Origin of the sequence: Acinetobacter sp. YH12252 (assembly GCF_013417365.1) — a bacterium.
GTDB lineage: Bacteria > Pseudomonadota > Gammaproteobacteria > Pseudomonadales > Moraxellaceae > Acinetobacter > Acinetobacter towneri.
Genome location: NZ_VPEA01000005.1, coordinates 1 through 230686 on the forward strand (window position 1 = coordinate 1; position 230686 = coordinate 230686).

Consider the following 230686-nt stretch of genomic DNA (forward strand, 5'->3'; position numbering starts at 1 on the left):
GCACAAACCAGATTGGCTAAATCAGTGCTAGATGCCAGTTGGACAACACTAAGAACCATGCTCAAGTATAAATGCGAGAACGCAGGGGTATGTTATGAAGAAGTCAATGAAGCCTATACCACCCAAACTTGTTCGTGCTGTGGCTCACGCTCCAGTAGTCCGGAAGGTAGAGCAGGACTTGGAATAAGAGAATGGCAGTGTGTGGAGTGTGGTACGCTCCATGATCGGGATGTAAATTCCGCACTGAATATTCTTGCGCTCGGACATGAGCGTCTAGCAGTAGGAATCTCCGTCCTTTAGGTCGGGGAGGATGTCAACTAAATCCTATATTGTTTTTTGTGCTTGCACAGCCACAATTTTTAGCTAAGGTTTAAATAGCTTTGCGTAGGCATCTTCCTACTTTGGCAAGACCCAAAGTAGGCAAAAGTCTTTTGTTACCCATACACGACATCCTTGTCGTGATGGGTAACGTGGGGCATCCGTGCCCCACATTCGCGTATCGGAAGTTTGTCAAAATTTAATTGGAAAAGAACTCATTTTTAAATTTTTGGGTGATATTTCAGCAGAAATAGAATGAGGTTGGTGTAAAAGTAAACATTTGCACTGAAAAGCGAAAAAGACTATTGACGATTTACAGCTGAAACTGTTTAATACGCGTCATTGGCGTGATAGCTCAGTCGGTAGAGCAACGGATTGAAAATCCGTGTGTCCCCAGTTCGATCCTGGGTCTCGCCACCATATTCAAAACGGTTAAACGTTTTCAATCCCTGATCCCATCAGGGATTTTTTTTGCATAAAATTTATGCGATCAAATAAAAAAGTGATGATTTTTATTGACTATTCAGCCGAGATACGGCTTAATACACGGCATTGGCGTGATAGCTCAGTCGGTAGAGCAACGGATTGAAAATCCGTGTGTCCCCAGTTCGATCCTGGGTCTCGCCACCATATTCAAAAAGCCTCAAACACTGTTTGAGGTTTTTTTTTCGCCTCTAGGTTGGTCATAGAGAATTATAATTACATGCAAAGCGCATTAAAATTCCAAGAAAAATTGCATACCCATAATAGATTTAAGAAAGTGAAAAAGACCGTTTATCCGAGTCAAGGTGAGCCAAAATTGATTTTCAGGTAGGCTATAAAACGTATACGGTTGCAGTGAAAAATTTTTTTCTTGCATGGTGTAAAACTGCATTGTCCTGAAATTACGTTGCGAGACAAGTTTATGAAATTTATAAAAATATATCCTTTGCTGCTGATATTGGGCTGTCCATGGAGCATGATGGTCCACGCGGATGACGCGGTGACCTTACCCACCCTGCACGTACTGGCCGAGCCAGAGTTACGTACAGAAACCGGGATTGTGCCGTATCAGAATGATGAAAAAAATCTCCGTGCTTTACAGCATCAAGTTATTCGTAATTCACGTGAAGCACAAAACTTTATGATCGACAGCTATGTGGTTGCCAATCTGGAAATTCAGCCCTTACAAGCACAACCCGACCTAAATTCGTTATCGCCCTTTCTACAACAGTATGTATTGAGTATTGCTCAGGGTTTACAGTCGAGTGATCCTACACAAGGCTTGTATATTATGTTGCAACCCTTTGGTATAAACCGTAGCAACAGTATGCAGCATATTGATCGTAGCAATAGCAACAGTATGCAGCCCATCGATCGTGATATGCATATACAGCTCGACCTGAAAAATGTCAGCATTGGTACGATTGAACCTTCTATAAATAATTTTTCTGTACCTGAGCTACCGACACCGAAAAAGTAATCATTTTTCTTTTGAAAAAATCCTTAGCTTTGCCAGCGAAGCCTATATTTGCCGCCGCGAGAAAGTGGCAAATGCCTGCGCAGTTGAAAATTGGGGCTGTTTTCAGCCTGTGAGCTAGTCATGTTCTTCAGAGATCATTACTCCGTTATATGCTCAGCCAGTCGGGAACCACCGGGTCAGTTTTAATCCTGCCCAGAGCTGGAAATTGGCTCCATACGATGTTAAATATTATCAATTGAATGATCAGCGGGTGCTCATTGCCCAGACCAGTTTTAGAATTGATCAGGTCATTGATTAAATTTATAAATATTATGAGCATCGTTAAATGAAAGATCTGTTTTCTGATGACAGCTTGCGCTATAAACAGGCCCGTCCGGCTTATTCTGCAGAAATTGTCCAGGAAATTTTAAAGCATGTACCTGAACGAACTTTTGCCTGGGATTGTGGTGCCGGTTCGGGGCAGTTTACCCAGTTATTGGTACCACATTTTCAGCAGATTTTAGCCACAGATTTAAGTCAAGCACAGTTGGATTTGGCACCGCAGTGGGCAAATGTGAGTTATCGTATCTGCTTGGCGCAAGACAGCGGATTGGCAGATGCGAGTGTGGATTTAATTACCGTTGCACAAGCGATTCACTGGTTCAATTTTGATGCCTTTTATGCCGAAGTGCATCGGGTGCTAAAACCGAGTGGAATATTTGCTGCGGTGGGCTACGGTCTGATTCAAGCTGTAGATCCTGAGGTGAATACCGCAATTCAACGCTTGTATTTTCAGACCTTAAAAGGTTGTTGGGATGCTGAACGTCGTTATATTGATGACTTATATCGCACGATTCCTTTCCCATTTCAAGAAATCGTGACACCCGAACTTTGCCTGAAATATCGTTGGTCGGCAGCACAATTGCTGAATTATTTAAACACTTGGTCGGGACTGCAGCATTATTTAAAGCAACATACTGATACGCCCTTGCTTGAATTACAACAATTGTTGCAGCAGCAACCTGCTCAGGGCTTGGAAATTCAGTTTCCAGTTTTGCTGCGTTTAGGTCGCTTGGTATAAAAAGTCAATGTATTGAGTGATTTTTGAACTTAAAATATAAGTTGGTGAAAAAAGGATGTTTCTCCACAGGTGTAATTTACCTATGTGCGAGGTGTCCAATGTTAAAATTTTCTCTCCCTATTTTATTCAGTCTTGCGCTGAGTCTCCCTGCGACTGCTTTTGCCAATCTTGATCAGCCTTTACAGGTCTTGGATGATTGTGCATTAAGTGCAGAATATGGGCAATCCAACAGCTTAAATTTGCTGCATGATCAATACCGTTTTACCGCGCAAGATGTGGTGAATCAAGTTCGAGCTGAACAAAACCTAGACTTAGCAAGCAAATTTGCAACTTTGGGTTCTCGTTTTTATATCAACCCGCAAGGTCAAACTGTGCTGCAAATTCAACGTGATGTGGTGTCTTTGGGTGTGATTGAAACCACACTCAGTGTGGATGGTTTACGCCAGTTAGGGCAGCATTTTATAGATGAATTTAAAGCTTTGGCATTTGAGTAAAATGGAGTGCGTTGTCGCAAATGACCTTGTGACAATCTAAGACATAAAAACTTAAGACATAAAAAAACGCCCTTAAAAATCAGGGCGTTTTTTATTGCACGCGAATTATGCTGGTTGCGCAGATTCTTGTTGTGCAGGAGTCAACATGTGACCGTGTTCTTCGAAGTTTGCATGCCAAGATAATGCTTCACGAAGTAGGTGAGGAGTGTGACCACCTTTTGCACATGCACGCTCAAAGTAATCATTCAATGCATTGCGGTACATTGGGTGTACACAGTTGTCGATAATCGCACGAGCGCGTTCACGTGGTGCAAGACCGCGTAAATCTGCTAAACCTTGCTCAGTGACTAAGATGTCAACGTCGTGTTCGTTGTGGTCTACGTGCGCAGCCATTGGAACGATAGATGAAATGTCACCGCCTTTCGCAATTGATTTAGTCACGAAAATCGCCAAGTGTGCGTTACGCGCGAAGTCACCTGAACCACCAATACCGTTCATCATTTTGGTACCGCATACGTGGGTTGAGTTCACGTTACCGTAAATATCAAACTCAAGTGCAGTGTTAATGCCAATGATGCCTAAACGACGTACTAACTCAGGGAAGTTAGAAATTTCTTGTGGACGTAAAATGAATTTGTCTTTGTAGTGTGCAAGATTACCAAATACGCGATCGCCACATTTTTCAGACAAAGTCATTGAACAGCCAGAAGCGAACTTCATTTTGCCTGCATCAATCAATTCAAACGTACAGTCTTGGAGTACTTCTGAGTACATCACCAAGTCTTCAAAGTTAGAGTGTTTGAAGCCTGTTAATACTGCATTTGCAATTGAACCGATACCTGCTTGTAAAGGTGCCAAGTTTTTCGGTAAACGACCTTGTGCTACTTCGTTTTCAAAGAATGCGATCAAGTGATCTGCAATTGCTTGAGTTTCGTCATCTGGATCGGTCACGTTAGATGGAGAGTCAAGCAAGGTATCGTTAAATACAATACCCACAACTTTTGCAGGGTCTAACTGAATACCTTTGGTTCCAATACGTTGTTCAACGTGAGTTAATGGCACTGGACCACGTGTTGGACGTGCTTCAGGAATATAAATGTCGTGTAGGCCTTCAAATTCTGTGCTTACAGTGGTGTTGATTTCGATAATGACTTTATCTGCATATTCAACAAAGCTTGCAGAGTTACCTACAGAAGTTGTTGGAATAATTAAGCTGTCTTCAGTAATTGCAACTGCTTCAACAATCGCGATGTCTGGGCGTTTTAGCGTGTTGTTACGCATTTGCTCAACAGTTTCAGACAAGTGTTGGTCAATGAACATAACTTGACCTTGGTTAATTGCTTTACGCAAAGTGTTGTCTACTTGGAACGGCATACGACGAGCCAAAACACCTGCTTCAGTCAATTGCTTGTCTAAATCATTACCAAGACTTGCCCCAGTAATTAAGTCAATTTTTAAAGGATTGGTTTTAGCGCGTGCCACCAATGCAAGTGGAACAGCTTTTGCTTCACCCGCACGAGTAAAGCCACTCATACCTACGGTCATACCATCTTGAACGAATTCAGCAGCTTGTTCTGCGCTGATTACTTTGTCGTGGAGGGAGGCTAAACGGATGCGATCTAAAGACATGGCGAACTCTCGTAAAATACTAGACTGATACCGATTGTACCGATCAAAAAAGGTATTTTGCATAGGTGTTAGGCTAAGGTCTAATTTTTTGCCTAAATGGTGGTATAAAAATATAAAATAATACATAAATAATTGAATTTAATCGTTTATTTATATATCAAAAGGTAAATATTACAATTTGTTTGATATATTTTTATACAATTTTGATATGCACCATCTGAATTTTTTACTTTGATCGTCCATCCGATTTGCTGTTGGTCTGAAATTGGTATATAGCAAGCCAGATAGAGATCAAAAGCGTCAGCCGTTTAGAAGTGTTCACTCAAACTTTGTTTGATTTTTTCCAGCGTGCCAACATTATTTTTTTCTTCAACGATTTCAGGTTGTAACGGCAGGGTAATGATGGCTTCAAGACCACCGTGTTCACGGTTTTGAATGGTGAGCTCGCCCTGATGAATATCGACAATACGTTTTACAATTGCCAAACCTAAGCCACTGCCTTGTACAGTACGTGCTTCATTGCCGCGTACAAAAGGCTGCATTAAATCCGCAATTTGGTCTTCTGGAATGCCTGTACCGTTGTCTGCCACGCTAATCCGAATGTGTTCATCCAGCACTTCTGCAGACAACTCAATTGGCTCTGCACCATAGCGTTTCGAGTTATTAATCAGGTTGCCAATCAGACGTTTCAGCGACAAACTGCGCGCCTGAATTAAAGGTAATTCTTGTGCGTTAAAGCGAATATCCAACGGTTTAAATTGAATAATCAATTCCTGCAGCAAAACATTTAAATCGGTTTCTTGTAATTCTTCATCGGAACCATCACGCATATAAGAAATGAATTGATTTAAAATCGCATCCATATCTTCTACATCGTAAATTAAGCCTTCTTTTAAAAAATCATCATCGGGCATCATTTCGGCACTTAAACGAATCCGTGTCAGTGGCGTGCGCAGGTCGTGTGAAATACCTGCCAACATGATACGACGGTCACGTTCAGTCTGTTCCAAGGTATAAATCATGTGATTAAAGGCTTGGTTGACCTCACGAATTTCCTGCGGACCGTGATTGGTTTCTAAATAAGGTGCTTTGCCTGTTTTACTGTAGCTATTGGCGGCATTTTGCAGACGACGCAAAGGACGATTCAGCTGACGTACTAGAGTTAAAATAATTGCTGCAGCTAACAGTGGAATACCCAAAAGCCAGCCAAAGACCAATTCAGGGCTGTAGTTGGCATAGGTTTTAAGGGGTTCACGTACCCAGTTGCCATTCATTTCTGGGGTTTGAATCCAAATACGCGGGCTTGGTTTGAACTGGAAATAGACCGTGACATCCTGCATTTTTAATTCAGTTGCCAGTTTCTTTTCTATTTGTTGGGTAAAAAACTCTGCAATGACTTTTTCCCGTACATTAGGAAACTCACGTGGATCGGTTACATATTCAATGCCGACCCGATTTTTAAGCCACGCATCGACATCGACTTCGGCTTCATTGTGAAAAATGCGCAAATCTGGATTGTTTAAAATTTCCAGTTCAACCGCTAAATAGCGGGCGTGTTGTTGAATTTCAGGTAAATACAAGGTGCGCCAAAAGAACCACAACGACATAAACAGGCTAAACAACACCACAAAAACCACCAGTACCGTGGTGCGCATGGCTGCAGAGCGTGGTTTGATTTTGTCCAGAAAACGCTCCCAGCGGGTACGTTTCTTTTCAGAATACGCCACATAGTCGGTAAATTCTTGTGGGTCGATGGGTTCGAGTTTCACATCTTGTCCTGTGGCAGAGGTTGTAAAGCGAATTTAGTAAGTGAAATTTTATGATGAATATACTTGTTATTGGAATGTCTGTTCTTTAAATCTAGCACAATGATCGGTGTGCATAAATGTTGATCATTGCATGAAGATGTGAGGCTGAAGCCTCACATCATTTTCAACTTATTCCGCACCATCTGGAACAAATACATAACCGACACCCCAAACCGTTTGAATATAACGTGCACGGGCAGGGTTTTCTTCAATTAAACGACGTAAACGTGAAACCTGAACATCAATCGAACGCTCCATCGCACCCCATTCACGACCACGCGCCAAATTCATTAACTTGTCACGGGTTAAAGGCTCACGAGGATGTTGTACCAACGCTTTGAGTACTGCAAATTCACCTGTAGTTAGGGTCACGACCTGACCTTCACGTGTCAAAGTACGGGTCGATAAATCTAGTGACCATGGGCCAAAACCAACCACTTCCATTTGCTGACTTGGTGCACCTGGTACCTCGCGCACTTGACGACGCAATACAGCACGAATACGCGCTAACAGCTCATTTGGATTAAACGGTTTTGGTAAATAATCATCTGCACCTGCTTCAAGTCCTGCAATACGGTCAGAGTCACTGCCGCGAGCCGTCAGCATAATAATTGGCGTGTCGATGTTAGATTGACGTAAACGACGGCAAATACTTAAACCATCTTCAACAGGCAGCATAAAATCAAGCACGATTAAAGAGAACAGTTCACGCTGTAACAAACGATCCATTTGTGTCGCATCGTGGGCAGTTTTGACCACAAAGCCCTTATCTTCCAAGAAACGCTGTAACAGGGTACGTAAACGCACATCATCATCGACAACGAGAATGCGTTCAACGCGGTCAGTTTCGCTGTGTACGGCATCTGTTTTTTCAGCAGGTACAACTAAACTCATGATGTGCTCCTTTATTCTTTATTGTCATCGTAAACAAAAAGTTGAGTTGGCTTTGAGTATACGATTCATTGGTATCTATTGCCTATGCTCTAAAGCAACAAATATTGCAGATAAAATCAAGACATAGATACCAAATATATACAGCATTCCCATGCGAAAAACTGACATATTTGTCCGTTTGAGTCTAACATAAGCCTGAATTTTATTTAGATTTATAAAATTTAGCCGAATTGGCAAAAATCGCCAAAAAACCACCATTTATAAAATTCATAAAACAATTGTGGATTTTATAGTCTTGGTCTTTATAATCATGGCTTTTAGTACTTATCCTTGTAGGATCACACACGATGACTGACTTAGTTCAGCAGTTAGCAAAAGAACTTGCCGTACGACCAAATCAAGTAGAAGCTGCCATCAAACTTATTGATGAAGGTGCTAGCGTTCCATTTATTGCACGTTACCGTAAAGAAGTGACGCAAGGTTTAGATGACACGCAGCTACGTCAGCTCGATACACGTTTATCGTATTTACGTGATTTATATGAGCGTCGCGAAAAAGTAATAGAATCACTCAAAGAACAAGATAAATTATCTGATGATTTATTGGCACGGGTTAACGCTGCTGAAACCAAAAATGCTTTAGAAGAAATTTACGCGCCTTACCGTCCAAAACGCACCAGTAAATCGTTTAAAGCTAAAGAAGCAGGTTTAGGCCCAATTGCAGCGCAAATTTTTGCAGAACAGGTTGAGCCAAGCGAAGCTTTAGCAGGCTTTAGTCATGCAGACTATCCTGATGCAGACAGTCAGCTAGATGCGGTACAACACATTCTGATTGATGAATGGGCACAAAATATTGCCTTAACCACAGAATTAAAAGAAATTTTTGCCAAAACAGCGGTATTAAAAAGCTTGGTTGCTTCTGAAGAGAAAAAAGAAGTGGGCAAAAAATTCCGTGATTACTTCGATTTTTCAGAAAACCTCAACAAAGTGCCTTCACATCGCCTATTGGCGATGTTGCGTGGTCGCCAAGAAAACGTCTTGGGTTTAAAAGTTGATGGTGAAGACAGTGCACCTTTGGCACGTATTGAAACTGAATACAATTTAGATCAAATTCAGCCGCAAGCACGTCAGGACTTTTTAAAGCAAACGGCAAAATTGTTTTGGTTGGGCAAAGTGCGTCCACAAATCGAACATTCATTATTGACTGAAAAGCGTTTGGCTGCCGAAGCTGAAGCGATGGATGTCTTTGCAGAAAACTTGCGTCATTTATTGCTCTCTGCACCTGCAGGTGCGCGTTGTACGCTGGGCGTAGACCCTGGCATCCGTACAGGTGTCAAACTGGCTGTGGTGAACCAATCTGGCGATGTGGTTGCACATAGCACGGTTTATCCATTTGCACCTAAAGAAGACAAAGCAGGCGCGATTGAAGAACTTGCACGTTTATGCCGTGAGCACAATGTTGATTTAATCGCGATTGGTAACGGGACTGCAAGCCGTGAAACTGAAGCGGTTGTGGCAGAAATGATGGCGGCGCACAGTGACTTGAAATTAACACGTGTGTCTGTATCTGAAGCGGGTGCATCTGTGTATTCAGCTTCTGAATTGGCATCGCAAGAGTTGCCAGAACTAGATGTGTCGATTCGTGGTGCAGTGTCGATTGCACGTCGTTTGCAAGACCCATTGGCAGAGTTGGTAAAAATTGATCCAAAATCAATCGGTGTGGGTCAGTATCAACATGACGTGAATCAGGCAGGTTTAGCAAAAACCTTAGAAGCTGTGGTAGAAGACTGTGTGAACTCGGTCGGTGTCGATGTCAACACGGCATCTTCAGCAATATTGGGTTATATCGCAGGTTTGAATAAAGCCATTGCACAGCAAATTGTTGAATACCGTAAAGAACATGGCCGTTTTGACAATCGCCAAGCTTTGAAAAACGTACCGCGTTTAGGCGAACGTACTTTTGAACAAGCAGCAGGTTTCTTACGTATTCAGGCAGGTTCTGAGCCTTTGGATGCTTCTGCAGTGCACCCTGAATCTTATGGTTTAGTAGAAAAAATTGTGGCTGCCAAAGCGACCACGGTTAAAGATATTATTGGTAATACTGAAATTATCCGTTCGGTGAATGCTGAAGAATTTGTGGATGAGCAAGTCGGCTTACCAACTATTCAGGATGTTTTGTCTGAATTGGAAAAACCAGGTCGTGACCCACGTCCTGAATTCCGTACGGCTAAATTCCGTGAAGATATTACTGAAGTGGCGCAGTTGACTGAAGGCATGCAGCTTGAAGGTGTTGTAACCAACGTGACCAACTTTGGTGCTTTCGTGGATGTGGGCGTACATCAGGATGGTTTGGTGCATATTTCTGAGTTGGCCAATGAATTTGTGGCTGATCCGCATAAAGTGGTGAAACCAGGTCAAATTGTTCAAGTGCGTGTGTTGCAGGTTGATGTAGAGCGTAACCGTGTGAATTTATCGATGCGTCCTGAAGGTTCGGCTGCACCTGCAAAAGCAGCGCGTGCACCACGTCGTGATCAAGAACAGCGTACAGAGCGTAAGCCACAAGCGAAACGTCCACAGCAGTCACGTCCTCAGACTGAGCGTCCACAAGCGAAAAAACCACAAGCCGCTAAACCACAAGAAAATAAAATTGGTGGTTTAGGTGCATTGTTGTTACAAGCAGGGATTAAAGGTTCGAAGTAATTTTGAATTGCTCTAACAAAAAGCTCCCGAAATTCGGGAGCTTTTTGTTTTGCAGGAACATTTTTATATACAGATTTTTTGATGGATTTTAAATCAACGGTACAATCCAACTCACCAAAATCAGCATAATTCCCAAATGTCCAAGTTTACGAGTCACTGCGACTAGTTTTGACGGTGGTGCTTCAAGTTGGCGAGCATATTCCTGAAGATTTAAACCTTGTGAGGCTTTACTGCTAAATAAAAATACGCCCAAATCAATACAAATTAAAATCGTGCCGACATCGGCAACAACCTCTAAAAGTTCATATTCTTGCTGATAAAGCGCCGTTGCAACCTGATAACTCAGAAACAAGGCAAAGGCAAAACAGCCATACTGTAAAATGAGGGCCAGTGCTCGCATAATCCATTCAAAATACTTAAAACAGCTGTGTTATAGCATAAAACAATCCATCAATTGAATGTTTTGTCGGATTACACGTGGTGGTTTAGATTGTTGGAGGAATGTTTTAAGCCATCCAGCTTTGCACAATAAAACAGGTAGCAATACTGCTTGCTGCCAATTTAGACATGAAATAACTGTAATTAGAAGAGGCAGAAACTTCGGACATCGCACCAGATGAATGCGACATGGACACGGCAAGTTGGCTGCGATAGCCCAATTCGACTAACAAGACCACCAGGCCTGTCAGTGTCATCACTTGAAATGTGTCTACATGATTGCGCGTAAGCTCAGTATATAAGTGATAAAAACTTAAGCCCGCAGCAGAAAAACAAAATAGCTTAAACAGATACAGAGTTTTCATGTGTTGTACCTTTCATTATTGTAATGTCATTTTGAATGCTATTTCTTAAACCAATATTAAAATCACATGAAAAGTTGCGGCTGCACAATTTAAAAATTGTTGAAGTGATGTTGTATTGTTGTGCGCTGTTCAACCTAAGCTGTAAAAACAAATAGGCGACCCGTAGGTCGCCTAAAGCAAAACTTGAATTGTGTATAAATTACCAGTGTTCACCTGGGAACAAGCGCGCATACGCTTTTTGTACCCAGTTCAGTTTTTGCTGCTCGCCCACAGAAGCGGTAGAGCTTGGGAATAAGTTATAACCAATCGACATGAGTTTGTTGTTAATGTCTGGTGCAATCGCATAAGTGATTGAAGCCAAACGACCCAAATGTGTCGCAATTTTCTTCGGACGTTTCACAATCGCATAAGCAATTAAATCTGCCGCTTGCTCAGGTGAAAGGGTGGGCACGTACTTATAAATTTTGGTTGGTGCGATCATTGGGGTACGAACCAATGGCATATACACCGAAGTAATCGCAATTTTGTGTGTATGCGCTTCTGCAGATAGACAGCGACTAAACGCATCCAATGCGGCTTTAGATGCCACATAAGCCGAGAAACGCGTTGCGTTGGCTAATACACCAATCGAGCTGATGTTGATGATGTGACCATCTTTACGGTGCATCATCTGCGGCAAAATATTGAGTACCAAACGCACAGCACCAAAATAGTTGAGCTGCATGGTACGTTCAAAGTCGTGGAAACGATCAACCGACTCATGTACTGCACGACGGATTGAGCGGCCTGCGTTGTTAATTAAAATATCAATATGATCGACAGAGGCAAGAATTTGTTGCGATACAGCATCAATAGAGTCCATATCGTTTAGATCACAAGGGAAAACTGAAGCCTTGCCACCACGTGCTTCAATTTCAGCTTTGACTTGTTCGAGCGTTTCCTGAGTACGTGCCACCAAAAGCACATGCGCACCTGCATCGGCTAGCTTATGTGCCACGGTTAAACCAATACCACTCGATGCACCTGTAATAAGGGCAACTTTACCATTTACACGCTGTTGAAAAAGTTTCTCTAATTTTGGCTTCACGCTAATATTCCTGATTTAGATTCCTGAGTTGTCATTTTTATTGAGATTGACGATTCAAATTTCAGACTGAATTTGAACTGTTTTACTTGGCTTTATGATAGCCGATTGCACAAAAAAAGCTATGGAATAAGTGGTTGAATTTAAAAATGAATTTAGAGTAATTGCTCTATTTTTGTGAGCTGTATATCTTTATTTTTACCATGAAATAAAGCTAATGCAAAGACATACAAAGAAAAATTAAAATAAAAAAGCATCCTGTTGAAATTAATCAGCAGGATGCCAGTACAAAGTTTGAACTGATGAGTTTTTATACAGCTGCTAAAGCTTGCTCTAAATCGGCAATTAAGTCATCGGCATGTTCAATCCCGATGGATAAACGCACCATATCTTCACTCACACCAGCCGCTTTGAGTTCATCTGCACTCAACTGACGGTGAGTGGTGGTTGCAGGGTGGCAAGCCAGACTCTTGGCATCGCCAATATTGACCAAGCGTGTGAATAATTGCAGTGCATCAATAAAGCGGGTTCCGCCTTCACGGCCATCTTGCACACCAAAAGACAGAATTGCAGAAGGTTTGCCTTTCACATATTTTTGTGCCAACGCATGTTGCGGGTGATCTTTCAAACCTGCGTAATTGACCCATTTCACTTTTGGATGTGCCTGTAAATATTCCGCTACTTTTTGCGCGTTTTCAGTATGGCGTTCCATACGCAGGCTTAAGGTTTCTAAACCTTGTAAAATTAGGAATACGTTATGCGGGCTAATCGCTGCACCTGTATTGCGTAGTGGTACTACACGTGCACGTGCAATAAATGCTGCAGCGCCTAAGGCTTCTACATAGTTCACACCATGGTAACTTGGGTCAGGTGTATTTAAGGCTTTAAAACGCTCAGGATATTTGCCCCAAGGGAATTTACCGCTATCGACAATAATGCCGCCAATAGACGTACCGTGACCACCAATATATTTGGTCAGTGAGTGAATGATGATGTCTGCGCCAAAATCAAATGATTTTTGCAAGACAGGCGTGGCTACAGTGTTATCCACCACCACTGGAATGCCGTATTCGTGCGCAATTTTCGCAATCGCTTCAAGGTCAATAATATTGCCCAATGGGTTACCAATGGATTCTACAAAGACCAGTTTGGTTTTGTCATCAATCAGGTCGCGTAAGCTTTCAGGCTGTTGATAATCGAAGAAACGTACTTCAATGCCTTGTTTAGGCAAGGTGTGGGCAAATAAGTTGTAAGTACCGCCGTATAAAGTTGATACTGAAGCAATGTTATCGCCTGCTTCGGTAATGGTCTGAATTGCGTAGGTAATTGCAGCCATACCCGATGCTAAAGCCAATGCGCCAATCCCGCCTTCAAGTGCTGCAACACGTTGCTCCAATACTGCAGTGGTTGGGTTCATAATACGGGTGTAAATATTGCCTTGTACTTTTAAATCAAATAAATCGGCACCATGTTGCGTATTATCAAAGGCATAAGAAGTGGTTTGGTAAATAGGCACAGCCACGGCTTTGGTGGTTGGTTCTGGGCTATAGCCTGCATGAATGGCCAAAGTTTCGTCTTTATAGGTCATGTTTACTTCATCTTCGTGAGTTAAATTGGTTTGAGTCTAGCACTTTTAAATATGAAAGAAAGTGTAAAAATGCTGCAATATTTAGCTGTAAATTTGATATAGCAGGCAAAAAGTCCTGTGCTTATCCGCTGATCGCTAGAGTTGTAACAAAGCATGCAAGATGTTTGTGGTGTCTTATTTTTTCTCCGTATTCAGGTATAATACCCGATTATTTTTTCGCTCATTAGAGCAGGGGCTGCTCATCTGAGCCCCAGATTTGGTTTTCTATTGAGGAGTCCTACGTGGCCCAATATATTTATACGATGAACCGAGTGTCGAAAATGGTTCCGCCTAAGCGCGAAATCTTGAAAGACATCTCCTTATCATTTTTCCCAGGTGCGAAAATTGGTGTGCTTGGTTTAAACGGTGCAGGTAAATCGACTTTGCTCCGTATTATGGCGGGCGTAGATAAAGATTTCTCTGGTGAAGCTCGTGCACAGCCAGGCATCAAAATTGGTTATCTTGAGCAAGAACCACCACTAGACCCGAGCAAAGATGTACGCGGCAACGTGGAAGATGGTGTGCGTGAAGCTTTAGATGCTTTAGAGCGTTTAGACCAAGTTTTTGCAGAATATGCAGATCCAGATGCAGATTTCGACAAACTTGCAAAAGAGCAAGAGAAGTTAGAAGCGATTATCCAAACTTGGGATGCACACAACCTGAACAATCAGCTTGAACAAGCAGCGGCAGCATTAAATTTGCCAGCTTGGGATGCTGATGTTAACAAATTATCGGGTGGTGAGCGTCGTCGTGTGGCTTTATGCCGTTTGTTATTGTCTAAACCAGACATGCTGCTTCTAGACGAGCCGACGAACCACTTGGATGCAGAATCTGTATCTTGGTTAGAGCGTTTCTTAAAAGACTTCCCGGGTACGATTGTGGCAATTACCCACGACCGTTACTTCTTGGATAACGTTGCAGAATGGATTTTAGAACTTGACCGTGGACATGGTATTCCATATCAAGGTAACTACTCTTCATGGTTAGAGCAGAAAAATAACCGTTTAGAGCAAGAACAGAAGCAAGAAGAATCTTTTGCTAAAGCCTTGAAAAAAGAATTGGAATGGGTACGTTCCAATGCGAAAGGCCAGCAAAAGAAAAACAAAGCGCGTATGGAGCGTTTTGAAGAGCTTAACTCGCGTGAATTCCAACAGCGTAACGAAACTTCTGAAATTTATATTCCACCTGGCCCACGTTTAGGGAACAAAGTGGTGGAAGTGGAAAACATCAGCAAGTCATTTGGTGATCGCTTACTTTACGAAAACCTTTCCTTTACTGTGCCGCCTGCAGCGATTGTGGGGATTGTCGGTCCAAACGGTGCGGGTAAAACGACTTTATTCCGTATGATGACTGGCGAGCAGCAACCTGATACGGGCAGCGTGACTTTAGGTGACTCGGTAAAAGTGGCTTATGTCGGTCAGATTCGTGACACTCTAGATGATGACAAAACTGTTTGGGAAGAAGTTTCTGGCGGTTTAGACATTTTGAAAGTGGGCGATTATGAAATTGCATCGCGTGCTTATATTGGTCGCTTTAACTTTAAAGGTCAGGATCAGCAAAAACGCGTTGGTGAATTGTCGGGTGGTGAGCGTAACCGTTTACAACTGGCAAAAATTCTACAGCAGGGCGCAAATGTGATCTTGCTGGATGAGCCATCAAACGACTTGGATATTGAAACTTTACGTGCACTGGAAGATGCAATTTTAGTCTTCCCAGGTACAGTGATGGTGGTATCGCACGACCGTTGGTTCCTAGACCGTATTGCAACGCACATCTTGTCATTCGAAGATGAGCAACCAGAATTCTTTACAGGTAACTATACTGAGTTTGAAGAATATCGCCGTAAGAAATATGGTGATGATCTGGCAACCAAACGTAGCAAATACCGTAAAATTGGCGCTTAAGTCTAAAAACTTGAGTTCTCATTAAAAAAACCAGCCGAGAAGGCTGGTTTTTTTATATTTGCTCGATAATGTGGTCTTGTGATCAACCTAGCAACATTTTTCTTAATCTAGATGTAGACCAGTGAGGTTTAAACTTCCCACTCATGTGCACATTCACGGCACTTCCATTTTTTTTGTGACTGCATAAAGGCTTGCATAGAAATTTTGAAATCAGGCAAATCACGATAAAACAAGAAACCTGCAATTACACACAGCACAAATACCGCCACAGTAATGCTTTGTAAGGTTGTGCCTGCACCATCACCAAAAATCCACATGGCGATACTGATCAAGACAAGAAGTAATAAGACAAATACCGCTGGAATAAGCATCACCAAGCTTTTTGGCACCACAGGACGCGGTGTTGTTTGACCTGCCTGCGCAACAGGCATGATTTTTGGGCTTTGACATTTAGGGCATCGGTATTGCATTACAACTCCAAAATTCTAATCTGATCGTTATTCTAACCAAATGTACGGCAAATCAAAAACAGTCTGTCAGAAAACAGGGCAATAAAAAAGCCCAAGTCATTGCTTGAGCTTCTTTATAAGATGAAGATAAGTGAATTTATATTCATCTTGAATATGGCGTCCCTACGGGGATTCGAACCCCGGTTACCGCCGTGAAAGGGCGATGTCCTAGGCCTCTAGACGATAGGGACTTGATGAGGCAACACAGGTAAAGCCTTATTTAAACTTGGTGGAGTCAAGCGGGATCGAACCGCTGACCTCTACAATGCCATTGTAGCGCTCTACCAACTGAGCTATGACCCCAGTCTGTGTGAGCGCAATATTAGGGCTATTGCGCGCACACGTCAACAAAAAAATGAATTAAGCTGGATCAATTGCATCATTTTTCGGCAATTTGATGCTTTCATTCAGTTTTTCCCAGACTTTAACTTCTTTTTTGCTTGGTCCGCCAACCACTTCTAAGGCATGACGCAAACGCGCAAAGGTCAGGTCAGGACCAATGGTGACCATGGTTTGCATCACAGGTGTAGATGCGGTTGAACCTGCAATTGCAATAAAGAACGCAGGCATGAAATCACGCAATTTGATTTCCATTTGGTTGGCTAAATCCATTAGGGTTTGGCTCACCGTGTCGTTGTTCCAAGTAAATAGACTTTCTAAACGCCAAATTGCAAATTGTAGGCTTTGACGCACTTGTTCTTCAGACAGTTTTTTACTTTCAAACTGTTCCTTGCTCAAGCTTGGGAAATGGTTGAAGTAATGTGCAGACCAATTGACCGCTTCTGAGAGTAAATTAATACGCGGTTGAATCGCGGCAGCAATCTCTTCCAATTTGGCACGATCTGCTTTCCAAGCCAATAAGGTATCTAACAGCTCAGCAGGTGAAAGCGCTTTAATCCATTGACCATTCAGCCAATTGAGTTTTTCCACATCAAAGATAGGGCCGCCTAGTGAAACACGTTGAATATCAAAGTGTTCAATCATTTCGGCTAAGGTGAATTTTTCACTTTCATCTGGCATTGACCAACCCATGCGACCTAAATAGTTCAGCAAAGCTTCAGGTAATACGCCAATGTCTTTGTAGTAGTTGATTGAAGTTGGGTTTTTACGTTTAGATAATTTTGATTTGTCTGGGTTACGCAACAATGGCATGTGGCATAACACAGGCATATCCCAACCAAAATATTGATAAAGCAATTGGTGTTTCGGTGCCGATGGAATCCATTCTTCACCACGAATCACGTGAGTGATTTGCATCAAATGGTCATCGACCACGTTGGCCAAATGGTAAGTTGGCAAGCCATCTGTTTTCAGCAAAATTTGCATATCGACTTGCGCCCATGGAATTTCCACTTCACCGCGCAGCATGTCATTAAATTTACATACGCCTTCGGTTGGCACTTTCATACGAATAACATGCGCTTCGCCTGCCGCTAAACGACGCTGCACTTCATCTGCAGACAAGTTTAAACCACGACCATCGTAGCGCGGGCTTTCACCACGTGCTTGTTGTTCTGCACGCATTTGATCTAGTTCTTCGCTAGTAGCGAAGCAATAGAAAGCATGCCCTTGTTCAACCAATTGCAAGGCGTATTGCTTATAAATATCCATACGTTCAGATTGGCGATACGGTGCATGTGGGCCGCCGATATCTGGACCTTCTGCCCAATTTAAGCCTAACCAACGCAATGAATCCAAAATCATTTTTTCAGATTCAGGGGTTGAGCGCAGTTGGTCAGTATCTTCAATACGAAGAATAAATTCACCACCGTGTTGTTTGGCAAAACATAAGTTAAACAAGGCGATATACGCTGTTCCCACGTGCGGGAAACCAGTAGGAGAAGGCGCGATACGAGTACGAACAGTCATAAGCAAAAATTAATTCAAAATGTAAATTGCAACCATTATAACGAAAAAGCCCAAGTACTTAATGTTAAATTCAACATTCTGTACTTGGGCGTTTCAACTGCATTTGAAAAGGGGATCAAAGGCAGTGAATTTAATGCGGAGTTATGAGTTATCTTGCGGGAATAAGGCTTGTACAAAACGGCTAAAACGCTGATTTTGCAAGGCAAAGAAATTTTGAGTTGGAGCGACATGAATGGAAGTCAGCACTTTTAAATCATTATTTGATTCAAACTTTTGCTTGTCTGCCTGTTTTTGTTGGGTAAGGGCTTTTTCAATTAAAGACCCCTTTTCCGCAGTTAAATGGGTTTTACTTTCAGCAGATTTGATCACTGCACTGTGACCGACTGTACTTAAGCTGAGTAATACTGCGAACATGAGTTTAGATTTCATTTTGATTCCCCCTTTCCTTTATGAGTGAACTCACAATTTATAAATTGTTTTAATCACTTTAATATTTAATCACAAAAATCATAACAAAAGTAGATTTGCGTCACACTCTTAATAAGATCTTTATCATCATTTACTCACTATATACCGATTTTTCAGATGATCTTTGATTTAGAACATGTTGTAACAAACAACTGTGGAGATATCGTGAAGATTGTTACAAAAGTCACAATAAAATAGTTTTGAAGCGGGTTTGATTGCTGTGATGTCGCTTATTTTACCGTTGAGTCTAAAAACGGATCAAAGTTTTATTCACTTTTTATATATCTAATCCATAAAAAGGTATAAATTTGGAATAAACGCCGCATCTTGAATTAAATTGATTAAAAACAATTAATTAAAGCTAAATTATTTGAATTTAATCATTTTTTGCATGTTTTTTACAAATTGCGCAGCGCCTGAGCATTGCATATATTGAGCGACAGATTAAAGGTGATGTGTGCTGTAATGAAAACTCAATTGAAAGCTTTATTGGCTGCTGCGCTATTGGCAACAGGTTTTGCTGCAACGACTGCTCAGGCTGCAGATCGTCAGTTTTTAAATGTATCGTATGATGCGACCCGCGAATTTTATGATGAATTTAACAAGTCGTTTGGTCAGTACTGGAAAAAACGTACAGGTTTAGACGTCAACTTTAAACAATCACATGGTGGTTCAGGCAAGCAAGCGCGTTCTGTGGTCGATGGTTTAAAGGGCGATGTTGTCACTTTGGCATTGGCAAATGACATTGAAGAAATTGTAAAGTCAGGTCAAATCCAAGCAGGTTGGCAAAAAGAATTTCCTCATAACTCTGCGCCTTATACCTCGACCATCGTCTTTATGGTGCGTAAAGGCAATCCGAAAAACATTAAAGACTGGAATGACTTAACCAAACCAGGCGTACAAATTATTACCCCTAACCCGAAAACAGGTGGTTTGCCACGTTGGGTGTATTTATCGGCTTGGGGTTATGCAGAAAAGCAGCCGGGCGGCTCTAAGGCCAAAGCGCAAGAATTTGTGGGCAAGATGTACCACAATGTAAAAGTGATGGATTCGGCAGCACGTGCGTCGATGACTACATTTGCTGAACGTGGCATTGGTGATGTGTTGTTGACTTGGGAAAATGAAGCCCTTGTAACTTTAAAAACCTTAGGCAAAGACAAGTTTGATATTGTTTATCCATCTATTTCTATTTTGACTGAACCTTCGGTGGCAATCGTAGACCGCACAGTAGAAAAAAATGGCAATAAATGGTTAGCGACAGGCTATATCAACTATTTATATTCACCTTTAGGTCAGGAAATGGCGGCTAAGCATTTCTACCGTCCACGTAATGAAAAAGTCCTTGCAAAATATGCAGCACAATTCCCGAAATTAAAAACCTTCACCATTGATGAAGTGTTCGGTGGCTGGGAAAATGCACAAAAAACACATTTTGTGAATGGTGCGATTTTCGACCAAATTTATAATACTAAGCGTTAAACAGATATCCATTTTCGGCTAATCTTTTATTGGATTGGCACACAAAAAAATCTCTACGGAGATTTTTTTGTGCTTTAAAAAAGTCAAAAACGGTTTTCCCTATGGAAAGTAATATTTATCTACAAAAAGACGTTTGGAGCTTTGCCAAAACAAGGTAATAATGTGCAGTTACATTTTAGCTGTATTGATTGAACCTTATGTCGCATATTTCTGTATTACTTCATGAAACTGTTGATGCCGTGTTGGCAGATCGCAATACAGGAATTTATGTCGATGCCACCTTTGGACGAGGTGGACACACGCGTTTGTTGTTATCCAAATTGGATGCGCAGGCGCGAGTTTATGCCTTTGATAAAGATCCACAAGCTTTGGCCGTGGCAGCAGAATTGGCGCAGCAAGATTCGCGCTTTCAAATTATTCATGCCAGTTTTGCCGATATGCAGCAAGCGTTGAATGATTTGGGCGTCACTCAGGTCGATGGTGTGATGGCCGATTTAGGCGTGTCGTCACCACAGCTAGATCAGGCAGAACGCGGTTTTAGCTTTATGAAAGACGGCCCGCTTGATATGCGTATGGACAATTCACAAGGCCCGACTGCAGCAGAATGGCTGGTGGATATTGAAGAAGAAGCCTTAGCCAATGTGATTTTTCAATATGGTGAAGAACGTTATAGCCGCCGTATTGCCAAAGCCATTAAACAGGCGGGTTATATTGAAACCACCGCACAATTGGCTGAAATTGTAAAAGTTGCCCATCCGAAGTGGGAAAAAAACAAACACGCTGCAACGCGTACTTTTCAGGCAATTCGTATTGCGATTAATAAAGAATTAGAAGATATTGAAAACTTCTTACCGCAGGCGGTTGAGGTATTAAAACCCGAAGGTCGTTTGGCTGTAATTAGCTTCCACTCTTTGGAAGATCGTTTAATTAAACAGTTTATTCAAAAAGAATCGAGCCTGCCTGAAGATTCAGGTTGGGGCTTGCCACAACAGCAACAAGATACACGTCGATTGAAAAAAATCTCACGTGTGCGTGCCAGTGATGAAGAAGTCAAAGCCAATCCACGCTCACGCAGCGCATGGCTACGTGTTGCAGAACGATTAGCTTGAAAAGGCCAATAATGAAAACTGAAACCGTTAAAAAAAATCAATCTCAAGTGCGACTGAAAAAAATGGTCGCCTATTTTATTTTATTGGCGCTGGTGTTTATCAGCGCGATTATGGTGGTGTTTCAAGTGTTTGAATATCGCCATGATTATCGTGAGCTGAGTTCTTATATGCGCGAGCGAGATGACTTAAATGCCGAATGGGGACGTTTGTTAATTGAACAGCAGACCTTTGGTGCAACTGCACAAATTGGCACCCGTGCGGTGACGCAACTGCGTATGTATTCACCGCCCGCACCGCAAACTGTGGTGATTTCTTTGCCTACAACCTCAGAACAACAATAAGGCGAGTTGCACATGGTCGATACGCGTAAAAAGCAAACCCGAAAGAAACAGCAATCGGTAACTGGAAAAAATGCCATTCATGTAGAAATGTGGCGTTTTTACTTAATGTGGGCTGTGGTACTGCTGGTGTTCGTGGCACTGGTGGGACGTGCTTTTTATGTGCAAATTGTGAACCATGACTTTTTACAAAACAAAGCCAATGCCAATATTTTAAGAACAGAAAAGCTCAAAGCTATGCGCGGGGTGATTTATGATCGCCACGGTGTGCCTTTGGCAATTAGTACCCCTGTAATGAAAGTGGTGATTGATCCACGTGATTATTTTGACAATAAAAAACTGTTTGAAGAAATTACAGCCGAGTTGGAAAAAAATCCGACCAGTCGTAAATTGCAGCGTCAATTGCCAGATAAAAACTTGAATTTAGATGAACTTGCCGATGCAGTTGGGATGGATCGCCAAGAACTGAAAAATAAAATGAACGAGCGTCCGCGTTCACGTTATTTGGTTTTACAAAAAGAAGTGCCGCCGCAACAGGCAGAGCTGATTCTAAAACGTAATTTCCAAGGGGTATATACCGAGAAAAACTATAAGCGTTATTACCCGCAGCCACAGCCGAATGCACAAATTATTGGTTTGACCAATAGTGAAGGCACAGGCATTGAAGGCTTGGAAATGCAGCTAAATACCCGCTTGGCAGGCGTGGATGGCGAACAGCAAATCGTGCGCGATAAAAAGGGTAACCGTGTCAAAGACCCAGAAGTGGTGAGAGAGGTTGAACCGGGCGAAAATATTACCCTGAGTATCGACTCACGTTTGCAATACATTATGTATCGTGAATTGACTGCAGCAGGGGTGGCAAATAATGCCCGTTCAGCCACAGCAATTGCGGTAGATGTGAAAACGGGTGAAATTTTGGCGATGACCAGTTGGCCGTCGTATAACCCGAATGACAAAAAAAGTTTGTCCAATAAAGATGCCATGCGTAACCGTGGTGCGGTGGATTCTTTTGAACCGGGTTCGACCATGAAGCCTATGACGGTGGCAATGGCACTAGAAAGTGGCAAATATTCACCGAATACCGTGGTCAATTTAAGTGGTGGTTCAATGCGGGTGGGTAATCACACCATTCGTGATACCCACAATTATGGCTCACTGACTTTGGCGGGAATTATCCAAAAATCGTCAAACGTGGGTGTGGCGAAAATTGCTTTATCTTTACCGTATGCAACCTTACCGACTTTTTATAAGCGTTTAGGGTTTGGTGCGCGTTCTGCAGTGAAATTTCCGGGTGAAAGTGCAGGTTTAATTTTGCCGCCAAGCAAGTGGAATGTGTCGGAAGTGGCGACCATGTCTTATGGTTATGGTTTGAACGCCACTGTGCTGCAATTGGCAGATGCCTATGCCATGCTTGCCAATAAAGGCGTAAAAATGCCGCTGAGTTTATACAAATTAGAAGAACAGCCTAAAGGCGAACAAATTGTTGATGCTAAAATTGCCGATCAAGTTCTACTGATGATGGAAGCCGTAACGTTACCCGGTGGTACGGCACGTCAAGCCAATATTCCAGGCTATCGGGTTGCAGGTAAAACGGGAACAGCGCATAAACTTCGTGCAGACCGCAAAGGCTATTCACAGACTGAATATCGTGCCTTGTTTGCTGGGGTTGCGCCAGTCAGTGATCCGCGTTTAGCCATGGTTGTCGTGGTGGAAAATCCAGCAGGACAGTATTATGGTGGTTTGGTGGCAGCGCCTGTATTTGCTCGTGTGATGCAAGAATCTTTACGTTTAATGAACGTACCTTTAGATAAACCTTTAGAAACTCCCAACATCCAATAACAGGTGACGCATGTCTATCAGCTTTCAAAATATTTATCGCAGTTCCCGCGTTGCAGATTGGATGATACAAGACTTTCAGGGCTTTCAACTCGACAGCCGCCATGTGACAGCAGGGCAAATTTTTATTGCCCTGACCAGTTTGTCGCAGCCTGAAAAAACCGCACAATTTGCACAAGCAGCTTTAGATCAAGGTGCTTTGGCGGTGATTTCGGAAACTGAACTGGCAGTTGCCAATAATTTGGTGGTGCCAGATGTGCGTCAGCGCATGGGACAGTGGCAAAAACAATATTTACAAGCACGACAGCCTGTACCTTTAGCGCGTATGCTTGCAGTCACGGGCACCAATGGTAAAACCACGATTTCCCGCTTAATTGCTGAGTTGTTAATGTTACAAGCCCAACGCTGTGCGGTAATGGGCACCACAGGCAACGGAATTTTGCCTAATTTGGAAGCTTCAACACATACCACTTTAGATGCCTTGCAACTGCAAAATGCTTTATACAGCTATGCACAACAGGGGGCAAAATTTGCCGCAATTGAAGCCAGTTCACATGGTTTGGAGCAAGGGCGCTTAAATGGCTGCGATATTGAAATTGCGGTATATAGCAACCTGAGCCGTGATCATTTGGATTATCACGGTACTTTAGAGGCGTATGCTGCAGCCAAAGCCATGCTGTTTCAGTTTGCCAGTTTAAAAGTTGCAATTGTCAATTTAGATGATGAATATGCTGGGATCATGTTGCAAGCGGCGCAACAGAACCCTGCGCAACCGAAAATTTTGACTTATTCCACGCAGCAAGCGGCAGACTATCAAGTACAGCAGATTGAATACAGTCTGAATGGTGTACGTTTCCATCTACAAACTGCTACGGCAGAATATGTGGTGCAAAGTCCGTTGCTCGGACATTTTAATGTTGAAAACTTGGTCGCGAGTTTAATCGCAGCAGAGCAAGCAGGTTTTGCATTACAGGATTTAATACACACGACTGCACAACTCAAAGGCGCACCGGGGCGTATGCAAGTGTTGCGTGATGCAGAGCGTTTATTTGTGGTGGATTATGCACACACGCCAGACGCCCTAATTCAAGTGTTGCAAACCTTAAAACGCCATGTTAGCGCACAGCTTTGGGCGGTGTTTGGCTGCGGTGGAGATCGGGATCGTGGTAAGCGCCCACTGATGACCCAAGCGGCATTGGACTATGCCAATGTTGTGCTTTTGACTTCAGATAACCCACGTACTGAAGATCCTTTGCAAATTTTTGCCGATATGCAGACAGGTGTCGATTTGTTGGTGGCACAGAGCCATGAAATTCATGATCGTCGTGAAGCGATTAAATATGCAGTCAAACATGCACAGTCAGGCGATATTGTCTTGATTGCAGGCAAAGGTCATGAAAATTATCAAGAAATAGATGGGGTAAGACACTGGTTTGACGATGTGGTTGAAGTGCAATCTGCGATAGATGCACAGCATTGTTCACCTTCTGCTTATCCTGCCCAATAAGGAATTTGTATGCACACTTCCACCACCAGTACCGCAATTTTAGAACCTTGGACTGCCGAACAACTCAAACAGGCAACACAGGGTTATTGGTCCAATGGGCAAGCACCGCAAGGCGAGATTAAACGTATTTTAACCGATTCACGCCATGCTGAAGCAGGCGATGCCTTTTTGGCTTTAAAAGGTGAGCGTTTTGATGCGCATGATTTTGTGGCACAAGTAGCGACTCAGGGCTGTTCTATGGCAATTGTCAGCCAGCCTGTAGACGCAGATATTTGCCAATTGGTCGTGCCTGATACCCGTTTAGCTTTAGGACACTTGGGCGCATTTCGTCGTCAGCAACATCCTCAATTAAAAGTGATTGCGTTAACAGGCAGTAGCGGTAAAACCACCACTAAAGAAATGCTCGGTAGTATTTTGTCACGTTTGGCACCGACTTTAATTACCCGTGGCAACCTGAATAATGACTTGGGTGTGCCGATGATGTTATTGGAGTTGAATGCTAGCCATCAATATGCAGTGATGGAATTGGGCGCCAGTCATCAAGGTGAAATCGATTACACCTCAAACTTGGTGCAGCCGCAGGTGGCAGGCATTATCAATATTGGTACTGCGCATTTGGGTGAGTTTGGTGGGCGTGATGGTATTTGTCGGGCCAAGTCTGAAATTTATGCACATATTGCCTCGCAAGGTACAGCGATTGTCCCTGCTGCCGATGATTTTGCTGAACAGATTCAGCAAGCGGTTCAGTCAGAACAGTGTCTAAGTTTTGGTGAAGGCGGTGATGTGTTTGCGACAGACATTCAGTTGCAACCACAATCAGCACGTTTTTGTTTAAATACCACGCAAGGGGTGCGTCAAATTCACTTGCCATTTGCAGGTGAACACAATGTACAAAATGCCACGGCTGCTGCCGCTTTTGCACTGGCAATTGGTGTAAGTTTAGATGATATTGTCGCAGGCTTGGAGCAGGCACAAGGGGCAAAAGGTCGTTTGAACTTTATTCAGCAAGGCACGCATTTATTTATTGATGACACCTATAATGCCAATCCAACCTCTATGCGTGCTGCAGGCGAAGTCCTTGCACAGCAAACAGGTGTGCGGGTTATGGTGATCGGTGATATTGGCGAACTGGGCAATAGCGCAGCACAACAGCACTATATGTTGGGGCGTGATTTGGTGTCTATTCGTGGCATCAACTTTGTGGTGGCAGTTGGTGAATTTGCACCAGCGACCCAAGAAGGTGCACGTAGTACCCAATATGGAAAAAAATTACAGGCTTTTGTCACTCAAGAACAAGCCTTGCCGTTTTTAATTGATCTGGTAAAAACACATCAACCTCAGTCCATGAGTTTCCTATTTAAAGGTTCTCGTTATACCCATATGGAAACGTTGATGGCTGCATTGATGGAGAAAATTTAAATGCTGTTATGGTTATTTGAGCAGCTGGCGGGCTATAACAGCTCGTTTCAGGTGGTTCGTTATTTAACATTACGTTCATTACTGAGTGTATTGACTGCGCTTGGCATCGGTTTGGTGCTAGGCCCTGTGATGATTCGTAAACTGCAAGCATTAAAATACGGTCAGGCAGTCAGCTCTTATGCACCTGAAGGGCATGCCAAAAAAATGGGTACGCCAACCATGGGCGGGGTATTAATCCTACTTTCCATTGGTATTTCGACCCTATTGTGGGCAGATTTATCTAACCCTTACGTCTGGATTGTACTGGCAGTTATGGTCATTTTTGGCGCTGTAGGCTGGGCAGATGACTGGATTAAAATTCGCTACAAAGACAATGCGGGTTTGCCAGCGCGTAAAAAATTCTTCTGGACTTCGGTAGCATCATTGGGTGCGGGTATTGCATTGTATGTGATTGCAACCCAACAGCCAAATCCTGCACAAACTGCAGATATGCTGGATGTGTTGATTCCATTTTTTAAAGATTTCAGCATTCCATTGTCGTTGATTCCACTCGGTATTGGCTTCATTATCTTTACCTATTTGGTAATTAACGGTGCCTCAAATGCGGTGAACCTAACTGATGGTTTAGATGGCTTGGCAATTATGCCAATCGTGTTGGTTGCGGCAGGTTTGGGCGTCTTTGCCTACTTGGCGGGGGATGTTCGTTTTGCTGATTATTTGCATATCCCTTATGTGAAATATGCGTCTGAGTTGGTGGTAATCTGTGCCGCGATGATTGGAGCAGGCTTAGCCTTCCTGTGGTATAATGCGCATCCTGCACAAGTCTTTATGGGCGATGTCGGTGCATTGTCTTTGGGTGCAATGCTGGGTACGATTGCCGTGATGGTACGTCAGGAAATCGTGTTTGCGATTATGGGCGGAGTGTTTGTGGTTGAAGCGATTTCGGTATTCCTGCAAATTGGCTCACTACGTATGCGCAATAAACGGGTATTCTTAATGGCGCCGTTGCATCACCACTATGAAAAGAAAGGCTGGCGTGAAACTCAAGTGGTGATTCGTTTCTGGATTATCACAATTATGCTGGTGGTTTTAGGTTTAATGACTTTAAAATTACGTTAAGCCTATCCAACCGAAAATTTTAAAAGTCGGCACTCGCCGACTTTTTTATGTGGTTCACTCTGGAGAAAATGATGAATTTGCTGATGTGTCCTGTGTGTCGTCAGGTATTGCAACTGCATGATCGAACGTGGCGTTGTGCCAGCAATCACAGCTATGATGTTGCGAAACAAGGCTACGTCAATTTGCATGTGGTGCAGCATAAGCACAGTAAAAATCCGGGGGATACACCTGCTTCGGTGCAGGCACGTCGTGCATTTTTAAGTGCAGGGCATTATGCGCCCTTGCAACAGGCAGTGGTGCAAAAAATTCGCACCTTACGCATCGAAAATTTGTTGGATATTGGCTGTGGTGAAGGCTATTACACCGCTGCCATGCAAGGCGAAGTGTTGCAGTGTGTCGGGGTGGATATTGCCAAGAATGCCGTACAAGTGGCGGCGAAACTGAATCCCGCAGTGACTTGGGTGGTGGGGACAGGGGCAACTTTGCCTGTTTTAGAACATTGTATTGATTTATGTGCCAGCTTGTTTAGCCCAATTCCACAACATGAAATTTTACGGGTTTTAAAACCACTAGGTTATTTGTTGGTGGTGACGCCTGCGCCTGAGCATTTATTGGCGATGCGTCAAGCGTTGTTCGAAGAGGTAAAGCCACATGAACCCGAAAAATTTATCACCCAATTACAAACTACTTTTGATTTGATTGATGCCAGCGTGGTGGAAACACCATTACAGCTCAATCAAAGCGATTTAATTCATTTAATTGCTATGACACCTTATGCCTATAAAGCCAAAGCAGAGCGCCGTCAGGCATTGGAACAGCGAACCCAGTTTGACGTGACAGCACAGCATCAAATTTATCTGTTTCAGAAAAAATAAGTTTGAATAGCCCATAAAAAAGCCCTCATCTTTGCATAAGAGGGCTTTTTTCTGACTGCTTGTCTGTGGTTATAAGACTTCGTCAATTAAGTTTTCTAAAGCATCGGGAGCAGGTTTAGGTGCTGCATTTGGTTTGGCAGGGCTGTTGTTTGGCGCGTGCATGGCAGGCGGTGCAGCATTGTCAGGAATTAACACTTCCTCGCCTGGTAAGTCGTCAAAATCACGCTCAGGCGCGCGTACTGGTGCTGCAGGTGCAGGTCGATACAATGGTCGTGCCAATGGCGGTGAAGCACGATAATCCTGCTGTTGTTCTGCGCTCATTTGATTGAGTTCACGCTGTGGCGCTTTGGCTTTGCTGTCCAAACTGACCCATGCTTCAGGTGTGCCTTTAAGTGCATTGCCCATAAAGTCTGTCCAAATTGGCAGCGCTGCAACCCCCCCATATTCACGACGTCCTAAAGTGGTCGGTTGGTCAAAGCCCACCCAAGCCACAGTCACCAGTTTGCCGTTGAAACCTGCGAACCAAGCGTCTTTTGCATCGTTGGTGGTTCCTGTTTTACCGCCAATATCACCACGACCAATTCTGAGCGCAGCACGTCCAGTACCGTGTTGAATTACGTCACGTAAAATATTGGACATATCATACGCCGAGCTAGATTTTAAAATACGCTGTGCCTGTTTGTACTGACTACGCTCTGCCAATAAGTTCGGATATTGTTCAGCTTGTGCCAGTTTTTTATTGGTGACTTCAATCACTTCATCATCTGGTGTAGTGGCTTCGGCACTTTCAAGCGTTTGTTCTTTGGCATTAATACAAGCAATACACGCATATTCAGGATTGGCTTGATAAATCACCTTGCCATAAGCATCTTCAATACGGTTAATGAAGTGCGGTTGAATACGGTAACCACCGTTGGCAAAAGTGGCATAGCCCGTTGCCATTTGAATAGGCAAAACTTGTGGCGTGCCCAATGCAATGGTGTAGTTACGCGGAATCTGATCTTCCTGCAATCCAAAATCCATGAACAGTTGGCGGGTGCGCTCAATTCCCACATTTTGCAATAAACGCACCGAAACCGTGTTACGAGATAAATACAGCGCACGACGCAATGGAATCATACCTAAATGACGACCATCGGAGTTACGTGGTGACCATTTGCCAATGGTGATTGGACTGTCATTGACCATGGTGTGTGGCGTCATACCACGCTCTAAAGCCAGTGCATACACAAAAGGTTTAATGGTAGAACCCGGTTGACGCCAACCTTGTAAAGTACGGTTGAACTTAGATTGATAGAAGTTATAGCCACCAACCAACGCTTCAATGGCGCCATTATTCGGGTTAATTGCGACCAATTGACCTTGCACTTTCGGTACTTGTACCAATGACCAAGCGGTTTTATTTTCATTTGGACGTAAACGGACAATATCTTTGACTTTTACAATCTGTGCCGCACGACTTGGCGCATTGCCTACACTGTTGGCATTGCGATAGGGGCGCGCCCAAGACATACCTGACCATGGTACAGTAACTGTTGTGCCATCTTGCATTAACGCTTCAAAAGAATTATTCAGCACTTTGCTGACTTGCGCAGGGTAGGTGTTGGCATAAGCACGAAACTCATTCAGCGGTTTGTCGTGTGCCTCTGCACCACGCCAGCCGTGGCGACGGTCATAGGCTTCTAAGCCTTCTTGTACCGCCTGTTCTGCATACATCTGACGTTTGCTGTCTACCGTGGTGTAAACTTTATAGCCCGAATCAACCGCTTGTTCGCCAAATTTACTGACCAGTTCAGCACGTACCATCTCACCAATATACGGATGTTTATTGCTGATGCTGCGGTCTGGCATATCTAAATTAATCGGTTCAGCAATGGCTTTTTGGTATTCATTTTGGTTGATATAGCCCAGTTGCAGCATACGTCCCAAAATCCAGTTGCGACGCTCCAAAGCACGCTCAGGATTTACCACGGGATTGTAGCGCGAAGGTGCTTTAGGTAGGCCTGCAATCATCGCCATTTGTGCAATCGACAGTTCTTCTAGGCTTTTGTTGTAATAAATTTTGGCAGCTGCCGCGATGCCATAGGCATTTTTACCCAAAAAGATTTTATTGACGTATAAGGTCAAAATTTCTTCTTTGCTCAGGTTCTGTTCAATTTTACGCGCTAAAAAGATTTCGGTGAGTTTGCGCTTTAAGGTGCGTTCAGGACTGAGATAATAGTTTTTTGCCACTTGCATGGTAATGGTCGAGCCGCCAGTTTGCACATTGGAGCCTGTTACCGCCTCGCTCAACGCGCGCCCTAAGCCTTTGAAGCTAATCCCACTGTGTTCAAAAAAGGCAGAATCTTCTGCAGCTAAGAATGCAAAAATGAATTTTTCAGGAATATGTTCATAATCGACAGGCACAGAAAGCTTGCCGCCATACTCGGCAATTAGCTCATTATCGGCACTATAAACCTGCAATGGTTTTAATAATGGCGCTTTTTTTAAGGTGGTCATTTCTGGCAAAGATGGGGCAATATAGAGATACATGCCATAGAAACCCATCGGTATTGCGACCAAAATTATAATTATGATCAAAAAAAATGGATGAACACGACCCGAACAAGATAGCTTTTTCATAACAAGTGCGTTTTAATGAGCGCTAATAGCAAACTAATTGCTGGTCAGTATAGCGAGTAGATTTACGGATTGTTAGATGAATTATTGTATCCGTAAAAAATTATAGACCAGCGCGGATTAGTAGGTTAAATTTTTTTGGGGATAAAAAAATAATAGGAATGGTACTATTGTGCGTAGGTTATATCGTAAGCCAAGTAAGGGGTTAATAGGTGTAGATATTAGTTCTACTTCTGTTAAGTTATTAGAACTCTCTGTTAAGAATGGTAGATACTGGGTCGAGAGCTATGCGCTGGTCCCACTTCCAGAAGGCAGTGTGGTTGAAAAAAACATTCTCAATCCAGAAGCAGTCGGGGATGCGCTTGAACGTGCATTGAACTTAGCAAACACGCAATCTACATCTGCAGCATTAGCAATTCCAACCTCAATGGTGATTACCAAAATCATTGAAATGGATGCAGATATGACTAGCGATGAGCGTGAAGTTCAAATTCGTATGGACGCCGAGCAATATATTCCATTCCCATTAGATGAAGTCAGCCTAGACTTTGAAGTCCAACCAGACCGTTTAGCCAATCCAAACCGCGTCAATGTATTACTGGTTGCAACACGTTTAGAAAACGTAGAAGCACGAGTAGAAGCATTGGAGTTGGGCGGCTTGACAGCCAAAATTGCCGATGTCGAAAGTTTTGCCATCGAAAATGCCTTTAAAGTGTTCTCCGATACCCTGCCAATGGGTGTGAACACCATTGGTATTTTGGATATTGGTCATACCATGACCACCTTGTCGGTACTGCAAAATAACAAAATTATTTATACCCGCGAGCAAACCTTTGGCGGTAAGCAGCTGACACAAGAAATTCAAAACCGTTATGGTTTGTCGTATGAAGAAGCAGGGCGTGCGAAAAAAAGCCGTACTTTGCCAGATGACTACGATGTAGAAGTGCTCGAACCGTTCTTAGAAGCGGTGGTGCAACAAGCTGCACGTTCATTGCAGTTTTTTTTCTCATCTTCACAATTTAACGAAATTGATCACATTTTATTGGCAGGGGGGAATGCCAATATTCCAGGTCTTGCGAAGTTGTTGCAGCAAAAACTGGGCTACCGTGTGACCATTGCCAATCCATTCTTACAAATGGGCTTCTCTCCACAAATCGACATTAAAAGAATTGAAAGTGATGCGCCGTCATTGATGGTGGCATGTGGTTTAGCAATGAGGAGTTTTGATTAATGGCAAAGATTAACTTACTCCCTTGGCGCGATGAGCTAAGAGAAAAACGTAAAAAAGAATTTATTGTATTTTGTATTGCAGCGGCTGCTGTTGGGGTGTTATTGGTGGCTTTGGCGTGGTTCTTCTACAACGCGAAGTTACAAGATCAAGAACAAGCCAATCAATTGGTGATCAGTACCAACCAAAACCTAGATGTACAATTAAAATCTTTAGAAGGCTTGCAAGAACAGCGTAATGCTATTGTTGAGCGCATGAAGCTTATTCAGGGCTTACAAAGTCAGCGTCCAATTGCCGTGCGTTTGGTGGATGAATTGGTGCGTGTGACACCAAGCAATATGTACTTAACCAAAGTGAGCCGTACAGGCAATAAATTCACTTTTGAAGGCAAGGCTGAAAGTCCAAATACTGTGGCTGAATTCTTGCGTAATTTGGAAGCATCGCCGTGGTATCGCAATGCATTTATGAATTCATTCTTAGCCAAAGAAGAAAATAAAGATAAAGCACCAAGCTCTGTGGTTCCTCGTGTAGAGGAAAGTTACGGTACTTTTGTAGTAACTTCAGATTTAGAAGAAATTGCAATTCCAGTAACACCAACAGAATCTAATTCAACATCAGCAGCGGGGGCAGCACAATGAGTCTCGATGAATTTGATGAAGTAAATCAGGATGCTGCTGTTGCTCCGAAAAAGAAAATGACAGTTGAAAAGTTTTTTCAACAGTTCAATACCCTAGATCCTAACAATTATGGTGCTTGGCCACTTTCGGTCAAAATTACCTGCTGGATTTTTATTATTTTCCTGATTCTAGCTTTAGGTTACTTTGTCGTAATCAAGCCAAAGTTAGATGCCATTGCAGCAGCACATACACAAGAACAAAACTTGTTAAATGAGTTCCGTGAAAAAGATTCTAAATTGCGTAATTTGCAGCAATACCAAGCGCAATTACAAGAAATGGAAGCGAACTTTAACCAACAACTTGAACAATTGCCAAAAGAAACTGAAATTCCAGGTTTAGTTGAAGATATTAACGTCACAGGCGTGAATTCAGGTTTGAAGTTTAAAAACATTCGTTTAGAGAACGAAATTAAACAAGAGTTCTTTATTGAACAGCCAATTTCAATTGAAGCGACAGGCGATTATCATGCCTTTGGTTCATTCGTAAGCGGTACAGCAGCATTGCCACGTATTGTGACCATGCACGACTTTGAAATTGTGGCGACTGAAAATAAAGACAAGAAAACCGATATTCCGCAAGTGACCTATAAAGCACAAGCAAAAACTTATCGTTATGTCGGCAGTGCAGATGCACAAACCGCGGGTAATGCTGGAGGAGCGAAATAATGAAAATTGAAAAGCTTTCGTTGGCTCTGATGGTAACTTTGTTGATGGTGGGATGTGATTCACGGATTGATGCAGTCAATGCACAAATGGCTGAAATTCGTAATCAGCCACCACTACCCATTGAACCTGCACCTGTGTTTGAGCCTGCACCAACCTTTAACTATGCAGCACACCAGCTCAAAAGCCCATTTATGCCAAGTTCATTGGCGGCAGAGCTTAAAATTATGGCAGGGAAGCGTGTTTATCCGAACCTTGCTCGCCAGTTACAACCACTGGAAAATTACGCACTTGAGTCACTGACCATGAAAGGCAGTATGCGTCAAAATGGTCAAATTTTGGCATTGATTCAAACACCTGATGGTGAAATTGAGCGTATCCAGCGTGGTAGCTATATGGGGGTAAATCATGGTCGTGTGGTGAATATTACACCTACACAAATTGATTTAATCGAAATTATTCCAGATGGTCGTGAAGGTTATGTAGAACGTCCAAGAAGTTTAGTTTTAATTGGGCCTGCGCCATAAATTAAAGGAATAAAAATGAATAACAGTGTGAAAGATTTTATTTTTGGGGATGGTAATACAATGAACAATTTGTTCCGTCAGTTTTCAATAGGCGCAGTCGCAATGGCAGTGATGCAAGTTGCCAATGCCCAAGTCAGCATTACCAACATCGTACCCATGCAAATTCCGGGACAGGGCACCGAAATTCGTGTCATGTTTAATGGTTTGCCACCTCAACCTGCAGCATATCAGCTGGAACAACCTTCCCGCTTGATTTTAGATTTTGATAAAGCGCAACAAACGCTGAAGCAAAACAGCGTTGCAGTCGCAACCAAAGAAGCCAGCTCTGTAGAGGTGAGCTCAGATGCACAGCGTTCACGTTTAACTGTGAACTTGGCCGATGCGGGCGCATTTACCACGCGTGTTGAAGGCAACACCTTTATTTTAAAAATCAACTCAACAACGGCAACCCCTGTGGCTGCCGTGACTGCCCAACGTAGTGCGCAAGGTGTATCCAATATTGGTTTCCAGCGTGGCGGTGAAGGCGAAGGTCAGGTGGTGATTGATCTACTCGGTAGCAATACGCCTGTAGATGTGCAGCAGCAAGGCAGCAAAATTGTGGTGCGTACTTTAGGCAATAAAGTACCAACACATTTGGCACGCCGTTTAAATGTAAATGATTTTGCAACACCTGTGTCGACCATTGATGCACACAATGATGGCAGCAATGGCGTGATTACCATTCAGGCTGCGGGCAGCTATGAATATATGGCATATCAGGCAGAAGACAAGCTAACCATCAGCTTAAAACGCCCTGTCGATAAAAACCCGTTTAAACCACGTGCAGCTCAAAGCTATACAGGCAAAAAGATTTCACTAGATTTCCAAGACATCGAAGTGCGTCGTGTATTGCAGTTATTGGCCGATTTTACAGGCATTAATATGGTGGCGGCAGACACCGTGCAAGGCAACATTACCTTACGTTTAAAAGATGTACCTTGGGATCAGGCGTTAGACATTATCCTGAAAACCAAAAACTTAGATAAGCGTCGTAATGGCAACGTAATCTGGATTGCGCCTGTTTCTGAATTGATTAAAGCTGAAGAAGAAGAAGCCAAAGCGATTGCGCAAAGTGTCAAATTGGCACCACTTCAAACTGAATATATTCAATTGAATTATGCCAAAGCGGCAGACATTGAAAAGTTGATTACTGAAGGCAAAAATGCTTCAAATTCACGTACTGGTTCAAATACAGGCTCAGGTGCAGACCCATTAGGCGATAGCGTTGGTAGCTTGTTGAGTCCACGCGGTACAGTGTCGGTAGATCCACGTACCAATACCTTAATCATCAACGATACATCGGCAAAAATTGATCAGATTCGTCAAATGATTGATTTGCTAGATGTGTCTGTGAAGCAGGTGATGATTGAAGCACGTATTGTTCGTGCAACCACAGATTTCACCAAGGAAATGGGGGTGAAGTGGGGCATCTTGTCACAAGGGATTACCAATAATAACCACTTGTTGGTGGGTGGTAGCGATACGACTTTGTGGAACTTGCGTGAACCAGAAAAAGATAGTGATACGGGTGGTTGGAAGTACGAAATTGAACGTCCACAAAACCTGAATGTCGATTTGGGTGTGACCAGTGCTGGTGCTAGCCGTATTGCATTTGGTTTAATCAGCTTGTCTGACTTTATGCTCGATTTGGAGTTGTCTGCATTACAAGCAGATGGTTACGGTGAAGTGATTTCGACACCAAAAGTCCTGACTGCAGATAAGCAAAATGCCAAAGTGGCATCGGGTACGCAAATTCCGTATCAATCTTCTGAAGGTGGTGGTGTCAATGCCGTATCTACCACAGAATTCATTGATGCGACTTTAAGTTTGGATGTGACCCCAAGTATTACGCCTGACGGTAAAGTCCAAATGCAATTAAATATCACCAGTGACTCGCCAGGTGCACCAACACCTACAGGTCAGCTCACCATTAATAAGAACGCCGTGAATACCAACGTTTTGGTGGATAATGGTGAAACTGTGGTCTTGGGTGGTATTTTTGAGCAACAAACGGCTAACTCACAAACCAAAGTTCCATTCTTGGGCGATATTCCTTATATCGGACGTTTATTCCGTAAAGATATCAAGTCGGACAACAAACGTGAGTTGCTGATTTTTGTTACACCACGAATTGTTAATGACAGTGTTTCAAGAAATCATTAATATATTTTCAATTTAAACAAAATTTATAGGTGACTCCTTGCTAAGCAAAGAGTTTGACACCCTACCAAATATCTATTTGGTAGGGCCGATGGGGGCAGGCAAGACCACTGTAGGACGCCATTTGGCGGAATTGTTAGGGCGTGAATTTCTAGATAGTGATCATGAAATTGAACGCAAAACTGGCGCTACGATTCCTTGGATCTTTGAAAAAGAAGGTGAACAAGGGTTTCGTAGTCGTGAAACAGCGGTTATTGATGAGTTAACCACACGGCATAAACTTGTACTTGCTACAGGTGGCGGTGCGGTGACTCAAGCCCCGAATCGAGACTTCTTAAAACAACGTGGTATTGTTGTTTATCTATATACCCCTGTCGAAATTCAACTTCAGCGAACCTATCGCGATAAAAACCGTCCTTTACTTCAAGTCGAAAACCCCGAACAAAGATTACGTGATTTGCTTGCAGTGCGTGATCCGTTGTATCGTGAGGTGGCACATTATATTATTGAAACCAATCAGGGTGCTGCGCGTGATTTGGCGCAAAAAATCTTAAATACGATTGTTTCATAGCAAATATCTTAGGTAGAAAGCGACTTTTTCATGCAGACTTTACACGTTGAACTTGGCGATCGCCGTTACCCAATTTTTATTGGCAGTGATCTTCAGCCCCAAGAATTACTTGCACCTTATATTAAAGGTCAGCAAGTCATGATTGTGACCAATACCACGGTTGCACCTTTGTATTTAAATCACTATGTGACGGCTGTTGAAGCACTGGGCAAGAAAGTGGCAACCTGTATTTTGCCTGATGGAGAAAAATACAAAGATATTCAGCATCTCACCCTTATTTTTGATGCCTTGCTGGAAGCTGGTTTTAACCGTGATTGTACGGTGCTGGCTTTGGGCGGTGGCGTGATTGGAGATATGGCAGGTTTTGCTTCGGCAAGCTTTCAGCGTGGGGTGTACTTCGTTCAAGTACCAACTACTTTACTGTCACAAGTCGATTCCAGTGTCGGTGGCAAAACAGGGATTAATCATCCGCTGGGTAAAAACATGATTGGTGCATTTCAGCAGCCCCAAGTGGTGTTGGCAGATATGTCGCAACTGAATACTTTACCTGAGCGTGAGTTGTCTGCAGGCCTAGCCGAAGTCATTAAATATGCGCTTTTGGGTGATGTCGAGTTTCTAGAATGGCTTGAAACGCACATGGAAGCATTAGTGGCGCGTGATCCTGCTGTACTGGCAGAAGCGGTATATCGTTCATGTGCACATAAAGCGCGTATTGTTGCCAATGATGAAAAAGAGCAAGGTGAACGCGCTTTATTGAATCTTGGGCATACTTTTGGGCACGCAATTGAATCTTATTTGGGTTATGGTGAATGGTTACACGGTGAAGCTGTTGCGACAGGGATGGTAATGGCAGCCGATTTATCACAGCGTATGGGCTGGATTTCTGCCGAAGATGTAGAGCGTACAAAAAATATCATTTCTCGCGCCAATTTACCGATAGTATGTCCGCAAATTCCACTGGATCAGTTTTTGGCTTATATGGCACACGATAAAAAAGTGCTGAATGGTCAATTACGTTTGGTGCTCATGAAGCAATTGGGTCAAGCCATCATCACCAAAGAGTTTGACTTAGAATTGATGAAACAGGCGATTTTAGCCAATCAAGCATAAAAGGCAGCATATGACAGCACTGCGTACACACTGGCAAAAAATTCAACAGTCAATTTGGTTGCTGGGCGCGGTGCTGTGTTTATTGGCGGCACTGATTTTTTGGGCGGTGACAGACCGTGAAGAACTGGTTGAAATTGAAAAACAACCAGAGTCTGAAATTGAATTACAAATTCAACCCGAGAAGGTTGCTGCAACCACCTATTTGGGTGGCTTGCAAGAAGAAGTCAGACCTTTGGAACTCACCACGCGTTTAACGGCTTCTGGTTTGCATGAGGCTGAGTTTCGCGGTACTAAATTTATTCAGGAACAAAAAAATAATAGCACGATTGAACTGTTTCGGGTCAATGATGAAAACATCATTAAAAGTTTTATTAAAAAGCAAACAGATCGAAGCAAGCTGTTTTATATCCGTTTAAGCGGTGAGGGGCAGGCTGAACAATATGTGATGTTATACGGCAGTTTTGGCAATAAACGCGAAGCCGCACAAACCTTGACCGCACTGCCATTCAAATTTCCTGAAACGATTCAGCCTGTTGTGGTGCAATTTGCTGACTATCGTCCTTATGTCAATGACTTAGGGGCAGATGAAATGGGACTGAGCACCAAGTTATATGCGGTAAATTTACGTCCAGCAGCTGTGCCTAAAATAGATGAAAGTGCTTTGGCACGTCCACCTGCAACCACAACGACTGCACCGACTATGCAGGCTGTTGCACCGCAAAATAGTACCACCAGCACTACAATTACCCGCCGTGATCAGGAGGGTAATGTCGTTGATGTACAAAAATCACAAAGTGGTACAGCACCAACTCAGCCAGATGCACCTGAACCTGAAGTACGTGATCCTTTTAACTAATCATAAACACTTCCAATACGCTTTTTAGCTCAAGTCGAGTCATTCAAATAGCTACTTGAGCTTTATCCTTTTTGTCTGTTATTTGCATTGAGCTATTTTGGCTCAATTGCACCAATTTGATCTAAAAAAATTATTCTTCTCACTAAAAAATGCGTTCTAAAATGGCGCAGCATGGTGTATAAAAATAATGAAATGCACAAAAATAGTGCGAATTTGACTTAAAAATGTGATCTGATTTTACATTTTTAGGGTTAAAGCTGAGATTTGGCTCATGTGCGAATAAAAAATAAAGTTGGCATTGTTTTTGCTTTTATTGGTGCGTGAATTGAGTTGTTGTCCCTATTTTGGCGCAAAAAAGATTCAATGATTGTGCGAAACTGTCAAATTTGCCTGCTACATTAAAGTGTAAAAGTTGCGTAAATGATGAATCGGTCACTCAGGCTTTTTAATCGGTATTGATTGAAATAAATGTGTGACATTTCATTTACCCAAGCTTGATGTTTAGAGTTGTAAATTGAGTTAAATCGCAAAAACAGATTGTTTAATTGGCCCAATTGGGCAAGTAAAAGAAGGGTACGCTATGCACATGCCATCGCCTAATACTGTAGCTCCCGCTCAAGGTTTATACCAACCGGATGAGTTTAAAGATAACTGTGGTTTCGGTTTAATTGCCCATATGCAGGGTGATGCAAGCCATGATCTCGTCAAGACTGCCATTCATAGTTTAAGTTGCATGACCCACCGTGGTGGTATTGCCGCAGACGGTAAAACGGGCGATGGATGTGGTTTGCTGTTGGCGATGCCAAAGCAATTTTTCCGCGAAGAAGCAAAACGCTTAAGTGACATTACTCTGAGCGAAATTTTTGCAGTGGGTACAGTATTTCTGAACCTCGACCCTGCCTTAGCGGCGCATGCAAAAAATATCCTGACCAAAGAAATTGAAGCAGAAGGCTGTAAAGTATTGGCTTGGCGTGTGGTGCCAACCAATAATGAGGCATTGGGCGAAATCGCCATGCAGTCTTTGCCTGCTTTTGAGCAAATTATTGTCAATTGCCCATTGGGTGTGACTGAGGTTGAATTTAACCGTAAATTATTCTTGGCACGTCGTCGTGCCGAGCAGCAATTGACTGCTGATCCATATTTTTATGTGACCACCTTATGTTCAACTGTGATCAGCTATAAAGGTTTGATGATGCCTGCTGCGATTGCAGACTTCTATACGGACCTTGCCGATGAACGTTTGGCATCACATATTGTGGTATTCCACCAACGTTTCTCGACTAATACCTTACCACGTTGGCCATTGGCGCAACCGTTCCGTTATTTGGCACACAATGGTGAAATCAACACCATTACCGCCAACCGGAACTGGGCGATGGCACGTACCCCTAAATTTGAAAATCCATTATTGCCAGGTTTGACAGAGCTAAACCCAATTGTAAACCGTACAGGTTCAGACTCCTCAAGCTTAGACAATATGCTGGAAATTCTGGTGGGTGGCGGAATGGATTTATTCCGTGCCTTGCGCATGTTGGTTCCACCTGCATGGCAGAACGTTGAAACAATTGATGCCGATTTACGCGCCTTCTATGAATTTAACTCTAAACACATGGAAGCGTGGGATGGCCCTGCAGGTTTGGTGATTCAGGATGGCCGTCATGCCATCTGTATGCTAGACCGTAATGGCTTACGTCCTGCACGTTGGGTGATCACTAAAAATGGCTACATTACTTTGGCTTCTGAAATTGGGGTGTGGGGTTATGAGCCTGAAGATGTAATTTCTAAAGGACGTGTTGGTCCTGGTCAAATTTTGGTGGTGGATACCTTTACTGGCAAAGTGCTCGATACGCAGGATGTAAATAACCATCTGAAAAGAATGCGTCCTTACCGTGAATGGTTACGTGAAAATTCAATCCGTTTACAAGGTAGCCCAGAGCTTGAAGAATATTTGTGTGATCAGGGTCTAAAAGGTGATGCCTTAAAAGCTGCACAAAAAATGTTTATGGTGACCTTTGAAGAGCGTGACCAATTATTGCGTCCAATTGCAGAAAGTGGTCAGGAAGCTGTGGGTTCCATGGGTGATGATACCCCAATGGCAGTATTATCACGTCAGGTACGTCATGTGTCAGATTATTTCCGTCAGCAGTTTGCGCAGGTGACCAATCCACCGATTGATCCATTGCGTGAATCGATCGTGATGTCTTTGGAAACCTGTTTGGGTCGTGAACAAAACGTATTTGAGCAAGGCCCAGAACATGCCGACCGCTTGATTATTTCAAGTCCTGTGTTGACCAATTCAAAAATGCACCAAATTCGCACTTTGGGTCGTAAAGGCTATGAAATTGCCGACATCGACCTGAACTATGCTGAAAATGAAGGTTTGCAAGCTGCGATTCAACGGATTTGCGAAACTGCTGCACAAGCGGTGCGTGAGGGTAAAACTTTATTGGTACTCACCGATAAAAAAATCTGTGAAGGTTACTTGCCTGCGAATGCGGTCATGGCGACTGGTGCGGTGCATCACCACTTAATTCAAGTCGGTTTACGTACCGATGCCAACATTATTGTGGAAACAGGTTTTGCCCGTGATCCGCACCAATTTGCAGTATTGCTCGGTTTTGGTGCAACTGCGGTGTATCCATATTTGGCTTATGATGTGATCAATGACTTGATTGCCAAAGGCGAGTTATTGGGCGACCCTGTCTATGCACAAAGCAATTTCCGCAAAGGCATTGAAAAAGGCTTGCTCAAAGTCTTGTCCAAAATGGGGATTTCAACTGTAGCCTCTTACCGTGGTGGTCAGTTGTTTGAAGCAGTCGGCTTATCAGCCGAAGTGGTGAATACATGCTTTATTGGTGTGCCAAGCCGTATTCAGGGGGCTACCTTTGCCGACCTTGAAAATGATCAGAAAAAACTAGCAGACACTGCATGGAAATCACGTAAACCAATTGATCAGGGTGGTTTGCTGAAATTTGTATTTGGCAAGGAATACCATGCCTTTAACCCAGATGTGATTAATGCCTTACACAAAGCGGTGCGTTCAGGCAATTATGCAGATTTTAAAGAATATGCAGAAATCGTGAATAATCGCCCAATCGCAACCATTCGTGATCTATTCAAGTTAAAAACAGACCATTCAATTGCCTTAGATCAAGTGGAATCGGTTGAGCAAATTTTACCGCGATTCGACTCTGCGGGCATGTCTTTGGGTGCGTTGTCACCAGAAGCGCATGAAGCGATTGCGATTGCCATGAACACTATTGGTGGGCGTTCAAACTCAGGTGAGGGCGGTGAAGACCCTGCGCGTTATGGCACGATTCGTAACTCGAAAATCAAACAGATTGCTTCGGGACGTTTTGGGGTCACACCTGCTTACTTAACCTCTGCAGAAGTGTTGCAGATTAAAGTGGCACAGGGTGCAAAACCAGGCGAGGGTGGTCAGTTACCGGGTGGTAAAGTGAATGGCTTGATTGCCCGTTTACGTTACTCTGTGCCGGGTGTCACTTTGATTTCACCACCACCGCACCACGATATTTATTCGATTGAAGACTTGTCACAATTGATTTTCGATTTAAAGCAAGTCAATCCGCAAGCCATGGTATCGGTCAAACTGGTGTCTGAACCGGGTGTGGGTACCATTGCAGCAGGTGTCGCTAAAGCCTATGCCGACTTCATTACCATCTCGGGTTATGATGGCGGTACCGCAGCATCGCCACTGTCCTCTATTCACCATGCAGGTTCACCGTGGGAGTTGGGTTTAAGCGAGGCGCATCAGGCATTACGTGTGAATGACTTGCGTGGCAAAGTTCGTGTGCAAACCGATGGTGGCTTAAAAACTGGTTTAGATGTGGTGAAAGCGGCTATTTTAGGTGCGGAAAGCTTTGGCTTTGGTTCAACCCCAATGATTGCCTTAGGTTGTAAATACTTACGTATTTGCCACTTAAATAACTGTGCAACTGGGGTAGCAACTCAACAAGATCACTTGCGTCAGGAACACTATATTGGTGAACCACAAATGCTGATCAACTTCTTCACTTTCATTGCGGAAGAAACCCGTGAATGGTTAGCTGCACTGGGTGTTGCGAGCTTGAAAGACTTGATTGGTCGTACCGACTTGCTAGAAATTTTACCGGGTGAAACCGAAAAACATGCGCACTTAGATTTAAGCGCCTTGTTGGAATCGCACCCTGCGGCAGAAGGCAAAGCACAATATTGTCAGGTTGAAGGCAATGCACCGTTTGACAAAGGCATCTTGGCTGAAAAAATGATTGCAGAAATGTTGCCTGCAATTGAAGCAGGTACAGGGGGCGATTATTACTTTAATGTGAGCAACTGTGACCGTTCAATTGGTGCCCGTATTTCAGGTGAAATTGCGCGTCGTTATGGTAACTTGAGCATGGAACATCATCCTGTCAAATTGAACCTTACGGGTACTGCGGGACAATCTTTAGGTGTTTGGAATGCAGGTGGTTTGCATATCAAACTTGAAGGCGATGCCAATGACTATGTGGGTAAAGGCATGGCGGGGGGACGAATTTCCATCTTCCCACCAAAAGGTTCGCCTTTCCAAACTCAAAACACAGCGATAATTGGTAATACCTGTCTCTATGGTGCAACCGGTGGTAAATTATTTGCTGCAGGTACGGCAGGTGAGCGCTTTGCGGTGCGTAACTCAGGTGCCTTCGCTGTGATTGAAGGGGCAGGCGACCACTGCTGTGAATATATGACTGGCGGGATTGTCACGGTATTGGGCAAAGTGGGTCATAACTTCGGTGCAGGTATGACCGGTGGTTTTGCTTATGTACTCGATTTGGATAATGACTTTGTAGACCGTTACAACCACGAATTGATTGAGCTGAATCGTATTTCGACTGAAGCGATGGAAGAACATAAAGCATTCTTAGGACGTATTTTAGATGAACATATTGCCGAAACAGGCAGTGCGTGGGCGTATAAGATCCGTCATGAGTTTGATTTCTATAGCCGTAAATTCTGGTTGGTAAAACCAAAAGCTGCCAACTTGCAGACTTTGTTGAAAACCACCCAAGCAGATCCACAATAATCCACGACTCAGCATTCGGCAGATGTGGATAACTTTAGACTTATACCCAGTGTAAATGTCGCGTTATCCACATCCACCTACGGAGAAAGACATGGCAGAACGCCTACATAATGACTTTCAATTTCTGGATGTAGCACGCCAAGATCCAGAGAAAAAAGATCTCGATGTCCGCAAAAATGAGTTTGTGGAAATTTATAAACCGTTTACTGCAGAAGTGGCGGCCAATCAGACCCATCGTTGTTTGGGCTGTGGTAACCCGTACTGTGAATGGAAATGCCCTGTGCATAACTATATTCCGAACTGGCTCAAACTAATTTCGGAAGGCCGTATTTTTCAGGCAGCAGAATTGTGTCATCAAACCAATACTTTGCCTGAAGTTTGTGGACGGGTTTGTCCACAAGACCGCTTGTGTGAAGGTGCATGTACCTTAAATGATGGTTTTGGTGCAGTCACCATTGGCAATGCCGAAAAGTACATTAACGATACAGCTTTTGCCTTAGGCTGGCGTCCAGACATGTCGCATGTGAAATGGACAGATAAAAAAGTGGCGATTATTGGTGCAGGCCCTGCAGGTTTAGGCTGTGCCGATATTTTGGTGCGTAATGGCGTCAAACCGGTAGTCTTTGACAAACGGCCTGAAATTGGTGGTTTGCTTACCTTTGGTATTCCAGAGTTTAAAATGGAAAAAGACGTGATGAAACGCCGCCGAGAAATTTTTTCTGGTATGGGGGTTGAATTCCGTTTAAATACCGAAATTGGTACAGATATCACGATTGAACAATTGCTTGCCGATTACGATGCCGTATTCATGGGCATGGGCACTTATACCTATATGAAAGGTGGATTTGCTGGTGAAGATTTAGACGGCGTATATGATGCGCTGGATTTCTTGATTGCCAATGTCAACCGTTGCCAAGGCTGGGAAAAAGACCCTGCAGACTACATTAGCGTTGAAGGCAAAAAAGTGATTGTACTGGGTGGTGGTGATACTGCCATGGACTGTAACCGTACTTCTATTCGTCAAGGTGCGCAGCAAGTCACTTGTGCCTATCGTCGTGATGAAGCCAATATGCCAGGTTCACGTCGTGAAGTGACCAACGCCCGTGAAGAAGGGGTGAACTTCTTATTTAACCGTCAGCCGATTGAAATTGTCGGAGAAAATGGTAAAGTCACTGGTGTCAAAGTGGTGACCACGCAATTGGGTGAGCCTGACAGTCGCGGTCGTCGCAGTCCAGAACCTGTACCAGGTTCAGAAGAAGTTTTGGCTGCCGATGCGGTATTGCTTGCTTTTGGTTTCCGTGCCAGCCCTGCAGATTGGTTTGCCTCTGCCAATATTGGGGTAGATGGTTCAGGTCGTGTAGTTGCAGCAGAACAGCAAACATTTAAGTTCCAAACGTCTAACCCTAAAATTTTTGCAGGGGGCGATATGGTGCGTGGTTCTGATTTGGTCGTGACTGCAATTTGGGAAGGTCGTCAGGCGGCAGAAGGTATTTTAGATTATTTAGAGATCTAAACGAATTTGTTTTGCTTAGATCTTAAAAGGGCTGAGTTTTAAGGAATTCAGTCCTTTTTTATTGGATATTTTATCCCGCTCATCTTCTTGCGGAATATATTGCCATCCCTGATTCATATAAGGTTTAAGAGCTGAAACTTCAATATCAATTCAATCTGCAGTACAAGGTTATTGTTTGATGTAAACAGTTTGGTGATTCGCTCGATTAAACAAAATACACAAACAGGTCAGAATTTCACGTTAGAATGAAATCATTTCAAACAAATACCAAGAAAATTTAGAGGTTAATTTATGAATTTCACAAAAAAAACCATGCTCGCAGTGGCTTTAAGCAGTACTTTGACATTAAGCGGATGTGGCTATAACACCTTACAAGTGAAAGATGAAGCCGTGACTGCTTCTTGGTCAGAAGTCCAAAACCAATATCAACGCCGTGCTGACTTAGTGCCAAACTTGGTGAATGTAGTCAAAGGCTATGCTAAACACGAAGAACAGGTATTAACTGAAGTGACTCAGGCACGTGCCAATGTCGCAGGCTTAAAAGTGGATAAGTCGGTATTGGAAGACCCTGCGTTATTCCAGAAATATCAAGAAGCACAGGCGCAAATGACCAGTGCTTTATCACGTTTAATTGCGGTGTCTGAAAATTATCCAGACTTAAAAGCCAATGAGCAATTCCGTGAGTTACAAGTACAACTGGAAGGCACAGAAAACCGTATTGCCGTGGCGCGTAACCGTTACATCAGCACAGTGCAAGACTTTAACAGCTATGCACGCCAATTCCCGCAAGTGATGACCGCAAAAGTCATTGGTATGGACACCAAACCAAACTTCAGTGCTGAACAAAGCGCACAAACAGCACCGAAAGTTTCGTTTGAATAACGCCTAGGAGGATGTCTGGATGCTGCAATCGCACAGCAAGACCTGTATAAATCTAGTGCAGATGCTGCTGCTCATGGCAGTTATGTGTTTCAGCTGCTTGGTATATAGTGAAGTTGCCACTGCAACTGATGAAACCGCCGAAGCTGTGGTGCTGGGTAAAATTGTGCAGCAACAGCATCCTCAAAATGCCAACCCTATCCCAGATCTTGCAAACTCACGCCACTCTACATCGAGCACTCAGCAAGCACCTATAGAAACACCCGTTCAGCAACCGAAAATTGCCAATGATATGGCAGAGGGTGAATCCATCCGTGCTTTGCCGACCCTGAATCAGCCCGTGGTCGATCAAGCCAATTTGCTCACTGCAGCAGAAAAACAGCAAATCAGCCAGCGGATTTTAAATTTACATCAACACGCCAAAGCGCAAATTGGGGTGGTGATTGTACCGACCACAGGGCAGGAAGATATTTTCGATTTTGCCATGCGGGTCGCAGAACAATGGCAGCTTGGTTCTGCCAAGCAAGACAATGGTGTGTTGATGGCAATTGCGGTCAATGACCGCCGTATTCAGATTTTAACGGGGTATGGTTTAGAGGGTGTGCTGCCTGATATTGTAGTGAGCCGGATTATTAACCAACGTATTACGCCGTATTTTAAACAAGCGCAATATGCACAAGGCATAGATGCAGGCGTGGCAGAAATTGAACGGATTTTAAACCTAGACCCCGAAGTTGCTGCACAGGCGGCGCAAGAACTCAAACAACGCCATGAACAAGCCCTGCAAGAACAACAGGCGCGTGAAAAAACCTTGAGCACTGCTTTATTTATTTTAATTGCTGGGGTAATTGGCTCTCTGATTGTTGGAAAACGCCTCAGTGCTTCAACCGCTGCCGTGGCAGGTACAGTGGCAGGTTTGGTCAATGGTGCAGGCTTAATCACCAGTTTAATGATTGGCGCGGGAATTTTCTTTTTACTTATCACCGCTATTGCACAGACCATTTTCCAAATTTTCTTGTCCTCTGCAGGACGTGGTGGCGGACGTGGCGGTGGCGGTTTTGGTGGAGGAGGCGGCTATAGCGGTGGTGGCGGTGGCTTTGGTGGGGGAGGAGCATCAGGATCATGGTAACAACAACCGATACAACAGAAATTATTACTCAACCGAAAATGGACATTGCAGCGCGTCTGAGTATAAAGCGTTGGCTGAAGCATTTCTTTTATTTACCTGCCACCAAACGTTTTTTTAATGCGCAGGATCAACATGCCATTGCAGAAGCCGTGACTGCTGCCGAGCATGGGCATGTGGGTGAAATTCAGGTGGTGATTGAAGGTTGTTTACCCTCGCGGTTGGCGTATGCGATAGATACGCATACCCGTGCACGCCAATTATTTGCAGAATTGGGTGTTTGGGATACTGAACTAAACAGCGGCGTTTTGCTGTACCTGAATTTGTGTGAGCGTAAAGTGGAAATTGTGATTGACCGTGGAATTAAAACTGCGAGCACGCAACAGGTGTGGGATGATGTCTGTACGCATATTGTGCAGGGTTTGGCACAGCAGCAGTATAGGCAGGCAGTGATAACAGGTGTGAAAGAAATTGGTGAAATTTTGGATGGTTTTTATGACCGCCAGCTGCTAGATCAGCAAAATGAATTGAGCAATGACCCGATTATTTTGGGATGAGGGTTGTTTGTGTTTCTTTCTTTTTTGATCTCCCTCCTTGCGCCATAGATGGCTCACCTTTTCAAAGGGGGAGGCTATCATGAGCATATTTTAGTTCAAAGCTAATATAGCTCACATTTTTCAAAGAGGGAAGTTTGCACAAGTTACGCCTTAAATTTGACTCAATTAGGGGCGCTTTGCATTTCAAATCTTTGTGCAACAAAGCCCTAGAAAAGTGCAATTCGTTGCTGTTGGAAAACTTTGAGTTGAGGCAAAGACTTTAATTATTTGTATTTTGATTATGTTAACTTTTATACAGCACTAATAGTGTGGATAAATTTAATTTTACTCACACTATATATTGCGGTATACAAGGGATATCGGATTTCAATGTATTTAAAATAAATACGTTTCTGTATAATTCTTTGATATTTAGTAAAAATTCATATGTGGATCAATTGGCAGAAAATATCTGTAAATTTGATTCTTTCATTCGAGTATTTAGGCTTTTCTTTATGGCTCAAAAAAAAACAGTACTGGTTTTAGCATCAACTTATCCACGCTGGGAAAATGATCATGAGCCTGGGTTTGTTCATGAACTCTGTAAAAGACTTACTCAGCAATTTCATGTAATTGCACTTGTACCCGATGCTGTAAATGCCGATCCGAATGGGTTCCTAGATGGTGTTCAGGTCATCCGTTATAAATATGCCCCTAAAAAATTACAATCATTGGTCAATAATGGTGGCATTGTTAACAACTTGAAAGCTTTTTGGTGGAAATGGTTGCTTGTTCCTAGTTTTCTAATAGGACAATATTTTGCAGTTAGAAAAATTTTAGATACACAAAAGGTTGATGTTATTCATGCACATTGGTTAATTCCACAAGGTTGGATAGCAAATCAATTTAGCAAACAATTCAATCTTCCTTATATTGTAACTTCACACGGTGGAGATCTATTTGGGTTACAGGGGAATATGCTCACGAAAATAAAAAAACAGGTTGCTGAAGATGCCACTGCGATGACAGTGGTTAGTCAGGCTATGCAAGACTATTTGTCACAAATGTGCATACGACCTCAACATCTAGATGTAATTCCAATGGGAGTAGACTTACAGCATCGGTTTATTCCAAACCCTAATATAAAACGCCATCATAATGAGTTGCTTTTTGTAGGGCGATTGGTGCCAAAAAAAGGGCTCAACTTTTTGTTGGATGCCTTGGCTATTTTAGTGAATGAGCATCCTGAATTACGTTTAAATATTGTTGGGTTTGGCCCTGAAGAGTCTGCATTAAAACAACAAGTTGCACGATTGAATCTTGAAAAAAATGTTAATTTTTTGGGTGCACGCTCACAAGACCAGTTACCTCAAATGTATCAACAAGCGACACTTTTTGTGGCACCTTTTGTGCGAACAGATAATGGGGATCAAGAAGGATTACCCGTTGCTTTGATGGAAGCGATTGGTTGTGGTTGTCCTGCAGTAGTTGGACATGTGGTTGGAATAGAAGACTTACTCGGTGAAGATATTCAGCATATTGCAGTTCATCCGCATAATACTCAAGAATTGGTATCTGCCATTTCAAAAACACTAAATGAACCGACATTAGCAGCTGAACGTACTTTAAGGATTCGACAGCATGCGCTGAAATTAATTGATTGGGATAGTGTTGCTTATGCCTATGGCAATATCTTAAAAGACAGCATTCAAAATTTTAACACTAAAATTTCAATGCAGTAATCATTGGTTCAAGACGCTGTATAATAGTAGCCCAATCCTCAACAACAATACTTTGTTGTTGCGGAGATTGTAATTGCTGTTGAATTTTTGAGGCTAAATCATTGGCATTGCCTGTCTGAAATAGAACTTGTGGTGAGTCTCTAAACAAGTAACTCATCTCACCAATATTCGCTACAACGACAGGTAAATCGCATGCCAACATTTCATAGGCTTTTTGAGGGAAGCAATAACGTCCAAAAGGGGTATCTAAAATTGAAATGATGCCAAGATCTAAAGCTTGAAAAAGTGTCGAAATTTCATGGTGTGCTAAACTACCCAAATAATGGACTCGTTCTTCTACGGGAGGTGGATAATCAGGTTGATAGGGACCTGCAAGTACTAAATGTACGTTAGGCATTTCATGTTTAAGTTTTTCCCATGCTTGATAAATTACTTCCACACCTTTGTCTTTATACAATCCACCTGCCGTGCCAATATATTGTTTATTCGATAGTAAACCAAATCTTTCTCGTGCATTAGATTTATTACCTGGCCTAAAGGTAGTTAGATCGACCGTGCTTGGTAGAGAAACAACTTTAGCTTGTGCTGCATAATCATGAATCACTAATTCTGCTAATGGTTGACTAGTTGTTGTGACTAATTGAGCTTGGCAGACTGCTTGACGTAAAAGATGCTTCATACCAGGGATGCGAGCTTGCCCAAAGCCTTCAAAATTGTCATAGAGATCTGCTATGAAGGGTACTTTAAGCCGTTTAGCACACCATGCACCCCAAACAATATGTGGAATATCTGATGCAGCAATAACAATATCTGGTTGGTATTGTTTTAATTGTTGTAACAGTAAAAAAGGATAAGTGAATAATCCCAGTTTTTTTAAGCCTTTATAACTTTTTGAGTGCCAAATAAGTTTTTTTCCATGATTGGACTCATCCCAAGTGCCTTCATTATGAGATTGATAACTCAAACAAAAACATTCAACTTGGTGCCCAAGATGTGCTAATTGATTCGGTATCTCGTATAAACGTGCATATTTATCTAAAATGACATCTTTAGACATATATTGTCGTTTACACAAGAATGCGATTTTCAATTATTTTCTCTCCAGTATTTTATCTACAGCATTCAACGCCGCACCTACAACTTGATCCATATTGTAATAGCGATACTCTGCTAAACGACCAACAAAAGTAACATTTTTTTCACAGTCTGCTAAGGATTTGTACTTCTTAAATAAAGCCTCATTTTCATCACGTGGAATTGGATAGTAAGGATCACCTTCAGCTGTTGGATACTCCCGAACAATTGAGGTGGTAGGGTGTTGTTGCCCTGTAAGATGTTTAAATTCAGTAATGCGAGTAAATTCAAAGTCATTTGGATAGTTTATAGTTCCGACACTTTGGTATTGTTCAGTATTTTCTAGGTGTTGATGCTCAAAGCGTAAGGAGCGGTAAGGTAGCTTGCCAAATTTATAGTCATAAAACTCATCTATACAACCTGTATAAATCAGATGATCATACTCGACACCTTGTGCCAGCAAATCTTTATAGTCTGTACTCAATTTGACCGTAATGTTTGGATGATTCAGCATATTTTCAAACATAGCTGTATAACCATGTAATGGCATTGCTTGATAAGTATCGGTAAAGTATCGGTCATCTGTATTGGTACGTGTTGGAATACGTGCCGCTACGCCTGCTTTTAATTGAGAAGGATCTAGCCCCCACTGTTTTTTGGTGTAGTTTAAGAAGAACTTTTCATATAAATCTCGACCGACTGAATTAAGTACAACATCTTCACTAGTTAGTACTTTTTCTTGTGGTTCACGTACTTTTTCAAAATATTCAGCTGCTTGTTCTTCAGTTAAATCTAAATCATAAAGTTGATTGAGTGTGTCTCTATTAATCGGGAAGGGGTATTCCTGACCATTGACTACGCCACGTACCCGATGTTCGTAGGGGTGCCATTCAGTAAATTTGGATAAATAGTTAAAAATACGCTCACTATTGGTGTGAAAAATATGAGGACCGTATTGATGGATTAAGATGCCATGTTCATCTTTTACATCATAAGCATTGCCAGCGATATGTTCACGACGATCTATAACTAATACTTTATGTCCTGCTTCTGCTAGTTCTCGTGCTGTCACTGCACCAGCAAAACCTGCACCGATGATGAGAATATTCTTATCTTTATCCATAAATTATAGCCCTTACTTTTCGGAAAAAAGTTTTAAAATGTTCATATAAAACAAAGAAAAAAACATTATGAAATAAAACTAAAAATATGAAATACTTTATTTTCGATTTTTTTCTTAATTCAGCCATAAAATATGCTTTCCATGGTGATGTTAAATAACCAACCAGAGAAAAATCTGAAAATTCGATTAGGTCTGATTGTAAAGATGCATTAAATCCTGCTGAGTGAGATAAACTGGAGAAAGCATTAACAAAACTTTCTTGAACACACATTGTATGAGAGTGGAGTAGTGGTTTTATAGATTTTTCAATATATTCATATTGAAAATTAAATCTAGTATTTAGTTCAAAATAATCTTTAAGAAATTGCTCTGCACCAGACTTTATTCTTTTTCTTAAATTCAGTTGATAATCAGACTCATCATTCACAAATACAAAAGAATATTCACCATCTATTTTTTGTACTTTTTTTAAACTACGCTCTGGCTCAGTAAATAAAAACTCAAACAATGAAATACATTGATAAATATAAAAATATAAAGTATAGTTTTTTTTGTTGCTAAACAAAATTCCATGTTTTTTATCATTCATATTTATCATACCAATATAAAAACCAACTATTTCATTGTAGCTATCATTAAAAATTATATTTAATGAGTCTTGGATGCTTCCTTTCCAACCTAAATCAATAAAATAAGTATCTTTATCGAAACCATTAGATATTAGATATTCTTTTACAGTTAGTGCATCTTTTTCTATTTTCTTATTAAAACTTTTATGATGAGATAAATATTTTTCAATCTGCTTTTTACAAACCCAAACTGATTTTCCTTTCAATAATTCTGGACATGATAAATTAATGCGAGAAAAAAAATCGTCACAATTCATAGTTTCAAAAAAAAGTCTATCATATTTTTTTGAAAAATAAACTTCAGGCAAATATACTAATTTTCTGGAAATACGAGTGTAATAAGTTTTATATTTTTTATCTTGATTGAAAAACAACTCAAAAGCAAACTTAAATAAATAAGAATCTCTTGCTCCAAATACAATATTATTGGTGCTGTTTACATTCTTAGATAAATAATGTGAGAAAATATATGCGATTTTCCCACAAAATTCATAGCCAATTTTATAATATGGATCATCCTGAACTGGTGACCTGAAGCAGTCAAGGAATCCATTGCTTTCACGATGTTGTGGAAAACCTACATGAACAACAGAAACCCCTAATTTTTGAGGTACTTCAATATCAGAATATATATTATCTCCATAATGAATTATTTCCGATAATTTGATATTATGTTGTTGTGCAATAAGTTTGAAAAGCTTTCCACTTGACTTGGTTAAACCAACTTCAGAAGAAACATAAACCAAATCGACATTTATTTTATTATTTTTTAAAATTTTTTTAAGAGTATTTCTAGGTAAATACATGTCAGAAGTAATGCAAATATTTTTATTTTTTGAAATTATTTCATTAAGCTTGTTTATATTTTTGTCTATTGGACATATAATATTTAGTTCTATTTCAATCTCTTTCTGTAGCACATCTTTAGAGTTTTTAATAAAAAATCCAAGCACTCGATAAATATCAAAAATGCTGATATCTTCTTTTCGACTTCTATTTAGAAAACGGGAAAGTTTTTCAGAAAAAACTCGAAGAGTTTTGAAGCTAAACCAAAAATTTAAAAAAAATCTAAATTGTACAATTCCCGTGGCTTCGACAAGCGTAAATACATCTTTAGGGTGATTTACTTTTCGTGTTACAAGCGTATCAAATAAATCGAAGGAATTTATTTTATGCATTATCAGTTGCCCATAACCTACTTTAAAACTTTCTGACAAAAGATTTATTGTATCTTAATTTGTGTTTTACTACTCTTAATAAATGATTTAACCATCGTTTAGGTAACATTAACCATTCAATGACAAGAGGATGTATCCAATTTGGTAATTTTTGGAAAAATGCATCATCTGGTTTTGATTGTGGGTCAAGCTTTCTGGCATATAAAGCGACTTTAGTCCAGTATATTGGTGCAGAATACAACCCACCGTGAACAGCAGACCACAATCCACTAGATGCATTTATTTTTCTAGATACCGTAAGTCTGTTTTCAGCTTCAAGCTTTTGCAAGGTTTCTTTAACAGAAATATACCTATTTCTATAAAGTTCTGGATACCCTATAGGAAGAGATAATCTATCAATATCATGTTGATACCATACGGCTACAACTTCATTACTTCTAAGCCACTTGATTTCTGTACTTGCAGCAATTGTTCTCATCCATTTTTCATCTTCAACAATACAAATAGTTTCATCCCATTTTAAATTTTTAATAATCTTAGATTTATAAACGCTAGCAAAAGTTAAAGCTGGGCATTTATCACTTAATGTTGCAGCACAATAATCTGCTATATTTATTGGCTCAATGATTTGATAACGTGTAAATTCATCTTCTATCGCCCCAGCATAAGTCGATAAATCTGCATTAGAATGAAATAATTCCAAATACTGCTGATATGCCACATTAGGATATAAAAAATCATCATCATCTAAAAAACGAATTAAATCCCCTCGAGCAATAGATAATCCATAATTACGAGCCTTAGAAACATTCCCTTCCTCTAATTTATAATATTTGAGTAAAGGATGTTGAAAGAATGTGCTTTCATCAAAAAGCATGCCATTTTTGCCATTCAAAATTACAATAACTTCTGTTTGAATTTTTGCATCATCAATCAGTGCACTTTTAATTGCTCTTTGTAACAGTTCAGGACGACGACCAGCACTAGGTATAATTATACTAGTTATAATTAACATATTAGAGAGCCTTATAATCGACGATTCTTCTTTGTTATGAATTTAAAGACTCTGGTCACAACACGAAGTGGCGCTGTTAATTCCCAAGAAAATGACGATTGAATTTTCTCCATAATCCATCTAGCCTCCTGCTCAGACTCAGGAATCCTATCTGGTGGGCACTGAGTGCCTTTCAATACTCTATATAACACAGCTCTGATTACCTTCATAAGGCGCCATGATAAAGAGTTATAATAGCTAGCACATAGGCTTCGATAGTAAAAGACATCCTCTCTTGAATAAGTTACTGTCTCCACCTCAAGCGCCCACCACCCAAAATGTGCTAACTTTAAATTCTTAATATAATCTCCTGCCACTTTCCATTCCTGTTTTTTCATTTTTATGACAGCTTCATTCTCTACACCAGCAATATTTGTATTACTGCCATCTGCTCTGAGACAATATTGAGTTGACTCTAATGGTATGTAGCAAGGTTTATACTTATAAGCTAATTGAAGCAAAAAGTCATAATCCTCATATTTCGACAAGCTTTCATTAAAATAACAAACTTTTTCCAATCTATAAGTATCAATAACAAATGAATGTATTGGTATAAAGTTTTTGGTTAAATGCTCTAAAAATGAATAATAATTTCCATGAAAAATATTATATCTATAATTTAATTGATCATCTTTATTATAAATAGCCCAGTCACAATTAGTAAAGCACCAAACTAAAGTGCTATTTTCTAAATTTGAAATGCAGACCTTAAAATGATCTGGATAAATTTTATCATCATCATCTAAAAATGATAAATATCTACCTGTGGCATTATCGATCCCAATATTTAATGATTTTGACCTCGCATCAAAATCAGCATAATGATGAATAAATTTTATTTTTTTAGCAAAAAAAATAGACCACCTCGATAAAACAGGCTCTATTAAACTTAAATCTTGATTATTAATTGTTGTCTGACATACGACAATAATTTCAAGGTCATCATAATTTTGCCCGCTCAAGATAAATAGGCATTTATCTAAAAAATTATGTCTATCTGGCATAGTCCGAACAATTATAGAGACCGTCTTATTCATATTGAACTTTCTTCCACATCGGCTTACTAAAATTCAAGCCATAATTAAAACTAGGACTAACATTCCTAATGCTTTTGCGTGATTGTTTTTTTATATTTAGCATATTTTTTTCAACTGATTGTACGGCATTATTAGAAATTTCCATTAAAATCTTCCTAGAAAAATTATAAAAACTCTTAGACCGCCATTTATAAGCCAAGATCATAGCAGATTTCCAAATCTCTATCTGCCTACTCTTTCTATCTTCTGCAAAATGAAAAAAAAGTGCCGTACTACATGTAAAACATTGAATATTGTTAGCTCTTGCACGCCAAGAAATATCAACATCCTCACAATATAGGAAAAAATCTTCATCAAACCCATTTAAATACTTATAAATACTCTTAGACATGAGTAAACATGCACCAGAACACCAATCTGTAAGGCCTGTATTAGGATCGTAATATTTAGGATGCATTATTGGCTCTTGAATCGCTTCAAACAAGCCATTCCAATTTTTAATTTTTGCTAAAGTTAATAATTCCTCAAGGCAAGTTGGATGCATAAAACCATCTGGATTTAGTGCAAGATAAAGATCAGAGGTGGAATTATTTACAAGGATGTTATGACCTCCTCCGAAGCCTTTATTTTCACCTTTCAAAATAACTAGATTGAAGCTTAAATTATCTTGGGATTCTTTCCACTGAAGTATATGATCAGCATTCTCACCTCCTCCCTGATCAATTACTATTACTTCAGGTATTTGAGCTATAGCTGTCTGGTTTAAAATACCTCTAAAACATTTTAGGATATCATCAGTAGAATTGTTATAAAAAATAATTCCTATTGTTACAGTAGTATACATCACTATTCCGCCATAAAAGAGTTTAGCTGAACATTAGGCCACTTGCGAAATTATCATTTTTGACTATTTTAGACTTTGATATTTATTTAAAAATCAAAACTTATCACTGATTAAATTTCGACTAACGCAAGAGGTCTAATATTTTAGCATAAGTTCATTTCCCTAATATTATCATACCATTACATCTCGCCACGGCACTCTCTCGATGAGCAATAATCACCATCGTTTTTGTCCCACTCAACCCTTGAATTGCCTCATTTACTGCTTGCTCTGTTTCTGTGTCTAAAGCACTGGTCGCTTCATCCATAAATAGCACTTGTGGGTCCCTATATAAAGCTCGAGCAATCCCGATACGTTGACGCTGCCCACCAGAAAGCATAACCCCACGCTCACCCACAAAAGTATCATAACCATCTTTTAGGTTATTTAGGATAAACTCATGAATTTGTGCTGCCTTTGCAGCCTTCATAACAGCATCCATGTCAATATTATCTTTTGGAACACCAAACGCAATATTTTGAGCGACTGTATCATCTGCTAAGTAAATAAATTGAGGAATATAGCCAACTAAGTTCTGCCACGAATGCACATTGTTTTTATTAATAACAATGCCATCCACCAATAACTCGCCTTGCTGTGGTTCTAAAAGTCCAAGCAATATATCCATCAGTGTACTTTTACCCGAGCCGCTTTTTCCAATAATTCCAATACTACTCTTACAAGGAATAACAAGGCTAAAATTCTCTAATATATTTTTATTTGGGTCACTTGGGTAAGCATAACTTACATTTCGTAGCTCAATACGGTCTTTAAAGCTAAGTTGTGGATAATTCTGCTTTTGATCTAATTGAGTAGGCAAGTACAAATCATCTAATATTTTATTGGCTGAATCTAAAGAAAAACGCATACTTGATATTGCACGATAAATATTTTGTGCTGCGGGCAACATGCGATATGCAGCAAAACCAAATAAACCCAATGATGGCAATATTGTAGAAATATTTTGATTATTTAATACTAGGCCTATTGCTAATCCTATAATTGCACAATACCCCATTGCTTCAACCAACAACAAGGGAACATTCCCTACAGTTTGATTGGCGGCTAGATGTCTTGCAAAAATTCGAGATTGTTCTTGAAAATGTTTAAGATACCCTTGATCTGCATGGTTAATTTTAACATCTTTGATGCCACCCAAGACTTCATTACAAGCTTTATAGCGCTCACTATTCGCATGATGAAATTCCTGACCAATTCGACCTAGAAATTTTCTTACCCCTAAATAAATTAAAACATATACCATTAAAAACAAACTAAATGCAGTAATTGCCATATATGGATTATGCATAAATATCAACATAATCATAGCAAAAATAACTATGCCATATGATATTATAATCATGATAGGCTGAATAATATTATCAATCAATTGATCAATCTGTGAAAGAATATTTTTTGTTAGTTCTGAACTATTTTTCTGAATAAAGAACTCATAATCTTGCTTTAAATATATCGAAAGTAATCGAGTCGATAAATAATGGCGCTGCAAACTTACAAAGCGACTTGTTCCATAAGAATGAATCACTTTGAAAATAGCTGACAAAATAATCAGCACCATTGAAATCAGGCCTAACTTAATAATAAAATTAGTATAAGATGTAGCATTTAAAAGTACATAAAAATAATGGAATTTTTGATCATTTTGAATGATATTAGGACTAGAAAGCACGGCTAAAAATGGCATAATTGAGATTACACCAAGTGTTTCTAAAAATGCCATTAAAATAGTTAAAATAAGAACAATAACAAATTTTCTTTTTTCCAATTGAGTTAAAGTTTTCCACAAACGATAAATAATGTCCAACATCTTAATTATTCGCTATCTTTATACATAAGGCTAGTAATTTGTTCTGAAATAAGCCCCATCAGAAAAACCATAATACTTCCCGTATATAATAAAGCACTCATATTAGTAAAACGACCTGCATCCCACAAAGTATAGCCATACCAACCTGTTCCCATTAAAAATAGCACTACAGCGATTGGTAAAAACATCTTTAAAGGTGAAAATAGTGTGGCAATTTTAAAAATAATTAAAAAAAAGCGTACCCCGTCTTTCAGGGGGTGAATATGACTTTTACCTATGCGTTTTGCTGCATGTATTGGAACATAAGTTACGGAGTAACCTGCACGGAAAAAAGCCATGGTGCTGGTGGTTGGGTATGAAAATCCATTTGGCAACAAATATAGGAATTCACGGAATTTGTCTGCTCTCACTGCACGAAAACCAGAGGTGAGGTCTTCTACTTTTTGTTCAGTCATATATGTCGCTAGGTTGTTGTAAAGTGCATTGGCAATACCACGACCAACACTAGCTTGTGAGCCTTTTTGTCTTGCACCTACAACTAAGTCATAGCCTTGTTCAATTTTTTCTAGTAAGTGAGGGATGTCTTGCGGATCATGCTGTCCATCAGCATCCATAAATATAATAATTTCACCCGTTGCAGTACGTGCGCCTGTTTTAATGGCTGCACCATTACCTTTTGAGTAGGGGTGGGAGACGACTTTTGCTCCAGCAGATTCTGCAACTTGTTTCGTTTGGTCTGTAGAACCATCATTCACCACAATAATTTCATGGGCAATATTGAGCTGCTTAATGCGTTCAATGGTTTGCCCGATTGCCCCTGATTCGTTTTTGGCAGGTAAAACAACACTTATCTTCAATCGTTCCTCCTTTCTCTTAAATATTTTTCTTTTAACAACTCTTTTCTAAGTACTAAAAATTCAACGCCATATGCCGAGCTTTGTAAAGAGACTCCACCTTCTAATTTCCTATTTTCAATACTATCTAATAGTTTCAAGGCATGGTCTATGCCACCATGATTACCCAAATAAGCAGCCATTGTAAGCCCCTGTTGCAGATCATAACCAGTATTTAAAGATAACATATAGTAGTTATAGGCTTGGTCCAATTTTTTTTCAGCAGCACATAAAGTTCCACTTAAAAAATAAACCAAAGCATCATACTTTTCTAAAGATCGATAGGGTGATGAATCTTTCGTCCAAAGTAAAAAGGAGCGCATTGCATTTGCATATAAATTCATTAACTGAGGATCATCACTAATATTAATAGTGATATCTCTAATCCAAAAAACCACTTGGGGATCTACTTTATCTTTTAGAATTACAGCTTTTAAAGCCACAAAGTCTTCTTTACTCGCTGTTTTTAACACTGTCTTATAAAGCATCCGATGTAATGCAAGTAAACCACTATTAGGATTATATAATGAAGCTTGATTTAAAACTTGATCTGCTTTAGCGTAATCTCCTGCTTTAAAATAATAGGAAGCCAAGAGACTCTGAGCACGAACAGATTTTGGATTATTCTGTGCCCAATACACTTGTAGTTTGTTATTATCTGCCCATAAATTTACTCGTTGAATTAATAAAAAGGATAATGAACTCAGAATAAGCACAGTGAACACTATAGAAAGTTTATAAAATTTCTCTAGTTGACTCAAATTGTAGAGCAAAAGTGCAATAGGTAAAAATAAAAAGATACTTGCAATATAATTACGATGTTCAAAATATAATTCTAGTCCTAATATTGTTGATTCCATCAGATGTGCAGAAAAGAAAAACAAAATGGCAAGTGCAACTAATGGGCTTTTTTTTCTGACCAACAATGCTACACAAAACAGACAGCCTAAAAATATTGCTGATAATAATGTAGAAATTGGATTTAATAAACTTTTAGAAATTAGATAACCATCTTGAAATAAACCACGACCTTCGATTTTTGGGATGAATAGATTATATAAGTACTCCGACATTATCCTAAATTCACTAAGTAATCGTTCTTTTTGATTAAAATCCCTATTAGGCCAAACATGATTAGCAAAGTTCAGTTCCCTTCCAATCAAATACAAAATTGCAATTGATGGGATCACTAAAAAGACAAACTTCCAAAGTTTATTTATTCTTTGATGATTACTCGGGTGACAATACTCTATTACCAATATTAATAATGGTAACAAAGCTCCATTTTCCTTACTGTATGTCGCAAGTATTGTAAAAAAACCGATAGAGAACGTCATTCCCAGATATGCGAATTTAGGCCGAATCTCTATATATTGCCTAGAGTAAAAGTATCCAAGTATACCTATCAGCATAAACATCAAACATAGTTGAGTCATCCGTTGTACAATATAGAGCGTTGTTGATACAAAATAAGGATGTAATAACCAAATTGAACTTGCTAATAAAGATATCCAAATAACTTTTTTCTGCTCATAACCATAACTTTTTAGAGTCAGACAGGTAACAAAATATAATAAAATCCCACATAATAAATGAATCAAAATATTTATTGCTTTAAATATTGCGGGATTATTCGGCCATGCTTCGGCTGTAAGCCAAAAACTAAATAATGAAATAGGTCGTCCTGTAGGGCCAGACTGGCCGCTCAAAATAAATTGCTTCGCATTTTCCCAGTCACCCATATCACCATAGCGAGCTAAATCACCAAGATTAGAAAAATCATCAAATAAAAATCCACCTTTTAAGCCTAGACTATAAATCCACCCCGCTACGATAATAAAAAAACCAAATAATAAGTGGGCTTTTAATTTGTTATGCATATATATCTCACTCAACTTTGATTATTTTTGAATATAAAAAAAGCCCCCTAAGGGGCTTTTTTAAGTTAAATCATCAAGGCAAAACTGCTTTTGGTACATATTTATTATCGATGTCACCACCTGTCTTTACTAATGAACCAGTGTTTGCATCCATTGTTAAAGTAAGAGTTTTACTCTTAATCTTCGATGAAACACCAGTAGCCTTAAATGTTGCAGTTAACGTACATGGACCTGTACCACCACCAATTACCATTTGTGATACATATTTACCTGCATAAGTACCTGTACCACATGTACCATTTTGCAAGTTGTCTGTAATGTCAGTTTTTTTACTGCCCGCCATAGAAACAGCTTCTGACGCTTGTGTACGCGCGATGTAGTCTTGGTATGCAGGAATCGCAATTGCAGCAAGAATACCGATAATAGCGACCACAATCATAAGCTCGATGAGCGTGAAGCCCTTCTGCATTGTATTCATAACATTCTCCACAAATGTTGTTAATTTAATTATAAGCCTTGTAAGCTATTTTAATGTTAGCACTAAACGTGCCAACTTTTATTATAGACAATTTACACAGAAAAACAGCATCTTATACATAAAAAAATTCAGACTATAAATTCATCTGTATTTTTTTGTTAAAAAGTGACAATTATTGTCAGGTTGAATTTTGTACTTTGGACAAATATTGTCATTGTGTGATGCGTATCACATATATTCGGTTGTTCTTTTTAGGTGTTGTGATGTCGTTCTTTATGTTGAAGTCTATCACTTGAAATTTTTGGGGTATAGTAGGGCGCGATTTCTACCATCGTCTGTGCATCTCAATCTCACTCTATACTGAGTTTATGACACGTTATTTCAGTTGCTTCAATTTGCGCGATTGAGTCGCGTAACCGTTTTGCATTGGCAGGACTTTTGAGTAGGTACGCTGTTTCTTTAAAGGCATTACAATCATCTAGACTTATTATCACCTCGGCTTGTTTATCTTCTCTATTAATAAGTACAGGTGCATGATCGTCTATAACGTAATCGAGTATATCCGCTAAGTTTTCTTGTAGCTCAGCACATGTAATGATTTTCATTTCTGCTCCTTAAAAATTTTCTTTATCTAAAAGCTGGGTAGTCTGTTTTAATCGGGGGAGGAACCTTATTTTGATTTTGACATATTTCAACAAATTGCTCGTACTGAGCATGACTTAACTGAATATGAACGTGTTCTTGTAAAACTTGCGGTGCGTGATTTTGAATTAAATAAATAAAAAACTCGGTGAGTGTAGCGTAACCTAGAGTAGTGGCAGTTAGTTCTGCCAATTGCTTTGTTTCAGCATCTAGATGTATTTCTATAAACTCGTTGTTGGTCATCATTCATCTGTTTTTAAGCATAAAATTTTTTATATTTCGCATGACGCATAACAAACATAAAATTTTAAGGTCGGTAAGATACAGAAGTTTCTTTTGGTGATTGCTCATTTTTAATTAGGCGGACTAAAACACGTTTTTAACACTTTACGCATTTTTTAGGATATGGACAAACGTGAAAAATTTGTCGTTATAAAAGCATGTCTATATGGACAAAATATAAAATAGAGTAAATGAATAGAATTCAACAGTTTGGAGCGTGTCCATACAAAGTGACTTATGGAATGTAATGAATTAATGATTGTTGTAGCGATCATTGGTATTTTGGCTGCAGTGGCGCTTCCTGCGTATCAGGATTACACAGTACGCGCAAAAGTATCTGAAGCTGTTTTAGCAGGTTCTACTTGCCGTACAGCAGTAACTGAGGCATTTCAAGCAGCTTCAACTATCCCTTCTGCGGGTAATTTTGGTTGTGAAGCAGGTGGTACTAATGCTGCATCAAAAGTGTCTAAATATGTACAGCAAGTTACCACACTTACTGGTGGTATTATTAACGTGACACTAACTAATGATGATAGTTTAAAAGGGGCGAAGAGTGGAAAAATTGTTATGACTCCTTTGCAAGCTGATGGTACAACTGCTGTAGCTATTGGTACAGGTGTTGGTGCTTGGAAATGCGGAGCGGATAGTACTACTCCTAATCTAGTTAAATATTTACCAGCTTCTTGCCGTGATTAAGAAACTAAAAAAAAGGGTGTTTATAACCCCCTTTTTTTAGGTAATAATACTGTGATAATAAAATACCTATTATATATATTATTTGTTGCATTTAGTATTTCTTATTTACTACCAAATCATTACGGGCTTTGGCTTAATGTATATCAAGATATGGCGATGTTTGTTGTATTATTGATTTTACTGATTCTAGTTATAAGCAGTTCAAAAAAAGTACATATTCATTTTTTATTTTATTATAGCCTATTAATTTCTTGCATACCTTGGTTGCAATACATATTTCAAAATATATTTTTTTTGGTGATGCTGTTATTGTATTTATATATCTCCTTGGTTTTTCACTTTCTATATTTAGTGGTTTTAATCTAGCTAGGTCTTTTGGTTTAGTTAAAGTACTATATAGTATCTCTATATCTATTATATTTGTTTCGATTATTTCAGTTTATATACAATTACAACAATGGTTATTATTAGCAAATGGCAGTATCTGGATGGCAGACTTACCTCCTGGGGGGAGACCATTCGCAAATTTCGCTCAGCCTAATAATCTAGCAACTTTTCTTTGCTTAGGTCTTCTGTCTACATTTTATTTATTTGAAAATAAAAAAATTAATTATAAGGTGGGAAGCATTTTAGCTTTATTTATTCTTTTTGGTTTGGCATTGACTCAGTTTAGAACTGCTTGGTGTTTTTTATTTTTTTTCTCAATTTGGTGGGTTTGGAAGTATAGAGATATCAATTCTCGCTTAGATAAAATGATTCCTTTTATTTTCTTGGTAATATTTTGTGTGATTTTATTTAGCTTACCTTATATTTCAGATTTTTTAAATATAACACAGGTAAGAGCATTCACTGAAAGAGCTTCTAGTGGGTATGAGCGATTAGAGCTTTGGCAACAGATGTTATATGCTATAAACCAACAACCTATTTGGGGGTATGGGTGGAATCAGATTAGTGTTGCACAACTAACTGTTACGCAAGATCTACCAGTTCCTATAATTATTGATTATAGTCATAATATTTTAATAGATTTGTTGCTTTGGAATGGTTTGCCGTTAGGGATTTTAATTATTTCAGTTTTTTTATGGCGCTTATATCGTTTAAGTAAATTAACAAGCTCTCCAGAGGTTTTTATTGCTCTATCCATGCTAGGCGCCATACTTACTCATGCAATGTTGGAATATCCATTAGCGTATGCTTTTTTCTTAATTCCATTCGGTCTAATAATTGGTGCATTAGAAAGTATTGATCCAAAAATAAGGGTATTCAATATACCTAGTTTACCTTTAAATGTATTTATTTTTTGTACTGTAATTGCATACATTTGGGTTTTTGTCGAATATCGTAAAGTTGAAAAAGACAATGAGTTACTCCAATATGAAATGAAAAATATAGGTACATTACATAGTGATACTGATACTCCTGATATTATTCTGTTAACTCAATTGAGAGAGTATATTCGTTTTTTTAGAACTGAGCCTGCGGCAGGCATGGATCATAAAAAAACTGAGTGGGCAAGACATGTTGCATATCGCTATCCTAATTCTATAAGTTTGTATCGCTATGCACAGATGTTAGCTTTTAATGGACACTCTGAATTAGCTATGCAACATCTGGACATATTAAATAAATTATATAATGTTAATTTGTCTTTAGAGTCTCTCTATATAGATAATAATTCATTAAGCTTTGAGTGGAATAATAAGGGACTTAAACCATGAATATAGTTTCCAAACGAATTGGTTTTTTTCTTGGTCATCTTAGTGCTTCTTTTTTGATTGCTTGCTTGATATCAATACTTGTTCTTTATAGTTGGTATCCATCGCCACTTGCCACAGCAGTTGGCGTAACGGATATCTTTTTAATGCTGTTGGTTATCGACGTAATTTTAGGACCGCTTTTAGGTTTATTAGTCTATAAAGAAGGCAAAAAAACACTTAAATTTGATCTTAGTGTCATTATTCTCATTCAAATTGCGGCTTTATGTTATGGCGTATATAGCATTGAGCAAGGTCGTCCTGCATGGTTAGTTTATAATGTAGATCGTTTTGAATTGGTTAGAAAAAATGAATTGGTTGATACGAATATCCAGCAAACACAACCACAATTCCAGCAACCTTCATGGTTTAAGCCGCAATATGTGGCAACTAAATTTGCCAAAGATACACAACAACGCAGTGATGAAATGTTTGCAGAAGTATTTAGCGGTATTTCTCTTGCACAGCGCCCAGAACGCTATGTAGAACTGACTCAAGCCACAACCCAAATCCAACAACGTGCATTGCCGCTTGCAGAATTAGAACAATACAATTCAAAAACTGAAGTTGAAAAAACTTTAGCAAAATATCCAAGTGCAGATGCTTGGCTACCCTTAAAAGCCAATGCAGTCGATATGGTGGTTTTGGTCAATAAAGAATCCGCATCTATCATCAAAATAGTAGACCTAAGACCGTGGCAATAATTACTTAGATTAAAAATGGGAATGTTCGAATTCCTCATGCAATTATCCCACTTCAAAAAAGGGTAGAATTCCAATCAAGCTTGCTACACAAAGCACTATCATCTTGCCAAAAAAAATATAAGATAGAGCCAGTTTTTTAGTCTAGTTTTCTTATGAAATCTGCATTGCTACTTTTGGCTGCCACCCTCATCTCCCTTGCATGGCTATTGCCCATTCACTACCGGCCGTGGGTTACCTATACAGGCGAACTTTACGCATTTTTTGCCCTGTTTGCGCTTGCCGCTTGCCTATTCAAAGAAAAATTACAAATACCCAAAATCAGCCTGCCCTTACTGGCACTGTGCAGTGTTCCACTCATTCAGTGGAGTTTAGGCTTAGTCTACTTCTTTGACAAAGCCTTGCTCAGCAGTGTGTATATCTTCAGTTTTTGGCTGGCAATCATTTTGGGCTATAACCTCACTCAAAACAGCATCGAACGTGAACGCATCTTCGCAGGCTTTAGTTATGTGCTACTTGGCGTGGGAAGTATCACCGCATTCATGGCAATTTGCCAGTGGCTCACACTCGATCAATACCTGCCAATGATGGTAGATATAAAAATTGGACAACGCCCATATGCCAACTTCGCCCAACCGAATAATATGGCGACTTTTTTGGTGATGTCACTCATGGCATGCTTATATTTATATGAAAAACAAAAACTTAAAACCATGTGGATTGTGATTGCAGCTGCTATGATTTTGGTGGGTGTGGTACTGAGTCAATCGCGGACGTCATGGTTGGCATCGCTGTGTCTCTTGACCTATTTGGGCTATCAACAATACCGTGGCGTGATGCGGATTAAATGGCGCTATAGCTTGCTGTGGTTTGCCGCATTTATCGGGTTAATTTTTATCGCACCTGCTTTTAGTCAATTGCTCTCACAAAGTGCAGACCTTTCGGTGCAATCTCGTGATGTGGTACAACGCGCCACAGGTGATATGTCACGTTTGGTGATTTGGCAGCAAATGCTCGCTGCAATTGAACATCAACCGTGGTGGGGTTATGGTTGGCATCAAACCAGTGTGGCGTATGTCACGATTAGCGAATTTGTTCAAGGTCCTGTGTGGATTCGTAGCGCACACAATTTTATTTTGGACTTTTTACTTTGGAATGGTGTGTTACTCGGCGTACCATTTTTGGCGTATTTGGGCTATTGGGCTTACCAGCTGCATAAATATACCCAGTCGGTGGAATCGGTTGTGGGGATTTTAATGCTCGGTGCATTTAGCGTACATGCCATGCTGGAATTTCCACAAAACTATGCCTACTTCTTGCTGCCTGTAGGTTTTATTATCGGCATGGTTCAATCACAACGGGTGTTTAAAAACTTCACTTTATCTGCAATTTATTTACGCAGTACTTTTGTACTTGGCGCATTGTTGTTGATGCTGATTTATCGTGATTATGAGGTGATGGTGCCTAAATTGAATCAGTCGGTACGCTACGAACACACACCTGAAAAAATCACCCATCAAGAGCGTATTTTGGTACTGGAAGAATTTAACCGCCGCATTGCGTGGATTCGTTTAAATCCGTATAGCCTACAAACGCCTGAACAATTGCAGGATATCCATGAAATTGTGTTGAATTATCCAACCCGCTACGATTTATTGAAATATGCACGCGTATTAGCATTTAACGGTTATGAAGCAGAAGCCAAAAAGCAATTATGGTTGTTAAGCACTTTGTGGCAGGTCAATGTAGATTATGCGACTTTATTGGATGAGGCAAAGCCGCGCTGATTTGTGTAGCGCAAGGAGGGGGATTTGAAAATAGTGAGCCAAATATGGTGAAAATTTTCAATGTTGAAAATCTCTCCCAACTTCTCTTTAAAAAGAGAGGGGGTATTCATTATAAAATTGATTTCATGTGCGAAAATTTAAAGAGATGCTGAACTTTTGTTCAGATAAAGGGAGTTGTGTTAGAATTGTATGATCTATTCACACAATAAGGCATGCTGATGGCGAGAACTACAAGTGTAACAATTGGCCCACAACTCGATAACTTTGTGAGCAAACTGATTGAATCTGGACGTTATGGTTCAACCAGTGAAGTGATGCGATCTGCACTAAGATTATTGGAGCAGCAAGAAAATCAAACTGCAGCTTTAAAGCAAGCGATTGAAGCAGGTGAGAACAGTGGAGAAAGTACACTCAGCCTAAAAGATATTGCTGCTCAAGTGAAGCAGAAGCATCGTGTATAAACTATCTAATTTAGCTGTCGATGATTTCACTGCTATTTATGAATACACCTTACTTAATTTTGGTGTAGCTCAAGCTGACCAATACACACAACATTTGGAAAATACCTTTCATTTGTTAGTGAGTTCACCATTGATTGGTTATGTATGTGTAGATATTGGCGAGGGAATACGCCGTCATGATCATCATCAACATGCTATTTTTTATAAAAAACAGGATTATGGCATTTTTATTATTCGGATATTGCATCAACAGATGCATCCCATGAAACATTTTTTTGCGTTATAAATACTTTTTTATAAATCCAAGAATTAAAAATGTGTATCAGCAAAAATATAAATTGATATTGAAAACATCTTCATGAGAGATGAGGAAGATGCTGAATTGTAGTTAAAGTGCTTCTCTAAAAACAAAAGACTGGAAAAACCAGTCTTTTGTGCGATTGAAACGAGATGAATTTTAGAGTTGACTTTGAATATAGTTTTCAATACCCACAGTTTCAACCAAATCAAGCTGTGTCGTTGCCCAGTCTAAGTACTCTTCTTCTTTCTCTAGAATTTCCTGAACCAAATCACGGGTTACATAGTCCAGTTGTTGCTCTGCCAAAACCACCGCTTTTTGGATTGCTTCAATATTTTCTTGGACTTTACGCACATCGCAGTTCAAAACTTCAACTGTATGCTGACCGATATACAATTTGCCCAAGTGTTGTAAGTTTGGCAGCCCTTCTAAAAATAAAATACGTTCAATAATTTTGTCAGCATGTTTCATTTGACGAATCGACTCTTTATATTCGGCCGAGCCGAGTTGTTCAATGCCCCAATCATTAAACATACGTGAATGTAAAAAATATTGGTTAATTGCAGTCAGGTGATGATATAGCACTTGGTTTAACTGATTAATCACATCACGATTGCCTTTCATTGCAGCACTCCATCAACAATTTCTGCCTTAAACCGCTTAAGGCAATCTATATTTCTATCTTAAACAAGACTGGACAAAATGGCGAGTGATTTATAGAACGGCAAATGAAAATCGCAATCAAAAACAATTAGCTAGGCGGTGTGAAGAAATGTAAGACAAGAAAAACCCGCTGTAGTCGAAAGCGGGAGAGGAAACACCGAGTAAAAAATTAAAATAACTAAATGTGGGGAATGTATTGGAAAATACGAACTTTATGCAGCAATGGCAAGACGAGAGGCAATTTGAGCAATTTCATCACTGATGATGGCACGAGTTTCAGGTGCACAGCGACCACAACAAGTGCCCAAGTCAAACATATCGCGAATTTCACGATAGCTGTCTGCACCATTGGCAACGGCTTCTTTAATGTCTTGATCTGTAATACCACGGCATAAGCAAACGTACATGAATGCAACCACAATAATTGAAATAAGATAAGTGTTATTATTGATAATTATTATCGTTTGTCAATAAAAATCATTTGAAAAGTCATTTATTGTAATTGGGTTTTTGAATTAAAAAATGCCACTTAATAGGTGGCATCGTTTATTTGTTTTTAAGTATTTGAATGATAATGACTTATGAATTGATAATCACAACGCCATCCATTTCAACTAAAGCACCTTTAGGTAAGCTGGCCACACCTAAGGCTGCACGCGCAGGGTAAGGTTGTGCAAAATATTCACCCATAATCTGATTGACCAATTGGAAGTGTGATAAATCCGTCAGGAAAATATTGAGCTTGGCAATATCGGCCAAAGAGCCACCCGCCGCTTCGCAAACGGCCTTTAAGTTATCAAATACGCGGCGAATTTGCGCTTCAATGCCTTCTACCAATTCCATGCTGTACGGGTCTAAACCAATTTGACCTGATAAATAAACCGTATTGCCCACTAAAATGGCTTGAGAGTAAGTACCAATTGCTGCAGGTGCATTTTCAGTATGGATGACTTGGCGAGACATTGATTTCTCCTAAAATAATGTACGAACATCATAGACCATTCGACTAGCTTTCAGTAGCCTGATGAGTCAGTTATGCAAAATCGCTTGAATGTGCGGCAATATCACCATGCAGCGCATTGAATTAACAAGCTTTGGCTTCTTCGGCAATGCTGATGGGGCGCGCTAAACGGCTAATCCGTGGGAAACCGTAGTGCATACGCAAATCACGAATAATTTTGGCAATTTGCTTACGGTTATTGACCACAATATTCACATGAGTCTTGCCATCGTGGCTGCGTACCATTTCCACACCCGTTTTGGCCTTACGACATTGATAGATCAAATCGGAAATTTGTTCGTCATTCATATCCATATCAATGCTGAGGTAAGCGGTAAAACTCACGTCATCGACATCTTCTGAAGTCCATTGTAGTGGCATGATGTTTTCAGGATGTTGATGCTGCTCATGCAGTAAGTTGTTGCAGCGCGCACGATGCACAATCAAACCACGACGTGACAAGTTGCCCTGAATCGGGTCGCCTAGCACAGGGTTGCAACAGTGTGCATATTTCACATCAATGCCTTCTGTGCCTTGAATCAGACGGTCAGAATGTTCGTTGCTGTCCTGATCAAGTGCGTAAATGTGATTTGCCACCAACTGGGGCAATAAATCACCGACTGCAATTTGCTCAAATAAACGGTCTTTGGAGTCGATATGACGCCATTGCAACACATTCAACCAATCGGCTTCGGTTAAGTCCTGAATTGAGTGATTAAATAATTTTAGTGCACGGTTCAGGGCTTGCTGACCCACCAAACGCTGTTCTTCAATATCTTGATCACGCAAAATATTTTGTAAGGCACGACGGGCTTTTTGGGTATTAATAAAACTCAGCCAGTCTGGGTTTGGTGTGGCTAAAACATCGGTGATGATTTCGACCACTTGCCCGCTAATCAGTGGTGTTGACAGCGGTTTGCTTTCACCATTAATTTTTGTACCGACTGCGTGGTTACCTAAGAACAAACTGGCTGCATAGGCAAAATCAACAGCGGTGGCACCTTGCGGCAATTCATGTAAATGTCCGTGCGGGGTATAAACATGAATTTTCTCTTGGTGCAGATAATCCAGTAAATCGCTAAATGTAGTTTTGGCACATTCACCATCAATCAACACATTCAAGCTTTTCATAGAGGCTTGAATGGCAGAACGACAAGCTTGTGGAGCATTTTCACCCAAGACCACACCAAAACGTGCCGCTTTACGCATCAGTTCAGTTTGAATGGTGAGTGATAAGGTGGTTTGTTCACCTTTTAGACGCATCATCAGTGATTGGTTACCGCCTGGCAGAGGGCGACGAATATGATCTTCATAATACAAGACCTGAAAGCTGTCGCGTAAAATATCGGCTAAACGGTCACAGTCAGCAATGCTTTGTAAAATAATTTCAAAGGCGTGGCTATGGGTTAGTTCTTGTAGATCAATATCGTTCTTTACAAAGTGGCGCAGTAATTCAATATTGTTATTTTTCTTTTTAATACGACCTGCAATTTGATTGTCTTGTAGCAGGTCGGCAAGGTTTTGTTCCCATTTAGATTGGTATTCGCAGCGTTTTGGCTTGGTGTGCAACAGGGCAGCTTGCACATCGTTATACATATCTAGGTCAAGGTTTTGATAACACAGATGTTCGAGGTTATCGGCCATTTCATTCATACCGACAATACGCGCCATCGGCACAAACACATCAAAGGTTTCTTGAGCGATGCGGGCACGTTTATCTGGTCGCAAGGCATCCAATGTGGTCATGTTGTGATAACGGTCTGCCAGTTTCACAATAATGACACGTGGGTCCTGTAAGGTCGCTTGCAGAATTTTACGGAACGATGCGGCTTTGTTGTATTCCTTGTCACTGGAATGGCTAAGTTTGGTCACACCATCGACTAGTTCGGCAACTGTGCGCCCAAATTTCTCTGTGATGTCATCCTTGCTGAAGTCAGTATCTTCAATAACATCATGCAATAGGGCGGCAATCAGGGTATCGGCATCCAAACGCATGTGCGCCAAGATACAACTCACCGCAATAGGGTGTAACACATACGGTTCACCGCTTTTACGGGTAACGCCATCATGCGCATGTTCGGCATAATCGCAAGCCGTAAGCACCTGTTCGACATCACTTACACTTAGGTAAGGTTCGATCATGGCTTGAAGCTGTTGTTTGGCTTGGCTGACCATCGTGCCTGGCATATAACACCCTTTAAAATACAAGTGATAACGAATATACAGTTAGACCTTATAATGAAAAGCATATTGCATGACTTGTCAAATTTTTTCATGCCAAAATAGTGATAAATTTGGCACTAATAAACAGGGTCTTGCTCCTTATGTTATAACGGTTTTTAGCGCAAGATTAAAGTTCAGACAACAAAAAAGCCTAGTAAAATACTAGGCTTTTTCAGAAAGTCGTTCTTATTGGAAAGAAAAACCATCTAAATTCAAGTTATTTGCTGAAAGTGCGAGGTCAAGACTTGAAGTTTGATAGTCTTGATCACGTTGTTTCAAAATGTCTTTAGACACATGACCCACAGCAATTTCACGTAATGCCACTACAGTTGGCTTGTCATTGTCCCATTCTACAGTTGGTTCAATGCCTTGACGTGCCAATTGACGCGCGCGCTTGCTTGCCACTAGTACAAGCTCAAAGCGGTTGTCTACATGGTCTAAACAATCTTCAACGGTAACGCGTGCCATAAGAATTCTCGTTCGAATAATAAATTTAAACAGACTGTGCAGTATAAGGTGCTTTGCTTATAGACTCAAGTTTTAATCACGCGCTTGGCGGGCTAATTAACTTTTCAATCAAGGCTTGATGACGATGTGCCTGCTGCGCCGTCACCAAACGGTTGGCAATAATCACTGCTTCTAAATCGTGCAGGGCTTTATTAAAGTCATCATTAATAATCACATAGTCAAAATTGACATATTGCTGCATGTCTTCAACTGCGCAGCCCAAACGATGCTCAATCACATCGACTGTATCGGTGCCACGGTTAGACAAGCGCTCACGTAAATCAAACTGGCTTGGTGGAAGAATAAAAATTTGCTTCGATTCAGGAAAAAGATTGCGTACTTGCTGAGCACCTTGCCAGTCAATTTCAAGTAACACATCGTGACCTTTGGCTAACTGCTCTTTAACGGTTGCTTGCGCAGTGCCGTAATAATTGCCAAATACTTCTGCATATTCAATAAAACCGCCCTGTTCTATCAAGTCGATAAAATCTTGTTTTTGCGTGAAGTGATAATGCACACCATCGAGTTCGCCGGGACGTTGACCGCGTGTTGTGTGAGAAACTGAAACGTGTAAATTATTCACACGCTCAAGCAGGGCTTTAACGAGGGATGTTTTGCCTGTTCCTGAAGCGGCAGAAACGACAAACAATAGACCCGACATGATATTTTTCCTGATATGATAAAATATCTTCTCTATTTTAGAGTAGACGCCCCTTAAACAAAATAGCCAAGTTGGCTTTTGTTGGCATAAATTTTTAAACATCCCACCTATTTAACTTCAACATAGAGGGTTCTATGGAAATTGTATTGGCGAATCCACGTGGTTTTTGTGCAGGTGTAGACCGAGCAATTGCGATTGTAAATCGTGCCCTTGAGTGTTTTAACCCTCCTATATATGTACGTCACGAAGTGGTACACAATAAATTTGTGGTAGATGACTTGCGTCAGCGCGGTGCAATTTTTGTCGATGAGCTAGATGAAGTGCCCGATGACAATATCGTGATTTTTAGTGCACATGGCGTATCTAAAGCAGTGCAGCAAGAAGCGGAGCGTCGTGGCTTAAAAGTATTTGATGCGACTTGTCCGTTGGTCACCAAAGTACATATTGAAGTCACCAAATATGCGCGTGAAGGCACAGAGGCGATTTTGATTGGTCACGAAGGACACCCCGAAGTTGAAGGCACGATGGGTCAGTACGACAAGAAAAATGGCGGCGAAATTTATTTGGTGGAAGATGAAGATGATGTGGCTGCACTTGCGGTTCAGCATCCAGATAAAGTGGCTTTTGTGACGCAAACTACTTTGTCGATTGATGATACAGCCAAAGTGATTGATGCCTTGCGCCAAAAATATCCGAATATTCAAGGGCCACGTAAAGACGATATTTGTTATGCCACTCAAAACCGTCAGGATGCAGTGCGTGACTTAGCCAATCAATGTGATGTGGTGTTGGTGGTTGGTTCTCCAAACTCATCTAACTCTAACCGTTTACGTGAGTTGGCTGAGCGTATGGGGAAACGCGCCTATTTGGTGGATAATGCAGACGAGTTGGAACAAGCATGGTTTCAACCGAACACAAAAATTGGTGTAACTGCGGGTGCATCTGCACCTGAAATTTTAATTAAACAGGTGATACAGCGCTTACAGGATTGGGGTGCAACAGCACCTGAAGAGCTGGCAGGCCGCGAAGAAAATATTACCTTTAGTTTGCCCAAAGAGTTACGTATACCTGTAACACAGACCTAAACCGCGAAGCATATTAAACTTTAAAAAATTGATTAAAAATAGGCAGATAACCATTCAATGACGGTTATCTGCTTTTTTATGCCATTTGTCCTGAAGTGTGAGGGTTTTGTAAAGTTGTTGGTTATTATTTTTAATAGGGCAACGTCTGTGTCTTGGGGGGGGAGTATGCGAAAAAAAGAAAATGGGTTCACCTTAATTGAGTTGATGGTGACGATTGCGGTGATGGCAATTATCGCGATGATGGCGGCGCCTTCTTTTACCCAAACAATTCGAAAAAACCAACTTATAAGTGATACGCGTGATTTTGTAGATTTATTGGCGGAAACAAGGTCTGAAGCGATTTTTAAACAGAGTGATCGGGTCGTAGCGTTAGATAGTAGTGTGGCAACACCTTTTAAAACTTGGGTGCCAACGCATGTCACAAAAACGAGTGGGGATAGCAGTGTGACTTTTAATCGTTTGGGGCAGACCAGTGTTTCCACAAACGGACAGTGCTTTATTTTTGAACACAGTAGTGATGCTGCGTTAAAAGCATATGTGTATGTACAAAAGGGTGGAACGGTTGTTTACAATAAAGCGGCAACAAGTTGTCCGACTTGAGGGGAAGGAATAATAAAAATGATGAAACGTCAAACGGGAGTTGGGTTAGTGGAGGTGCTTGTGGCTTTAGTACTTCTAAGTATTGCTGTATTGGGGTTTGTGGCATTACAAATTAGAGCCATCACGGCTAGCAACGAAGCGACGATGAATGTTCAGGCGACCAATATTGCCCGAGATTTGGCGGAGCGGATGCGTATGAATCGAACAGGGCTGGCGGGTTATGTTGCGAATACCGATACCACGAATTGCGCAACTGCATTTTGCTCCCCTGAAGATATGGCTAAATACGATTTTAGACTAGTAAGCAGCCGTGCAACTGACTTGGGTATGAGGATGAATGTGCTTAATTGTCAAGGGTCTACCTTAGTTCGAAAATGTATATATGTAGCGTGGGAAGGAACAACAGCGACCAATGGTACAAGTAGTTCTGATTGCACCAATGGTGCGGCTTATGTACCAAATGCGAAATGCATCATCATGGAGGTATATAACTATGGCTCATAAGCGATATACCTCAGGTTTCACCCTCATGGAGTTGATGATTGCTTTAGCATTAGGATTGTTAATTGTTGCAGCAGGTTTGGCGGTATTTTTGAGTAGTCAGCGTTCTTTGAATTTGCAGTCTGGCATGAGTGAGTTGCAGCAAAATGCTAATTTTGGTTTATCTTTAGTCACACATGATCTGCGTCATACCAATTTAAATACTTTATCCGAGCAAAAAGTAAATAGTCGGGTTATAGGTTCAGGCATTATTTTTAAAAAAGAAAATCTACCAACTGCATTGCAAGCAACAGCTAATTTAGAAGCTGAATTTGTTACTTTGCAAAATAAGGATACTGACAACACCACAGGGAAAAGTGATCGCTTAACCATACAATACACGCCTGCAACAAGTACAATTTTTAACTGCGAAGGCGTACAGGTGACGAATGCGTCCTCGAAAACTATTGTGCAACGTTATTATGTGGCAGAAAGTCCACAACAAGTCACGGGTGAGCCGACCTCGTACTCGCTGTATTGTGATGCTGCTTCTTATGATGGTGCAGGGCTAGTCGGTTTAGATACCGATGCACAACAAATTATGCAGCGGGTCGATGCGTTTAAAGTACGCTTAGGGGTAAAAAATCCTGCGGGTCAGTTACGCTATATGACAATTGATCAATATATTACTGCGATGAATACGATCCGCACTGCTTGTGCTAGACCTATCGTGGAAGATACCTGTTCCAAAACCTATTTGAATGTTGTTTCTATGGATATTGGCATTTTGTCTCGTTCTACGGGAACAATTGGTGCAGATGCAAGTTTAAATACTCAAACCAGCTTTAATGTTGCGGGAACTCCAGTCACGCTTTCAGGGGATGTAGCAGTAAATAAGCGATATTTGCGTCAGGCGGTAAATCAAGTGGTCGCCATTCGTAATACCTTGGGAGCATCATCATGAAACAACAAAAAGGTGCAACACTCATTACGGTATTGGTCATTTTGATCGTTATCACATTACTGGGGACTATAGCGGTAAAAATGGGGATTGTGGGTTTAAAAATTGCAACCAATAGTCAGGTGAATGCGTTGTTGTTAGAAAACTCCGATTCAGCGTTGTTTAATATTGAAAACCCTGCTGAGGTTGAAAGACAACTGGCCTTGGATGGTATGTTTGCTTATTTTAACTCGTCTGCCAATGCAAATGACGAATTGGTATTTTGCTATCGCGCATCGGAAAATTCTTTCTTTAAATTATCTAAAGCTAGCGCGATTACAGAGGATGGATCAACGACCAAGATTGGTGTTGATGGCTTTTGTAAAGCCAACCAGTTTGCAATGGGGCGTTCTGCAGTGCTGTCACAAGTGTATTTAACCAAAAATGCAACAACCTCTACACCATTTGGTGGTATGCCAAAAGGAACAAGTCTTGGACAAAGTAATGTGCCGGTAACCATGCATAATATCGGGGCGACTGTCATTTCAGTCTTACCAAGTTTTGCAGGTGCGACTACTACGCAAATAGAGAACTGTTTTAAGCAGCGGGCTTCGGCCGTGGGGGCATGTTTTGATGGGTTAGGTATTCCCTATAACATGCAGCATTCGGACTATACCGTTGGCGGTCAGCCGAAGTTGGTATCGTAAAGAAAGAGGATTAAAAAAATGAAAACATTGAATTCAAGAATTGTGCTTTCTACGGCGGTTTCGGCGCTGATGACCATGATGGTCTGTAGTAGTGTTTCGCAGGCGAGTGATATTGATATTTATAGTAATGCGACTGGTGGTAAAACTACGATTACTATGATGCTAGATACTTCGGGGAGTATGAGTGCTGTACGGATGACTGATGGGTCGGCATGTGAATTATCTCCAAATACGGCTTATACATTGGGTGCAGAGCCATCAGGAACTACACCATCGTATACACGTTATTATTGTGGTATAAGTAATGGAGTAAAAAAATATTTTTATCTTAGAACTCAAACAACAAGTTGTGGCAGGTTTACGTGCTCAACAGATACAAAATGGTTTAATTGTGGTTCAGGCGGTTCAAGTAATACTAGTTCATGTACAGTTTTAGATTCTCAACCTTCAAATATAGTTTTAAATAATCTTGAAAATGACGGAGGAAATAGTACTAGATACTACTATACCGTTGGTGTAGATAAACATTACGATCGATTAACGAAATTAAAAGATGCAATTTTTACCCTGATGGATAGTAATCAGATCGATTCAAATTCGGTTGCTATTGGGATAGGGCAATTTTCTTCACAAAGTGGAAATGACAATGTATTTACTAGTGCAGATGGAACAAGTGGTAAAATCCTTGTTCCAGCAGCATTATTAACCACTGCACAACGTACAGCGATTAAAACGGCGGTTGCAGATTTACAAGGTAGTGGAGGCACACCTACCGCGAATGCTTATGCTGAAGTGGCTGCATACATGTTGGGGGAAAATACTACAACTAATATTACTGGATATAAAGATCAATATGTTAGCTTTGTCTATAATGGATCAACACTTTATGCAAGGTGTGTAGGGTGGGCTGGATTAAGATGTAATTCTTATAACCCAAGTAATGGTTATCTCAATAGCTCTTGGGGTTGGACTACTCGGCAAGGCTTATGGAATGATGAAATACGTACCTTCTTGACTAGCCAAGTGACGGATACAGCGGCTGATCTTGGCTATAGTGGATTTTCAAAATCTGTGACTAGTTCTAAAAGTGGCTCAAATTATTCAAGTCCATTATCCACCAGTAATACGCAATGTAATGGACAGGGCATATACTTTTTAACCGATGGTGAACCCAATAGCTCACCTGTACCTGTCCCTTTAATGCAAGCAGCTTTAGGGACATCAGGCTCATCTTTTAGTGTTCCATCGACGGGAACATTACCAAATGGTACACAACCTGATAATGGTATGCCCGCTGTTGGCGAGTTTGCGAAAGCCCTAAGAAATCAAAGGGCATCTACTACTGCACCTAATCGAAACCCTTTAGGATTAGAAATTAAAACTGCGGTTGTTGGTTTTGGGTCAGTATTCAATGTTGATCGTACTGTAGATGCAGCAAAACCTGAAGCACAACGGATTATTCGTCGTTTAAATTATATAAATAGCAGAGGTGAGCGAACGACAGAGCTGCGTGATTATTATAATTGCTCATTAATTACAGGTGTTGATGCTCAAAATGCTTGTAACTGGGGAGCTAAGCCGCATCCTGATTTACCAAGTAGTGTTGGAGGCTATGGGAATGGTGGTTTCTATTCTGCACAATCAACACAAGATGTTGTAGACAGTGTGGTGAAATTTTTGGATGATGTTAGGCCTGAATTCGAGCCGATTGCCACAGGTTCGCCTACCCTACCACAAGACGCATTGAATCCACTACGCATTCAACCTTATGGTTATTATGGATCATTTACACCGAAACCTCAGGAGTCTACTCAGCTTTGGGTCGGAAATATGAATAAATATCATATTTTTAACGGTGAATTATATAATGCAAGCAAAACTATTCGCTTAATTAAGGCGGATGGTTCGCTTAACGCAGCCGCCAAAGGTCTTTGGACTGATGAAGGTATGAAAGGACAATTGCCTTTGGGTTTAAGCACCAATGGCACAAATGAAAAAATTGCCAACCGTACTCTTTATACCAATCGGGAAATTACAGGTACAGCGGCACCTTATGCGGCAAGAGAAACCAATTCACTAAAAAAAGTGAATGTGACGACTTTATTTGGTACGGACACTACAGCGTTATTTGCCAATGACCCAGATAAAAACTATTGGTTGAACCTGCTCGGCTATAATGTTGCTGCAACAGGAACGGTTACTTTGGCCGACCTTATAACCAAACCTGAACTACGTCAGGTCGGTTCGGTCATGCACTCAACCCCTATCTTGCTGACCCAGTCAGGTAAAATTTCATACACTTCTGGCACTATTGACACCACTGATCGTGACGATTACTTATTATTCGGTAGTACACAAGGATTATTGCATGTCGTACGGGCAGGCAAAAATGCAACTGATGCAAATCGTGGTAAAGAGGTTTTTGCCTTTGCGCCAAACGAAATGATGCAAAATCAAAAGAATGCTTTTCTATCTGAAACCAGTAGTACCTTGGGCAAAAATAACCTGTTCTACGGTATAGATGCACCGTGGACGGCTTATACCCAGTATGTTGCAAAAGCAGATGGAACATTGACCGTGAAGGATTCAGGTCGTGTTGCACAGAATGCCAGTGGTGATGATATTGCCATTAAAGGCTTGCAGTGGGTCTATGGTGGTTTGCGTATGGGAGGCAAAAGTTATTACGCCTTGAATTTGTCTGACTTAGATAATCCAGAGCTCAAATTTCACATCGACCCAGCCCACTCAAAAATTTATAAATCAAGTTCCACAACTACAGGTGTAACCGCTTTAAGTTATATGGGACAAAGTTGGTCTAAACCAACTATTGCATATGTGAATTTTGGTGGAGAGAAAAAACTAGTCATGTTTGTAGGTGGTGGTTATGATGCTACAGGTGCGACTACTGCATGTAATGCTACGGGAGAAACTGCGGCTAAAAATATTGGTTATGAATGTGCCAAATATAATCAAAGTAATGGTAAAGGCGCTGGTGTCTATATGTTTGATGCCAATAATGGCGACTTGCTTTGGTGGACCAGTGCCAATGCAACAGCAGCAGGTGGTGCAGAAGCCTATACCAATGCCAGTGCAACGAGCATTAACATGAAATATAGTGTAGTCAGCCAGATCAATGCTATTGACCGTGATAGCGACGGTTTGGTCGACAACTTATACTTTGGTGACTTAGGTGGACAAGGTTTCCGTGTCGACTTAAATAACGCTGCCACGGGTGCCGATGCAAGTGCTAAAAAAGCGAATTTTGCTAAACGTGTTGTACGCTTATTTGATGAACATGCAACAGGTGGGGCAAGCCCTCGCTTCTATGAAATGCCAAGTGTGTCTATACATGACAGCGATGATGGTTATGTTGCAGCCGTTGCATTTAGCTCAGGGAATCGTAGTTCTCCATTAGCTGGAGCAGTCGCAGCATCAGGTATAAACAATCAGGCAGGATCCACGGTTAGTGCAGCGGACGGTGTATTTGTAGTTTATGATAAAGATGTAGCAAGAACTGATTTGTATACATTGGTTGATTCTGGAACTACAGCATTAAGGACAAAGAATATTTCACTAACTTCACTAAATGATAACTTTAGTACAGGCGTTCCAGTTACTGGTAATAATGGTTGGAAATATATTTATTCGAATATAGCTGGTGTCTATAAAGGCATGAATGAGCTATATGCCTTAGATGGCATGTTGTATGTCAATGTGTTTCATCGTGATGGTACAGGTATTGGTGGTTCGTGTGGTGCAGGTGTCAAAGGTGACAGCTATGTCTATCAGTTCTGTTTGCCTACAGGAAAATGTCCTGAAAACTTTTATGCGAGTGGTCAGACAGCACCGAATCGCGTAAAACTTGGTGCGGGTATTTTGGGTGCTGGTTTAGGTCAAGGACGTCGTAGTGCCAATAATACTGGGTTGATTGTAAACCGCCCAACCACGCTCAATTGTACCACTACCCCAAATTTACCTGAATGTCAGGAGTTTACCACCACAGCGAAACTTAGACAGTTACGTTGGTATGAAACTCGTTAAGGGGTAAATCATGAAAAAAACACATGGCTTCACATTAATTGAGCTAATGATTACAGTGGTGGTGGTAGCAATTATTGCTGCCATTGCCGTACCTTCGTATCAACAATATATGCGAAAACAGGATTTGGCGATTGCGAAACAGGAGGCCTTGCGTATAGCCAGCGAACTAGAACGCTTTAAATCCAAGAATTTCAGTTATAAGGGCTTCGACGCAAGTTATATCTATAGCTCTTATAATAATTCTACGGGAACCTTGTATCTTCCTGTTGGTTCAGCAGCAGCAGATGGTAAATATGTTTTAACTCTGGTAGATGCTGATTTGAGTACTCCGACAAGCGATACTAAAAAGCCTTTAACTGTTGTAAAAAGTGGGGGGGTTGAAACCGCAGATTCCCAGTCAGTTAAAGGTTTAAATTGGGCAATAAAAGTAGAGCGCTGTAAAGTAGGGGGATGTGCCGCTACCAGTGGTTTTCCGAAAGATCCTCAAAATTATGATTTATTACTGAGAGGTAATGGTCTACGTTGTATGACAAAAGTCAAAGATGTAGTGACAGGTTATGCAAATTGTGGCAGTTATAGCGAGTCATGGTAATGAAAAAATACTCTTTAGGATTTACTTTAATTGAATTAATGATTGTTGTCGCAATTATTGGCATCTTGGCAGCAATTGCTTATCCATCTTACACACAGTACAAAATCCGTACCAATCGGGCAGATGTACAAGGTGAAATGATGCAAATTGCACAACGTTTGCAAAGCTATTATGTAATGAACCATAATTATACAAACGCAAAGTTGGATAATAATGGTTTAAGTAAAGATTATCCTGCTTCAGGAAGCGTATATACCATCACACTTGTACCCGCGGCGCAAACGTGGACACTTACGGCTGCACCTAAACCGGGAACAGTTCAAAATGGTAATGGAGCAGTGGTGCTAAATAGCCAGGGACAAAAATGTTGGGAGAAAGGAACGACATGCAGTGTTTCTGCTTCTTCAAATTGGGAAAGTCGTTAATTCTCGTTTGATGAAGTCTCTTAAAAGAGCATTCCTAGATGCTCTTTTTTGTAAAAAAATCCAAATTCAAAACTGTGGATAAATCTAAATTATTCTTTCTTTCAGCGCAAATATAACGTAAAATACTGCCCTCTATGAAAGGGGTTTGAAATGTATCGATGGTCGATACAGGGATAATCCGTAAAAACTATAAGGTTGTATCATGGTAGTTATTCGTCTTACTCGTGGTGGTGCTAAAAAGCGCCCATTCTATCAAATCGTTGTAACTGACAGCCGCAATGCGCGTGACGGTCGTTTCATCGAGCGTATCGGTTTCTTCAACCCTACAGCGCAAGGTAAAGCAGAAAAACTTCGTTTAGATGCTGACCGTTTTGCACACTGGGTTGCTCAAGGCGCTCAACCGTCTGAACGTGTTGCTTCTTTAGCTGCTCAAGCGAAGAAAGCTGCAGCTGCTGCATAATTTTTACAAATTAAGTCGTAGGTAGCCCATGACACCAACACAGAATGTACCCGAAGATCGTATTCAGATTGGACAGCTACGTTCAGCTTATGGATTAAATGGGTGGCTCTGGGTCTATTCCAATACAGAACCTATGAGCAACATCTTTGACTACCTGCCTTGGTACATTGAAACCAAAGCAGGTTGGCAAATGGTCGATGTAAAACGTTGGAAACCACATGGCAAAGGCTTGGTGGTCAGCTTAAAAGGTGTGAGTGATCGTACCGCAGCAGACAACTTGGTTGGCGCAAATATCTGGATTTCAAAAGCGCAACTGCCTCAACCGGGCGTGGACGAGTATTATTGGTCTGATTTAAAAGGTCTAACAGTGTTAGGTCTGAACGATGATGAACAAGAAGTAAACCTCGGTCAAATCCATGAACTGTTTGAAACAGGTGCCAATGACGTGATCGTGGTTCGCGCAACTGCCGATAGCGTCGATGGTGAAGAGCGTATGATTCCATGGCATAAAGATGTGGTACAACGCGTTGATCTCGAAGCGGGTCGTATCTATGTCAATTGGGGCGTAGATTATTAATCCATTCAGGATTCGCAGAGCAGGAAAATAGAGGAGTCTGCGGTGTTTTTTGCAGTCATTACGCTTTTTCCTGAAATGTTTGAAGCGATTACAGCTTACGGTATTAGCGGACGCGCAGCAAAACGCGATTTAATGCAAATTCATTGCATTAATCCACGTGATTTTGCACAGGGCAACTACAAACGGGTGGATGAACGTCCATTTGGTGGGGGTCCAGGTATGGTGATGATGGCAGAGCCTTTGGCGCAAGCAATCCAGCATGCCAAACAGCTTGCACAGCAAGCAGGAGCAGTTCATGTACCTGTGGTGTATATGTCGCCACAAGGTAAAACCTTAAACGAAACTGCAGTACAACAATTCGTTGAATATGATGGCTTAATTGTATTGTGTGGCCGTTATGAAGGGGTCGATGAGCGTTTAATCCAAAACTATGTTGATCAGGAATGGTCAATTGGAGATTACGTTTTATCGGGTGGTGAGCTACCTGCGATGGTGTTGTTGGACAGTATTATTCGGAGACTTCCGGGTGCAATGTCTGATGAACAATCTCATGTGCAGGACTCTTTTGTGGATGGTCTTTTAGATTGCCCACAATATACCAAGCCAGACGATTTTGAAGGTTTGGATGTCCCTGAAGTACTAAAGTCGGGACACCATGCCAATATTGAAAAATGGCGGTTTTTGCAGCGTTATCAACGGACTTTAGAGCGTCGACCTGAGTTGATTGAAAAAGTTGAGTTGAGCAAGCAGCAAAAAAAATGGCTAAAAGATTCGCAAGGACAGACCAAGTAATCGGTTTGTCTAAGCAAAATTGCTACAGACAGTGTGTTTGTAGTTTTTAAATAGGCTCTTTATGCATTGAAGCGGTCAGGCATAAAGGGAAAGTCAATCGGGTCTATGCGCTTTAGCCTCTATACCCAGTGGAAATCAGACCTCTTCTGACCCACACATATTGGAGATACCCCATGAGTGGTAAGCATCCTTTAGTACAAGCTGTTGAGAATGCACAGCTTAAGCAAGACATCCCAGCTTTTGCACCAGGCGATACAGTTATCGTTCAAGTAAAAGTAAAAGAAGGTGATCGTGAACGTCTTCAAGCATTTGAAGGTGTTGTAATTGCGAAGAAAAACCGTGGTTTGAACTCTGCGTTCACAGTACGTAAAATTTCTAGCGGTGTTGGTGTTGAGCGTGTTTTCCAAACTCACTCTCCAATCGTTGCGAAAATCGAAGTGAAACGTCGTGGTGACGTTCGTCGTGCTAAACTTTACTACCTACGCGAATTGTCTGGTAAAGCTGCACGTATTCGTGAGAAATTACCAGCACGTAAACAAGGTTAATTTTAACTTTGCTTTACAGCTAAAAAATGCGCCGTTTAGGCGCATTTTTTATGTCTGCTATTTGAGTTTATAAACCTTGTAGTTTTAAGCGATTGGCATGTTGACGATACACATCAACAGGATCTGGTGCAAAAATATCTTTCATGCCCAAGAGTTGATTGACTTCGTCCAAGTGGTTCCAATAGTAGTTATCACGAATGGTTTTACCAAATTTGGCGCTGCAGCGTGATACCAAACCATCATTATCACGACCATTATCAATCAACAAACTGGTCGCCAACATGGCTGAGTCTGGATCAAGTAAATTAGTGACAGCCGTATTGCCCGTAAATGAATAGAACTGGATGCCTTTTTCTTGATAAGCGCCCTCACCACAACTTGTCGTTGGCATACCCATTGGGAATTTGCTGTTAAATTGTGCTGAACGTGTGGTGCTCAAACTGTTGGCACCTGCCAATGAGTCATGTGGATAGCTATTTGGATCTAAACCTTGTGCCCAAGTAATGGTTTTAGACACTAAATTGACCATATCAATTAATGGTTTTTCGAGCGGTGCACCTTGTACATTCAAAATAAAGTCTGCCACAGGTGAGCCTTTATTCGGTGCACCGACAGCAGTTAAAGAGGCGACTTGAGCAGGCATGACGCCTGCAACATAACGAATGGTTGGTCCACCATGTGAGTGACCAATTAAGTTGACCTTGCTTGCACCTGTAATCGCAAGAATTTCATCGACTTGTTGTGCCAATTGTTCGCCACGAACTTCTGATGAGTTAAATGGAGATACGCGGGTTGCCCAAGCGTTAGCACCGTTACGTGCTAAATTGGGTAAAATTTGGTACCAATAATCGACACCTAACTGATCTCCACCAATATTGATAAAGCCTGCCATACCGTGAGTAAACACAATCGGATATTTGGTTTTGGCATAACTGGAGATCACGAAGTTAGATTTGACCTGTTCTGCATTGGATGCGTGCGCGGTACTGAAGGTACTAGCCGCAATTAAGCCTGCAATGAATAATCCATATTTCATATAACATCCTCTATTTTATTGTGCTTTCCTAGCATGACAATATCTATTGTCAAATATCATTATTCAGGAAATTTGCTAGATTGCAAGTTCTGAATGATTCATGGTTATTGAACTTCTTGCACTTGAGTTTCAAGCACAGGAAGATGGTTTTGCCAAGATTGAAATGAGCTTTACTATTACAAACCTTGTAATTTCAATCGGTTGGCATGTTGTCGATACAGTGCAACTGGGTCAGGTGCAAACAAGCCCGTTAAGCCAAACATCATGTTGGCAAGGTCGGTATGATTTAGTCGGTAGTTGTCACGAATGACGTGTCCAATGTGGGTACTACAACGTGCGACCATGCCATCGTTGTCTAAATTGCCATAAGACAGTGGGCCGAGTTGCATTAAAACAGTGTCAATATCCAGTAAATTGGTGGCTTGAGCGACACCTGTCCATGAATAGTAATGAATTCCGCGATCTACTTTGGCACCGCTGCTGCTGCAATTTGCGGCCAAGGCTGTGGTTGGAAAACGACGGTTAAAATCTGCAGACGCTGTTTCGGTTAAAGAAGCCATCGATGCATCAAAATCGACAGGCATATCTGGCTGTTGCTGCACCCAAGTAATGAGTGGAGCCACCATGTAGTCGCCTAAAATATTAAACGCGGTGCGTGATAAACGATTATTTTGAATATCATCGGCAACTTTGGAGCCACGGAATGTTCCTGCAACACCGGTAATTGATGCCACATATTCAGGTTTGGTCGCGGCTACATAACGTACTGTTGGTCCACCATGTGAGTGACCAATTAAATTGACTTTGGATTTTCCTGTGATTGCTATGACTTCTTCGACTTGGGCTATCAGTTGTTCACCTCGAAATTCAGTACGATGTGCAGGGGAGAGCTGTGCGGCAAATACGGTTGCGCCATTACGTGCCATATCTGGCAAAATTTGATACCAATAATCTATATTAAACGTGTCATTGCCAATGCGTGACCAACCGAGCCAGCCGTGCACCATGAGCAATGGATATTTGGTTTTGGCATAGTCAGATTTGACCTGCTCCTGAATAGGCAACACGCTTGGATCCGCTTGAGCTGCACCCATTGAGCCGAACAAGCAGCCAGTGACAGCCAATGTAATTGCCCGTATGTTAGATATGATGGTCATAAAACAATCCTGTGTTCTTTATTTTTATTACAAGTGAAGTGGTGACGTCGCTTCCCTCCTGAAAGCTCAGATATGCAAATTGCCGTTGCTTACGGCATGTTATTGTGAGTCATCCACGACTAATTTTTGTACGCTCAGGTATTTTTTCATGCGTAATTTAGAAAAAACATATCATTTGGGGACAGTTATTGCGCATTGTCCCAGAGATTTGTAAATCTACATGCATCTTGATATCTATTTAATATTTATAGACATTTGTATATTAAATCGTTGTGGTGGGTTTGTACTAAAACAGCTTTTCAGGCATAAAAATAGGGCATGTTGCATGCCCCAGTTGTTCTATGCAATATGTTAGTCAGCAAAGGGTAATTTTCCACCTTGATCATGTACCTGTTCAAAGGTTTCTAAACGCAATTGCTCTTGTGGATTTTGAAAATGCTGTCCGCGTAATTGTTTCACGGCTTGTTGCTTGGCTTGATCATTCATTCCACTTTGCATGATTTGATCACGCGTACTTAAATAATCCTCTACTCGTGATTTCCACTGACTGCGTTGCCCATCTAATTGTTCTAAACGCTGAGTTGCTTCAGGACCAACCAGATTTAAACGCATTTGGCGGATTTCAGCAGCAGAACCACCACGTGCTTTAATTGCCGCAGTCAAGCTGCGTAAATCTTGCAAGGTGTTCAGCTGTTCTAAATTTTCTTGCCAATCTTGAGGTAATTGTTTAAATAATTCCTGCAATTGTCGTGCTTTTTCAGCTTCAGATAATTTTTTATCATCCATGACTGCCATGCGCTTTAGGGTATATTCGTGATAGGCATCTTCCGTACCAAATAAACCTTCAATTTCATAATCAGAAAAATATTGTTTACGCAGATTTTGCATGCTGCTAAAAATGCTGCGGTAATATTGCGGATCTTCCTGATTTAAATTCGGTGCTTGCAGTTGTCCAAGCGCATTGCGATAGTCCAAATAACGCTGCCATAAATCTAAAATTAGCGATAAGGCAGGCTCTTTATGTCCTTGTTGAATATACCTTTTAAAATCACCACGAATTTGTTCAATGCTTTTTTCGCCATATTGGGTAATAAAATATTCAAAACAGTTACGGGTTTGCTCATTCACAATCAGACGATTACTTGCATCCAGTTTAAGCTGACAATTGACTTCGGTGTCCTGCTGACTTGGGCTTAAAAAATTTGCAGCAGGGTTATTTTGCATGGCTTGCTGCATGCTCAAAGCTTGAGATGTTTCATCATTTGAGCTTTGCTGGGGTGATGTATCGGGGGAGTTTGATTGTGGCATCAGCCAATACACCAAAGCCGCAATCAGCAGTATCACTACGCCTAAAACAATCCATATTTTATGTTTCTGCATTTCAATGCACCTGTTTATCCATTTTATTTTTTTAATCCTAAGCGCTCAAATATGCCATAAAAGTAAGTCGCTGTTCTAGAAATGTTGTCATTTATCGCGGCAGATTGTTACCATGATGCAGTTTTGCTTTGACTTACTTTTTGCTATGAAATCATCTGCGGCTAAAATTCAGCGTCGTGCCATTAGTGGTGTGTTTTTATTAAATAAACCTTTGGGCATCAGTTCCAATGCGGCTTTGCAAAAAGTACGCTGGTTGTATCGGGCGCAAAAAGCAGGGCATACGGGGGCATTAGACCCATTGGCTTCAGGTTTGTTGCCTATTTGTTTAGGTGAAGCGACCAAGTTTTCACATTATTTACTCGATTCTATAAAACGCTATCAGACCACCATTCAATTCGGGCATAGCACCACGACAGGTGATGTAGAAGGTGAAGTCTTGTTACAGCAAGTTGTGCCAGCATTGAGCCAAGAAAAAATTGAACAGGTTTTGACGCAGTTTCAGGGCGATATTATGCAAGTTCCGCCCATGTATTCTGCCTTAAAAAAAGAAGGTCGTCCGTTATATGAGTTAGCTCGTCAAGGCATAGAAATTGAACGTGAAGCGCGCCCAGTTACCATTTATGCGATTGAGTTACTGTCCTTTACCGAAAACAGTATCACGCTGGATGTTACCTGTTCCAAAGGCACGTATATCCGTGTGTTGGGTGAAGATATTGCCAAAGCTTTAGGTACTTATGGACACCTGACTTATTTGCATCGGATTAAAACGGGGCATTTTGACCTGATTCCAAGCTATAGCATTGAATATTTGGAAAGTTTAAGCGAAGCGGAACGTGAAGCCTTATTGCTGCCTGCTTATGCGCCTGTACAGCATTTTCCACAGGTTCAGGTGCCTGAAGGTCGGGCTGAATATTTTAGCCGAGGCATGGAAAGTAATATCGAGCATCCTGCTGTTGCACAAATATTGGTGTTTGATGGTGAAAAGTGTTTAGGTTTGGCTGAAATTACAGATAAAAAGCGCTTGGTACCGAAACGGGTTTTAAATCTCTAAATTTTGCTCAGATACATAACTTGAATAAAGTGAGTAAGTGAATTAAAGCTTTTTATACAAATAGTTGCAGGATTTTGGATTGATCCTCTATACAGTACTTAGAGGATTAAAACGAAATTAAAAAACTGACTCCAAAACCGATGTGGATGTGCGAGTAGATTTTTATCAATCTGTTCGCCGCGCATAGGTAAAAAACAGAGGTCTGCACATGAATATTTTTGAAGCTTTACGCCAAAGTCACGACATTCAACGAAATTTAGCCCACCAACTGACGCAAACTTCAGGTGATAGCCCTGAACGTAGAGCGATATTTGAACAACTTAAAAATGAATTATTTGCGCATGCAGTGGCAGAAGATCGCTATTTTTATATTCCCTTAATGATGACTGATGCGGGTTTAAATATCACTCGCCATGCTTTGGCAGAGCATCATCAAATGGATGAATTACTCGAACAATTAACCGAAACGGAAATGAGCAACACGGGTTGGCTGGCAATTGCCAAGCAACTGTCAGATAAAGTGCATCATCATTTAAAAGAAGAAGAACATGGCTTTTTTCAGCAGGCAGGCAAAATTTTGTCTGAACAGCAAAAACAAAGTCTAGCCAAGCAATATTTGGCAGAGTATGAAAAATACCAACAGATGTCTAAAAACAGTTTGGTTTAAACATTCTGCGGCTGTTTGGATTTTTTTACTGCTCTAAAAGTAACACCGACCGAAGCTAACATAATGCAGCATAAGGCGAGCCATTGCAGTGAAGTAATTTTCTCACCCAACAATACCAAGCCTGTCAGTGCAGCCAAAGCAGGCGACAAACTGGACAGTGTGCCATAACTCATTTTGCTGAGTTGTTTTAAGGCTTGTAAATCCAGCGCATAAGGAATGGCCGTGGCAAGCACTGCAATGGCAAGCGCCTTACCCCAATACTGGGTTTCAAACAGTGCGGGGGCATTGTTATACAGTCCGAAGGGAATCAAAGCCAAAGCCGAAATACTGATGGCGATGGTCAGCGCGTGCATGCCAATATTTTGTTGCACCACTTTTTGCCCAAAATAAATATAAAAAGCCCAGCACAATCCTGCACCTAAGGCACATGCTGCACCAAACAGACTAAAATGATCTCCCTGCGCTTGTCCCCAAGGCACCATAAGAATAATGCCTAAAATCGCCAACAATACCCAGACATAATCTTTACGGTTTTGAATGGACAATAAAGCCAAGCCCAAAGGCCCGACAAACTCTAAACCCACCGCAATACCTTGCGGCAACTTGCCCAAAGACAGATAAAACAGAATATTCATTAAGCCCAAGGCTGCGCTATAGCACAATAAATCACGCCATTTTAAATGTGCGAGCCGCGACAGAATTTGCCATGAGCGAAACATGATTGCCACAATTACACTGGCAAAGCACAGTCGCAAAATCGTCACAGTAAGCGGGTCAAGCACCTGAAACAATTGTTTGGCAAAAGAAGCACTGATTTGATAGGAGATCATGGATAAAACCATGAACAACACCGCAGTGAGTTGGGCGTTTGGCATGGGGCAGAAAAATACTCAACAGTGGGGAAATGAGAAAGTCAGGCAGATTATAGCAAGTTTAAAAATGCAGAGCTGTGGAAACTCAAGGTCATGCCCATAGATCAGACATAAAAAACCACAGTACTAAGACTGTGGTTTTTTGTAGCATCAGCGTGTGGTCTTAGAACAAGACACGTACGCGAATTGTGCCTTCAACTTCGTGTAAAGTATCTAGTGCTTCTTTCGATGCAGTTGCATCAACGTCCATTACTAAATAACCGACATCACCTTTGGTCATAAGTGATTGACCAGAGATGTTGATGCCATGTTCAGCAAACAAGTTGTTGATTTTAGACAATACACCTGGAATGTTTTGGTGAATATGCAATAAACGGTGCTTGCCTTCAGTCAATGGCAGTGCAATTTCAGGGAAGTTCACTGCAGACAAAGTCATACCTTTATCTGAATATGCAACAAATTTCTCTGCCACTTCTAAACCAATGTTCGCTTGCGCTTCCATGGTCGAACCACCCACGTGCGGTGTTAAAATCACGTTTGGTAGGTTACGTAGTGGGGAAACAAATTCTTCACCATTGGCTTTTGGTTCTTTCGGGAATACGTCAACTGCAGCACCTGCAATATGACCAGACTTGATGGCATCTGCCAAATCTTCAATCACCACACAAGTACCACGTGCCGCGTTAATGAAAATTGCGCCTTCTTTCATTTGTGCAAATTGTTCTTTTGCCATGAAATTGCGGGTAGAGGGTACATCTGGAACGTGTAAAGAAACCACGTCAGCATTTGCCAATAATTCGCCCATAGAGCCAACTTGACGTGCATTACCTAACGGTAATTTGGTCACAGCATCATAATAAATGACGTGCATACCCAAGCTTTCAGCCAATACTGAAAGTTGAGAACCGATTGAACCGTAACCCACGATACCTAAAGTTTTACCCCGTGTTTCAAATGAACCTACAGCAGACTTGTTCCAGCCACCTGCATGTGTATCGGTTGATTTTTCAGGTACGCGACGTAGCAATAAAATTGCTTCAGCCAATACCAATTCTGCAACCGAACGGGTGTTTGAATAAGGGGCATTGAAAACTGGAATACCACGTTCCATTGCTGCAGTTAAGTTCACTTGGTTTGTACCAATACAGAAACAACCTACAGCAATTAGCTTGTTCGCAGCTTCAAAAACTTCTTCAGTCAGCTGTGTGCGTGAACGAATTCCGATGAAATGTGCATCTTTAATCGCTTCTTTTAACGCATCGCCCTCAAGCGCTGTTTTACGATAATCGATGTTGGTATAACCCGCTGCATTTAACACGTCGATTGCGTTCTGGTGTACGCCTTCTAACAACAAGAAACGAATTTTATCTTTAGGTAGTGAAAGATGTTGGCTCATTACGGCTCCGCTACAAAGGCCAAATTTAGTGGCGGTATGATAACATAGGAGATGGGTCGATATACATTTCCTTTATGACCAAGAGTGCAGGTATTTTTTGTCAGATATAATCTCTTTCAGAAATATTGCCCAAAATTACCCTGTTCTTACCACGTTATATTATCGGAATTGCCAATATTCACAGGTTTTTCAAAAAAATCGCTTATAATAAGCGGCACACATGAAAGCCAACCCAAGCTGTTGCTTTGATGCACATATTTAGTCTGCAGTATCTTCAAATTGATCAAGATATGCAGACAGTCGCTTTTCTTCCTGTTTAATTCTTGCTAGGTCTGCAAACGATGAATGCTCCAGTCGCTTTAACCCCTGAGTTATTGACCCAATTAACGGCAATAGTCGGTGAAAACCGTATTAAAACGGATGCCGATAGCCTCCAAAACTGGGGTCGTGACCATACAAAGCATTTTGATCCGAATCCATCGGTCATCGTTTTTCCATCCAGTACGGAACAAGTGCAAGCTATTGTGAAACTGGCCAATCAGTTTAAGGTTGCAATTACGCCATCGGGCGGACGTACAGGTTTGTCTGCGGGTGCAGTAGCAGCCAATGGTGAAATTGTGGTGAGCATGGACAAGATGAATCAAATCTTGGAGTTTTTCCCTGCAGACCGTATGGTGCGCGTACAAGCGGGTGTTGTGACTGAACAACTGCAAAACTATGCAGAAGAACAGGGTATGTATTATCCGGTCGATTTCGCCTCTTCAGGTTCTTCACAAATTGGCGGTAACATTGGCACCAACGCAGGCGGTATTAAAGTTATTAAATACGGCATGACTCGTAACTGGGTGTTGGGTCTGACTGTGGTAACAGGCAAAGGAGATATCCTGCGTCTGAACAAAGGCATGATCAAAAATGCAACGGGTTATGCGCTGCAACATTTATTTATTGGCGGTGAAGGTACACTCGGTTTAGTGACCGAAGCTGAAATTAAGCTAGAACGCCAACCGCAAGATTTGCAAGTGATGGTATTGGGTGTGCCTGATTTTAATTCAGTGATGCCTGTATTACATGCCTTCCAAGCCAAAATTGATCTGACTGCATTTGAATTCTTTGGTGAATTGGCGATGCAGAAAGTGTTGGATCATGGCCATGTGCAACGTCCATTTGAAACTCAATGTCCATTCTATGTGTTGCTTGAATTTGAAGCGCCATTTGAACCAATTATGGACAAGGCGATGGAAATTTTTGAACACTGTATGGAACAAGGCTGGGTGATGGATGGCGTATTGAGCCAAAGCCTAGACCAAGTTGAAAGTTTATGGCGTTTGCGTGAAGACATTTCTGAGTCGATTGCACCGTTTATTCCATATAAAAACGATATTTCAGTATTGATTACTCATGTTCCTGCATTTATTCAGGAAATTGATGCAATTGTGGCAGAAAACTATCCTGACTTTGAAATTTGCTGGTTCGGCCATATTGGTGATGGTAACTTGCACCTGAACATTCTTAAACCTGCCGATTTAAGCAAAGACGAATTCTTTGCCAAATGTCAGGTGGTAAATAAGTATGTATTTGATACTGTGAAGAAATATGATGGTTCTATTTCTGCAGAACACGGTGTAGGCATGACCAAAAAACCATATTTGGAATATTCACGTTCGGCTGAAGAAATTGAATATATGAAAGCGTTGAAAAAGGTTTTTGACCCTCAAGGCATTATGAACCCAGGCAAATTATTTGATTTGTAATTCCTTTCGCCTTTCATTTATTTAAGTGAATTGAAAAACGCATCCTCGTGATGCGTTTTTTTATGCCGCTGTTTTAATTTTACATTTCTGTTCTAGCGTTTCTGCGCTAACAGGGCATCATAGAAGCATAAATAATAATCAACATTTTGGAGGAGTTATGTTGCGTTTAATCACGGTTTCCGCATTGGGTGTTGCGTTATTGTCAGGCTGTGCGACTACACAGAATATTATTTCACAAGTTACGCCTGCAGAAACACCTTTGGCGCAGGTACTCAAACAACGTCCAGATTTGCGTAAAGAATTGGCTACCGTTGAAATTCGTCAATACTTTAACCGTGTCGAAGCACCAACTGCGGCAGAAGTAAAAATTACCGAAACAGGCTTAATGGATGATTCGGTACGTTCAATTCGTAGTATTTATCACTTTAAAAATATTAATGGACAATGGCAGCAGGGTGATGTGCAAACCGCTTACTTATGCGCACGTGGTAAAAATACCAAGACTTTCCAAAGCAAAAAATGTCCTTAAATTGCTGTAGGGCTTAGGTAAATCTTGCATGATGTTCTAAAAATGCAACAAAGCGTCTGTGGATAATACTCGTGTTATCCACAGCTTTTATTTAGGATGACTTCATTCGATTCAAAAACGTGTGAGCGCAGCATGTCCATCAAAACGCTAGCATTTCTACACTGTAATGATCGCCTCATTGCCGTGGGTAGTTTTATCCTGTACTTTCGGTATTTTCATATTATGAATTGGGCAATACCGTATCGCCTTAACCCGCTGAAGGAGGTGATGCCTAACTTGGTCTGATGTCACATCAAGTGCCGCAATTTATTTAACGGACTTAAAAAATGCGCCATAAATTTGCCATTCAACTCTGTTAAACTGCAGCTCAATTTTCTATTTTTATGGGCTAAACGCGGCTGACTTGCATCGTTTTGTCCTTTATAACTCATGCCACAGCAGCAAAAAAATACCATTCAACGTGCCACACTCATGTTTCCCTTGGCTTTGGTCTTGTTTGAGTTCGCGGTTTATATTGGCAATGACTTGGTTCAACCCGCAATGTTGGCCGTCACACAAGATTTTGGTGTCAGTAGTGCATGGGCAGCTTCGTCCATGTCATTTTATTTGCTGGGGGGTGCTTGTGTGGCGTGGTTATTGGGGCCACTCTCTGACCGTTTGGGACGCAAAAAAGTATTATTGGGCGGCGTGGCATTTTTTACCCTAACCTGTTTATTGATCTTATTGACTCAGAATATTGAAAGCTTCCTTGTTTTTCGTTTTTTTCAAGGTTTTGGTTTGTCAGTCATTAGTGCAGTCGGTTATGCGGCTATTCAGGAAAATTTTGCAGAACGTGATGCAATTAAAGTCATGGCACTCATGGCGAACGTGTCTTTACTTGCTCCCTTGCTCGGCCCAGTCTTAGGTGCATTTATGATTGAGCATGTTTCTTGGCATTGGGGTTTTATCGGCATAGCACTGTTGGCATTTTTGAGTTGGTTTGGACTGAAAGCCAAAATGCCTGAAAATCAGCAGCGTATTTCCAAACCTCCATTTCGAGATGTATGGGATGATTTTAAACAAGTTTTTCAAAATACCAGATTCTTAGGTTTGACATTGGCGCTGCCCTTATTGAGCATGCCTTTAATGTTGTGGATTGCGTTATCTCCTGTGATGTTGGTGGAAGAGTTAGGCTTTAGTAGTCTGCAATACGGTTTGGCGCAGTTTCCTGTTTTGGGTGGTTTGATTTTAGGCAATCTGGTACTGATGAAAGTCATTGACCGTTTACCTTTAGGAAAAACAGTCTTGATTGGTTTACCTTTAATGTTGTTGGGTAGTGTGCTGATCGTATTGGGGGCAATTTGGCAAAGCTATTTTGTTTGGTGTTTGGTGATTGGTATGAGCTTGATTAGTTTTGGTGAGGGAATGAGCTTCTCAGTCTTATACCGTTTCGCCTTAATGTCATCGGAAGTGTCTAAAGGTACTGTTGCTGCTAGTGTTTCAATGATATTGATGCTGTGCTTTTTTATTGTGATTGAACTGGTGCGTGTTTTATATATGCGGTTTGATATTTGGGCGTATAGTTTGGCTTGTTTGGTGCTGATAACGCTCTGGTTTAGTTTGCCACGCATGATGCTTAAACAGGTGATGCAGGAGCGAGTTGCTGCAGGGCAGTTTTAAGGGGTTAAATTTTTCAGCTGCATCATAAAACAAGGTGATGTGGCATCACCTTGCAAACATTTGATTTATAAATTAAAGTTGAGAAAATGTGTAATATGATGAAAGCTGAAAAGGACTTGCAGATTAAGCTTGTACTGGTTGTTCCATCTTTTTCAATTTAGCATCAAAAACAAATGGGCCAAAAGGTAAAATTGAAGCAATTAAGCCCAAAATAAACATTTTAAGAGACCATTTTTGTTTTTCACAAACCACAAAAAGCACCACTAAAAATGCGATAAACAATACGCCGTGTCCCATACCTACATATTTCACTAAAATTGGGTTATCGAACATATATTTCATGGGCATAGCAATAAATAACAACAATAAGAATGAAATACCTTCTAGGAACCCAACCCAACGTAATGTTTTAATGTTCATGCCCAAATCTTTTTCATGTCGATAAAACAGCAGTGTAGCGCAAATAGTGACAATCGCAAAGACGAGCTGTTGCGAGCTCTGCACATTGATGAGCTAGATACGATGGCTGCAAAATTGAGCTAATTTTTTGCAAATTAGTAGCAAGTTATTCAAAAACGAGTAAGTGTGGTTATGAAAGACGACCGATATAAAGCAAGAAGACCTGCATTGAGCGTCGTTTGAGAATAATCCTCAAAAAGATAAATTTTACTTTTTGCGGATAAGTCGAAAGGCATGTGTATAACCCTTAACTTATCCACAATTGGTAATAAATGTTTTATTGAAAATGCATCATGCTCGCTTAAATAATCCCACAGGCAATTCGCTCACCGCCGCCGCCCAATGGTTTTGGATGGTCGGCATAGTTATCACCGCCTGCATGAATCATCAAGGCCAATCCTTCAACTTGTGCCAATGTTAAACGGGGTGCAATCACGGTCACTTTGGCTGTTCCGTCGTTTGCAACACTTAAAGCTGGTAAGTCCCCTAAATGTCCTGTCAGCGGTGTACCATGATTCGGGATATTTTTGGGATTAAAATGTCCGCCCGCTGCCAAAGCAGCAACCATTTTTCCATCTTTTTCTGCTGCTGCACATGAACCTTTTTCATGGATATGAAAACCTCGTTCCCCTGCAGGGAGTTGTTGGAGTTGGGTGTGAATGACTAAGCCTGCTGCACCGTCACGCAGTTCAACCGTACCTAATTCCTTGCCAATCCCTTGTGCTGAAACAGCATGCATTTTTAAGATTTTAGATTTTTGTTGTGTGGTCGCGGTGGTGCTGCAACCCATGAGTACTAGGCCACTAAAAGCAGCAAGACTGGCAAATTTGAGTATTGAGCGCATAAAAGACATCCTATTTGTTGTGCATAATATTTAGGGATGTCTTGATTGAAGCAAAGTTAGCTCCGTTACAATACAACGTTTGCGTAGTAGTATGTATGTACTGTGTTGAGCTGATTTATTCAGATCAACACAGCCATGTGAGCAATATGATCAGTAAAACAGCTTAATCAAGCTTTGAATTGGATGATGAATCGTCTTCAGGGAGATCATGCGCAAGCGTGGCTTTGGGCAACATTAAAGCTTCGGGCTGGTTGTTTTCATGCAACCATTCACGCCAAATGGCCAGTAACACGGCCAAAATCACAGGGCCAATAAATAGACCAATTAGACCAAAACTGGCAATTCCACCTAAAACTCCAAACATGATTAACAGGAATGGAATTTGAGTTGCACCTGAAATCACCAAAGGACGAATCACGTTATCGGCAGTGCTGACTACACACACGCCCCAAGCCATAACGCCAATGGCTTCCATGGTATGCCCTTGGGTGAATAACCATAAGGATACCGAACCATAAGCCAGCGGTGGGCCAAAGGGAATCAGCGCAAATAAGAAGGTCACAATTGTCAGTACCATTGGGTTAGGTACATCGGCCACAAAATAACTTACACCTGCCAATAAGGCCTGTGCAATTGCCGTAAGACCAACCCCATACACCACGGCACGTGTGGTTTCAGAAATGGTATCTAAATAGTGGTGAATACGTGGCCCAATCACCATTTCTAAAGCCTTGCTGACTTGATGCAAGATGGTGTGACCATCACGATAGAAAAAGAAGAGCGATAACAGGGCAAAACCCAGTTTAATCAGATTTTTACTGACCTCATTAATGACCACTTTTCCGTAGTTTAAATGTCCCTGAATCCATAAGGAAATAGACTGCACAATACTGTTGGGATCGTGGTTAATTTCTTTGAGAGTGCGGGTGACTTCTTTTCCGATAATCGGTAAATTACGAATAAGATCAGGCACATCTAAATGCCCAGAAAAGACCTGTTTTTGCAATTCGTAATATAAATTGCGACCTTCATGTTGCAGAATAAAAATGGCAAAGGTGAGTGGAATACCTACTACCAACGTGACCAACAGCATCATTAGGGCTGCACTGAGTGTAGGACGATGACCGCATAGACGTAGCACCGACTGATACAGTGGCCAGCTCATGTAGGCAATAATTGCTGCCCAAACAACAGGAACAATGAAGTATTTGAGTATATGAAAACCCAAAAACATCAGGACAAAAAACAGTCCAAACAATAAAATTTTTTGTAATGTTGGCGCGTACTGTTGCACTGAATTCACTGAAACATTCCTAAGGTCATGTGCCATATTAACTGAAAAAAAAGCTCCCGAAAACGAGAGCTTGGTAAGTTCTGGTGAATAAACCCTAAACAGGGGATATTCTAGGCTTTAAAACCATTGGCTAGGGTCATCTACTATGGCGTTTAACACAGGTTGCCATTGATCTTGCATCTGTAAATAAGTCTTTTGAGTTTTATCAAAAATACTGAGACCCTGCATGGCCAATTGTCCGTAAGCGGCGCGTTCTGAAATCCAAGCCACAGGCTGCTGTTCAATTTTTTGGAAAAAGTCCTGAATATCTTTAGAACTGGCAGAGTTTGGTTTGACACGGTTGGCCAGTAATAAAATTTGTACCTTGCCTTTGCGAATGCGCTTAATATCTTGTAAATGCTTTAAAAAGCGACGAGTGGAGTCAATATCAAAAAACGAAGGTTGTAGCGGCGTGATAATAGCATGCGCTTCACTGACCAATTGTTCAGCATGCTCGCCCGATAATGCCCCAGGTGCATCAATAATTAAGTATTCAATATTTTTAGGTGCATCACCAATCGACTTTTCGTGACGCCAGTCCAGACTTTGAATTGGGGCGGCTGTTTCTGGTCGTTGTTTTAACCACTGTAGCGCAGATTTTTGGTTGTCGGCATCAGCTAAGGCAACTTTATAGCCTTTTTGTGCAAGTGCAGATGCTAAACTAATAGCCGTAATGGTTTTACCACAGCCACCTTTTTGGTTGGCAATTAATATAGTTTTCATGACCCTCGAATCGATTTTACGCTGCTCACTCCTAGCATAGCATTGTTTTATGCTCGGAATATGACAGTTGACAAAAGTCGTAAAGAGAACTGAAAAAATTCAGGATTAGAAGGTTAAATGTCAATTTGGATGGCCATGCTGATTGGGGCATGTATAGGCGTAGTGTTGACCACGCTGATTTTGAGTAATAGCCGTAACGGGCGGATTAAAGCTGAGTATGAGCAATATATTGCAGAAATTGAACTGGCTCATCAGCAGGCGTTATTGCAGGCGCAAAAGCGCAGTGTAAATACCAGCCGTGCGGTGTTAAAAGGCAAAATGGCAGAGCAGCTGGCACCGATTATGCCTGAATTTCAGTATTTACCCAGTGACGCCAAATTTTTAGGTGATCCTGTCGATTATGTGGTGTTTGATGGTTATACCGATTATCGGGATGGCAACGGACGTGCCGAAGATATTGCCATTGTCTTAATTGATATTAAAAGTGGTGGTGCGCGTCTGACCAAAGGCCAGCAAGCAATTGCGCAGGCCATTCAGCAGGGTAAAATTCGTTTTGAAACCATTCGGATTGATTTTGAGGATTGTGATTAAAGAGGTTTATGTACTCGCGCCAATAACATGCGCTGTGCAAGACTTGGAATGCCTGCAATATCAATATATTGGACTTCACCCAATTCAAAACCAGTTTCGAGTAGGGCAATTTCAATGTCACGGTTTAAGTGACAGCCATCTGCAACTTTCTTTTGAATTGGTGTGAGCAGATGTTGCAAACGCTGAATATTTAAGTTTTGTCGATTTAAAACGTGTTCTACGAGGTGCAAAGTGCCGCCCGGTTGTAAGACACGATAAATCTCTCGCAAGCTTTGTTCTAGGTCTGGAATACTGCACAACGTCCAAGTGGATACCACATGCTGTAATTGATTATTTGCAAAAGGCAGTTGTTCTGCACTTGCGGTGATCTGCTCAACCACGAACGGTGCTGCATCAATTCGTTCCTGCGCCAATTGGAAAATTGCTGCATTGGATTCTAAGGCATACACGGTATCTACACCTTGATAAAAAGGTAAATTTAAACCTGTGCCAAAGCCAATTTCCAAAACTTCTCCCGATACGCTCAATAAAAGCTCTCGTCGCAAATCCATTAAGGATGGGGTTTGCATGACTTGATTCAGCAAGTGCGGAAAAATATTTTTTTGAAAAAATTTATCCACTGGAGCGTAAAACCTCGTGGTTCAGCACGAGGATATAAGCGACTGGAGTAAACCATATGAACGACACGAAATGTCGTTTTAAATACTTGTACTATAGTCACTATTAAGAAAAATACTGTTAAAATAATTGGATGAAGACACTCAAATTACGCATAAAAGACAAACATTGCAAGGTGCTAAATCAGTTAGCATCCGAAGTAAATTTTGTCTGGAATTATGTCAATGATTTGTGTTTTAAGCATCTACAACGTAAACAACAATTCTTTTCAGCATACGACCTTGCAAAATACACGAAAGGCACATCGAAAGAATGCAACTTGCACAGTCAAACTATTCAGGCAGTGACAGAAGAATTGGTCACAAGACGCAAGCAGTTCAAAAAAGCAAAACTAAAATGGCGTGTCAGTAATAAAAAATCAGCTAGACGTTCACTGGGTTGGATACCGTTTAAAAAGGTTGCAATCAAATATGCTGATGGCTATGTTCAATATGGTAAACATCAATTTAAACTATGGGATAGTTACGGATTAAGTCAATACAATATCAAAACAGGCACATTCGTAGAAGATAGTCGTGGACGTTGGTATGTTTGTCTTGTTATAGATTCACCAAAGCAAGCTAAGCCAACGTCAAGCAAAGCCATAGGTATTGATCTAGGTTTAAAAGATTTAGCGACTTGTTCAGATGGCGTAAAACTTAAAGCCCCTCAAATCTATCGGCAATATGAGCGAAAACTTGGTATTGCTCAACGTGCAAAAAATAAGAAACGTGTCACAGCCATCCATGTCAAGATTAAAAATGTAAGACAAAACATGCTGCATCAATTCAGCCGAAAACTGGTGAATGAACATGCAGCCATCTTCGTTGGCAATGTGAATGCCAAAGCATTAGCGCAGACCAAACTAGCCAAGTCTGTGCTAGATGCCAGTTGGACAACACTAAGAACCATGCTCAAGTATAAATGCGAGAACGCAGGGGTATGTTATGAAGAAGTCAATGAAGCCTATACCACCCAAATTTGTTCGTGCTGTGGCTCACGCTCTAGTAGTCCGAAAGGTAGAGCAGGTTTAGGAATAAGAGAGTGGCAGTGTGTGGAGTGCGGTACGCTCCATGATCGGGATGTAAATTCCGCACTGAATATTCTTGCGCTCGGACATGAGCGTCTAGCAGTAGGAATCTCCGTCCTTTAGGTCGAGGAGGATGTCAAAGAGCATGTGCAGATCTGATTATGGATTTTATGACCCTAAGCTTAGCTGAAATTACAGGTTTTTGGTCATGCCAGAATAAGCGAATGAATGCATTTTGTTACCAATTTCAACTATTGTATTCATAATCTGTGATTAAGATAAATATAGATAGATGAATTTGTTAGGTAGACTTTAGAATGAACACACATATTTCGCTAAAACTTATGGCATTGTTAATGACTTTGGCTTTGCCATGTTCTGTCTATGCCTCAGTCGAGCGTAATATTGCCAAAGGTCTGCCTCCTGTATTGAAAAGTCAGTCGATTGAAGTGTTGCAACCCTTTAAAGGTGATTTTCGGATTTTGGGTTCAAAAACCTATCAAGATGATGCCCAAGCCAAATTTTCTCCGATTGATTATGCGGTGAGTTGGGGCTTGTTTGCTGAGCCTGAAATTGCCCGTCATATCACGGTCAATCAATATGACCGCTATTTAAACTGGAAAATAGACCGTTTACCTGTGCCTGCAGAACAAGCCATGCAAATGGTATCTAATATGCACATCATTCCTGCCAACCCAAAAATTGCCAAAGACATTCAAAAAGTAAAACGTGGTGATTTGGTGCGTTTAAAAGGTGAGTTGGTTGAAGTGAAAGATCACGACTTGGTTTGGACATCATCTCTCACACCAACCGATACGGGGGATGGTGCGTGCGAAGTATTTCGCGTCAGTTCAATTCAGTGGATTGAAAAGGTTAAAAGTTAGGACAGGGTGATGAATTGCTATTTGCGCATGGGTTTGAGTGGATGTGTTGTGGCATTGGGCTTAAGCGCATGCACAGGTATGAATTCAAGCATTGATGGGCAAACTTTTAAATTTACAGCGCAGCAGCAATGTCCCGCATTGTTAGAGATGGATGTCGGACAAACTTTAGAATTACAACTGAATGAAAACCCAAGTACAGGCTATCAATGGAGTTTGGTAGAGTCACTGAAGCTATTTGATGTAGAAAGTATTTATCATACTGCTGAAGCTTCATCTTCTGCTCAAGTAGGGCAAGGTGGACAAAAAATATTTTATTTTCAGGCAGTCAAGGCTGGTCAGGAATTGCTCCACGTGAAACATGCCCGTGCATGGGAAAAAACCGCAATACAAGAATGGCAATGTCGGGTGCGTATTTCTTGATATGTTTGATTATGCTAAACAGCTTGAATTGTTGTGAGATTTAGCAGCAAAAAATCTATAATTTTCTTAAAATAAAAAGCCGTGTGAGGCTGTTTATAATCAGTATCGCACGGCTTTCCTATCTAAATTTAAAACTAAAATACTAAAAATTATTTGGCGCTGAGTGCTTGTCCTTCAAATTGGATGCCATCCCAACCATGTTGCATAAACTGGCGAATATTTTGGTGGTCACTGCTTGTCGGGTTTGCACGTACCGAGGCATAGTGTTCTGCAAACAAACTGAGGGTTTGTGCCTGATCTAAACCTTTTAACTGAGCAAAAGAAAACACTTTGGCGCTGCCCTGATTTTCAGTGGCCGCATTGTTTTGTTGTCCATTTTTAAATGCGGTTGGGGTGTGGTTATAGTGTGCTTCAATGAATGCAATCACATCGGCAAATGTTGCACTGCCTGCCTCAACTTGAGCCAATAATTCTTTTGCCATGACATCCTCCACATGTGCCTAAATTGAAATAATATGCAGACTAGCGCAATTTGGTTTTGAGTGGAAAACTTTTTCGTGTATTTAACTTATGTGATTTAGGAAGATGTAAAATCTGAGCAAAGATATGGATGCTTCGGGCAAGAATATCTTGAAATACAGAGAGAGATCACATGTGACTAAAAATTATGGCTGTGAGAAATACACGACATAGCCGCAAAAAGGACAGTAGAACAGATGAATTGGCTATTGGTGGCAATTGGTGGTGCATTGGGGGCAAGTTTACGTTATGCCGCAAGCCTGTATTTATTTAAATCGGCACAGCATTTTCCATGGGCAACGTGGTCGGTCAATCTGTTTGGCTGCTTTTTGGCAGGTGTATTTTTTGCATTGAGTCAGAAATATCCTGTGTTGCAGCAGGAAGCCCGCTTATTACTGATGGTAGGTATTTTAGGTGGCTTTACCACTTTTTCCAGTTTTAGTTTGGAAACTTGGCAACTCTTAAGACATGGACAGCAAGGTATGGCGTTTAGTTATGCGCTTTCCAGTGTGGTTTTGGGAGTGATGTTGCTGGGATTGGGTTTTTATGTGATTCAACAGTTTTTAAAACATTAGATTAGGGTCTGTACCAAATCAATCGTTGAGTAGAAAAATCCATTAGATAAAAATTATAAATAAAAAGAAGCCCAAGCTGGAGGAGAGTGCTTGGGCTTTGAAGATAGAGGATATCCCATCGTTTCGATGAGCAATCTTGCTATGTTTAAAATATAAAACAGAAAACTTAACTGAATATGAAGTGATTGTGAGATTTTGCAATAAAACTCAAGCTTAGCGTTTGAAACGTGCAAAGCGTTTGTTGAAGCTCGCGACACGTCCTTCATTACTGGTTTGACGTTGTTCGCCTGTGTAGAACGGATGCGATGCGCTTGAAATATCCAAAGTCACATAAGGATATACTTTGCCTTCATATTCTTTACTTTGGCTGCTTTGTAAGGTGCTGCCAATCACAAAATAGGCATTGGCGTTGGTGTCGTGAAATAAAACTTCACGATATTCTGGGTGGATATTCGGACGCATGAGATTTCTCCAAACTAAGTGTGTAATTTGTGAAATGTTATAACATAACAATTAATTTGGCAAATAAAACCCACATGCATTCTTTCTAGTGAGTTTTACATCAAAAATTATCCAATCCCTTTTTAAACCTGTTGTATAAGGGCTGTCATTGAGGGAATAGTGTCTGCACAGATTAAATAATTTTTTCTATTGGAAGTGAAAAGGCATCGTAAGAACAAGTTTGACCCATGCCATTTTAAGGCATAAAATGGCATTCAGTGGTATGTATGGAGTAGATGATGACAACATTGGTAAAAAAACGGGTTCAATACACGGTTGATCAGGCAATTATGGAATCGGCAGAATACATTATGACAAAAGTTGGTCTGACGCCTGCCACTGTAATGAGCATGGTTTACGCTGAAATTGCACGAACTGGAAAAATACCTGTCACGACTCAAGTGAGTGACGAGGATTTGAATACAGCAAGATTAATCGCGATGAGCCATAATGTTCCTAGTGTAAAAGTGTCTAGCGCTGCGGATACTGCTGCTTTTTTAGAAGATGATGGCGGCTACTAATGACCCAACAACTCTATTGGGCTTATGTTGGCTTTACAGATATTGCCGAGGGTAAGACCAGACCTGTGTTGTATATTCGCCAAACGGACACCGACTATGTTGTATTCCGTTTAAGTAGTCAGTACGAAAATAAGTCTGCTTTTATTAAAAGCAAATATGTGGAAATTAAAAACTGGCAACAGGCTGGTTTAAAAAAGCCATCGTGGATTGATACAGTACAAACATATCAGCTGCCTATCCAAAAAACACAACTCACTTATATTGGACAACTGTCTGCCGATGATCTGGAATGCTTAATCAAACACCTTGAAATTCAATAATTTGAATTTCATCGTTTCAACTTGAATGAATCGGTTTAGATAACAAAAAATCCTCCTACATTTGGGAGGATTTTTTGTCTGGATTATAATTTTAGTTACGGAGCATAAAACAGATTGGGCTTTATTTTCAGCATCCTTTGCTGAGTCCAAAGTTGAGTCTAAGCTCGCGGTGGAACCAACTCCTCAAAAATATCATTTAAATTATCATGTACTTTTAAATGAATTAAATTCCAATAATGCCCTGAAACAGTTCGATTCACCATTAAGGTATCGGGAGAAGGCTTAAACACATCCCAATATTTCAATGAACTTTTGACCAACTCAACGCCATCATGATGGGCAGAATTTTCAGCAAAATCATAATGTGTGGTTAGCGGACGCATCAGCACTTCTAACCATTGCAAATATAAATCTTCAGGGAATTTACCCAATGCAGAAATTGCCTGCAGTGCATCTAGATGCTGTTCAATTTCGGCAATATCTTGCGCACGCGCAGCATGAATCAGTTGTCGAAAATGATGCACTACATCATTCGATAGAGTTTTGACGCCGCCGTAATCATAAATCACCACAGAACCATCTTGGCGGAACGCAAAGTTGCCCGGATGCGGGTCGCAATGAAAGCGTTTTAAATAAAAGATTTCTTGACCCATGGCACGCAATAAACGTCGTCCCAAAGTGTTGCGGGTACGCTGTGACCATGTGCTTGCCGTTTCTATATTTTCACCTTGTTCCAAACTTAAGGTGAGAATATGCCGCGAAGAATAGTCTTTAAACACTTGTGGGATAATAATTTTATCATCCAAAGCTGCGTGAAAGGTACGCGCTACTTCTAGGTTTTGTGCCTCAATCTGGTAGTTCAGCTCATTGTCTAAACTTTCCTGAATTTCCTGAAATAGACGGTCTTGTAATTTACGGTCTATTTTAAGTACACCCATTAAACGCAGTGCCAAACGGACTTGTTTCAGGTCACTTTCGCAGGCTTCATCGACCCCAGGATATTGCACTTTGACCACCACTTGCTCGCCATTGGGTAAAATGGCTTTATGCACTTGCCCAATAGATGCGGCTGCAAACGGAGTTTCATCAAAGTGTTTAAAAATTTTGTCGAGCGGTTTACCGAGTTCTTTTTCAACTTGTGCCTTAATTTCAGCAAAAGGCATGGCAGGTGCTTGGCGCTGTAATTTACTGATGGCTTTGGCAACTTCAGGCGGAAAAATATCTTTATATTGCGAGGCAATTTGCCCGACTTTCATCACCGCACCTTTCATTTCGCCTAAGGTATCAGCAATTTGGATACCAATATCCTGAAACAATTGGCTGCGTGCCGTATTTTTTTGTTCTTCATCTGCGGTGAGGTTTTTAATCGAGTTCGATACCGTTTTGGTTGCAATACTTGCTGTCATGCTCGCAAGTTTCATAAAGCGACGACCAGGTGTACGCGCCGTTTTTGCCATGCGATGTTCCTCAAGATCATCTTTACTATCTTTTGATCATAAGTGTTCGTGAGCAAAATGCCTACTTTTAATTGTTAAAGTATTTTTTGATCACAAGACCCACGTGCCAAAACGTATTTTGACATGTAGGTGAGTAGGCTGAGGTTTATGCTGTAAATTGGCGTTCCAGTCGTTGATTGTTGAAATATAAACGGGTCAGAAGTAACACACAGGCAATGCTTAAACCGACAATCAGCCCGACCCAAACCCCTGCAGCGCCCATACTGCTGTAACGAGTTAAATACACGCCAATGGGGAAAGCCACAACCCAATAAGCAAGCATGGTAATCCACATTGGGCCCTGAGTGTCTTGCATGCCACGCAAACAACCTGCTGCGCTAATTTGCCATGCATCCATGAGTTGATAGGCAATCGCAAATAATAATAGAGACATCGTCACTTGCGCCACTTGCGGGTCGCGGGTGTAAATTGAAATGATTTCAGGACGGAAAAACCACATCAGCGTCATTGTAGAAAAGGCAAATACAGTTGCAGTTGCAAAGCCTAAGCCTTGTACTTTACGCATGGCGTGAATATTTTGTTCGCCATAATATGTGCCAATACGAATGGTCAGGGCAATTGCCAAAGACATGGGAATCATAAATAACTGAGATGTGACTGACATGGCAATTTGATGGGCTGCCAGTTTGGTTTCTCCCAAAGGACTGATTACAATGGCGGCAGTACTAAAAATACTCACTTCAAAGAAAATGGCTAAACCAATGGGCAGTCCTAACAGCAAAATACGTTTAATCCAGACCGCATCAATCGCTTCCCATTGGCTAAATACCTGCGTGCTTTGATAGGCGCGACTTTTAAAAATATAAAATGCCAAAGTTATAAACATTAACCATTGCAAAATAGCAGTGGCAAAACCGCAACCCGCACTGCCCAGTTCAGGCAGAGGCCCCCAACCATACATAAACATAAAGTTCAGTGGAACCAATAAAGCCAATGCCAACAGACTAATTACGGTCACAGGGCGTGGATAGCCCAGTGCTTCTGAATAACCGCGCAAAGCGGCATACATGGTCACGGCAGGCATCCCAAAACCGATGGCATGTAAAAATAAGCCTGCTTTGGGCTGTAAATTTTCAGGCACACCAAATAATGGCAATAGTGCAGGCATGAGCTGTAAAATCAGCCCTGCAATCACACCTAAAATAAACGCAATCCATAAAGACTGACGGGCGATGGTGGCAATTTTTTCTGGGGTACGCGCGCCTTTAGCCTCGGCGACTAAGGGTGTGGTAGCAATCATAATGCCACTGAACAGCAGCATAATGGGCATCCATAAACCAACCCCAACAGCAATGGCCGCTAAGTCGGTGGCAGACATGTGTCCTGCCATAATGGTATCAATCAGACCTAAACCTGCTTGCGCAAATTGTGTGACCAAAATTGGAATCATCAGTTGAAAAAGCTGTTTTAATTCAAAACGGGTCGTGGTCACAGAATGTATATTTGACACAAAAAATCTCAATGCATGAGGTGCTTAGCGTTTGGGTATTAGCGTTGTAAAGTGAGAAGCACACCAATAAAAATCACCACGCTACCTAAAAGACGTTGCCAATTGATACTGACTTTTTCAGTGCCCAAGAACCCAAAATGATCAATCAGCATTGATGTGACCATTTGTCCAAAAATAATCACCCCAGATAAAGTGAGTAAACTTAGTTTTGGAGCACTATAAATACTCATGCTGATGGCATAAACCCCTAGACATCCGCCAATCCATAAATACCATGGGATGTTGAGCAAGGTGCTGAGGTTGGGTTTTTCGACTTGCTGAAAAAATACCAGTATGGCTAAAACTATTGTACCAACCAAAAAAGAGAAAAGGGCAGCTTGTAACGGAGAATATAAATATTCACGCAATTGGCTGTTGATTGCAGTTTGAAAGGCCATTGCAATCCCGATGCCCATCGCCAGTGGCAAAATTAAGAGTAATTGGCTGGATATCTTCATCATTTTCACATTTTTTCTTATTAAACAGATTCTAGTCTAAAGCAAATTCTAGGGAATACATCAGTGTCCTGCTGTAGTCATGTTAAAATCTGTATCACTGTTTTGATTTTGCATTGAGTCTGTCTTTGAATCCACTTCAACCCATTGATATTCCTTTATCTTTATATATTCACATGCCGTGGTGCGTGCGTAAGTGTCCGTATTGTGATTTTAATTCACATGCTGTGCCTGACGGTAAGTTGAGTTTAGATTTAGAACAGGAATATCTACAGGCTTTGCTGGAAGATTTTAAAACTCAGACTCAGTTTGCGCAGGGGCGGAAAATTCACAGTGTTTTTATTGGCGGTGGCACACCTTCGCTAATTTCAGCACAGGGGTATCAATGGTTATTTACACAGCTGAAAGTCGTGCTAGCTTTTGAAGATGACTGCGAAATTACGTTGGAAGCTAATCCGGGAACAGTGGAGCATGATCCCTTTGCCGATTATTTGGCTGCAGGGATTAACCGTTTATCGATTGGCGTGCAAAGTTTTAATACTGAGCATTTAAAAAAATTAGGGCGTATTCATTCTAATGATGATGCGATTGCCGCAATTGGCTTGGCGCGTGAAGCGGGCTTTCAGCGAATTAATGTCGATTTAATGCATGGCTTGCCTGAACAGACTTTGCAGCAAGCACTGCAGGATTTAAAACTGGCAGTGGAACATGGTGCAACGCATATTTCATGGTATCAATTGACTATTGAGCCTAATACTGTTTTTTTCCGCACTCAGCCAATTTTACCTGTAGATGATGTCTTGGAAGAAATTCAAGCGCAGGGTGAAGCCTATTTAACTGCGCAAGGTTTTGTGAATTATGAAGTGTCTGCATGGCGTAAAGAGTTGCCGTCTGCACATAATTTAAATTATTGGCAGTTTGGCGATTATTTGGCGATAGGTGCGGGGGCGCATGGCAAAGTGACTTTGCATGATGGTGTGTATCGCTTCCAAAAAACCCGTTTGCCGAAAGATTACTTAGCCAAAGTACCTGCGGAAAACTTGCAGTTTAAAGCAATTGCAGCCGATGAGTTGCCATTTGAATTTATGATGAATGCACTGCGCCTGAATGATGGGGTTGAGGCAAACTTGTATACTGCCCGCACAGGTTTAAACTTGGATGATTTGCAGGATATTTTAAATACATTGCGTCAGCGGCAATTGTTGCAGGATGATCCGAAGCGATTGGCATGTACTGCGCAAGGGCATGTGTTTTTAAATTCGGTGTTGAAAGCGTTTTTGTGATTTGAGTTCAGCTCAGGCATCTGTCCTAACGCTTATCGAATATTGTGCTAGAGCGACAGCTTGTGTCTTGCACTGCATGCTATTTAAGGTAAATTTTGTTATTGTAATGGCTTTGTTATTGTATCGCCTTGAAGGTTTGAGATGAACTCTACTAGTCCAAAAGTTTTAAAGGCTCATGGTGAATTAGTGGTAAACAAAGAGGAAAACCTTTCCCTCTTTGAATCAATCCCTTTTTATCCAGAATACCCAAGTAAATTTAAATTTATTGACCTATTCGCAGGAATTGGTGGATTTCGGCTAGCGTTACAAAATCTTGGTGGCGAGTGCGTATTTTCATCAGAAATAGACCTATATGCCCAAAAAACATATTCCGTCAATTTTGGTGAAACGCCTTATGGTGATATCACTTTAGAGTCTACTAAAAATGCGATACCTGATCATTTCGATATTTTATGTGGAGGCTTCCCTTGTCAGGCTTTTTCAATTGCAGGTAAAAGATCTGGATTTGAAGATACACGCGGTACGCTATTTTTTGACGTTGCGGATATTATAAAACGGAAACAACCTAAAGCTTTCTTTTTAGAAAATGTTAAAGGCTTAATTAGTCATGATAAGGGAAATACACTTAAAACTATTTTAAAAACATTAAGAGATGATTTAGGTTACTACGTTGCTGAGCCTCAAATTATAAATGCTAAAGATTTTGGTGTTCCCCAAAATAGAGAGCGAATTTTTATTGTAGGCTTCCATAAAGATACTGGAATTCAAAATTTCTCTTATCCACAACCATTAAATAAAAAAACCTGTTTTGCCGATATAAAGGAAACTCAGGTTGTACCTACTAAATATTACTTATCTACACAGTATTTAGATACCTTGGAAAAGCATAAAGCTCGACATGAAAATAAAGGAAATGGTTTTGGTTACGCTATTATTCCAGATCACGCAATTGCCAATGCCATAGTTGTAGGTGGAATGGGGAGAGAGCGTAATTTAGTTATAGATCATAGAATTACAGACTTTACTCCAACTACTAGAATTAAAGGAGAGGTAAATCGGAAAGGTATTCGGAAAATGACGCCAAGAGAATGGGCACGGTTGCAGGGGTTTCCAGATCATTTCAAAATCGTGGTTTCAGATGCCTCAGCCTATAAACAATTTGGAAATTCTGTTGCTATTCCAGCGATACAGGCAACTGCAAAAGAAATATTAAAAGCATTGAAGATTGGTGAGTATGATTACAGCAAATAAGGGGGAATGGAGTGAACTCTATATTTAAATATTACACATCAACTCTTAATTCAGTTAAAGATATTTTTAATGAAATTTCTTATGAAAATCCAATGAAATATTCTTTTGAACATCAGCATCCTTTTTATCAGTTTAAAATTAAAAAATTATTGTGTGAAATAGCAATTGGAATGATGCCTGGTACAGTTTGGACAGGTAACGAAATTGATTCTACAGGTGGATATTTAGTAATTAAAGAAGATGGCGAGATCATTTGCTATCATCTGTATCATCGCCATGAATTTGAAGAGTATTTATACAATAATACAAAGTTTGAGATGGCAAGTAAAACCAAGCATGATTTTGGTCAATTATTTCTAAAGGACAATAAATTGTATCTGTCTTTAAATCTACAAATTCGCTTTAAATGATTAAAAATATATCTTTTATCTTAATATAGTTTGAACTTTTGATTCAATTTTCATAATAAAACTCAAATAGGATAATTTTAAATGGATTTAAAAACGTTTGAGTTACTTGCCCGCTATAATCTTTGGGCAACTCAAAAACTAAATCAGACTTTGCTATTGGTTTCAGATGATGATTTTTTCTTGGATCAGGGCTTATATTTTAAAAGTATTTTTGGCACTCTGAATCACTTGTTGGTCGGTGAGCATCATTTGTGGTTTCCACGTTTTGCTTTGCACCACTCACCAATTTTGCCATTAGATAGTATTGTGGAAACCAACAGAACACAGCTTGTTGAGCAACTTGAAAAGAAGGCTGAAAACTGGATTTATTTTTTAAATCAGGTGGATGAGAATGTTTTTCATCAAGAGCTGCACTATAAAACATCAACTGGCGTGGAGATGCACTTACCCTATGCTGCAACCCTAATGCATGTGTTCAATCATGCAACTCATCATCGTGGGCAAATTACCGCGGCTTTAACCGCAATGGGATATGTCTGTCCTGAGCTTGATTTAATTTATATGTTGCTAGAAGACAAGGCTAAGAAGCGAATTGAATGAAACGACTAGAAATTTTATGTCTAGTGATTTTAATTTTTCTGATTTTATATCTGATTCAGTGGGTATTTCATGGTTTTCCAACAGCACATTAAAAGTAATTTTAATTGATGTGTAGATTCGAGTACTTACTTTCTGAAGTAAACACCAAAAGAGCGCATTACGCGCTCTTTTGATTTACATCTGCTTAGAATATTTTAGTAGTCAAAACTAAAATGTTCTGGTGCTAATGCAGTCATGGTTTTAGATGGATTGACCATTGCTTCTGCATGACCTTGGGTACGTGGCAATAAACGCTCAAAGTAGAAATCTGCAACTTTGATTTTGGCTTTATAGAACTCAGGTGTTTCCTGACCATTGCCTTCAGCCAATTTGGTCGAAGCCACAGCCGCTTGTTGCGCCCAGAAATAAGCCATCATGACATAACCAGAGAACATCAAGAAGTCTACTGAAGCACTGGATACGATGTCACGGTCTTTACGTGCTGCCAACATAATGCGCACGGTTAATGCGTTCCATTGAGCACATAGCTTGGTTAAGTCCCATGCAAAACGACGCATGTATTTGTTACGTGCATGCTGACCACAGAATTTCAAAATTTCAGCGGTGTAGTCACGAATCACTTTACCTTTAGAGCTTAACAACACTTTACGACCAATCAAGTCGAGCGCCTGAACGCCAGTTGTACCTTCATATAAGGTAGAAATACGTGAATCACGTACAATTTGCTCCATGCCCCATTCTTTAATATAGCCGTGACCGCCGTACACTTGCATGCCGTGGTTGGCAGCTTCATAACCCATTTCAGTTAAGAAACCTTTTAAGATTGGCGTATAGAAACCTAAATGGTCATCATGCGCTTCAAAAGCAGCAGTATCACCACGCATTAAAGCGTCGTTCATTTTATCTGCCAATTGTGCAGCATGATAAATCATGGCACGACCACCTTCTGCTACGGCTTTTTGCGTTAAGAGCATACGACGTACATCGGCATGGTGAATGATTGCATCAGCTACTTTTTCAGGGTCTTTTTTACCTGAAAGCGCACGCATTGACATACGTTCTTTGGCATACGGCAATGCACCTTGGAATGCCAATTCTGCATGGCAAATCCCCTGAATTGCTGTACCAATACGCGCAGTATTCATAAAGGTAAACATGGCATGTAAGCCTTTGTGTGGTTCACCAATCAAATAACCCACGGCATTGTCAAAGTTTAGGACTGCAGTTGCAGACGCGCGAATCCCCATTTTGTGTTCAATTGAGCCACAAGTGACAGGATTGCGTTCACCCACCGTACCTTCTGCTGTTGGCAAGAATTTCGGTACGATAAATAATGAAATACCTTTCGTGCCTGCAGGTGCATCTGGGAGGCGCGCTAACACAATATGAATGATGTTTTCAGTCAGGTCATGTTCGCCTGCAGAAATAAAGATTTTGGTGCCTGAAATTGCATAAGTACCATCAGCTTGTGGTTCTGCTTTGGTTTTTACCTGACCTAAGTCGGTACCACATTGTGGTTCAGTCAAACACATGGTGCCTGACCAAGTACCTGCAACCAAGTGCGGTAAATAGGTATCTTTTTGCGCGTCTGTACCAAATTGCATAATGGTGTTGATACAACCCACGCTTAAACCTGGATACATTTGGAATGACCAGTTTGCTGTACCCATCATTTCAGATTTGATGAGGTTTAGCGACATTGGCAGGTTTTGACCGCCGTATTGTTCAGGGTAAGACAGACCTTGCCAGCCACCTTGCACAAATTGGTCATAGGCTTCTTTAAAGCCTTTCGGTGTGGTCACATTGCCATTTTCAAAATGACAGCCTTCTTCATCGCCTGATTGATTAAGAGGAGAAAGTACATTTTCACAGAAATCTGCTGCACCTTCCAAAATCATATCGACTGTATCTGCGTCCGCAAGTTCACCGTTAGAAAGATTTTTGTAGTGGGTCGGGTAATCAAGCACTTCGTTCATTAAGAAACGAATATCGTGTAATGGGGCTTTATATGCTGGCATAGTCTTAATCCTAATTTAGAAATAGTTTTGGATTATCTGTATCGATATGTTGATTATTCACACTCATGATCAAAAAACATTGATAAGAATAGCGAATAAAAATGTCAGAAATGCGAATAGTGAAAATTATTCACCTTACAAAAACGAATGAAGTGTTATGTTACAATGTATCATAATCTATATGTTTGAACAGACCAATCTATAATGAATATAAGGTGTTTAGCAATGAAGATACAATTAAAATATTTATCTTTATGTCTTTTTAGTTTAGCTGCTACAGGTTGTTCGCAGCATGTCATTAAGACCAATTCCAATCAGACGGCAAGTATAGAACAAAAGGCAATTACAGGGTTAAATGCCATCTTTGAAACGCCAAGTTGTGACTTTCAGGGCAAATTACGGGTACAGAGCAATTTAGTTGAAGCAATACCAAAAGTAGCGGATGCTGCTCCTGCTACACTCGATCCTGTACTTAAAAAGCAATTAGATCAGTATTTAAAACAGCAAAAAGTCCGTTTAAGTACACAAGAAAAACAAAACTTATATACGGCAATGGCTAAGGAACAAAACTCTGCTTCCTATGCTGCAGGGGCAATCGAAAAATCGAGTCCTTTTAATTTTCTGTTGAATGTATTGAATGACACTCAGTTTAGCTACGATGGCTCGGTGCATTATCGGCAAAAAATTGCTGCTTTGAATGTGGCAGCACGCTATGAAAAACCGACACTTTTGGTGCAAATGAAAGTACCGATGGTGGTCGATTTTAATGAATATAAGTTCTATACCAATTATTTTTCTTTGTTGCCTTATTTGGTAAATAAAGATAGTCAAAATGACTTTGCCTATATCGACTTTTCTAAATACAAAGCTGATTTTGAGCGGATTAAAGTGGCACAATTTGCCGAATACTTAAAAGCCATGAATGCGGTGCCGTATGTATTGGCAGATTCTAAACATATTCAAAAGTTATCTTTAACTGCACAAGACCGTCAGCAAAAAATTAGTGAAAAAATTCGTTTGAACAGTAGTTTGGAAGATATGTTGCTGCAGCTTGCCATGTTTGATCAGGTCAATGCACCGTATTTGCAACAGACTGTATTGGGGCAGGCGACCACAACCGAAGATGCTGCTGAACAAGCTGAAATTACGCAAGATACATCGGCCAAAGAAAGTGTTGAAGACTACTTGAAACACAATGAAACTGCTGAAGATTATGGCATGAGCCAAGAGGCTTTTGTGGCGTATCAAGCCACCCTTGCTTTACGTGATTTGGTCAGTCAGAAATTTTATGCAACTGAAACGACAGTGAGTAATGTGGCAGATTATTCAGCAGATGCCAGTGAAGATGCCATGATCGCAGCTGAACAAGCCGTTGAAGCGGCTGCTGAGCAGGCAGAAGATTCAGCAAGCACCGCAAGTATGCTAAGCGAACAAGACTGTCAGCGTTTGATCGAAACAGCAAAAACAGCCAAAGTTGGAGATTTAACCTACTGTGCTTATGCCTATGAATTAGAAGCATTTAGCCCAAGTCGTGCTGAGCAGGCACAATCGGTTTTAGATGAGCACTTTGCTTCACCGCAAGAAAAGCTAGCTAAAGTTTTTGAACCATACCGTTCGGAACAATTGGTCGATGCCGCCGCTTTTGCAGCTTTGTGGCAAAAACATCAGGCTGAAATTCAGCAGATTATGAACGCTACACCTAAAGATAAAAAAATACCGATTCAAATTGATGTGGCTTTAGATGATCAGGGGCGTGCTGCAAAAATTGATTATGCGTTGCAATTTAAACGCGAAAATTACGGCACAATTCATGTGTATAACGATGTCAGCATTGCGAATTATGGGCAAGCCAGCAAAATTGACCGTAGTGCGCTGCGTCAAGCCAAATCCATTCAAGAGGTCAGCAAAGACTCAATTTTAGAAAAATGGGTGACAAATTTAGGGCGTACCTTGGAGCAGGAAACTGCAGAAAATAAAGATAAGACCACTGCAAAACCCGCCTTAAGTTATGATGAAGAATTAGCGCAGTTGGCACAAAAAACCTATCAACAAACAGAATCTTTTAGTCAGACTTATCAGACTTTATTTTTAGTGCACATGGCAGCAGAGCAAAGTACGTGGGTAAAAAATCTTAGTCCACAAACCTTGCAGGAAATGGCAGAAGTGTATGCCTATTGGTTCAGTGATGAGCGCTACTATGACCCGAAAGGTGCCGCGCTAAAACGGATTGAAGCTTTACAAGCCAAGCATCATTTAGAAGAAGATGAGCAATTCAATAATGCAATTGGTCGTCGTATCAATAATTTGACTGAAGATGCAGTCGATGAAAATAAAGTCGCACTTGAATGGCGTAAGCTGAAACAGCAATACAAGCAACCACAACAGATATTTGCTCAGCAATATTTAAAAGCCTATGAAGCAGCTTATGATTGGGATGTGCCTGACTTGGAGAATTTAAAGAAAACGGCACACATTTTGGGGCAGACGTATGTTGATCGTCAGCAGGGCAAATTGAGCCAAAATTCAATTCGCACTTTAACTGAAGATCAGGCTGAACAGATTGATTATGAGTTATATATGGATGTGTATGAAGATATGCAGAAATTTGTAAAATAAACCGTGGGTGAAAAATGGGCAATCAGCGTTCAACAAGATTGCCCAGTTTAAATAAAAAAATAGCCCTTTGCTGCTCAAGGGCTATTTTTATTTGGTGATGATTTAGAGGAAATCTTTTAATTCAGGTTTCACGCCATTCCAAATATAAAAAGATTCAATCGCCTGTCCGACCAGCATGCCAAAACCTTCCGAGGTCGGTACGCCACGCGCTTTGGCTTGTTCTAAAAAGCTCGAAGGTTTGCCATAAGCCATTTCATAAGCAAAATTAAACTGCAAACACTCAGGCAAGGTGAGGGCATCTCCCGTTAAGCTGGCAGACGTCGCATTAATGGCTAAATCAAATTGACCTGTTAAATCGGTAAGTGCCATGGCTTGTAATTCTGCTTGCGGTACGGCAGCTTGTAGGTCAGCAACCAGTTGTTCAGCACGGGCAAGGGTGCGGTTGGCAATCACAATTTTTTTTGCGCCTGCTTGTACCAACGGATAAATTACCCCGCGGGTTGCACCACCAGCGCCAATAATCAAAATATCACTGTGCTCTAAATTCCAGCCCAAAGCACGAATGGCATCAACCAAACCCTGACCATCGGTATTGTCGCCATGCAAAACACCATCTTGCATCCACAAGGTATTGACTGCTTTGGCAATTTTGGCACGTTCGGTTAATACGCCACATTGGGCAAATGCTTGCTCTTTAAAAGGCACGGTTACATTCATGCCTACACCGCCCTGATTAAAAAAGTCTGCAACACTGTCTCTAAAACCATCAAGAGGGGCAAGGCGTTTGCTGTATTGCAGGTCAATGCCTGTTTTTTCTGCAAAGGCATGATGCAGTTCAGGAGAACGTGATTGTTCAATTGGGTTGCCAATCACGGCAAATTGTTTGCGCATTTGCCAAAATCCATGTGCTGAAATGTGCATCAATATACGTCAAATTCAGCGCGGACTAAAGCCTATGGTGGTATAAAACGGTGGGAGTCTTTGGACTTAAGGATTACAAATCTCTAAAACGGTTTCTAATACCAAAATAGTGGCAATCACGAACATGGCAATGCCCGCTAAAATGCTGCTACTAATGGCTAAGCCATCTGAAAGATGACTTTCAAAAATAAAGGTCATGCAAATTGAGCCAAGTAACATGGCAAAGGTTGCCCAAAATAAAAAGATTTTGTGTTTGAACAGCGGGCTAAACATGCGGATCTCCTGACAGATGTGGCGCAGTGTAACATAAGGCTTTGACAGTTTGATGAATTCGCCTTTGACTCATGGTTTGATGTATGGATAGTTAAATCCTATTTGTGCATGGTCGAATAGGGTGCGCGGTCACATCATCTATTAAAATCCATCCGCACTATCATGACAGTTAATTCATGCTGTGCATATTTATTGATTTGAAAATAAGCAATAAAGTTTGTAAGTAAAAAAGCGATTCGTGGAAGAATCGCTTTTTTGAACCTTGAATGTGATCTTTTTTACACTGCGATGTAGCAAGGTTTCACCAGTCGCGAGCTTTAACTCGTCTTGAGATTTAACCAATCGCGTGGTTTTAAGTAATAGTCGGTGAGTTTTTTCTCTGCGGAATCTTCTGCCCATTCAGGACGGTACGACCATCCCGCCAAGTTCGGTAAGCTGACTAAAATGGACTCAATCCGTCCACCTGTCTGCAAGCCAAATAAAGTGCCGCGGTCGTAAACTAGATTGTATTCCACATAGCGTCCACGACGGTAAAGCTGGAACTCACGTTGTGCTTCGGTATAGGCTTTGTCACGATTACGCTCAAAAATAGGCAGAATTGCAGCCAAATAACCGTTACCCACCGCCTGAATATAGTTGAAACAGGTGTCAAAGTCCCATTGATTCAGATCATCAAAAAATAAACCACCCACGCCACGCTGTTCATCACGGTGCTTTAAATAAAAATAGTCATCACACCATTGTTTATGTTCTGCATAGACTTGATCGCCAAAAGGCGCACATAAGTCATGTGCTGTTTGGTGCCATGCCAACACATCTTCATCATTTGGATAAAATGGTGTCAGGTCAAAACCACCACCAAACCACCAAATTGGCGGTTGTCCTTCAGGTTCAGCGACAAATAAACGCACATTGGCGTGCGAGGTGGGTACATGCGGGTTTTTCGGGTGAATCACCAATGACACGCCCATCGCCTGCGCAGGTGCGCCTGCAATATTTGGATGACGTTCAGTTGCAGAAGCAGGCAGTTTGGAAATATTGATGTGCGAAAACATCACTCCGCCTTTTTCAATGGCCGTACCGTTTTGTAAGACGCGGGAACGACCACCGCCACCTTCATGACGTTGCCAGTCATCAATTTCAAACTGTGCGCTTCCACCACCTGCCTGTTCTTGTTGTTCTAAAGCCGCACAAATTCGCGCCTGCAAATCGAGAAGAAATTCACGTACACGTTGAATATCCGCGTGAGTAGGATGCGACATGGCCACCTCAGCATAAAAATAAAATGGCTTACATCAAAACATAAAACTGTCTAAAAATTAAGGGGTTTATCCAGTTTGCTGCAAATCGCTCATGCAATTGCGCAAGGTGCTTTGTATTTCAGCATGTATTCCGAGCAAAAGACTAGGTTGATTTCCATGCACAAGCTCAGCACAATAGTTTTTACAATCTAAATTTTAGTCAGCAGCAATTAACTGAATGGGGCAGAGTGGATGACACAGCAGGCAAATTCTTTAATTCAAAAATACAATGTGCCTGGACCACGTTATACCAGTTATCCAACCGTACCTTATTGGTGTGATGCTACTTTTTCAGCCGAGGCATGGCAGCAGACGCTGAAGCGTTCTTTTGATGAATCTAATGCCAGCGAAGGCATTAGTCTGTATATTCATTTGCCATTTTGCGAAAGTCTATGCACTTTTTGTGGCTGTCATAAACGTGTCACCAAACGCCATGAAGTTGAACAGCCATACATTCAGGCGTTATTAAAAGAGTGGGACTTATATTGCCAATTGCTCGAAAGCACTCCCATCATTAAAGAAATTCACTTGGGCGGTGGCACACCAACTTTCTTTTCTGTCGAACATTTGACGCAGCTCATTCAAGGCATTCTGGCAAAAGCCAAAGTGGCAGAACAGCACGAATTTAGTTTTGAAGGACATCCCAATAACACCACCCGCGAACATTTACAGGCCTTATATGACTTGGGTTTTCGTCGGGTCAGTTATGGCGTGCAGGATTATAATGAAAAAGTGCAGCGCGCCATTCATCGGATGCAGCCTTTTGAGCATGTGCAACGTGTGACCGAGTGGGCGCGTGAAATTGGCTATGATTCTATTTCACATGATTTGGTTTTTGGTTTGCCCTTTCAAAATCTAGACGATGTACTGAATACCATTGAGCAGACCCAACGTTTAATGCCAGACCGTTTGGCATTTTACAGTTATGCGCATGTGCCATGGATTAAAGGCAATGGGCAGCGTGGTTTTAAAGATGAAGATGTACCTAAAGATGAATTAAAACGTCAGTGCTATGAAGAAGGCAAACAGCGTCTTTTGGCCTATGGTTATCATGAAATTGGGATGGATCACTTTGCCTTAGAACGTGATGGTATGTATCAGTCGTTTAAAAATGGTACCTTGCACCGTAATTTTATGGGCTATACCGCATCTAAAACGCAGCTTATGATTGGCTTGGGTGTTTCATCTATTAGCGACAGTTGGTATAGCTTTGCGCAAAATGAAAAAAGCATTGAAGATTATTATGCCCGTTTAGCCTGCAATGAAATTCCTGTGTTTAAAGGGCATGTGCTGGATCGGGAAGATTTGGTAATACGTCAGCATATTTTAAATTTAATGTGCAGCTTTGAAACGTCGTGGGCCAGTCCAGAATTGGCATTTCCTGAAATTGAGCAAGTGCTGCAACAGTTACAGGAAATGCAGGAAGATGAATTACTGCTCATTCAAGATCAGCACATTCAGATTTTGGAAAAAGGTAAACCTTTTGTGCGCAATATTTGTATGGCCTTTGATTTGCGTTTAAAACGCCGTATGCCGAATAATCGTATTTTTTCGATGACGATTTAAGTAAGTTGAGTAGAAATTATTTAATTCAAAAATTAAAAGGTGACTCAGAAGTCACCTTTATCATACATGTGCGCCATGCGTTCGTGTTTGGTTTGCAAATATTCTTCATTGAATGGATTTAGACCCACAGTTAAAGGCACACGGTCTACCACCGTAATCCCTTGTTCCTGTAATGCTTGAATTTTCAAAGGGTTGTTGGTGATTAAGCGCACAGCTTTAACCTGCAAATGATCTAGCATAATGCTGCACATATCATAGCGACGTGCATCGGCAGGTAAATTTAGCATTAAATTGGCATCCACCGTGTCATGTCCTTGATCTTGCAGGGCATAAGCACGAATTTTATTGGTCAAGCCAATCCCGCGACCTTCTTGGCGTAAATATAAAATCACACCTTGTCCTGCGTCATTAATCAGACGTTGAGTGGCTTGAAGCTGTGGGCCACAGTCGCATTTTAAAGACGCGAAAGCATCGCCAGTTAAACATTCTGAGTGAATCCGTACCAGAACGGGCTGGGTTGGCGCAGTGTCCAAACCTTTGGATAATGCCACGTGTTCTTCGCCAGTTTCAGGATCTTGAAATACCGTAATGTTGAATTCACCAAATGCGGTCGGTAATCGTGAGGTTGCGACAAACTTAATCGGCACTGTTTAACTCGTGAAATAGTCGATAAATTGTTTAAAGTATAGCGTAATGCTCAGACATTAGTAGAATAGCGAACACGAATTTATACAGAAGATTTTCTTTTTTGTATAAAGCGCACGATAATGGTTGATAAATAGTTAGATTATTCAGGATAATCTACCCACCCAACGTGTGCCCAACTGAAATCACTGCTCAAAACTACATCGCTAGAAATGTGGCTGATTGAAGGTAATACCATTCGGTTATATGATCGAGTAATTCCCATTGACCTCGCTTAGGATTTGCCAGGCTTTAGAAGGCTTTGCCACATATGCTGTATACAGAAATTCCAACTCAACGCCCTGTAACACCATTGCTCGATGAGATTGACCATCCGCAGCAATTACGTTTACTCGCGCAAAGCCAGCTTCCACAGGTGGCAGATGAGTTACGTCAATTCATTTTGTATGCCGCAGGTCAAAGTGGAGGACACTTTGGCGCAAACTTAGGCGTGATCGAACTGACCGTTGCGCTGCATTATTGCTTTAATACCCCACACGATCGCTTAATTTGGGATGTCGGTCATCAGGCTTATCCGCATAAAGCCCTAACAGGACGCCGCGAGCAACTCACCACCATTCGCGCCAAAGATGGTTTGGCTGCATTCCCTGCGCGTGAAGAATCTATTTTTGATACCTTTGGCGTTGGTCACTCCTCAACAGCAATTTCTGCAGGATTGGGGATGGCGTTGGCACGACGTTATCAACAAAACCCGTGTGAAGTTGTTGCCATTATTGGCGATGGTGCTATGACGGCAGGTATGGCTTTTGAAGCCATGAATGATGCAGTGGCCCACCAAGCCGATATGATGGTGGTGCTGAATGACAACGATATGTCAATTTCATGTAGCACAGGCGGCTTTGCCAAACATCTTGCTGCCATTTGGGAGCGTGGTGAATCGGTTTATGTCAGTGAAACAGGTGAGGCTTACGTGCAGCCGCATCCAAAATGGACATACAACTCACGTTTGCACTGTGCTGCCACTGAAGCTGCAGACAACTTATTTAAAGCGATTGGGTTTGATTATTTCGGCCCTTTCGATGGACATGATGTTGAACAACTCACACACGTGTTTAATGCGCTGAAAAAACGTAAAGGCCCACGTTTAATTCACGTTTACACTAAAAAAGGCAAAGGCTTTGCGCCTGCAGAAGCTGATCAAATTAAATATCATGCCATTGGTAAAATTCATGCCAAAGCTGCACCAGTTAGCGCACCTAAATATTCTGATGTATTTGGGCAGTGGTTATGTGATCAGGCAGAACAAGATTCACGATTATTGGCAATTACGCCAGCCATGTGCGAAGGTTCGGGCATGGTGCAATTTGCCAAACAATTCCCAGAACGCTATTTTGATGTCGCGATTGCCGAACAGCATGCGGTGACTTTGGCTGCGGGTATGGCCTGTGAAGGTTTGAAGCCTGTGGTGGCGATTTACTCTACCTTCTTGCAGCGTGGTTATGACCAACTGATTCATGATGTCGCTTTGCAAAATCTGGATGTTACTTTTGGTATCGACCGTGCAGGTTTGGTGGGTGAAGATGGCCCGACCCATGCAGGTGCTTACGACTATGCCTATATGCGTACCGTACCGAATATCGTGATTATGGCACCAAAAGACGAAAATGAATGTCGTCAAATGCTGCACACGGCTTATTTATATAACGGCCCTGCAGCAGTGCGTTATCCACGCGGGCATGGTTTGGGTGTCGAAATTCAGCAGCAGATGACTGCAATTCCATTAGGACAAGCTGAAATTGTGGCGCAGTTCAATCCACGATATGATGACTATATTTCAGTGCTGGCTTTTGGTAGCCGTGTGCAAGCGGCAGTTGAAGCGGCTGAAGCGTTTGCTCAGCAGCACGATGTCGCAGTACGTGTGGTGAATATGCGTTTTGTGAAGCCATTGGATGAAAAGCTGTTAGCTGAGATTGCAGATAACACTGCATTATTCGTCACTATTGAAGAACATGCGATTATGGGTGGTGCAGGCAGTGCCGTGAGTGAATACTTGGCAAAGGCACAAATTGTTAAACCAATTATTCATTTAGGTTTAGAAGATAGCTTTATGCAACAGGCGACACATGGTCAAATGCTGCAACAGGCAGGTTTAGATGCACAAGGCATTGAAAAATCAATGCAAAATGCTTGGCAAATACTGCATCAATCTATATTGAATTAATTTTTAGCAACACTTCTTCCCCAAAAGCCTCAATATTTGCTAAAATATTGGGGCTTTCATGCATTATTCTTTATCAATCTCTTCAAATTTGTAGTGGGTGTTCAATGGAACCTATGGTGGTGATGGCTGCGCGTGCGGCTCAAACAGTTGGTCAAGAGCTTTTAAAAGCGCATCAGAATCGTCATAAACTCGATCTACAAGTCGAAGAAAAAGGCATTGATGGTCCTGTAACGCGCGTAGATCGTTACCTCGAGCAATTGACCATTGATACATTACGCAAAAGTTATAAAAATCACAGCTTCCTGGGCGAAGAATTTGGCATGCAGGAAGGCAAAGGTCACGATGCCGACTGGTGTTGGGTGATTGATCCTTTAGATGGCACGCTAAACTTTGTTCACGGTTTCCCTCATTTCTGTATTTCGATTGCAGTGCAACACAAAGGTGTGACACAGCACGGTGTTATTTACGATCCTGTAAAAGATGAGTTGTTCTCTGCGAGCCGTGGCCGTGGTGCGATGATGAATCAACGTCGTATTCGTGTAAATGTAAAAGACAGTTTAGACAACACCTTCTTGGCAGTGGGTCATGCTTATCGTGCTAAGCGCGATGGCGAAATTGTTTCTTATGCCAAAAACCATTTTGAAAGTTTATTGAATGTGACAGAAGCAGGCGCTCAATACCGCCGTGCAGGTTCTGCTGCATTAGACTTGGCTTATGTGGCTGCAGGTCGTTTAGATGGTTATTTTGAACTTGGCTTAAAACCGTGGGATATTGCTGCGGGTGAGTTAATTGTGAAAGAAGCGGGCGGTACTGTGGTCGATGCACGTGGTGGCAGCGACTCTATGGAAAATGGGCAAGTTTTGGCATGTTCAATGAAAATGTTAAAACCACTTATGAAAGCGGTTGTGCCTGCTTGGGGCGAAGCAGCGAAATAATCAGCTGATCATATTTATACTTAAATAAGACACTTAGCAAAGCTCTCATCCTGAGGGCTTTTCTTTTACCTAACGGTCTAAAACTGCTGGTTTTAAATCTGTTGTTATCGTCCATATACTAGCCATAAAAGCAGAATCTATCACTGTTTACACAAAAAACAGCAAAAGTCGATTAAATAAGGTGACTTTTAAAATAATCCTGCTATAATCCGCGAACGCACTTAATTTCTGTTCATTACCTGAACATTTCTCTTCTAATCATTGTGTATGCGCGTGCGGTCCAAAGAGAGGACGATATCTCGCGCCCCAATCGCTAAAGCGATTCCTTCAGGTTAAGCCGTAATCATGCGTGCGTTATATCACATCGTCGTTACTCGGATCGCCGCTGAATCTTAAATTGTCAGCGATAATTGCTGTACCGCTTTTTGCCGATGTCCATCTGACTTTATTTAATGGAGCACCCATTTTCAGGGTGAAAATCTCTATGAGCAAAACTTTTGCTGATTTTTCTTTACATGAATCTTTACAACAAGCTTTAGAAGGCTTGAACTTTACTACGCCGACTCCTGTTCAAGAACAATCGATCCCAGCGGCACTTGAAGGTAAAGACTTATTGGTATCTAGCCAAACAGGTTCTGGTAAAACTGCTGCATTTTTACTCCCAACTTTAAACGCGCTTGCTAATCAAGATACTTTCGTACCATTTAAAGAGCGTATGAAAGCTATTACTCAGCCGTCAATTTTAGTGCTTTGCCCAACACGTGAATTGGCTCAACAAGTTAGCCAAGACGCGATTGCATTTGTACGTCACATGAAAGGTGTACGTATTGCAGCAATCATGGGTGGTATGCCTTTTGGTAAGCAAATCCAACAATTAAAAGGTGCGCAAGTGGTTGTAGCGACTCCAGGTCGTTTACTTGACTTGGTGAACCGTCGTCAAATCAAACTTGATAAAGTTGATGCCTTAATTGTAGACGAAGCTGACCGTATGCTCGATTTAGGCTTCTCTGAAGACCTAGAAGCGATTAGCGATTTAGCTGCTAACCGTAAGCAAACCTTGATGTTCTCTGCAACTTTTGCAAGCCGTATTATCACACTTGCAGAACGCATGATGAATGAGCCTGTACGTATTGCGATTGAAACAGGTCACTCAACGAACATGGACATCACCCAGACTTTACACTGGACTGATGGTTTCGAGCACAAGAAAAAATTATTGTCACACTGGTTATCTGATGAAGGTGTAGATCAAGCGGTTGTATTCGCATCTACTCAAGAAGATACCGATATGTTGGCTGAAGAATTGGCTGAAGCGGGTCACTCGGTTGTTGCGCTACATGGTGCAATGCCACAAACCGTTCGTAACCGTCGTTTACGCAGCATTCGTGAAGGCCGTGCAAAAATCTTGGTTGCAACAGACGTTGCAGCACGTGGTTTAGACGTACCAACTATTTCTCACGTGATTAACTTCGGTTTACCAATGAAAAATGAAGACTATGTACACCGTATTGGTCGTACAGGTCGTGCGGGCCGTACTGGTAACGCGATTACTTTGGCAACTTACCGTGAGCGTGGCAAAATCCGTGCGTTGGAAGATTTCTTAGATGCTCGTTTAAGCGTTTCAGAAATTGAAGGCTTAGAGCCATCTCCACCTCCAGCACGTTCTGGTCGTGACGGTGGTCGTGGTCGTCGTGATGGCGGTCGCGGTGGTCGTGGCGGTTTTGGTGGCGGTCGTCGTTTTGAAGGCGAAAGCAACTTTAAACGTCGTGAAGGCGGTGATGAACGTCCACGTCGCAGCTTTGATGACAAACCACGTGGTGAACGTCCTGCATTTGGTGAAGATCGTCCGCGTCGTGAGTTCAACTCAGACCGTCCACGCCGTGAAGGTGGTTTCGGTGACCGTCCACAACGTTCATTTGAAGATCGTCCGCGTCGCGAGTTCAACTCAGACCGTCCGCGTCGTGAAGGTGGTTTCGGTGATCGTCCACAGCGTTCATTTGATGACCGTCCACGTCGTGAATTTAATTCAGACCGTCCGCGTCGCGAAGGTGGCTTCAACGATAAGCCGCGTTTTGATGCGAATGATGACAACCGTGGCAACCGCGTAGACTACAAACCACGTCGTGAAGGTAGCTTCGGTGATCGTCCAAAACGTGATTTTGGTGATCGTCGTGAGGGTGGTTTTGGTGACCGTCAACCACGTTCGTTTGATGATCGTCCTAAGCGTTCTTTTGGTGGTGAAGATCGTCCACGTCGCGAGTTCAATTCAGATCGTCCACGCCGTGAAGGTGGTTTTGATCGCCCACGTCGTAAATTTAACGACTAAGATCGCGATAGCAATTTTTATAAAGAAAAACCAGTGCTCAGCACTGGTTTTTTTATGTTAAATATTTTTGTTTTAGATAAATAAAATGTATAATAAGTCACGTTTTTAACTCTATTTGCTAATTATGAACATCAATAGCTTACGATTGCTCATGCAGACGAGAGAGGGAATGATGCCGTATATTGGTTTAGCACTCATCTTATGCAATTTAATGTATTATATTATTTCTTCTTACTTTTAAATTGTTGCTGTCCTAAAAGTGATTTAAATAACAATAATAAGACTGCTTGAACAATACGTGCACAGTTTTTAAAAATTTGCTAGATAACATTTTGCGCTTCAATCCTTTATAGTATGCGTGCTGAAAAAATGCAGGAAGACCCTCAGCTATGAATAATCCAATGCCTCAACATGAGCCGTCATTGATTGAAGTCAATGAACTGAGCTTTAAACGAGGGAAACGTGTCATTTTCGAAAATGTCAGTTTAAAGATTCGCCGTGGTCAAATTACTGCCATTATGGGACCTTCAGGTACTGGTAAAACCACGTTATTACGTTTGATTGGTGGTCAGTTGACTCCCGATCATGGTGATATTTTTCTGGATGGAAAAAATCTTGCGCAAATGTCGCGTCAGGAGTTGTTTGCTGCGCGCGCACGTATGGGCATGTTATTCCAAAGCGGTGCGTTATTTACCGATATGAGCGTATATGAAAACGTCGCGTTTCCATTGCGTGCACATACCCAGTTGCCTGAACATTTAATTGCAGAATTGGTGGCTTTAAAACTTGAAGCAGTCGGTTTGCGTGGTACAGAACAACTTATGCCTGCAGAACTCTCAGGCGGGATGAACCGTCGTGTGGCATTGGCACGTGCGATTGCGTTAGACCCTGAATTGATCATGTACGATGAGCCGTTTGCAGGGCAAGACCCGATTGTAAAAGGTGTGTTGACCCGTTTAATCCGTTCCTTGCGAGAAGCGTTGGATTTAACCACCATCATCGTCTCGCATGATGTTGGCGAAACTTTATCAATTGCCGACTACATTTATATTATCGCGGAAGGCGTGATTCAGGGCGAAGGTACACCTGCAGAATTAAAACAGCATGAATCGGCATTTGTGCGTCAGTTCTTAACAGGCGCTGCCGAAGGGCCAGTCGATTATCAATTTAGCCATCGGGCTTATTTAAGTGATGAGGTGCGTTCATGAATGCTATTGCCGCATTAGGTCAACGCGTCATTGAGCGTGTTCGTGGCATTGGTGTCGCCACCCAAATGTTGTTGCAAATTCTATTTTCAATGCCAACCATACTTGGGGTGAAGCTGTTCCTGTACCAAATGTACCGTGTTGGCGTGATGTCATTATTGATTATTGCGGTGTCGGGTTTATTTATTGGTTTGGTATTGGGCTTACAAGGCTACTCCATTTTGGTCAATATTGGTTCGGAAGCCATGTTGGGCACGATGGTGTCTTTGACTTTGTTGCGTGAGCTTGCACCTGTAGTGGCTGCACTGTTATTTGCAGGGCGTGCAGGCTCTGCCTTAACTGCAGAAATTGGTTTGATGAAAGCCACAGAACAATTGGCCAGTATGGAAATGATTGGGGTAGACCCACTCAAGCGTATTGTGTCACCACGTTTATGGGCTGGGATTGTTAGTCTGCCAATGCTCTCCATTATTTTCGCTGCGATTGGCATTATGGGCGGCAAAATGGTCGGGGTTGATTTTCTAGGTGTCGATGAAGGTTCTTTCTGGAGCGGTATGCAAAGCAGCGTGCAGTTCTATAAAGATATTTTTAACGGCACAATTATTAAAAGTTTTGTTTTTGCATTAATTTGTACTTGGATTGCAGTATATCAAGGCTATGCCTGTGTCCCAACATCGGAAGGCATTGCGACGTCGACCACACGAACCGTGGTGTATTCTTCATTATGTGTTTTAGGTTTTGATTTTGTGTTGACTGCGGTCATGTTCGGAGGTGTTTAATGAAATCACGTACAAGTGAGCTGGCCGTAGGTGTATTTGTCATTTTGACAGGCATTGCATTGTTTTTCTTGGCCATGAAAGTCAGTGGATTGGTGGGTACCAATTTGCGCGACAGTTACAATATGACAGCAACATTTGACAACGTGAATGGTTTAAAACCACGCGCCAAAGTTACTATGAGCGGTGTCACCATTGGTCGCGTCAATGATATTACCCTAGACCCTGTATCGCGTTTGGCTACAGTTGAATTTGAACTAGATGGCAAGTTGACCAGTTTTAATCCTGAACAACTAAAAACAGTGCAAAATTATGCGCTTGAAGAATTGCGCTACAGTGCAGAATACCAAGAAGCAAATCCTCAGCAACAAAAAGAAATGGAACAACAACTGTTGGGTAACATGAAATCCATCACCAGTATTGATGAAGATGCTTACATAATGGTAGCAACCAATGGTTTATTGGGTGAGAAATATCTCAAAGTGGTTCCAGGTGGTGGTTTGAACTTTGTGAAGCGTGGCGAAAGTATTGCCAACACGCAAGGCACCATGGATTTAGAAGATTTAATCAGTAAGTTTATTACTGGCGGTGCAGCGAAAACATCCAACGCAGCGTCAGACGCAGATAAAGACACAGCGACAGCTGAAACAACAGATGCAGAAGTGTCATTTGTTGAGTAATGAAGGAGATTGTCCGTGAAAACACTTTTAAAGCAAACTCTGGCGGTAAGTGTACTTTCAACCATGTTGGCAGGAACTGCATTTGCTGCACCTGCAGAAGCGCCACCAGCTTTTGTGAAAAAAGTTGCCGATAGCTTGATTGCACGTTTAAAAGCAGATCATGCTAAATTGCAGAACAATCCAGCATTGGTCAAAACGATTGTGCGTCAAAACCTTGATCCGTATGTAGATGCGCAAGCATTTACCCGTATTGTGATGGGTACTTATGCGACGAATCAATACAGTTCAGCAGCACAGCGCGCGCAGTTTGAGAAAAACTTCCGTGAAACCTTAATTGAGAATTATGGCACAGCGTTTGCGAAATTTAGCAACCAAAGCTACACCATGCGTCCTTATAAGGCGACCAACAGCAAGAACCCAGTGGTGACCATTGACTTCTTGCATAATGGTGAAAAAATTCCTGTGTCATTCCAGTTGGCAGACAAAGGCAGCCAATGGAAAATCCGTAACATTAACGTGTCGGGTATTGATTTAGGTTTGCAATTCCGTAACCAGTTTGCAGCGAACGTGAAGCGTAATGGCGGCAATATTGATAAAGCCATTGCAACCTTTAAGCCAGATGCAGAAGCTGCGGTTGAAAAGAAAAAATAGGTTAGGTGTGGCGTGATTGAATTATCAAATCAGGAATTATGTGTTTCTGGAAAAATAGATTTCAGTAATGCAGAGCAATATTACCAAAAAGGTCTGCAGTTGATTCGTCAGCAGCAGTTGCCTTTGGTGGTCAATTTGGCGCAGCTAGAACACGGGAGTACTTTAGCTTTGGCCGTTTTGGTGCAATGGTTGCGTCAGACGCCTGAAGCCAAGGGTTTACAGTTTAAAGCGGTTCCTGAAAAAATGATGAAGATCATTCAAGCCTGTCATTTGCAAGATGATTTGAAGCTAATCGTCTAAAACTGAAAAAACCATCAAAAAAGCACCTTCTTGTAAGGTGCTTTTTTATTGCGTTTAGTTTCCCGCTTTATTCAAGTGAGGTAGGCTTGCAAAGCTCTCTAACCCGCTGCTAAAAGGAGAAGAAAGATTGCAAACCTTTCTAACCCGCTTCTAAAAGGAGAGAAAAGATTGCAAACCTCTCCTAAACCTAAAAAGAGAGGGAATAAAAGGCATCAAATCCATTTTTTCCATCTAAAGTAAATTAATGGGCCAATAAAGAAGCCAATTAAAATAATACTGACCACTATAAAACTGGTGGTGCCTTTGGCAAAAGGTAACACGTCGGTGTTCATGCCATAAACACTGGCAACTAGCATCGGTGGCGCTAACATACTCGGCAAAATCGAGAATCGACGAATCGTGTCGTTCTGTTCGGTGTTAATGAAGCCTGAAGTGGTATCGAGCAAGAAGCGCACTTTTTGGAATAAGAAGGCATCGTGTTCGACCAGTGAGCGTACATCTTCACTGAGTTCTCGAATGTCGGCATCGTAAATATGACTACCCAACGCACGCGGACGTGCCAAAAAGGTCAGGACACGACGTAAATCAATCAAACACAATTGCGCTTTTCCAAGCATGTCTTCTAATTGTGCCAGTCGGGTAATCATGTCATCGAGGTCTAAAATTTGCTCACGATGACGGTTATTCAGAACTTCTGTGGAATACTTTTCCAAGTCCTTGTGGATATCTTCTAAGATATCCGCAAGTTCGTCCAGTTTGGCTTCAAGCAAGCCTAAAAGCACCCAAGTCGGGTCTTTATAATCAATTTCGTAGTCGTTACGTCGTGCCCGTGCCCGAAATGCCCGAAATGCCACTAATTTTTCACCGCGTAGGGTAAACAGGTGTTCTTTATGTAAGATAAAGGCAACGGTTTGCACTGTGGCTAAAATACTGGAATTGTCTTCAGTTTCACCATCGACTTGATAGTTTTTATTTTTAGTTAAAAAATAGGTACTAATGTGTAAAATACCGTCATCATCACGGTAGAATCGCGCTGAAGATGAAATATCTTCCAAAGATTTTAAGGTTGGTAAATTTTGTGAGTATGCGTCTAGTACCCATTGCTGTTCTTCTTGTGAAGGGGCAATCAGGTCAATCCAGACCAGATCTGGATGCAAATCAAAACCACCGTTAATGGTGGCATCTTCCAGACTACCGCGCTCTGTGGCATAAAAGGCTTCAAGCATTCGTCTTTTCTCCTTGCGCAGTATGGGTTTTGTGGATGGGTGTATTTTAGACAAGGATCTTACTAAATACACTGCTCAGAATGCTATTTTATTTAAAAATCTCCCTGAAGTTTAATTTTATGGCATGACAGCCAGATAACATGGTGAAAAAATGATGTCGTCAATTGCTATTTTCTGTGGTTCTGCCCCAGGAAAAGATTCAGTTTTTGTTGAAAATGCACGAAAAGTGGGTGAAACATTGGCTGCACAAGGCAAAACTTTAATTTATGGCGGTGGACGCTCAGGCTTAATGGGTGTGGTGGCAGATAGTACTTTGGCCGCAGGTGGGCGTGCAATTGGTGTCATGCCTGAAAGTTTGGCAGAGCATGAATTGGCGCATCCGCATTTGACCGAATTACACATCGTAGAAAACATGCATGCCCGCAAAATAAAAATGTCAGAATTGGCCGAGGGCTTTATTGCTTTGCCGGGTGGTTCTGGAACTTTAGAAGAAATTTTTGAGCAATGGACGTGGGCACAATTAGGAATTCACTCAAAACCCTGTGCCTTTTTTAATGTAGCTGGCTTTTATGATGATTTGCTGAAGTTTTTAAGACAGACCTCTGAAAAAGGTTTTACTCAGCCACGTTTTTGTGAGGCATTGATTGTATCGAATTGTATTGACAATATTTTGCAGCAATTTGAACAATACCGTGTTCCTGAAATGAAATGGGAAGTGCCTGAGCTAGAGTGGGTGCAGCAGGAACTGGCGAAATAAAATGGCTGAGATCAACAACATCATTACCGTTGCAGCTGCAATTATTTTAAATGTCAAACAGCAGTTATTGGTGGTGCGTAAACAGCATACCGCGTGTTTTATGCAGGTCGGTGGCAAATTAGAACCCAATGAAGCGCCTGAAACGACCATGTTGCGAGAAATTGCCGAAGAAATTGGCTGTCAGGCGCAAATTCAACAATTTATTGGACGCTATGAAACAGCAACGGCCAATGAGCCCGACTGCCGTTTGGTCAGTTATGTGTATTGGGTTCAGCTTGATCAGGCACCAAAAATTGCTGCTGAAATTGCCGAAATGAAGTGGGTAGATTTGGATGATCAAGATACTTTGTTGGCACCGCTGACCCGTGAAGTGGTGATGCCGTGGTTAAAACAATATTTACAACAAAATTAAGAGCAGTTGATCATTCTTCTATATTTTAAGTTCAACTTTTTAATGCGTTGAGCATATTCAACCGAATAGTTTTTTTATTCAGCACTGGCCAGACAAACCGCCTCGACTTTTTGACAGCCGAGCTTGAGCAACTGCTGTTTGAGTGCATGAATTGAACTGCCCGTCGTGACCACATCATCCACAATTAAAACCCGACGAAAACGGATTTTAGGCGCATTCTGAATTTGAAATTGCTGTTGGATGTCTTCCAATCGTTCTAAGCGACTTAAGCCTTTTTGCGCGTGCTGTTGTAAGCGGGTCACAGGTTGCCAAATCGGGACATTTAAATGCCGCGCTAGTCCTTTTGCTAACAATAAAGATTGATTGTAGCCGCGTTCAGTCAAGCGGGCAGTGGAAATTGGCATCGGTACAATGGCTTGGATTTTAGGATAAGACAGTTGTTTTAGCGCGCCTACTAAAAGCAGTTGGTAATGTAACTGCTGTTCATATTTAAATTGTTGAATGATGCGATTAATTGGATAGTGATAATCAAAAGTGACTTGAATCTGCATTTCTTGTCGTTGTACCGCTTGGCTACGCCACGGCAATTGTTGCCAACAGGTTTGACAGACCGAATGTTGCCATTGCGTGTCGCTATGGCAGAGCTGACACGGTTGCAGTTGGCGCAGCCATTGTATGCCGCATTGTAGTAGATTGATCGGCTGAGTCATCTTAGGACTGCAATCCGTTTAAACATAGGCATAACGTGGTGCCTCAGGCAGCCAGCGTTTTAGCAAAGCTTCGGCATGTGTAGGATAATCGTTTAAAATTTGCTGTGCCACATGATGCGCCTGTGCCAGCAAATGATCATCCCGTTCTAATTTAGCCACCCGAAAGCCCATATCTCCCGTTTGTTTGGTTCCTAAAAGTTCCCCAGGGCCACGCAGTTCTAAATCTTTTTCTGCAATCACAAAACCATCGTTGGTTTCGCGCATAATCCGCAAGCGTTCTTGTCCATTTTGCGAAAGTGGATTTTTATACAACAAGGCACAAAAACTGGCTTTGGCACCCCGTCCGACTCGTCCACGTAACTGATGCAGCTGTGAAAGTCCTAAACGCTCGGCATTTTCGATCACCATAATTGAAGCATTCGGTACATCGACCCCAACTTCAATGACCGTGGTGGCAATCAGCAATTGTAGTTGATTGTCTTTGAATTGCTGCATGACGGCTTGTTTTTCATCAGCTTTCATTTTGCCGTGTACCAGCCCAATATTTAGTTCAGGAAAGCGTTCTTTAATTTCAGCAAAAGTCGCTTCGGCAGCTTGTGCATCTAAGGTTTCCGATTGTTCCACCAAGGTACAGACCCAATAGGCTTGTTTGCCTTCGGCACAATTGCTGGCAATGCGTTGTAAGACTTCTTCACGCCGATCTAGCGGAATAGTCACCGTTTGAATAGGTGTACGTCCTGGCGGTAGTTCATCAATCACCGAAGTGTCCAAATCGCCATAGGCGGACATGGCTAAAGTTCGCGGAATAGGCGTTGCAGTCATCACCAATTGATGCGGTGTAGTGTGATTGGCACCTTTATTGCGCAAAGCCAGACGTTGATCGACCCCAAAACGGTGTTGTTCATCAATAATCACCAAACCTAATTTGGCAAATTGCACATTGTCCTGAAATAACGCATGTGTCCCAACCACCAAATTGGCGCTACCATCTTGAATGCTCAGTTCAGCCGCTGCGCGTGCTTTGCCTTTTTGTTTGCCAGACAACCATGCCACTGTTAAGCCCAATGGTTCAAACCATTTTTGAAAGTTCAGATAATGTTGTTCTGCCAAAATTTCAGTGGGTGCCATCAGCGCGACTTGCCAACCTTCTTCTAGCGCATGACACGCTGCGACTGCAGCGACCAGCGTTTTACCTGCACCTACATCACCTTGTACCAAGCGCAGCATGGGTTTATTACGCTGCAAATCCTGCATGATTTCTTGCGAAACCCGTTGCTGTGCACCTGTCATTTGAAATGGCATGTTGCCGAGTAACGCAGGCGCTAGTTTTTGACTTGGGGAAAAGGCAGGTGAGGCAATTTGCTGAATATAAGCCCGTCGGGTCAGTAAACTGACTTGATGCGCCACCAATTCTTCAAAAATCAGGCGTTGCTGTGCAGGGTGAGAGCCTTGTGCCAATTGCAGCATATTGGCATTTAAAGGTGGATGATGAATATAATCCAACGCCTGTTTGAGTGCATAGCCATTGGTCATTTTTTCAGGCAGGAGTTCAGGCAAATCATCACTATGCTGTGTCAAGGCCTGTTTGACGTATTCACGTAATTTGGCTTGGGTCAGCCCATCGGTGCTTGGGTAAATGGCAGTCAGTTGGGTTTTAGGCAGTGGGGTATGTTCAGTAATCAGTTGTAATTCGGGGTGATACATTTCCAGACCACGCGCCCCAACCCGTACTTCGCCAAATACTCTTAAACGATTGCCGAGTTTGGCACGATCTGTAATACCTTTATAAATATGATAAAAACGTAAGGTGATTTTTCCAAATTCATCTTCTAAATTGACCGCCATCGACTTGCGTTTACCCGGTGGAAAATCGACCCCTTTAACCACACCTTCGAGTAAATAGCTGCGCCCCACGTTTAATTGGTTCATGGGAATGATCGTGCTACGATCTTCATAGTCACGCGGTAGATGAAACAGCAAGTCATCTGTGGTGAAAATATTTAGTTTTTCGAGTAATGCAGCAGAGGCAGAGCCTACCCCTTGCAACTGATGGACTGCAGCCATGTCCCCTCAACTTCAAATGCTATGATTAGGTGCTGAATGCATATTCTATTTATTGGTTATGGTAAAACATCGCAGCGTGTTGCAAAACAACTATTTACGCTCGGTCATCAAATTACCACAATTAGCCGCAGTCCGAAAACAGATCCTGATATGACGCATCTGCTTCAAGATATTCAACAGCTCGATTTATCACAGACTCAACCTGTTGATGCCGTTTATGTATTACTTGCACCATCTCGGAATACGGTTTTGAGTTCTGTAGAAGCGTATCAACAGACTTATGTAGATTCTGTGCAGCCGATTGTCGCTGCATTAAAAGATCATCCTGTAAAGCGAATTATTGTGGTGTCATCTACACGGGTTTATGGCGAAAACGCAGGTGAATGTATTGATGATGATACTGTGCCTAAGCCGAATGATGTACAAGGGCAGTTGTTGTTGCAGATGGAACACTTGTGGCAACAGGCTTATCCTGAACAATGTGTGATCGTACGTCCTTCGGGTATTTATGGCACTTCGACTGCACGCATGCTCAAACTTGCGGAAAGCACACAAAGTTACCCAAATATACATTGGTCAAACCGAATTCATATTGATGATTTGGCAAGTTTTTTGGCACATTTGCTTCACGTGGAACATCCTGAACCAGTTTATATTTGCAGCAATAACCAAGCTCAGCCTTTGCATGAAATGATTTTAAAGATTCAGCGTGAATTCAATTTACCTGAGTTGGTGTTGGAAAGTGAGAGAGAAACAGGGAAGCGGATTTTTGCTACGCGCATGGAGAAAACAGGATTTCAGCGCAAACATGAGGATTATTTTGATCATCTAAGAATTACGCAAAGTGATTCACCTGAAATCGGAGAATAAAAGTTCTCTTGCTAGGAAAGGGCTAGCGAGAGGTGATTTTTAAAATCTCAAATATTGAGCTTTTATTCACCCTCATCCCCAACTTTCTGCCTGAGCCATTTATGGCGTAAGAGAAGAAGCTTAAAAATTACTTCTTCTTACGTTTCAAGCGTTTTTTTGCTTGTTGTGCAGCAAGTGCTTCTAACGCCTCACGCAATTCTTCATCGCTAAAGGTGGTGATGTGTTGCAGCATCTGTAAAGTCACATCATCCAACACCAAATTGGCGTATTGTGCGACGTTTTTAAAGTTATCATCAAACACAATCGCATTGTCACTGTTGGTGCTGATATAACCTTGCTGAGTTAAGACTTTAATAAAGCTTTGGAACAAGGCTTTGTCAAAGAATTCAGGTGAGTTGAATTCATACAGCACCGACAAACGCTGACCGACCAAATGGCTGAGTTCTTCGACCTGACGTGCCGAAATATTGCCTGAGCCGCGTTGTGTAATCAGCGCCAGTGTCATGTAATAACGCTCTAAACTCTGCATTACAGGTGCAGCCAATACTACCAATTGGTTATGGTCTTCACTATTTGGTGCAGGTGAAATTAAGTTGCCTTCCGCATCTTCAGAAATCAATTTGGCCTGAATTAACGCTTCTACATAGGCACAAATCCGTTCTTTGAGTTCCTGATCTTGCCATTTCAAGAACAACTCAGCTTTCAGGAACGGATATAAAGTACGAATGACGTTGATTAAATCACCACGACGAATCGAACCATTATGTTTCACCAATGCTGCAATTAAAGATGGTAAGACAAAGGCATGCAAAATATTGTTGCGGAAGTAGGTGAGTAACACCGCCTGATGGTCTTCAATCGCGATAATATCGCCCAAAACGTGCTGCACTCGTTTAATCAGTTTGAGTTTTAAGCCGTAGGCAATAATTTCTTTACCTGATAATGGTGTGACTTGAGTGCGCTCATCATAAGGCAGGGCAGTGAGCAGATTACGGTAAGTGTCTAACTGCTTCACACAAATTTCTTCATCCAAGGTATGTTTTGGTGTTGCCAGTAAAATCAGCGATAACAAAGATACCGGGTTAATTACCGCAGCACGGTTAATGTTTTCCAAAATCGCATGTGCTGAAGTATTCACTGCATCTGACACTTGTGGTGGAATAGGATCATCATTTTTTTCAATGCTGATGTGTTCGGCATCGTGTTGTTTTAGAACATCATCTAAAAACACAGGTTCGCCAAAATTGACATGCACCTTGCCAAAAATCCGTTCAATCTTGCGCATGGTTTTTAAAATGCCCATTAGCGATTCAGATTCTTTTGGCTTGCCTTGCATTTCACCGACATAGGTTGAACCTTCCATCAGGCGTTCATAACCAATATAAGTTGGCACAAAAGCAATCGGTTTAGCACGACCACGCAAATGACTGTGAATGGTCATGGCGAGCATGCCTGTTTTTGGTGGCAACAAGCGGCCTGTACGTGAACGTCCACCTTCAATAAAGTATTCAAGCGGCGTGTTACGCGACAAAATACTGAATAAATATTCTTTAAAGACGGTTGTGTATAAGCCGTTGCCACGGAAAGTACGACGGATAAAAAACGCACCGCCACCACGAAGCAATTGACCTACAAATGGCATATTCAGGTTATCGCCCGCAGCAATGTACGGCACCATCATGCCGCGTTTGTAAATCACATAAGACAGCAATAAATAGTCGATATGACTGCGGTGACATGGGGTATAGATAATTTCATAGTCTTTGGCCAGTTCGCGCACGGTACTAAAATTATGCACTTCCACGCCATCGTACAATTGTGTCCATAAGCGGGTCAGTGCCATATCGGCAAAGCGTACCGCTGCATGAGAGTAGTCCGACACGATTTCATTTAAATAACCAATCGCACGACGCTCGGCTTCAATCACGCTAATTTTACTGCGTAAACTTTCACGACGAATGGCATCTTGCACATCGGGAGATTTAATCAGACTGAGCATGACATTGCGGCGGTCAGACAAGTCTGGGCCAAGTACGACTTCACGTTGTCCATCTAAGTAATTATTTAGAGTGTTAACAATAAAGGTCGCAGGCGACAGGTTTGGATGCTCAGTTTTGGCATGTTCAATTAAAGCGCGTAATGATTGTGGCTCGTGAAATTCCAAATAAGACTGACGACCATGCACCCCAATATTCATTAACTGCTTGACTGTGCCAGGCGTTGCCCACGTATCGGTAAACAGTAGTTTAAACCACGAATCCTCTTTGTCTGGAGAACGTCCCCACAACACGGTCACAGGTACCAATTCAATATCAAGTTCTGGGTGTTGTTCTAATTGTTCAATTAAACGTAACAAGCGTGGCGGAAAAGCATAAGGTGGTGGATTGAGTAGGTTGTTCTCATCGTGATGCTGTAAAAACAGAATCGAGGCTTTTTCTTTATGTGAACCCATCACCAATGGATCAAGCGCAGGCGTGAGTTTTAAGCGACGTGTTTCGCCATCGACCACCAAGGCATTGCTGCGTGAGTGATTTTGCAATACGTAGCAAGTTATCTTGGTGCGAGTGGCATTTGAGTCTACACTTTGCGCATCCTTGACAGGGACTTCACCCAAAACATGCGGTGTCACCACAAGGTCAAGCAGCTTACCAGAAAGCTGACGATACATTTGACCAAAACCACGCTTGGACATATTCACTCCTACTTCATCACCTAAGTCCCTAGCCAGTAGGGAATTTATTTTGCGTCATTGTATCTAATAATCGCGCTGCATTTTTAGATAATTTGCATGAATATTGTTAGATTTTATCGTTAAAAATCGTATTTTTAGCAAAATTGATCGGCTAAGTTGTGACACAGCGGTCAGTCTTTGATGGGTAAAAGATGCAGAATCTATGGCAAAATAGCAGGCTTAAAATAGTCAGTTTATTTTGACGATTTATTTTTTCATCGACTTCGATCCCGCATCCCCAATTTCCGCCATACATAGGTTAGTTATGAACGCACTCACACAAGAGCTGGTTGAACTTCTTTGTTTAGAAAAGTTAGAAGAAAATATCTACCGAGGTATCAGTCGTAACTTGGTGGGTAAACGTGTTTTTGGTGGACAGGTTTTGGGACAGGCTTTACGTGCTGCATCTTATACCACTGATCGTCCTGCGCACTCATTGCATGCCTATTTCTTGTTTGGTGGCGATGTCAACGCACCTATTATTTATGAAGTTGACCGTTTGCGTGATGGTAAAAGTTTTTCTAGCCGTCAAGTACGTGCCATTCAGCATGGGCGTACCATTTTTACTGCGATGGTGTCCTTTGCGCCGTTGGAAGACGGTCTGAATTATCAAATTTCAGAGCCAAACTATCCTGCAGCAGAAGCTTTAAAAAACGAAGCGGAACTCAAACAGCATATTGTCGAGTTTGTACCTGAAAATGTGCGTGCCAGTTTTATGCGTGATCGCTTGGTGGAGATTCGCCCGATTAATCCGAGCAATCCATTTTTACCGCAGCCTGAAGCACCTGCTTATGCACACTACATTCGTACCCATGACAGCATTTCACCAGAGGTGGATGAAGTGTCTTTGCATCAGGCAATTGCGGCATTTTATTCAGACTTCACGTTAATGACCACAGCACTGCGTCCGCATGGTTTGAGCTATTTATCACCAAGTTTGCAGTGTGCCAGTATTGACCATGCCATGTATTTCCATAAACCGTTCCGTGTGGATGACTGGATGCTGTACGACATGGAAGCCACCATTAGCACTAGTTCGCGTGGTTTGAACTTTGGGCGCATGTGGCAAAATGGTGAATTGGTGTGTAGCACCAGTCAGGAAGGCTTGATTCGTTTACGTGAAATCGAAACGCAATAAAATATAGCCTTTAAAATCTACATTCATCAGCCGACATTCATGTCGGCTTTTTTACATCCTGAAGCACGATCTGAACCTAATCAAAGTGCGCTAGAAAAATAATACTCGATTCAATTTCAGCCACATGGCATAGTCCACACATCACATTAAAAAACTCAATTGCGTATGAGCCTCAATACACAAATTCTAATTGCCGCAATTTTGGGTGTGGTGTTTGGTTTTATTCTGAATCTATTTCCAGACAGCACATTTTTTAGCGCCAGTTTGTATGGCATTGGTTTAATGAGCAGTATTTTTATTGGTTTACTGAAAATGCTGCTGATCCCACTAATTTTTAGCTCAATTGTGGTCGGTGTGTCGAACTTACAGGCTGTAGGGCAATTGAGTCGAGTCTGGAAAATTACGTTGGCGTGTTGTGTCACCACCACGACTTTGGCTTTAATTTTAGGTTTGGCGTGTGCGCATTTATTTGCAGTGGGTAAAGGCGTAGATATTGTGATGTTTCAAGATGCTATGGCGCAGCATCAAAGCCCAGACACGCTTACGCCGTCTTCGTTTTTTACCAATTTCATTCAAAACACCTTAATCAATCCGTTTAAAGCTTTTGCCGAGGGTAATGTTTTGGCAGTGGTGATATTTGCCTTATTGGTGGGTGTGACGCTGGTCAAAGGCGGGGAGCACTTTAAAACGGTACGTAAACTCAGTCAGCAATTTTTTGAAATTATGATGTTGATGATTGGCTGGGTAATGAAACTGGCACCTTTGGGGATTTTTGCTTTATTGGCTAAGTTGGTTGCAACCGAAGATATTTCAGTCCTGAGTCGTTTGGCAGAGTTTGCTGCAGTGGTCACGGGCACCACGATTTTTCATGGTGTGGTGGTCTTGCCTTTGCTGTTGTGGATATTTGGCAAAATGGATCCGATCACCTTTTTTAAAGGCACACGTGCTGCCTTAATTACGGCTTTTGCCACCAGTTCCAGTTCTGCCACTATGCCACTTTCGATGAAATGTGCGCAGGAAAATTTAGGTGTGCGTCCGCAAACTGCAGGCTTTGTGATCCCGTTAGGTACACAACTGAATATGGATGGAACGGCATTGTATGAAGCTGCAGCGGCTTTGTTTGTTGCCAATTTAATGGGGCTGGATTTAAGTTTAGGACAGCAATTAATTGTCTGTGCCACAGCCATGATCGCTTCTTTGGGCGCGCCTGGTATTCCAAGCGCAGGTATGGTGACGATGATTATGGTATTACAATCGGTGGGCTTGCCTGCAGAAGCGATTGCGATTTTATTGCCGATCGACCGTTTGTTGGATACTGTGCGTACTGTGGTCAATGTGCAGGGCGATATGATGATTAGTGTGGTGGTCGATCGGCATACTCGTGATGACCCTGCACTGCATTCTTGATAATGGGTTTAAAATCGAATCAAGTTTTCAGCATCATCCTGTTTTATTGTGCTATGTAAAGACATGAGCCAAAGCAGATTAATCCCAACATGGGCTGTAGGCCACTTCCCAAATATGACCATCTAAGTCCTGAAAATAACCTGCATAACCGCCGTAAAAGGTGCTCTGTGCAGGTTTTAAAATTTTCGCACCTGCATTTTTTGCTTGTTTCAATACCTGATCGACCTCGAGTGGGCTATGTACATTATGTCCTAAAGTGATTTGTGCAGCACTGCTGGCTGTACCTGTTAAGCCTGTATCTTGTTGTAAACTTTGTTTAGACCATAAAGCCAGTTTTAAGCCTGCTTGCAGTTCAAAAAAGACCACCGCACCTTGTTCAAATTCCTGTCCAATAATGCCTTCAGTTACAAGTCCTAAGCCGTCGCGGTAAAAGTCGAGTGCACGTTGTAAATCTTCTACCGCTAAGGTAATCACTGAAATGTGTGCTTGCATGTTTGATCTCCTTATCGCATGTAATTGTTTAATGTCTAATTGTTATGATCTTGACAGTAGGGCATTTCTGGCTGCGTTGTAAAGTGCAACTTTGGTGGAGAGGGAGATTGTGATTACGGCGTAAAACTGAAAGTGGACATACAAATAAAAAGTCCTATTCGAGATTGAGCGAATAGGACTTTATGTTATAGACCAATAGTCAGTAATTTAACGGACTATTTGGTTTCGGTATCAGATGCGGTTAAATCGTCAGTTTCTAAAAATTCAGGCTGATCAACATCAACATCAACATCAACATCAACATCAACATCAACATCATCGCCAGTCGCTTCTGGAATGCTGTCTAAATCAAATTGATGCGCTTGTTCTAAGGTAAAGTTCAAACGTCCGCCCATCACACTCGCAAGTTCTTCCAAACCTTGCTTATTGAGTGATGAAAACAATTGAATCGAGAAATCTAGTTTCATCTTTTTCAACTGCTGTTTGACTTCAAGCAATACTTTATTGGCAGGGCCGCGGTTGAGTTTGTCCGATTTGGTGAGCAATACATGCACGAACAATTTACGCGAATACGCCCATTCCAGCATCATCACATCAAAGTGCTGTAAGGGATGGCGAATATCCATCAGTAACACCAAGCCTTGTAAACTTTTACGATGAATCAAATAATTTTCGAGTTCTTTTTGCCACACAATTTTCATGGCTTCAGGTACGGCTGCATAACCATAACCGGGTAAATCGACCAAACGCTGTTCGGGGTTGCCCAAACTAAAGAAGTTGATCATTTGAGTACGACCCGGTTTTTTAGAAGCACGTGCCAATTGTTTTTGATTGGTTAAAGCATTAATTGCACTGGACTTACCTGCGTTGGAGCGTCCTGCAAAAGCCACTTCGTAGCCAGTATCTTCTACACATAAATTCAGTTTAGGCGCACTCATTAAAAACTCGGCTTTACGCAGCCAGTTTAAGGCGCGAACAGAGTATTCAGTAATGGCAGGGTCTACTTTTTTCTCGTAGCTAATTTTCTGCCGTGGCTGTGCTGCTGCCTTACTGTTTTTCGATTTTCCTCTGCTATGGTGCATAACTTAACTTCAATTCATGGTCTACAAACAGGCATTATAAAGCAAGTCATACAGGCAAGCGACCTTTGCGCCCTGAATGCCCGAAAAAAGCAACATCTAGGATGATATTGCTTTGACCGTTTAAGTTACTTTAAAGATGAATCAGCGGGATTGGAGATTGTGTACTGAACTGTAAATTGGGTACAGGCTGTAGCACTTCACCCAAGCTGTATTGATCTAAGCTTTGATAAAACTGTTCCATTGCCTGATTGAGAATGCCTTTTAGTCCACATTGCGCACGCAGCACGCAGGGCGGGGTATTACACTCTACAATTTGATTTTCACCTTGCAGGATTCTCACCACATGACCTAAACGCAAAGGCAATGCTTCAGGATGCAAGCGAATCCCGCCACCTTTACCACGAGTGGTAATTAGCCATCCTTGCTTACCCATAAAGTGAACGATTTTTACCAGATGGTTCTGGGAAACATGCAAATCCTGTGCAATTTCCGCAATGGTATAGGGTACATCTCGAGGACGCGAGATATACATTAAAATACGCAGCGCATAGTCGGTGAATTTATTTAATTGCATGATCGCACAGATGTTTTTTTTAAATACAAATAAATTAAGGCTAGTCTAGCATAACTAGACTAGCCTTACCTATTAGCTTTTAACGCTTTAGATTAGTGGCGAACACCACCTGTACCAAACGCTTCGCTATGGATTTGCTCATCTTTGATGCCACGCGCAAGTAAAGCTTTACGCTGTTCTGCCATGAATGGCATTGGACCACATAAGTAGTAATCTGCATCGGCTGGTAACAGCGCTGCATCTACAGTGCTGAGGTCTAAACGACCTGCAACATCGTAATCTTGACCCAGTACATCACCTTCGTTCGGGAACTCATACGCAGTCAACGTATGAATACGTGGACATTTTGCAGTTAAGTCTTGGAGATGCTGTTTCATGGCATGTACTTGTTTGCTACGACATGCGTGAATAAATGTCACAGGTTGTGGCACATCTAAAGTCACCAATTGATTCAACATTGCAATCATTGGTGTTAAGCCAACGCCGCCACTAATGAAGACATTGCGTTTGTTGCTGTCGATGAGGAAGAAGTTACCTGTTGGTGCAGATACTTCAACTTCAGAACCTTCTGGTAATTGGTGCAATACGTTCGATACCCAACCTGCAACTTTATCTGCACCATTGCCTGGCTCACGTTTTACAGAAATACGTAAGTAATCTTGTTGTGGGCTAGTCGATAGCGTGTATTGACGTGGTTGCTTCAAGCCAAGTTCAGGTACAAATACGCGTACTGAAATATATTGACCTGCTTCGTATTTTGGTAAATCGCCACCATCTACTGGCTCGAAGTAGATTGAAGTGATTTCGTCACTTTCTACAACTTTCTTGGCAATTTTGAAATTACGCCAGCCTAACCAGCTGCCTTTAGTTTGTTCGTGTTGTTCGTAGATTGCACGTTCAGCATTAATAAACACTTCTGCTAACTGACCATAAGCAGCTGCCCATGCATCAATTAGAGGATCTTCCATTGAAATATTTAATACTTCGCTAATAGAGTGAAGTAGGTTTTCGCCCACAATATTATAGTCAGGTGCTTGAATGTTTAAGCTCACGTGTTTGTGGGCAATCAATTCAATCACAGGCGCAAGCACAGAAGGATCTTCAATGTTTTCAGCATAAGCCAATACAGCACCTGCAAGCGCTTGAGCCTGCGCACCACTACGTTGGTGACCCATGTTAAAGGTTTCTTTTAGATCAGGATTATTCCCCAACATGCGGTTATAGAAATAACCAGTCAGTGCGACACCATTTTCACGGAGTACAGGAACAGTTGCTTTTACAAGGTCAATTTGCTGTGGAGTCATGTTCGATCTCTCATGGCTGTTATTTATAAGATGTATTCAAAATACATCTTATAAATAAGGATTGCAAACATTTTTTTGTGAAACCTTAAAAAAAATATGGATTATAAAAATATCCCATTATTTTTAAAGTTTTTATGGGGTTTGTAGATGTGACAGCGAGAGGTTTGTAAGTGTTCATTTAGGTTTTGGATGGTGCATCCATGAATGAAATCTATACAAACCTCATCGTTTATAACATGCTATTTCTTACCAAATAATGACCCTAACAAACCTCGTACAATTTTCTGCCCTGTAGAACCGCCTAAGCTGCGTGCTGCGCTTTTGGCAAAGGTACCCACAATATCCTGAGTCAGTTTTTCACGCTGTTTGGCAGCGCGTTCTGCTTCTTTTTGCTGTTCGCGGGCTAGACGTTCTTGCTCGCGCGCTTGTTGTTTGGCCAGTGCCTCGGCCTCTTTAGCCTCTTGCTTGGCGCGAGCTTCAGCTTCTTTGGCTTCAATTTTAGCTTGTTCTGCTGCTGCCGTTTGTTGCTGACGTTGTTCAACTTTTTGTTGCAGCATTTCATAAGCACTTTCACGATCTAGCTGCTGTTCATACACGCCTGCAATAACACTTTGGCTGATACAGGCTTGTCGTTCTTCTGTGCTAATTGGGCTAAACGATGAGTAGGGCGGCATTACCCAAGCACGTTCTACAATTTGCGGTGTGCCTTGTTCATCTAAGCAACTAATTAAGGCTTCACCTACCGCAAGTTCGGTAATGGCTTGTTCAACTTTAAAGTCTGGGTTGGCACGGAATGTATCTGCGGCAGTTTTTACCGCTTTTTGGTCTTTGGGTGTAAAAGCACGTAGGGCATGCTGAACACGGTTACCCAATTGTCCCAATACACTTTCAGGCAAGTCCAGTGGGTTTTGGGTCACAAAATAAATCCCCACGCCTTTAGAGCGAATTAAGCGTACCACTTGTTCAATTTTTTCTTGTAGCGCGCTGCTGGCATTGTTAAATAACAAGTGTGCTTCATCAAAAAAGAACACCAGTTTTGGCTTGTCCATATCGCCCACTTCAGGCAATTGTTCAAACAGTTCCGATAACATCCATAATAAAAAGGTAGCGTAAAGTTTTGGCGTGTTCATGAGTTTGTCTGCAGCCAAAACATTAATATTGCCGCGTCCCTGACTGTCAGTTTGAATAAAATCCAAAATATCCAAACTCGGCTCACCAAAGAATTTATCACCGCCCTGATCAGCTAAAGCCAGTAAATTGCGCTGAATCGCACCCAAACTGGCTGGAGAAAGATTGCCATACTCAGCTTTAAATTCACTGGCGTGTTCGCTGACATAGGTCAGCATGGCTTTTAAATCTTTAAAATCAATCAGTAATAAACCTTGATCATCGGCAATACGGAATACCGCAGACAACACGCCCTCTTGGGTGTCATTCAGGTTCAGCATTTGCGCCAATAATAACGGGCCAATTTCAGAAATGGTGGTACGAATCGGATGACCTTGTTCGGCAAATAAATCCCAAAACACCACAGGAGATGCTGCAAACGGAATGCTTTCGATACCTAAGCTCTGAATACGTGCATCAAACTTTGGGCTGCTGCTGCCTGCTTTGGCTAGACTGGAAACATCGCCTTTGGCATCGGCTAAAAATACGGGTACACCAATTCGTGAAAAGCTTTCTGCCAGTACCTTTAATGTTACGGTCTTGCCGGTACCTGTTGCCCCAGCAATCAGGCCATGACGGTTGGCAAGCTGAGAATGCAGCACGATATCCTGTGTGGTATCGGCGGTTTTTTTAGCAATAACGATTGGTGTATTCATTGACTTGAAAACCTCTATATAAATTTTTGTCTTTTGGAATACTTAAATTTCCCTTATGCACGGATTCGTGATTTAAGCCTCTTTTTTGGTTTATTGTGTTACATGTTAAGGTATTTTTACTTTATTGTTGAAATTGTATCCATTTTTTTTGTAATATTCACCATTCATTTTATTTTTAATAACATTATGAAAAATAAAATTTTAATTTAATAGCTTTTATTAAATAGTTTGAAAACGGTTAGAGGGTATAAATGAAACTTAACAAACAATTATTAGCAATGTTAGTGGGAACATCTGTATTTTTAACGGCATGTGGTGGTGATTCAGATAGCTCAATATCTACAAAGCCTACTGATCCAGTTCCACCAGAACAGCCAGACGAAACGCTTACTACTATTCAAGATGTTGCAACTGTAGTAAGTGAAAAGGCAAATATTGCAGTTTTTGGTGCAGTGAATCCTAAATATTTTACAGAGACAGCATTAACATCAGGTCGGACTGTTTTATTGTTAGATGATAATGTGACAAAAGCAGCTGGATTTGCTTCACAGGTTGATTTAACTGCTTCATCGGCACAGAATCAAGCGAAAGTGAGATCCGTTGTATTAAATCAAAATTTAGATGAATTTAGTAAATTCTATTTAGCTGCATTTACTGATGCTCTTATCCAGCAAAATGCAAAAGTCAATATTTTAACTAATCGTGTATCTACGAATGCTCAAGGTGAAGTGGTTAATGTAATCTTGGATATTGATTTTTCTAATGCCAATGAACTGACTAAAGTTCGTGATCTGTTGTTATCTGTATTAAATTCAAATTCATCTGTTACTACTCCTGTAGCCGTACAAGCAAGTGATAAAAAATTACGTCTCAATCTATCTTTTTGGCTTGCAAACCAATTAGGTTATATTTGGGGAAATACTTACGTAGCGAGTAATAGTGATCAAGTTAACCAAGTATATGGTGATTTGAATATTGCTAGTGCTTTAAGTAGCAATGCGGTTATTGAAGTGGCTACAGTAAAAGAAACTTTTACTCAAACAACACAATCTGCAAATGCGGTTGACATTTTATGGAATATTGATTCTTCAGGTTCAATGTCTGAAGAACAGCGTAACTTGGCTAATGGTGCTGCACAGTTCTTTAAATCATTGAATCAAGCAGGTGTAGATTATCGTTTAGCAGTGAATACGCAGGATGCGTACGCATGTAAGTCGCTTAGAACTTTAAAAGATAAAACGACTAATTTTATTGATAGAAATACACCTGATGCAGAGCAAGAGTGGGCAACCTTGGCTCAACCTGGAACTTATGGTTCAGCTACTGAAACAGGTTTTTACTGCGTTCGTGAAGCAGATTTGACTGGTTTTGACCGTCCAAACGTGAAGAATTTAGTGGTGTTTGTTTCAGATGAGCCTGAAAATGAAACATATTGGCAGTCCAGTCCAGTATATAGTAACTATACACGACGAGATTTTAATGATTATAAAAATTATTTCTTGTCTACAAACACTACCTACTTTTCGATTGTAGGTACATCTGATCATATTCGTCCAACTTTTGCAGATCCTACAATTTCTTGGAGTACACCAGGATTCGAATGTAATGGTCAAGGTGGATCAGCAGAGGGCGGTGGTCATTTTAAAGAGATTGCACGGTTGACTGGTGGGGCTTCTGCTTCAATTTGTGCGGATGCCACAAGCTGGAATGTAGTATTTGATGACATTATTCGTGTAGCAACCGGTCTTGCAAGTCAGTTTAGTTTAAAACAGGTACCAGTACCTTCAACTGTTAAAGTGGCAGTAAATGGTCAAAATGTTGCGCGTGATACAACACATCGACAAGGCTTTGATCTAGTTTATAGTAATTCTGGCGTAAGTTTAGTGTTCTATGGAACAGCTTTACCAAAAGCAGGTGAGACTGTTTCAGTAAGCTATGATTACTTTAAGTAAAGCGAAACAATAATGTAAAAAATTGGGCAAATTGCCCAATTTTTTATGTCGATATTTAAGCTAAGACTTTTAAAGCTTGTTGAATATCCTGAATCAGATCTTCCGGATGTTCCAGACCAATACAGAAACGAACCAGAAAACCCTCCTTCAAATGTGAATGTTCAAGCACACGCATTTCTTTTAAGTTATATAGCATGACCAGACTGACAGGACCACCCCAGCTAAAGCCAAGCTTAAACAGTTTTAAGCTGTCACAGAAATTGCGAATATCTTGCAACTTGTAGTTATTGTCAAAAATCACACTGACCAAACCTGCGCTGTGTCCATCGCGGCAAATTTCTTTCCAATACGCATGCCCCGCAGATGTGGCATCGGCAGGGTGCAACACCTGAGCAAATTGTGGTTGTAGTTTCAGCCAGTTGAGTAATTCAATTGTGCTTTTTGCTTGGTGCTCATAACGTAGTTGCATCGAAGCCAAACTGCGTTGTACTTGCGCGACATCATCCCCCGATACGCAAATACCTTGAATGGCATGCATACGAAACAGTTGATGATGTAAGTGTTGATCACGGGTCACGACAGACCCCATTAAAATGTCACCACCACCACTTGGGTATTTGGTCAGGGCATGCACGGTCATATCGACACTTAAATGTTCATTGCCAAAATCAAAAGCATTAAAGGCAAGACCTGCACCCCAGGTATTGTCCAGTGCAGTCAGAATGTTATGGGCTTGGGCTTTTTTTACCAGACCAATTAAGTCCGGAAACTCCAGTGTCACCGAACCAGCCGCTTCGAGCCATAACAGTTTGGCTTTATCGCTTGGGCTAAAGCTTTCTACCTCCAACGGGTTATAGACCTTGACGGCAATGCCATAACGCTGCTGCAGATTACGCAGATGCTCCATATTCGGACCATAAATATTGTCCGGAACCCAGACCTCATCACCCTGGCTTAACAAGCAGGAATTCACCAAATTAATTGCTGATAGTCCGCTTGGTGCGAGTAAGCAGTATTCACCACCTTCTAATTGCGCAATCTGATCAGCGAGTGTGAATGTAGTCGGTGTGCCATGTGTGCCATAGCTATAATCATAAGCATCAGTCCAGTGTCGATTAAACAGTGCATCTGTGTTTTCAAAGATAATGGTCGATGCACGAAATAGGGGAGGCTGTACCGTTTGAATATATTGTGGGGCACGTCTTGGTGCATGAATTAAAGCAGTTTGAGCATTTTTCTTCACAGGTTCACTCAGAAAATAAGCAAATATTGAGTTTAGCTTAAGAGAAATACTGGCTTTAGGCTATAAAAAGCTGCACTACAAGACATGCCTTGAACTTGGCGCTATTTTTGCAGAAGCTGAAGTATAGAAAATACAAAGGATGATCCAGATGAAAGCACCACTAAGCGTGCATTATTTTCAGCATAGTGCAGGTGAAGGTTTTGGAAGTTGCTATGACTATTTAAAGCAGATGGGGGCGCATATCACTGCAACCGAATTTTTTGCTTTACCGCCTGAGCAAAATATTGAAATTGAAGCCTTACCCAAAGTTGAAGATATTGACCTGTTAATTGTGATGGGCGGTGCCATGAGTGTAAATGATGAAGTACATTATCCATGGTTAAAAACAGAAAAACGCTGGATTAGGCGTTATTTGGCGATGGGTAAACCTGCAATCGGTTTGTGTTTAGGTGGGCAGATGATTGCCAATGCGTTGGGTGCAGCAGTGAGTCCTAATCCTGAACAGGAGCGCGGTTGGCATCCTGTCTATAAAGTCGAAAATATACCAGAAAGCTGTTTCCAAATGCCTGATCAAATCTCAGTGATGCAGTGGCATGGCGAAACTTTTGAATTACCTAAGGGCGCGGTAAGACTTGCCAGTAATGCCGCTTGCACCAATCAACTGTATCAAATTGGGAAAAACGTACTAGGATTTCAGTTCCATCCAGAAATTACCCCACGGGCTTTGCAGTTGTTTTTGGACAATGCTGAAATGAAACCTGCATTTTCAGGCATGTATGTACAACCCGCGCATGAATTAAAACAGATGTCTGCAGCACAATTTCAGGCAGGCAACCAATTAATGAATCGTGCAATAGATTATGTTTTAGCACAAAGCAAACTTAGGGAATAAAGTCATGGATTGTGGAGTGAACACAAAAAATGAAAGTTAGTCATGGTGAGGATGATTTGCGCTGTCAAGGTAGAGGAAATGGTCAAAAAGCAGATTACCTACATTTACACTCAATAATTGGATAGGAATGCTGCCTAACTCATATATAAAGTGCTAATCGTATATTTTAAAAAGAGAAATCGGCAGAGCGTGAAAAATAAAGCAATAAAGCCAAAAAGAGATTTGCTTATGCATTAAACAATCGTTATAATGGGCGACCCTTTATGCAAGGGGGTTAACTGCGAAGAAAGTAGTTAACATCGTGACAGTCGTGGCATCGATCATGACCTTAGTGATAATTCACTGCCTTTGACACTTGCCTTAAATTAGTGGGGTGAGATGCGTCAAGGGTGATTCTTTATATATTTGGCTTGGAGTTAACTGGTATGTCTAACCAGAGAATTCGTATCCGTTTGAAGTCTTTTGATCATCGTCTGATCGATCAATCTGCTCAAGAAATCGTAGAAACCGCTAAGCGTACTGGCGCACAAGTTTGTGGTCCAATCCCGATGCCAACTCGCATCGAACGCTTCAACGTTTTAACATCACCACACGTAAACAAAGATGCGCGCGACCAGTATGAAATCCGTACTTACAAGCGTTTGATCGACATCGTTCAACCTACAGATAAAACTGTTGATGCGTTGATGAAATTAGATCTAGCAGCTGGTGTTGATGTTCAGATTGCATTGGGTTAAGGCTTTCGGTTAATTAACACTCTAAGTTAATTAGGCCGCTTTTTTAGAGGTTTATGCACATGGCTATTGGTTTAGTCGGTCGCAAGTGCGGTATGACCCGTATCTTTACAGATGCTGGTGTTTCTGTACCTGTTACAGTGATTGAGGTTGATCCTAACCGCATCACTCAAATCAAAACGCTTGAAACAGATGGTTATCAAGCAATTCAGGTTACTACTGGTGAACGTCGCGAATCTCGCGTAACTAACGCTCAGAAAGGTCACTTCGCTAAAGCGGGTGTTGCTGCTGGTCGTTTAGTTCAAGAATTCCGTGCTACAGAAGCTGACCTTGAAGGTCGTGAAGTTGGCGGAACTATCGGTGTAGATTTGTTCACAGTAGGTCAGATCGTTGACGTAACTGGTCAGTCTAAAGGTAAGGGTTTCCAGGGTGGTGTTAAGCGTTGGAACTTCCGTACTCAAGACGCTACTCACGGTAACTCTGTTTCTCACCGTGTTCTAGGTTCTACAGGTCAAAACCAGACTCCTGGTCGCGTATTCAAAGGCAAAAAAATGGCTGGCCATTTAGGTGCTGAACGCGTAACTGTACAGGGTCTTGAAATTGTATCTATCGACACAGAGCGTTCAGTTCTTGTTGTTAAAGGTGCGATTCCTGGTGCGACTGGTGGTGACGTAACTGTACGTCCTACGATCAAGGCTTGAGGGGAAATAACGTGAATTTAAATACTGTTTCCGGCTCTGCTGTTGAGTTATCTGAAGTTGCGTTCGGTCGTGAATTCAATGAAGCACTTGTACACCAAGTTGTTACGGCTTACTTAGCTGGTGGTCGTCAAGGCTCTAAAGCTCAGAAATCACGTGCAGACGTTGCTGGCGGTGGTAAAAAACCATTCCGTCAAAAAGGTACTGGCCGCGCTCGTGCTGGTTCTATTCGTAGCCCAATCTGGGTTGGTGGTGGTAAAACTTTTGCTGCTCGTCCACAAGATTGGTCTCAAAAAGTTAACCGCAAAATGTACCGCGGTGCAATGCAATGTATCTTAGCTGAACTTGTTCGCCAAGATCGTCTTGTATTGGTTGAAGAGTTTGCTGTTGAAGCTCCTAAAACTAAAGAGTTGCTTGCAAAACTTAACGACTTGAATGCAACTCGCGCATTGATCGTAACTGAAGCTGTAGATGAGAATCTATATCTTGCAGCGCGTAACCTTCCACACGTTGATGTGGTTGATGCTACTGCAATCGATCCTGTTAGCTTGATCGCGTTCGACAAAGTTGTAATGTCTGTTGCTGCTGCTAAGAAAATTGAGGTAGAACTCGGATGAACAACGAACGTTTATATCAAGTCCTACAAGGACCTGTATTTTCAGAAAAAGCACAAGTTTTAGGCGAAACTGCTGGTGTTCAAGTATTCAAAGTTGCATTAAATGCAAACAAACTTGAAATCAAAAAAGCAGTTGAGCAATTATTTGGTGTGGAAGTTGTTAAAGTTAACACGACTATCACTAAAGGTAAGACTAAGCGCTTTGGTCGTACATTGGGACGCCGTTCTGATGTTAAAAAAGCATACGTCACCCTGAAAGCTGGCCAAGATGTTGAAATGGCTGACTTGGGCGATACCGCTGAAAGCGCAGCGGAATAAGGACGAAATTTATGCCGATTCAAAAATGTAAGCCAACGTCTCCAGGACGTCGCTTTGTAGAGAAAGTCGTTCACGACCATCTTCACAAAGGTGCGCCTTATGCGCCGTTGGTAGAAGCTAAAAAACGTACTGGTGGTCGTAACAACAACGGTCACATTACTACACGTCACGTTGGTGGTGGTCATAAGCAACACTACCGTATCGTAGACTTCAAACGTAACAAAGATGGCATTCCTGCTGTTGTAGAGCGTATTGAATACGATCCAAACCGTACTGCACACATCGCATTGTTGAAGTATGCTGACGGTGAACGTCGTTATATTATTGCGCCTAAAGGTTTACGTGCTGGTGATCAAGTTCAATCTGGTAACGATGCTCCAATCCGCCCAGGTAACTGCTTGCCACTTCGTAACATGCCAATCGGTGCTACTCTTCACAACATCGAACTTAAAATCGGTAAAGGTGCTCAATTAGCGCGTTCTGCTGGTACTTCAGTTCAATTGTTGGGTCGTGACGGTTCATACGCTATCGTTCGTCTACGTTCAGGCGAAATGCGTAAAGTGCACGTTGAATGTCGCGCTGTGTTAGGTGAAGTATCTAACTCAGAAAGCAACCTTCGTTCACTTGGTAAAGCAGGTGCTTCGCGCTGGCGTGGTGTTCGTCCTACCGTTCGTGGTATGGCAATGAACCCGGTTGATCACCCGCACGGTGGTGGTGAAGGGCGTACTAAAGGTATCCAACCTGTAAGCCCATGGGGTCAAAAAGCTAAAGGGTACAAGACACGTACCAACAAGCGTACGACTAAGATGATTATTCGCGACCGTCGCGTTAAGTAACAAGTAAAGGAATCTGACAATGCCTCGTTCTCTGAAAAAAGGCCCATTCGTCGATGCGCACTTGTTCGCTAAGGTTGAAGCGGCAATCGCGGCTAATAACCGTAAGCCGATCAAAACTTGGTCGCGTCGTTCGATGATCCTCCCAGATTTTGTTGGTTTAACAATTTCTGTTCACAATGGTCGTAACCATGTTCCAGTGATTATCTCTGAACACATGGTTGGTCATAAACTCGGTGAATTCGCGCCAACTCGTACCTATCGTGGTCACGGTGTTGACAAGAAGTCTAAACGTTAATAGGTGCTATGATGGAAGTAACTGCTAAATTACGCGGTGCCGCTATCTCGGCACAAAAAGCACGTTTGGTTGCAGATCTTATCCGCGGCAAATCTGTTGCGCATGCACTTAACATTTTAAACTTCAGCAACAAAAAAGCTGCTGTTTTAGTTAAGAAAGCATTGGAATCTGCAATTGCAAATGCTGAACACAATAACAGTTTAGATGTAGACGACCTTAAAGTATCTACGATTTACGTTGATGAAGGCATGAGCCTTAAACGTATTATGCCACGTGCTAAAGGCCGTGCAGATCGTATTACTAAGCGTACTTGTCACATCACCGTTAAGGTAGGGGTTTGATATGGGTCAGAAGGTTCATCCAATCGGTATCCGCCTAGGTGTTGTGAAACGTCATAACGCTAACTGGTATGCGAATCCGAAACAATACGCTGAATACTTGCTTAAAGACCTTCAAGTTCGTGAGTTTTTAACTAAAAAACTTAAGAACGCAATGGTAAGCAATATTCTTATCGAACGTCCAACGGGTGCTGCTAAAGTAACAATTAGCACTGCGCGTCCTGGTATCGTAATCGGTAAAAAAGGCGAAGACATTGAGAAATTACAACGCGAATTAACATCTATTATGGGTGTTCCTGCGCAAGTAAGCATCAACGAAATTGACCGTCCAGACTTAGATGCACGTTTAGTTGCTGAAGCAATCGCTTCTCAATTAGAAAAGCGTGTAATGTTCCGTCGTGCTATGAAGCGTGCGGTACAGAACTCTATGCGTGCTGGTGCTAAAGGTATCAAAGTTGAAGTTTCTGGTCGTTTAGGTGGTGCAGAGATTGCACGTACTGAATGGTATCGTGAAGGTCGTGTACCTTTGCATACACTTCGTGCGGACATCGACTATGCAACTATGCGTGCTGAAACTACTTACGGTACGATTGGTGTTAAAGTTTGGGTATTCCGTGGTGAAATCTTGGGTGGCATGAAGCAAGTCATGAACCCAGCACCTGCTGAAGAACGTCCAGCTAAACGCGGTCGCGGTCGTGGTGAAGGTCAAGAGCGTCGTGGTCGTCGCAATGATCGTTCTGCTGAAAAAGGAGAATAATCCATGTTGCAACCTAAACGTACTAAATTCCGTAAGGTGCAAAAAGGCCGTAACACTGGCTTAGCGCACCGTGGTAGCTCAGTATCTTTCGGTACTATCGCTCTTAAATCAGTTGAACGTGGTCAAATGACTGCGCGTCAAATTGAAGCGGCACGTCGTACAATCAGCCGTCGTATTAAGCGTGGTGGTAAGATCTTTATCCGTGTATTCCCAGACAAACCAATTACTTCTAAGCCTCTTGAAGTGCGTATGGGTAAAGGTAAAGGTTCTGTGGAATATTGGGTTTGTCAAATCAAACCAGGTAAAGTCTTGTACGAAATTGATGGTGTGAACGAAGAATTGGCGCGTGAAGCATTTACGCTTGCTGCTGCTAAACTTCCGTTTAAAACCACTATCGTGACTCGGACGGTAATGTAATGAAAACTAAAGATCTACGTGAAAAGTCGGTAGAAGAGTTGACAGCTTTGCTTGATGAGCAACAGCTTAACCAATTCCGTCTTCGTATGGCGAAAGCAACTGGTCAATTGGGTAAATCGCATGAAGTTGCGCTTACTCGTAAAACTATTGCACGCATCAAGACCCTCCTTACCGAAAAACAGGGGAACGGGCAATGAGTCAAAATACAGTCCGCACGTTAACTGGCAAAGTTGTAAGCGACAAAATGGAAAAATCTATTGTTGTCCTTATTGAACGCCAAGTTCAACACCCGTTGTATGGCAAATTGATTCGCCGTTCAACCAAATTACACGCTCATGATGAGAACAATACCGCCAAGATTGGTGATGTTGTAACCATCAAAGAAAGCCGCCCAATGTCTAAAACTAAGTCATGGACTTTAGTTGAAGTTGTTGAAGCTGCTGCTGAGTAATTAACGTTCTTGTTGCATCATCGGTCAATTTCGAGTACTCTTTGAGCCTTTCGAAATTGTGACCGGTGATGCTCGGTTTTGGAGTAGGGCAATGATTCAAACCGAAACGATGCTTGACGTAGCTGACAACAGTGGTGCTCGCCGCGTACAATGTATTAAAGTACTAGGTGGTTCACATCGTCGTTATGCTTCTGTTGGCGACATTATTAAAGTTACTGTAAAAGAAGCTATTCCACGCGCACGTGTTAAAAAAGGTGACGTGATGAATGCTGTTGTTGTACGTACAAAGTTCGGTATTCGTCGTCCAGACGGTTCTGTGATCCGTTTTGATGATAACGCTGCTGTTATTTTGAATAACAACAAAGCACCGATTGCAACTCGTATTTTCGGACCAGTGACTCGTGAACTTCGTACTGAACAGTTCATGAAAATCATTTCATTGGCTCCTGAAGTTCTATAAGAGGCAATCATGGCTAAGATTAAAAAAGGCGATCAAGTAATTGTGATCGCAGGTAAAGAAAAAGGCAAACAGGGTACTGTTCTGTCAGTTTCTAATGACCGTGTTAAGGTCGAAGGTCTTAACTTGGTTAAGAAGCACCAGAAGCCAAACCGTGCTACGGGCGCTGAAGGCGGTATCGTAACGCAGGAAGCTTCGCTTCATATCTCAAACGTGGCAATTTTTAATGCTACAACCCAAAAGGCTGACCGTGTTGGTTACCAAACGATTGATGGCGTGAAAACTCGCGTTTATAAATCGAATGGTGAATCAGTGGCGGTGGCGAAGTAATAGGTTGAAATAGGCAATGGCCAGACTTAAAACACGTTACAACGACGAACTTAAGGCTCAATTACAAGAACAATTGGGCGTTAAGAATGTGATGGAGATCCCTCGCATCACTAAAATTACCATCAACATGGGTGTTGGTGCTGCAGCTGCTGACAAGAAATTGTTAGATGGCGCTCTTTCTGATATGCAAGCTATTGCTGGTCAAAAACCAGTTTTAACATTAGCTCGTAAATCAATCGCTGGTTTTAAAATCCGTGATGGTTGGCCGATTGGTTGTAAAGTTACTTTACGCGGCGAACGTATGTACGAATTCTTAGACCGTTTGATCTCTATCGCGATCCCTCGTATCCGTGACTTCCGTGGTTTCTCTTCGAAATCATTTGATGGTCGTGGTAACTACTCTATGGGTCTCAAGGAACAAATCATGTTCCCTGAAATCGATTTCGATAAGATTGATCAAATTCGTGGTATGGACATCACCATTACTACGACTGCTCGCACCGATGACGAAGGCCGTGCGCTTATGCGTGCATTCGGCTTCCCGTTCAAATAAGAGGTCGATATGGCTAAGAAAGGTATGATTAATCGCGAATTGAAACGCGAAGCTACTGTTGCTAAATACGCTGCAAAACGTGCTGAATTAAAAGCAACGATTGCAAACGTAAATGCAAGCGACGAAGAGCGTTTCGAAGCGATGATGAAATTACAAGCATTACCACGTAATGCGTCTCCAGTACGTCTTCGTAACCGTTGTGGTTTAACTGGTCGTCCTCATGGTTACTTCCGTAAGTTCGGTTTAAGCCGTAACAAATTACGTGACACAGTAATGCAAGGTGATGTACCGGGCGTTGTTAAGGCAAGCTGGTAAGGAGCACTATAAATGAGTATGCAAGATACCGTTGCCGACATGCTAACGCGTGTTCGTAACGCTCAAATGGCAAAGAAACAAACTGTTTCTATGCCTAATTCTAAGTTGAAGGTTGCTATTGCAAACGTACTTCAACAAGAAGGTTATATCGCAAATGTAGAAGTGGCTGACAACGAAGGCAAACCTACATTAACGATTACTTTAAAATACTATGAAGGCAAACCAGTTATCGAAACTGTGAAACGCGTAAGCCGTCCAGGTCTACGTCAGTATCGCGGTAAAGATGCACTTCCAAGCGTTAAGCAAGGTTTAGGTATTGCAATCGTTTCTACAAGCAAAGGCATCATGACTGATCGCGCTGCACGTGCTGCAGGTATCGGTGGTGAAGTTATTGCTTTTGTTTCTTAATAATAGGTGATTCCTCATGTCTCGTGTGGCTAAAGCCCCAGTAACTGTACCTAACGGTGTTACAGTTACTCAGAACGGCCGGCAGGTCGAAGTGAAAGGCAGCAAAGGTACATTGTCTTTCAACCTGCATGCGCTGGTCGAGCTAAAACAGGAAGACGGTATTTTAGCTATTGCTCCTAAAGCTGAGTCGAAAGACGCTTGGATGCAAGCTGGTACTGCTCGCGCTGTGCTTAACAATCTTGTAAAAGGTGTGAGCGAAGGCTTCGAACGTAAGTTACAATTGATTGGTGTTGGTTATAAAGCTGCGGTAAAAGGTAACGTTGTTAACCTTAACCTTGGTTTTTCACACCCAATCGATTACACCCTTCCTGAAGGTGTAACTGCAGAAACTCCAACTGCAACTGAAATTATCCTTAAATCTGCTGACAAAGCAGCTTTAGGTCAAGTTGCTGCGGATATCCGTGGATACCGTCCACCAGAGCCATATAAAGGTAAAGGTGTTCGTTATTCGGATGAAGTTGTTCTTCGTAAAGAAGCTAAGAAGAAATAAGGCGCGAGGTTCTTATGAACGAAAAGAAACAATCCCGTTTGCGTCGTGCGAAAAGCACACGCTTGCACATCCGTGCATTGGGTGCGACTCGTTTGTGTGTAAACCGCACGCCGCGTCACATCTATGCTCAAGTTATTTCAGCAGATGGTGGCAAAGTTTTAGCGCAAGCTTCAACTTTAGATGCTACTTTACGTGCTGGTACAACTGGTAACGTTGAAGCAGCTCAAAAAGTAGGTGCTTTAATCGCAGAACGCGCGAAAGCAGCTGGCGTAACTAAAGTTGCGTTTGACCGTTCTGGTTTTAAATATCATGGTCGTATCAAAGCCTTGGCTGATGCTGCTCGTGAAAACGGCTTGGAGTTCTAATCATGGCTAAAGTTGAACAAAACGAAGGTCTTGTTGAAAAGCTGGTTGCCGTTGATCGCGTAGCCAAAGTTGTTAAAGGTGGTCGTATCTTCTCTTTCACAGCATTAACTGTTGTGGGTGATGGTAATGGTCGCGTAGGTTTTGGTCGTGGTAAAGCACGTGAAGTTCCAGCTGCTATTTCTAAAGCACTTGAAGCTGCACGTCGTAACATGATCACTATCGAATTGGCAGATGGTACTTTACAACACCCGATTCATGCGCGTCATGGTGCAAGCCGTGTTTACATGCAGCCAGCATCTGAAGGTACTGGTGTAATTGCGGGTGGTTCTATGCGTGCAGTTTTAGAAGCTGCAGGTGTACGTAACGTATTGACTAAATGCCGTGGTTCTACTAACGCTGCAAACGTAGTGAACGCAACTTTCAACGGTTTGCGTGACATGACAACTCCTGAAAAGGTTGCTGCGAAACGTGGTCTTTCAGTAGAACAAATTCAAGGGTAATCAATCATGAAAACGATTAAAGTTACCCAGACTAAATCTGCATCGCACCGCTTGAAAAATCACAAGCTTAGCCTTAAAGGTTTAGGTCTGCGTCGTATTGGTCATACTGTAGAAGTGCAAGATACGCCTTCTAACCGTGGTATGATCAACCAAGTCTACTATATGGTTAGTGTAGAGGAATAAGCCATGACTCTGCGTTTAAATGAACTTGCACCTGCAGAAGGTGCTAAGCGTGAAGCCCGTCGTTTAGGCCGTGGTATCGGTTCTGGCGTTGGTAAGACTGGTGGTCGTGGTATCAAAGGTCAAAACTCACGTAAGAGCGGTGGTACACGTCCTGGATTCGAAGGTGGTCAAACTGCGTTATATCGTCGTTTACCTAAATTCGGTTTCACTAGCCAAATCGCTTTGAAAACTGCTGAAGTACGTTTATCTGAGCTTGCTAAAGTGGAAGGCGACATCGTTAGCCTTGAAACTTTAAAAGCAGCGAACGTTGTACGTAAAGATATGGCTCGTGCTCGTATCGTACTTTCTGGTGAAATTACTCGCGCATTCACTATTCAAGGTGTTGCTGTGACTAAAGGCGCTAAAGCTGCTGTTGAAGCGGCTGGCGGTAAAGTCGAGGAGTAATCCCCAGTGTCTATGTCTCCTAGTTCTTCAGGTCATGTTCACATGATGAAAGGCCAACCATTTCACGTGAAATACCGTGAAATTATACGCCGAATGATGTTTCTCATTGGTGCGTTGTTGGTATTTCGACTAGGAGCGCATATTCCAGTACCAGGCATTAATAATGCCGCACTTGAACAATTGTTTAATGCAAACCAAGGTACAATCCTTGGTTTGTTTAACATGTTTTCGGGTGGTGCATTAGAGCGGATGTCGATTCTTGCTTTAGGGATCATGCCATACATTTCTGCTTCGATTATCGTACAGTTGATGTCTACCGTGGTTCCTTCGCTTGAAGCTTTGAAAAAAGAAGGCGAGCAAGGCAAACGCAAAATTAATCAATATACGCGCCAAGGCACATTGTTTCTTGCACTTGTGCAAGCGATTGGGATGTGTGCAGGTCTGATTGGTCAAGGTATTACCTTAACGTCAGGTGTGGCTTTTTACGTTCCAGCTGTGACCTCTTTGGTTGCAGGCACAATGTTCTTAATGTGGTTGGGTGAACAAATTACCGAACGCGGAGTGGGCAATGGTATTTCCATGATCATTTTCGCAGGTATTGTTGCAGGCTTGCCTAATTTAATTATGCAATCCTTCACATCTATTGATAGTGGCCAGTCAAGCCTGATTGGTTTGGCAATTTTTGGTTTATTGTCTTTGGGTGTACTTGCAGCAATTGTGTTTATTGAGAAGGCGCAGCGTCGTATTCCAGTAAACTATGCTCAAAAACAACAAGGTCGTCGTGTATTTACTGCTCAGCAAACGCATTTGCCATTAAAAATTAATATGGCAGGTGTGATTCCAGCAATTTTTGCCAGTTCATTGCTTTTGTTCCCAGCGAGCTTAGGTCAATGGGTCGGCAGTGCGGACCCTAATGCTGGATTAATCAAGCGTAGTCTACAAGACTTGGCATTGGTATTGTCGCCTGGACAACCGTTGTATTTGGTGCTCTTTGGTGCGTTAATTATCTTTTTCTGTTACTTCTACACTGCGCTGGTTTTCAGCCCTAAAGAAGTTTCGGAAAACTTGAAACGCAGCGGAGCTTATGTGCCTGGTATTCGCCCAGGTGAGCAAACTGCTCGTTACTTAGATCATATTCTCAGTCGTTTGACCTTTATTGGCGCGATTTACATCACTGTAGTCTGCTTAATGCCGATGATTCTACAAAGCTCATTTGGAATTCCATTTAGCTTAGGTGGTACATCATTATTAATCGTTGTAGTGGTTGTGATGGACTTTATGGCTCAGCTTCAAGCACATCTCACCTCGCACCAGTACGATAATCAAACGTTAATGAGAAAAACGACTGCTCATCCTAAGGGATAAGCGCACTTAGAGGTTTCATCATGAAAGTACAAGCTTCTGTAAAGAAAATTTGTGGTAGCTGCAAAGTTATCCGTCGTAATGGGGTTATTCGCGTAATTTGCAGCGCAGAACCTCGTCATAAGCAGCGTCAAGGTTAATTTGATTAAGACCTGTTGATTTCAGTAGGCTAATTAGGTTATTATCCGCCCCTCAAGATTTTTGTGGGGCGGTTGATTATCTTAACTGCCTTTTTGGAGAAAATTGAATGGCTCGTATTGCCGGTGTAAACATTCCGGATAACAAGCACGCTGTTATCTCTCTCACTTATATCTTTGGTATTGGTCGCCACACTGCTAAGACTATCTTAGCTGCTGCTGGTATCGCACCAACAACAAAGATCCGTGAATTAGATGACGCTCAGCTTGATGCGATTCGTGCAGAAGTTGCTAAGGTTCCGACCGAAGGTGACTTACGTCGCGAAATTTCCATGAACATTAAACGTTTAATGGATTTAGGCTGCTACCGCGGTCTTCGTCATCGTCGCAGCTTGCCTGTCCGTGGTCAACGCACCAAAACTAACGCACGTACCCGTAAAGGTCCGCGCAAACCGATTAAGAAATAAGATTTCTGGAAGCTAAAAGATGGCTAAAGATACTCGCACACGCAAGAAGGTCACTCGTACCGTCTCTGAAGGTGTTGCACACATTCACGCTTCTTTTAATAACACCATTGTGACCATTACCGATCGTCAAGGTAATGCACTGGCTTGGGCTACCTCAGGTGGACAAGGCTTCCGTGGATCACGTAAATCAACTCCGTTCGCTGCTCAGGTAGCTGCTGAAGTTGCTGGTAAAGCTGCTTTAGATTACGGTTTGAAAAACTTGGACGTCCTTGTTAAAGGTCCTGGTCCAGGTCGTGAGTCTGCGGTTCGTGCATTAGGTGCAGTGGGTTATAAGATTAACAGCATTACCGATGTGACTCCAATCCCTCACAACGGTTGCCGTCCACCTAAAAAACGTCGCGTGTAAGGAGAAACATTCATGGCTCGTTATATTGGTCCAAAATGCAAACTCTCTCGCCGCGAAGGGACAGACCTGCAACTAAAATCTGGCGTTAAACCATTTGACGTCAAAACTAAAAAACACGCTAAAGCTCCTGGCCAACATGGCGGGGCTCGTGGTGGTAAGCAATCTGAGTACTCACTACAATTACGTGAAAAACAAAAAGTACGTCGTATGTACGGTGTTTTAGAGCGTCAATTTAGTAACTACTATAAAGAAGCTGCTCGTGTGAAAGGCGCAACAGGTGAGAACTTGTTGAAATTGCTCGAAAGCCGTCTTGATAACGTTGTTTATCGCATGGGTTTTGGTTCTACACGTGCAGAAGCTCGTCAGCTTGTATCTCACCGTAGCATTACTTTAAATGGTCGTCGTGTTAACATTGCGTCTATTCAAGTTAAAGCTGGTGATGTAATTGCAGTTCACGAAGGTGCAAAACAACAATTACGTATTAAAAACGCAATTGAATTGGCTGCTCAACGTGGTATCCCTTCATGGATGGAAGTTGACCATTCTAAATTTGAAGGTACGTTTAAAGCTGCACCAGATCGTTCTGATTTACCTGCTGAAATCAACGAAAGCTTGATTGTAGAATTGTATTCTAAATAATCCTTGAGGTAGCAATAATGACGCGTACTGCAAATGAGTTTCTTACTCCGCAAGCGATCAAGGTCGAAGCGGCAAGCGGGACCTCGGCAAAAGTTATTCTAGAACCATTAGAGCGTGGCTTTGGTCATACTCTTGGTAATGCTTTACGTCGCATCCTTCTTTCTTCTTTACCTGGCGCAGCTGTGGTAGAAGTTGAAATTGAAGGTGTCGAGCACGAGTACAGTACTTTGGAAGGCTTGCAGCAGGACATCGTCGAGCTCTTGCTGAACCTGAAAGGATTGTCTATTAAGCTGTTCGATCAAAATGAAGCTTATTTGACATTGGAAAAACAAGGTCCAGGCGATGTAACTGCTGCAGACCTTCGTTTACCGCATAATGTTGAAGTGGTTAACCCTGAACACTTGATCGGCACTTTAAGTGCTACAGGCAATTTAAAAATGCGCCTGAAAGTTGCTCAAGGTCGTGGTTATGAAACATCTGACTCACGTTTCCCAGAAGGCGAAACTCGCCCTGTAGGTCGTTTGCAGTTAGATGCTTCTTATAGCCCAATCAAACGTGTGTCTTACATCGTAGAAAATGCGCGTGTAGAACAACGTACTGACCTTGACAAGTTGATCATTGATCTTGAAACCAATGGTACAGTTGATCCAGAAGAAGCAATCCGCAAAGCGGCAACAATCTTGCAACAACAAATTGCAATTTTTGTTGATCTTCAGAAAGATCAAGCTCCTGTTGCTCAAGAGCCTCGTGAAGAAGTTGACCCAATCTTGCTTCGTCCAGTAGATGATCTAGAGCTTACTGTTCGTTCTGCTAACTGTTTGAAAGCAGAAAATATTTACTACATTGGTGATCTTGTACAGCGTACTGAAGTTGAGCTACTTAAAACGCCTAACTTGGGTAAAAAATCGCTTACAGAGATCAAAGATGTTCTGGCTTCTAAAGGCTTACAGCTCGGCATGCGTTTAGAGAACTGGCCACCGGCTAGTCTCCGTATGGACGATCGTTTCGCCTATCGTAGCCGTTAATTAAGTAGGACTATCACCATGCGTCATCGTAATAGTGGTGTGAAATTAGGCCGTACAAGCAGCCATCGCAAAGCGATGTTCCAAAACTTGGCTAATTCTTTGTTCGAACACGAGTTAATCAAAACAACTGTTCCTAAAGCAAAAGAATTACGTCGTGTTGCTGAGCCTTTAATCACTTTAGCTAAAAACGATACAGTAGCAAACCGTCGTTTAGCGTTTGCTCGTACTCGTTCAGCAGCAACTGTTGGTAAATTATTTACCGTTCTTGGCCCTCGTTACAAAGAGCGTAACGGCGGTTATCTACGTGTTCTTAAAGCGGGCTTCCGTGCGGGTGATGCTGCACCGATGGCTTACGTTGAGCTTGTAGATCGCGAAGTTAAATAATTTCGCTAAGAATAACGCACGTTGTTCAGAAAAAGACCGGTTTTACCGGTCTTTTTTTATGAAAAAAATATATTGAATCTCAATAAATGATGAAATTGTCCCGAATTGATATAAATTTTAGTAACTTTTGCTAAACTTGACATTGTGTATTGTCAAATTTATGCTTTAATAAAAAACATCATTCAAGCTGGACAATAAAACATGGATAAGCAGGTTGATATATTAATTATTGGGGCAGGGATTTCGGGCATTGGTGTAGCAGCACATTTAAGTCAAAACTGCCCACAGCGTTCTTTTGAAATTATTGAGCGTCGTCAAAGTTTTGGTGGCACTTGGGATTTATTCCAATATCCGGGCATTCGTTCAGATTCGGATATGTCGACTTTTGGTTATAATTTTAAGCCTTGGAAAAAAACCAATGTACTTGCCGATGGCGCATCTATCAAAGACTATCTAGAAGAAGTCATTCAAGAAAAAGCCTTACACTCAAAAATTCATTTTCAGCATCGTGTGTTATCTGCCAATTATGACTCTCAAACACGTAAGTGGATGTTACGTATAGAAAATGCAGTGCAACAGATTGAAACTTGGGTGGCTAATTTTGTTTTAGGTTGCACAGGCTATTACAATTACGATCAAGGTTTTCAGCCTGACTTTCCGAATCAACATGCGTTTAAAGGTACATTTATTCACCCACAGCATTGGCCTGAGAATTTAGATTATCGTGGTAAAAAGGTCTTAATTATTGGTAGTGGTGCAACCGCCATTACCTTAGTACCTGCTATGTCAAAAGGTGGTGCAGCGCATGTCACCATGCTACAACGCTCGCCGACTTATATTGCTTCAGTGCCTGCAATGGATTTTGTTTATCAGCAAATGCGTAAAGTTTTGCCTGAAGATGTTGCTTACAAAATCACGCGCGCACGTAATATTGGCATGCAACGCGCAATTTATGCTTTAGCACAAAAGCAGCCGAAATTACTGCGGACTTTGTTGCTGAAATCTATCCAAATGCAGCTCAAAGGCAAGGTGGATATGAAGCATTTCACACCACATTATAATCCGTGGGATCAGCGTTTATGTGTTGTGCCTGATGGTGATTTATTTAAGATTTTACGCGAAGGACATGCCTCGATTGAAACTGATCAAATTGCTAGTTTTACTGAAACAGGTGTGCAATTAAAATCAGGTAAACATTTGGATGCCGATATTATTGTGTCTGCGACAGGTTTGAATATTCAAATTCTAGGCGGTATTCAAGCCACAATTGATGGTGAGCCTTTGGATACCTCCAAACACATGCTGTATCAAGGTGTGATGGTCAGCGATGTGCCGAATATGGCGATGATTATTGGCTATATTAATGCGTCTTGGACACTTAAAGTGGATGTGGCTGCGGATTATATTTGTCGTTTGCTCAATTATATGGATCGACAAGGTTATGACGAGGTAATTCCTCAAGGTGACCAAACAGAGTTATTGGAAGATACGGTGATGGGCAGTTTGAGTTCGGGCTATATCGCGCGTGCTGCTGATGTGATGCCAAAGCAAGGCAAACATGCGCCATGGCGAGTGACCAACAATTACTTAGAAGATCGCAAAACTTTAAAACAAGCAAGTTTTGAAGATGGTATTTTAAAATTCAAACAAGCTGTGCCTGCACAGCAGCGTAAACCTAAATTAGTGTCTTAAATCGTTGGGTGCAAAAATAATATGGCACAAGAAATTTAAAATTGCTTGCGCCATTTACATGTTGAGGTGGAAATTTTATAAAGAACGTGAAATCAGCTCTTTCATAATTTCATTGGTGCCTGCATAAATACGATTGGCCCGATTGTCTAAGTAAGCACGTGCAATTGGATACTCAAGCATATAGCCATAACCACCATGCAGTTGTAGACATTCATCCACCACTTTGGAGTACATCTCTGAAATTTTATATTTGGCGGCCGCTGCAGCTTCAACACTGAGCTGATCTTGAAGTTGTAACTGCATACATTGATCTAAAAAAGCACGACAGAAATCAATTTCGGTGCGTAATTCTGCCAGTTTAAAGCGCGTATTTTGAAAGCTATGAATACTTTTGCCAAAGGCTTGACGTTGCTGAGTATATTGCAGTGTATGTGCAAAAGCAGCTTCTGCACCTGCTTGGCAAATAATCGCGACAATTAAGCGTTCCCAAGCCAGTTCTTTCATCAGCATGATAAAGCCCATGCCTTCTGCACCCAATAAATTGCTGCGAGGCACGCGGACATTATCAAAAAATAATTCGCAAGTGTCCTGACCTTTCATACCAATTTTATTCAGTGGTTTGCCTTTGCTAAATCCCGCACGGTCTGCTTCTACCAATATTAAAGACAGATTGGCTGAACCTTTGTCTGTGTTCGCTGTTTTACATACCACAATCGCCATGTCGCACAAATAGCCGTTGGTAATAAAAATTTTAGAACCATTAATCACGTATTCATCGCCATCCAATACCGCAGAGGTACGCACAGCTTGTAAGTCTGAACCTGTACCGGATTCGGTCATGGCAATCGCGGTTATCACTTCGCCTGTGGCCATGCGGGGTAACCAGTGTTGTTTTTGTTCAGTTGTGCCAAAGTTATTAATGTAATTGGCGACAATATCTGAATGCAGTGAAAAACCGGTAGCACTGTCACCTGCATAGGCTTGTTCTTCAATCAAAATCATGCTGTATAAACGGTCTACCCCTGAACCTGCATATTCTTCAGGCATGGTGCTACACAGCAAACCCAAAGTACCTGCTTTACGCCATAGCTCACGGTCTACATGCTGCTGCGCTTCAAATTTTTCAGTATGGGGGATGACTTCCTGCAAATAGAATTTTCGTACCAAATCACGAAAACTGTCGTGTTCAGCACTGAATAAGGTGCGCGGTAACATATTGGCAATGGGGCGAATTGCGGCAGATTGCATGGTTTTATCTTCCTGATGTTGTTATTTTGAATTCACCTTAGAAGAATTTATAGGGGGCAACAAGGTGCAAAAGTTTCAATTGCAAATGAAAGATGATGCTTTTGGTCAATGCTGCATAAAAGTCATCGAAACTTTAAAAGGGGTCGGTTAAACTAGCCTGAGTTTAGTTTTAATGGGGAAACCGCATGAGTGATGACATCAGCTTAGAAGAACGCAAAGTGATTTACCGTGCCCGTCGTGGTTTAAAGGAAATTGATGTCTATTTTGACCCGTATGTGAAAAATCATTATTTGACTGCCAGTGCGGAAGAAAAACAAATGTTTGCCGATTTGGTTGAGCAGGAAGACCCAGATTTATTGGATTGGTTTATGGAAGTGTCTGAGCCACCACGTCCTGAGTTGAAAGATTTTATCCGTAAACTAAAGCATTATGTGCATGGCTAAGCAGCAGTTTCAGCTGAAACCTAGTGTCATCGCAATAGTGTTTCAGCTGATGATCGCTCTACTCATCGTTTGGCTTTTACTACAAGTGTTAAAGCCATGGCTTAGCGTTGTATGTATTGTCATTATGGGCTGGACATATTTTAAATTTGTTCGTGCAAACCGAATTGTTGGTTTAGATCAATTAGATGACCGTGAATGGTCAATTTCCTATCTCGCGCCTCGTGTAGTATCACAACAGATTAAAAGCACAGCTCGCCAAATTGAAATTCAGCGTGTGCAACTGCGTCAAGTGATAGATCATCAAATTTATATCGTCATGGAATTTCAGCAAGCCTTTAAACCTGTGGTGATTTGGTGTGATCAGGTTTCCAAGGCGGAATGGAAGGCTCTAAAAGTATTGGCGAAAATGCTCTAATTTACAGACAGCTGTATATTTTTATAATAATAAAAAACTATAAGTATCATAAAGATAAAATTATCATCTATTTTTCGTGTCCTGATCAGTCATTTTATATTGGCATAAAAGATTACACATATCCCTATTTTCAGTTATATTCATTCCAGACAAGTGTAGATCAATACAAATCAGATTCCTGAAATGTGCAGATTTAAATTTAGTCGAAAGATTTTTTAAGATAAGCCCGAATTGGGCATCAGTTAATAAGTAGCATGTGCTGAACCGTCGCAATGCTACTTTTTTTTGCCTAAATTTTGTCGGATGACAGATTTCAGTCAATTTTAGTCACTTTAAAACATGGCAAAGTTATCCATCTGAAGCAGCAAGTAGACGCTTTTATTCAGATATTGCTTCTGCTATGTTTGTTGCAATGGACATAAACACAATTATAGAGGACAGGAAAATGTCGCAAGTCCAAAAAATAGGCCAGGGTGTGGCCGTATTTGCAATCACAAGTTTATTATTATCAGGTTGTTCACAAGTGATCAAAACAGGTGCCAATGTCGCACTTGGATTTACTGAAAAACATATTGTGCCGCCAATTTTAGCGATGGAAGATGCTGAAATGGTGTGTAATTCTGGTAATTCCTTAACCCCTGCCATTATGGCGACTAAAGATATGGGCGCAGACCCAACCCGTGTTGCGGTACTAATGTATTCGGCTGCGGGTATTTGTGCCGAAGAAAAAGCTTTGGATGCTGAATTGCGTTATTTACGTGCAGCAAAAGCAGGGCAAGTGGGCGAAGCGCAAGATGCGCGGATTCAGCAAAAACGTTGGGCGGCTTTGGCGGCACAGCGCCAATACACAGGCTATCAATTGTTTCAGCATCGTTGGGAAAAGAAATATCGGAAACCTTTGGGCGAAGGTTGTCCAAAAATGAACAGTGATATTGATCAAACTGTGTATATGTTGGGGATGTTGAGTGGCTTGCAAGCCATGACCAATGATATTAATTCAGGCGGGGCAGTGCATGTGCCTAAAGATATTGCCGCGATTGTTGAACGTGGTATGACCTGTTTAAACAATGAAAAATTCTGGGGCGCACCAGAGGCTACACGTGCCGTAATTTGGACTTTGCTTCCAGGTGCGGGAGATGGCAAACCTGATCCGTATCAAACCTTAAAGCAGTCGATGCAAATCGGTGAAAATAAAGGCGTGCGTTTATCACACGCTTTATACGCGGTTGCTGCCCAAGCCAGTGGTGAAGATGCCAAAATCCGCGACGCACTCAAAGCCTTTTCTAATGCACGCAGTGACGAAAAACCTGTAAATCCACAATTTAAATTGATTGATGCCATGGCGGGAAGCATGGTACAAGGAATTTCAGACCGTTACTGGACTGAACATACAGGTGTGCGTACGGGTGATCAGCAGCGTTTCTGGGATGAGCAAGATAATTCTTCTGAATTAGATGATTTATTTAATGAGGATACGGCAGCTCAATTGTAAAAATATCAAGATTGCCCAATTCAATATTGACCAGAGGTTTTAGGATTGGGCAATCCGTTTGCCGAAGCACATAACAAGAATAATTTGGAGGATGCAAGCGCCTATGCAATATTCATCTCAATTTCTCAGTCGAAAAATTGTGTTTATTGCGACATGTATGTCGGTTTCGGCATGTTTGCAGATTTTTGCAGAGCATTTTATTTATTGGTCTACACATTTATTGGATGAATTCTGGCGCTTATGGACAGGGCATTGGGTGCATGTGGGCTGGATTCATTATTTGCTTAATATGATCGCCTTTGCCTGTTTACCTTTTATTTTTCCGCATGCCAAAGTATGGCACCTTGTGGCGCTTTTGTTGGTACTACCGCCAGCGATTAGTCTGAGTTTCTATTACTTCCTTGCCGATATTGATGCCTATGCAGGACTTTCTGGGGTGTTGCATGGTGCTTATGTGGCGGTGGCATGTGTGCATTTGCTTTATAAAAAAGAACGTGGCTTTGCCACATTGGTCTTGCTGCTTATTTTATCTAAACTGATTTGGGAAAATACAGTGGGCAGTTTGGGTACAGCAGAATTAATCGGCAGTCCTGTATTAGTTGAGGCACATTTATTGGGGGTGATTTGGGGAGTAATTTTTGCACTGGCTTATATTATTTGGGCCTATTGCATTGATCCGCATTAAAATTACATCAAAATGATGGCAAAAAGGGCTCACAAGAAATCTCACAATTGACCATTTTTACTTAAAAGAAAATCTATATTGTCATTTTAAAAATAACGACGTTCATTCACATTTAAACTGAATACAAAAATGCTCAATGGAAGATGGATATTCCGTTGAATAAGGACAGACAGAAATTCGAGTGTCTCGGTTTCTGCATAGAATAAAAACAGGAAAATATATGCACAATAACGGACAACGCAGGTCTGGCTTGGCTTTGCTCAGACATATATGGACAGAATGGATTTCTACATTCGTTATTTTGATCTTGTTGCTACTGACACTTATTATTGGTACAGGTGAAATGGTACATGGTCAGTTGTTGCGCATGGGTGAACGCCTATACGGTGACCCTGCAACGGGTATGCAGTATTCATTTTTGCGTGCCGAACCCACTGCACCTGACTGCGAACGCAACCCCGATATCGATGCACAAGTACATGCCCAAATGCAAGCCAATGCTGCTGATGAGTTTGCCGATATTTTTGGTACTGCCTCTGAATCAGATGTCCGCGCTTCCATTTTAGCAGCCAAACAAATTTGTGAAGAAAAATTTCAATTTCATGATCAGGCGATTCAGCATATTCAAGCCCATCCAAGCTTGAAAATGTATCGAACCATTGAAACCTCTTTTTTTGGTATTTTTAAATTTGGTACTGAAAACCGTGCCATTTTATTGGTATTGATGGTGGTCTTTGCTGCAATTAGTGCCACTTTAAAGACCCATCACATTGGTTTACGTGGCCTTGCGACCAAAATTGACTTCAAGGTGTATTCGACCTTAATGGTGGTGGCGAATGGTTTCTTAACCTCGTCAAGTATCAGTCAATATCGTTCAGTACTCAATTCAGGCGTACCGATGAGTGGTGAAACGCAAATCATTTACTGGATGTGGATGATTCTGTTTGCAACTCTGACTTTAATTAGTTTATTCCAGCTTATTAAGCCACCTGCACCGACCCGTGAAGGCGGTAGTTTAGGTCTTGCTTTCCTGAGCGTACCTTTGTATGCCTATATGGCAATTAGTACGGGTTTCTCTTTTACCTTCCTGATGGATTATCCAATGGGGCAAGGGATTTACCTAGGGCAACTGGTCGAATTCTCTAGTATTTTCTTGAACTTGGCTTTGTTTATTTGGGCGGGGATGTTGCTCAAACAAACCCGAATTGTGGATTTGTTCCTGAATATTCTGCGTCCGTGGAATTTGGCACCTGAAACTTTAACCTGGCTGATTCTGATTGCTGCTGCATTACCAACGGCTTATACCGGTGCATCGGGGATTTTTGTCATTGCTGCAGGTGCGATCATTTATAAAGAAGTTTGGAATGCGGGTGGACGACGTCAGTTTGCACTGGCGGCAACAGCTATGTCGGGCTCAATGGGGGTCGTGCTTCGTCCATGCCTATTGATTGTTGTGGTGGCATCGCTGAATAAAGAAGTCACAACGGACATGCTGTATCACTATGGTTTGTATGTGTTCCTACTGACTTCAACCCTGTTTTTAGTGATTTCGTTGTTCTTTGCTGAAAATAAATTCCGCATTGCTGCACCGAACATAGCTGCGCCATTGTCCTTACGTGCTTTTGGCCCTGTACTACCATATATCCTCATTTTTGTGTTGATTTGGTTGTTCTATAAATATGCTTTAGACACCAATATGAATGAATTTACTGCACCTGTAATGATGCCGGTTATTTTATTGATGATGGTGTTGTTTGATAAATTGCGCCATGAACCTGCGCCTATTCCAGCGATGGGGCAGTGGGATCAGACTTTAGATCACAAGCCTGTAGCACAACAGACAGCAGCTTCATCTGAGCGCTCATTATTGACTGCACCTGATTCACCATTGCGTCAGTATGGTTTCTTCAAAGCTCTGCATTTATCGACCAGTGAAACGGTGGGACATATTGGGGCATTGGTAATTTTGATGGCGCTTTCAGTCAGTGTAGGTGGCTATTTAGAACGCATTGAAATTATGGAAGCGTTCCCAACCGATATTAGCAGCATCTTTATTGTGATTAGCCTGATTGTTGCCTTGATGATTTTTGTGGGCATGATTATGGATCCATTCGGTGCGGTGATTCTAATTTCTGCAACGGTTGCGCCTGTAGCTTATCAATATGGGATACATCCTGCGCATTTCTGGATGATTACCCTAATTGGTTTTGAATTAGGCTATGTGACGCCACCTGTAGCGCTGAATCACTTATTGGCAAGGCAGTCGATTGGAGATGAAGAAGTCGCTGCAGCCGATGCAGAAGTTCGTCATAAATCGTTCTATTATCGTTATGAGCGTTGGATTTTGCCTATGATTGTGATGCTTCCTGCGATGTTGATTATTGCCTATGCACCGTATGCGTTCAAGCTATTCGGCTGGTATGAATAAGCACATGGATACTTAATCACTGTCATCTTATTATTTAAAAACACCCTGTGGTTCACTACGGGGTGTTTTTTTAATAGGTTGATATGCAGGGAATACAAAGCAGCATTATGAATGCGGGGAGTGATGATTCAGGTGTTTTTGTAACAGTGGACTGCACAAAATAATGGCAAGCAAAATTAGGGCAAAGCCAATTAAACTAAATAAGTCTGGCGTTTCATGCCAAAAGCTAAAGCCCCAAATCCCTGCAAAAATAATCGCAATGTAATTGACAGGGCCAATTTGCCCAGCAGGGGCAAGACGGTAGGCATTGGACATAAAGATCTGACTGATATTGGCCAGCAATCCTGCACCAATTAAAAAACTCAATTCTTTTAAGTTGTAAGGACGCCATGACCAGAACATCGGTACAACAGAAATGAGTGTCCCAATCATGCAAAAATAAAACACAATGCGTTCAGGCGGTTCGGTTTGAGTCAGGGCGCGTACCGTGACAAAAGCCATCGCTGCTAAAAAACTGGCACTGAGTCCAATTGCGGACATGCTATTAAACATACCTGCATCGGGTTTGGCGACAAATAACACGCCAAATAAACCAATGAACGCAGCCCATAGCATTGGTTTGGTGATTTTTTCTTTAAGGAATAGCCATGCAATTAAGGGAATAAAAATAGGCGATGAATAGGTGAAGACCATCGCATTGGACAGTTTTAGATTGGCAATCGCGTAGAAAAAACCATACATGGCGGTTAATCCGACTACCGAACGCCAAGTGTGCATCCATAACTTTTCAGTTTTAAAAAAGCCCAAGCCTTTATTGAAAATGAGCGGGATAAAAATAAACAAACCAATGAAATTACGGAAAAATACCACTGTGGCATTATCTACCGTTTCTGATGCGTAACGAACGCACACTCCCATGAGTGAAAACAGAAAGGCAGAGTAGGTCAACAGCATAATTGCTTTGAGCAAATTTTGTTGGGCAGAACCAGAAGATGTCATACAAATAAAGCCAGAATAACCTCTGGCTATTCTAGCTTAAATTGGCTACAACACTGACCCTTTATCGTATTTTAAAATGACTGATGTGAAGCAGAGGAGGCTTACTGTGCCAGTTGGGCTTCCAGTATTTTGATTTGTTCTTCTTTCAGTTTAATCAATTCATCGGCATCGTTATGTTGCTGTTTTAATAAGGCACGTTGATCATTCAGCTGATTTTGAATGTCATCTAATTTAGCCACTTCTTCTTTGGCAAGCGCTGCATTCTCAGATATAGGTGCTTTGAGTAAATCTTCTGTGACCAACTGTTTTGGTGCTGCTTTATCTTCTTGCAATGGCGTTGCTTCAGCAGGTGCAGCTTTCGCTACAGGCGCCGTAGTTGGGGCAGTTTCTATAGGCGCAGTATTGTTGCTATCGCCCATCCATTGAAAGATAAATACGGCAATAATGACAATAATTAACCCGCCCGTAATGGCCCATAAGAGCTTAGGGTTATGTCGTTGATCTTCAGTCATGCGTTGTTGAACCTTATTGTTTTACTTTGACTGACGCGGCTTAAACTGGATCACCCCAATTTCATCTGAAACCTCTGGGATTTCAGGTTCATCAATATGTGTCGGACGGTTTTCCGTATAATCACACTCGATACATTCGATCCATTCAGCTTCGCCAGCGGTGAGCATGACAACCCGATCCATCGCCTGACATTTTGGACATTTTGCGCCTGCAATGAAACGACGTTTAATGGTCATCACGACTCCCCTAACTTCATCTAAAGTTCTTAGTTTAAGCGTTTTTGACTGTGTTCGTCCAACCTTGATGACGTAATAGTGCGTCTATTTTTGGCTCGCGTCCGCGGAAATTGATAAATGCGTCAAGCGCTGAATCTTTTCCGCCAACTGCTAGAATAAACTGTCTAAACTGCTTGCCAGTTTCAGTATTAAATAGCCCTTCATTTTCAAAGCGATCAAAGGCATCGCTGGCTAAAACCTCTGCCCATTTGTATGAATAATATCCTGCAGCATAACCGCCTGCGAAAATATGGCTGAAGCTGTGCTGGAAGCGGTTGTAGGCTGTAGTTGGCGCAACGGCATAGTTTTGGCGGATATCATTCAGCATGGCTTGAATCTGTTCTGCATTTAAAGCAGGGTTGCTGCGGTGAATACTTAAATCGAACAGGGCAAATTCAATTTGGCGCAGGCTTTGCATTCCCGACTGGAAGAAACGTGCATCTAACAGCGCTTTAAGCAGGTGTTCTGGCAGGGTGTCTTGGGTTTCAATATGCGCACTCAGCATATCTAAACTGTCTTGATCCCAAGTCCAGAATTCCATGAATTGGCTTGGTAATTCCACCGCATCCCAAGCGACACCGTGTGTACCTGCCACAGCAATATTATCTACTTCAGTCAGCATGTGATGTAAGCCATGTCCAAATTCATGGAATAGGGTGATGACTTCATCATGCGTTAAAAGCGCGGGTTGATCTGCCACAGGCGGGGTAAAGTTACACACCATATAGCAAATTGGTTTTTGTAAACCTTGTGCCAATTGCATGCGTGAACGGAAACCACTCATCCATGCGCCGCCGCGTTTGCCTGTACGGGCATATAGATCAAAGTAAAAACCACCAATCACTTGACCTTGATCTTCAAGTTCAAAATAACGTGCATCAGGATGCCAAACAGAGGCAGCGCGCTCAATAATATCGACATCGTATAAACGCTTGACGATGCTAAATAGACCTTCAACCACTTTCGGTGCAGGGAAATATGGTTTTAACATTTCTTGTGAAAGGTTAAATTGCTGTAATTTTAATTTTTCAGAATAGTAGCCTGTATCCCACGGTTGTAAGGTATCAATCCCATCTTGGGCGGCAATGGCTTTGAGTTCGGCAATTTCTTGTTCTGCAGGTGCACGAGCATGTTCTGCCAGTTCACGCAGGAATTGATCGACTGCTTCGACACTTGGTGCCATTTTGCTGGCAAGGGATAATTCTGCATAGTTGTTAAAACCGAGCAATTGCGCCATTTCTTGACGTAAACGCAAGATTTCTTCCATGATCGGGGTGTTGTCAAATTCAGACTGGGCTGATTGATCGGACGCGCGAGTAGTGTATGCCTGATACAAGGTTTCGCGCAAAGCACGATCATCGGCATAGGTCATAATGGCTAAATAGGCAGGAATATCCAGTGTTGCCACAGCTTGTTCCAATTCGCGTTGCTGACCATATTGTTTCAGCAATTCAACGCTGCTTGGCGGTAAACCTTTGAGCTGATCTTCGGACAATACTTTGTAATAGGCTTGGGTGGCATCCAACACATGATTGGAAAAGTCTGATGACAGTTGCGATAAACGCGCTGAAATTTCAGCATAGCGTTTTTTAGCTTCACCTTCTAAGGCCACACCTGACAGTTTAAAGTCGCGCAATGCCAGTTGAATTGCGCTTTGTTGTGCAGCAGGCAAATCTTTAAAGGTGTTGGCGTCGTGAATATGTTGATAGCTTTGATACAACACCGTGTGCTGACCCAATTGAGTGTAGTAGTCGCTTAAACTTGGTAACAGCGCTTGATACACTTCGCGGGTTTCAGGATTATTCATGACCGCATTTAAATGTGACAGCACGCCCCATGCTTCGCTTATGTTATTTTCGAGCTGATCAATCTGTTCTAAAACATTTAATTGCGCCGTCGTATTTTCAGGTACTGCAGTCAGATTATTTAAAAAGTTTTGTCCCTGCTGAATGGCATGCTCAATTTTTTGTTTTAAATCTGCCAGGGTAATTTGATCAAACTGTGGAACAGGTAAAGTTGCTTGCTGTAATTTCATTTTTTGAGTGCCATCTAAATTTCTTTCATGATTTATAGATGTAGGGCTTTTGAGGGCTGAAATCAAGGCATAAGGGCAGATTTAGCTAATCAAGGTGATAAATTCAGCACAATACGGCTGTTTGACGCAATCCCCAAAAACAAAAAGAGCCGTAGCTCTTTTTGAAGTTGTTAGAAAGAAGTTGAAAATAGTTGATGCTAGTCCAATTTAGACTTGGCATTGGCTTTTTTCTTTTTCACCTTGGTCTTTTTTTTGGCTTTGTCTTTCGGTTTGGCTTCCGACTTCGCTGAGGTTTTTTTACCGTAAGAGCTCGGTTTGCTTTTTGGCTTTTTCTTCGGCACAGGTTGCTCACCGTTTTCACTTAAAGTCGCCTTGCTTGGACGCTCAGAAAAAACTTCTTCAGTGGCTTCACGGCTGAACGGTTTTGCCACGCGCGGTGCGCGCATACGAATAGCACGACCTGCATGGGTGAGTTGCTGCATGAGCTCAAAATCAATTTTGCGATCTTCTAAATTGACAGTCGCGACTTTAATTTTAACTTCATCGCCCAAGCTAAAGCTTTGACCACGTGCTTGTCCAATTAGACTTTGGCTGGCTTGGTCAAATACAAAGAAGTCATCGCCCAACTGGCTGACATGAATCATGCCATCGACATAAAGGTCTTTGAGAGTAACAAATAAACCAAATTCGGCTACTGCAGAAATTACGCCCACAAATTCTTCACCCAAATGCTGCTGCATATAGTGGCATTTTAGCCATGTGGTGACAGAGCGCGAGGCTTCATCGGCACGACGTTCAGTTGCAGAATAATGTTCGCCTGCATCATCTAAAGCTGCGCCTGAAAGTGGAGATGGCTTTTGTTTTAAATGCGCTTTAATGGCACGGTGTAACAATAGGTCAGGGTAGCGACGGATTGGCGAAGTGAAATGCGTGTAGGCATCGTAAGCTAAACCATAGTGACCTGAATTATTGGCGCCATAATAGGCTTGCATCATTGAGCGTAATAACACCGCGTGAATACTTGGCGCATCAATACGATCTTTAGTGGCTTCAATCACCGCTTGATAGTCGGTCTGAGTTGGTTGTTCTGGGAAATGTAGCCCAAGTAATTTGACAAAATCACGGACTTTTTGAATACGTGAAAACTCTGGCGGTTCATGCACACGGTACAGCATCGGCACATCATGTTTGAGTGCATATTCTGCTGCTGCGACGTTGGCGAGTAACATACATTCTTCAATCAGTTTATGCGCATCGTTACGGCTGCGCGGCAAAATTTCTTTAATTCCACCTAACTCATCAAAGGTCATGTAGGTTTCAACGGTTTCAAACTCCATGGCATGACGTTCAGCACGTAAACCTTTCAGCACTTGATACAGTTGGAACAGAGTATTTAATGATTTGCGCACCTCCCGATCTTCTGGAATTGCCGCACTATCACCCTCAAAATATTGTGCCACTTGAGTATAGGTTAAACGTGCTTTGGAATGCATGACCGATGGATAAAATTCAAAACCTGTGACACGACCTGCGCGTGACAGTTTTAAATCGCAGACCATACACAAACGGTCAACCTGCGGATTCAGCGAACATAAGCCATTCGATAAAGCTTCAGGCAACATCGGCAATACAAAATGCGGGAAATAGACTGAAGTCCCACGTTCCTGAGCTTCATCATCCAGAGGTTTGCCTGTGCGGACGTAATGGCTGACATCGGCAATTGCGACCACGACACGGTAACCACCGCCTGGACGTTTTTCTGCATATACTGCATCGTCAAAGTCGCGGGCATCTTCACCATCAATAGTCACTAAGGCTAAATCGCGTAAATCAACACGTCCTTCACGGTCTTGGGCAGTCGGTTCTTGAAAGCTTTCAGCTTCTTGAATGACATCTTCAGGAAATTCATACGGCAGACCAAATTCTAAAATGGTTTGCGGAATAATAATTTCAGTTTCGGCTTTGTCTGCCATCGACTGAATAATATGTCCTGTGGCAAATTCTTCGCGGGTTGGATAGTCGTCAATCGCAATGCGCACAGAATCGCCCAATTTAACTTGGGCATGTTCAATTAATTCTTTTTCAAGGGTAATGGGTTGATGGCTATTTGGCTGGGCAGGCTGAATAAAATATTCACCATCGTATTCTGACAATTTACCAATGATTTGTTTGACACGACGCTGGGTGACTTCGGTAATAAACCCCCATGCCTTGCCTTTACGATCTACCGATGTCTGGCGGACTTTGACTTGATCGCCATTAAACACCAAACGTAGTTCGCGTTCAGGCAATAAAATATCTTCATGACCTGCAATATTGGCTGTGCCTAAACCTTTACTGTTGATGTAAACCGTGGCGTCATGAGTCGGTTGTTCTGCAGCCAGCTGGAACTTGAATCCATCTTTCATGAGCTGACCATCACGTACCATGGCAATTAAACGATGGCTCAGGGCGTCAATACTTTTTTGATCGGCAATCGCAAAATGCTCTACCAAGTCTGCATGTGACTGTGCCGCTTGCAAGGTTTCAATGGTTTCTAAGATTAAGGTACGGCTTGGAATAGGATTTTCGTAGCGTTCGGCTTCAGCTTTCGCTTCAGGATCGACCCAATTTTTCATCATGGAATAAACTTCATGTCAGAAGATAGGTTTAGCATAAGTCATGTACGGAAAGACTGCACGTAAATGATTGCAATAATGTGTTTTCTGTCGTTATTTTACGATGTTTCTAGTTTTTGTGCAGCGATTGCCAAAAGTTCAGGCGTAATTCTGGTGATGAATCCTGAAAATTGTTTAAAAAATATTTAATTGAGCAAAAATATGCAAAAATTGTGGTATCGAAGCTTGCAGTGCTACCACTTAATTTGTATTATGGCGGCACGTTACGGTGAGATGGGTGAGTGGCTGAAACCACGTCCCTGCTAAGGACGCATACGGGTAACTGTATCGAGGGTTCGAATCCCTCTCTCACCGCCACGCTTTACTTATGTCGCGCTCATAGCTCAGCTGGATAGAGCACTTGGCTACGAACTAAGGGGTCGGGAGTTCGAATCTCTCTGAGCGCACCAATAAGTAAACCGAACAGTAACGTATCGCCTAAATTGGCACACAAGTAATGCGCTCATAGCTCAGCTGGATAGAGCACTTGGCTACGAACTAAGGGGTCGGGAGTTCGAATCTCTCTGAGCGCACCAACTTGAACAATCAACCGCTTAAATGCGGTTTTTTTGTGCCTGAAATTTAGTAAACTCAAACAATAATCAGTTTATTAAAAAGAATAGCGTACTCATGGTTTTACGTTAAAATTCTTTTGAATCGTCCAATATCTGTGCATTTGATTGCAAAATGATGAATTAATACTTAACAGCCAGAAAAAAACACGTATAATGCACCCCATCAAGTCGTCGCGCTCATAGCTCAGCTGGATAGAGCACTTGGCTACGAACTAAGGGGTCGGGAGTTCGAATCTCTCTGAGCGCACCAACTTGAAATAAAAAACCGCACTTTTGATGCGGTTTTTTTGCATCTACACTATCTAAAAATGATGAAATTTCTGTGTCAAAAGCATGACCATTGTTTTACGTCTGGCTTTGAGCGAATAAACACGAAAAAAATAAGGAAAGTGCTCAATCTAGTGTAAGATTTAGCTCAATTTGAATGACTTGATGATGAGCTTATGTCTGACACGCAGCCAGCATTGTCTTTGCGCTATTTTTTAAATTTAGAAGAATCTCAAGACGGCTTTGCCCTTGCGACTTTTGGTAAAAAACAATTTACCCGTTTTATTACACCGTTGATTAGTGTGGCGATTATTGCTTGGGGCTTTTATTTGGGCTTCGATGGGGTAGGTCGCTATTATGTTGCACTCGGTGCTTTCTTTTTAATCTTGCAAACTTTAATGCGTTATTGGTTTTTGCCAATGATGTTTAAACGCCAGTTTGTAAAATACCAATTTGGAAAAAGCGAGCAAGGCGTTGATTTATTTCAGGACTATGCCGAGCTGTATGCCAATGGTCGTAAACAGGTATTTCATTATAACGAGGTGCAAAATTTCGCTGTGGGTAAACTCACCTATATGCTGGAATTAAAAAATCGTACAGTGGTGATTGTACCGAAACGTGCATTTAATCTGCCTGCAGAACAAACGGTTTTTGAAAATACTTTTAAAAAGTAAGTTTTAATTTTCCCAATTTACGAGTTATTTGAGGATGATCATGAGTACACGTCCATCTAAAATTGTCTGTGTCGGTCGCAGTTATGCAGACCATGCCAAAGAATTAGGTAATGCTGTACCTGATCATCCTGTGTTATTTATTAAACCGCCAAGCAGTTTACGCAGTTTAAGTGATGGGATTACGTGGAATAAGGTCTGGGGCAATTGTCACTATGAATGTGAATTGAGTTTACGCATTGACCAGCCTTTAAATGCAGACACAGATCCTGCCAAAGTATTGGATGCTGTAAGTGCAGTGACTTTGGGCTTGGATTTAACTTTGCGTGAATTGCAGGATGAACTTAAGAAAAAAGGACAGCCGTGGGAACGAGCCAAAGCGTTTGACGGTTCTTGTGTGTTGGCAGATTGGGTGGATGTATCGGAAATTCAGGACTGGAAAAACGTGCAATATCGTTTGGACATTAATGATGAATTACGTCAGCAAGGCGATACCAGTTTATTGATTTTTGATATTGCGGCATTGTTGGCAGATATTAGCCAAGTATTTAGTTTAGAACCTGGTGATGTGGTAATGACTGGTACACCTGCAGGGGTGGCAGCATTACAGTCGGGCGATCAGTTGAAGATGACCTTACAAGGACGTACTCAGGCATTTGTCTGGACGACTTTTGTAAAATAAATAGTGGTGTAAACGGTGATGTCATCAAAAGATGAGTATCACCGTTTTGTACTTGCTTTTAAATCCAATGGTTATACTTTCAGTAAATGCTGAAATTTACTGCGTAATTTATTCAGTTTCGGTGGAATGGAAAAATTGCAGTAGCCCTGATTTGGATTTTTGGCAAAGAAATTCTGATGATAGTCTTCTGCAGGGTAAAATTCAGGTGCTGCACTGAGTTCAGTCACAACATTCACACCTTCAGCTTGTAATGCTGCAATCATCTCGGTGGCAGCTTGTTGCTGTGTAGCATCTAAATAATAAATCACAGAGCGGTATTGTGTGCCGACATCATTGCCCTGACGGTTTAATGTGGTTGGGTCGTGTGTGGCAAAAAACACCTCAAGTAATTGTGAATAGCTGATCTGCTGCTCATCAAAATCAATCAAAATGACTTCTGCATGTCCGCTGTCGCCACGGCAAATATCTTCATAGCTTGGGTTTAAGGTATGTCCACCTGCATAACCGCTGGTGACTTTTTCTACGCCTTGCAGTTGTAAAAATACGGCTTCGACACACCAGAAACATCCGCCACCAAACAATGCTTGTTGCATGATTTTGTCCTTATATTTTATGAATAAACCATTTTAAGCCTGTCTATTATTAGGCTTAGCCGTTAACGTGCAGCCGTTGGTGTTTCAAATTGAATCAGTAAATTTCCATGGCGATCTAGCAATTTCAGGGTTTTACCATAGACCTGATAATGCGTCACTTTATTTAGGGCTTCATGAAATTTCTGATCTAAGTTGTTGTTATTTAAGCAAGCCATTCGCGTGGTTGCCAATTGCCCCAATTGTAGGGTGTCACGTCCTGCGACATAACTACCGCTGAGTCGGTTACAACTATCTGAACCTGTGACTGTTTGTGTGGCGGCATCAAAGTTTAAATATGGCAAGTTTTGGCGGTTTGCTTCTGTTTTTAACATGCTGTTGCCCAATTGCGTAGCAGTCCATGTACGTTGTACTAAGTTGGCTTGATTGATTGCGCTAATTTGGCTTGCACTCGTTTGAGTTGGCATAGTTTCACATCCTGATAAAGCAATCATTGCACCCAATAAGGTGATCCCGAAGTATTTTTTTAGCATGGAATGATCTCTAATTTTTTGAAATTGTTGCTATCTAAACAAATTATGCGCCGTGGCTCTAGTTAAACTTGTATGTTTGCTGCAACTTTTTCCAAGATATGGTGTGGTTTTTTCTCTGAATTGATTGTATCTGCGCAAAATGACCAAAATAGGTCAGGGCAGCACTTTGTTCTGATAAGTCGGATGCGAATAAGGCGTGCTGATGTTTGCTGAAGAATCGAGCTGCACGCCTTGTCGAATGAGCGCGGAAAAGTCTTGGCTGTGGATATCTTTTAAGTTTTCCACACGTGGGTTAATGTGGGCACGTTGATACCAAGTTTGCATATCCCAACGATGATCCAGCGCATGCAAATCATATAAATAATTGGGTAAATAACCCGAAGCAAACAGACGATAGTCGGCAGGGAAACGTTTTTGAGATACTGCCTGAATCATGTCAAACAGTAGCGTGGTGCAATTACTGGTCAACGTATTATACCAACGCGCTTTGGCGGCTAAAGCATCGGCTTTATGCAGATATTCCTGAAACAGTGCTTGTGCTTCTTGTGGATTGAGCTGGATCGGGAAAAAATAAACTTGCTCACCCCGAATATTGCTGCGGGTGTAGATGATATCTTTTTCATCGGCAGCGACAAGGCTGAGTTCATATTGCCGAAAGAAGCCACCAATCGCAGAAAACTCTTCGTGTTTTTCTTTGCGAATTTCAATGGAAAAGGTGAGTGGCGCTTGATCGGCAAAGTCAAAACTGACTAAGGTATGCGCAATTTTTGGCCCCATCCAGTAAGAGGTGATGATATTCACCCCCGTAATCTGTTTCAGGTTAAATTGGCGGGTTTCCCAACGTTCGGTATAGCGACCATCGGCATGCCAGTCAAAATTGCGGACATTGTGCAGCGTGACCTGATCTTGTACTTGTTCATAATGCAGCATACGGGCTACTTCAGGGTTCCAGTCACGGTCTTGCTTGGCATCCATCCCAAAATACCAAAACAGCCCCAAGGTAAAACCCAAAAGATAAACCAAAATATCCTGATTGCGACTGAGCAAATGCTGAGTGATATAAATGCCCAAAATGCTGAGGGTGAAGGCTAGCCAAGTCCCAATCAGCACACGGCTCATTAACCAACCCAAAGGCTGATGAATCCACAAGGCCATACTGAGCCAAATAGAAGAAAGAACGACACCTAAACTGAAGATGAAATGCAGCATCCGCCATTCCTGAGGCAAAGTTAAATTCCGTTTAAGTCATCATAATCAAATATTGCCAAGGCTGTCAGCATTATTTTTGATAGCGGGCAAACTCAAAGGCAATCCCTGATTTTTCATCGACATGCTGTTCTGAGGCCACTTTTTTAAACTCGGCAGGAATGGCAGGATAATGCGCATCTCCCTGAACATCTAGTTCAATATGTGTCAGTTCCAAACGGTCAGCAATCGGCATAGTTTGGCTAAAAATTTCACCACCACCAATAATAAATAAAGTGTTTGGTTTTTCTGAGGCTTGAACATCGGCAACGGCTTGTTGCAAGGCATCTTCAATGCTATGCGCCACTTTTGTGCCTTCAAATGCCCAGTTTGGGTCGCGGGTAATCACCCAATTGACACGTTTAGGCAGGGTGCGTCCCATCGACTCCAAGGTTTTGCGTCCCATAATCACCACGCCACCTTGGGTGATTTCTTTGAAGTGTTTTAAGTCTGCCGAAATATGCCACGGCAATTGGTTACCCTGACCAATGCAGCGTTGTTGATCCATAGCGACTACGTGTACAACTTCTAAATTTTGAAATGACATAATTAGGCTCGTATTTTCTTAGTCTGCCAAGCATCTTTTGGGGACGTTGGGGCAATTTAAATGTTGAGATGCTAAATCTAGCAACAGGCAATTAAACAGCGACAGGTGCTTTAATTGCAGGATGTGACTCATAGCCTACAATTTCAATATCTTCAAATTTAAAATCGAAAATATCTTTGATTTCAGGATTGAGTTTTAACTGACATAACGCCAGTGGTTCACGGCTTAGCTGTAACTGTGCCTGTTCAAAGTGGTTGGCATATAAATGCGTATCGCCACCTGTCCAGACAAAATCTCCGACTTCTAAATCACAGACTTGCGCGATCATGTGGGTTAGTAAAGCATAGCTGGCAATATTAAAAGGCACGCCTAAAAACACATCGGCACTGCGTTGATATAGCTGGCATGAGAGTTTGCCGTTGTGCACAAAAAACTGGAATAAAGTATGGCAAGGCGGTAAAGCAACTTGACCTGCTTCTTTCGGGTTCCAGCCTGACACGATTAAACGCCGTGAATTTGGATTGGTTTTAATTTCATTGATTAACCATGCAATTTGGTCAAAACCATCTTGCTCATACAGACCATCGGCTTTTTGTGTTGCACCAAAATTACGCCATTGATGTCCGTACACTGGGCCAAGTTCACCTTCAGGACGACCAAAGCGCGCGGTTTGTTCTGCGGTAGACCATTCATCCCAAATACTGACTTTATGTTCTTGTAGATATTTGACGTTGGTATCGCCTTTTAAAAACCATAACAGCTCAATTACGATAGAACGGAAATGTACTTTTTTGGTAGTCAGCAGTGGAAAACCTTGTGCAAGGTTAAAACGCATTTGGTGCCCAAACACTGAACGTGTGCCTGTTCCGGTACGGTCACCTTTGTCGCCACCATGGTCAAGAATATGTTGGAGTAGGTCTAAATACTGGCGCATAGCGTTCTCTGGTCAAGCAAAAGAAATATTTTTTGTTTGGGCAATTCGATGCCCAGTAAATCAGAAAGAATAATAGCAGAGTTTTTAAAGTTGTGACTTTATTGTGTGTCGGAAGCGTGATGTTGATGCAGTAAAGCCAACGGCGAAAACAGGCAAATAGCCAAAGCGGTAAAGCCAATGCCTTGAGCGCCCGACAGTAAAATTTCACCGTGTTGAATCTGCATGAAAATTATTGCGAGTAACAACGCCAGTGGAATCCAAGTCAATAGTCGTGCCAACCAACCTGTGGGATGTTGTGCAGTAAAATGAATTTTGCAGTAACGACAAATTAAAAAAACAATACCTGTGGCCAGAAACATTAAAATCGCATCGAGCTTTAAGGGTTCTAAGAAGTATACCGCTGCAGTGACCAGCGCGATCACCATCAGCAGGGCAATTTTCTTTGTGACCGCAACCTGTGGGTTAAACCAAAATTCAAGCATGTGAGATATTGATGTCTGAAAAGTGTAAGTAATAGATAGCACTGTAGCATAAAAAAGGCGAAGATTGACTTCGCCTGAATGGATGAAACCTGCATTTAAATGGGTAGTAGCTTAGCTGTTTTTTTGCGGCCCCCAATCATAAATTTTCTTTTGATAGGCATACCACATCATCCAGAAACCGACCAAAATCATTGGTAAGCTCAGGAATTGTCCCTTACTCATCCATGCAATAAAGAGCTGACCATGATCGGGTTCGCGGAAAAATTCGACAACAAAGCGCGCCAAACCATAACCAATCAGGAATAGGGCTGATACTGCCATGCGTGGACGTGGCTTTGAACTAAACCACCACAGCACAACAAACAGGATTAAACCTTCGCATAAGGCTTGATAAAGCTGCGATGGATGACGTACCAATTGCAAAGGATCGGTTGGGAAAATCATCCCCAATGCAAAGTTTGGATCGGTCACAGGGCGACCATATAATTCACCGCCAATAAAGTTACCAATACGACCAAACATTAGACCTGTAGGTACACACGGGGCAATAAAATCCAGAGTTTGAAACCACGTCATTTTGTATTTTTTACACCAGAACAGCATGGCTAAAATCACGCCCAGAAAGCCACCGTGGAAACTCATGCCGCCTGTCCAAACTTGGAATAACCACAGCGGATTTGCCAAAAATTGTTCAAAGCCATAAAAGAAGACATAACCGACACGTCCACCAATCACCACGCCCAAAGCGCCGTAAAAGATCAGGTCGGAAACCATGTCTGGTGTCCAGCCACGTTGTTTGGCACGATAAGTTGCCAAACCCCAAGCAAATAAAAATGCCAGTAAATACATCAAGCCATACCAATGGACTTGCAAAGGCCCGAGCGAAATAGCAACGGGGTCAATATTTGGATAGGTGAGCATTCCTGTTCCTTGTGATTCTGTTTTGCACAGATTTTAGCTGAATGTGATGAAAAATGTTGTACATTCAATGTGTAAAGATCAAGAGTTTAAATTATGTGTATTGTGGCATTGGCTTGGCAGGTCTTGACAGACACACCACTGTGTTTGATTTCAAATCGAGATGAGTTCTATCGGCGTCCGACAGCAGCACTGGCAGCATGGTCTGATAGTCCAATTGTTGCAGGGCAAGATTTAGAATCGGGCGGTACGTGGATGGGCATTACCCCATCGGGACGCTGGGCTGTGATTACCAATTATCGTGATGCGAATGATGTTCGTGAATATCCAACTTCACGTGGGCATATTATTCAGGCTTTTTTAGAATCTGAGCAAACGCCTATCCGTTTTGCGCAAGCCTTAGAAAAACAGCAATGTGAATATGCAGGTTTTAATTTATTTGTGGGTGACACCACTCAAGCGGTGTACATGAGTAACCGTGGAGAAGCGCCGCAGGTTTTAGCTAAAGGCGTTTATGTGGTGTCGAATGGATTGATGAGTGACCCTTGGGAGAAAACTGCACGCTTACGCAAACGCTTTACGCAGGAGTTTTTACCGATGCTGCAATTGCCTGATCTTGCAACGGCAGAGCTAAATGCTGCGGCGTGGGATATTTTGCAAGATGAACGCAAAGTTGCATCTGAATTGTTACCGCAAACAGGGATTTCATTGGAGATGGAAGCGTTGTTGTCATCGACTTTTATTCAAAGTCCACTTTACGGTACACGTTGTTCCAATTTTTTACGTATGCAGGCGCAGCAATTTACATGGCTGGAAAAAACACAATATGGTGAGCAAAAGGGAGATATTGTGCAGCAACAGTTGAACATTGAGGCATAAAAAATGCCGACGTGATGTCGGCATTTTTAATTTATGGATGTTATCCAGCAATTGCTTTGCCGTCTTTACGGGTGATGACAACCGTTGCTGAACGAGGACGTGCAGTTTTATTGTTCATGTCAGTTTGTGTTGCAGGCCAATGGCTGCTTGGCGCATCAAAACTCTTTGAATCTTCACCTGGGTGCTGAACGTTAATAAAGATTGCTTTGTAGTCAGGTGTCATGGTTACACCTGTAATTTCACATTCTTTTGGCCCAACAAGGAAGCGACGTAAGTTTTTATCGGTGACTTGAGCACCAGCAATTGTACTTTGATCACCAACAGTTTTTACAACACCGCCATCACCAACTTGACCAGGTAGTGCTGCTAACATCATACAGTTTGTAACATCTGTATATGCGCCATCATCTGTTTGAATCCAAAGAACACCACGTGGGTCAAACCACATACCATCTGGACTTGAGAAGTCGTTTGCATCGCTTAAATTAGAAAGGTTAATTGTCGGATCCATACTTGCTTCAGCACCAAATAGATAGATATCCCATTCAAATGATGTTGCTGCAGTATTCTCTTCTTTAAAGCGGATAATATGACCATTGACGTTACCTTTACCACCTTCAGGATCGGTGTAGTTACGTGGGTTTGCAGGATCTGTTGCATAGCTTGAACCACGGTTCGAGTTATTGGTTAAAGTCACGTACACTTCACCATTTTCAGGGTTTACAGCAACCCATTCTGGACGATCCATTTTTGTAGCTCCTACAGCATCTGCTGCAAGACGAGCAAAAGTAAGGACATCCGCTTGTGAGCTAAATGGGTAAATAGCGTTTGTTTCGGTTAAGCCATTTTTACCATAAGCCAGTTCAATCCACTCTCCTGTGCCTGATGCATTAAATTTAGCGACATAGAATTTCCCTGAATTCATATATTTGTCGCCAGCTCGATAGCCACCATTCACATCTTTAGGATCCCATGTTGCATCTGATACAAATTTGTAGATGTACTCACCGCGCGAGTCATCGCCCATATAGAATGCAAATTTTTGCCCTTCAATTGCGCGGCTGGCGCGACAGTCTTCGTGAGCAAAACGACCTAATGCAGTACGTTTTACTGGGTTTGAGCGGCTATCGAATGGATCAATTTCTACAATCCAGCCAAATGTATTTGGCGCATTACGATAGTCTTGAGTTGCAGACTCTTTGGTTACGTTAGCAGCCCAACGATCATACATGTCTTGAGATTCAAAACCAGCTTCTGCTGTTTCCCAACCATAGCGTGAAGATTTATTCAAATACACGATGCGATCTTGCTCATCGCGTTCTGGAATTTTTTTACCATCAGCATCTAAAATATAAATGATGTTGTTTTTCGCATCACGTTTAACACTACCGTCTGCATTTTTTTCAGTTTGATAAGAGATCTCTAAGCCTAAGCCATAGCGTTTAAGTGCTATTTTTTCAGCTTCACTACGGGCTGAGTATTGGTCTGTACCTGAGCGTTGGAAATAACCAATAAAATTTTCTTCAGCAGTTAAATAAGTGCCCCATGGTGTATAACCATTACCACAGTTATTTTGTGTGCCTCGAGTTTGACGACCAGCGGGAGAGAATGCTGTGTGCAGTAATGGAGAACCAGCTACAGGCCCTGCAAAATCCATGACAGTCGAAGCTGTAATACGACGGTTAAATGGTGATGACTTCACAATCTCTACAGCTTGAGTTTCAGCATTTTTCTTAATAAGAACGACTGAAACACCGTGTGCATTTACTTCACGAATCACTTCATCTTCTGGGCGACGTCCATCCTTTTTAGTTGCGCCTTTTGGATGTAAGAAGGTTTGGTTGATATATTCGTGGTTCAAAACCAATAAGCCATGATCTGATGCATTTTCATCATAACGACCAGTTTTAGTACTTAAGCCAAAATAGCTCATGCCATCGTGACAGTCACCAGAGCGGAATTGGAAACTTGGGCCAGATGGAACATCTGCATCTGCATTCCAATTGCTATAAGAAGGATTGATTGAGTCACCTAAAGCATATAATACAGTTGCTTGGTAACCTTCAGGAACAGTAACAATATCATTTAAATTTTTATCTACAGCTTTAAATGTTAATGTTTCAGGCTTGGTATTGGGTTCTTCTTTACTTGTTGGTGGTGTTACATTTGTATCTTCATCATCATCACTACATGCAGATAAAGAAGAAGCTAAAGCTAAAGCTGCTGCACCGCTTGCAGTTTTTTTAATTAAACTGCGACGGCTCATGCGTTGTTCTAGAATGTCACGAAAGTGCGTATTGTCTGAAGTGTTATTATCTAACTCTTGATCTTCATTGTAAGGCATAAAATCAGTCATTTTTTTTCCTAGCAAATTGCTTAGTCGTTTGAAAGTTATATGTAAATTAGTGGCTAAACATGACATGCGGGTTAAGCTTATGTGTCAAACTGATTAAATCCGTTCAGTTGTGATCTACACGCACAAAAAAAGAAGCAACCATGTGCTTCTTTTTAAAATTCAATATTTTAGATTAGCTGTGACTGACTCGGCGCTTCTCAATTAATTTGCCAAAAAACAAACCAATTTCAAACAGCATCCACATCGGAATGGCAAGCATGATCATCGATAAAGCGTCTGGCGGTGTGACAAACATGGCCACAAAAAAACAGCCAACAATAATAAAGCGACGTTTTTCAACCAAAGTTTGCGTAGACACGACACCAATCATAATCAGCAAAAGTGTGACAATTGGAATCTCAAAGGTAAAACCAAAAACCAAAAACAGCTTCAAACAAAACGTAAGATAGCTATTAATGTCGGTCATCGGGGCGACTGTTTCAGGGGAAACGCTAATGAAAAAGTGCAGAATGGATGGCAAGGCGACAAAGTAAGCAAAGCTAATTCCGATATAGAACAAGCAAATACTGCCGATCAGCAAAGGCAGCGCCAAACTTTTTTCTTTTTCATATAACGCTGGTTTTACGAATGCCCAAATCTGATACAAAATAAATGGCATCGCAATGAACAGCGCGACAAAAAAGTTTAGTTTAAACGGCGCCATAAAGGTTGCGGTAACATCAGTCGCAATCATGGTTGATGTATGTGGCAACTGTGCACGTAATGGTTCCGACAATACTTGATAAGTTTTATTGGCAAAGGGCAATAAACAGAAGAATAAGGCAAGAATAAGCCCTACAATTTTAAAAAGATGATTACGCAGCACCATCAAGTGCTTGGTAATTGGCATTTCTTCTAATGCGGCTTGCTCTGCCTTCACAGGCAAATGTGAAAGCTCAGAAGCGTTTGATTGGCTCATACTGCAACCTTCATTTCAGTATAGGGCGCTGTAGTATGTTGTAGCGCAGATAAATTTGAATGTGATGTCATTTTAGTTTTAGGGAGTAACACCGCAGAGGTTTTTTCAGTATTTAAAACCAAGGTGTAATGATGCTGTTGTAAGGTATTTTTTGATACGGCATGCGGGGAATGTGTGCTTTTTGCAGTTGTATCTTCAAATATTTTTTCTTGCTGCATTTCATGCATTTGTGCTTGCATCTTTGCTTCAAGTTCCTGAATACGCGCCATTTCTTGCTGCATTTGCTCGCGTAATTCAGATAAACGCAATTCGCGGTCAATGTCATTTTGAACATTACTGACCATACGTTTAATTTTAGCGTACCACTTGCCGACAAAACGCGCTGCTTCAGGGAGTTTTTCAGGACCCAGCACCAATAATGCAATGATGCCGAAAATCAGCAGTTCCGTCATTCCAATATTGAGCATAATCTCAAATCCTCAGCCTTAATGCTTTACAGTCGAATTTACATCACTGCTATTGGCTTGATGTTCAATCGTACGAGGTTCTTTCAGTTGCGCCGCTTCTGCCTCATCATCTTTTATTGATTTTTTAAAATCTTTGACCGCGCCACCTACATCTTTACCTAAGTTTTTAAGCTTAGATGTACCAAATAATAAAATGACCACAATTGCAAAAATCAGCACGTGCCAAATAGATAATCCTGCCATGATTTAGACCTCTCAATAGTTGAGCCTATCTCAACAGGTCTGTATGACAATGCGGTGACGAATGTGTTGCGATTTGACGACAAGGGATGTTTGACCTGATTTGTAAAGCTTGAAAATAAAACAGCCCGTGTTTGAAAACGGGCTGTAAGATCAATCACATCTGTTAAATCTAAGCTTGTAAACTTGCTTTAAACAGTTGCATCGCCTGACCACGGTGACTGATTTTATTCTTTTCTGCTTTCGACATTTCTGCGCTCGACACTCCCAATTCAGGCAACCAAAAGAGCGGGTCATAGCCAAAACCATTTTCACCACGAGCTTCTGCTAAAATCTCGCCTTTCCAAATACCTTGGAAAATTTGTGGTAATGGATCATCGGCATGTTCAACCAAAGCCAAAACACAAACAAACATACCTTCAATTGCTGCGCCGTCTTGACGTAGTGGTTTGAGTTTATTCAAAAGTTTTTCATTGTTGGCTGCATCATTGCCATGTTCGCCTGCAAAACGTGCAGAATAAATCCCCGGTGCGCCGCCTAAAATAGGCACACATAAACCAGAGTCATCTGCAATGGCAGGCTTTCCTGAAATTTTTGCGGCATGGCGTGCTTTTAAAATGGCATTTTCAACAAAGCTCAAACCATCTTCAACAGCATCTTCAATATTTAGTTGACCTTGCGGAATCACTTGCACAGGCAAGTCTAATTGCGCAAACAGGGTTTCAAATTCTGCAATTTTTCCCTTGTTATTGCTTGCTAAAACCAAAGTACCTTGAGCACGCCAATCAGTTGCAGCCATAATTCAGATCTTAATTCAAAATAATCTTGGATATTTTAACGGATTTTGCAGACTTAAAAGTTTAATCTTAGATAGATTTGTTTTAATACATACCAATTATGCTGAGATATAAAAAAATAGGGGAATCATGATGAGCAAAATTTCAGAGATCTACCGTTATTCGAGTCAGCACCGTACATTATTGCAGCAAAGTGAGCGTTCTGGCTGTTTTTACTGTCTGGAAACTTTTGCTTATAGCGAAATTGAAGATTGGTGTGATGATGAGCAAACCGCAATTTGTCCGCATTGTGGTATAGATGCGGTATTAGGTTCTGCTGCACTAGAAGAATTCAGTCCTGAACTGCTACAGGCCATGCAGGCAGTTTATTTCGGATAAAACAAAAAGCACCCGAAGGTGCTTTGAGATCACTTCAAACGTAGTTAAATTTATTGCGCTTGAATCCATTGGTCTGCGCGGTCACGTGCTTGACGAATTTGTTCTTGAGTTAAGTTAGCTGCCAAAGCGGTTTTCTTACCTTCAGACAAAGAAATTACTTTATTGTCGAGCATGCCATCACGGGTAGATAACTCATACCACTGATACGCACCCATATAGTTTTTCTTTTGTTCTTCCATCATGGCAAGGTTAAAGCTGGCACGGTTATCACCACGGCTAGCCGCCTTTTCAAAATATTGACGTGCTAAGACTTCGTCTTTTTTCGTGCCAATACCATCTGCCAACATACGACCTACATTTAATTGCGCAGCCGATAAACCTTGATCTGCCGCAGCTTTGTACCAAGCAAACGCTTGACGGCTGTCTTGTTGAACGTCTTTACCTTGTTGATATTTTGTCGCTAAGTAAAATTGTGCGCCTGCCTGACCTGCTTTGGCTGCTTTAATCAAGCCATTAATATCCATGGTTGAATATTGAGCCGCTTGGCTCGCTACAGAAGATGATGGTGAAACATAATCTGCATGGGCTTGAATGCTCAACAGTCCAACCAATAGCGTGGTGCTTAATAATAGTTTTTTCATAGAGCGCTCACTCGATAAATTGCGACTTCACCAAACAAATTAGGCAGATGCTTACTGAGTAAACTATCTTGTTGATTCCCATTCACGGCAAGTCGGTTAATGATGCGAATATTATTTTCGGCACAAAGTGCCTCAAAATCACGAAACGTACACAAATGAATATTTGGGGTGTTGTACCACATATAAGGTAATGCATCTGAAACAGGCATTTTCCCTTTTAAGGCAAGAAAAGAGCGAGTCTTCCAATGCGCAAAGTTCGGAAAGGTAATAATTGCCTGTTTACCCACACGTACCATATCTCTTAATAATACGTCAGGTGCATCTACTGCTTGCAAGGCTTGTGCCATGACCACATAGTCAAAAGACTGGTCTGCAAAACGGCTAAGCCCCAAATTCAAGTCTTGTTGGATGATATTTAACCCGCGACTGATCGCAATTGCAATCTTTTCTTGATCAATTTCTAATCCGTATGCACGAATATTATGCTGTTTGCTCATGTGTGCCAACAGTTCACCATCGCCACAACCCAAATCGAGTACTTTAGAATTGGGTTTAATCCACTTTTCGGCAAGTTGCTGATCAAGACGCATTACACGGCCTCCTGTGGGGTTGCTTGAAGATGTTCTGTTCCGCCCAAGAATGCACGCATGGCTTTCACGTACAGTGGAATTGGGAACAAGAACGAGTCGTGTCCTTGTTCGGCATCAATATCTAAATAGCTGACAGGTTTATGATTGCTAATTAGCGCATCCACAATTTCCTGCGAACGCTCAGGGCTAAAGCGCCAGTCGGTGGTAAATGACACCACTAAAAACTTGCATTTTGTATTCGCCATGGCTTTTTGTAAGGATTGCTCGTATTCACGTGCAGGATCAAAATAATCCAGTGCCTTGGTCATAATTAAATAGGTATTGGCATCAAAATTACGGCTAAATTGTTCGCCCTGATAGCGCAAATAGCTTTCGACCTGAAATTCGACATCAAAACCATACATAAACTTGCCAGATTTTAAGTCACGACCAAATTTCTGTTTCATGGCTTCTTCAGACAAATAGGTGATGTGTCCGACCATGCGTGCCAAAATCAATCCACGTTTTGGATAGCTGTCATATTCCAAATAACGCCCATGATGAAAATCTGGGTCAGATAAAATGGACTGACGTGCGACTTCGTTAAAGGCAATATTTTGTGCAGACAGTTTTGGTGCACTGGCAATAATCACGCATTTTTTCAGACGGTCAGGATAATCTACCGACCACTGCAAGGCCTGCATACCACCCAAAGAGCCGCCAATAATCGAATACCAGACCTCAATGCCTAAACGATCAGACAGCATGGCTTGGGTTTTTACCCAATCTCGCACCGTAACTAACGGGAAGTCTGGGCCATAAGGACGGTTGTCATTTTCAGGGTTAGGCGATGTGGGGCCTGTAGAGCCGTTACAGCCGCCAATATTGTTTAGCGCCACCACAAAGAAACGACTGGTATCAATGGCTTTTCCAGGGCCAATACAGGCATCCCACCAACCTGCTTTTTTATCATCGGCATGATGATAACCCGCAGCATGATGATGCCCTGACAACGCATGACAGATCAGAATCGCATTGGATTTGTCGGCATTGAGCGTGCCATAAGTTTCGACCATGAGTTCAAAGCGGGGCAGAACACGACCGCATTCGAGTTCTAAAGGTTCTTCAAATTGGAATTTTTCTGGAACAACAATACCTACTGAGTCAGCTGGAAAAGACACGGGAATAATTCGCCTTAAATCCTGAGGATGAATAAATAAAAGGATACCACTTGGGGTATCCTTTTCAAAATGCTTTTACATGTTAGCGCAAGATTATACTGCTGCTGCAACTACTTGATCTGTGCTTAATACGCCTTGTTCAATCAAGCGGTTGGTGCAGGCAATAATTGCATCAATAGATGAGGTCACGATGTTGTCATGTACCCCTGCACCAAAGGCAGATTTACCTGTGCCTTTGACTTGCAACTCAATCAATGCCAACGCTTTTGCATGTGCGCCAGAGCTAATGCTGCGTTCTTCATAATTCAAGACATCAATTGGTAATTGAAGTGCATTCAAAATTGCTGAAATTGGGCCATTGCCTTCACCGCGTAAGCGTTGCGTTTCGCCGTTCACGACCACATCTAACTCAATGACTTGATTGCCATTTTCATCAGATAGTTTGTAGTTTTTGGTCGCATAGTGCGCATCTTTTACTGCAACGTAAGTGTCTTTAAACAAGTTCCAGATTTCGCTTGCGCTAATTTCAGTGCCTTGCTCATCGGTACGTTGTTGCACAATTTGCGAGAATTCGATTTGTAAACGACGTGGTAAAGTCACGTTGTAGTTCGATTCTAACAAGTAAGCTATCCCGCCTTTACCCGATTGTGAGTTGACACGAATCACCGCATCATAGTCACGACCTAAGTCTTTCGGGTCGATTGGCAAGTAAGGCATATCCCAAATTTCTTCGTTTTTCTGGAATTCAAAACCTTTCTTAATCGCATCTTGGTGTGAACCAGAGAATGCAGTAAACACCAAATCACCTGCATACGGATGACGTGGATGCACTGGCAAACCTGTGCATTCTTCAACTGTGGCAATAATTTCGTTGATGTTCGAGAAATCCAATTCTGGTGCAACACCTTGGGTGTACATGTTCAAGGCAATTGCAGCAACGTCTACGTTACCGGTACGTTCACCATTACCAAATACACAGCCTTCTACACGGTCTGCACCTGCCATGATTGCCAATTCAGATGCGGCAATACCACAACCACGGTCATTGTGACAGTGTACTGAAATGATCACGCCATCACGACGCGCAATGTTGCGGTGCATCCATTCCACTTGGTCGGCATACACGTTTGGTGTAGACACTTCTACCGTTGCAGGCAAGTTTAAAATCACTTTATTGGTTGGCGATGCTTCCCAAATTTCAGTCACGGCATCACAAACATCTTTAGCCACTTCCAACTCAGTTGCAGTAAAACATTCTGGGCTGTACTGGAATACCCATTCTGTTTCAGGTTGCTTCGCTGCGTATTCTTTTACTTTGCTAGCTGCATTGATCGCCAATTGTTTGGCACCCGCAACATCAACATTCAAGACTTTGTTGCGGAAGGTTGGCGAGTTGGCATTATAAATATGCACAATCGCACGTTTAGCACCTTGTAAAGATTCAAAAGTACGTGCGATTAAATGGTCACGCGCCTGTACCAAGACTTCAATATACACGTCATCTGGAATATGACCTTCTTCAATCAATTTACGGGTGAAATCGAAGTCAACTTGAGATGCCGATGGGAAACCAATTTCGATGTGTTTAAAACCAATTTTCACAAGCATTTGGAACATTTTGAATTTTTGTTCGATGTTCATTGGCTCAAAGATCGCTTGGTTACCGTCACGTAGGTCGGTACTCATCCAAATTGGCGCTTTGGTAATTTCGTTATTTGGCCATTGGCGGTCTGGTAAATCGACACGCTGGTACATACGACGGTATTTTTTGCTTGGATCTGCCAACATCATGTGAAAACTCCTTGAATAGTAGCGGTTGCATCGCGTGGATAACGGCAACTTACTATAAATATAGATTGTGTCTATTCTATCAATTTACAAGCTGTTTTCAGGAGGCTATCGCTAAAAGTAGAATCATGGCACTTGTAAACCAATATCTGTATGTTAATCGATCTGCAAGGGTAATAATTCCCTGTTTTTTACAGATACGGCATGTGTTGTGAAATATTTTTCTGATATTAGCTATTTTGGTGATAAATATAGCTGCTGTTGATTTGTTTGATGCAGCTTGTTCCCATAAGTGCCATTGTGACTTCAAATTCTTCCTTTAACAGTTTAATGCTATGCGCTGCCCCTAGCGCGCCTGCAACTGCCAAGCCATAAATATATGGACGACCGACCAAAACCGCACTTGCTCCCAAGGCCAGTGCTTTAAAAATATCTGTGCCACGACGAATCCCACTGTCTAATAAAATGGGGAAATCGTGCGATAAAATTTTTCGCATCGTGCCTAAAATTTGAATTGGGCTGACCGCGGTATCTAAAATTCGGCCACCATGATTAGACACAATAATACCGTGTGCTCCGTACTGATATGCCTGCTGCGCATCGGCAGGATGTAAAATACCTTTGAGTAAAATAGGCAGTGGACTGTGTTGTAGCAACCAAGCAATATCTTCCCATGTGGCAGCCTGCTGCATCAATCCATCAAAAAGAGGGTGCTGATTTTCCTTAAGCGGAGTGGTATTTACAGATGATTGATATACCGCCCGAATATGTGCAGGCAATTGAAAAGCAGCGCGACGTTCCCGATCTCGAATGCCCATGTGCGGTGCATCAACCGTGAGTACAATGGCTTGATAGGCATAGTGTTGCGCTTGAAAAATCAAATCCAAAGCAGCTTTACGACTGCCTTGCCAATACAGTTGAAACCATTTTGCCGCGCCCGAAACCTGATTCAGTGTGCTCATTGAAGTGGTACTTAAATGACTGAGAATCATGGGGGCTTGTAGGGCGGCTGCCGCTTGCGCTGTAGCAATTTCCCCCTGTGGATGAAACAGTTGTTGGTAAGCTACGGGTGCTAAAAAAATTGGGTGTGGATACTGTTCGCCCAAGAGCTGAATTTGCGTATTTGCCCCTGCAAAAGTATTTAAATGACGGGGCAATAATTGAATATCGGCAAACGCACGTAAATTGTTGTTCAGACTATATTCATCGCCTGCAGCGCCTTCTAAATTGGCCCAAGTGGCTGCATCTAAATGTAATTGCGCCTGTTTTTGATAGTCGGCAATGGTGTGTAAATGTGGCGGGATGTGATTCAAAGCTGCCAATGGCGTGGTATTCATAACTGACTCCATTGACGAATCAGATTGTGATAATGTGCGGTTAGTGCCAATACTTCTGTGGTATCACCAAGTTGTTGACGCAATTGCAAAATAGTCATATCTAAATTGAACAGCATACTGCGTTGCCAGTCATCTTTTACCATACTTTGACACCATGTAAACGCTGCAATTCGTTGACCTGCTGTAACAGGTTCGACCCGATGTAAACTGGTAGCAGGGTACACGATGGCATCGCCTGCATTGAGTTTAACCGCATGGCTACCGTAACTATCTTCAATGATCAGTTCACCGCCCTGATATTCTTCAGGCTCACTTAAAAATAGGGACATGGATACATCGGTGCGAATCGGGCGTCGTACTTGTGCACAATATTGCACGGCATTATCGACATGATTGCCATAAGTTCCTGTGTTTTGATAACAATTGAACATGGGTTGCAGAATGTGCAGCGGCAAGGCAAAGGACTGCAATAAAGCCTGTTGTTTTAGTGCACTGAGGATGTCTTGTGACAGAGTTACATAGCTCGGATGCTGCAGGTCAAATTGTAAATTCTGTTTAATTTTCTGTGCTTGAGCCCCTGCACTGAGTTGACCATTTTGCCATGCATCTGCGGTGTCCAATTCAGCACGAATTCGTTGGACTTGAATTTTGCTGAGGACCTCTGGAATGTGAAGCATCATACCGATTCTTCCTGAAAAAGTTTGAATTCAAACTGCTGAACATTCTACAGCGTTGTTCGGCATGCAAAGTTCGAGCAATAGATGGTATGAAAAATAATCTATCGCTCGAATCTAAATCTGTAGCCTGTTTTAAGCGGGCTACTACAGATTTGCTATAACTTAGAACTTGTAGTTTAAGCTGATTGCTGCCGAGCGTGGCTGCCCAAGCACGACGCGACCACCACCATTGTTTAGCGTGCTGATGTATTCTTTATCGGCAAGGTTATAAAGGTTTAAATTTAACGAGGCATTTTTGTTGAAGTTGTAGCCTGCCAATGCATCAAACACGACATAGCCTGGAATATTTGGCATGTTGGCTGGTGCGTTGCTGTCAGTCACAACACGTTTTTGTTCATCGACATAACGCGCGCCCAAACCTAATTTAAAGCCCGCCCAGTCATAGGTCGACCATAAACTTGCAGTCCATTCAGGCGACCAACGTTCCGATAAGGTTGTGGCACTCGTTGAACGTTGATTGAGTTGTTTCACTTTCATGTGCGCAACGCCTGCAGACAAATTCCAGTTTTCGGTCATTTGACCAACGGCACTCAACTCAATGCCATCGACCCGTTTTTTACCCTCTTGTACAGCAAGCTGAGAAATTGGATCTATAGTCGATTGATTTTCATTTTCTGTACGATACGCTGCAGCAGCCAAAGCCAGCTTGCCTTGTAGTAACTCCCATTTGCTGCCTACTTCATAATGATGGGTTTCTTGAGGCTTGGCATTGATTGCGTCATTGCCCGATTCAGACAGGCTAAAGTTGGCGCTGCCGGGCGGAGTCAGCGATTTTGCATACGCAGCGTAAATGCTGCTATTTAACGTAGGCTTATACACAGCGCCAAGTTTCCAACTGAACAGCGTATCGTGGGTGCTCAGATCTGTGGCCACCAAAGCATTTCCCCCACGTGGCAGAGTAAGCCCTTGATAATCTGTTTCATAATAATCGACCCGTACGCCACCATTCAGTTGAAAACGCTCCCCAAATTTTAGAGTATCAAATAAATATGCGGCTGCCGTTTGGGTTTCACCATCGGTATAACCGCCATTATAAATAAGCGCTGGCATGGCTTGATTGCGGTCTGGGTGATAAAGATTGGCCCACGGTGTATCGGCAGTGGCTTCGCCAGGCATCTGGGTTGCCATGAGTTTGCTAGATTGCTGTTCTTTTAAAAACTCCATGCCTGCAACAACATCATGCTGTACTGCCCCCGTTTTGACACTCCAGTTTAAAGTGCTTTGATTGGCCAGAATTTTATTTTCTTGATCGACGCCTTGGCGGGAGCGGTTCACTTCCCATTCGGCAGGGTTTGATGAACCATTGGTTCGAAGACCATTTGCACCTGTATTGATGCCTGTTAAAACCCGATTCATGTGGGTTTTCGCTACACGGGTGATATTGGTCAGTTTGAGTTGATCGGTTAAATCACTTTCAATTTTTGCGGTGAACATATCAGCATCGACATCTTCATAGTCATTGACATGACCATAAAAATTCTCCCGATTAACTTTAGGCGCAGTGGCTAACAGTGAATCGGTATTGTAAAAGCCTTGCATGCCCACAGTTGGAATGCCACCATCTGGAATATTGCGTTGTCTGATGTGTTGAGAATATAAATAAAGGCGTGTGGCAGTGTTTAATCCAAAGGCAATAGAAGGGGCGATGGCATAACTATTGTTTTCAATATAGTCACGTCCTTCTATGCCGCCTTCTTGCCCCATTACATTTAGACGAAATGCGGTATTTGGATTGATGGCCTGGTTAATATCTGCAGAAAGTCTTGTATGTTGTGCTGTGTTGTAAGTTGCAGAAATTTCCTGACTGCTTTCACTTTGCGGTAATTTGCTGACTAAATTGATATAACCCGATGCTGCACCACGACCCGCTTCTGAACCCGATGGGCCTTTGACAACTTCAATTTGATCAATGTTAAATACATCACGGCTGATTGCGCCTAAATCTCGGACACCATCAACATAGGTCGAGGTTTGGGTGGAAAAACCACGCATTTGAAAGGCATCGCCAGCACTAGTATTGCCATTTTCTCCCAATTGTAGAGTAATGCCTGGTGTATTGCGTAAGGCTTCAACTAAGGACGTTGCGCCTTGTTCTTGTAGCATTTCTTTTTTAATCACAGAAATTGTTTGTGGGGTATCCAACAACGGCTGTGTATATTTTGCAGAACTTAAACGGTCTGCCTTGTATTTGCTTTCGGCTTCTGATTTAACCGTAATGGTGGGTAAGTGGGTGACGTCATCTTCAGGGCTTGCGGCATGTGCAAGTAGTGGAAGAGAGGCGGCTAAAGCCATCAGTTGCGCAGAGCGATTGTGTTTGCGGCTTTTGATCTGTGCCATTTATGGTATTTCCCTAAATGTAAACCAACAGGAGGCCACGCTTTATTCAGCGTTTTTAGTTCAAAATGAATAAAGTGTGAAGTTGTTGTTATGACGTCTATAACAATTGTTGCTAATTGTATTGAGAATCATTATCAACAACAATGTGTGGAATGATACTTTCTTTTGATTCTTATTTGAAAATAATAATCATTATCAATATTTTTATTTAATAAAACGATGTAAACGTGAAAGGCTTGGGAATAAAGACAGAAAACCCTGCCGAAGCAGGGTTTAAAAAGAAATTTAAGGCTTAGAAGTCATAAGAAACAGAGAGCCAGTAGTTGCGACCTGCTAAATATGTGCCCGAAACAGATGAACCAATGTCTAAGTATTTATAGGCAGTTGCAGTTTGAGTTTTACCTTTGTTGACATAGGTATAGCTCTGATTATCTTTGGTGAAGTCCTTATCTAATAGGTTATTCACTGCCATATTGAAACGAAGATTATCTGTTACTGTATAGCTTGCACCTAAGTTAAATACGTTATAGCCACCAAATTTATCGCCCATGATTTTGTATTCTTCAAAATCGCTAGTTTGTGGTGTTGTTGGTAATTGTTTGAAGCGCAAACGGGCTGACTTGTATTCGTGTTGTAACCACACATCAACGTTCGGATTAATGTGCCAAGTCGAGGTCAGGTTAAAGGCATTGCGAGGATTGTTGTTATAGTACAGTCCTTCATCCTTACCATCTGTAATTTCACTTTTGGTGTAAGTATAGGCCGCTTTAATATCCCATTCAGGAATAATGCTGTACTGTAAAGACGTCTCAGCACCATAGATTTTGGCTTCGTTGGCATTTACACTTCTAGAGCAATCATCTACAGGGCAAATCGCTAAATTAGAGATGTCTTGGGAAACAATCGCATCTTCAATTTGGCTGTAAAAGCCTGTGGCGGTAAAATTCAGCTGATCATTAGGCTGTAAATTAAAACCAAGTTCGTAATTGGTCGATGTTTCTGGTTTTAAAGCAGCGTTACCAAATACATAGGTCGAACCCTGACCACTCATATTGATTAAACCATCGTAGAGTGCCTTAGGCGAAGGTGCTTTATAACCTGTGCTGACACCACCCTTAATGGTTAAAATATCATTGGTATTCCAGACTAAATAAGCACGTGGACTAAACTCGCCACCAAAACCAGAGTGGTCTTCATAGCGTGTACCAAACGTGAAGGTCAAATTGTCGAGTAAGCTCCACTCATCTTCGGCATAGATTGCCCAAGAGTCTTTCTCAAATTCATCTTTGCCGCTTTTATGTTGAGCAATATTGTCACGAATGGTGAGCTTTTTATATTCTGCACCGACTGTAACTTTGTGCGCACCAAAGGTGGAAATTAGATGGCTATCTGCAACCAGATCGGTATTTTCTAAAGTACGGTCACTGCCAATGAGTGGATTGTTCTGCTGCGCAGTTTTGTCAAAAGCATCGGTTGGTAGAGTACGACCTTTAGTTTCAGTGTCTGAATGGCTAACATAGCTTTTCCAAATCCCAAAATCGTAATTACCTTCATGTCCCAAAGAAATTTGAGTACGGTTGAATTCTAATTCATCTTTATAACCTGATGCTTTGGTTGCGGTATCTAAAGTCCCTAAACGGTTATCTTCATTTTTATATTGCTGGCTAGAATGAAAACCATCTATCCAAAATGAATTTTGATCATCCAGTTTAAAGTCGAGTTTAGCACCAACATCGTAATTGTCTGCTGTACTTGGGCGTGGGTCACGACCTGTTGAGCCCTGAATGCGTTCTGAACGCTGACGGTCTAAATAGCTACCACGTAGTTGTAAGCCTAAACGTTCATTGATCAGTGGGCCATTGACAACAAAATTGGTTTTCCATGAATCGGCTTCGGCATTGTTTTCCATTACATTACCGCTGATAGTGACATTACCATTCCATTCATCTGACACTTTTTTGGTAATGATATTGATCACACCGCCCATTGCCTCTGAGCCATAGCGCGTTGCCATAGGGCCACGAATTACTTCAATGCGTTCAATTGAAGCAAGTGGTGGCAAAAATCCATTTGATGTTTCACCAAAACCATTCGGAGTGACATCTGAAGATGTGGTTTGACGACGTCCATCAATCAGAATCAGCGTGTACTCTTGCCCCATACCACGCAAACCGATATTTAAGTTTGAGGTTTTACCTACGCCGTTACGAATATCGACTCCAGGGACATCAGCCAGTAAGTCAGCAATGCTGGTGGCATTTTTTTTCTCAATATCTTCTTTACTGACTACACTTATAGATGCGGGTGCATTTTTTAGCTCTTGTTCAAAACCTGCCGCTGAAACCACAATTGTGGAAAGTTGGTGGGTTGAAGTCGCATCGGTAGAGGTATTTGCGAAAACAGCAGTAGAGGTTGCCCCAAGTAATGCAAGACACAGCGGGTGTAGGTTGAACTTAGCCATAAAATTATATCTCTAATATGAATCAATGATCCTAATTCAGACCTATATGGTAATTAGAATCATTCATGAAGGAGTTGGTTAATAATAATGATAAGGATTCTTATTTACAACAAGAAATATACACAAAGTTGAAAATTTACAGAAAATAGCGTGACGATTAAAAAAATTCAGTCGAGATCAGAACGTATTTTGTATATCCTTTAATGTTGTCATATAATGTGGCACTTTTTTATAAACTGTTATTACTAACTATATCGAGGAAGCCATGCAAGTAACTTCTGAAGCGGTTTCGGGCGTTGCCCGTCGTTTAAATGTATCTGTACCGACGAGCCGTATTAACGAGCAGTTTGAAGCTCGCTTGAAACGCACTGCCAAAACTGTGAAGATCAACGGCTTCCGTCCAGGTAAAGTGCCTGTAAACGTTGTTCGTCGTGAATACGGTGCAGGTATTTATCAAGAAGTGGTCAACGACATTATTCGTGACACCGTTTTTGAAGCAATCCAACAAGAAAAAATCAACGCTGTTGGTATGCCAAACATCGAAAAAACTGAAATGAAAGACGACGCTTTAGTTTACGAAGCGACAGTTGAAGTTTATCCAGAAGTTGAAGTGAAATTTGAAGGTTTAGAAGTTGAACGTAAGTCTTCAGAAGTGAACGACAAAGACGTTGAGCAAATGCTTGAAAATCTTCAAAAGCAACGTGCTTCTTGGGCAGAAACCAAAGGCATGGCGAAAAAAGACATGCAAGTGACTTTTGACTTTGAAGGCACTGTAGATGGCGAGAAGTTTGAAGGTGGTGCTGCTGAAGACTTTAAACTGGTGCTTGGTTCTGGTCGCATGATTCCTGGTTTTGAAGATGGCATCGTGGGCATGAAAAAAGGTGAAGAGAAAGTGATTGATGTAACTTTCCCAGAAGACTACCAAGCAGCAAACCTTGCAGGTAAAGCAGCTCAATTCAAAATCACTGTGAAACTTGTTGAAAAGCAAAAACTTCCAGAAATTGATGCTGAATTCCTACATATCTTCGGTATTTCTGAAGAAGATGGCGTAGACAAATTAAAAGCTGACGTTCGTAAAAACATGGAACGTGAAGTGAAAAATGGTTTACGTAACCAAGTGAAAGGCGCAACTTTTGATGCTCTAGTTGCTGCAAACGAAGTTGAGCTTCCAGCAGCAATGGTTGCTCAAGAAGTTGACCGTCAACGTCAGCAAATGATTCAGCAATTCACTCAGCAGTTTGGTGCGCAAGGTGCAAAAGCATTTGACTCAAGCATGCTTCCAGATGAATTGTTCAAAGAACAAGCTGAAAAATCTGTAAAACTAGGCGTATTGGTTAGCAAAGTATTGGCAGATGCTAAACTTGAAGTTGACCAAGCACGTGTAGATGCTTACATCGAAGATATGGCTTCTTCTTATGAAGATCCAAACGAAGTGATTGAATACTTCAAAAATGACAAACAACAGCGTTCACAAATCGAAGCAGTTGTTTTAGAAGATCAGGTTGTAGATCACATCTTGGCTTCTGCAAAAGTGACTGATACATCTGTAAGCTATGAAGACTTATTGAAAGAGCAACAAGCTCATCAACAAGGCTAATTGGCTTTAGGTAAAAAAGGCGCTTTGTGCGCCTTTTTTATTGCATCGCAGTTTTTGGATTTTTCACAGATCGACAACATTTAACTCAAAATATCTACGATTTAAGCTGTGAATATTTTGCAATTTAGACAATTATCCCTCATATTGTGAACATGAGTCGTGTCACAAGAATTTAGGAATAAATAACCATATGTATGTTCCAACAATTGAAAATGCTTTAGTACCCATGGTGGTTGAACAATCCTCTCGTGGTGAGCGTTCTTTTGATATTTATTCACGTCTTTTACGTGAACGTGTCATTTTTTTGACGGGTGAAGTCGAAGATAATATGGCCAACTTAATTGTGGCGCAGATGTTGTTTTTAGAAGCTGAGAACCCGGATAAAGATATTCACCTATACATTAACTCACCAGGCGGTTCTGTGACTGCAGGTATGGCAATTTACGATACCATGCAATTTATTAAGCCTGACGTTGTGACTTACTGTATGGGACAAGCGGCATCTATGGGTGCTTTCCTGCTCAATGCAGGTGCAAAAGGTAAGCGTTATTGTCTTGAAAATGCACGTGTCATGATTCACCAGCCACTCGGTGGTTTCCGTGGTCAGGCATCTGATATTGAAATTCATGCACGTGAAATTCTATTCATTAAAGAGCGTTTAAACCGTTTAATGGCAGAACATAGTGGTCAGGACTATGAAACTGTCGCAAGAGATACCGACCGTGATAACTTTATGACTGCACAGGCAGCGAAGGAATACGGTCTTGTGGATGAAGTTTTAACAAAACGTCCATAAGTTTTAAAGATTGAGATATTGGAGTGACTATGTCCGAACATCCTCAGGGACAAAAACATTGTTCATTTTGCGGTAAAACGCAGTCTGAAGTCGGGAAGCTGATTGCAGGCGAGGACGCATACATCTGTAATGAATGTGTGGACGTATGCTTAGACTTGGTTCAGACCAGTCAACAAGTTGAGTCGGGTGATTGGGCAACACGTCCATTGCCAAAACCACATGAAATTCGTGCTGCGCTTGATCAGTATGTAATTGGTCAAGATACTGCGAAAAAAACCTTATCGGTTGCAGTATATAACCATTACAAACGCCTAAAAGTGAGCAATCAGGCGCATAAAGCAGGCGATGCTGTCGAAATCTCAAAAAGTAACATCATGTTGGTAGGTCCAACGGGTTCGGGTAAAACCTTACTTGCACAGACCTTAGCACGTCTATTAGATGTGCCTTTTGCAATGGCAGATGCCACGACTTTAACCGAAGCGGGTTATGTGGGTGAAGATGTCGAAAACATCGTGCAAAAGCTGTTGCAAAAAGCCGATTACGATGTAGAAAAAGCACAAAAAGGCATTATCTACATTGATGAAATTGACAAGATCACGCGTAAGTCTGAAAACCCATCAATTACTCGTGATGTGTCTGGTGAAGGTGTTCAGCAAGCCTTGCTCAAAATGATTGAAGGCACGGTGGCTTCTATTCCGCCTCAAGGTGGACGTAAGCATCCGCAGCAAGAATTCATTCAAATTGATACTTCAAATATCTTGTTTATTTGCGGTGGCGCATTCTCTGGTTTAGAGAAAATTGTGCAGCAACGCCAAGAAAAAGGCGGCATTGGTTTTACGGCAGACGTGAAGAAAAAAGATGAAGGCAAGAAATTGTCTGATTTATTTCGTCAGGTAGAAGCAACCGATTTGGTGAAATTTGGCTTAATTCCAGAGTTCATTGGTCGTTTGCCTGTAATTGCAACGCTAGACGAGCTAGATGAAGATGCATTGATGCAAATTCTGACCGAGCCGAAAAATGCCTTAACCCGTCAATATCAATACTTATTCGAGATGGAAAATGTCGATTTAGTCTTTGAAGATGCAGCATTACGTGCAGTGGCGAAAAAAGCCCTTGAACGTAATACAGGTGCGCGTGGTTTGCGTTCAATTCTGGAAAATGCCTTGCTCGAAACCATGTACGACTTGCCAAGCCGTACCGATGTTGGCACAGTGGTAGTGACTGAAGCGGTGATTGAAGAAGGTGCTAAACCTGAATTTCAGACCGAACGTCAGCCTCAAACAGAAGAACCTGCAGCAGAAAAAATTGACTTAAAAGTATTAGACAGCAAAACTGCTTAATACGCTATTCGTCTGAAACGTGCCGAAACGCTAGGTTTCGGCACGTTTTTTATTGTCAAAAAAATCAAGGCAGTGTTAATCTTAGACCTAGGCGTGGATGCCCATTATTCAAAACAACAATTGCAAAATGAATTTGCAGCGTGATTTCAAAAACGTGATTTACAAAAATAAGAAACGCAGTGAGGGATAGACATGCGTGGTGTCGCAATCTTGGTCGTGACCAGTTTAATGTTGCTGGGATGTCATGGCAAAAAAAACGTGGTGCAACAAACGCAACCACCTAGTACCTTAAAAGTTTTAGATTTAGAACAAAAACCTGGTTTTGTAGAACAACACCGTTTGGGCATGATGACCATTGGTGGTTGGGTCAATCAAAAACTAGGGCAAAATTTTAAACCTGTTCAGGCACAACATGCCGATGCTGCCATCGTGTATTTATATCGTCCAGATTCTAAATGGAACAGACAGGAAATTGTCGCTGCTAGTATGTTTATCAACAAACATCGGATTCCAAGTTTATTGCACAATCATTATTACTGGGTTGAACTGGCACCGGGCGCGTATCGTCTGAGTGTGAGTCGTCCTTTGGGTGCATTACATTTCCAAAAACCAAAGTATTTGGATTTTCAGGTACAGGCAGGGCAGTCGTATTTTATTAAATATGATGAAGAAAACTTGAGTACCCGCAAAGAGGTTTCAGGGCCTTTAATTCTTATGCCTTCAAGTACGGCACAACAGGAAATAGCGTTTACTCAATTGAAAACCGAAAGCTATAACTTTGTCGCGGAAGATCAAACCACAGGTAAGTTGCGTAAAAAGCCACAAAAAATCAAGCATGAGAAATATGACCCTGCGGAAGATGTGCACTTAACCCAACCCTTTAAATTGTGGGATCCGAGAACGTGGTAAGGTTTTGCATCTTTATCTCATGCATTGCTTTTATTTATTTCCAGTAAGCATAAAAAAGCACCCAATGTTGGGTGCTTTTTCGCTTATTACTAAATTGGAATATTATTCTGCTGCAGCATCTACAACGGGAATCTTGCCAATTTTAGCTTGCCAGATTTTTGGTGCAATCGCGTGGATAGATGTACCATTGACATCAACTGCAACAGACACAGGCATATCTTCCACTTTGAATTTGTAGATTGCTTCCATACCTAAGTCTTCAAAAGCAACCACTTCTGCTTCACGTACTGCTTTAGATACGAGGTAAGCTGCACCACCTACTGCCATGAGGTAAGTCGCTTTGAGGTCTTTGATCGCTTCAATGGCTGCAGGACCACGATCTGCCTTACCAATCATACCGAACAAACCAGTGTGTTCTAAGACTTGGCGGGTGAATTTGTCCATACGGGTTGCCGTTGTTGGACCTGCAGGGCCAACGACCTCATCACCAACAGGATCGACAGGGCCAACGTAGTAAATGAATTTGCCTTTTAAGTCGACTGGTAATTCTTCACCATTGTTGATCATGTCGACCATGCGTTTATGCGCAGCATCACGACCTGTGTAAATCGTACCGTTTAATAACAACGTATCGCCTGGCTGCCAAGAGTTCATTTCTTCTTGAGTAATGTTGTCTAAATCTACACGTTTAGATTTAGAAGAATCCCAAGTTACTTCTGGGTAGTCTTCAAGTTTAGGTGCTTGAATATGGGCTACACCTGAACCATCTAACTGGAAGTGTGCGTGACGAGTTGCAGCACAGTTTGGAATCATACCCACTGGTTTGCCTGCAGCGTGGCAAGGGTAGTCTTTAATTTTAATATCAAGAACCGTCGTTAAGCCGCCCAAACCTTGTGCGCCAATACCAAGAGCATTCACTTTCTCGAAGATCTCGATACGGAGTTCTTCCATTTTGTTTTGTGGACCGCGACGTAATAATTCGTCCATGTTGATTTCTTCCATAAGTGCTTCTTTTGCAAGCATCATGGCTTTTTCAGCAGTACCACCAATACCAATACCGAGCATACCCGGTGGACACCAGCCTGCACCCATAGTTGGAACAGTTTTAAGTACCCAATCTACAATTGAGTCAGATGGGTTCAACATCGCCAATTTAGATTTGTTTTCTGAACCGCCACCTTTGGCAGCAACTGTAATATCTACTTTGTTACCCGGAACGAGTTTGTAGTGAATTACTGCAGGGGTGTTGTCTTTGGTGTTTTTACGACCAAATGCAGGATCAGCCAATACCGATGCACGAAGTACGTTTGAGTTTTCTAGGTAACCTTGACGTACACCTTCGTTGATCGCATCGTCCAAGCTCATCGTTAAATCAAATTTAACGTCTAAACCCACTTCAAGGAATACGTTTACGATACCAGTATCTTGACAGATTGGACGATGACCTTCTGCACACATACGTGAGTTAATTAAGATCTGTGCAATCGCATCTTTCGCAGCTTTGTTTTCTTCACGATCATAAGCACGGCTCATCGCTTGGATGAAGTCTTGTGGATGATAGTAGGAAATGAACTGAAGCGCGTCTTTGATCGAAGTGATCAAGTCATCTTGCTTGATAATAGTTGTCATATCAAAAATCTCTTGAGCGGGCGGATAGCTAGCGGGCTAAATTATAAGATAAAATGCAGCGATTGTGGGCACTTTGATCAAGCTTTGGGCGAAAGTTTAATATCAGTCGTTAGCTTGAGAGAATTTGTGAAATATCCATAAAATTATGTCGTCAAAACGGGCCATGATTTTGCTGTTTTGTTGGTGCAAATTCAGCTATGTTCAAAGACTTCTTTGGAATGATGTTTGGGGTAAATATGAATGATCACACGCATTTAGCTGCTCAGATTATCCCCATTTATCAACGGCATGCAAAAGCGTGGACAGACTTGCGCGGTCAGTTGTTATATGAAAAAACTTGGCTGGATCGTTTTCTTGCTTATTTGCCTGCGCAGGCCAAAATATTAGATTTGGGCTGTGGTTCGGGGCGTCCTATTGCTGCATATCTATTACAGCATGGGCATCAACTTACAGGAGTAGATAGCGCAGACAGCATGCTGGAGATGGCACGTGAACATTTTCCTGAACAGTGCTGGATTGAAGCCGATATGCGCTCAGTGAACTTGAATCGGTGCTTTGATGGTATTTTGGCGTGGGATAGCTTTTTTCATTTAACGCCAAACGATCAGCGCTGCATGTTCGAGAAATTTGCGCAATGGTCTACTGCCAATACAGTTTTAATGTTTAGCAGTGGACCTGCTGCGGGTGAGGCGATTGGGGAAATGTTTGGTGAAGCACTTTATCACGCCAGTTTGTCGCAGGATGAATATCGGCAATTGTTAAAAGATTATGGCTTTAAAGTTGTGAAAATGCTCGCGGAAGATCAGGACTGTGCAGGGCATACGGTGTGGTTGGTGCAGAGGTTTTAAAAATAGATTGGATGGAGCTAATCAATTTTTGTAGTGATCTGTGAATCTACAGTGTGGAATAAAAAAACCACCCAATTTTTCAATCAGGTGGTTTGTAAAACTTAACTTTACGAATTATTGAGCTGCTTGTTGCTCTGCCTGAATCGCAGTCAATGCAATCGTGAACACAATGTCATCTACCAATGCACCACGTGACAAGTCATTCACTGGCTTGTTCAAGCCTTGTAGCATTGGGCCAACACTCACCACGTTAGCAGAACGCTGTACTGCTTTATACGTCGTGTTACCTGTGTTCAAGTCAGGGAAAATGAACACATTGGCGCGACCTGCAACTTGAGAGTTTGGTGCTTTAGAGCGACCAACACTTTCAACCGATGCTGCATCGTACTGTAATGGGCCATCAATCAGTAAGTCAGGACGACGTTGTTTCGCAATTTCAGTCGCTTTCGCTACTTTTTCTACGTCAGCACCTGCACCCGAAGTACCAGTTGAGTAAGAAATCATGGCAATACGTGGGTCAATACCAAACGCTTTTGCAGAGTCAGCAGATTGAATCGCAATTTCAGCCAATTGTTCCGCATCTGGGTCTGGGTTAATTGCACAGTCACCGTACACGTAGACTTCATCTGGTAACAACATGAAGAATACTGAAGATACCAATGAGTAATCTGGAGCAGTTTTAATCAGCTGGAATGCAGGGCGAACAGTGTTGGCAGTGGTGTGTACTGCACCTGAAACCAAACCATCGACCTGATCAAGTGCCAACATCATGGTACCAAGTACTACAGTATCTTGTAGCTGATCACGTGCTTGGTCTTCAGTGAGTTTGCCTTTACGCATTTCCACCATTTTTTCGACATAGTTTTCACGAATCAAGTCAGGATCAATGATTTCTAAGTCGTGTGGAAGCTCAATACCGCGTGCTTTGGCAACATCGACTACCGCTTCTGGTTTTGCCAATAATACGCAGTGGGCAATACCACGTGATTGACAAATCGCTGCAGCTTGAACGGTACGTGGCTCATCACCCTCTGGAAGCACGATACGTTTTTTCGCTGCAATAGATTTTTGCACCAATTCATGGCGGAACGCAGAAGGCGATAAACGTGGTTTATGCGTATCGCTGATTAATTGGGTTAACCATTCTGCATTGATGTGACTGGCCACAAAGCGGGTAACTTGTTCTGCACGCTCAGTATCATCTACAGGAATTTCGTTGCTCAGGTTTAATAACTGTTGTGCAGTTTCAAAGGTGCTCAATTTAGTATGTAAAATTGGCAAGCCATTTTTCATTGCTGCTTGGCAGAACTCTAAAGCTTGTGCGCTTGGTGCTTGATGTTCAGTTAACACCAAACCTGCAAGTGGAATACCATTGCTGCTGGCTAAGCTACTGGCAAGCAATACATCGACACGGTCAGAACCACTGATAATCAGCTCGCCTGCAACGAATTTATGCATTTCGTGTTCAATATTCGATGCAATTAAGCTGCTGTGTAATACACGGCGCTGCGCTGCTTCACCTTGGTTAATCCATTCTGCAGAAATGTGTGCAGCCAAGTCCGACATGCGTGGCACACTTAAAGTATTGCTGAATGGCACCAAGCCAATCACTGGCATGCAATCTTTACCAATCATTGGATGTGTAGTTTGAATTTTGCTGACAAACTGGTTGGTGTCGCTAATTAAACGTAAGTTTGGATCAAGCGTAACAGGAATTTGTGCAGAATCTTCTGGTAAACCTTTGGTACGCATAAACAATACGCCCGCAGTACGCTCACAAGTTGCACCACCAAAGAAACGTAATTGATTGTCTACTTTTGACGCTGTTTTAACAGCATTGTTGATGTCGGCATTGCTGACAATAATGACTTTTGCATCAAGTGCTTTAGCCAAATTTGCATTCAATTCAGTTGCAAATGGATCACGTCCGTTTGGCAACACGCCTTCTACAATAATGATATCGTGATGTTTAGAAATTTCACGATGTAAACGAACTGCATCTTCAAGCAATTCGTCATTTTCATCATTTTTTAAACGCTCAGTCAGCGCAGTATAAGAAATCGGCTCAACTGTTTCATGCTTGAACAGGTGACGATACAACGCAGTTGTGCGGTCTGCTTCAGGTTGTAATTCTTGTGAAAAAGGCTTTAAGAAACCTGCTTTTACGCCTTGGCATTCCAAAGCGTAAATTAAACCTAAACATGCTGATGTTAAACCAACACCAATTTCTGTAGGAACCAAAAGTATTGTTTTCATAATTTTTTCTAAATCGTAAAGGGACTGATTGAAAGTGGCTGAGCACTACGATTGCTTAAGCAATCGCAGCGTCACATTCAGACTTTTTTGCAGCTGACTTTAGCTCCTCTGCAACTTGCGCAGTTTCTTTCGCAATACGGCCTTCTTCGTCAGTTGGTACAACCCAAATTTGTGGACCGCCTGTACCTGCATCAATACGACCTTCAGTACCGCGTTTTAAGCTGTCATTGCGTTCTTTGCTGAAGTTAAAGCCAAAGTGTGGCAAGTAAGATACAGTTTTTTCACGGATGTACGCAGAGTTTTCGCCAATACCACCTGTGAAGAATAAGCCATCTAAGCGTGGTAAACCACAGCTAAGTGCAGCTAAAGATTTAGCTAAACGGTAGCAGAATACTTCAATTGCAAGCGTTGCATCTTCGTTGCCTTGTTCAGATGCTTCAATCAGGGTACGCATGTCGTTCGATAAGCCTGACAAACCAAGTAAACCACTTTGGCTGTTTAGCATTTTGTCAATTTTGTAGATATCCCAACCTAAGTTGCTTGCAAGGAAGCTGTGTAAGCTTGGGTCTACATCACCACTACGAGTACCCATCACCAAACCTTCAAGTGGGGTTAGGCCCATCGATGTGTCTACACTTTGACCATTCCAGATTGCACAAGTCGAGCTACCGTTACCCAAGTGAGCAGTTAACCAGCCACCTTGTTTGAAGCTGCCAGCCAACTCTGAACCGCGCTCTGAAACGTATGCGTGACTTGTACCGTGGAAGCCATAACGACGTACGTTGTGGTCGGTGTATAAGAATTTAGGCACTGCATAACGGTAAGCGTGAGCAGGCATCGTTTGGTGGAATGCAGTATCAAATACAGCCACTTGCGGAAGTTCTGGGAACAAACGCATTGTTGCTTCAATACCCACCAAGTGTGCAGGGTTGTGTAAAGGTGCAAGCGGAGTTGCTTCACGAATACGTTGCACGATTTCTTCAGTTAATAATTCTGCTTTGGTTAAAGTACCGCCGTGTACAACGCGGTGACCAATGGCTTGTGGCTTATATTGAGATAAGCGACCAAGAATAGTTTCCAATGCTTTTTCATGGTCAGCATGTGGAATAGAAAGTTCGAGCGGCTCACCACCTGCGGTAATGCCTTTAATGCGCGCATCAGCAGAACCTAGATTTTCTGCCAAACCAAAGATACGATCTCCAACGCTTTCAGATACAAGCGCATATTTGATAGAAGAAGATCCGCAGTTAATCACTAATACTGATGTAGTCACTTTTATGTACCCGAATTCTAATTGAAGTTATCCCTAGTCAATCAAGCTGCATTGCAAGATATGGCAAACGGCAATCTATTGTGTTGCAATCTTGATCATTACGTATGTTTTATCATGGGTTTTTTATTGCTCCTAGATAGACTTTAGGAGATTAGACTTAAGCATTATCGACCATGAAATCAGAAATAATTAAAATTTATCAGCCCGAAACTTTCATTTTTTCATGAAATGATGGTCTAAAATTTCTGCTTAATTCCTGTTGTATTCTCTTAACATAGCACACTTCATTCTGCAGGCGAGTGGCAAACTGTTTTAAATTATTTCCTCAATCTTTGTCGGTTTATTTTGATTTGGCAGCGTATTTAATTTCCGACCAACGGACAATCACATAAGCAATCAGTGCCACCATAAAAAACACCAACATCATCCACGCCAAGCCTTGTAAGGTTTCAATAATGGTGCGGTAAATTTCCAATACCCAGCGTTCTTGCGTCAGTTCAATCACAATTCTTTTGTCATTTTCGGCATAGGTGAGTGGGGTAATGTATTTTTCCATATCGTAAATACGAATGCCTGAAGATGTGCCGACCACCATGCCTGCAAATTTGGTGTACTTTGCCCATGCTTCATGAATTGGGTCGTGGATGATACGCGCCAAAATTGCATTGATGGAGCTGGAAAACAGACGCATGACAATGAACGACACCAACAGTGCTAAAGCAAAGGTACTAATAATCAAATAATAAAACATAAGCATCGCCACTCTTTTTGATGATTTTTCTAATCTTGATGGTGTTTTTATTTTAAGTGAGCGTGAGGCAGAAATGTGTAGTGGAACTGTGTCTTAAAACAATGTCTAAAAAATAGAAGGGAATAATGTTCAGCTTCCTGTGAAACTGAACATTATATTTGGATATTGCAAAATTACAGATGGATTTTATTGGCGGATTTGACCATCGCCAAACACGATCCATTTTTGTGAGGTTAAACCTTCCAAACCGACAGGGCCACGGGTATGAATTTTATCGGTAGAGATTCCAATTTCAGCACCTAAACCATATTCAAAACCATCAGCAAAGCGTGTAGAAGCGTTAATCATGACTGAACTAGAATCTACCGCAGCCAAGAATTGACGCGCCAAACTAAAGTTTTCAGTAATAATGGCATCAGTATGATGTGAACCATATTTATTGATATGTTCAATTGCCTCATCAATTCCTGAAACCACTTTAACTGCCAAAATTGGGCCTAAATATTCGGTGTACCAATCTTCTTCGGTTGCTGTTTTAACACTTGTACCCAAAATCTTTTGGGTTGCAGGACAGCCGCGTAATTCGACTTGTTTTTCTGCATATAGCTCGGCAATACGTGGCAAGAATTGTGCGGCAACAGCCTCATCGACCAACAATGTTTCCATGGCATTACAGACGCCATAACGGTGAGTTTTTGCATTCAGGGCAATAGGCAGGGCTTTTTGTAAATCGGCCTGTGCTTCTACAAATACGTGACAGTTACCATCCAAATGTTTAATCACTGGAATACGCGCTTCATTGCTGATGCGTTCAATCAGACTTTTACCGCCACGTGGCACAATTACATCTACATATTCAGACATGGTAATTAATTGCCCAACGGCAGCACGGTCTGAGGTGTTAATCACTTGCACCGATGTTTCTGGCAAGCCTGATGCTTTTAAGCCGTGTTGAATCGCGGCAGCAATCGCTTGGTTAGATTCCAGTGCTTCAGAACCACCACGTAAAATAATCGCATTGCCTGATTTTAATGCCAAAGACGCAGCTTCAAGGGTTACGTTTGGACGTGATTCGTAAATCATGCCCACCACACCTAGCGGTACACGCATTTTGCCCAATTGAATACCAGATGGACGGTAAGCCATATCGGTAATTTCACCAATTGGATCCATGAGACCAATCACATCTTTCAGACCTTGTAACATGCCTTTAAAGCGTGCGGGGTTAAGTTCTAAGCGATCAAGCAGTGCGCTATCCAAGTTGTTGTTACGACCTTTGGTCATATCAATTTGGTTGGTAGCTAAAATAGCGGACTCGCTATTTTCCAATGCCGTATAAATAGCCGATAACGCATTGTTTTTAGATTGGGTAGAAGCGCTTGCTAAGACACGAGAGGCTTGGCGTGCTTGTTGTCCTACCGTTTGCATATATTGTTCAATAGACTCTTGCATAGCGGTTTGATCACTTAGAAATTTCAACTCGATATTAACAGTCTGTGCCTGCACAATGAAGCGTCTCAGCGGAAAATCGACTAAATTGTTCAATCTTTTCATCACAAAAATTAATATTTTGAAATGCTTTATGATTTAAAAGTAGATGAGCGGTCATAGAAAATGTTGCGTATAAAATCAGCACCTGTATAGAATGATGCGATAACGACATTGATGTCATTCACAACAATAAGCAGGATGCCACTTTAATTCAGATAAGTGGGTAATCGTTCAATGACGAACACTTGCACAATAAAAATAAAATGCGCATGGAGGTAAGGAATATGAATTCCATGATCCAGATGGACACGGATGTACAGGACGCAAGTTCGCATGTCTGTTTTTTTGATATTTACGATAAACACAGCTTTAAACAACCCGCTCGTACCACTTGGATCAACGGCTGGAAAGTGGAATACATGGCAATTGCTCAGCCAGAAACCGCACATTTAACTCCAATTGTGATTATTGGTGGTGCATTCCAAAACTTTAATTCATATAAATATTGTGTCGAGCAGCTTTTTCGTGCAGGGCCAATCATTTTAATTGATATGCCATCTATGGGCGCCAATCAGCAAATGACCAATGTGGAAACAGGTGAGTCGGCAGGAACGCTAGAACTGCATGATTTAGGTCAGATGTTGGGTGATTGGCTGGATATTGTCGGCTTAGATAAAGTATCCGTCATGGGCATGTCATTGGGTTCGGTGGTGGCATCGTGTCTAGCAGATCAGCGTCCTGAATTGATTGATCGCATGATTTTAATGGGGGTTATGCAAAAGACCCGTAAAAGTTGGCGCATGTTGCTTGAAGAATCACTGCATTTAATGAAAGAGCAGCGCATGGATGAATTTGGTCAGGCGGTGATTTTATACTTGGTCAATCATGCCAAAATGGAACAAACTCGCATGTCACCGACTGCAAAGCGTTTGTTTTACCGACAAATGGCCGACTTTACCGCTACAGAGCAAGATCGCTACGATGTGAACTGCAACCGTTTATTGCGGTTAACCAATGTGCCTATTCCGCAATGTAAGGTTTTGGTGGCGTGTGGGCAATATGACAGTTTTACCTTGCCGCATGAAAATGCCAATTTTGCCTTACAGTGCCCGAACATGGAATTTGCCATGATTGCCAATGCAGATCATGTGCCGCAATTACAGCGCCGTAAAGAAACCATGAATTTATTTGCGACCTTTTTAAGCGATGAATCTATTCAGGACTTAGATGGCATTATTCCAATGACACGTGCGCAACTATTGACGATGGAACGCCGTGGAGAAGCGCGTATTCGGGTGCAAAATCCGCAAAGTCATTTGCAGTATCGTCATTCTGATTTGAAAATTGCCACGCACATTGTCGATTTAAACTTCTTTGGTGTATTGCTTGATTTTGAAAATGCTGCGTTGGCGGCACAAGCAGCACAGTTTGAACGAGATATGGCCTTAGAATTACAGGATGAGGAAGGCAGTTTTAGCATTGAATGTTTAATTTTTGAAAGCCAAGGGCAGCAACTACGCGCATTATTTAAGCATGGTAGTTTTGAGGTGGCAGAGCGTTTGTTGCGTTATGTGGAACGTCAAAAAGCGGCTGCACAAAATTTGGAATATGCCCGTTAGTAGATAAAATCAGTGCTTGGTTTAAAATTATCCAAAGAAAATAGAATCAAAATAGCGTGTTAAACCACGCTATTTTTTTTGTAGGCATGAACCATCCAGACTAAATCGCCTAAATGTTCTGCGGTTGTTTTTTCTAAAGAGCTGTTGGAAAAATACAGTTGTGGTTGTTGTAGCTGCACTTGCTCAAAACCTGCATTTTGAAAAAACTGAGTTAATTCCTGCGGAGATTGAAAGTGAAAGGTGAAAGCACTGCGTGACATAAATTTCAATAATCGGCTGCAGTTCCAAATAAAATTGGCGAGCTTGTTTTTGACGGGTTCAGGGTAAAGATCGGTTAAATAATGCAGTTCTGGAAAGTCTTGGGTGTAGTTACACATGCCATTTAACAGCTGTTGTAGCATGTCTTTGCTGAAGTAGTTAATTAAACCTTCACTAATAATTACTAAGGGTTGCGAGTGATCAAAATATTCAAAGGCCTGTTGAAAGGATTCACTAAAAATATCGGCGGTGAGAACTTCAGGTGCGTCGTGGTCAATTTGTCGTAACGCTTGAGTTTTAATTTGCGCCATATCAGGCAAATCCAGTTCACGGTAATTCAGTTCAGGATATTTTTGTCGAAAGTTCCAGCTGCGTGGTGACAGCCCAGATGCAATTTCGAGCACTTGTAATTGCGGATGTTGCTGAATCAGTGCGGTTAAGTGTGCATCAATCATTTGGTGACGTTGTTTGAGGGTGCTGCGCATACTGCCGCCCACATGACGTTCTGCCCAGTTTTCTAAAGGATGTACCAATTTGGCTAAAAACTTGCCTTTTCGGGTCGCAAATACAGGATGTGAAATCCCCCTTTGATACCAGATATATCCCGTATAATGTGCGGTAAAAGAAATATGCCGATGTTTGGACAATGCAGTCGTGTCTGAGCGAGTTGGCTTGGCATCCGAGTTGTGCATTTCAGTCCTTTTTTCTGTCGTGATTTTGCTGTTCAGCAATGTTTTTGTCATTTTCGTATAGACCTTAATTGTTTGTATGGTGGTCGTTGTCTTTTTAGGCATGCTTTGACACTCAAGCTGCGGTGTCAGGCATATACTCAAAATAGAATAAGTTTATCATAATCAAAAAGGAATAAGCTGTCGTGTTCCTTTGTCGTATAAATGCTGTGAAAAAGTGAAGGCGTATAGGGTCTGTTGACATTTCATAAATGGCTTGCGCTGTAGGCTAAAACTGAGCAGATCAGGCATAAAACGCAGGGAATAGTGGACCTATTTTCAAGTTCCATAACGCAATCTGAGAAAGTTTTAGCCACAGCCTTTCAGGACGAGCATATTTTTTGCTGCTATTGCGTTATGTGCCAGTCATTTAGAATGACTAAATTTCCTGTCCCATGCCTTATATCAGCTAAAAAATCTTGCGAGATATATCTCTCACGTCGCAAACATAGACGAATTGTCAACAGACCCTAGTTAGTTTGTGGTGATCTCAAGTCGCAGCGTTTTTAGTGGTACTTGAATAATTGGTCGGGTCGTGACTAGTTTGTGCTGCCAGTAGCGCGGCACTTTGTTCTTTAAATACCAAGATACGATCACGGACGCTTCGCCATTCATCACCCAAGTCTAAAACTTCAGCAATGCTAAACTCTGCACTAAGCTCAGGGATTTTACCGCGCATGCGTTCTAAACGTGCCTGATTCGGCAAGGGTAAATCGGCAATCGCATTTAAAGCCAATCGTTGTGCAGCACGGTTGTTGCAGACCAATCCCATGTCACAGCCTGCAAGCAAAGCGGCATGAATACGTGCATCGGCATCGCCTGCTACACAAGCCGCCTGCATGCTTAAATCATCCGAAAAGAGTACACCATCATAGCCCAAGTCTTTGCGAAGCACTTGCTGTAACCAAAACTCAGAAAAACCTGCAGGGTTCGGATCGACCTGATCATAAATAACATGTGCAGGCATGAGGGCATCCAGTTGATTTTGCAGTTGGATAAAGGTTTGCATATCCTGTTGCTGAATTTCGGCAAAAGAACGTGAATCTATCGCGGCAGCAACGTGAGAGTCTGCTTTAACCGATCCATGCCCAGGAAAATGCTTGCCTGTGGTTGCCATTCCTGCACGATGCATTCCACGTAAAAAAGCATCTGCCAAAGCAATAATATCGACAGGACGCGCAGCAAAAGCACGATCTCCAATGACATCACTGATGTCATTTAAATCTAAAACGGGTGCAAAACTAAAATCAATGCCTACGGCTAATACTTCGGTGGCCATCAACCAGCCACATTCTTCGGCTAAATCTAAGGCACGTTCAGGTTCGTTTTGGTATAACTCGCCAAATCTACCCATAGCAGGCAATAGGGTAAAACCTTGTTTTAAGCGTTGTACGCGTCCGCCTTCCTGATCGACTGCAATTAAAATATCAGGGCGTACCTGACGCATGTGGTCGGTCAAGGCGCGTACTTGCGCAGGAGATTGGATATTTCGGGCAAATAAAATGACTCCACCGACTTGCGGAGCGCTTAATAGTTCAATATCTTCTTGAGTAAGTTCTGTGCCAGCGATGTCGAGCATCAATGCGCCAATCATATTGGGTGTCCGTATTCGATTTTTATCAATAAAAAAACAATACCTGAATTCTGCAATGATTTGCTACATTTTGACAGCACAGATTATGATAAAACTACACGACAGACCCAAATTAAGTTGTATAAGATTTTGAATCTGCTCAATTCATTGTGAAAAGCAGAGATTGGTCAAAAACCAAGGACGTAAATATTTTTATGAAACTTCAAACCATCGCTTGTGCGGTTGCAATAGCAACTGGCGGTTTTTTCTTTTCTCACGCCATTAACGAGGCAATTGCAGCCAATAATACCGCTGTCGTTGCTAACAGTATTGTGCCGACGCAGGAACAAGCTTTGGTTTCGCGTCAATTGGCGACCTTGGTCGATCGTCAGCATTATTTAAATCAGCGTTTAGATGCCGCAACGTCGCAGCGCATTTTTGATTTTTATATCGACAGTTTAGACCCAGACCATACTTTGTTTTTGGCTAAAGAAGTTGAGCAATACCGCAAACAATATGCAGCAACATTTGGCGCTTCATTAAAAGCAGGCAATTTGGCGGGGCCGTATCAAATTCATGCACAGTATCGTGAACGCTTAAAACAGTTTTATCATTTCATGTTGGCAGAGCTGAAAAAACCACAAAATTTAAAACAGCCAAATGTCACGATTGAAACAGATCGGGAAAAAGCACCGTTCTTTAATACTGAAGCAGAAATGCGTAAGCATTGGCAAAAAATGTTGGTGTCACAGCTCATTAACCTGACCATTAGCAAAGAAGAAGAATTGGCAAAACATAAAGCCATTAAAGATAACCCTGAATTGACCAATGGTCAGGATTTGGCAAGTCCAGAAGATTTGACTCCAGTGCAGACTTTAACTAAGCGTTATACTCGTCAGTTAGAGCGCATGGATCGTTTAAAGAGCGATGATGTGCTGGATAAAACTTTGAATGCGATGATGCTGACTTATGATCCGCACAGCAATTATTTCCCACCTGTTGATGCGATGGAGCTGAATCGTCAAACGACTTTGCAGCTTGAAGGGATTGGGGTGTCGATTCGTCCTGAACGAGGCAATGAAGACTACACTAAAATTGAAACCATTGTTGAAGGTGGCCCTGCCAGTAAAACAGGGCAGGTGAAATCGGGTGACCGCATTATTGGTGTGGCGCAAGATGGCGAAAAAATGGTGGATGTTGTGGGTTGGCCGAGCAATGAAATTGTGGGGCTGATTCGCGGTAAACGTGGCACCAAAGTCACTGTGCGTTTGTTGGGTGCGGGTGCGGCGATGAATCAGGCGCGTAATGTGACCATTGTGCGTGATGTGATTCAGGAAGAAGATGCGGGAGTTCGCTCACGAACGATTGACATCAAACGTGATGGTCAAACTTATACCTATGGTGTGATTGAAATTCCATCCTTTTATTTGAATTACCGTGCACGTCGTGCAGGCAATGAATATCGCTCGGTGTCGGAGGATACCAACAATGCCCTGAAAAGTTTGGCGGCCAAAAATGTCGCAGGGATTATTGTCGATTTACGTAACAACCCTGGCGGTTCACTAGAAGAAGTGGCACGTATGCTTGGGCAAGTAATCAAATCAGGCCCTGTAGTGCAAATTCGTGATGGCAATGGCAACGTGAGCGTATTTGAAGATGACGATGGCGGTGCACAGACTTATGCAGGCCCATTGGCAGTGATGATTAACCTTGCTTCTGCTTCGGCCAGTGAAATTTACTCTGCTGCAATTCAGGACTATCAGCGCGGGATTGTGATTGGTAGCACCACCACAGGTAAAGGTACAGCGCAGGTACAACTCGACACCTTAGCCTATGGGCAGGCGACCTTAACTCAACGTAAGTTCTACCGTATTACAGGTGGAAGTACCCAAAACAAAGGTGTGATTCCTGACATTAAACTGGTGGATATTTACAATGAGGAGTTTGGTGAACGCAAAGCGAAAAATGCTTTGAAGTGGGATACTATTCCAACTGCACCATTTAAGCGTGAAGGTTCGGTACAGCCGTACATCACCAAGCTAGGGCAATTGTCACAGCAACGTGTCACGCTTGATCCGCAATTTCAATATTTGGAACAACGTAAGCAAATTGCCAAACAAACTGAAGATCGCAAAAGCATTGTGTTAGATATTGAACAACGCAGAGCAGAGTTGTTAGCTTTGGAGCAACAAACGCTGACTGCGGAAAACAAACGCCGTCAGGAAACAGGTTTGAAACCATTTGCTAATTGGGAAAGCTATCAGGCATCTATTGATGCTTTGGCAGAAGCGCGTGCCAAAATGAAAGCGGCACAACGCCCTGCTTTACCTGAGGAAGAAGCTTTTGTGATTGAAGCAGCGCAGGTGTTGCAAGACTATGCCATGTTACAAAAAGGTGTTTCTGAGCCGAATCAACCTTAAAACAATGTTAGAATCTTAATCAAATAGAACCAGCAGCGAAAAGTTGCTGGTTTTTTTCATCCTAAAGCGAAAAGTAAAGTGACAAGATGCATATAGCTTTGAGTCAGACAGCTATTTTTAGCAGTTTTGAATTGCCATTATTTCATGATGACATATTATATATTTGACTATTGACCAAAGCGGAATAGTATTAGACTCTTAAGTCAATGCAGTCTTTGCTAGATCAATCCGTCGTTCAGGTTGCTTTTTAGTTATTATTTATAAGAGAGTGTGAGATTGAGTAGCCGAAAAACAATAAAATATGACAGAGATGGATACATCTAATGATGCATGTACATTATGATCTGAGCTTGGTAATTGGCTCGGTAGCAATCTCAGTATTGGCCTGCTATTTTGCAGTGTCTGTTGGGCAAATGCTTTTTCAAAATGTACAACAACAACTAAAAAAAATTGCATTAATCATGAGTGGTTTGCTGCTGGGTGCGGCAGTGTGGAGTATGCATTTTGTGGGCATGTTGGCCTGCCAGTTACCTGCACCGTATCAATTTGATCTTAGCTTTACGACCCTATCTTTTGTTATTGCATTTATCGCCTCTACGTTTGCGGTTTGGCTGACCACGCAATCGACCTTGCCTGTGGCGCGTTTGATCCTGAGCGGCATTTTAATGGGGTTGGGTATTTCAGGCATGCACTATACGGGCATGATGGGAATTCAGGTAGAAGGCTACCGTAGTTATTATGATCCTACCATTGTTTTGCTGTCTGTATTAGTGGCCATTGGCGGTGCAATACTTACCTTTTGGTTTATGTTTCATTCCAAGTGCAGAATGGGGCGTCAGGCACAATATAAAATTTTCATTGCGGTGCTCATGAGTCTGAGCATTGTTGCCATGCACTATATAGGCATGGAAGCACTGCATTTTTACTCTACAGCAGATTTGCCTCAATCAGGGCACTTCCAGATCGGGCAAGGGCCAGCTCTGTTGGTGGTTATTTTAGTGACCAGTCTGATTTTTGCTGCTGCGGTGGGCGTATCTCTGCTGGAGCTGCGCTTAGAAGAAAAAAGCAGACAATTGTCTTTAGCCAACCGTGAATTGGCCAATCAGGCAGTCAAAGATAACCTGACCAAATTGCCCAACCGTTTATATTTAGCTGAATATGCACAATTGCTTTTTTCTGAGCATCGGCAAAAAAACACTAAAATTGCATTTTTGTATATCGACTTAGACCGCTTTAAAGCGGTGAATGACGTATTTGGGCATCATGTTGGCGATCAATTGCTGATTCAGTTGTCTAAACGTGTGCAATCCCACTTGGGCGAAAATACCCAATTATTAAGAATTGGTGGCGATGAATTTCTTTTGGTGATTGAACATACCGACATTGCAGAAGCCACTGTCATTTCTGAAAAAATATTAGAACTGATTCAGCAAAGTTTCTTAATTGCAGGCAAGGTCATTAATATTTCAGGCAGTATTGGCATTGCGATGTATCCAGAGCATGGCACCAATTTGCAAGATATTTTAATGAATGCTGATGCGGCGATGCTGACCTCTAAATATCAGGGGCGTAACACCAGTTCAATATTTAATTATGATCTGGAGTTACTTGAGGCTAAAAGCCAAAGTAAGTTGATTAATGATTTATATAAAGCAGTTGAACAACAACAATTTGCGTTGTTCTATCAGCCAAAGTTTAAAGCCGCTGACCATAAAATTTGTGGCGTAGAAGCTTTAATTCGTTGGTATCACCCCGTACATGGTTTACTTACCCCAAATATGTTTATTAAAGGAGCTGAAAAGACGGGGTTGATTATTCAAATTGGCTATTGGACGTTAGAGGAAGCCTTTAAACAAATTCAAATTTGGGAAAGATCAGGTGCACCGTTATTTCCTGTGGCTGTGAATTTATCGGCAGTGCAGTTTGAACATAAACACTTATTTTCGACTTTAGAAAACTTGTTTAAACGCTATGAGATTCAACCCCATCACCTGATGATTGAAGTGACTGAAAGTACAGCAATGCATCATATCGAATCGAGTATTCGTAGTTTTGAGCGTTTGCGTCAAATGGGGATTCAATTGGCGATTGATGATTTTGGCACAGGACATTCGAGTTTCTTATATTTGAAAAAATTGCCAGTCGATGAGTTGAAAATTGATCGTGCTTTTATTTTAGATTTGTGTTTGGACAGCAAAGAAGAATTAATTTTAGAAAGTATTATTCAGTTGGCGATTAAACTGGGTTTAACTGTGACCGCTGAAGGGGTGGAAACGCCGTTACAAGCAGAAATTTTAACCCGTTTAGGCTGTCAGCAATTACAGGGCTACTTATTAGGCTTACCAATGGATGTTGAGCGTTTAGAAGAGCTGTTTAAACATTCGGCTTAAGCTAGCGATCATGCTACCGCTCAAGATAGCGTACAAGTGAGCGACCAAGTCCAGCGTTTAATTTCAGTGATGAAACAAGATGAATATAGTTTGGCTGAGTTGATGCAGTTGTTAGGTTTAACTCATAGCGCAACATTCCAAAAGAACGATATGAATCCTGCCATAGAAGTAGGTTTGATTGAACGTACGATTCCAGAAAAACCGAAAAGCCAAAAGCAAAAGTATAGATTGAAAAAGTAACTATATTTTCAGTTGTGGATAAATTAGAACATATCAACAATCAATAAAATTTGATTCAAATCTGCTACAATTACGCCAATTTTTCATATTGATCATTTTGATCTTATACACTGCGGTTCTGCAGTAGGTGTCTTGCATGAGTTTTAAAGATGAGTTAGCGGCGCAGGTCGCACAGCGACGTACTTTCGCGATTATTTCCCACCCAAATGTTTGATATCTATTCAAGCCCATTCAACCTATTTCAAATATGATAATAAAAGCATTGTAAGTGCTGTAAAAATATAAAAATATTGATATTCTTTATCTGGTATATCTTTCAACCCCATTCAATAGATTTCAAGTCTAGTCAGTATGTTTGTGTACATATGTGTGTACACATTTTCTAGAATTTTCTATTTGAAAAAAATATGTACACAGGTGGAGTAAAATGCCTTTAACAGATACGTGGCTTAAGAAGAATCTAGATCGTGAACGTTCAGCTATACATACAGAGTCTGATCAAGATGGATTGAGCGTTCGTGTATCGCAAAAAGGAAAACTCACTTTTCAGATGCGTTTTCGATATAAAGATAAGCAAGCTCGTTTAGACTTGGGAACCTATCCAAATATGAGTCTTAAAGAAGCTCGTATTGAATTGCAGAAAATGAAAGCAATTTTAGAAAATGGACATGACCCGCGTATTCATAAAAAAGTAGAGCTTCACAAGATCACAGAGGCTATAACTTTTGAAGCGCTATTTCGTGAGTGGCATGCGAAATATAGTATTCCTAATAAAAAGAATGCAGATCAATATTTGAGATCATTTGAACTTTATGTTTTCCCAAAGTTAGGTAGCATACCTGCTGAGCAAATCACATTACATATGTGGTTAGATTTACTAGAAGAGCAATTTAAACAGTCGCCATCGATAACTGATCGCATTCTTACGAATACAAAGCAGTGTTTGGATTGGGGGATTAATCGAAAATTAATTGAGCAAAATCCCATAAGACATATCACTGGAAAGCGTGACTTAAATATTAAGAAAAATAAAACTGTTCGAGTATTACAAGATGATGAGTTGTCTTTAATTTTTAAAATTTGTGATGAGTCTAGAACATCATTAAGGAATGTTTTATTTCTCAAGTTATGTTTGTTTTATGGTAATCGATATAGTGAGTTGAGGCTTGCACGGAAATCAGATTTTGATTTTAGTAAAAATACATGGACAGTACCGTATGAAAATCATAAGACAGGAGAAAGTAAAGGGGACATTGTTCGACCTATTATTGATGAGATCAAACCGTGGCTTCAGTCTGCAATGGATTTGAGTAATTCTGAATACATTTTCCCACATGAAAATGGCAAAGAGCCAATGGGGCGTAGTGGGCCAACAGATACCCCTTATAACTTCATGCAATTTGCAAGGAAGAATTATAAAATTGAAATGGATCATTGGTCTATGCATGATTTACGGCGTACAGCAAGGACAAATTTCAGTGCGTTTACAAGTAGGGATGTTGCGGAACTGATGGTTGGTCATGTGATGCCTGGGGAACAGGGGACATATGACTATTATGATTATCAAAAAGAGATGTCGAAGGCTTATAAAAAATGGTGGAAAAAATTAAGTAATCTGTCTATCTAGACAGATTACTCATTTGGTTGTTATTGAAATATTTGATTAGCCATTCGTTAAACGTTTCTTCATCCCAAAGGCTAGTAGAGCCAGCGCATTTCTTAATAGGTTGAGGCATTGGTTGCTCGAACATTTTTTGATTAGGTTGTTGGTAACGCCATAAAGTCGATGCAGAGCAATTTTTGAGTTTGTGGCGAATTTCTTTAGATGTTAAGTAGCCCATATCTTTGATCCTTTTGTGATTATCGCAATTAGATAAAAGAACTAATTTTTTAACCTTAAATATTGGCTGGAGATCAACCTATAATGTTAAAACTATTAGATCAGTTCATTGATGGGGTAACTATAAAATTTAAAAAATTGTAAAAGTAGATTGGTACTAGCTTTTAAAAATATAGTAGTATTATGCTATGTAATTATCTGTATTTTAATGAATTATGATTGATAAAAAATTATCAAGGTTAGAGCAGCTTGAGCAGGATATATGGTTAAACTTTTGTTACTACTATGAGTGTGAATTGAATAATGAATTAATAGAAACGGAGAATCAATCATATATTGATCAAAAAGAAAAAATCATAAAAAGAATGCAGCAGAATGATTTTCAATTGAGTGAGCAGTCAGCTTTTCATTTAGAAATGATGGGGGATGTGGTTTCAATCCCTTTCAAGCCATTCCAGATTGCACAGCTTTTAATGCAGATAAATACATTAAGACCTGAGGTGAATAACTTGCCTGCCAAAATTTTCCAAAGGCAATATTCAGATATTTTAATTGCTTATGTGCAAATTCTTGGTGGGGTGGAGTTTATTCAGAACCGTACACTTGCCAAAAGTGCAAAGGCAATCATTGCAGTCAAAGCTCGTTACGACAAGCATTTATATCCAAGACGGGAAATTTTATATCGCACTTTAAGAGAGCAGGTGGCGCGTCGTGGCAAATGGGTTAATTTGAATCAAGCTGTTCATTTTGTGCTTGATGATCTGGTCAAAGCTTTTGAGGTTTACGATATTGAATGGCTTCAGTCTGAACTTGTGCTTAAGCAAAAAATGCTCAGTGAATTAGAGCAGGAGAGTAAGCAGTTGTATGCTAAAGCTCAGTCAGATGGCGTGCGAAGAAAGCCAGCATCAATTGGGAAAAAAATAGAAAAATTACAGCTCGAACTTAACAATCTTAATCAGATACTGAAAGCAAAATATCCTTCTAAAGAGATGGAAAAGTTTGGGTATAAGATGCCTTACAGTGGTGGATACATTGCCGAAACCATCATTCATGAGCTCCGAACTCAGCCTGATATATTGAAAGAAATCTTGTTCTAAAAGTTTGTTTTAAGCTGTACCTGTAAAATATATCTAATGAAAATTTGGCTGAATTATATGAATCACAAGCCTTACAAAGATTGGATAATAAGCTAATAATTTTGGTAATATGATCTACAAATTTGATCTATAAAAATAGTTGAAATGCAGGTGTAGTAATGTCTTTAGTTTATTTCAGTGACAAAATAATTAAAAATATTTTTCACAACCTTGGCATCGACCTGAATCGCAGCGGTTTTCTGAAACACAGGGATGAGTTGAATCTGGGAATTTTATTGGAATTGATACTGTTTATAAGATCACTAGATAAGATGAAAGGACATTATTTTTTAATCACATGGAATAAGTTCTATTTTCCAGTTTCTGCTTATAAGTTTTATCCTTTTAAATTTCTTAGTAATGATCTTGGTCTGAAGAATACCCGTAGGATGCATATTGATAATGCGGAATATAAAGTCAATTTATTTGAGTCGACATCACGGGTGGAGTTGTATTACGAGGTTCTCGATTTACATATTAAAAATGAGAAATTAGTGAGGTTGCATGAACAATTAAGTCCCACTCTGAATGAAAGGAGCAAGCCTACACAATTTAACGTTTTGCCTGCGAA

At 41.6% G+C, this 230686-nt stretch carries 220 protein-coding genes, 8 tRNA genes and 3 pseudogenes (1 of these 231 cut by a window edge); 136 read left to right on the forward strand and 95 right to left on the reverse strand.

Annotation, left to right across the window (positions count from 1 at the left end):
- The 6 genes and pseudogenes from FTV28_RS06305 to FTV28_RS06330 form a co-directional block, all read left to right on the forward strand.
- Positions 1-300: RNA-guided endonuclease TnpB family protein (locus FTV28_RS06305; RefSeq protein WP_179989758.1), on the forward strand; the 300-nt coding region annotated here is incomplete at its 5' end.
- Positions 301-662: 362 nt separating this feature from the next.
- A tRNA-Phe gene (locus tag FTV28_RS06310) sits at positions 663-738 on the forward strand.
- A gap of 134 nt (positions 739-872) precedes the next feature.
- Positions 873-948: transfer RNA gene (locus FTV28_RS06315), tRNA-Phe, on the forward strand.
- A 331-nt stretch (positions 949-1279) separates the two neighbouring features.
- Complete coding sequence (locus FTV28_RS06320) at positions 1280-1780, forward strand: hypothetical protein (protein ID WP_256732317.1); 501 nt, start codon at positions 1280-1282, stop codon at positions 1778-1780.
- A 325-nt stretch (positions 1781-2105) separates the two neighbouring features.
- Positions 2106-2856 (forward strand): annotated as a pseudogene (locus FTV28_RS06325) (class I SAM-dependent methyltransferase).
- A gap of 82 nt (positions 2857-2938) precedes the next feature.
- Entirely contained in the window at positions 2939-3334 is a 396-nt protein-coding gene (locus tag FTV28_RS06330) for a hypothetical protein (protein WP_004974410.1), read from the forward strand.
- A gap of 105 nt (positions 3335-3439) precedes the next feature.
- On the opposite strand, the gene FTV28_RS06335 is transcribed toward FTV28_RS06330, so the two are convergent.
- From FTV28_RS06335 to ompR, 3 genes are all read right to left on the reverse strand, one after another.
- Positions 3440-4963 (reverse strand): acetyl-CoA hydrolase/transferase family protein, encoded by a 1524-nt coding sequence (locus FTV28_RS06335; RefSeq protein ID WP_004974412.1) that lies wholly within the window; start codon positions 4961-4963, stop codon positions 3440-3442.
- A gap of 308 nt (positions 4964-5271) precedes the next feature.
- Positions 5272-6732, reverse strand: a complete 1461-nt coding sequence (locus FTV28_RS06340; RefSeq protein WP_004974413.1) for an ATP-binding protein — start codon at positions 6730-6732, stop codon at positions 5272-5274.
- 168 nt (positions 6733-6900) lie between these two features.
- The gene (gene ompR, locus FTV28_RS06345) at positions 6901-7665 is read right to left on the reverse strand and encodes a two-component system response regulator OmpR (RefSeq protein ID WP_104852661.1); all 765 of its coding nucleotides are present in this window, start codon (positions 7663-7665) and stop codon (positions 6901-6903) included.
- Positions 7666-8012: 347 nt separating this feature from the next.
- Between ompR and FTV28_RS06350 the strand changes: the two genes are divergently transcribed.
- Entirely contained in the window at positions 8013-10364 is a 2352-nt protein-coding gene (locus FTV28_RS06350; protein WP_096901295.1) for a Tex family protein, read from the forward strand.
- Between the two features lie 88 nt (positions 10365-10452).
- On the opposite strand, the gene FTV28_RS06355 is transcribed toward FTV28_RS06350, so the two are convergent.
- From FTV28_RS06355 to FTV28_RS06370, 4 genes are all read right to left on the reverse strand, one after another.
- Complete coding sequence (locus FTV28_RS06355) at positions 10453-10764, reverse strand: hypothetical protein (protein ID WP_019838218.1); 312 nt, start codon at positions 10762-10764, stop codon at positions 10453-10455.
- Between the two features lie 106 nt (positions 10765-10870).
- The gene (locus FTV28_RS06360; RefSeq protein ID WP_179989760.1) at positions 10871-11167 is read right to left on the reverse strand and encodes a hypothetical protein; all 297 of its coding nucleotides are present in this window, start codon (positions 11165-11167) and stop codon (positions 10871-10873) included.
- 199 nt (positions 11168-11366) lie between these two features.
- Complete coding sequence (locus tag FTV28_RS06365) at positions 11367-12254, reverse strand: SDR family NAD(P)-dependent oxidoreductase (RefSeq protein ID WP_004974423.1); 888 nt, start codon at positions 12252-12254, stop codon at positions 11367-11369.
- Positions 12255-12561: 307 nt separating this feature from the next.
- A complete protein-coding gene (locus FTV28_RS06370) occupies positions 12562-13839 on the reverse strand; it encodes an O-acetylhomoserine aminocarboxypropyltransferase/cysteine synthase family protein (protein ID WP_004974425.1) in 1278 nt (425 codons plus the stop codon).
- 281 nt (positions 13840-14120) lie between these two features.
- Here FTV28_RS06370 and ettA point away from each other — a divergent pair, with 281 nt between their 5' ends.
- Positions 14121-15782 carry an energy-dependent translational throttle protein EttA gene (ettA, locus tag FTV28_RS06375; protein ID WP_004974427.1) on the forward strand — a complete coding sequence of 554 codons (1662 nt, stop codon included), beginning with the start codon at positions 14121-14123 and terminating at the stop codon, positions 15780-15782.
- 128 nt (positions 15783-15910) lie between these two features.
- On the opposite strand, the gene FTV28_RS06380 is transcribed toward ettA, so the two are convergent.
- The 5 genes from FTV28_RS06380 to FTV28_RS06400 all read right to left on the reverse strand — a co-directional run bounded on the left by FTV28_RS06380 (position 15911) and on the right by FTV28_RS06400 (position 18589).
- Entirely contained in the window at positions 15911-16252 is a 342-nt protein-coding gene (locus tag FTV28_RS06380) for a hypothetical protein (RefSeq protein ID WP_004974430.1), read from the reverse strand.
- Positions 16253-16406: 154 nt separating this feature from the next.
- A tRNA-Glu gene (locus FTV28_RS06385) sits at positions 16407-16482 on the reverse strand.
- Between the two features lie 36 nt (positions 16483-16518).
- Positions 16519-16594 (reverse strand) — tRNA-Ala (locus FTV28_RS06390).
- Between the two features lie 57 nt (positions 16595-16651).
- Entirely contained in the window at positions 16652-18160 is a 1509-nt protein-coding gene (gltX, locus tag FTV28_RS06395) for a glutamate--tRNA ligase (RefSeq protein ID WP_096901292.1), read from the reverse strand.
- Positions 18161-18301: 141 nt separating this feature from the next.
- Positions 18302-18589 (reverse strand): hypothetical protein, encoded by a 288-nt coding sequence (locus FTV28_RS06400; protein WP_154320244.1) that lies wholly within the window; start codon positions 18587-18589, stop codon positions 18302-18304.
- Positions 18590-19093: 504 nt separating this feature from the next.
- Here FTV28_RS06400 and FTV28_RS06405 point away from each other — a divergent pair.
- The 8 genes from FTV28_RS06405 (at position 19094) to FTV28_RS06440 (ending at position 28310) form a co-directional block, all read left to right on the forward strand.
- Positions 19094-20107 (forward strand): sulfate ABC transporter substrate-binding protein, encoded by a 1014-nt coding sequence (locus FTV28_RS06405; RefSeq protein ID WP_096901291.1) that lies wholly within the window; start codon positions 19094-19096, stop codon positions 20105-20107.
- 197 nt (positions 20108-20304) lie between these two features.
- Entirely contained in the window at positions 20305-21216 is a 912-nt protein-coding gene (rsmH, locus tag FTV28_RS06410) for a 16S rRNA (cytosine(1402)-N(4))-methyltransferase RsmH (RefSeq protein WP_004974437.1), read from the forward strand.
- 8 nt (positions 21217-21224) lie between these two features.
- Positions 21225-21557, forward strand: a complete 333-nt coding sequence (gene ftsL / locus FTV28_RS06415) for a cell division protein FtsL (RefSeq protein WP_171458979.1) — start codon at positions 21225-21227, stop codon at positions 21555-21557.
- A gap of 12 nt (positions 21558-21569) precedes the next feature.
- Complete coding sequence (ftsI, locus tag FTV28_RS06420; protein WP_179989762.1) at positions 21570-23393, forward strand: penicillin-binding protein PBP3; 1824 nt, start codon at positions 21570-21572, stop codon at positions 23391-23393.
- A 10-nt stretch (positions 23394-23403) separates the two neighbouring features.
- Positions 23404-24897: a UDP-N-acetylmuramoyl-L-alanyl-D-glutamate--2,6-diaminopimelate ligase gene (locus tag FTV28_RS06425; protein WP_179989765.1), complete on the forward strand. Its 1494-nt coding sequence runs from the start codon at positions 23404-23406 to the stop codon at positions 24895-24897.
- A gap of 9 nt (positions 24898-24906) precedes the next feature.
- On the forward strand, positions 24907-26316 hold the full coding sequence (murF, locus tag FTV28_RS06430; protein ID WP_179989767.1) for a UDP-N-acetylmuramoyl-tripeptide--D-alanyl-D-alanine ligase: 1410 nt from the start codon (positions 24907-24909) through the stop codon (positions 26314-26316).
- Positions 26317-27435 carry a phospho-N-acetylmuramoyl-pentapeptide-transferase gene (gene mraY, locus FTV28_RS06435; protein WP_019836136.1) on the forward strand — a complete coding sequence of 373 codons (1119 nt, stop codon included), beginning with the start codon at positions 26317-26319 and terminating at the stop codon, positions 27433-27435.
- 71 nt (positions 27436-27506) lie between these two features.
- Complete coding sequence (locus FTV28_RS06440) at positions 27507-28310, forward strand: putative RNA methyltransferase (RefSeq protein ID WP_179989769.1); 804 nt, start codon at positions 27507-27509, stop codon at positions 28308-28310.
- Between the two features lie 69 nt (positions 28311-28379).
- Here FTV28_RS06440 and ponA read toward each other — a convergent pair whose 3' ends face one another.
- Positions 28380-30932, reverse strand: a complete 2553-nt coding sequence (gene ponA / locus FTV28_RS06445; protein ID WP_179989771.1) for a penicillin-binding protein PBP1a — start codon at positions 30930-30932, stop codon at positions 28380-28382.
- Positions 30933-31101: 169 nt separating this feature from the next.
- Between ponA and FTV28_RS06450 the strand changes: the two genes are divergently transcribed.
- The 14 genes from FTV28_RS06450 to FTV28_RS06515 all read left to right on the forward strand — a co-directional run bounded on the left by FTV28_RS06450 (position 31102) and on the right by FTV28_RS06515 (position 49617).
- Positions 31102-32160 carry a pilus assembly protein PilM gene (locus tag FTV28_RS06450; RefSeq protein ID WP_004974460.1) on the forward strand — a complete coding sequence of 353 codons (1059 nt, stop codon included), beginning with the start codon at positions 31102-31104 and terminating at the stop codon, positions 32158-32160.
- On the forward strand, positions 32160-32795 hold the full coding sequence (locus tag FTV28_RS06455) for a PilN domain-containing protein (protein WP_004974461.1): 636 nt from the start codon (positions 32160-32162) through the stop codon (positions 32793-32795). The genes FTV28_RS06450 and FTV28_RS06455 overlap by 1 nt, the downstream gene beginning before the upstream one ends.
- Positions 32792-33499, forward strand: a complete 708-nt coding sequence (locus tag FTV28_RS06460) for a type 4a pilus biogenesis protein PilO (protein ID WP_004974463.1) — start codon at positions 32792-32794, stop codon at positions 33497-33499. The genes FTV28_RS06455 and FTV28_RS06460 overlap by 4 nt, the downstream gene beginning before the upstream one ends.
- Positions 33499-34023 (forward strand): pilus assembly protein PilP, encoded by a 525-nt coding sequence (locus FTV28_RS06465; protein WP_004974465.1) that lies wholly within the window; start codon positions 33499-33501, stop codon positions 34021-34023. The genes FTV28_RS06460 and FTV28_RS06465 overlap by 1 nt, the downstream gene beginning before the upstream one ends.
- 60 nt (positions 34024-34083) lie before the next feature.
- Positions 34084-36225: a type IV pilus secretin PilQ gene (locus FTV28_RS06470; RefSeq protein WP_179989926.1), complete on the forward strand. Its 2142-nt coding sequence runs from the start codon at positions 34084-34086 to the stop codon at positions 36223-36225.
- A 37-nt stretch (positions 36226-36262) separates the two neighbouring features.
- Positions 36263-36793 carry a shikimate kinase AroK gene (gene aroK / locus FTV28_RS06475; protein ID WP_104852648.1) on the forward strand — a complete coding sequence of 177 codons (531 nt, stop codon included), beginning with the start codon at positions 36263-36265 and terminating at the stop codon, positions 36791-36793.
- A 30-nt stretch (positions 36794-36823) separates the two neighbouring features.
- Entirely contained in the window at positions 36824-37903 is a 1080-nt protein-coding gene (aroB, locus tag FTV28_RS06480; protein WP_104852647.1) for a 3-dehydroquinate synthase, read from the forward strand.
- A 10-nt stretch (positions 37904-37913) separates the two neighbouring features.
- On the forward strand, positions 37914-38759 hold the full coding sequence (locus FTV28_RS06485; RefSeq protein ID WP_179989773.1) for a hypothetical protein: 846 nt from the start codon (positions 37914-37916) through the stop codon (positions 38757-38759).
- 586 nt (positions 38760-39345) lie between these two features.
- On the forward strand, positions 39346-43821 hold the full coding sequence (gene gltB, locus FTV28_RS06490; protein ID WP_179989775.1) for a glutamate synthase large subunit: 4476 nt from the start codon (positions 39346-39348) through the stop codon (positions 43819-43821).
- A 91-nt stretch (positions 43822-43912) separates the two neighbouring features.
- Positions 43913-45334, forward strand: a complete 1422-nt coding sequence (locus FTV28_RS06495; protein WP_179989777.1) for an FAD-dependent oxidoreductase — start codon at positions 43913-43915, stop codon at positions 45332-45334.
- Positions 45335-45625: 291 nt separating this feature from the next.
- Positions 45626-46216, forward strand: a complete 591-nt coding sequence (locus FTV28_RS06500; RefSeq protein WP_179989779.1) for a LemA family protein — start codon at positions 45626-45628, stop codon at positions 46214-46216.
- 19 nt (positions 46217-46235) lie between these two features.
- Positions 46236-47342 (forward strand): YgcG family protein, encoded by a 1107-nt coding sequence (locus FTV28_RS06505; protein WP_179989781.1) that lies wholly within the window; start codon positions 46236-46238, stop codon positions 47340-47342.
- Complete coding sequence (locus tag FTV28_RS06510; protein ID WP_179989783.1) at positions 47336-47896, forward strand: TPM domain-containing protein; 561 nt, start codon at positions 47336-47338, stop codon at positions 47894-47896. The genes FTV28_RS06505 and FTV28_RS06510 overlap by 7 nt, the downstream gene beginning before the upstream one ends.
- Positions 47897-48204: 308 nt before the next feature.
- Positions 48205-49617: a glycosyltransferase family 4 protein gene (locus FTV28_RS06515; protein ID WP_368856238.1), complete on the forward strand. Its 1413-nt coding sequence runs from the start codon at positions 48205-48207 to the stop codon at positions 49615-49617.
- Here the strand turns inward: FTV28_RS06515 and FTV28_RS06520 are convergent.
- The 12 genes from FTV28_RS06520 to FTV28_RS06575 form a co-directional block, all read right to left on the reverse strand.
- A complete protein-coding gene (locus FTV28_RS06520) occupies positions 49598-50674 on the reverse strand; it encodes a glycosyltransferase family 4 protein (RefSeq protein WP_257222812.1) in 1077 nt (358 codons plus the stop codon). The two genes, FTV28_RS06515 and FTV28_RS06520, sit on opposite strands and share 20 nt — an antisense overlap.
- A 33-nt stretch (positions 50675-50707) precedes the next feature.
- Entirely contained in the window at positions 50708-51814 is a 1107-nt protein-coding gene (gene glf, locus FTV28_RS06525) for a UDP-galactopyranose mutase (RefSeq protein ID WP_179989787.1), read from the reverse strand.
- Positions 51807-53621 carry an HAD-IA family hydrolase gene (locus FTV28_RS06530; protein ID WP_179989789.1) on the reverse strand — a complete coding sequence of 605 codons (1815 nt, stop codon included), beginning with the start codon at positions 53619-53621 and terminating at the stop codon, positions 51807-51809. The genes glf and FTV28_RS06530 overlap by 8 nt, the downstream gene beginning before the upstream one ends.
- A 22-nt stretch (positions 53622-53643) precedes the next feature.
- A complete protein-coding gene (locus FTV28_RS06535; RefSeq protein ID WP_179989791.1) occupies positions 53644-54636 on the reverse strand; it encodes a glycosyltransferase family A protein in 993 nt (330 codons plus the stop codon).
- 11 nt (positions 54637-54647) lie between these two features.
- Positions 54648-55712, reverse strand: a complete 1065-nt coding sequence (locus tag FTV28_RS06540) for a glycosyltransferase (protein ID WP_179989793.1) — start codon at positions 55710-55712, stop codon at positions 54648-54650.
- On the reverse strand, positions 55705-56556 hold the full coding sequence (locus FTV28_RS06545) for a glycosyltransferase (protein WP_179989795.1): 852 nt from the start codon (positions 56554-56556) through the stop codon (positions 55705-55707). Before FTV28_RS06545 ends, FTV28_RS06540 begins: the two co-directional genes overlap by 8 nt.
- A 154-nt stretch (positions 56557-56710) precedes the next feature.
- Positions 56711-58423, reverse strand: coding sequence for an ABC transporter ATP-binding protein (locus FTV28_RS06550; protein WP_179989797.1), 1713 nt, complete (start codon positions 58421-58423; stop codon positions 56711-56713).
- A gap of 5 nt (positions 58424-58428) precedes the next feature.
- Complete coding sequence (locus FTV28_RS06555; protein WP_179989799.1) at positions 58429-59280, reverse strand: glycosyltransferase family 2 protein; 852 nt, start codon at positions 59278-59280, stop codon at positions 58429-58431.
- Positions 59277-61196, reverse strand: coding sequence for a lipopolysaccharide assembly protein LapB (locus FTV28_RS06560; protein ID WP_179989801.1), 1920 nt, complete (start codon positions 61194-61196; stop codon positions 59277-59279). Before FTV28_RS06560 ends, FTV28_RS06555 begins: the two co-directional genes overlap by 4 nt.
- Before the next feature lie 73 nt (positions 61197-61269).
- On the reverse strand, positions 61270-61674 hold the full coding sequence (locus FTV28_RS06565; protein WP_179989803.1) for a pilin: 405 nt from the start codon (positions 61672-61674) through the stop codon (positions 61270-61272).
- 350 nt (positions 61675-62024) lie between these two features.
- Positions 62025-62279: a type II toxin-antitoxin system Phd/YefM family antitoxin gene (locus FTV28_RS06570; protein WP_179989805.1), complete on the reverse strand. Its 255-nt coding sequence runs from the start codon at positions 62277-62279 to the stop codon at positions 62025-62027.
- Between the two features lie 22 nt (positions 62280-62301).
- Entirely contained in the window at positions 62302-62559 is a 258-nt protein-coding gene (locus FTV28_RS06575) for a DUF1778 domain-containing protein (RefSeq protein WP_179989807.1), read from the reverse strand.
- A gap of 276 nt (positions 62560-62835) precedes the next feature.
- Between FTV28_RS06575 and FTV28_RS06580 the strand changes: the two genes are divergently transcribed.
- The 6 genes from FTV28_RS06580 to FTV28_RS06605 all read left to right on the forward strand — a co-directional run bounded on the left by FTV28_RS06580 (position 62836) and on the right by FTV28_RS06605 (position 68283).
- A complete protein-coding gene (locus tag FTV28_RS06580) occupies positions 62836-63294 on the forward strand; it encodes a pilin (protein ID WP_257222813.1) in 459 nt (152 codons plus the stop codon).
- Between the two features lie 251 nt (positions 63295-63545).
- The gene (locus FTV28_RS06585; RefSeq protein ID WP_257222814.1) at positions 63546-65012 is read left to right on the forward strand and encodes a PglL family O-oligosaccharyltransferase; all 1467 of its coding nucleotides are present in this window, start codon (positions 63546-63548) and stop codon (positions 65010-65012) included.
- Entirely contained in the window at positions 65009-65752 is a 744-nt protein-coding gene (tfpZ, locus tag FTV28_RS06590) for a TfpX/TfpZ family type IV pilin accessory protein (protein WP_179989809.1), read from the forward strand. Before FTV28_RS06585 ends, tfpZ begins: the two co-directional genes overlap by 4 nt.
- 152 nt (positions 65753-65904) lie before the next feature.
- Positions 65905-67536: a PglL family O-oligosaccharyltransferase gene (locus FTV28_RS06595; RefSeq protein WP_179989811.1), complete on the forward strand. Its 1632-nt coding sequence runs from the start codon at positions 65905-65907 to the stop codon at positions 67534-67536.
- A gap of 218 nt (positions 67537-67754) precedes the next feature.
- Entirely contained in the window at positions 67755-67997 is a 243-nt protein-coding gene (locus FTV28_RS06600) for a type II toxin-antitoxin system ParD family antitoxin (RefSeq protein ID WP_004974509.1), read from the forward strand.
- Complete coding sequence (locus FTV28_RS06605; protein WP_179989812.1) at positions 67990-68283, forward strand: type II toxin-antitoxin system RelE/ParE family toxin; 294 nt, start codon at positions 67990-67992, stop codon at positions 68281-68283. Before FTV28_RS06600 ends, FTV28_RS06605 begins: the two co-directional genes overlap by 8 nt.
- Positions 68284-68454: 171 nt before the next feature.
- Here the strand turns inward: FTV28_RS06605 and bfr are convergent, their stop codons facing one another.
- From bfr to gmk, 6 genes are all read right to left on the reverse strand, one after another.
- A complete protein-coding gene (bfr, locus tag FTV28_RS06610; protein ID WP_131260631.1) occupies positions 68455-68919 on the reverse strand; it encodes a bacterioferritin in 465 nt (154 codons plus the stop codon).
- A 251-nt stretch (positions 68920-69170) separates the two neighbouring features.
- Positions 69171-69365 (reverse strand): bacterioferritin-associated ferredoxin, encoded by a 195-nt coding sequence (locus FTV28_RS06615; protein WP_131260630.1) that lies wholly within the window; start codon positions 69363-69365, stop codon positions 69171-69173.
- Between the two features lie 172 nt (positions 69366-69537).
- The gene (locus tag FTV28_RS06620) at positions 69538-69921 is read right to left on the reverse strand and encodes a RidA family protein (protein WP_004809961.1); all 384 of its coding nucleotides are present in this window, start codon (positions 69919-69921) and stop codon (positions 69538-69540) included.
- Positions 69922-70042: 121 nt separating this feature from the next.
- Complete coding sequence (locus FTV28_RS06625) at positions 70043-72145, reverse strand: bifunctional (p)ppGpp synthetase/guanosine-3',5'-bis(diphosphate) 3'-pyrophosphohydrolase (RefSeq protein WP_179989814.1); 2103 nt, start codon at positions 72143-72145, stop codon at positions 70043-70045.
- Between the two features lie 222 nt (positions 72146-72367).
- Entirely contained in the window at positions 72368-72649 is a 282-nt protein-coding gene (gene rpoZ / locus FTV28_RS06630) for a DNA-directed RNA polymerase subunit omega (protein WP_004896248.1), read from the reverse strand.
- Positions 72650-72725: 76 nt separating this feature from the next.
- Positions 72726-73349, reverse strand: a complete 624-nt coding sequence (gmk, locus tag FTV28_RS06635; RefSeq protein WP_179989816.1) for a guanylate kinase — start codon at positions 73347-73349, stop codon at positions 72726-72728.
- A 134-nt stretch (positions 73350-73483) separates the two neighbouring features.
- On the opposite strand from gmk, the gene ispH reads away from it, so the two are divergent.
- The 12 genes from ispH (at position 73484) to rplS (ending at position 84593) form a co-directional block, all read left to right on the forward strand.
- The gene (gene ispH / locus FTV28_RS06640; protein ID WP_179989818.1) at positions 73484-74434 is read left to right on the forward strand and encodes a 4-hydroxy-3-methylbut-2-enyl diphosphate reductase; all 951 of its coding nucleotides are present in this window, start codon (positions 73484-73486) and stop codon (positions 74432-74434) included.
- Between the two features lie 165 nt (positions 74435-74599).
- Positions 74600-75034, forward strand: a complete 435-nt coding sequence (locus FTV28_RS06645) for a prepilin-type N-terminal cleavage/methylation domain-containing protein (protein ID WP_179989820.1) — start codon at positions 74600-74602, stop codon at positions 75032-75034.
- Between the two features lie 18 nt (positions 75035-75052).
- Positions 75053-75538, forward strand: coding sequence for a type IV pilus modification protein PilV (pilV, locus tag FTV28_RS06650; RefSeq protein WP_179989822.1), 486 nt, complete (start codon positions 75053-75055; stop codon positions 75536-75538).
- Positions 75528-76478: a PilW family protein gene (locus FTV28_RS06655; protein WP_179989824.1), complete on the forward strand. Its 951-nt coding sequence runs from the start codon at positions 75528-75530 to the stop codon at positions 76476-76478. Before pilV ends, FTV28_RS06655 begins: the two co-directional genes overlap by 11 nt.
- Entirely contained in the window at positions 76475-77161 is a 687-nt protein-coding gene (locus tag FTV28_RS06660; RefSeq protein WP_179989826.1) for a pilus assembly protein PilX, read from the forward strand. Before FTV28_RS06655 ends, FTV28_RS06660 begins: the two co-directional genes overlap by 4 nt.
- Before the next feature lie 18 nt (positions 77162-77179).
- A complete protein-coding gene (locus FTV28_RS06665) occupies positions 77180-81202 on the forward strand; it encodes a pilus assembly protein PilC (protein WP_179989828.1) in 4023 nt (1340 codons plus the stop codon).
- 10 nt (positions 81203-81212) lie between these two features.
- Entirely contained in the window at positions 81213-81794 is a 582-nt protein-coding gene (locus FTV28_RS06670) for a type IV pilin protein (RefSeq protein WP_179989830.1), read from the forward strand.
- Positions 81794-82219, forward strand: a complete 426-nt coding sequence (locus FTV28_RS06675) for a type IV pilin protein (protein WP_179989832.1) — start codon at positions 81794-81796, stop codon at positions 82217-82219. The genes FTV28_RS06670 and FTV28_RS06675 overlap by 1 nt, the downstream gene beginning before the upstream one ends.
- Before the next feature lie 202 nt (positions 82220-82421).
- A complete protein-coding gene (gene rpsP / locus FTV28_RS06680; protein WP_004974526.1) occupies positions 82422-82679 on the forward strand; it encodes a 30S ribosomal protein S16 in 258 nt (85 codons plus the stop codon).
- Positions 82680-82707: 28 nt separating this feature from the next.
- Positions 82708-83256: a ribosome maturation factor RimM gene (rimM, locus tag FTV28_RS06685; protein WP_179989834.1), complete on the forward strand. Its 549-nt coding sequence runs from the start codon at positions 82708-82710 to the stop codon at positions 83254-83256.
- Between the two features lie 42 nt (positions 83257-83298).
- Complete coding sequence (trmD, locus tag FTV28_RS06690; protein WP_179989836.1) at positions 83299-84048, forward strand: tRNA (guanosine(37)-N1)-methyltransferase TrmD; 750 nt, start codon at positions 83299-83301, stop codon at positions 84046-84048.
- A 173-nt stretch (positions 84049-84221) separates the two neighbouring features.
- Positions 84222-84593: a 50S ribosomal protein L19 gene (gene rplS / locus FTV28_RS06695; protein WP_004974529.1), complete on the forward strand. Its 372-nt coding sequence runs from the start codon at positions 84222-84224 to the stop codon at positions 84591-84593.
- Between the two features lie 67 nt (positions 84594-84660).
- Here the strand turns inward: rplS and FTV28_RS06700 are convergent, their stop codons facing one another.
- The 3 genes from FTV28_RS06700 to FTV28_RS06710 all read right to left on the reverse strand — a co-directional run bounded on the left by FTV28_RS06700 (position 84661) and on the right by FTV28_RS06710 (position 88166).
- The gene (locus tag FTV28_RS06700) at positions 84661-85629 is read right to left on the reverse strand and encodes a triacylglycerol lipase (protein ID WP_179989838.1); all 969 of its coding nucleotides are present in this window, start codon (positions 85627-85629) and stop codon (positions 84661-84663) included.
- A gap of 176 nt (positions 85630-85805) precedes the next feature.
- Entirely contained in the window at positions 85806-86723 is a 918-nt protein-coding gene (locus FTV28_RS06705) for a triacylglycerol lipase (protein WP_257222816.1), read from the reverse strand.
- Positions 86724-87137: 414 nt separating this feature from the next.
- Positions 87138-88166, reverse strand: coding sequence for a lipase secretion chaperone (locus tag FTV28_RS06710; protein ID WP_179989842.1), 1029 nt, complete (start codon positions 88164-88166; stop codon positions 87138-87140).
- A gap of 145 nt (positions 88167-88311) precedes the next feature.
- On the opposite strand from FTV28_RS06710, the gene truB reads away from it, so the two are divergent.
- Together truB and FTV28_RS06720 are read left to right on the forward strand one after the other, a co-directional pair.
- A complete protein-coding gene (gene truB, locus FTV28_RS06715) occupies positions 88312-89217 on the forward strand; it encodes a tRNA pseudouridine(55) synthase TruB (RefSeq protein ID WP_179989932.1) in 906 nt (301 codons plus the stop codon).
- A gap of 208 nt (positions 89218-89425) precedes the next feature.
- Positions 89426-89884: a hemerythrin domain-containing protein gene (locus tag FTV28_RS06720; protein WP_004974536.1), complete on the forward strand. Its 459-nt coding sequence runs from the start codon at positions 89426-89428 to the stop codon at positions 89882-89884.
- Here FTV28_RS06720 and FTV28_RS06725 read toward each other — a convergent pair.
- Positions 89881-90759, reverse strand: coding sequence for a DMT family transporter (locus FTV28_RS06725; RefSeq protein ID WP_004974539.1), 879 nt, complete (start codon positions 90757-90759; stop codon positions 89881-89883). The two genes, FTV28_RS06720 and FTV28_RS06725, sit on opposite strands and share 4 nt — an antisense overlap.
- Before the next feature lie 160 nt (positions 90760-90919).
- On the reverse strand, positions 90920-92152 hold the full coding sequence (gene serA / locus FTV28_RS06730; RefSeq protein WP_004974541.1) for a phosphoglycerate dehydrogenase: 1233 nt from the start codon (positions 92150-92152) through the stop codon (positions 90920-90922).
- A 341-nt stretch (positions 92153-92493) separates the two neighbouring features.
- On the opposite strand from serA, the gene FTV28_RS06735 reads away from it, so the two are divergent.
- The 4 genes and pseudogenes from FTV28_RS06735 to FTV28_RS06750 all read left to right on the forward strand — a co-directional run bounded on the left by FTV28_RS06735 (position 92494) and on the right by FTV28_RS06750 (position 96091).
- Entirely contained in the window at positions 92494-93903 is a 1410-nt protein-coding gene (locus tag FTV28_RS06735; protein WP_179989844.1) for an FAD-binding oxidoreductase, read from the forward strand.
- Positions 93904-94060: 157 nt separating this feature from the next.
- Positions 94061-94432, forward strand: coding sequence for a hypothetical protein (locus FTV28_RS06740; RefSeq protein ID WP_004974545.1), 372 nt, complete (start codon positions 94061-94063; stop codon positions 94430-94432).
- A gap of 138 nt (positions 94433-94570) precedes the next feature.
- A pseudogene (locus tag FTV28_RS06745) lies at positions 94571-94680 on the forward strand (pirin family protein); the annotation flags it as partial.
- Between the two features lie 181 nt (positions 94681-94861).
- Positions 94862-96091, forward strand: coding sequence for an MFS transporter (locus tag FTV28_RS06750; RefSeq protein WP_179989845.1), 1230 nt, complete (start codon positions 94862-94864; stop codon positions 96089-96091).
- 123 nt (positions 96092-96214) lie between these two features.
- On the opposite strand, the gene FTV28_RS06755 is transcribed toward FTV28_RS06750, so the two are convergent.
- The 4 genes from FTV28_RS06755 to FTV28_RS06770 all read right to left on the reverse strand — a co-directional run bounded on the left by FTV28_RS06755 (position 96215) and on the right by FTV28_RS06770 (position 99450).
- Positions 96215-96511, reverse strand: coding sequence for a DUF3817 domain-containing protein (locus FTV28_RS06755; protein WP_004974548.1), 297 nt, complete (start codon positions 96509-96511; stop codon positions 96215-96217).
- A 340-nt stretch (positions 96512-96851) separates the two neighbouring features.
- A complete protein-coding gene (gene sodC / locus FTV28_RS06760) occupies positions 96852-97394 on the reverse strand; it encodes a superoxide dismutase family protein (RefSeq protein ID WP_179989847.1) in 543 nt (180 codons plus the stop codon).
- A 163-nt stretch (positions 97395-97557) separates the two neighbouring features.
- The gene (locus FTV28_RS06765) at positions 97558-98697 is read right to left on the reverse strand and encodes an AI-2E family transporter (protein WP_179989849.1); all 1140 of its coding nucleotides are present in this window, start codon (positions 98695-98697) and stop codon (positions 97558-97560) included.
- Positions 98698-98805: 108 nt separating this feature from the next.
- Entirely contained in the window at positions 98806-99450 is a 645-nt protein-coding gene (locus tag FTV28_RS06770; protein ID WP_096901247.1) for a ParA family protein, read from the reverse strand.
- Between the two features lie 117 nt (positions 99451-99567).
- Here FTV28_RS06770 and FTV28_RS06775 point away from each other — a divergent pair, with 117 nt between their 5' ends.
- The gene (locus FTV28_RS06775) at positions 99568-100041 is read left to right on the forward strand and encodes a Holliday junction resolvase-like protein (protein ID WP_179989851.1); all 474 of its coding nucleotides are present in this window, start codon (positions 99568-99570) and stop codon (positions 100039-100041) included.
- On the opposite strand, the gene FTV28_RS06780 is transcribed toward FTV28_RS06775, so the two are convergent.
- Positions 100038-100610, reverse strand: a complete 573-nt coding sequence (locus FTV28_RS06780) for a class I SAM-dependent methyltransferase (protein ID WP_042068701.1) — start codon at positions 100608-100610, stop codon at positions 100038-100040. The genes FTV28_RS06775 and FTV28_RS06780 overlap by 4 nt on opposite strands.
- A gap of 182 nt (positions 100611-100792) precedes the next feature.
- Between FTV28_RS06780 and FTV28_RS06785 the strand changes: the two genes are divergently transcribed.
- From FTV28_RS06785 to FTV28_RS06795, 3 genes are all read left to right on the forward strand, one after another.
- Positions 100793-101851 (forward strand): RNA-guided endonuclease TnpB family protein, encoded by a 1059-nt coding sequence (locus FTV28_RS06785; protein ID WP_179989852.1) that lies wholly within the window; start codon positions 100793-100795, stop codon positions 101849-101851.
- Positions 101852-102045: 194 nt separating this feature from the next.
- Entirely contained in the window at positions 102046-102612 is a 567-nt protein-coding gene (locus FTV28_RS06790) for a hypothetical protein (protein ID WP_136144549.1), read from the forward strand.
- Between the two features lie 9 nt (positions 102613-102621).
- Entirely contained in the window at positions 102622-103032 is a 411-nt protein-coding gene (locus tag FTV28_RS06795; RefSeq protein WP_136144550.1) for a protease inhibitor I42 family protein, read from the forward strand.
- A 149-nt stretch (positions 103033-103181) separates the two neighbouring features.
- On the opposite strand, the gene FTV28_RS06800 is transcribed toward FTV28_RS06795, so the two are convergent.
- Complete coding sequence (locus tag FTV28_RS06800) at positions 103182-103514, reverse strand: HopJ type III effector protein (RefSeq protein WP_136144551.1); 333 nt, start codon at positions 103512-103514, stop codon at positions 103182-103184.
- A 234-nt stretch (positions 103515-103748) separates the two neighbouring features.
- Here FTV28_RS06800 and crcB point away from each other — a divergent pair, with 234 nt between their 5' ends.
- Positions 103749-104126: a fluoride efflux transporter CrcB gene (crcB, locus tag FTV28_RS06805; protein WP_004974593.1), complete on the forward strand. Its 378-nt coding sequence runs from the start codon at positions 103749-103751 to the stop codon at positions 104124-104126.
- Positions 104127-104339: 213 nt separating this feature from the next.
- Here the strand turns inward: crcB and FTV28_RS06810 are convergent, their stop codons facing one another.
- The gene (locus FTV28_RS06810; protein WP_004974599.1) at positions 104340-104588 is read right to left on the reverse strand and encodes a type B 50S ribosomal protein L31; all 249 of its coding nucleotides are present in this window, start codon (positions 104586-104588) and stop codon (positions 104340-104342) included.
- Between the two features lie 278 nt (positions 104589-104866).
- Here FTV28_RS06810 and FTV28_RS06815 point away from each other — a divergent pair, with 278 nt between their 5' ends.
- Both FTV28_RS06815 and FTV28_RS06820 read left to right on the forward strand, forming a co-directional pair.
- On the forward strand, positions 104867-105148 hold the full coding sequence (locus tag FTV28_RS06815) for a type II toxin-antitoxin system RelB/DinJ family antitoxin (RefSeq protein WP_136144463.1): 282 nt from the start codon (positions 104867-104869) through the stop codon (positions 105146-105148).
- Positions 105148-105468: a type II toxin-antitoxin system PemK/MazF family toxin gene (locus tag FTV28_RS06820; protein ID WP_131260605.1), complete on the forward strand. Its 321-nt coding sequence runs from the start codon at positions 105148-105150 to the stop codon at positions 105466-105468. The genes FTV28_RS06815 and FTV28_RS06820 overlap by 1 nt, the downstream gene beginning before the upstream one ends.
- A 158-nt stretch (positions 105469-105626) precedes the next feature.
- Here the strand turns inward: FTV28_RS06820 and FTV28_RS06825 are convergent, their stop codons facing one another.
- From FTV28_RS06825 to FTV28_RS06835, 3 genes are all read right to left on the reverse strand, one after another.
- Complete coding sequence (locus FTV28_RS06825) at positions 105627-106925, reverse strand: AarF/ABC1/UbiB kinase family protein (RefSeq protein ID WP_136144684.1); 1299 nt, start codon at positions 106923-106925, stop codon at positions 105627-105629.
- 145 nt (positions 106926-107070) lie between these two features.
- Positions 107071-108435: an MATE family efflux transporter gene (locus FTV28_RS06830; protein ID WP_004974603.1), complete on the reverse strand. Its 1365-nt coding sequence runs from the start codon at positions 108433-108435 to the stop codon at positions 107071-107073.
- Between the two features lie 38 nt (positions 108436-108473).
- Positions 108474-108935 (reverse strand): DMT family transporter, encoded by a 462-nt coding sequence (locus tag FTV28_RS06835; protein ID WP_131260603.1) that lies wholly within the window; start codon positions 108933-108935, stop codon positions 108474-108476.
- Positions 108936-109057: 122 nt separating this feature from the next.
- Here FTV28_RS06835 and hemW point away from each other — a divergent pair, with 122 nt between their 5' ends.
- The 4 genes from hemW to FTV28_RS06855 all read left to right on the forward strand — a co-directional run bounded on the left by hemW (position 109058) and on the right by FTV28_RS06855 (position 112473).
- Complete coding sequence (gene hemW, locus FTV28_RS06840) at positions 109058-110212, forward strand: radical SAM family heme chaperone HemW (protein ID WP_179989854.1); 1155 nt, start codon at positions 109058-109060, stop codon at positions 110210-110212.
- Between the two features lie 141 nt (positions 110213-110353).
- Positions 110354-111463 (forward strand): DNA cytosine methyltransferase, encoded by a 1110-nt coding sequence (locus FTV28_RS06845; protein WP_004974609.1) that lies wholly within the window; start codon positions 110354-110356, stop codon positions 111461-111463.
- An 11-nt stretch (positions 111464-111474) separates the two neighbouring features.
- Complete coding sequence (locus FTV28_RS06850; RefSeq protein WP_368856239.1) at positions 111475-111873, forward strand: HpaII family restriction endonuclease; 399 nt, start codon at positions 111475-111477, stop codon at positions 111871-111873.
- 81 nt (positions 111874-111954) lie between these two features.
- Positions 111955-112473 carry a DinB family protein gene (locus FTV28_RS06855; protein ID WP_004974616.1) on the forward strand — a complete coding sequence of 173 codons (519 nt, stop codon included), beginning with the start codon at positions 111955-111957 and terminating at the stop codon, positions 112471-112473.
- A gap of 194 nt (positions 112474-112667) precedes the next feature.
- Here FTV28_RS06855 and FTV28_RS06860 read toward each other — a convergent pair whose 3' ends face one another.
- Positions 112668-114491, reverse strand: coding sequence for an acyl-CoA dehydrogenase C-terminal domain-containing protein (locus FTV28_RS06860; RefSeq protein WP_154320290.1), 1824 nt, complete (start codon positions 114489-114491; stop codon positions 112668-112670).
- Between the two features lie 225 nt (positions 114492-114716).
- Here FTV28_RS06860 and FTV28_RS06865 point away from each other — a divergent pair, with 225 nt between their 5' ends.
- The gene (locus tag FTV28_RS06865; protein ID WP_179989856.1) at positions 114717-117107 is read left to right on the forward strand and encodes a hypothetical protein; all 2391 of its coding nucleotides are present in this window, start codon (positions 114717-114719) and stop codon (positions 117105-117107) included.
- Between the two features lie 102 nt (positions 117108-117209).
- Here the strand turns inward: FTV28_RS06865 and aroE are convergent, their stop codons facing one another.
- The 3 genes from aroE to hemF form a co-directional block, all read right to left on the reverse strand.
- Complete coding sequence (gene aroE, locus FTV28_RS06870) at positions 117210-117998, reverse strand: shikimate dehydrogenase (protein WP_104852603.1); 789 nt, start codon at positions 117996-117998, stop codon at positions 117210-117212.
- Positions 117999-118094: 96 nt separating this feature from the next.
- Positions 118095-118301: a hypothetical protein gene (locus tag FTV28_RS06875; RefSeq protein WP_004974627.1), complete on the reverse strand. Its 207-nt coding sequence runs from the start codon at positions 118299-118301 to the stop codon at positions 118095-118097.
- A 317-nt stretch (positions 118302-118618) separates the two neighbouring features.
- Positions 118619-119563 carry an oxygen-dependent coproporphyrinogen oxidase gene (hemF, locus tag FTV28_RS06880; RefSeq protein ID WP_179989858.1) on the reverse strand — a complete coding sequence of 315 codons (945 nt, stop codon included), beginning with the start codon at positions 119561-119563 and terminating at the stop codon, positions 118619-118621.
- Positions 119564-119794: 231 nt separating this feature from the next.
- Here hemF and hemN point away from each other — a divergent pair, with 231 nt between their 5' ends.
- Positions 119795-121168: an oxygen-independent coproporphyrinogen III oxidase gene (hemN, locus tag FTV28_RS06885; protein WP_179989860.1), complete on the forward strand. Its 1374-nt coding sequence runs from the start codon at positions 119795-119797 to the stop codon at positions 121166-121168.
- A 44-nt stretch (positions 121169-121212) separates the two neighbouring features.
- Here hemN and ribA read toward each other — a convergent pair whose 3' ends face one another.
- Complete coding sequence (gene ribA, locus FTV28_RS06890; protein WP_004974633.1) at positions 121213-121815, reverse strand: GTP cyclohydrolase II; 603 nt, start codon at positions 121813-121815, stop codon at positions 121213-121215.
- A 308-nt stretch (positions 121816-122123) separates the two neighbouring features.
- Between ribA and dxs the strand changes: the two genes are divergently transcribed.
- The 8 genes from dxs (at position 122124) to FTV28_RS06930 (ending at position 130907) form a co-directional block, all read left to right on the forward strand.
- On the forward strand, positions 122124-124034 hold the full coding sequence (gene dxs / locus FTV28_RS06895) for a 1-deoxy-D-xylulose-5-phosphate synthase (RefSeq protein WP_179989862.1): 1911 nt from the start codon (positions 122124-122126) through the stop codon (positions 124032-124034).
- Positions 124035-124138: 104 nt separating this feature from the next.
- On the forward strand, positions 124139-124969 hold the full coding sequence (locus FTV28_RS06900) for an inositol monophosphatase family protein (RefSeq protein ID WP_019836885.1): 831 nt from the start codon (positions 124139-124141) through the stop codon (positions 124967-124969).
- Between the two features lie 484 nt (positions 124970-125453).
- Positions 125454-127295 (forward strand): DEAD/DEAH box helicase, encoded by a 1842-nt coding sequence (locus tag FTV28_RS06905; RefSeq protein WP_096901229.1) that lies wholly within the window; start codon positions 125454-125456, stop codon positions 127293-127295.
- Between the two features lie 389 nt (positions 127296-127684).
- Complete coding sequence (locus FTV28_RS06910; RefSeq protein WP_004974642.1) at positions 127685-128503, forward strand: ABC transporter ATP-binding protein; 819 nt, start codon at positions 127685-127687, stop codon at positions 128501-128503.
- Positions 128500-129279 (forward strand): lipid asymmetry maintenance ABC transporter permease subunit MlaE, encoded by a 780-nt coding sequence (gene mlaE, locus FTV28_RS06915; protein ID WP_179989864.1) that lies wholly within the window; start codon positions 128500-128502, stop codon positions 129277-129279. Before FTV28_RS06910 ends, mlaE begins: the two co-directional genes overlap by 4 nt.
- A complete protein-coding gene (locus FTV28_RS06920; RefSeq protein ID WP_096901228.1) occupies positions 129279-129956 on the forward strand; it encodes an outer membrane lipid asymmetry maintenance protein MlaD in 678 nt (225 codons plus the stop codon). Before mlaE ends, FTV28_RS06920 begins: the two co-directional genes overlap by 1 nt.
- 15 nt (positions 129957-129971) lie before the next feature.
- Positions 129972-130607 carry a phospholipid-binding protein MlaC gene (locus FTV28_RS06925; protein ID WP_004974651.1) on the forward strand — a complete coding sequence of 212 codons (636 nt, stop codon included), beginning with the start codon at positions 129972-129974 and terminating at the stop codon, positions 130605-130607.
- A 12-nt stretch (positions 130608-130619) separates the two neighbouring features.
- Positions 130620-130907 (forward strand): STAS domain-containing protein, encoded by a 288-nt coding sequence (locus FTV28_RS06930; protein WP_179989866.1) that lies wholly within the window; start codon positions 130620-130622, stop codon positions 130905-130907.
- Between the two features lie 212 nt (positions 130908-131119).
- On the opposite strand, the gene FTV28_RS06935 is transcribed toward FTV28_RS06930, so the two are convergent.
- Positions 131120-132133 carry a CorA family divalent cation transporter gene (locus FTV28_RS06935; protein ID WP_096901036.1) on the reverse strand — a complete coding sequence of 338 codons (1014 nt, stop codon included), beginning with the start codon at positions 132131-132133 and terminating at the stop codon, positions 131120-131122.
- A gap of 154 nt (positions 132134-132287) precedes the next feature.
- Here FTV28_RS06935 and FTV28_RS06940 point away from each other — a divergent pair, with 154 nt between their 5' ends.
- Complete coding sequence (locus tag FTV28_RS06940) at positions 132288-132890, forward strand: TIGR00730 family Rossman fold protein (RefSeq protein ID WP_026438479.1); 603 nt, start codon at positions 132288-132290, stop codon at positions 132888-132890.
- A 1-nt stretch (position 132891) separates the two neighbouring features.
- Positions 132892-133302, forward strand: a complete 411-nt coding sequence (locus tag FTV28_RS06945; protein ID WP_004974664.1) for an NUDIX domain-containing protein — start codon at positions 132892-132894, stop codon at positions 133300-133302.
- A gap of 74 nt (positions 133303-133376) precedes the next feature.
- Here FTV28_RS06945 and FTV28_RS06950 read toward each other — a convergent pair whose 3' ends face one another.
- Positions 133377-134012, reverse strand: a complete 636-nt coding sequence (locus FTV28_RS06950; RefSeq protein WP_136144659.1) for a ComF family protein — start codon at positions 134010-134012, stop codon at positions 133377-133379.
- A gap of 18 nt (positions 134013-134030) precedes the next feature.
- Positions 134031-136076 (reverse strand): ATP-dependent DNA helicase RecG, encoded by a 2046-nt coding sequence (gene recG / locus FTV28_RS06955; RefSeq protein ID WP_167846341.1) that lies wholly within the window; start codon positions 136074-136076, stop codon positions 134031-134033.
- A 36-nt stretch (positions 136077-136112) separates the two neighbouring features.
- Between recG and FTV28_RS06960 the strand changes: the two genes are divergently transcribed.
- Entirely contained in the window at positions 136113-136946 is an 834-nt protein-coding gene (locus FTV28_RS06960) for an NAD(P)H-binding protein (RefSeq protein WP_154320298.1), read from the forward strand.
- 127 nt (positions 136947-137073) lie between these two features.
- Here the strand turns inward: FTV28_RS06960 and plsB are convergent, their stop codons facing one another.
- Entirely contained in the window at positions 137074-139638 is a 2565-nt protein-coding gene (plsB, locus tag FTV28_RS06965; RefSeq protein ID WP_004974675.1) for a glycerol-3-phosphate 1-O-acyltransferase PlsB, read from the reverse strand.
- 304 nt (positions 139639-139942) lie between these two features.
- On the opposite strand from plsB, the gene FTV28_RS06970 reads away from it, so the two are divergent.
- Together FTV28_RS06970 and FTV28_RS06975 are read left to right on the forward strand one after the other, a co-directional pair.
- Positions 139943-140815, forward strand: a complete 873-nt coding sequence (locus tag FTV28_RS06970; RefSeq protein WP_004974677.1) for an acyl-CoA thioesterase II — start codon at positions 139943-139945, stop codon at positions 140813-140815.
- Between the two features lie 165 nt (positions 140816-140980).
- Positions 140981-142222 (forward strand): dicarboxylate/amino acid:cation symporter, encoded by a 1242-nt coding sequence (locus FTV28_RS06975; protein WP_104852589.1) that lies wholly within the window; start codon positions 140981-140983, stop codon positions 142220-142222.
- Between the two features lie 78 nt (positions 142223-142300).
- On the opposite strand, the gene FTV28_RS06980 is transcribed toward FTV28_RS06975, so the two are convergent.
- From FTV28_RS06980 to FTV28_RS07000, 5 genes are all read right to left on the reverse strand, one after another.
- Positions 142301-142714, reverse strand: coding sequence for a VOC family protein (locus FTV28_RS06980; protein WP_019836869.1), 414 nt, complete (start codon positions 142712-142714; stop codon positions 142301-142303).
- A 215-nt stretch (positions 142715-142929) separates the two neighbouring features.
- Complete coding sequence (gene yihA / locus FTV28_RS06985) at positions 142930-143796, reverse strand: ribosome biogenesis GTP-binding protein YihA/YsxC (RefSeq protein WP_179989868.1); 867 nt, start codon at positions 143794-143796, stop codon at positions 142930-142932.
- Positions 143797-143926: 130 nt separating this feature from the next.
- The gene (locus tag FTV28_RS06990) at positions 143927-144370 is read right to left on the reverse strand and encodes an Rrf2 family transcriptional regulator (protein ID WP_004974689.1); all 444 of its coding nucleotides are present in this window, start codon (positions 144368-144370) and stop codon (positions 143927-143929) included.
- 92 nt (positions 144371-144462) lie between these two features.
- Positions 144463-145674 carry an NO-inducible flavohemoprotein gene (hmpA, locus tag FTV28_RS06995; protein WP_004974691.1) on the reverse strand — a complete coding sequence of 404 codons (1212 nt, stop codon included), beginning with the start codon at positions 145672-145674 and terminating at the stop codon, positions 144463-144465.
- A 239-nt stretch (positions 145675-145913) separates the two neighbouring features.
- Complete coding sequence (locus FTV28_RS07000) at positions 145914-147497, reverse strand: helicase HerA-like domain-containing protein (RefSeq protein WP_179989870.1); 1584 nt, start codon at positions 147495-147497, stop codon at positions 145914-145916.
- 251 nt (positions 147498-147748) lie between these two features.
- Here FTV28_RS07000 and FTV28_RS13550 point away from each other — a divergent pair, with 251 nt between their 5' ends.
- Entirely contained in the window at positions 147749-149449 is a 1701-nt protein-coding gene (locus FTV28_RS13550) for a vWA domain-containing protein (protein WP_257222815.1), read from the forward strand.
- Positions 149450-149504: 55 nt separating this feature from the next.
- Here FTV28_RS13550 and FTV28_RS07010 read toward each other — a convergent pair whose 3' ends face one another.
- Positions 149505-150692 carry a PLP-dependent transferase gene (locus FTV28_RS07010; protein WP_179989872.1) on the reverse strand — a complete coding sequence of 396 codons (1188 nt, stop codon included), beginning with the start codon at positions 150690-150692 and terminating at the stop codon, positions 149505-149507.
- A gap of 148 nt (positions 150693-150840) precedes the next feature.
- On the opposite strand from FTV28_RS07010, the gene FTV28_RS07015 reads away from it, so the two are divergent.
- The 30 genes and pseudogenes from FTV28_RS07015 (at position 150841) to FTV28_RS07160 (ending at position 167261) form a co-directional block, all read left to right on the forward strand.
- On the forward strand, positions 150841-151584 hold the full coding sequence (locus FTV28_RS07015) for a type 1 glutamine amidotransferase (RefSeq protein WP_131260587.1): 744 nt from the start codon (positions 150841-150843) through the stop codon (positions 151582-151584).
- Positions 151585-152009: 425 nt separating this feature from the next.
- Positions 152010-152321, forward strand: coding sequence for a 30S ribosomal protein S10 (rpsJ, locus tag FTV28_RS07020; protein WP_000070912.1), 312 nt, complete (start codon positions 152010-152012; stop codon positions 152319-152321).
- A 59-nt stretch (positions 152322-152380) separates the two neighbouring features.
- Positions 152381-153019, forward strand: coding sequence for a 50S ribosomal protein L3 (rplC, locus tag FTV28_RS07025; RefSeq protein ID WP_026438075.1), 639 nt, complete (start codon positions 152381-152383; stop codon positions 153017-153019).
- An 11-nt stretch (positions 153020-153030) separates the two neighbouring features.
- Complete coding sequence (rplD, locus tag FTV28_RS07030; RefSeq protein ID WP_004974702.1) at positions 153031-153633, forward strand: 50S ribosomal protein L4; 603 nt, start codon at positions 153031-153033, stop codon at positions 153631-153633.
- The gene (gene rplW / locus FTV28_RS07035; RefSeq protein WP_004974703.1) at positions 153630-153950 is read left to right on the forward strand and encodes a 50S ribosomal protein L23; all 321 of its coding nucleotides are present in this window, start codon (positions 153630-153632) and stop codon (positions 153948-153950) included. The genes rplD and rplW overlap by 4 nt, the downstream gene beginning before the upstream one ends.
- An 11-nt stretch (positions 153951-153961) precedes the next feature.
- The gene (gene rplB / locus FTV28_RS07040; RefSeq protein ID WP_004974706.1) at positions 153962-154786 is read left to right on the forward strand and encodes a 50S ribosomal protein L2; all 825 of its coding nucleotides are present in this window, start codon (positions 153962-153964) and stop codon (positions 154784-154786) included.
- Positions 154787-154805: 19 nt separating this feature from the next.
- On the forward strand, positions 154806-155081 hold the full coding sequence (gene rpsS / locus FTV28_RS07045) for a 30S ribosomal protein S19 (RefSeq protein WP_004673001.1): 276 nt from the start codon (positions 154806-154808) through the stop codon (positions 155079-155081).
- Positions 155082-155092: 11 nt separating this feature from the next.
- Positions 155093-155422, forward strand: a complete 330-nt coding sequence (gene rplV / locus FTV28_RS07050; protein ID WP_001982638.1) for a 50S ribosomal protein L22 — start codon at positions 155093-155095, stop codon at positions 155420-155422.
- A 1-nt stretch (position 155423) separates the two neighbouring features.
- Positions 155424-156240, forward strand: a pseudogene (gene rpsC / locus FTV28_RS07055) (30S ribosomal protein S3).
- A complete protein-coding gene (gene rplP, locus FTV28_RS07060; protein WP_004691317.1) occupies positions 156180-156593 on the forward strand; it encodes a 50S ribosomal protein L16 in 414 nt (137 codons plus the stop codon). The pseudogene rpsC and the gene rplP overlap by 61 nt, the downstream one beginning before the upstream one ends.
- Positions 156593-156790 carry a 50S ribosomal protein L29 gene (rpmC, locus tag FTV28_RS07065; protein ID WP_004650482.1) on the forward strand — a complete coding sequence of 66 codons (198 nt, stop codon included), beginning with the start codon at positions 156593-156595 and terminating at the stop codon, positions 156788-156790. The genes rplP and rpmC overlap by 1 nt, the downstream gene beginning before the upstream one ends.
- Entirely contained in the window at positions 156787-157044 is a 258-nt protein-coding gene (rpsQ, locus tag FTV28_RS07070) for a 30S ribosomal protein S17 (RefSeq protein WP_004974714.1), read from the forward strand. Before rpmC ends, rpsQ begins: the two co-directional genes overlap by 4 nt.
- Before the next feature lie 91 nt (positions 157045-157135).
- The gene (gene rplN, locus FTV28_RS07075; protein ID WP_001982634.1) at positions 157136-157504 is read left to right on the forward strand and encodes a 50S ribosomal protein L14; all 369 of its coding nucleotides are present in this window, start codon (positions 157136-157138) and stop codon (positions 157502-157504) included.
- 9 nt (positions 157505-157513) lie between these two features.
- Positions 157514-157831 (forward strand): 50S ribosomal protein L24, encoded by a 318-nt coding sequence (gene rplX / locus FTV28_RS07080; protein WP_004974717.1) that lies wholly within the window; start codon positions 157514-157516, stop codon positions 157829-157831.
- Between the two features lie 16 nt (positions 157832-157847).
- Entirely contained in the window at positions 157848-158384 is a 537-nt protein-coding gene (gene rplE, locus FTV28_RS07085) for a 50S ribosomal protein L5 (protein WP_004974719.1), read from the forward strand.
- A gap of 9 nt (positions 158385-158393) precedes the next feature.
- Complete coding sequence (rpsN, locus tag FTV28_RS07090) at positions 158394-158699, forward strand: 30S ribosomal protein S14 (protein ID WP_004825185.1); 306 nt, start codon at positions 158394-158396, stop codon at positions 158697-158699.
- 12 nt (positions 158700-158711) lie between these two features.
- On the forward strand, positions 158712-159107 hold the full coding sequence (gene rpsH / locus FTV28_RS07095; protein WP_004974720.1) for a 30S ribosomal protein S8: 396 nt from the start codon (positions 158712-158714) through the stop codon (positions 159105-159107).
- A gap of 16 nt (positions 159108-159123) precedes the next feature.
- On the forward strand, positions 159124-159657 hold the full coding sequence (gene rplF, locus FTV28_RS07100) for a 50S ribosomal protein L6 (RefSeq protein ID WP_004974722.1): 534 nt from the start codon (positions 159124-159126) through the stop codon (positions 159655-159657).
- 14 nt (positions 159658-159671) lie between these two features.
- The gene (gene rplR, locus FTV28_RS07105) at positions 159672-160022 is read left to right on the forward strand and encodes a 50S ribosomal protein L18 (protein WP_004281497.1); all 351 of its coding nucleotides are present in this window, start codon (positions 159672-159674) and stop codon (positions 160020-160022) included.
- Positions 160023-160024: 2 nt separating this feature from the next.
- Complete coding sequence (gene rpsE / locus FTV28_RS07110; RefSeq protein ID WP_004974725.1) at positions 160025-160522, forward strand: 30S ribosomal protein S5; 498 nt, start codon at positions 160025-160027, stop codon at positions 160520-160522.
- Positions 160523-160528: 6 nt separating this feature from the next.
- Entirely contained in the window at positions 160529-160705 is a 177-nt protein-coding gene (gene rpmD / locus FTV28_RS07115; protein WP_004786899.1) for a 50S ribosomal protein L30, read from the forward strand.
- Positions 160706-160708: 3 nt separating this feature from the next.
- Complete coding sequence (gene rplO, locus FTV28_RS07120) at positions 160709-161149, forward strand: 50S ribosomal protein L15 (RefSeq protein ID WP_004974728.1); 441 nt, start codon at positions 160709-160711, stop codon at positions 161147-161149.
- Positions 161150-161194: 45 nt separating this feature from the next.
- Positions 161195-162514, forward strand: a complete 1320-nt coding sequence (gene secY / locus FTV28_RS07125; protein ID WP_179989936.1) for a preprotein translocase subunit SecY — start codon at positions 161195-161197, stop codon at positions 162512-162514.
- Positions 162515-162534: 20 nt separating this feature from the next.
- Positions 162535-162651 (forward strand): 50S ribosomal protein L36, encoded by a 117-nt coding sequence (gene rpmJ / locus FTV28_RS07130; protein WP_000867907.1) that lies wholly within the window; start codon positions 162535-162537, stop codon positions 162649-162651.
- A gap of 107 nt (positions 162652-162758) precedes the next feature.
- The gene (rpsM, locus tag FTV28_RS07135) at positions 162759-163115 is read left to right on the forward strand and encodes a 30S ribosomal protein S13 (protein ID WP_004974734.1); all 357 of its coding nucleotides are present in this window, start codon (positions 162759-162761) and stop codon (positions 163113-163115) included.
- Positions 163116-163134: 19 nt separating this feature from the next.
- Positions 163135-163521 carry a 30S ribosomal protein S11 gene (rpsK, locus tag FTV28_RS07140; RefSeq protein ID WP_001040166.1) on the forward strand — a complete coding sequence of 129 codons (387 nt, stop codon included), beginning with the start codon at positions 163135-163137 and terminating at the stop codon, positions 163519-163521.
- A gap of 12 nt (positions 163522-163533) precedes the next feature.
- Positions 163534-164160, forward strand: coding sequence for a 30S ribosomal protein S4 (rpsD, locus tag FTV28_RS07145; RefSeq protein ID WP_004974744.1), 627 nt, complete (start codon positions 163534-163536; stop codon positions 164158-164160).
- A 17-nt stretch (positions 164161-164177) separates the two neighbouring features.
- On the forward strand, positions 164178-165185 hold the full coding sequence (gene rpoA / locus FTV28_RS07150) for a DNA-directed RNA polymerase subunit alpha (RefSeq protein ID WP_004974745.1): 1008 nt from the start codon (positions 164178-164180) through the stop codon (positions 165183-165185).
- A gap of 18 nt (positions 165186-165203) precedes the next feature.
- Positions 165204-165569 (forward strand): 50S ribosomal protein L17, encoded by a 366-nt coding sequence (rplQ, locus tag FTV28_RS07155; RefSeq protein ID WP_004974746.1) that lies wholly within the window; start codon positions 165204-165206, stop codon positions 165567-165569.
- A 201-nt stretch (positions 165570-165770) separates the two neighbouring features.
- Positions 165771-167261: an NAD(P)/FAD-dependent oxidoreductase gene (locus FTV28_RS07160; RefSeq protein WP_179989874.1), complete on the forward strand. Its 1491-nt coding sequence runs from the start codon at positions 165771-165773 to the stop codon at positions 167259-167261.
- A gap of 75 nt (positions 167262-167336) precedes the next feature.
- Here FTV28_RS07160 and FTV28_RS07165 read toward each other — a convergent pair whose 3' ends face one another.
- Positions 167337-168509 carry an acyl-CoA dehydrogenase family protein gene (locus FTV28_RS07165; protein WP_179989876.1) on the reverse strand — a complete coding sequence of 391 codons (1173 nt, stop codon included), beginning with the start codon at positions 168507-168509 and terminating at the stop codon, positions 167337-167339.
- A gap of 185 nt (positions 168510-168694) precedes the next feature.
- Between FTV28_RS07165 and FTV28_RS07170 the strand changes: the two genes are divergently transcribed.
- The 5 genes from FTV28_RS07170 (at position 168695) to FTV28_RS07190 (ending at position 173972) form a co-directional block, all read left to right on the forward strand.
- The gene (locus FTV28_RS07170; protein WP_004974752.1) at positions 168695-168952 is read left to right on the forward strand and encodes a succinate dehydrogenase assembly factor 2; all 258 of its coding nucleotides are present in this window, start codon (positions 168695-168697) and stop codon (positions 168950-168952) included.
- On the forward strand, positions 168945-169367 hold the full coding sequence (locus FTV28_RS07175) for a protein YgfX (protein WP_131260582.1): 423 nt from the start codon (positions 168945-168947) through the stop codon (positions 169365-169367). Before FTV28_RS07170 ends, FTV28_RS07175 begins: the two co-directional genes overlap by 8 nt.
- A 445-nt stretch (positions 169368-169812) precedes the next feature.
- The gene (locus tag FTV28_RS07180; protein WP_179989878.1) at positions 169813-170859 is read left to right on the forward strand and encodes a hypothetical protein; all 1047 of its coding nucleotides are present in this window, start codon (positions 169813-169815) and stop codon (positions 170857-170859) included.
- A 103-nt stretch (positions 170860-170962) separates the two neighbouring features.
- Entirely contained in the window at positions 170963-171544 is a 582-nt protein-coding gene (rrtA, locus tag FTV28_RS07185) for a rhombosortase (RefSeq protein WP_179989880.1), read from the forward strand.
- 220 nt (positions 171545-171764) lie between these two features.
- Positions 171765-173972 (forward strand): TRAP transporter large permease subunit, encoded by a 2208-nt coding sequence (locus FTV28_RS07190; RefSeq protein WP_179989882.1) that lies wholly within the window; start codon positions 171765-171767, stop codon positions 173970-173972.
- 105 nt (positions 173973-174077) lie between these two features.
- Here the strand turns inward: FTV28_RS07190 and FTV28_RS07195 are convergent, their stop codons facing one another.
- From FTV28_RS07195 to rnr, 5 genes are all read right to left on the reverse strand, one after another.
- Positions 174078-174971: a DMT family transporter gene (locus tag FTV28_RS07195; RefSeq protein WP_179989884.1), complete on the reverse strand. Its 894-nt coding sequence runs from the start codon at positions 174969-174971 to the stop codon at positions 174078-174080.
- A gap of 101 nt (positions 174972-175072) precedes the next feature.
- Positions 175073-175483, reverse strand: coding sequence for a hypothetical protein (locus FTV28_RS07200; protein WP_179989886.1), 411 nt, complete (start codon positions 175481-175483; stop codon positions 175073-175075).
- A 21-nt stretch (positions 175484-175504) separates the two neighbouring features.
- Positions 175505-175714, reverse strand: a complete 210-nt coding sequence (locus tag FTV28_RS07205) for a YheV family putative zinc ribbon protein (protein ID WP_171062592.1) — start codon at positions 175712-175714, stop codon at positions 175505-175507.
- Between the two features lie 40 nt (positions 175715-175754).
- The gene (locus FTV28_RS07210) at positions 175755-177794 is read right to left on the reverse strand and encodes a M3 family metallopeptidase (protein WP_179989888.1); all 2040 of its coding nucleotides are present in this window, start codon (positions 177792-177794) and stop codon (positions 175755-175757) included.
- 197 nt (positions 177795-177991) lie between these two features.
- Positions 177992-180415, reverse strand: a complete 2424-nt coding sequence (gene rnr / locus FTV28_RS07215) for a ribonuclease R (RefSeq protein ID WP_179989890.1) — start codon at positions 180413-180415, stop codon at positions 177992-177994.
- A 264-nt stretch (positions 180416-180679) separates the two neighbouring features.
- Here rnr and FTV28_RS07220 point away from each other — a divergent pair.
- From FTV28_RS07220 to FTV28_RS07245, 6 genes are all read left to right on the forward strand, one after another.
- Positions 180680-180769 (forward strand) — tRNA-Ser (locus FTV28_RS07220).
- 15 nt (positions 180770-180784) lie between these two features.
- Positions 180785-180861 (forward strand) — tRNA-Arg (locus FTV28_RS07225).
- Positions 180862-180910: 49 nt separating this feature from the next.
- Positions 180911-180987, forward strand: a tRNA-Arg gene (locus tag FTV28_RS07230).
- Between the two features lie 212 nt (positions 180988-181199).
- Positions 181200-181276 (forward strand) — tRNA-Arg (locus tag FTV28_RS07235).
- A 193-nt stretch (positions 181277-181469) separates the two neighbouring features.
- Entirely contained in the window at positions 181470-181967 is a 498-nt protein-coding gene (locus tag FTV28_RS07240; RefSeq protein ID WP_179989892.1) for a YcxB family protein, read from the forward strand.
- 40 nt (positions 181968-182007) lie between these two features.
- Complete coding sequence (locus tag FTV28_RS07245; RefSeq protein WP_154320311.1) at positions 182008-182646, forward strand: fumarylacetoacetate hydrolase family protein; 639 nt, start codon at positions 182008-182010, stop codon at positions 182644-182646.
- A 71-nt stretch (positions 182647-182717) separates the two neighbouring features.
- Here FTV28_RS07245 and msrA read toward each other — a convergent pair whose 3' ends face one another.
- The 7 genes from msrA to lgt all read right to left on the reverse strand — a co-directional run bounded on the left by msrA (position 182718) and on the right by lgt (position 187898).
- Positions 182718-183239: a peptide-methionine (S)-S-oxide reductase MsrA gene (msrA, locus tag FTV28_RS07250; RefSeq protein ID WP_070153293.1), complete on the reverse strand. Its 522-nt coding sequence runs from the start codon at positions 183237-183239 to the stop codon at positions 182718-182720.
- A 62-nt stretch (positions 183240-183301) separates the two neighbouring features.
- On the reverse strand, positions 183302-183769 hold the full coding sequence (locus tag FTV28_RS07255) for an META domain-containing protein (protein WP_004974787.1): 468 nt from the start codon (positions 183767-183769) through the stop codon (positions 183302-183304).
- Positions 183770-183922: 153 nt separating this feature from the next.
- On the reverse strand, positions 183923-184978 hold the full coding sequence (locus FTV28_RS07260; RefSeq protein ID WP_004974789.1) for a DUF4105 domain-containing protein: 1056 nt from the start codon (positions 184976-184978) through the stop codon (positions 183923-183925).
- A 70-nt stretch (positions 184979-185048) separates the two neighbouring features.
- A complete protein-coding gene (locus FTV28_RS07265; RefSeq protein WP_004974792.1) occupies positions 185049-185561 on the reverse strand; it encodes a dihydrofolate reductase in 513 nt (170 codons plus the stop codon).
- 91 nt (positions 185562-185652) lie between these two features.
- On the reverse strand, positions 185653-186495 hold the full coding sequence (thyA, locus tag FTV28_RS07270) for a thymidylate synthase (protein WP_004974795.1): 843 nt from the start codon (positions 186493-186495) through the stop codon (positions 185653-185655).
- 98 nt (positions 186496-186593) lie between these two features.
- Positions 186594-186977 carry an AzlD domain-containing protein gene (locus FTV28_RS07275; RefSeq protein WP_004974797.1) on the reverse strand — a complete coding sequence of 128 codons (384 nt, stop codon included), beginning with the start codon at positions 186975-186977 and terminating at the stop codon, positions 186594-186596.
- Between the two features lie 111 nt (positions 186978-187088).
- The gene (lgt, locus tag FTV28_RS07280; protein WP_179989893.1) at positions 187089-187898 is read right to left on the reverse strand and encodes a prolipoprotein diacylglyceryl transferase; all 810 of its coding nucleotides are present in this window, start codon (positions 187896-187898) and stop codon (positions 187089-187091) included.
- Positions 187899-187991: 93 nt separating this feature from the next.
- Between lgt and FTV28_RS07285 the strand changes: the two genes are divergently transcribed.
- The gene (locus FTV28_RS07285) at positions 187992-188774 is read left to right on the forward strand and encodes an NRDE family protein (protein WP_004974805.1); all 783 of its coding nucleotides are present in this window, start codon (positions 187992-187994) and stop codon (positions 188772-188774) included.
- Positions 188775-188814: 40 nt separating this feature from the next.
- Here the strand turns inward: FTV28_RS07285 and FTV28_RS07290 are convergent, their stop codons facing one another.
- The 5 genes from FTV28_RS07290 to rdgB all read right to left on the reverse strand — a co-directional run bounded on the left by FTV28_RS07290 (position 188815) and on the right by rdgB (position 193594).
- Positions 188815-191130 (reverse strand): PhoX family phosphatase, encoded by a 2316-nt coding sequence (locus FTV28_RS07290; RefSeq protein ID WP_179989895.1) that lies wholly within the window; start codon positions 191128-191130, stop codon positions 188815-188817.
- A 172-nt stretch (positions 191131-191302) separates the two neighbouring features.
- Entirely contained in the window at positions 191303-192088 is a 786-nt protein-coding gene (tatC, locus tag FTV28_RS07295) for a twin-arginine translocase subunit TatC (protein WP_004974811.1), read from the reverse strand.
- Positions 192085-192555, reverse strand: coding sequence for a Sec-independent protein translocase protein TatB (gene tatB / locus FTV28_RS07300; RefSeq protein ID WP_019836836.1), 471 nt, complete (start codon positions 192553-192555; stop codon positions 192085-192087). Before tatB ends, tatC begins: the two co-directional genes overlap by 4 nt.
- Before the next feature lie 18 nt (positions 192556-192573).
- Complete coding sequence (gene tatA, locus FTV28_RS07305; protein WP_004974820.1) at positions 192574-192798, reverse strand: Sec-independent protein translocase subunit TatA; 225 nt, start codon at positions 192796-192798, stop codon at positions 192574-192576.
- A 169-nt stretch (positions 192799-192967) separates the two neighbouring features.
- Entirely contained in the window at positions 192968-193594 is a 627-nt protein-coding gene (gene rdgB / locus FTV28_RS07310) for an RdgB/HAM1 family non-canonical purine NTP pyrophosphatase (protein WP_004974822.1), read from the reverse strand.
- 130 nt (positions 193595-193724) lie between these two features.
- Between rdgB and FTV28_RS07315 the strand changes: the two genes are divergently transcribed.
- A complete protein-coding gene (locus FTV28_RS07315) occupies positions 193725-193970 on the forward strand; it encodes a cytoplasmic protein (RefSeq protein ID WP_225530200.1) in 246 nt (81 codons plus the stop codon).
- Between the two features lie 50 nt (positions 193971-194020).
- Here the strand turns inward: FTV28_RS07315 and FTV28_RS07320 are convergent, their stop codons facing one another.
- From FTV28_RS07320 to FTV28_RS07355, 8 genes are all read right to left on the reverse strand, one after another.
- Positions 194021-194611, reverse strand: coding sequence for a tetratricopeptide repeat protein (locus tag FTV28_RS07320; RefSeq protein WP_070153255.1), 591 nt, complete (start codon positions 194609-194611; stop codon positions 194021-194023).
- Positions 194608-195201, reverse strand: a complete 594-nt coding sequence (gene metW / locus FTV28_RS07325; protein WP_004974832.1) for a methionine biosynthesis protein MetW — start codon at positions 195199-195201, stop codon at positions 194608-194610. The genes FTV28_RS07320 and metW overlap by 4 nt, the downstream gene beginning before the upstream one ends.
- On the reverse strand, positions 195201-196361 hold the full coding sequence (locus FTV28_RS07330; protein ID WP_179989897.1) for a homoserine O-acetyltransferase: 1161 nt from the start codon (positions 196359-196361) through the stop codon (positions 195201-195203). The genes metW and FTV28_RS07330 overlap by 1 nt, the downstream gene beginning before the upstream one ends.
- Before the next feature lie 93 nt (positions 196362-196454).
- A complete protein-coding gene (gene leuA, locus FTV28_RS07335; RefSeq protein ID WP_019836831.1) occupies positions 196455-198152 on the reverse strand; it encodes a 2-isopropylmalate synthase in 1698 nt (565 codons plus the stop codon).
- 227 nt (positions 198153-198379) lie between these two features.
- A complete protein-coding gene (locus FTV28_RS07340; RefSeq protein WP_004974839.1) occupies positions 198380-199486 on the reverse strand; it encodes an alpha-hydroxy acid oxidase in 1107 nt (368 codons plus the stop codon).
- Positions 199483-200166, reverse strand: a complete 684-nt coding sequence (locus tag FTV28_RS07345) for a Fe2+-dependent dioxygenase (RefSeq protein ID WP_179989899.1) — start codon at positions 200164-200166, stop codon at positions 199483-199485. The genes FTV28_RS07340 and FTV28_RS07345 overlap by 4 nt, the downstream gene beginning before the upstream one ends.
- 159 nt (positions 200167-200325) lie before the next feature.
- Positions 200326-202560: a catecholate siderophore receptor Fiu gene (locus FTV28_RS07350; RefSeq protein WP_179988893.1), complete on the reverse strand. Its 2235-nt coding sequence runs from the start codon at positions 202558-202560 to the stop codon at positions 200326-200328.
- 292 nt (positions 202561-202852) lie between these two features.
- Complete coding sequence (locus FTV28_RS07355; RefSeq protein WP_179989901.1) at positions 202853-205021, reverse strand: TonB-dependent receptor; 2169 nt, start codon at positions 205019-205021, stop codon at positions 202853-202855.
- A 265-nt stretch (positions 205022-205286) separates the two neighbouring features.
- Between FTV28_RS07355 and tig the strand changes: the two genes are divergently transcribed.
- The 4 genes from tig to FTV28_RS07375 all read left to right on the forward strand — a co-directional run bounded on the left by tig (position 205287) and on the right by FTV28_RS07375 (position 209663).
- Positions 205287-206618 carry a trigger factor gene (gene tig, locus FTV28_RS07360; protein ID WP_179989903.1) on the forward strand — a complete coding sequence of 444 codons (1332 nt, stop codon included), beginning with the start codon at positions 205287-205289 and terminating at the stop codon, positions 206616-206618.
- Positions 206619-206808: 190 nt separating this feature from the next.
- Positions 206809-207414, forward strand: a complete 606-nt coding sequence (gene clpP / locus FTV28_RS07365) for an ATP-dependent Clp endopeptidase proteolytic subunit ClpP (RefSeq protein ID WP_004974855.1) — start codon at positions 206809-206811, stop codon at positions 207412-207414.
- Between the two features lie 29 nt (positions 207415-207443).
- A complete protein-coding gene (clpX, locus tag FTV28_RS07370; protein ID WP_004974856.1) occupies positions 207444-208754 on the forward strand; it encodes an ATP-dependent protease ATP-binding subunit ClpX in 1311 nt (436 codons plus the stop codon).
- Between the two features lie 192 nt (positions 208755-208946).
- A complete protein-coding gene (locus FTV28_RS07375; RefSeq protein ID WP_070153234.1) occupies positions 208947-209663 on the forward strand; it encodes a DUF2846 domain-containing protein in 717 nt (238 codons plus the stop codon).
- Positions 209664-209765: 102 nt separating this feature from the next.
- Here FTV28_RS07375 and FTV28_RS07380 read toward each other — a convergent pair whose 3' ends face one another.
- Positions 209766-211292: a fumarate hydratase gene (locus FTV28_RS07380; protein ID WP_179989906.1), complete on the reverse strand. Its 1527-nt coding sequence runs from the start codon at positions 211290-211292 to the stop codon at positions 209766-209768.
- A gap of 236 nt (positions 211293-211528) precedes the next feature.
- On the opposite strand from FTV28_RS07380, the gene FTV28_RS07385 reads away from it, so the two are divergent.
- A complete protein-coding gene (locus tag FTV28_RS07385) occupies positions 211529-212140 on the forward strand; it encodes a class I SAM-dependent methyltransferase (protein ID WP_026438429.1) in 612 nt (203 codons plus the stop codon).
- Positions 212141-212254: 114 nt separating this feature from the next.
- On the opposite strand, the gene pta is transcribed toward FTV28_RS07385, so the two are convergent.
- The 4 genes from pta to FTV28_RS07405 all read right to left on the reverse strand — a co-directional run bounded on the left by pta (position 212255) and on the right by FTV28_RS07405 (position 217872).
- Complete coding sequence (gene pta, locus FTV28_RS07390; protein WP_179989908.1) at positions 212255-214396, reverse strand: phosphate acetyltransferase; 2142 nt, start codon at positions 214394-214396, stop codon at positions 212255-212257.
- A gap of 55 nt (positions 214397-214451) precedes the next feature.
- Positions 214452-215669 carry an acetate/propionate family kinase gene (locus FTV28_RS07395; RefSeq protein WP_096901391.1) on the reverse strand — a complete coding sequence of 406 codons (1218 nt, stop codon included), beginning with the start codon at positions 215667-215669 and terminating at the stop codon, positions 214452-214454.
- Between the two features lie 340 nt (positions 215670-216009).
- Positions 216010-216420, reverse strand: coding sequence for a hypothetical protein (locus tag FTV28_RS07400; protein WP_026438428.1), 411 nt, complete (start codon positions 216418-216420; stop codon positions 216010-216012).
- 186 nt (positions 216421-216606) lie between these two features.
- Positions 216607-217872, reverse strand: a complete 1266-nt coding sequence (locus tag FTV28_RS07405; protein ID WP_179989938.1) for a glutamate-5-semialdehyde dehydrogenase — start codon at positions 217870-217872, stop codon at positions 216607-216609.
- 323 nt (positions 217873-218195) lie between these two features.
- Here FTV28_RS07405 and FTV28_RS07410 point away from each other — a divergent pair, with 323 nt between their 5' ends.
- The gene (locus tag FTV28_RS07410) at positions 218196-219530 is read left to right on the forward strand and encodes an alpha/beta fold hydrolase (RefSeq protein ID WP_004974874.1); all 1335 of its coding nucleotides are present in this window, start codon (positions 218196-218198) and stop codon (positions 219528-219530) included.
- Positions 219531-219589: 59 nt separating this feature from the next.
- On the opposite strand, the gene FTV28_RS07415 is transcribed toward FTV28_RS07410, so the two are convergent.
- Together FTV28_RS07415 and nagZ are read right to left on the reverse strand one after the other, a co-directional pair.
- The gene (locus tag FTV28_RS07415) at positions 219590-220480 is read right to left on the reverse strand and encodes a class I SAM-dependent methyltransferase (RefSeq protein WP_136144264.1); all 891 of its coding nucleotides are present in this window, start codon (positions 220478-220480) and stop codon (positions 219590-219592) included.
- A 526-nt stretch (positions 220481-221006) separates the two neighbouring features.
- A complete protein-coding gene (nagZ, locus tag FTV28_RS07420; protein ID WP_004974880.1) occupies positions 221007-222110 on the reverse strand; it encodes a beta-N-acetylhexosaminidase in 1104 nt (367 codons plus the stop codon).
- A gap of 194 nt (positions 222111-222304) precedes the next feature.
- Here nagZ and FTV28_RS07425 point away from each other — a divergent pair, with 194 nt between their 5' ends.
- The 4 genes from FTV28_RS07425 (at position 222305) to FTV28_RS07440 (ending at position 228766) form a co-directional block, all read left to right on the forward strand.
- Positions 222305-224509: a carboxy terminal-processing peptidase gene (locus tag FTV28_RS07425; protein WP_179989910.1), complete on the forward strand. Its 2205-nt coding sequence runs from the start codon at positions 222305-222307 to the stop codon at positions 224507-224509.
- A gap of 323 nt (positions 224510-224832) precedes the next feature.
- Entirely contained in the window at positions 224833-226899 is a 2067-nt protein-coding gene (locus tag FTV28_RS07430; protein WP_179989912.1) for a bifunctional diguanylate cyclase/phosphodiesterase, read from the forward strand.
- A gap of 36 nt (positions 226900-226935) precedes the next feature.
- Complete coding sequence (locus FTV28_RS07435; RefSeq protein ID WP_225530201.1) at positions 226936-227139, forward strand: Fic family protein; 204 nt, start codon at positions 226936-226938, stop codon at positions 227137-227139.
- A 427-nt stretch (positions 227140-227566) separates the two neighbouring features.
- Complete coding sequence (locus FTV28_RS07440; protein WP_179989914.1) at positions 227567-228766, forward strand: integrase arm-type DNA-binding domain-containing protein; 1200 nt, start codon at positions 227567-227569, stop codon at positions 228764-228766.
- Here FTV28_RS07440 and FTV28_RS07445 read toward each other — a convergent pair.
- Complete coding sequence (locus FTV28_RS07445; RefSeq protein ID WP_179989916.1) at positions 228759-228980, reverse strand: hypothetical protein; 222 nt, start codon at positions 228978-228980, stop codon at positions 228759-228761. The two genes, FTV28_RS07440 and FTV28_RS07445, sit on opposite strands and share 8 nt — an antisense overlap.
- Positions 228981-229194: 214 nt before the next feature.
- Here FTV28_RS07445 and FTV28_RS07450 point away from each other — a divergent pair, with 214 nt between their 5' ends.
- A complete protein-coding gene (locus FTV28_RS07450) occupies positions 229195-230076 on the forward strand; it encodes a hypothetical protein (RefSeq protein WP_179989918.1) in 882 nt (293 codons plus the stop codon).
- Positions 230077-230234: 158 nt separating this feature from the next.
- Positions 230235-230686, forward strand: partial view of a hypothetical protein gene (locus FTV28_RS07455; protein WP_061518812.1) — the 5' portion only. It continues 781 nt past the right edge of the window; 452 of the gene's 1233 nt are visible here — the first part of the coding sequence; the start codon lies at positions 230235-230237; its stop codon lies off the right edge, out of view.

Coding starts and splice junctions, on each gene's coding strand:
- FTV28_RS06820 (WP_131260605.1), top strand. CDS start 105,148: ATGACCCAACAACTCTATTGGGCTTATGTTGGCTTTACAGATATTGCC.
- FTV28_RS07165 (WP_179989876.1), bottom strand. CDS start 168,509: ATGCAATCTGCCGCAATTCGCCCCATTGCCAATATGTTACCGCGCACC.
- FTV28_RS06570 (WP_179989805.1), bottom strand. CDS start 62,279: ATGAAAATCATTACATGTGCTGAGCTACAAGAAAACTTAGCGGATATA.
- rpoZ (WP_004896248.1), bottom strand. CDS start 72,649: ATGGCACGCGTTACCGTTGAAGATTGTTTAGACCATGTAGACAACCGC.
- FTV28_RS07350 (WP_179988893.1), bottom strand. CDS start 202,560: ATGGCACAGATCAAAAGCCGCAAACACAATCGCTCTGCGCAACTGATG.
- FTV28_RS06780 (WP_042068701.1), bottom strand. CDS start 100,610: ATGCAAACCCCATCCTTAATGGATTTGCGACGAGAGCTTTTATTGAGC.
- aroE (WP_104852603.1), bottom strand. CDS start 117,998: ATGCGCAAACAATTTGCCGTGATTGGCAACCCAATTGAACAATCACGT.
- FTV28_RS07170 (WP_004974752.1), top strand. CDS start 168,695: ATGAGTGATGACATCAGCTTAGAAGAACGCAAAGTGATTTACCGTGCC.
- FTV28_RS06825 (WP_136144684.1), bottom strand. CDS start 106,925: ATGGCAAAAACGGCGCGTACACCTGGTCGTCGCTTTATGAAACTTGCG.
- pta (WP_179989908.1), bottom strand. CDS start 214,396: ATGAAAACAATACTTTTGGTTCCTACAGAAATTGGTGTTGGTTTAACA.
- FTV28_RS06495 (WP_179989777.1), top strand. CDS start 43,913: ATGGCAGAACGCCTACATAATGACTTTCAATTTCTGGATGTAGCACGC.
- FTV28_RS06710 (WP_179989842.1), bottom strand. CDS start 88,166: ATGCAGAAACATAAAATATGGATTGTTTTAGGCGTAGTGATACTGCTG.
- rpsE (WP_004974725.1), top strand. CDS start 160,025: ATGGCTAAAGTTGAACAAAACGAAGGTCTTGTTGAAAAGCTGGTTGCC.
- tfpZ (WP_179989809.1), top strand. CDS start 65,009: ATGAATATAGTTTCCAAACGAATTGGTTTTTTTCTTGGTCATCTTAGT.
- FTV28_RS06330 (WP_004974410.1), top strand. CDS start 2,939: ATGTTAAAATTTTCTCTCCCTATTTTATTCAGTCTTGCGCTGAGTCTC.
- thyA (WP_004974795.1), bottom strand. CDS start 186,495: ATGCGCCAGTATTTAGACCTACTCCAACATATTCTTGACCATGGTGGC.
- FTV28_RS07430 (WP_179989912.1), top strand. CDS start 224,833: ATGATGCATGTACATTATGATCTGAGCTTGGTAATTGGCTCGGTAGCA.
- gmk (WP_179989816.1), bottom strand. CDS start 73,349: ATGTCGGGTCTATTGTTTGTCGTTTCTGCCGCTTCAGGAACAGGCAAA.
- FTV28_RS07445 (WP_179989916.1), bottom strand. CDS start 228,980: ATGGGCTACTTAACATCTAAAGAAATTCGCCACAAACTCAAAAATTGC.
- pilV (WP_179989822.1), top strand. CDS start 75,053: ATGATGAAACGTCAAACGGGAGTTGGGTTAGTGGAGGTGCTTGTGGCT.
- FTV28_RS07190 (WP_179989882.1), top strand. CDS start 171,765: ATGCACAATAACGGACAACGCAGGTCTGGCTTGGCTTTGCTCAGACAT.
- yihA (WP_179989868.1), bottom strand. CDS start 143,796: ATGCACCATAGCAGAGGAAAATCGAAAAACAGTAAGGCAGCAGCACAG.
- FTV28_RS07320 (WP_070153255.1), bottom strand. CDS start 194,611: ATGAAAAAACTATTATTAAGCACCACGCTATTGGTTGGACTGTTGAGC.
- FTV28_RS06705 (WP_257222816.1), bottom strand. CDS start 86,723: ATGGGTGCAGCTCAAGCGGATCCAAGCGTGTTGCCTATTCAGGAGCAG.
- nagZ (WP_004974880.1), bottom strand. CDS start 222,110: ATGATTGGCGCATTGATGCTCGACATCGCTGGCACAGAACTTACTCAA.
- FTV28_RS06600 (WP_004974509.1), top strand. CDS start 67,755: ATGGCGAGAACTACAAGTGTAACAATTGGCCCACAACTCGATAACTTT.
- FTV28_RS06470 (WP_179989926.1), top strand. CDS start 34,084: ATGAACAATTTGTTCCGTCAGTTTTCAATAGGCGCAGTCGCAATGGCA.
- rplO (WP_004974728.1), top strand. CDS start 160,709: ATGACTCTGCGTTTAAATGAACTTGCACCTGCAGAAGGTGCTAAGCGT.
- FTV28_RS07345 (WP_179989899.1), bottom strand. CDS start 200,166: ATGATGCTTCACATTCCAGAGGTCCTCAGCAAAATTCAAGTCCAACGA.
- gltB (WP_179989775.1), top strand. CDS start 39,346: ATGCCATCGCCTAATACTGTAGCTCCCGCTCAAGGTTTATACCAACCG.
- rsmH (WP_004974437.1), top strand. CDS start 20,305: ATGTCGCATATTTCTGTATTACTTCATGAAACTGTTGATGCCGTGTTG.
- FTV28_RS06540 (WP_179989793.1), bottom strand. CDS start 55,712: ATGAATAAGACGGTCTCTATAATTGTTCGGACTATGCCAGATAGACAT.
- rpmC (WP_004650482.1), top strand. CDS start 156,593: ATGAAAACTAAAGATCTACGTGAAAAGTCGGTAGAAGAGTTGACAGCT.
- FTV28_RS06485 (WP_179989773.1), top strand. CDS start 37,914: ATGACAGCACTGCGTACACACTGGCAAAAAATTCAACAGTCAATTTGG.
- FTV28_RS06940 (WP_026438479.1), top strand. CDS start 132,288: ATGTCGTCAATTGCTATTTTCTGTGGTTCTGCCCCAGGAAAAGATTCA.
- FTV28_RS07355 (WP_179989901.1), bottom strand. CDS start 205,021: ATGGCTAAGTTCAACCTACACCCGCTGTGTCTTGCATTACTTGGGGCA.
- mraY (WP_019836136.1), top strand. CDS start 26,317: ATGCTGTTATGGTTATTTGAGCAGCTGGCGGGCTATAACAGCTCGTTT.
- FTV28_RS06440 (WP_179989769.1), top strand. CDS start 27,507: ATGAATTTGCTGATGTGTCCTGTGTGTCGTCAGGTATTGCAACTGCAT.
- FTV28_RS06505 (WP_179989781.1), top strand. CDS start 46,236: ATGCTGCAATCGCACAGCAAGACCTGTATAAATCTAGTGCAGATGCTG.
- FTV28_RS07400 (WP_026438428.1), bottom strand. CDS start 216,420: ATGTTTTATTATTTGATTATTAGTACCTTTGCTTTAGCACTGTTGGTG.
- FTV28_RS06560 (WP_179989801.1), bottom strand. CDS start 61,196: ATGCATAACAAATTAAAAGCCCACTTATTATTTGGTTTTTTTATTATC.
- FTV28_RS06530 (WP_179989789.1), bottom strand. CDS start 53,621: ATGCATAAAATAAATTCCTTCGATTTATTTGATACGCTTGTAACACGA.
- FTV28_RS06795 (WP_136144550.1), top strand. CDS start 102,622: ATGAATTGCTATTTGCGCATGGGTTTGAGTGGATGTGTTGTGGCATTG.
- tatB (WP_019836836.1), bottom strand. CDS start 192,555: ATGCTCAATATTGGAATGACGGAACTGCTGATTTTCGGCATCATTGCA.
- rplF (WP_004974722.1), top strand. CDS start 159,124: ATGTCTCGTGTGGCTAAAGCCCCAGTAACTGTACCTAACGGTGTTACA.
- rpsS (WP_004673001.1), top strand. CDS start 154,806: ATGCCTCGTTCTCTGAAAAAAGGCCCATTCGTCGATGCGCACTTGTTC.
- FTV28_RS06855 (WP_004974616.1), top strand. CDS start 111,955: ATGGATTTAAAAACGTTTGAGTTACTTGCCCGCTATAATCTTTGGGCA.
- FTV28_RS06735 (WP_179989844.1), top strand. CDS start 92,494: ATGAATGCTCCAGTCGCTTTAACCCCTGAGTTATTGACCCAATTAACG.
- FTV28_RS06770 (WP_096901247.1), bottom strand. CDS start 99,450: ATGAAAACTATATTAATTGCCAACCAAAAAGGTGGCTGTGGTAAAACC.
- FTV28_RS06520 (WP_257222812.1), bottom strand. CDS start 50,674: ATGTCTAAAGATGTCATTTTAGATAAATATGCACGTTTATACGAGATA.
- FTV28_RS07340 (WP_004974839.1), bottom strand. CDS start 199,486: ATGAATACCACGCCATTGGCAGCTTTGAATCACATCCCGCCACATTTA.
- clpX (WP_004974856.1), top strand. CDS start 207,444: ATGTCCGAACATCCTCAGGGACAAAAACATTGTTCATTTTGCGGTAAA.
- gltX (WP_096901292.1), bottom strand. CDS start 18,160: ATGACTGTTCGTACTCGTATCGCGCCTTCTCCTACTGGTTTCCCGCAC.
- FTV28_RS07285 (WP_004974805.1), top strand. CDS start 187,992: ATGTGTATTGTGGCATTGGCTTGGCAGGTCTTGACAGACACACCACTG.
- FTV28_RS07255 (WP_004974787.1), bottom strand. CDS start 183,769: ATGCTAAAAAAATACTTCGGGATCACCTTATTGGGTGCAATGATTGCT.
- FTV28_RS07240 (WP_179989892.1), top strand. CDS start 181,470: ATGTCTGACACGCAGCCAGCATTGTCTTTGCGCTATTTTTTAAATTTA.
- FTV28_RS07450 (WP_179989918.1), top strand. CDS start 229,195: ATGATTGATAAAAAATTATCAAGGTTAGAGCAGCTTGAGCAGGATATA.
- rplC (WP_026438075.1), top strand. CDS start 152,381: ATGGCTATTGGTTTAGTCGGTCGCAAGTGCGGTATGACCCGTATCTTT.
- glf (WP_179989787.1), bottom strand. CDS start 51,814: ATGGATAAAGATAAGAATATTCTCATCATCGGTGCAGGTTTTGCTGGT.
- FTV28_RS06670 (WP_179989830.1), top strand. CDS start 81,213: ATGAAAAAAACACATGGCTTCACATTAATTGAGCTAATGATTACAGTG.
- FTV28_RS06350 (WP_096901295.1), top strand. CDS start 8,013: ATGACTGACTTAGTTCAGCAGTTAGCAAAAGAACTTGCCGTACGACCA.
- mlaE (WP_179989864.1), top strand. CDS start 128,500: ATGAATGCTATTGCCGCATTAGGTCAACGCGTCATTGAGCGTGTTCGT.
- FTV28_RS07440 (WP_179989914.1), top strand. CDS start 227,567: ATGCCTTTAACAGATACGTGGCTTAAGAAGAATCTAGATCGTGAACGT.
- FTV28_RS06790 (WP_136144549.1), top strand. CDS start 102,046: ATGAACACACATATTTCGCTAAAACTTATGGCATTGTTAATGACTTTG.
- FTV28_RS06425 (WP_179989765.1), top strand. CDS start 23,404: ATGTCTATCAGCTTTCAAAATATTTATCGCAGTTCCCGCGTTGCAGAT.
- hmpA (WP_004974691.1), bottom strand. CDS start 145,674: ATGACTCCACAGCAAATTGACCTTGTAAAAGCAACTGTTCCTGTACTC.
- rpsN (WP_004825185.1), top strand. CDS start 158,394: ATGGCTAAGAAAGGTATGATTAATCGCGAATTGAAACGCGAAGCTACT.
- FTV28_RS07160 (WP_179989874.1), top strand. CDS start 165,771: ATGGATAAGCAGGTTGATATATTAATTATTGGGGCAGGGATTTCGGGC.
- recG (WP_167846341.1), bottom strand. CDS start 136,076: ATGGCTGCAGTCCATCAGTTGCAAGGGGTAGGCTCTGCCTCTGCTGCA.
- rrtA (WP_179989880.1), top strand. CDS start 170,963: ATGCAATATTCATCTCAATTTCTCAGTCGAAAAATTGTGTTTATTGCG.
- FTV28_RS06460 (WP_004974463.1), top strand. CDS start 32,792: ATGAGTCTCGATGAATTTGATGAAGTAAATCAGGATGCTGCTGTTGCT.
- rplN (WP_001982634.1), top strand. CDS start 157,136: ATGATTCAAACCGAAACGATGCTTGACGTAGCTGACAACAGTGGTGCT.
- hemF (WP_179989858.1), bottom strand. CDS start 119,563: ATGTCGCATCCTACTCACGCGGATATTCAACGTGTACGTGAATTTCTT.
- FTV28_RS06785 (WP_179989852.1), top strand. CDS start 100,793: ATGAAGACACTCAAATTACGCATAAAAGACAAACATTGCAAGGTGCTA.
- FTV28_RS07210 (WP_179989888.1), bottom strand. CDS start 177,794: ATGAAATTACAGCAAGCAACTTTACCTGTTCCACAGTTTGATCAAATT.
- FTV28_RS06980 (WP_019836869.1), bottom strand. CDS start 142,714: ATGCAAGCACACATTTCAGTGATTACCTTAGCGGTAGAAGATTTACAA.
- FTV28_RS06595 (WP_179989811.1), top strand. CDS start 65,905: ATGAAATCTGCATTGCTACTTTTGGCTGCCACCCTCATCTCCCTTGCA.
- FTV28_RS06775 (WP_179989851.1), top strand. CDS start 99,568: ATGTCAATTTGGATGGCCATGCTGATTGGGGCATGTATAGGCGTAGTG.
- FTV28_RS06815 (WP_136144463.1), top strand. CDS start 104,867: ATGACAACATTGGTAAAAAAACGGGTTCAATACACGGTTGATCAGGCA.
- FTV28_RS06535 (WP_179989791.1), bottom strand. CDS start 54,636: ATGTTAATTATAACTAGTATAATTATACCTAGTGCTGGTCGTCGTCCT.
- FTV28_RS07180 (WP_179989878.1), top strand. CDS start 169,813: ATGTCGCAAGTCCAAAAAATAGGCCAGGGTGTGGCCGTATTTGCAATC.
- FTV28_RS06615 (WP_131260630.1), bottom strand. CDS start 69,365: ATGTACGTTTGCTTATGCCGTGGTATTACAGATCAAGACATTAAAGAA.
- rnr (WP_179989890.1), bottom strand. CDS start 180,415: ATGATGAAAAATTGGGTCGATCCTGAAGCGAAAGCTGAAGCCGAACGC.
- FTV28_RS06900 (WP_019836885.1), top strand. CDS start 124,139: ATGGAACCTATGGTGGTGATGGCTGCGCGTGCGGCTCAAACAGTTGGT.
- FTV28_RS07175 (WP_131260582.1), top strand. CDS start 168,945: ATGGCTAAGCAGCAGTTTCAGCTGAAACCTAGTGTCATCGCAATAGTG.
- FTV28_RS13550 (WP_257222815.1), top strand. CDS start 147,749: ATGAAACTTAACAAACAATTATTAGCAATGTTAGTGGGAACATCTGTA.
- FTV28_RS06575 (WP_179989807.1), bottom strand. CDS start 62,559: ATGACCAACAACGAGTTTATAGAAATACATCTAGATGCTGAAACAAAG.
- FTV28_RS06335 (WP_004974412.1), bottom strand. CDS start 4,963: ATGTCTTTAGATCGCATCCGTTTAGCCTCCCTCCACGACAAAGTAATC.
- sodC (WP_179989847.1), bottom strand. CDS start 97,394: ATGCGCTCAATACTCAAATTTGCCAGTCTTGCTGCTTTTAGTGGCCTA.
- FTV28_RS06720 (WP_004974536.1), top strand. CDS start 89,426: ATGAATATTTTTGAAGCTTTACGCCAAAGTCACGACATTCAACGAAAT.
- FTV28_RS06510 (WP_179989783.1), top strand. CDS start 47,336: ATGGTAACAACAACCGATACAACAGAAATTATTACTCAACCGAAAATG.
- rplV (WP_001982638.1), top strand. CDS start 155,093: ATGGAAGTAACTGCTAAATTACGCGGTGCCGCTATCTCGGCACAAAAA.
- FTV28_RS06725 (WP_004974539.1), bottom strand. CDS start 90,759: ATGCCAAACGCCCAACTCACTGCGGTGTTGTTCATGGTTTTATCCATG.
- FTV28_RS07195 (WP_179989884.1), bottom strand. CDS start 174,971: ATGACATCTTCTGGTTCTGCCCAACAAAATTTGCTCAAAGCAATTATG.
- FTV28_RS06405 (WP_096901291.1), top strand. CDS start 19,094: ATGAAAACTCAATTGAAAGCTTTATTGGCTGCTGCGCTATTGGCAACA.
- aroB (WP_104852647.1), top strand. CDS start 36,824: ATGCAGACTTTACACGTTGAACTTGGCGATCGCCGTTACCCAATTTTT.
- FTV28_RS06810 (WP_004974599.1), bottom strand. CDS start 104,588: ATGCGTCCGAATATCCACCCAGAATATCGTGAAGTTTTATTTCACGAC.
- rpsD (WP_004974744.1), top strand. CDS start 163,534: ATGGCTCGTTATATTGGTCCAAAATGCAAACTCTCTCGCCGCGAAGGG.
- tatC (WP_004974811.1), bottom strand. CDS start 192,088: ATGAGCCAATCAAACGCTTCTGAGCTTTCACATTTGCCTGTGAAGGCA.
- FTV28_RS07380 (WP_179989906.1), bottom strand. CDS start 211,292: ATGACAACTATTATCAAGCAAGATGACTTGATCACTTCGATCAAAGAC.
- FTV28_RS07275 (WP_004974797.1), bottom strand. CDS start 186,977: ATGCTTGAATTTTGGTTTAACCCACAGGTTGCGGTCACAAAGAAAATT.
- FTV28_RS06545 (WP_179989795.1), bottom strand. CDS start 56,556: ATGTATACTACTGTAACAATAGGAATTATTTTTTATAACAATTCTACT.
- FTV28_RS06845 (WP_004974609.1), top strand. CDS start 110,354: ATGAACTCTACTAGTCCAAAAGTTTTAAAGGCTCATGGTGAATTAGTG.
- leuA (WP_019836831.1), bottom strand. CDS start 198,152: ATGATGTTGGCAGATCCAAGCAAAAAATACCGTCGTATGTACCAGCGT.
- FTV28_RS06860 (WP_154320290.1), bottom strand. CDS start 114,491: ATGCCAGCATATAAAGCCCCATTACACGATATTCGTTTCTTAATGAAC.
- rdgB (WP_004974822.1), bottom strand. CDS start 193,594: ATGGCTGCAACTGATTGGCGTGCTCAAGGTACTTTGGTTTTAGCAAGC.
- FTV28_RS06800 (WP_136144551.1), bottom strand. CDS start 103,514: ATGGCAAAAGAATTATTGGCTCAAGTTGAGGCAGGCAGTGCAACATTT.
- FTV28_RS06665 (WP_179989828.1), top strand. CDS start 77,180: ATGAAAACATTGAATTCAAGAATTGTGCTTTCTACGGCGGTTTCGGCG.
- tatA (WP_004974820.1), bottom strand. CDS start 192,798: ATGGCAGGATTATCTATTTGGCACGTGCTGATTTTTGCAATTGTGGTC.
- rpsJ (WP_000070912.1), top strand. CDS start 152,010: ATGTCTAACCAGAGAATTCGTATCCGTTTGAAGTCTTTTGATCATCGT.
- rimM (WP_179989834.1), top strand. CDS start 82,708: ATGACACCAACACAGAATGTACCCGAAGATCGTATTCAGATTGGACAG.
- tig (WP_179989903.1), top strand. CDS start 205,287: ATGCAAGTAACTTCTGAAGCGGTTTCGGGCGTTGCCCGTCGTTTAAAT.
- clpP (WP_004974855.1), top strand. CDS start 206,809: ATGTATGTTCCAACAATTGAAAATGCTTTAGTACCCATGGTGGTTGAA.
- FTV28_RS07410 (WP_004974874.1), top strand. CDS start 218,196: ATGAATTCCATGATCCAGATGGACACGGATGTACAGGACGCAAGTTCG.
- FTV28_RS07425 (WP_179989910.1), top strand. CDS start 222,305: ATGAAACTTCAAACCATCGCTTGTGCGGTTGCAATAGCAACTGGCGGT.
- rpmJ (WP_000867907.1), top strand. CDS start 162,535: ATGAAAGTACAAGCTTCTGTAAAGAAAATTTGTGGTAGCTGCAAAGTT.
- FTV28_RS06875 (WP_004974627.1), bottom strand. CDS start 118,301: ATGTTTAGCCCGCTGTTCAAACACAAAATCTTTTTATTTTGGGCAACC.
- FTV28_RS06625 (WP_179989814.1), bottom strand. CDS start 72,145: ATGCCAGGCACGATGGTCAGCCAAGCCAAACAACAGCTTCAAGCCATG.
- FTV28_RS06750 (WP_179989845.1), top strand. CDS start 94,862: ATGCCACAGCAGCAAAAAAATACCATTCAACGTGCCACACTCATGTTT.
- FTV28_RS06465 (WP_004974465.1), top strand. CDS start 33,499: ATGAAAATTGAAAAGCTTTCGTTGGCTCTGATGGTAACTTTGTTGATG.
- rpsH (WP_004974720.1), top strand. CDS start 158,712: ATGAGTATGCAAGATACCGTTGCCGACATGCTAACGCGTGTTCGTAAC.
- FTV28_RS07265 (WP_004974792.1), bottom strand. CDS start 185,561: ATGTCATTTCAAAATTTAGAAGTTGTACACGTAGTCGCTATGGATCAA.
- rplR (WP_004281497.1), top strand. CDS start 159,672: ATGAACGAAAAGAAACAATCCCGTTTGCGTCGTGCGAAAAGCACACGC.
- FTV28_RS06500 (WP_179989779.1), top strand. CDS start 45,626: ATGAATTTCACAAAAAAAACCATGCTCGCAGTGGCTTTAAGCAGTACT.
- FTV28_RS07315 (WP_225530200.1), top strand. CDS start 193,725: ATGAGCAAAATTTCAGAGATCTACCGTTATTCGAGTCAGCACCGTACA.
- rpsK (WP_001040166.1), top strand. CDS start 163,135: ATGGCTAAAGATACTCGCACACGCAAGAAGGTCACTCGTACCGTCTCT.
- FTV28_RS06455 (WP_004974461.1), top strand. CDS start 32,160: ATGGCAAAGATTAACTTACTCCCTTGGCGCGATGAGCTAAGAGAAAAA.
- FTV28_RS06905 (WP_096901229.1), top strand. CDS start 125,454: ATGAGCAAAACTTTTGCTGATTTTTCTTTACATGAATCTTTACAACAA.
- msrA (WP_070153293.1), bottom strand. CDS start 183,239: ATGCAACAAGCATTGTTTGGTGGCGGATGTTTCTGGTGTGTCGAAGCC.
- FTV28_RS07385 (WP_026438429.1), top strand. CDS start 211,529: ATGAATGATCACACGCATTTAGCTGCTCAGATTATCCCCATTTATCAA.
- lgt (WP_179989893.1), bottom strand. CDS start 187,898: ATGCTCACCTATCCAAATATTGACCCCGTTGCTATTTCGCTCGGGCCT.
- FTV28_RS06655 (WP_179989824.1), top strand. CDS start 75,528: ATGGCTCATAAGCGATATACCTCAGGTTTCACCCTCATGGAGTTGATG.
- FTV28_RS06945 (WP_004974664.1), top strand. CDS start 132,892: ATGGCTGAGATCAACAACATCATTACCGTTGCAGCTGCAATTATTTTA.
- FTV28_RS06960 (WP_154320298.1), top strand. CDS start 136,113: ATGCATATTCTATTTATTGGTTATGGTAAAACATCGCAGCGTGTTGCA.
- rplQ (WP_004974746.1), top strand. CDS start 165,204: ATGCGTCATCGTAATAGTGGTGTGAAATTAGGCCGTACAAGCAGCCAT.
- FTV28_RS06950 (WP_136144659.1), bottom strand. CDS start 134,012: ATGACTCAGCCGATCAATCTACTACAATGCGGCATACAATGGCTGCGC.
- FTV28_RS06320 (WP_256732317.1), top strand. CDS start 1,280: ATGGTCCACGCGGATGACGCGGTGACCTTACCCACCCTGCACGTACTG.
- truB (WP_179989932.1), top strand. CDS start 88,312: ATGAAATCATCTGCGGCTAAAATTCAGCGTCGTGCCATTAGTGGTGTG.
- FTV28_RS07375 (WP_070153234.1), top strand. CDS start 208,947: ATGCGTGGTGTCGCAATCTTGGTCGTGACCAGTTTAATGTTGCTGGGA.
- FTV28_RS06910 (WP_004974642.1), top strand. CDS start 127,685: ATGAATAATCCAATGCCTCAACATGAGCCGTCATTGATTGAAGTCAAT.
- FTV28_RS06370 (WP_004974425.1), bottom strand. CDS start 13,839: ATGACCTATAAAGACGAAACTTTGGCCATTCATGCAGGCTATAGCCCA.
- FTV28_RS07405 (WP_179989938.1), bottom strand. CDS start 217,872: ATGCAAGAGTCTATTGAACAATATATGCAAACGGTAGGACAACAAGCA.
- rplE (WP_004974719.1), top strand. CDS start 157,848: ATGGCCAGACTTAAAACACGTTACAACGACGAACTTAAGGCTCAATTA.
- murF (WP_179989767.1), top strand. CDS start 24,907: ATGCACACTTCCACCACCAGTACCGCAATTTTAGAACCTTGGACTGCC.
- ponA (WP_179989771.1), bottom strand. CDS start 30,932: ATGAAAAAGCTATCTTGTTCGGGTCGTGTTCATCCATTTTTTTTGATC.
- FTV28_RS07290 (WP_179989895.1), bottom strand. CDS start 191,130: ATGACTGATTTTATGCCTTACAATGAAGATCAAGAGTTAGATAATAAC.
- rplS (WP_004974529.1), top strand. CDS start 84,222: ATGAGTGGTAAGCATCCTTTAGTACAAGCTGTTGAGAATGCACAGCTT.
- FTV28_RS06835 (WP_131260603.1), bottom strand. CDS start 108,935: ATGATGAAGATATCCAGCCAATTACTCTTAATTTTGCCACTGGCGATG.
- FTV28_RS06355 (WP_019838218.1), bottom strand. CDS start 10,764: ATGCGAGCACTGGCCCTCATTTTACAGTATGGCTGTTTTGCCTTTGCC.
- FTV28_RS07200 (WP_179989886.1), bottom strand. CDS start 175,483: ATGACTGAAGATCAACGACATAACCCTAAGCTCTTATGGGCCATTACG.
- FTV28_RS06400 (WP_154320244.1), bottom strand. CDS start 18,589: ATGAAATCTAAACTCATGTTCGCAGTATTACTCAGCTTAAGTACAGTC.
- FTV28_RS06550 (WP_179989797.1), bottom strand. CDS start 58,423: ATGTTGGACATTATTTATCGTTTGTGGAAAACTTTAACTCAATTGGAA.
- FTV28_RS06565 (WP_179989803.1), bottom strand. CDS start 61,674: ATGAATACAATGCAGAAGGGCTTCACGCTCATCGAGCTTATGATTGTG.
- ispH (WP_179989818.1), top strand. CDS start 73,484: ATGGAAATTGTATTGGCGAATCCACGTGGTTTTTGTGCAGGTGTAGAC.
- rplW (WP_004974703.1), top strand. CDS start 153,630: ATGAACAACGAACGTTTATATCAAGTCCTACAAGGACCTGTATTTTCA.
- FTV28_RS06970 (WP_004974677.1), top strand. CDS start 139,943: ATGAACGCACTCACACAAGAGCTGGTTGAACTTCTTTGTTTAGAAAAG.
- rpsP (WP_004974526.1), top strand. CDS start 82,422: ATGGTAGTTATTCGTCTTACTCGTGGTGGTGCTAAAAAGCGCCCATTC.
- FTV28_RS06380 (WP_004974430.1), bottom strand. CDS start 16,252: ATGCAATACCGATGCCCTAAATGTCAAAGCCCAAAAATCATGCCTGTT.
- FTV28_RS06620 (WP_004809961.1), bottom strand. CDS start 69,921: ATGTCTCGCCAAGTCATCCATACTGAAAATGCACCTGCAGCAATTGGT.
- rpoA (WP_004974745.1), top strand. CDS start 164,178: ATGACGCGTACTGCAAATGAGTTTCTTACTCCGCAAGCGATCAAGGTC.
- FTV28_RS06700 (WP_179989838.1), bottom strand. CDS start 85,629: ATGAAATATGGATTATTCATTGCAGGCTTAATTGCGGCTAGTACCTTC.
- rplP (WP_004691317.1), top strand. CDS start 156,180: ATGTTGCAACCTAAACGTACTAAATTCCGTAAGGTGCAAAAAGGCCGT.
- rplB (WP_004974706.1), top strand. CDS start 153,962: ATGCCGATTCAAAAATGTAAGCCAACGTCTCCAGGACGTCGCTTTGTA.
- dxs (WP_179989862.1), top strand. CDS start 122,124: ATGCTGTATACAGAAATTCCAACTCAACGCCCTGTAACACCATTGCTC.
- FTV28_RS06580 (WP_257222813.1), top strand. CDS start 62,836: ATGGAATGTAATGAATTAATGATTGTTGTAGCGATCATTGGTATTTTG.
- rplX (WP_004974717.1), top strand. CDS start 157,514: ATGGCTAAGATTAAAAAAGGCGATCAAGTAATTGTGATCGCAGGTAAA.
- FTV28_RS06660 (WP_179989826.1), top strand. CDS start 76,475: ATGAAACAACAAAAAGGTGCAACACTCATTACGGTATTGGTCATTTTG.
- FTV28_RS07260 (WP_004974789.1), bottom strand. CDS start 184,978: ATGCTGCATTTCATCTTCAGTTTAGGTGTCGTTCTTTCTTCTATTTGG.
- ompR (WP_104852661.1), bottom strand. CDS start 7,665: ATGAGTTTAGTTGTACCTGCTGAAAAAACAGATGCCGTACACAGCGAA.
- FTV28_RS06740 (WP_004974545.1), top strand. CDS start 94,061: ATGTTGCGTTTAATCACGGTTTCCGCATTGGGTGTTGCGTTATTGTCA.
- rpsM (WP_004974734.1), top strand. CDS start 162,759: ATGGCTCGTATTGCCGGTGTAAACATTCCGGATAACAAGCACGCTGTT.
- FTV28_RS07015 (WP_131260587.1), top strand. CDS start 150,841: ATGAAAGCACCACTAAGCGTGCATTATTTTCAGCATAGTGCAGGTGAA.
- FTV28_RS06755 (WP_004974548.1), bottom strand. CDS start 96,511: ATGAACATTAAAACATTACGTTGGGTTGGGTTCCTAGAAGGTATTTCA.
- FTV28_RS07245 (WP_154320311.1), top strand. CDS start 182,008: ATGAGTACACGTCCATCTAAAATTGTCTGTGTCGGTCGCAGTTATGCA.
- plsB (WP_004974675.1), bottom strand. CDS start 139,638: ATGTCCAAGCGTGGTTTTGGTCAAATGTATCGTCAGCTTTCTGGTAAG.
- hemN (WP_179989860.1), top strand. CDS start 119,795: ATGACACAGCAGGCAAATTCTTTAATTCAAAAATACAATGTGCCTGGA.
- bfr (WP_131260631.1), bottom strand. CDS start 68,919: ATGAAAGGCAATCGTGATGTGATTAATCAGTTAAACCAAGTGCTATAT.
- metW (WP_004974832.1), bottom strand. CDS start 195,201: ATGCGTCTTGATCAGCAACTTGCCGAAAAGTGGATTAAACCCAATTCT.
- rpmD (WP_004786899.1), top strand. CDS start 160,529: ATGAAAACGATTAAAGTTACCCAGACTAAATCTGCATCGCACCGCTTG.
- FTV28_RS06645 (WP_179989820.1), top strand. CDS start 74,600: ATGCGAAAAAAAGAAAATGGGTTCACCTTAATTGAGTTGATGGTGACG.
- FTV28_RS07000 (WP_179989870.1), bottom strand. CDS start 147,497: ATGAATACACCAATCGTTATTGCTAAAAAAACCGCCGATACCACACAG.
- FTV28_RS07415 (WP_136144264.1), bottom strand. CDS start 220,480: ATGCACAACTCGGATGCCAAGCCAACTCGCTCAGACACGACTGCATTG.
- FTV28_RS06360 (WP_179989760.1), bottom strand. CDS start 11,167: ATGAAAACTCTGTATCTGTTTAAGCTATTTTGTTTTTCTGCTGCGGGC.
- serA (WP_004974541.1), bottom strand. CDS start 92,152: ATGAGCCAACATCTTTCACTACCTAAAGATAAAATTCGTTTCTTGTTG.
- FTV28_RS06990 (WP_004974689.1), bottom strand. CDS start 144,370: ATGCAATTAAATAAATTCACCGACTATGCGCTGCGTATTTTAATGTAT.
- rpsQ (WP_004974714.1), top strand. CDS start 156,787: ATGAGTCAAAATACAGTCCGCACGTTAACTGGCAAAGTTGTAAGCGAC.
- ftsI (WP_179989762.1), top strand. CDS start 21,570: ATGGTCGATACGCGTAAAAAGCAAACCCGAAAGAAACAGCAATCGGTA.
- crcB (WP_004974593.1), top strand. CDS start 103,749: ATGAATTGGCTATTGGTGGCAATTGGTGGTGCATTGGGGGCAAGTTTA.
- FTV28_RS06865 (WP_179989856.1), top strand. CDS start 114,717: ATGAAGATACAATTAAAATATTTATCTTTATGTCTTTTTAGTTTAGCT.
- FTV28_RS06975 (WP_104852589.1), top strand. CDS start 140,981: ATGAGCCTCAATACACAAATTCTAATTGCCGCAATTTTGGGTGTGGTG.
- FTV28_RS06920 (WP_096901228.1), top strand. CDS start 129,279: ATGAAATCACGTACAAGTGAGCTGGCCGTAGGTGTATTTGTCATTTTG.
- FTV28_RS06935 (WP_096901036.1), bottom strand. CDS start 132,133: ATGCTTGAAGCCTTTTATGCCACAGAGCGCGGTAGTCTGGAAGATGCC.
- FTV28_RS06675 (WP_179989832.1), top strand. CDS start 81,794: ATGAAAAAATACTCTTTAGGATTTACTTTAATTGAATTAATGATTGTT.
- secY (WP_179989936.1), top strand. CDS start 161,195: ATGAAAGGCCAACCATTTCACGTGAAATACCGTGAAATTATACGCCGA.